Annotated in this window: 212 protein-coding genes, 2 tRNA genes and 2 riboswitches (2 of these 216 cut by a window edge); of the genes, 77 read left to right on the top strand and 137 right to left on the bottom strand. The window is 67.3% G+C overall.

The features are described from left to right. On the top strand, nt 1–858 hold the 3' portion of the coding sequence (locus tag MJ603_RS12915; protein ID WP_243064130.1) for an aminopeptidase P family protein. 681 nt of this gene lie to the left of the window's left edge; the window shows 858 of its 1539 coding nt (coding positions 682–1539); its start codon lies beyond the left edge, outside the window; the stop codon is at nt 856–858. Nucleotides 859–890: 32 nt separating this feature from the next. On the opposite strand, the gene MJ603_RS12910 is transcribed toward MJ603_RS12915, so the two are convergent. Next, entirely contained in the window at nt 891–1583 is a 693-nt protein-coding gene (locus MJ603_RS12910; RefSeq protein WP_243064129.1) for a general stress protein, read from the bottom strand. Nucleotides 1584–1914: 331 nt separating this feature from the next. Here MJ603_RS12910 and MJ603_RS12905 point away from each other — a divergent pair, with 331 nt between their 5' ends. From MJ603_RS12905 to MJ603_RS12890, 4 genes are read left to right on the top strand one after another with little or no spacing between them, the layout of a single operon-like run. After that, the gene (locus MJ603_RS12905) at nt 1915–3237 is read left to right on the top strand and encodes a magnesium transporter MgtE N-terminal domain-containing protein (protein WP_243064128.1); all 1323 of its coding nucleotides are present in this window, start codon (nt 1915–1917) and stop codon (nt 3235–3237) included. Then, a complete protein-coding gene (locus MJ603_RS12900; protein WP_243064127.1) occupies nt 3224–3760 on the top strand; it encodes a DUF1003 domain-containing protein in 537 nt (178 codons plus the stop codon). Before MJ603_RS12905 ends, MJ603_RS12900 begins: the two co-directional genes overlap by 14 nt. Then, on the top strand, nt 3753–4916 hold the full coding sequence (locus tag MJ603_RS12895) for an Mrp/NBP35 family ATP-binding protein (protein ID WP_243064126.1): 1164 nt from the start codon (nt 3753–3755) through the stop codon (nt 4914–4916). The genes MJ603_RS12900 and MJ603_RS12895 overlap by 8 nt, the downstream gene beginning before the upstream one ends. Before the next feature lie 54 nt (nt 4917–4970). Next, nucleotides 4971–5702, top strand: coding sequence for a maleylpyruvate isomerase family mycothiol-dependent enzyme (locus MJ603_RS12890; RefSeq protein ID WP_243064125.1), 732 nt, complete (start codon nt 4971–4973; stop codon nt 5700–5702). A gap of 27 nt (nt 5703–5729) precedes the next feature. On the opposite strand, the gene MJ603_RS12885 is transcribed toward MJ603_RS12890, so the two are convergent. Next, complete coding sequence (locus MJ603_RS12885) at nt 5730–6068, bottom strand: sec-independent translocase (protein WP_243064124.1); 339 nt, start codon at nt 6066–6068, stop codon at nt 5730–5732. Nucleotides 6069–6143: 75 nt separating this feature from the next. On the opposite strand from MJ603_RS12885, the gene MJ603_RS12880 reads away from it, so the two are divergent. After that, nucleotides 6144–6776 (top strand): class I SAM-dependent methyltransferase, encoded by a 633-nt coding sequence (locus tag MJ603_RS12880; RefSeq protein WP_243064123.1) that lies wholly within the window; start codon nt 6144–6146, stop codon nt 6774–6776. Nucleotides 6777–6913: 137 nt separating this feature from the next. On the opposite strand, the gene MJ603_RS12875 is transcribed toward MJ603_RS12880, so the two are convergent. The 3 genes from MJ603_RS12875 to dapE all read right to left on the bottom strand — a co-directional run bounded on the left by MJ603_RS12875 (nt 6914) and on the right by dapE (nt 9502). Continuing rightward, nucleotides 6914–7087: a DUF3117 domain-containing protein gene (locus tag MJ603_RS12875; RefSeq protein WP_243064122.1), complete on the bottom strand. Its 174-nt coding sequence runs from the start codon at nt 7085–7087 to the stop codon at nt 6914–6916. 91 nt (nt 7088–7178) lie between these two features. Further along, nucleotides 7179–8432: a hypothetical protein gene (locus tag MJ603_RS12870; RefSeq protein WP_243064121.1), complete on the bottom strand. Its 1254-nt coding sequence runs from the start codon at nt 8430–8432 to the stop codon at nt 7179–7181. Beyond that, nucleotides 8429–9502, bottom strand: a complete 1074-nt coding sequence (dapE, locus tag MJ603_RS12865; protein ID WP_243064120.1) for a succinyl-diaminopimelate desuccinylase — start codon at nt 9500–9502, stop codon at nt 8429–8431. The genes MJ603_RS12870 and dapE overlap by 4 nt, the downstream gene beginning before the upstream one ends. Before the next feature lie 17 nt (nt 9503–9519). Between dapE and dapD the strand changes: the two genes are divergently transcribed. Both dapD and MJ603_RS12855 read left to right on the top strand, forming a co-directional pair. Further along, a complete protein-coding gene (dapD, locus tag MJ603_RS12860) occupies nt 9520–10524 on the top strand; it encodes a 2,3,4,5-tetrahydropyridine-2,6-dicarboxylate N-succinyltransferase (RefSeq protein WP_243064119.1) in 1005 nt (334 codons plus the stop codon). Between the two features lie 96 nt (nt 10525–10620). Continuing rightward, on the top strand, nt 10621–13209 hold the full coding sequence (locus MJ603_RS12855; protein ID WP_243064118.1) for a penicillin acylase family protein: 2589 nt from the start codon (nt 10621–10623) through the stop codon (nt 13207–13209). 94 nt (nt 13210–13303) lie between these two features. Here the strand turns inward: MJ603_RS12855 and MJ603_RS12850 are convergent, their stop codons facing one another. From MJ603_RS12850 to MJ603_RS12835, 4 genes are all read right to left on the bottom strand, one after another. Continuing rightward, nucleotides 13304–14611, bottom strand: a complete 1308-nt coding sequence (locus MJ603_RS12850) for a citrate synthase (protein WP_243064117.1) — start codon at nt 14609–14611, stop codon at nt 13304–13306. 171 nt (nt 14612–14782) lie between these two features. Beyond that, complete coding sequence (gene dapC / locus MJ603_RS12845; RefSeq protein WP_243064116.1) at nt 14783–15889, bottom strand: succinyldiaminopimelate transaminase; 1107 nt, start codon at nt 15887–15889, stop codon at nt 14783–14785. 9 nt (nt 15890–15898) lie between these two features. Beyond that, nucleotides 15899–16219, bottom strand: coding sequence for a ferredoxin (gene fdxA, locus MJ603_RS12840; RefSeq protein WP_243064115.1), 321 nt, complete (start codon nt 16217–16219; stop codon nt 15899–15901). A 38-nt stretch (nt 16220–16257) separates the two neighbouring features. Then, on the bottom strand, nt 16258–16614 hold the full coding sequence (locus tag MJ603_RS12835) for a hypothetical protein (protein ID WP_243064114.1): 357 nt from the start codon (nt 16612–16614) through the stop codon (nt 16258–16260). A 160-nt stretch (nt 16615–16774) separates the two neighbouring features. On the opposite strand from MJ603_RS12835, the gene efeU reads away from it, so the two are divergent. Genes efeU through efeB form a run of 3 tightly spaced genes read left to right on the top strand, consistent with a single transcriptional unit; the run spans nt 16775 to nt 20875 of the window. Continuing rightward, entirely contained in the window at nt 16775–18388 is a 1614-nt protein-coding gene (efeU, locus tag MJ603_RS12830; RefSeq protein ID WP_243064113.1) for an iron uptake transporter permease EfeU, read from the top strand. Next, nucleotides 18375–19598: an iron uptake system protein EfeO gene (efeO, locus tag MJ603_RS12825; RefSeq protein WP_243064112.1), complete on the top strand. Its 1224-nt coding sequence runs from the start codon at nt 18375–18377 to the stop codon at nt 19596–19598. Before efeU ends, efeO begins: the two co-directional genes overlap by 14 nt. After that, on the top strand, nt 19595–20875 hold the full coding sequence (gene efeB / locus MJ603_RS12820) for an iron uptake transporter deferrochelatase/peroxidase subunit (protein WP_243064111.1): 1281 nt from the start codon (nt 19595–19597) through the stop codon (nt 20873–20875). The genes efeO and efeB overlap by 4 nt, the downstream gene beginning before the upstream one ends. A gap of 15 nt (nt 20876–20890) precedes the next feature. On the opposite strand, the gene MJ603_RS12815 is transcribed toward efeB, so the two are convergent. The 3 genes from MJ603_RS12815 to MJ603_RS12805 all read right to left on the bottom strand — a co-directional run bounded on the left by MJ603_RS12815 (nt 20891) and on the right by MJ603_RS12805 (nt 25568). Continuing rightward, nucleotides 20891–21334: a hypothetical protein gene (locus tag MJ603_RS12815; protein ID WP_243064110.1), complete on the bottom strand. Its 444-nt coding sequence runs from the start codon at nt 21332–21334 to the stop codon at nt 20891–20893. A gap of 167 nt (nt 21335–21501) precedes the next feature. Next, on the bottom strand, nt 21502–23424 hold the full coding sequence (gene typA, locus MJ603_RS12810; protein ID WP_243064109.1) for a translational GTPase TypA: 1923 nt from the start codon (nt 23422–23424) through the stop codon (nt 21502–21504). Nucleotides 23425–23654: 230 nt separating this feature from the next. Then, nucleotides 23655–25568, bottom strand: coding sequence for an ABC transporter ATP-binding protein (locus MJ603_RS12805; RefSeq protein ID WP_243064108.1), 1914 nt, complete (start codon nt 25566–25568; stop codon nt 23655–23657). An 83-nt stretch (nt 25569–25651) separates the two neighbouring features. Between MJ603_RS12805 and MJ603_RS12800 the strand changes: the two genes are divergently transcribed. After that, the gene (locus MJ603_RS12800; RefSeq protein WP_243064107.1) at nt 25652–26281 is read left to right on the top strand and encodes a PH domain-containing protein; all 630 of its coding nucleotides are present in this window, start codon (nt 25652–25654) and stop codon (nt 26279–26281) included. A gap of 24 nt (nt 26282–26305) precedes the next feature. Here the strand turns inward: MJ603_RS12800 and MJ603_RS12795 are convergent, their stop codons facing one another. From MJ603_RS12795 to MJ603_RS12785, 3 genes are all read right to left on the bottom strand, one after another. Next, a complete protein-coding gene (locus MJ603_RS12795) occupies nt 26306–27409 on the bottom strand; it encodes an ABC transporter permease (RefSeq protein ID WP_243064106.1) in 1104 nt (367 codons plus the stop codon). Nucleotides 27410–27452: 43 nt separating this feature from the next. Continuing rightward, on the bottom strand, nt 27453–28985 hold the full coding sequence (locus MJ603_RS12790; protein WP_243064105.1) for an ABC transporter permease: 1533 nt from the start codon (nt 28983–28985) through the stop codon (nt 27453–27455). 185 nt (nt 28986–29170) lie between these two features. After that, entirely contained in the window at nt 29171–30931 is a 1761-nt protein-coding gene (locus tag MJ603_RS12785) for an ABC transporter family substrate-binding protein (protein ID WP_243064104.1), read from the bottom strand. A gap of 294 nt (nt 30932–31225) precedes the next feature. Between MJ603_RS12785 and MJ603_RS12780 the strand changes: the two genes are divergently transcribed. Together MJ603_RS12780 and MJ603_RS12775 are read left to right on the top strand one after the other, a co-directional pair. After that, entirely contained in the window at nt 31226–32056 is an 831-nt protein-coding gene (locus MJ603_RS12780; protein ID WP_243064103.1) for a CPBP family intramembrane glutamic endopeptidase, read from the top strand. 464 nt (nt 32057–32520) lie between these two features. After that, nucleotides 32521–33279 carry a hypothetical protein gene (locus tag MJ603_RS12775; protein WP_243064102.1) on the top strand — a complete coding sequence of 253 codons (759 nt, stop codon included), beginning with the start codon at nt 32521–32523 and terminating at the stop codon, nt 33277–33279. 123 nt (nt 33280–33402) lie between these two features. On the opposite strand, the gene gcvP is transcribed toward MJ603_RS12775, so the two are convergent. From gcvP to gcvT, 3 genes are all read right to left on the bottom strand, one after another. Continuing rightward, entirely contained in the window at nt 33403–36261 is a 2859-nt protein-coding gene (gcvP, locus tag MJ603_RS12770) for an aminomethyl-transferring glycine dehydrogenase (RefSeq protein WP_243064282.1), read from the bottom strand. A 110-nt stretch (nt 36262–36371) separates the two neighbouring features. Continuing rightward, complete coding sequence (gene gcvH, locus MJ603_RS12765; RefSeq protein ID WP_243064101.1) at nt 36372–36758, bottom strand: glycine cleavage system protein GcvH; 387 nt, start codon at nt 36756–36758, stop codon at nt 36372–36374. 1 nt (nt 36759) lies between these two features. Beyond that, on the bottom strand, nt 36760–37920 hold the full coding sequence (gene gcvT / locus MJ603_RS12760) for a glycine cleavage system aminomethyltransferase GcvT (protein WP_243064100.1): 1161 nt from the start codon (nt 37918–37920) through the stop codon (nt 36760–36762). Between the two features lie 197 nt (nt 37921–38117). Then, nucleotides 38118–38216, bottom strand: a riboswitch (glycine riboswitch). Between the two features lie 212 nt (nt 38217–38428). On the opposite strand from gcvT, the gene MJ603_RS12755 reads away from it, so the two are divergent. The 7 genes from MJ603_RS12755 to MJ603_RS12725 all read left to right on the top strand — a co-directional run bounded on the left by MJ603_RS12755 (nt 38429) and on the right by MJ603_RS12725 (nt 45548). After that, the gene (locus tag MJ603_RS12755) at nt 38429–39208 is read left to right on the top strand and encodes an NUDIX domain-containing protein (RefSeq protein WP_243064099.1); all 780 of its coding nucleotides are present in this window, start codon (nt 38429–38431) and stop codon (nt 39206–39208) included. Nucleotides 39209–39306: 98 nt separating this feature from the next. Then, a complete protein-coding gene (gene nadA, locus MJ603_RS12750; protein ID WP_243064098.1) occupies nt 39307–40629 on the top strand; it encodes a quinolinate synthase NadA in 1323 nt (440 codons plus the stop codon). A gap of 2 nt (nt 40630–40631) precedes the next feature. Continuing rightward, a complete protein-coding gene (gene nadB, locus MJ603_RS12745) occupies nt 40632–42281 on the top strand; it encodes an L-aspartate oxidase (RefSeq protein ID WP_243064097.1) in 1650 nt (549 codons plus the stop codon). Continuing rightward, complete coding sequence (gene nadC, locus MJ603_RS12740) at nt 42275–43126, top strand: carboxylating nicotinate-nucleotide diphosphorylase (protein WP_243064096.1); 852 nt, start codon at nt 42275–42277, stop codon at nt 43124–43126. The genes nadB and nadC overlap by 7 nt, the downstream gene beginning before the upstream one ends. A gap of 11 nt (nt 43127–43137) precedes the next feature. Further along, entirely contained in the window at nt 43138–44277 is a 1140-nt protein-coding gene (locus MJ603_RS12735) for a cysteine desulfurase family protein (protein WP_243064281.1), read from the top strand. Between the two features lie 70 nt (nt 44278–44347). Next, on the top strand, nt 44348–45109 hold the full coding sequence (locus MJ603_RS12730) for a bifunctional 2-polyprenyl-6-hydroxyphenol methylase/3-demethylubiquinol 3-O-methyltransferase UbiG (RefSeq protein WP_243064095.1): 762 nt from the start codon (nt 44348–44350) through the stop codon (nt 45107–45109). A 40-nt stretch (nt 45110–45149) separates the two neighbouring features. Continuing rightward, complete coding sequence (locus tag MJ603_RS12725; protein WP_243064094.1) at nt 45150–45548, top strand: PPOX class F420-dependent oxidoreductase; 399 nt, start codon at nt 45150–45152, stop codon at nt 45546–45548. A 15-nt stretch (nt 45549–45563) separates the two neighbouring features. Here the strand turns inward: MJ603_RS12725 and MJ603_RS12720 are convergent, their stop codons facing one another. Genes MJ603_RS12720 through MJ603_RS12710 form a run of 3 tightly spaced genes read right to left on the bottom strand, consistent with a single transcriptional unit; the run spans nt 45564 to nt 47693 of the window. Further along, complete coding sequence (locus tag MJ603_RS12720; protein WP_243064093.1) at nt 45564–46286, bottom strand: bifunctional 2-polyprenyl-6-hydroxyphenol methylase/3-demethylubiquinol 3-O-methyltransferase UbiG; 723 nt, start codon at nt 46284–46286, stop codon at nt 45564–45566. A 49-nt stretch (nt 46287–46335) separates the two neighbouring features. Beyond that, on the bottom strand, nt 46336–46839 hold the full coding sequence (locus MJ603_RS12715; RefSeq protein ID WP_243064092.1) for a hypothetical protein: 504 nt from the start codon (nt 46837–46839) through the stop codon (nt 46336–46338). Further along, on the bottom strand, nt 46836–47693 hold the full coding sequence (locus MJ603_RS12710) for a DNA-formamidopyrimidine glycosylase family protein (protein WP_243064091.1): 858 nt from the start codon (nt 47691–47693) through the stop codon (nt 46836–46838). Before MJ603_RS12710 ends, MJ603_RS12715 begins: the two co-directional genes overlap by 4 nt. 102 nt (nt 47694–47795) lie before the next feature. On the opposite strand from MJ603_RS12710, the gene MJ603_RS12705 reads away from it, so the two are divergent. The 4 genes from MJ603_RS12705 (at nt 47796) to arfB (ending at nt 50076) form a co-directional block, all read left to right on the top strand. Beyond that, complete coding sequence (locus tag MJ603_RS12705) at nt 47796–48503, top strand: SDR family NAD(P)-dependent oxidoreductase (RefSeq protein ID WP_243064090.1); 708 nt, start codon at nt 47796–47798, stop codon at nt 48501–48503. A gap of 97 nt (nt 48504–48600) precedes the next feature. After that, complete coding sequence (locus MJ603_RS12700) at nt 48601–49242, top strand: trimeric intracellular cation channel family protein (protein ID WP_243064089.1); 642 nt, start codon at nt 48601–48603, stop codon at nt 49240–49242. Between the two features lie 49 nt (nt 49243–49291). Continuing rightward, a complete protein-coding gene (locus MJ603_RS12695; RefSeq protein ID WP_243064088.1) occupies nt 49292–49633 on the top strand; it encodes a LysR family transcriptional regulator in 342 nt (113 codons plus the stop codon). A gap of 2 nt (nt 49634–49635) precedes the next feature. Next, complete coding sequence (gene arfB, locus MJ603_RS12690) at nt 49636–50076, top strand: alternative ribosome rescue aminoacyl-tRNA hydrolase ArfB (protein WP_243064087.1); 441 nt, start codon at nt 49636–49638, stop codon at nt 50074–50076. Nucleotides 50077–50091: 15 nt separating this feature from the next. On the opposite strand, the gene ychF is transcribed toward arfB, so the two are convergent. The 4 genes from ychF to MJ603_RS12670 form a co-directional block, all read right to left on the bottom strand. Next, entirely contained in the window at nt 50092–51165 is a 1074-nt protein-coding gene (gene ychF / locus MJ603_RS12685; protein WP_243064086.1) for a redox-regulated ATPase YchF, read from the bottom strand. A gap of 87 nt (nt 51166–51252) precedes the next feature. Then, nucleotides 51253–53400: an ABC transporter ATP-binding protein gene (locus MJ603_RS12680; protein ID WP_243064085.1), complete on the bottom strand. Its 2148-nt coding sequence runs from the start codon at nt 53398–53400 to the stop codon at nt 51253–51255. Further along, the gene (locus MJ603_RS12675) at nt 53397–55130 is read right to left on the bottom strand and encodes an ABC transporter ATP-binding protein (protein WP_243064084.1); all 1734 of its coding nucleotides are present in this window, start codon (nt 55128–55130) and stop codon (nt 53397–53399) included. The genes MJ603_RS12680 and MJ603_RS12675 overlap by 4 nt, the downstream gene beginning before the upstream one ends. A gap of 239 nt (nt 55131–55369) precedes the next feature. After that, entirely contained in the window at nt 55370–56116 is a 747-nt protein-coding gene (locus tag MJ603_RS12670) for a class I SAM-dependent methyltransferase (protein ID WP_243064083.1), read from the bottom strand. 88 nt (nt 56117–56204) lie between these two features. Between MJ603_RS12670 and MJ603_RS12665 the strand changes: the two genes are divergently transcribed. Together MJ603_RS12665 and rmuC are read left to right on the top strand one after the other, a co-directional pair. Further along, nucleotides 56205–56789 carry an exonuclease domain-containing protein gene (locus tag MJ603_RS12665; RefSeq protein ID WP_243064082.1) on the top strand — a complete coding sequence of 195 codons (585 nt, stop codon included), beginning with the start codon at nt 56205–56207 and terminating at the stop codon, nt 56787–56789. A gap of 111 nt (nt 56790–56900) precedes the next feature. Further along, the gene (gene rmuC, locus MJ603_RS12660; protein WP_243064081.1) at nt 56901–58256 is read left to right on the top strand and encodes a DNA recombination protein RmuC; all 1356 of its coding nucleotides are present in this window, start codon (nt 56901–56903) and stop codon (nt 58254–58256) included. Nucleotides 58257–58289: 33 nt separating this feature from the next. On the opposite strand, the gene glpX is transcribed toward rmuC, so the two are convergent. Beyond that, nucleotides 58290–59264 carry a class II fructose-bisphosphatase gene (gene glpX / locus MJ603_RS12655; RefSeq protein WP_243064280.1) on the bottom strand — a complete coding sequence of 325 codons (975 nt, stop codon included), beginning with the start codon at nt 59262–59264 and terminating at the stop codon, nt 58290–58292. A gap of 243 nt (nt 59265–59507) precedes the next feature. On the opposite strand from glpX, the gene fbaA reads away from it, so the two are divergent. Next, the gene (fbaA, locus tag MJ603_RS12650; RefSeq protein ID WP_243064080.1) at nt 59508–60536 is read left to right on the top strand and encodes a class II fructose-bisphosphate aldolase; all 1029 of its coding nucleotides are present in this window, start codon (nt 59508–59510) and stop codon (nt 60534–60536) included. Nucleotides 60537–60668: 132 nt separating this feature from the next. Here fbaA and MJ603_RS12645 read toward each other — a convergent pair whose 3' ends face one another. Both MJ603_RS12645 and MJ603_RS12640 read right to left on the bottom strand, forming a co-directional pair. Beyond that, on the bottom strand, nt 60669–61289 hold the full coding sequence (locus MJ603_RS12645; protein ID WP_243064079.1) for a DUF6264 family protein: 621 nt from the start codon (nt 61287–61289) through the stop codon (nt 60669–60671). Next, nucleotides 61286–62317: a 4-hydroxy-3-methylbut-2-enyl diphosphate reductase gene (locus tag MJ603_RS12640; protein WP_243064279.1), complete on the bottom strand. Its 1032-nt coding sequence runs from the start codon at nt 62315–62317 to the stop codon at nt 61286–61288. Before MJ603_RS12640 ends, MJ603_RS12645 begins: the two co-directional genes overlap by 4 nt. A 56-nt stretch (nt 62318–62373) precedes the next feature. Here MJ603_RS12640 and xseA point away from each other — a divergent pair, with 56 nt between their 5' ends. The 5 genes from xseA to MJ603_RS12615 are packed head-to-tail and all read left to right on the top strand — an operon-like array spanning nt 62374 to nt 66687. Continuing rightward, entirely contained in the window at nt 62374–63612 is a 1239-nt protein-coding gene (gene xseA / locus MJ603_RS12635; RefSeq protein ID WP_243064278.1) for an exodeoxyribonuclease VII large subunit, read from the top strand. Between the two features lie 33 nt (nt 63613–63645). Further along, complete coding sequence (locus MJ603_RS12630; RefSeq protein ID WP_243064078.1) at nt 63646–63927, top strand: exodeoxyribonuclease VII small subunit; 282 nt, start codon at nt 63646–63648, stop codon at nt 63925–63927. A gap of 3 nt (nt 63928–63930) precedes the next feature. Then, on the top strand, nt 63931–64584 hold the full coding sequence (locus MJ603_RS12625) for a DUF4245 domain-containing protein (RefSeq protein WP_243064077.1): 654 nt from the start codon (nt 63931–63933) through the stop codon (nt 64582–64584). Continuing rightward, nucleotides 64581–65207: a carbonic anhydrase gene (locus MJ603_RS12620; protein WP_243064076.1), complete on the top strand. Its 627-nt coding sequence runs from the start codon at nt 64581–64583 to the stop codon at nt 65205–65207. The genes MJ603_RS12625 and MJ603_RS12620 overlap by 4 nt, the downstream gene beginning before the upstream one ends. A gap of 58 nt (nt 65208–65265) precedes the next feature. Next, nucleotides 65266–66687, top strand: a complete 1422-nt coding sequence (locus MJ603_RS12615; protein WP_243064075.1) for an aspartate ammonia-lyase — start codon at nt 65266–65268, stop codon at nt 66685–66687. A gap of 80 nt (nt 66688–66767) precedes the next feature. On the opposite strand, the gene MJ603_RS12610 is transcribed toward MJ603_RS12615, so the two are convergent. From MJ603_RS12610 to MJ603_RS12595, 4 genes are all read right to left on the bottom strand, one after another. Continuing rightward, on the bottom strand, nt 66768–67340 hold the full coding sequence (locus tag MJ603_RS12610) for a prepilin peptidase (RefSeq protein ID WP_243064074.1): 573 nt from the start codon (nt 67338–67340) through the stop codon (nt 66768–66770). Between the two features lie 159 nt (nt 67341–67499). After that, on the bottom strand, nt 67500–68885 hold the full coding sequence (locus MJ603_RS12605) for a PhoH family protein (RefSeq protein WP_243064277.1): 1386 nt from the start codon (nt 68883–68885) through the stop codon (nt 67500–67502). Nucleotides 68886–69135: 250 nt separating this feature from the next. Then, complete coding sequence (locus MJ603_RS12600; protein ID WP_243064073.1) at nt 69136–70248, bottom strand: aminotransferase class V-fold PLP-dependent enzyme; 1113 nt, start codon at nt 70246–70248, stop codon at nt 69136–69138. A gap of 58 nt (nt 70249–70306) precedes the next feature. Continuing rightward, nucleotides 70307–71095 carry an isoprenyl transferase gene (locus MJ603_RS12595; protein WP_243064072.1) on the bottom strand — a complete coding sequence of 263 codons (789 nt, stop codon included), beginning with the start codon at nt 71093–71095 and terminating at the stop codon, nt 70307–70309. 64 nt (nt 71096–71159) lie between these two features. On the opposite strand from MJ603_RS12595, the gene MJ603_RS12590 reads away from it, so the two are divergent. Beyond that, the gene (locus tag MJ603_RS12590) at nt 71160–71963 is read left to right on the top strand and encodes a hemolysin III family protein (protein ID WP_279239275.1); all 804 of its coding nucleotides are present in this window, start codon (nt 71160–71162) and stop codon (nt 71961–71963) included. A gap of 34 nt (nt 71964–71997) precedes the next feature. On the opposite strand, the gene MJ603_RS12585 is transcribed toward MJ603_RS12590, so the two are convergent. From MJ603_RS12585 to mca, 3 genes are read right to left on the bottom strand one after another with little or no spacing between them, the layout of a single operon-like run. Beyond that, nucleotides 71998–73158: an SLC13 family permease gene (locus MJ603_RS12585; RefSeq protein ID WP_243064071.1), complete on the bottom strand. Its 1161-nt coding sequence runs from the start codon at nt 73156–73158 to the stop codon at nt 71998–72000. 24 nt (nt 73159–73182) lie between these two features. After that, the gene (locus MJ603_RS12580; RefSeq protein ID WP_243064070.1) at nt 73183–73461 is read right to left on the bottom strand and encodes a hypothetical protein; all 279 of its coding nucleotides are present in this window, start codon (nt 73459–73461) and stop codon (nt 73183–73185) included. After that, nucleotides 73462–74325 (bottom strand): mycothiol conjugate amidase Mca, encoded by an 864-nt coding sequence (gene mca / locus MJ603_RS12575; RefSeq protein WP_243064069.1) that lies wholly within the window; start codon nt 74323–74325, stop codon nt 73462–73464. It lies immediately after the preceding gene. A 107-nt stretch (nt 74326–74432) separates the two neighbouring features. Between mca and MJ603_RS12570 the strand changes: the two genes are divergently transcribed. Together MJ603_RS12570 and greA are read left to right on the top strand one after the other, a co-directional pair. Then, nucleotides 74433–74891, top strand: coding sequence for a DUF4307 domain-containing protein (locus MJ603_RS12570; RefSeq protein ID WP_243064068.1), 459 nt, complete (start codon nt 74433–74435; stop codon nt 74889–74891). A gap of 86 nt (nt 74892–74977) precedes the next feature. Continuing rightward, on the top strand, nt 74978–75469 hold the full coding sequence (gene greA / locus MJ603_RS12565; RefSeq protein ID WP_243064067.1) for a transcription elongation factor GreA: 492 nt from the start codon (nt 74978–74980) through the stop codon (nt 75467–75469). 56 nt (nt 75470–75525) lie between these two features. Here the strand turns inward: greA and ilvA are convergent, their stop codons facing one another. Both ilvA and MJ603_RS12555 read right to left on the bottom strand, forming a co-directional pair. Beyond that, entirely contained in the window at nt 75526–76791 is a 1266-nt protein-coding gene (gene ilvA, locus MJ603_RS12560; RefSeq protein WP_243064066.1) for a threonine ammonia-lyase, read from the bottom strand. A 49-nt stretch (nt 76792–76840) separates the two neighbouring features. After that, nucleotides 76841–78046, bottom strand: a complete 1206-nt coding sequence (locus MJ603_RS12555) for an AI-2E family transporter (RefSeq protein WP_243064065.1) — start codon at nt 78044–78046, stop codon at nt 76841–76843. A 41-nt stretch (nt 78047–78087) separates the two neighbouring features. On the opposite strand from MJ603_RS12555, the gene MJ603_RS12550 reads away from it, so the two are divergent. Then, entirely contained in the window at nt 78088–79314 is a 1227-nt protein-coding gene (locus MJ603_RS12550; protein WP_243064064.1) for a winged helix-turn-helix domain-containing protein, read from the top strand. A gap of 112 nt (nt 79315–79426) precedes the next feature. Here the strand turns inward: MJ603_RS12550 and mctP are convergent, their stop codons facing one another. The 9 genes from mctP to MJ603_RS12505 all read right to left on the bottom strand — a co-directional run bounded on the left by mctP (nt 79427) and on the right by MJ603_RS12505 (nt 89063). Beyond that, the gene (gene mctP / locus MJ603_RS12545; protein WP_243064063.1) at nt 79427–81151 is read right to left on the bottom strand and encodes a monocarboxylate uptake permease MctP; all 1725 of its coding nucleotides are present in this window, start codon (nt 81149–81151) and stop codon (nt 79427–79429) included. Next, the gene (locus MJ603_RS12540) at nt 81148–81471 is read right to left on the bottom strand and encodes a DUF3311 domain-containing protein (RefSeq protein ID WP_243064062.1); all 324 of its coding nucleotides are present in this window, start codon (nt 81469–81471) and stop codon (nt 81148–81150) included. The genes mctP and MJ603_RS12540 overlap by 4 nt, the downstream gene beginning before the upstream one ends. A 291-nt stretch (nt 81472–81762) precedes the next feature. Continuing rightward, the gene (locus MJ603_RS12535) at nt 81763–82668 is read right to left on the bottom strand and encodes a M48 family metallopeptidase (protein WP_243064061.1); all 906 of its coding nucleotides are present in this window, start codon (nt 82666–82668) and stop codon (nt 81763–81765) included. 69 nt (nt 82669–82737) lie between these two features. Then, a complete protein-coding gene (locus MJ603_RS12530; RefSeq protein ID WP_243064060.1) occupies nt 82738–83304 on the bottom strand; it encodes a LemA family protein in 567 nt (188 codons plus the stop codon). A gap of 174 nt (nt 83305–83478) precedes the next feature. Next, a complete protein-coding gene (locus tag MJ603_RS12525) occupies nt 83479–84810 on the bottom strand; it encodes a D-arabinono-1,4-lactone oxidase (protein ID WP_243064059.1) in 1332 nt (443 codons plus the stop codon). After that, nucleotides 84807–86099, bottom strand: coding sequence for an alanine racemase (locus MJ603_RS12520; protein WP_243064058.1), 1293 nt, complete (start codon nt 86097–86099; stop codon nt 84807–84809). The genes MJ603_RS12525 and MJ603_RS12520 overlap by 4 nt, the downstream gene beginning before the upstream one ends. Beyond that, nucleotides 86099–87376, bottom strand: coding sequence for an MFS transporter (locus tag MJ603_RS12515; RefSeq protein ID WP_243064057.1), 1278 nt, complete (start codon nt 87374–87376; stop codon nt 86099–86101). The genes MJ603_RS12520 and MJ603_RS12515 overlap by 1 nt, the downstream gene beginning before the upstream one ends. Beyond that, complete coding sequence (locus MJ603_RS12510) at nt 87373–88038, bottom strand: TetR/AcrR family transcriptional regulator (RefSeq protein ID WP_243064056.1); 666 nt, start codon at nt 88036–88038, stop codon at nt 87373–87375. The genes MJ603_RS12515 and MJ603_RS12510 overlap by 4 nt, the downstream gene beginning before the upstream one ends. 167 nt (nt 88039–88205) lie before the next feature. Continuing rightward, nucleotides 88206–89063 (bottom strand): helix-turn-helix transcriptional regulator, encoded by an 858-nt coding sequence (locus MJ603_RS12505; RefSeq protein ID WP_243064055.1) that lies wholly within the window; start codon nt 89061–89063, stop codon nt 88206–88208. Between the two features lie 86 nt (nt 89064–89149). Between MJ603_RS12505 and MJ603_RS12500 the strand changes: the two genes are divergently transcribed. Both MJ603_RS12500 and MJ603_RS12495 read left to right on the top strand, forming a co-directional pair. Beyond that, nucleotides 89150–89932: an SDR family NAD(P)-dependent oxidoreductase gene (locus tag MJ603_RS12500; RefSeq protein WP_243064054.1), complete on the top strand. Its 783-nt coding sequence runs from the start codon at nt 89150–89152 to the stop codon at nt 89930–89932. 76 nt (nt 89933–90008) lie between these two features. Then, the gene (locus MJ603_RS12495; protein WP_279239267.1) at nt 90009–90497 is read left to right on the top strand and encodes a YdeI/OmpD-associated family protein; all 489 of its coding nucleotides are present in this window, start codon (nt 90009–90011) and stop codon (nt 90495–90497) included. 53 nt (nt 90498–90550) lie between these two features. Here MJ603_RS12495 and MJ603_RS12490 read toward each other — a convergent pair. The 10 genes from MJ603_RS12490 to MJ603_RS12445 all read right to left on the bottom strand — a co-directional run bounded on the left by MJ603_RS12490 (nt 90551) and on the right by MJ603_RS12445 (nt 99591). After that, nucleotides 90551–90624, bottom strand: a tRNA-Leu gene (locus MJ603_RS12490). Between the two features lie 90 nt (nt 90625–90714). Beyond that, nucleotides 90715–92115, bottom strand: coding sequence for an FAD-dependent oxidoreductase (locus MJ603_RS12485; RefSeq protein ID WP_243064052.1), 1401 nt, complete (start codon nt 92113–92115; stop codon nt 90715–90717). 39 nt (nt 92116–92154) lie between these two features. Further along, nucleotides 92155–92670 carry a DUF501 domain-containing protein gene (locus tag MJ603_RS12480; RefSeq protein ID WP_243064051.1) on the bottom strand — a complete coding sequence of 172 codons (516 nt, stop codon included), beginning with the start codon at nt 92668–92670 and terminating at the stop codon, nt 92155–92157. A gap of 4 nt (nt 92671–92674) precedes the next feature. Then, nucleotides 92675–93124, bottom strand: coding sequence for a septum formation initiator family protein (locus MJ603_RS12475; protein ID WP_243064050.1), 450 nt, complete (start codon nt 93122–93124; stop codon nt 92675–92677). Between the two features lie 39 nt (nt 93125–93163). After that, a complete protein-coding gene (eno, locus tag MJ603_RS12470; RefSeq protein ID WP_243064049.1) occupies nt 93164–94444 on the bottom strand; it encodes a phosphopyruvate hydratase in 1281 nt (426 codons plus the stop codon). Nucleotides 94445–94594: 150 nt separating this feature from the next. Continuing rightward, nucleotides 94595–95497: a carbohydrate ABC transporter permease gene (locus tag MJ603_RS12465; protein WP_243064048.1), complete on the bottom strand. Its 903-nt coding sequence runs from the start codon at nt 95495–95497 to the stop codon at nt 94595–94597. After that, on the bottom strand, nt 95494–96396 hold the full coding sequence (locus MJ603_RS12460; RefSeq protein WP_243064047.1) for a carbohydrate ABC transporter permease: 903 nt from the start codon (nt 96394–96396) through the stop codon (nt 95494–95496). Before MJ603_RS12460 ends, MJ603_RS12465 begins: the two co-directional genes overlap by 4 nt. Nucleotides 96397–96491: 95 nt before the next feature. Next, nucleotides 96492–97871: an N-acetylglucosamine/diacetylchitobiose ABC transporter substrate-binding protein gene (gene ngcE, locus MJ603_RS12455; protein ID WP_243064046.1), complete on the bottom strand. Its 1380-nt coding sequence runs from the start codon at nt 97869–97871 to the stop codon at nt 96492–96494. A 68-nt stretch (nt 97872–97939) separates the two neighbouring features. Further along, nucleotides 97940–98695, bottom strand: coding sequence for a sugar isomerase domain-containing protein (locus MJ603_RS12450; RefSeq protein ID WP_243064045.1), 756 nt, complete (start codon nt 98693–98695; stop codon nt 97940–97942). After that, nucleotides 98692–99591 carry a MurR/RpiR family transcriptional regulator gene (locus MJ603_RS12445; protein WP_279239364.1) on the bottom strand — a complete coding sequence of 300 codons (900 nt, stop codon included), beginning with the start codon at nt 99589–99591 and terminating at the stop codon, nt 98692–98694. Before MJ603_RS12445 ends, MJ603_RS12450 begins: the two co-directional genes overlap by 4 nt. A gap of 175 nt (nt 99592–99766) precedes the next feature. Here MJ603_RS12445 and MJ603_RS12440 point away from each other — a divergent pair, with 175 nt between their 5' ends. After that, nucleotides 99767–100744, top strand: coding sequence for an N-acetylglucosamine kinase (locus MJ603_RS12440; protein WP_243064043.1), 978 nt, complete (start codon nt 99767–99769; stop codon nt 100742–100744). 11 nt (nt 100745–100755) lie between these two features. On the opposite strand, the gene hisS is transcribed toward MJ603_RS12440, so the two are convergent. Then, nucleotides 100756–102042 carry a histidine--tRNA ligase gene (hisS, locus tag MJ603_RS12435; RefSeq protein WP_243064042.1) on the bottom strand — a complete coding sequence of 429 codons (1287 nt, stop codon included), beginning with the start codon at nt 102040–102042 and terminating at the stop codon, nt 100756–100758. Between the two features lie 55 nt (nt 102043–102097). Between hisS and MJ603_RS12430 the strand changes: the two genes are divergently transcribed. Then, nucleotides 102098–103576, top strand: a complete 1479-nt coding sequence (locus MJ603_RS12430; protein WP_243064275.1) for an MDR family MFS transporter — start codon at nt 102098–102100, stop codon at nt 103574–103576. Between the two features lie 7 nt (nt 103577–103583). On the opposite strand, the gene MJ603_RS12425 is transcribed toward MJ603_RS12430, so the two are convergent. Further along, entirely contained in the window at nt 103584–104309 is a 726-nt protein-coding gene (locus MJ603_RS12425) for a MazG family protein (protein ID WP_308220597.1), read from the bottom strand. Between the two features lie 82 nt (nt 104310–104391). Here MJ603_RS12425 and MJ603_RS12420 point away from each other — a divergent pair, with 82 nt between their 5' ends. Both MJ603_RS12420 and nhaA read left to right on the top strand, forming a co-directional pair. Next, nucleotides 104392–104757, top strand: coding sequence for a VOC family protein (locus MJ603_RS12420; RefSeq protein ID WP_243064041.1), 366 nt, complete (start codon nt 104392–104394; stop codon nt 104755–104757). Nucleotides 104758–104764: 7 nt separating this feature from the next. Continuing rightward, nucleotides 104765–105922, top strand: coding sequence for a Na+/H+ antiporter NhaA (gene nhaA, locus MJ603_RS12415; protein WP_243064040.1), 1158 nt, complete (start codon nt 104765–104767; stop codon nt 105920–105922). Here nhaA and MJ603_RS12410 read toward each other — a convergent pair. The 9 genes from MJ603_RS12410 to mfd all read right to left on the bottom strand — a co-directional run bounded on the left by MJ603_RS12410 (nt 105870) and on the right by mfd (nt 118886). Beyond that, nucleotides 105870–106907 carry a CPBP family intramembrane glutamic endopeptidase gene (locus MJ603_RS12410; RefSeq protein WP_243064039.1) on the bottom strand — a complete coding sequence of 346 codons (1038 nt, stop codon included), beginning with the start codon at nt 106905–106907 and terminating at the stop codon, nt 105870–105872. The genes nhaA and MJ603_RS12410 overlap by 53 nt on opposite strands. Further along, complete coding sequence (locus tag MJ603_RS12405; RefSeq protein WP_243064038.1) at nt 106904–108046, bottom strand: DUF1648 domain-containing protein; 1143 nt, start codon at nt 108044–108046, stop codon at nt 106904–106906. The genes MJ603_RS12410 and MJ603_RS12405 overlap by 4 nt, the downstream gene beginning before the upstream one ends. Beyond that, complete coding sequence (locus MJ603_RS12400) at nt 108043–108468, bottom strand: GntR family transcriptional regulator (protein WP_243064037.1); 426 nt, start codon at nt 108466–108468, stop codon at nt 108043–108045. The genes MJ603_RS12405 and MJ603_RS12400 overlap by 4 nt, the downstream gene beginning before the upstream one ends. 96 nt (nt 108469–108564) lie before the next feature. Next, the gene (locus tag MJ603_RS12395) at nt 108565–109545 is read right to left on the bottom strand and encodes an aldo/keto reductase (protein ID WP_243064036.1); all 981 of its coding nucleotides are present in this window, start codon (nt 109543–109545) and stop codon (nt 108565–108567) included. Nucleotides 109546–109603: 58 nt separating this feature from the next. Next, complete coding sequence (locus MJ603_RS12390) at nt 109604–110545, bottom strand: nucleoside hydrolase (RefSeq protein ID WP_243064035.1); 942 nt, start codon at nt 110543–110545, stop codon at nt 109604–109606. Between the two features lie 49 nt (nt 110546–110594). Beyond that, the gene (locus MJ603_RS12385; protein ID WP_243064034.1) at nt 110595–112484 is read right to left on the bottom strand and encodes a gamma-glutamyltransferase family protein; all 1890 of its coding nucleotides are present in this window, start codon (nt 112482–112484) and stop codon (nt 110595–110597) included. A 274-nt stretch (nt 112485–112758) separates the two neighbouring features. Next, complete coding sequence (locus MJ603_RS12380; protein WP_243064273.1) at nt 112759–114072, bottom strand: HNH endonuclease signature motif containing protein; 1314 nt, start codon at nt 114070–114072, stop codon at nt 112759–112761. Nucleotides 114073–114383: 311 nt separating this feature from the next. Then, the gene (locus tag MJ603_RS12375) at nt 114384–115178 is read right to left on the bottom strand and encodes a nucleotidyltransferase domain-containing protein (protein ID WP_243064033.1); all 795 of its coding nucleotides are present in this window, start codon (nt 115176–115178) and stop codon (nt 114384–114386) included. Between the two features lie 45 nt (nt 115179–115223). Further along, nucleotides 115224–118886: a transcription-repair coupling factor gene (mfd, locus tag MJ603_RS12370; protein ID WP_243064032.1), complete on the bottom strand. Its 3663-nt coding sequence runs from the start codon at nt 118884–118886 to the stop codon at nt 115224–115226. Between the two features lie 99 nt (nt 118887–118985). Between mfd and MJ603_RS12365 the strand changes: the two genes are divergently transcribed. From MJ603_RS12365 to MJ603_RS12350, 4 genes are all read left to right on the top strand, one after another. Beyond that, nucleotides 118986–119663 (top strand): TetR/AcrR family transcriptional regulator, encoded by a 678-nt coding sequence (locus MJ603_RS12365; protein WP_243064031.1) that lies wholly within the window; start codon nt 118986–118988, stop codon nt 119661–119663. Nucleotides 119664–119747: 84 nt separating this feature from the next. Beyond that, the gene (locus MJ603_RS12360) at nt 119748–121445 is read left to right on the top strand and encodes an MDR family MFS transporter (RefSeq protein WP_243064030.1); all 1698 of its coding nucleotides are present in this window, start codon (nt 119748–119750) and stop codon (nt 121443–121445) included. 168 nt (nt 121446–121613) lie between these two features. After that, nucleotides 121614–122186: a YceI family protein gene (locus MJ603_RS12355; protein WP_243064029.1), complete on the top strand. Its 573-nt coding sequence runs from the start codon at nt 121614–121616 to the stop codon at nt 122184–122186. Between the two features lie 112 nt (nt 122187–122298). After that, nucleotides 122299–122559, top strand: coding sequence for a hypothetical protein (locus MJ603_RS12350; protein ID WP_243064028.1), 261 nt, complete (start codon nt 122299–122301; stop codon nt 122557–122559). A 4-nt stretch (nt 122560–122563) separates the two neighbouring features. Here the strand turns inward: MJ603_RS12350 and MJ603_RS12345 are convergent, their stop codons facing one another. From MJ603_RS12345 to MJ603_RS12280, 14 genes are all read right to left on the bottom strand, one after another. Beyond that, a complete protein-coding gene (locus MJ603_RS12345; RefSeq protein WP_243064027.1) occupies nt 122564–122821 on the bottom strand; it encodes a hypothetical protein in 258 nt (85 codons plus the stop codon). An 11-nt stretch (nt 122822–122832) separates the two neighbouring features. After that, nucleotides 122833–122897: riboswitch (guanidine-III (ykkC-III) riboswitch) on the bottom strand. Between the two features lie 91 nt (nt 122898–122988). Further along, nucleotides 122989–123699 carry an alpha/beta fold hydrolase gene (locus tag MJ603_RS12340; protein WP_243064026.1) on the bottom strand — a complete coding sequence of 237 codons (711 nt, stop codon included), beginning with the start codon at nt 123697–123699 and terminating at the stop codon, nt 122989–122991. Between the two features lie 120 nt (nt 123700–123819). Continuing rightward, nucleotides 123820–126294 carry a CHAT domain-containing protein gene (locus MJ603_RS12335; protein ID WP_243064025.1) on the bottom strand — a complete coding sequence of 825 codons (2475 nt, stop codon included), beginning with the start codon at nt 126292–126294 and terminating at the stop codon, nt 123820–123822. A 53-nt stretch (nt 126295–126347) separates the two neighbouring features. Then, the gene (locus tag MJ603_RS12330) at nt 126348–128015 is read right to left on the bottom strand and encodes a S8/S53 family peptidase (protein ID WP_243064024.1); all 1668 of its coding nucleotides are present in this window, start codon (nt 128013–128015) and stop codon (nt 126348–126350) included. 82 nt (nt 128016–128097) lie between these two features. Next, nucleotides 128098–128556: a hypothetical protein gene (locus MJ603_RS12325; RefSeq protein WP_243064023.1), complete on the bottom strand. Its 459-nt coding sequence runs from the start codon at nt 128554–128556 to the stop codon at nt 128098–128100. Further along, nucleotides 128553–129188, bottom strand: coding sequence for an RNA polymerase sigma factor (locus MJ603_RS12320; RefSeq protein WP_243064022.1), 636 nt, complete (start codon nt 129186–129188; stop codon nt 128553–128555). The genes MJ603_RS12325 and MJ603_RS12320 overlap by 4 nt, the downstream gene beginning before the upstream one ends. Before the next feature lie 435 nt (nt 129189–129623). Next, nucleotides 129624–130211 (bottom strand): aminoacyl-tRNA hydrolase, encoded by a 588-nt coding sequence (gene pth, locus MJ603_RS12315; RefSeq protein WP_243064021.1) that lies wholly within the window; start codon nt 130209–130211, stop codon nt 129624–129626. A gap of 21 nt (nt 130212–130232) precedes the next feature. Beyond that, on the bottom strand, nt 130233–130859 hold the full coding sequence (locus tag MJ603_RS12310; RefSeq protein ID WP_243064020.1) for a 50S ribosomal protein L25/general stress protein Ctc: 627 nt from the start codon (nt 130857–130859) through the stop codon (nt 130233–130235). A gap of 340 nt (nt 130860–131199) precedes the next feature. Then, nucleotides 131200–132450, bottom strand: coding sequence for a D-mannonate dehydratase ManD (gene manD, locus MJ603_RS12305; protein ID WP_243064019.1), 1251 nt, complete (start codon nt 132448–132450; stop codon nt 131200–131202). A gap of 70 nt (nt 132451–132520) precedes the next feature. Further along, the gene (locus tag MJ603_RS12300) at nt 132521–133720 is read right to left on the bottom strand and encodes a mannitol dehydrogenase family protein (RefSeq protein ID WP_243064018.1); all 1200 of its coding nucleotides are present in this window, start codon (nt 133718–133720) and stop codon (nt 132521–132523) included. A gap of 54 nt (nt 133721–133774) precedes the next feature. After that, complete coding sequence (locus MJ603_RS12295; RefSeq protein ID WP_243064017.1) at nt 133775–134971, bottom strand: Gfo/Idh/MocA family protein; 1197 nt, start codon at nt 134969–134971, stop codon at nt 133775–133777. Beyond that, a complete protein-coding gene (locus MJ603_RS12290) occupies nt 134968–135825 on the bottom strand; it encodes a sugar phosphate isomerase/epimerase (RefSeq protein ID WP_243064016.1) in 858 nt (285 codons plus the stop codon). The genes MJ603_RS12295 and MJ603_RS12290 overlap by 4 nt, the downstream gene beginning before the upstream one ends. Before the next feature lie 202 nt (nt 135826–136027). Then, nucleotides 136028–137278 carry a DUF6114 domain-containing protein gene (locus MJ603_RS12285; RefSeq protein ID WP_243064015.1) on the bottom strand — a complete coding sequence of 417 codons (1251 nt, stop codon included), beginning with the start codon at nt 137276–137278 and terminating at the stop codon, nt 136028–136030. Between the two features lie 40 nt (nt 137279–137318). Beyond that, complete coding sequence (locus MJ603_RS12280; protein ID WP_243064014.1) at nt 137319–137912, bottom strand: DUF6230 family protein; 594 nt, start codon at nt 137910–137912, stop codon at nt 137319–137321. 253 nt (nt 137913–138165) lie between these two features. On the opposite strand from MJ603_RS12280, the gene MJ603_RS12275 reads away from it, so the two are divergent. From MJ603_RS12275 to uxaC, 3 genes are all read left to right on the top strand, one after another. Then, nucleotides 138166–138798 (top strand): TetR/AcrR family transcriptional regulator, encoded by a 633-nt coding sequence (locus MJ603_RS12275; protein WP_243064013.1) that lies wholly within the window; start codon nt 138166–138168, stop codon nt 138796–138798. Between the two features lie 89 nt (nt 138799–138887). Further along, the gene (locus MJ603_RS12270; protein WP_243064012.1) at nt 138888–139931 is read left to right on the top strand and encodes a LacI family DNA-binding transcriptional regulator; all 1044 of its coding nucleotides are present in this window, start codon (nt 138888–138890) and stop codon (nt 139929–139931) included. Between the two features lie 6 nt (nt 139932–139937). Then, on the top strand, nt 139938–141344 hold the full coding sequence (uxaC, locus tag MJ603_RS12265; RefSeq protein ID WP_243064011.1) for a glucuronate isomerase: 1407 nt from the start codon (nt 139938–139940) through the stop codon (nt 141342–141344). 31 nt (nt 141345–141375) lie between these two features. Here uxaC and lpdA read toward each other — a convergent pair whose 3' ends face one another. The 3 genes from lpdA to MJ603_RS12250 all read right to left on the bottom strand — a co-directional run bounded on the left by lpdA (nt 141376) and on the right by MJ603_RS12250 (nt 144687). Further along, complete coding sequence (gene lpdA / locus MJ603_RS12260; protein WP_243064010.1) at nt 141376–142773, bottom strand: dihydrolipoyl dehydrogenase; 1398 nt, start codon at nt 142771–142773, stop codon at nt 141376–141378. A gap of 65 nt (nt 142774–142838) precedes the next feature. Next, complete coding sequence (gene rlmN, locus MJ603_RS12255; protein WP_243064009.1) at nt 142839–144038, bottom strand: 23S rRNA (adenine(2503)-C(2))-methyltransferase RlmN; 1200 nt, start codon at nt 144036–144038, stop codon at nt 142839–142841. 139 nt (nt 144039–144177) lie between these two features. Beyond that, on the bottom strand, nt 144178–144687 hold the full coding sequence (locus tag MJ603_RS12250) for a gluconokinase (RefSeq protein WP_243064008.1): 510 nt from the start codon (nt 144685–144687) through the stop codon (nt 144178–144180). 47 nt (nt 144688–144734) lie between these two features. On the opposite strand from MJ603_RS12250, the gene MJ603_RS12245 reads away from it, so the two are divergent. The 4 genes from MJ603_RS12245 (at nt 144735) to MJ603_RS12230 (ending at nt 147933) form a co-directional block, all read left to right on the top strand. Beyond that, a complete protein-coding gene (locus MJ603_RS12245) occupies nt 144735–145652 on the top strand; it encodes an NAD(P)-dependent oxidoreductase (protein ID WP_243064007.1) in 918 nt (305 codons plus the stop codon). Between the two features lie 54 nt (nt 145653–145706). Continuing rightward, the gene (gene gndA / locus MJ603_RS12240; RefSeq protein ID WP_243064006.1) at nt 145707–147161 is read left to right on the top strand and encodes an NADP-dependent phosphogluconate dehydrogenase; all 1455 of its coding nucleotides are present in this window, start codon (nt 145707–145709) and stop codon (nt 147159–147161) included. A 77-nt stretch (nt 147162–147238) separates the two neighbouring features. Continuing rightward, on the top strand, nt 147239–147598 hold the full coding sequence (locus tag MJ603_RS12235) for a YidH family protein (protein WP_243064005.1): 360 nt from the start codon (nt 147239–147241) through the stop codon (nt 147596–147598). Further along, nucleotides 147595–147933 carry a DUF202 domain-containing protein gene (locus MJ603_RS12230; protein WP_243064004.1) on the top strand — a complete coding sequence of 113 codons (339 nt, stop codon included), beginning with the start codon at nt 147595–147597 and terminating at the stop codon, nt 147931–147933. Before MJ603_RS12235 ends, MJ603_RS12230 begins: the two co-directional genes overlap by 4 nt. A 47-nt stretch (nt 147934–147980) precedes the next feature. On the opposite strand, the gene MJ603_RS12225 is transcribed toward MJ603_RS12230, so the two are convergent. The 4 genes from MJ603_RS12225 to MJ603_RS12210 form a co-directional block, all read right to left on the bottom strand. Continuing rightward, the gene (locus tag MJ603_RS12225; RefSeq protein ID WP_279239265.1) at nt 147981–149015 is read right to left on the bottom strand and encodes a ribose-phosphate diphosphokinase; all 1035 of its coding nucleotides are present in this window, start codon (nt 149013–149015) and stop codon (nt 147981–147983) included. Beyond that, the gene (glmU, locus tag MJ603_RS12220) at nt 148990–150453 is read right to left on the bottom strand and encodes a bifunctional UDP-N-acetylglucosamine diphosphorylase/glucosamine-1-phosphate N-acetyltransferase GlmU (RefSeq protein WP_243064003.1); all 1464 of its coding nucleotides are present in this window, start codon (nt 150451–150453) and stop codon (nt 148990–148992) included. Before glmU ends, MJ603_RS12225 begins: the two co-directional genes overlap by 26 nt. Before the next feature lie 54 nt (nt 150454–150507). Beyond that, nucleotides 150508–150579: transfer RNA gene (locus MJ603_RS12215), tRNA-Gln, on the bottom strand. Between the two features lie 62 nt (nt 150580–150641). Next, on the bottom strand, nt 150642–151094 hold the full coding sequence (locus MJ603_RS12210) for an iron chaperone (protein ID WP_243064002.1): 453 nt from the start codon (nt 151092–151094) through the stop codon (nt 150642–150644). Between the two features lie 141 nt (nt 151095–151235). Here MJ603_RS12210 and MJ603_RS12205 point away from each other — a divergent pair, with 141 nt between their 5' ends. Further along, a complete protein-coding gene (locus MJ603_RS12205) occupies nt 151236–151730 on the top strand; it encodes a MarR family winged helix-turn-helix transcriptional regulator (protein ID WP_243064001.1) in 495 nt (164 codons plus the stop codon). A 144-nt stretch (nt 151731–151874) separates the two neighbouring features. Next, nucleotides 151875–152546 carry a GTP pyrophosphokinase family protein gene (locus MJ603_RS12200; protein WP_243064271.1) on the top strand — a complete coding sequence of 224 codons (672 nt, stop codon included), beginning with the start codon at nt 151875–151877 and terminating at the stop codon, nt 152544–152546. 55 nt (nt 152547–152601) lie between these two features. Here MJ603_RS12200 and MJ603_RS12195 read toward each other — a convergent pair whose 3' ends face one another. Further along, nucleotides 152602–153720, bottom strand: coding sequence for a 3-deoxy-7-phosphoheptulonate synthase (locus MJ603_RS12195; protein WP_243064000.1), 1119 nt, complete (start codon nt 153718–153720; stop codon nt 152602–152604). A 268-nt stretch (nt 153721–153988) separates the two neighbouring features. Continuing rightward, a complete protein-coding gene (locus tag MJ603_RS12190; protein WP_243063999.1) occupies nt 153989–155077 on the bottom strand; it encodes a hypothetical protein in 1089 nt (362 codons plus the stop codon). Between the two features lie 149 nt (nt 155078–155226). On the opposite strand from MJ603_RS12190, the gene MJ603_RS12185 reads away from it, so the two are divergent. Continuing rightward, nucleotides 155227–156072 (top strand): N-acetyltransferase, encoded by an 846-nt coding sequence (locus MJ603_RS12185; RefSeq protein ID WP_243063998.1) that lies wholly within the window; start codon nt 155227–155229, stop codon nt 156070–156072. 20 nt (nt 156073–156092) lie between these two features. Here MJ603_RS12185 and MJ603_RS12180 read toward each other — a convergent pair whose 3' ends face one another. Further along, nucleotides 156093–156872 carry an SDR family oxidoreductase gene (locus MJ603_RS12180; protein WP_243063997.1) on the bottom strand — a complete coding sequence of 260 codons (780 nt, stop codon included), beginning with the start codon at nt 156870–156872 and terminating at the stop codon, nt 156093–156095. Between the two features lie 101 nt (nt 156873–156973). On the opposite strand from MJ603_RS12180, the gene MJ603_RS12175 reads away from it, so the two are divergent. From MJ603_RS12175 to MJ603_RS12155, 5 genes are all read left to right on the top strand, one after another. Beyond that, the gene (locus MJ603_RS12175) at nt 156974–157822 is read left to right on the top strand and encodes a helix-turn-helix transcriptional regulator (RefSeq protein WP_243063996.1); all 849 of its coding nucleotides are present in this window, start codon (nt 156974–156976) and stop codon (nt 157820–157822) included. A gap of 54 nt (nt 157823–157876) precedes the next feature. Beyond that, on the top strand, nt 157877–159211 hold the full coding sequence (locus MJ603_RS12170) for an MFS transporter (protein ID WP_243063995.1): 1335 nt from the start codon (nt 157877–157879) through the stop codon (nt 159209–159211). 131 nt (nt 159212–159342) lie between these two features. Then, on the top strand, nt 159343–160113 hold the full coding sequence (locus MJ603_RS12165; protein ID WP_308220596.1) for an NAD(P)-binding domain-containing protein: 771 nt from the start codon (nt 159343–159345) through the stop codon (nt 160111–160113). 112 nt (nt 160114–160225) lie between these two features. Beyond that, nucleotides 160226–161566, top strand: a complete 1341-nt coding sequence (gdhA, locus tag MJ603_RS12160; RefSeq protein ID WP_243064269.1) for an NADP-specific glutamate dehydrogenase — start codon at nt 160226–160228, stop codon at nt 161564–161566. A 46-nt stretch (nt 161567–161612) separates the two neighbouring features. Beyond that, entirely contained in the window at nt 161613–163475 is a 1863-nt protein-coding gene (locus MJ603_RS12155) for an ABC-F family ATP-binding cassette domain-containing protein (protein WP_243063994.1), read from the top strand. Between the two features lie 44 nt (nt 163476–163519). Here the strand turns inward: MJ603_RS12155 and MJ603_RS12150 are convergent, their stop codons facing one another. From MJ603_RS12150 to MJ603_RS12085, 14 genes are all read right to left on the bottom strand, one after another. Then, complete coding sequence (locus MJ603_RS12150; RefSeq protein WP_243063993.1) at nt 163520–165064, bottom strand: hypothetical protein; 1545 nt, start codon at nt 165062–165064, stop codon at nt 163520–163522. Further along, nucleotides 165049–165816, bottom strand: a complete 768-nt coding sequence (locus MJ603_RS12145) for an ABC transporter ATP-binding protein (RefSeq protein ID WP_243063992.1) — start codon at nt 165814–165816, stop codon at nt 165049–165051. The genes MJ603_RS12150 and MJ603_RS12145 overlap by 16 nt, the downstream gene beginning before the upstream one ends. 13 nt (nt 165817–165829) lie before the next feature. Beyond that, on the bottom strand, nt 165830–166450 hold the full coding sequence (locus MJ603_RS12140) for a TetR/AcrR family transcriptional regulator (protein ID WP_243063991.1): 621 nt from the start codon (nt 166448–166450) through the stop codon (nt 165830–165832). Nucleotides 166451–166524: 74 nt separating this feature from the next. Continuing rightward, entirely contained in the window at nt 166525–167463 is a 939-nt protein-coding gene (locus MJ603_RS12135) for a 4-(cytidine 5'-diphospho)-2-C-methyl-D-erythritol kinase (protein ID WP_243063990.1), read from the bottom strand. A 75-nt stretch (nt 167464–167538) separates the two neighbouring features. Next, on the bottom strand, nt 167539–168657 hold the full coding sequence (locus tag MJ603_RS12130) for an acyltransferase (protein WP_243063989.1): 1119 nt from the start codon (nt 168655–168657) through the stop codon (nt 167539–167541). Next, on the bottom strand, nt 168654–169349 hold the full coding sequence (locus MJ603_RS12125) for a DedA family protein (protein WP_243063988.1): 696 nt from the start codon (nt 169347–169349) through the stop codon (nt 168654–168656). The genes MJ603_RS12130 and MJ603_RS12125 overlap by 4 nt, the downstream gene beginning before the upstream one ends. 367 nt (nt 169350–169716) lie before the next feature. Further along, nucleotides 169717–170460: an ABC transporter permease gene (locus MJ603_RS12120; protein ID WP_243063987.1), complete on the bottom strand. Its 744-nt coding sequence runs from the start codon at nt 170458–170460 to the stop codon at nt 169717–169719. A gap of 35 nt (nt 170461–170495) precedes the next feature. Then, entirely contained in the window at nt 170496–171272 is a 777-nt protein-coding gene (locus MJ603_RS12115; protein ID WP_243063986.1) for a hypothetical protein, read from the bottom strand. A 71-nt stretch (nt 171273–171343) separates the two neighbouring features. Further along, nucleotides 171344–172870, bottom strand: coding sequence for a glycosyltransferase family 39 protein (locus MJ603_RS12110; protein WP_243063985.1), 1527 nt, complete (start codon nt 172868–172870; stop codon nt 171344–171346). Between the two features lie 83 nt (nt 172871–172953). Beyond that, nucleotides 172954–173103 (bottom strand): hypothetical protein, encoded by a 150-nt coding sequence (locus tag MJ603_RS12105; RefSeq protein ID WP_243063984.1) that lies wholly within the window; start codon nt 173101–173103, stop codon nt 172954–172956. A 169-nt stretch (nt 173104–173272) separates the two neighbouring features. Continuing rightward, a complete protein-coding gene (locus tag MJ603_RS12100) occupies nt 173273–174271 on the bottom strand; it encodes a sensor histidine kinase KdpD (protein WP_243063983.1) in 999 nt (332 codons plus the stop codon). Next, a complete protein-coding gene (locus MJ603_RS12095; protein ID WP_243063982.1) occupies nt 174268–174951 on the bottom strand; it encodes a response regulator transcription factor in 684 nt (227 codons plus the stop codon). Before MJ603_RS12095 ends, MJ603_RS12100 begins: the two co-directional genes overlap by 4 nt. 173 nt (nt 174952–175124) lie before the next feature. Beyond that, entirely contained in the window at nt 175125–177629 is a 2505-nt protein-coding gene (locus MJ603_RS18785; RefSeq protein WP_243063981.1) for a glycosyltransferase, read from the bottom strand. Nucleotides 177630–177699: 70 nt separating this feature from the next. After that, nucleotides 177700–178677, bottom strand: coding sequence for a zinc-binding dehydrogenase (locus MJ603_RS12085; RefSeq protein ID WP_243063980.1), 978 nt, complete (start codon nt 178675–178677; stop codon nt 177700–177702). 135 nt (nt 178678–178812) lie between these two features. Between MJ603_RS12085 and MJ603_RS12080 the strand changes: the two genes are divergently transcribed. Genes MJ603_RS12080 through MJ603_RS12070 form a run of 3 tightly spaced genes read left to right on the top strand, consistent with a single transcriptional unit; the run spans nt 178813 to nt 181665 of the window. Beyond that, nucleotides 178813–180255, top strand: a complete 1443-nt coding sequence (locus tag MJ603_RS12080; protein WP_243063979.1) for a ferric reductase-like transmembrane domain-containing protein — start codon at nt 178813–178815, stop codon at nt 180253–180255. A 31-nt stretch (nt 180256–180286) separates the two neighbouring features. Further along, nucleotides 180287–180817: an FMN-binding protein gene (locus MJ603_RS12075; protein ID WP_243063978.1), complete on the top strand. Its 531-nt coding sequence runs from the start codon at nt 180287–180289 to the stop codon at nt 180815–180817. Continuing rightward, entirely contained in the window at nt 180814–181665 is an 852-nt protein-coding gene (locus tag MJ603_RS12070; RefSeq protein WP_243063977.1) for an FAD:protein FMN transferase, read from the top strand. Before MJ603_RS12075 ends, MJ603_RS12070 begins: the two co-directional genes overlap by 4 nt. On the opposite strand, the gene MJ603_RS12065 is transcribed toward MJ603_RS12070, so the two are convergent. The 5 genes from MJ603_RS12065 to metG are packed head-to-tail and all read right to left on the bottom strand — an operon-like array spanning nt 181598 to nt 186736. Further along, nucleotides 181598–182620, bottom strand: coding sequence for a sensor histidine kinase KdpD (locus tag MJ603_RS12065; protein WP_243063976.1), 1023 nt, complete (start codon nt 182618–182620; stop codon nt 181598–181600). The two genes, MJ603_RS12070 and MJ603_RS12065, sit on opposite strands and share 68 nt — an antisense overlap. Continuing rightward, nucleotides 182617–183321, bottom strand: a complete 705-nt coding sequence (locus MJ603_RS12060; protein WP_243063975.1) for a response regulator transcription factor — start codon at nt 183319–183321, stop codon at nt 182617–182619. The genes MJ603_RS12065 and MJ603_RS12060 overlap by 4 nt, the downstream gene beginning before the upstream one ends. Nucleotides 183322–183333: 12 nt before the next feature. Next, entirely contained in the window at nt 183334–184221 is an 888-nt protein-coding gene (gene rsmA / locus MJ603_RS12055; protein ID WP_243063974.1) for a 16S rRNA (adenine(1518)-N(6)/adenine(1519)-N(6))-dimethyltransferase RsmA, read from the bottom strand. Between the two features lie 18 nt (nt 184222–184239). Further along, nucleotides 184240–185145 (bottom strand): TatD family hydrolase, encoded by a 906-nt coding sequence (locus MJ603_RS12050; RefSeq protein WP_243063973.1) that lies wholly within the window; start codon nt 185143–185145, stop codon nt 184240–184242. Nucleotides 185146–185149: 4 nt separating this feature from the next. Continuing rightward, nucleotides 185150–186736, bottom strand: a complete 1587-nt coding sequence (metG, locus tag MJ603_RS12045; protein ID WP_243063972.1) for a methionine--tRNA ligase — start codon at nt 186734–186736, stop codon at nt 185150–185152. 67 nt (nt 186737–186803) lie between these two features. Here metG and MJ603_RS12040 point away from each other — a divergent pair, with 67 nt between their 5' ends. Then, the gene (locus MJ603_RS12040; protein WP_243063971.1) at nt 186804–187358 is read left to right on the top strand and encodes an ATP-binding protein; all 555 of its coding nucleotides are present in this window, start codon (nt 186804–186806) and stop codon (nt 187356–187358) included. A gap of 125 nt (nt 187359–187483) precedes the next feature. Here the strand turns inward: MJ603_RS12040 and MJ603_RS12035 are convergent, their stop codons facing one another. Next, nucleotides 187484–188446: a zinc-binding dehydrogenase gene (locus MJ603_RS12035; protein WP_243063970.1), complete on the bottom strand. Its 963-nt coding sequence runs from the start codon at nt 188444–188446 to the stop codon at nt 187484–187486. Nucleotides 188447–188522: 76 nt separating this feature from the next. Here MJ603_RS12035 and MJ603_RS12030 point away from each other — a divergent pair, with 76 nt between their 5' ends. Then, on the top strand, nt 188523–189158 hold the full coding sequence (locus MJ603_RS12030) for a TetR/AcrR family transcriptional regulator (protein ID WP_243063969.1): 636 nt from the start codon (nt 188523–188525) through the stop codon (nt 189156–189158). A gap of 19 nt (nt 189159–189177) precedes the next feature. On the opposite strand, the gene MJ603_RS12025 is transcribed toward MJ603_RS12030, so the two are convergent. From MJ603_RS12025 to MJ603_RS11985, 9 genes are all read right to left on the bottom strand, one after another. Continuing rightward, nucleotides 189178–189492: a hypothetical protein gene (locus MJ603_RS12025; RefSeq protein WP_243063968.1), complete on the bottom strand. Its 315-nt coding sequence runs from the start codon at nt 189490–189492 to the stop codon at nt 189178–189180. Nucleotides 189493–189587: 95 nt separating this feature from the next. Continuing rightward, nucleotides 189588–190850: a kynureninase gene (locus tag MJ603_RS12020; protein WP_243063967.1), complete on the bottom strand. Its 1263-nt coding sequence runs from the start codon at nt 190848–190850 to the stop codon at nt 189588–189590. After that, a complete protein-coding gene (locus MJ603_RS12015; RefSeq protein WP_243063966.1) occupies nt 190847–191902 on the bottom strand; it encodes a hypothetical protein in 1056 nt (351 codons plus the stop codon). The genes MJ603_RS12020 and MJ603_RS12015 overlap by 4 nt, the downstream gene beginning before the upstream one ends. Continuing rightward, nucleotides 191899–192759 (bottom strand): tryptophan 2,3-dioxygenase, encoded by an 861-nt coding sequence (gene kynA, locus MJ603_RS12010; protein ID WP_243063965.1) that lies wholly within the window; start codon nt 192757–192759, stop codon nt 191899–191901. Before kynA ends, MJ603_RS12015 begins: the two co-directional genes overlap by 4 nt. 161 nt (nt 192760–192920) lie before the next feature. Further along, nucleotides 192921–195056, bottom strand: coding sequence for an alpha-galactosidase (locus MJ603_RS12005; RefSeq protein WP_243064268.1), 2136 nt, complete (start codon nt 195054–195056; stop codon nt 192921–192923). A gap of 90 nt (nt 195057–195146) precedes the next feature. Then, a complete protein-coding gene (locus MJ603_RS12000; protein ID WP_243063964.1) occupies nt 195147–195998 on the bottom strand; it encodes a DeoR/GlpR family DNA-binding transcription regulator in 852 nt (283 codons plus the stop codon). Between the two features lie 46 nt (nt 195999–196044). Beyond that, a complete protein-coding gene (locus MJ603_RS11995) occupies nt 196045–196971 on the bottom strand; it encodes a carbohydrate ABC transporter permease (RefSeq protein WP_243063963.1) in 927 nt (308 codons plus the stop codon). Beyond that, nucleotides 196968–197933, bottom strand: a complete 966-nt coding sequence (locus MJ603_RS11990; RefSeq protein WP_243063962.1) for a carbohydrate ABC transporter permease — start codon at nt 197931–197933, stop codon at nt 196968–196970. The genes MJ603_RS11995 and MJ603_RS11990 overlap by 4 nt, the downstream gene beginning before the upstream one ends. Further along, nucleotides 197933–199195 (bottom strand): extracellular solute-binding protein, encoded by a 1263-nt coding sequence (locus MJ603_RS11985; protein WP_243063961.1) that lies wholly within the window; start codon nt 199193–199195, stop codon nt 197933–197935. The genes MJ603_RS11990 and MJ603_RS11985 overlap by 1 nt, the downstream gene beginning before the upstream one ends. 262 nt (nt 199196–199457) lie before the next feature. On the opposite strand from MJ603_RS11985, the gene MJ603_RS11980 reads away from it, so the two are divergent. Next, nucleotides 199458–202619 (top strand): glycoside hydrolase family 2 TIM barrel-domain containing protein, encoded by a 3162-nt coding sequence (locus MJ603_RS11980; protein ID WP_243063960.1) that lies wholly within the window; start codon nt 199458–199460, stop codon nt 202617–202619. A gap of 161 nt (nt 202620–202780) precedes the next feature. Continuing rightward, nucleotides 202781–203152 (top strand): VOC family protein, encoded by a 372-nt coding sequence (locus tag MJ603_RS11975; protein ID WP_243063959.1) that lies wholly within the window; start codon nt 202781–202783, stop codon nt 203150–203152. A 101-nt stretch (nt 203153–203253) separates the two neighbouring features. Here MJ603_RS11975 and MJ603_RS11970 read toward each other — a convergent pair whose 3' ends face one another. Continuing rightward, a complete protein-coding gene (locus MJ603_RS11970) occupies nt 203254–204303 on the bottom strand; it encodes a hypothetical protein (protein WP_243063958.1) in 1050 nt (349 codons plus the stop codon). Between the two features lie 44 nt (nt 204304–204347). Further along, a complete protein-coding gene (gene rsmI / locus MJ603_RS11965; protein WP_243064267.1) occupies nt 204348–205172 on the bottom strand; it encodes a 16S rRNA (cytidine(1402)-2'-O)-methyltransferase in 825 nt (274 codons plus the stop codon). A gap of 24 nt (nt 205173–205196) precedes the next feature. Between rsmI and MJ603_RS11960 the strand changes: the two genes are divergently transcribed. The 4 genes from MJ603_RS11960 (at nt 205197) to MJ603_RS11945 (ending at nt 210507) form a co-directional block, all read left to right on the top strand. Beyond that, complete coding sequence (locus MJ603_RS11960; protein WP_243063957.1) at nt 205197–206822, top strand: dolichyl-phosphate-mannose--protein mannosyltransferase; 1626 nt, start codon at nt 205197–205199, stop codon at nt 206820–206822. 46 nt (nt 206823–206868) lie between these two features. Further along, on the top strand, nt 206869–208431 hold the full coding sequence (locus MJ603_RS11955; protein WP_243063956.1) for a protease pro-enzyme activation domain-containing protein: 1563 nt from the start codon (nt 206869–206871) through the stop codon (nt 208429–208431). A gap of 187 nt (nt 208432–208618) precedes the next feature. After that, complete coding sequence (locus tag MJ603_RS11950) at nt 208619–209911, top strand: O-acetylhomoserine aminocarboxypropyltransferase/cysteine synthase family protein (RefSeq protein WP_243063955.1); 1293 nt, start codon at nt 208619–208621, stop codon at nt 209909–209911. After that, the gene (locus MJ603_RS11945) at nt 209911–210507 is read left to right on the top strand and encodes a CoA-binding protein (RefSeq protein ID WP_243063954.1); all 597 of its coding nucleotides are present in this window, start codon (nt 209911–209913) and stop codon (nt 210505–210507) included. The genes MJ603_RS11950 and MJ603_RS11945 overlap by 1 nt, the downstream gene beginning before the upstream one ends. 147 nt (nt 210508–210654) lie before the next feature. Here MJ603_RS11945 and MJ603_RS11940 read toward each other — a convergent pair whose 3' ends face one another. Together MJ603_RS11940 and MJ603_RS11935 are read right to left on the bottom strand one after the other, a co-directional pair. Further along, on the bottom strand, nt 210655–211035 hold the full coding sequence (locus MJ603_RS11940) for a hypothetical protein (RefSeq protein ID WP_243063953.1): 381 nt from the start codon (nt 211033–211035) through the stop codon (nt 210655–210657). Nucleotides 211036–211186: 151 nt separating this feature from the next. Further along, nucleotides 211187–211798, bottom strand: coding sequence for a trans-aconitate 2-methyltransferase (locus MJ603_RS11935; protein WP_243063952.1), 612 nt, complete (start codon nt 211796–211798; stop codon nt 211187–211189). 99 nt (nt 211799–211897) lie between these two features. On the opposite strand from MJ603_RS11935, the gene MJ603_RS11930 reads away from it, so the two are divergent. Beyond that, on the top strand, nt 211898–215167 hold the full coding sequence (locus MJ603_RS11930) for a BTAD domain-containing putative transcriptional regulator (protein WP_243063951.1): 3270 nt from the start codon (nt 211898–211900) through the stop codon (nt 215165–215167). Between the two features lie 14 nt (nt 215168–215181). Here the strand turns inward: MJ603_RS11930 and MJ603_RS11925 are convergent, their stop codons facing one another. The 10 genes from MJ603_RS11925 to MJ603_RS11885 form a co-directional block, all read right to left on the bottom strand. Beyond that, nucleotides 215182–216564, bottom strand: a complete 1383-nt coding sequence (locus tag MJ603_RS11925) for an NtaA/DmoA family FMN-dependent monooxygenase (protein ID WP_243063950.1) — start codon at nt 216562–216564, stop codon at nt 215182–215184. 48 nt (nt 216565–216612) lie between these two features. Continuing rightward, nucleotides 216613–218127: a PH domain-containing protein gene (locus tag MJ603_RS11920; protein WP_243063949.1), complete on the bottom strand. Its 1515-nt coding sequence runs from the start codon at nt 218125–218127 to the stop codon at nt 216613–216615. Between the two features lie 22 nt (nt 218128–218149). Next, complete coding sequence (locus MJ603_RS11915) at nt 218150–218668, bottom strand: PH domain-containing protein (protein ID WP_243063948.1); 519 nt, start codon at nt 218666–218668, stop codon at nt 218150–218152. Nucleotides 218669–218776: 108 nt separating this feature from the next. Beyond that, nucleotides 218777–219622, bottom strand: a complete 846-nt coding sequence (locus MJ603_RS11910) for an ABC transporter permease (protein WP_243063947.1) — start codon at nt 219620–219622, stop codon at nt 218777–218779. Further along, the gene (locus MJ603_RS11905; protein WP_243063946.1) at nt 219619–220650 is read right to left on the bottom strand and encodes an ATP-binding cassette domain-containing protein; all 1032 of its coding nucleotides are present in this window, start codon (nt 220648–220650) and stop codon (nt 219619–219621) included. Before MJ603_RS11905 ends, MJ603_RS11910 begins: the two co-directional genes overlap by 4 nt. A 183-nt stretch (nt 220651–220833) precedes the next feature. Next, on the bottom strand, nt 220834–221496 hold the full coding sequence (locus MJ603_RS11900; RefSeq protein WP_243063945.1) for a Clp protease N-terminal domain-containing protein: 663 nt from the start codon (nt 221494–221496) through the stop codon (nt 220834–220836). Next, nucleotides 221486–221728 carry a hypothetical protein gene (locus MJ603_RS11895; RefSeq protein WP_243063944.1) on the bottom strand — a complete coding sequence of 81 codons (243 nt, stop codon included), beginning with the start codon at nt 221726–221728 and terminating at the stop codon, nt 221486–221488. Before MJ603_RS11895 ends, MJ603_RS11900 begins: the two co-directional genes overlap by 11 nt. Before the next feature lie 96 nt (nt 221729–221824). Continuing rightward, entirely contained in the window at nt 221825–222226 is a 402-nt protein-coding gene (locus MJ603_RS18870; RefSeq protein ID WP_374230913.1) for a DUF2255 family protein, read from the bottom strand. 100 nt (nt 222227–222326) lie between these two features. Further along, entirely contained in the window at nt 222327–222770 is a 444-nt protein-coding gene (locus tag MJ603_RS11890) for a hypothetical protein (RefSeq protein WP_243063943.1), read from the bottom strand. A gap of 180 nt (nt 222771–222950) precedes the next feature. Continuing rightward, nucleotides 222951–223334 carry a VOC family protein gene (locus MJ603_RS11885; RefSeq protein ID WP_243063942.1) on the bottom strand — a complete coding sequence of 128 codons (384 nt, stop codon included), beginning with the start codon at nt 223332–223334 and terminating at the stop codon, nt 222951–222953. A 156-nt stretch (nt 223335–223490) separates the two neighbouring features. Here MJ603_RS11885 and MJ603_RS11880 point away from each other — a divergent pair, with 156 nt between their 5' ends. Next, entirely contained in the window at nt 223491–224372 is an 882-nt protein-coding gene (locus MJ603_RS11880) for an aldo/keto reductase (protein ID WP_243063941.1), read from the top strand. A 101-nt stretch (nt 224373–224473) separates the two neighbouring features. Next, complete coding sequence (locus MJ603_RS11875; RefSeq protein ID WP_243063940.1) at nt 224474–225418, top strand: rhodanese-like domain-containing protein; 945 nt, start codon at nt 224474–224476, stop codon at nt 225416–225418. Nucleotides 225419–225439: 21 nt separating this feature from the next. Here the strand turns inward: MJ603_RS11875 and MJ603_RS11870 are convergent, their stop codons facing one another. Both MJ603_RS11870 and MJ603_RS11865 read right to left on the bottom strand, forming a co-directional pair. Beyond that, nucleotides 225440–228034, bottom strand: a complete 2595-nt coding sequence (locus MJ603_RS11870) for an RNA helicase (protein ID WP_243063939.1) — start codon at nt 228032–228034, stop codon at nt 225440–225442. A 9-nt stretch (nt 228035–228043) separates the two neighbouring features. After that, entirely contained in the window at nt 228044–228574 is a 531-nt protein-coding gene (locus tag MJ603_RS11865) for a LysR family transcriptional regulator substrate-binding protein (protein WP_243063938.1), read from the bottom strand. Nucleotides 228575–228664: 90 nt separating this feature from the next. Between MJ603_RS11865 and MJ603_RS11860 the strand changes: the two genes are divergently transcribed. Further along, nucleotides 228665–229030 carry a DUF5997 family protein gene (locus MJ603_RS11860; protein ID WP_243064266.1) on the top strand — a complete coding sequence of 122 codons (366 nt, stop codon included), beginning with the start codon at nt 228665–228667 and terminating at the stop codon, nt 229028–229030. Nucleotides 229031–229052: 22 nt separating this feature from the next. Here the strand turns inward: MJ603_RS11860 and MJ603_RS18585 are convergent, their stop codons facing one another. Beyond that, nucleotides 229053–229058: the final stretch of an AAA family ATPase gene (locus tag MJ603_RS18585; RefSeq protein ID WP_308220594.1), read on the bottom strand. It continues 2955 nt past the right edge of the window; 6 of the gene's 2961 nt are visible here — the last part of the coding sequence; its start codon lies beyond the right edge, outside the window — the gene reads right to left on this strand; its stop codon occupies nt 229053–229055.

Here is a 229058-nt window from a genome sequence, read left to right as displayed (position 1 = left end):
GTGCTCGCCCGCGACCTCTCCGAGCTGCGTCTGACGAAGAACGGCTGGGAGCTCGACGAGCTCCGCACAGCGATCGCTGCGACCGCCGAGGGCTTCGACGACATCGTCCGCGAGCTGCCAGGCATCAGTACTCACGAACGCGGCGAACGCGTGATCGAGGGCGTCTTCAACGCCCGCGCTCGACTGGACGGCAACGCTGTCGGCTACGACACGATCGCCGCCTCCGGACCGCACGCGTGCATCCTGCACTGGACCCGCAACAACGGCCCCGTCGTCCCCGGCGATCTCGTACTCATCGACGCGGGCGTCGAGGTCGACAGCCTGTACACCGCTGACATCACACGCACGCTGCCGGTGAGCGGAACCTTCACCGAGACGCAGCGCCTGGTCTATGAGACCGTGCGCGAGGCCGCGGATGCCGCCTTCGCGATTGTGCGACCCGGCATCCGCTTCCGCGAGGTGCACGCGACGGCGATGGAGGTCATCGCGCGGCGCACCGCGGAGTGGGGGATGCTGCCGGTGACGGCCGAAGAGGCGCTGCAGGCCGACCAGCAGCAGCACCGCCGGTACATGGTGCACGGCACCAGCCATCACCTCGGCCTCGACGTTCACGACTGCGCCCAGGCACGCCGGGAGTTCTATATCGATGGCGTGATCGAGGCGGGCATGACGTTCACGATCGAGCCCGGCCTGTACTTCCAGCCGGACGACCTCACGGTGCCGAAGGAATTCCGCGGTATCGGGGTGCGCATCGAGGACGACATCGTGGTGACCGCGACCGGTGCGGAGAACCTGTCGATCGCCATCCCGCGCACCGCGGACGACGTCGAGGCCTGGATCGCTCGCCTGCGCGCCTGACCCGTGCGCCTCGGAGCAGCCTTCGGGCCCGCCTACTCCTTGCGGTCGTCGCCACCCGATGGCGGCGGGTTCTCCCCGTAGCGGGGCGCGTTCTCGCCGTACCGGGGAGGATTCTCGCCGTACTGCGGCCGCTTTGCCGAGGTGCCGTCTGTCGACGCAGGCGGTGCAGCCGGCGCAGCAGGCGGATCCGACGGATGCCCTGCCCGCTGCCCGGTGTCGGGCGCGACATCCTGAACCCCGCCGATGCCGGTGAGCAGGTTGCGTGCGCGGTTGGCCAACTCGGGGTCGACGATGATGGAGTAGCTCGTCGCGAGCACCTGGGTCAGGGATGTGTAATCGCGTCTGCGCCTCGTGATCGCGAAAGAGACGAGTCCGAACAGCATGCCGAAGCCTGCGCCCAGCAGTACGGCGGCGATCACGATGCCCAGACCGGTCGCCGGCGAGAAGATCTCGATCAGCAGACCGAAGAAGATCCCGAGCCAGACACCGGATGCCGCGCCCGCCGCAGCGACCCTCCCCCACGTCAGCTTGCCCGTCACGCGTTCGACGGTTTTCAGGTCGCTGCCGACGATCGAGATCTGGGCGGCAGGGAAGTCGGCCTTGACGAGCACGTCGACGGCGCCCTGAGCTTCTGGATAGGTCTCGAAGGCAGCCACCACCTCGCCTCGGGGAATGCTGGGAAAAACCTGCCGCTGTCGCCCGCCGAGCGGACCTTGGCTGCTCATTCGGCCATTGTCCCATGCGCGGTGGAGCTTGGGTCGATCGCCCGGTGGGCCGTCGACGCGACCCCAGCGGGAACGGAGCAGACCCTGGGCGCTCAATCGCCCGTATCGCGGCTCCGCCGCCCGCGGACTCAATCGCCCGTCGCTCACGGACTCAATCGCCCGTATCGCGGCTTCGCCGCTCAGAGGCTCAATCGGGTCGGCGGCGGGAGCAAGCTCCCACCGCTCTCCCCTCAATCGCCTCTATCGCGGCTCGGCCGCTCACGGACTCAATCGAATCGGCGATACGAGCAAGCTCCCATCGCCGATCCTCAATCGCCCGTAAGGTTTAGGTGTGAGTGCAGTGCGCGTGTTCGTGGCCCGGCTGGCCGGGTGCACCGTCTTCGACCCCGCGGGCGATCGCCTGGGCAAGGTGCGCGACGTGCTCGTGGTCTACCGCAAAAGCGACCCGCCTCGTGTTGTCGGTCTGGTGGTGGAGATTCCCGGCAAGCGCCGCGTGTTCGTCTCGATCGGCCGCGTGACCAGCATCGGTGCCGGCCAGATCATCACGACAGGGCTCATCAACGTTCGGCGTTTCGAGCAGCGCGGCGGTGAGGTGCGAGTGATCGCGGAAATCCTCGGCCGCACCGTCGACTTCCGCGACGGCTCGGGCCCCGCGACGATCGAGGATGTCGCGATCGAGCAGTACGGTCCAGGCGACTGGTCCATCTCGCAGTTGTTCGTACGGCGGCCGAAGACCAGTCCGTCGCCGTTCGCCAAGGGTGCCACCGTCTTCGCCACCTGGAATCAGGTGCGCGAGCGCACAGCGAAGGGCGAGGCGCAGTCCGCCGAGCAGCTGATCGCGACGTATTCGGACCTGAAGCCGGCCGATTTGGCGAACACCCTGCTCGATCTGCCCGAGCAGCGCAGGCTCGAGGTCGCCGGCGAACTGCCCGACGAGCGTCTCGCCGACGTGCTCGAAGAGATGCCGGAGAGCGACCAGGTGGACATCCTCGCCGTCCTCGACGATGACCGCGCCGCCGACGTGCTCGATCAGATGCAGCCGGATGACGCGGCTGACCTGATCGCCCAGCTTCCCGAAGACAGGGGCGAGCATCTGCTCGAGCTCATGCAGCCCGAAGAAGCGGAAGACGTGCGCATGCTGCTCAGCTACGCGCCGGACACCGCGGGCGGCCTCATGACGACCGAGCCGATCATCCTCTCAGCCGACGCGACGGTGGCCGAGGGACTCGCGCTGATCCGCAGGCAGGAGCTCGCACCGGCACTCGGCGCCGCGGTCTGCATCACGCTGCCGCCCTACGAACCGCCCACCGGCAGGTTCCTCGGGATGGTCCACTTTCAGCGGATGCTCCGCTACCCGCCGCACGAGCGGCTCGGCACCATCATCGACCAGGGACTCGAACCGGTCACGGCGAACACGTCGGCGGCCGAGGTCTCGCGCATCCTGGCCAGCTACAACCTGGTGTCGCTGCCCGTCGTGGATGAAAACCATCGGCTCGTCGGGGTGGTGACCATTGACGACATCCTCGACTTCTTGTTGCCCGACGACTGGCGAAGTCACGACGAAGACGACGACGTGTTCGACGACACGCAGGAGCAGGGCACGAACGCCCAGCAGACCGGAACGGGAAAGAGGGTGAGAAATGGCACGAGCTGACAAGGCCGTCACACGGCTGGATGCCCCGAAGGGCCTGAGGACCCCCGTGCTGCGCCTCGGCGGAAGCGGACGTGACAGGTTCGGCCGGTTCTCCGAGGCGTTCGCGCGGGCGATGGGCACCTCCGGATTCCTGATCGGCATGACCGGCTTCGTGGTGGTCTGGCTGATCTGGAACGTCAGCGCGCCCAGGGCGTGGCAATTCGACCCCTCGATCACCAATTTCACGCTGCTGACTCTGATTCTGTCGTTGCAGGCCTCCTACGCCGCGCCCCTCATCCTGCTTGCGCAGAACCGTCAGGATGACCGTGACCGGGTGCAGATCGAACAGGACAGGCAGCGCGCGGAGCGCAACCTGGCCGACACGGAGTACCTGGCCCGCGAGGTGGTGGCCCTTCGACTCGCAGTGAAGGACATGGCCTCGAAGGACTTCATCAGGGCCGAATTGCGCGCCCTGCTGGACGAGCTGGAACGCGACAGAGATCAGCCGAGGCGCTCGGAAAGCGACGAGCCCGCTCGTGGCTGACGCGACCAGCGCGGCCACCGATGCGGTGCGCGCGGCCCTGGCTCGGGTGACCGATCCGGAGATCAGGCGCCCGATCACCGAGCTCGACATGGTGGGCGATGTGTCGGTCGACGGCGAGGGGCGGGCATCCGTCTCGATCAAGCTGACGATCGTGGGATGCCCGGCGGCGGACACCATCGAACGCGATGTGCGCGAGGCGGTCGCCTCCGCCTCGGGCGTGACGTCTCTCGACCTCGACATCACCGTGATGACGCCCCAGGAGCGCGCGGCGCTCACGGAGCGCCTGCGCGGCAGCCGCGGGCGCGTGAACCCGTTCACTCCGGACTCCCTCACCCGGGTCTACGCCGTGACGAGCGGCAAGGGCGGTGTCGGCAAGTCGACGATCACCGCCAACCTCGCCGTGGCGCTCGCACAGAGCGGACTGCGAGTGGGGCTCATCGACGCCGACGTGTACGGGTTCTCGATCCCGGGCATCCTGGGGCTCGTGCACGACGGTGTGACGCAGCAGCCGACCAGGGTCGACGAGATGATCCTGCCTCCTGTCGCGTACGGCGTGAAGACGATCTCGATCGGCATGTTTCTCGATCCGGCTCGCGGCCAGGGCGCGTCGACCGCAGTGGCGTGGCGCGGTCCGATGCTGCATCGCACGATCTCGCAGTTCCTCACCGATGTGTACTTCGGCGACCTCGACGTGCTTCTGCTCGACCTCCCGCCGGGCACGGGCGACGTCGCCATCTCGGTGGGACAACTGCTGCCCGGCGCCGACGTGATCGTCGTGACCACCCCGCAGCCCGCCGCTGCGGACGTCGCGGTGCGCAGCGGAGTCGTCGCACGTCAGACCGGCCAGCGGGTGTTCGGCGTCATCGAGAACATGGCGGGGCTGCCAGGGCCGGACGGCACGGTGCTCGACCTGTTCGGATCAGGTGGCGGTGCCGACGCGGCCGAGCGGCTGTCCGTGGGCCAGGATGCCGCGGTGCCGCTGCTGGCATCCGTGCCTCTCAGTGTCGATCTTCGCGCGGGGGGCGACGACGGCGTGCCGATCGTGGTCTCACGCCCGGACGACCCCGCGGCGGCGGTCATCCGCACCGTTGCAGAGCGCTTGTCTACCCGGCCGCGAGGGCTCGCCGGTCGCTCGCTCAACCCGTCCCCCGTCTGACTGCCGCTCTGCGTGCAGGCGCGTTCCGCGACGCGGTCCCAAGGAATGAACCACATGGACTACACCGACCACATCGACCAGATCGATGCCGCTTCGAGATCATTCGCCACGGTGCTCGAACAAGCGGACACCCGCACGGCCGTGCCGTCGTGCCCGGGGTGGACCCTACGCGATCTGGGCGAGCACGTGATCGACATCCACCGCTGGGCACGCAGCAAAGTGGTCGCCGGACCCGAGAAGACCAGCGCCGTGAGGGACGAATCTGACGACCTCGTGGACGCCGACGCCGACGATCTTCCCGCGCGGCTCCTGGCAGGGGCCGCCGCCCTCGTCACGACGCTGCGTTCCACACCGCCCGCTGCACCGTGCTGGACCCTCTACCGGCCCCACGTCGCCGCCACCTGGGCTCGTCGGCAGGCGCTGGAGACCACGATCCACGTGTGGGATGCCGCACGCGCGGTCGGACGCAACGCGACGATTCCCGTCGATGTGGCCGTCGACGGTGTGCGCGAGGTCGCCGAAGATCTGGCTCCCCGGCAAGTCGCCCTTGGGCGGCTGGAGCCGCTCGCCGTCACGATCGAGTTCCGTCTGCGGCGCGCGGATGCCGAAGAGACGACGGTGCTGATCGGCGGCTCACCCGACCGCATCGATGCGACACTCGAGATCTCACCGGAGGACGCGCTGCTCCTGCTCTGGAAACGACGCGGCCTCGATGAGACGGATGCACGTTGCTCGGGTTCCGCATCCGCGGTACGTGACGTGTTGGCAGCAGCGCTCGTCCCCTGATCGGCAACCCCGTCGGGACGCCGGCTTCTACGTGGCTTCGCTGTCGTACGGAGGCAAGGCCCCCGCTTCGAGCCTGGTGGCCTTGGCGGGCCGACTCAACGTCGGCGCAGGCTCGTCGTCGAGCAGCGCGTCGCGGATGATGCGGCGCGGGTCGTACTGTCGCGGATCGAGTTTGCGCCAATCGACGTCTTCGAACTCGGGCCCCAGCTCCTCGCGCATCTTGTCCGTCGCGTTGTTCGCGAGGTTCCTCAGATTGCGCGCCCACTGCCCCAGCTGGGCCGCGTATTTCGGTAGTCGGTTGGGACCGACGAGAAAGACGGCGATCACACCGATGATCACCAGTTTCTCAATGGTCAAACCGAACACGGATACAGAGTAACGCGTGCGCCTGCGCGTCCGCGCCGCGGGCGGCCGTATTGTTATCGGCAAGGAAGGAAACGAGTGTCACATCACGATCAGAGCTGGAGATTCGCGACCGACATCGTCTCGGAGCCTGAGGTCATCCAGGCAGCACGAGCCCAGTCGCTCGAATTGGGCATCGACGCGATTTCGCCCGCCATCGGTGCGCAGTCTGCCGTCGTCACCGCGGCGACCGCAGCGCGCAGCGTGCTCGAGGTGGGAACGGGGGCAGGCGTCTCCGGGCTCTGGCTGTTGCGCGGCGCAACCGCGGCGACGCTCACCTCGATCGATGTCGAAGCCGACCATCAGCAGGGCGCGCGATCGAACTTCACCGACGCCGGCATCCAGCCGTCACGGGTGCGGCTCATCACCGGGCGAGCACGCGACGTGCTCCCGCGCATGAACGAGAACGCCTACGACGTGGTACTGGTCGACGCCGATCCCGCTGGAGTCATCGAGTACGTCGAGCACGCACTGCGGCTTGCTCGCCCAGGCGGCACCGTTCTCGTGCCGCACGCGCTCTGGAAGGGCCGCGTCGCCGACCCGGCGCAGCGCGACGAGATCACCACGGGTTTCCGCACGCTCGTCACCGAGATCGCCGCCTCCCCCGCCGTGGTGAGCGCACTGAGCACCGTCGGAGACGGTCTTCTGCAGATCACCAAGCTCGGCGAATAGGGACTTCAGCTTCCGCCTCGACTGCCCCGGCACCAGAGTAAACGATCGTCGAGATATGCTCAACAAAAGAGACAGAGCGAACGAGAGCGGATGCCTCAGGCATCCGCTCTCGTTCGATGTTTCTCAGTGCTGGCGTGTCAGCTGCTCGGGATCACTGCAGCGAGCACGTCGTGGAGCTCCTTGGCTTCGGCGTCATTGACCGAAACGACGAGCCGGCCTCCACCTTCGAGGGGAACGCGCACGATGATGAGGCGCCCCTCCTTCACAGCCTCCATGGGTCCGTCTCCGGTTCTCGGCTTCATGGCCGCCATGTAGCTCCCCTTTCGTGGATGTCTCTCCATTATCCGCCATCCTGTGAACGGCGGCGAAATCGCCGGTGAGATCACGTAGCCGTGTGACACTTCACGGCGGCGACCAATCCGCGCCGTCGACGCCCCAGCAGAGCAGAAGCCAGCCCCATTGCAACACGAGGAAGAGCGCGACCATGCCGATCCGATACGTCTTGCTGCGCGGCTGTGCGATCGCGCCGAGCAGCGGTGCCATCGGCGCGAGAAGGCGGAACGTGCTGGACTGCGGAAAGAACACGGCCAGCAGGTAGAGGGCGTATGCGACCAGCCAGAATCGCAGGTCGACGCCGAGGCGGCGCACCGCCGGGCTGAACAACGAGAGCGCGAACAGCGCGAGGATCAGCACGAGAGTGAGGTAGCCCAGCCAGGCCGGAACCCGCAGCCACACCGAGAACCACCAGTCGACAGCCTGGAACCACGGTGCGAACGGCAAAAGATGGTTGGCTCCGATGTAGTCGGAGCGCCAGGTGAGCTCCGTTGCGGTGTAGGCGTTCGGCACGCCGGTGACCAGGCCGGCGATCGCGGGCCAGGCGATGCCGCTGATCCCTGCCACGGCCGTGACGATGACGGATGCCACCCGCTCGCGCATCGGGAACGCATCCTTCTTGCGCACCACCCAGCGGTAGACGACGTGGAACCCCAGCGCCAGCGCGAACGCGAGGCCGCTGGGACGTGTGAACGCCATCACCACGATGGGCAGGAGCATCCACCAGTACTGTCGCCGCAGCAGCAAATAGAGCGCGAGGATCAGGAAGAACAGGTACATCGACTCGGCGTACGCCACCTGGAACAGCGGCGAAATCGGGCTGACACAGAACAGCACGACTGCGAAGAGGCTGACGGAACCCGGCAGGCGCAACGCCATCAGCCGATAGAACAGCAGCGCCGCCCCGAGGCCGAGCCCGAACGACACTGCGACGGCGACGGGTGACCAGGGCAGCGCGGTGGCGATCATCAGCCCTCGCACGACGAAGGGGTACCCGGGAAGGAAAGCCCACGCGTTCTGCTGAAGCGTTCCGTCCTGCCCGGTCGGCAGGGTCTTCGGGTAACCGGCCTCTGCGACGATGTCGTACCAGCGGCCGTCCCAGATCGATGCGAAGTCGAGGTAATCCGGGTGCGGCCCTGTCCACGGATTCTGGCCCTGCACGCCGGCCAGCACCAGCATCATGACCGTGGTGAGCACTCGGGCGAGCAGGTAGACGACGATCACCTTCACCCACCACGGCGTGAGGCGGTACCGGATGCGCAGGCCGGCCGGGAGCATCCGCCGCCTGGCCGTGACCGTGAGGTCGACGCCGGTCCCGGTCACCGCGCCGTGAGCCAACGCCGCAGCCCGGTCTCGCAGGCCACGATCTCGTCGAGCGCGACGCGCTCGTCGTCCGCGTGCGCCTTGAGGGCGTCACCGGGACCGTAGTTGACAGCCGGAATGCCGAGGGCGGCGAACCGCGCGACATCAGTCCAGCCGTACTTGGGCTTGGCCGTTGCTCCGACCGCGCTCAGAAACTCCTGCGCGAACTCGGTGTCGAGGCCGGGACGCGCACCCTCTGCCAGGTCTGCCACGGTCACCTCGTGCTCGCCGAACAGCTCCTCGAGGTGCTCGATCGCCTCCTCGCCCGAGCGAGAGGGAGCGAATCGGTAGTTGACGTGCACCACGCACTCGTCGGGAATGACATTGGTCGCCACCCCTCCCCTGATCAGCACGGCGTTCAGTGCCTCGCGGTAAGTGAGTCCCTCGACGTCGACCTCGCGAGGCTCGTACGTCGCCAGCGTCTGCAGGATCGGCGCAGCCTTGTGGATGGCGTTGTCCCCCACCCACGGCCTCGCCGCGTGGGCCCGCAGCCCCGTCGTTCGCACGTCGACCCGCAGCGTGCCGTTGCAGCCGCCCTCGACCTCGGCGCCCGTGGGCTCGCCGAGCACTGCGAAGTCGGCTTCCAGCAGGTCCGGGCGCTCGTCGGCGAGCCTGCGCAGACCGTTCAGGTCGGAGGAGACCTCCTCGTTGTCGTACCAGAGCCAGGTCACGTCGTAGCGCGGGTCGTCGAGTTCTGCGGCGAGCGCGAGCTGCACGGCGACCCCTGACTTCATGTCGACGGTCCCGCGCCCCCACAGATAGTCGACGCCGCCGAGCGTCTCGAACCTGGTCGGCAGGTTGTCGTTGACCGGCACCGTGTCGATGTGGCCCGCGATCGCCACCCGCTTCGCTCGACCGAAGTTCGTGCTGGCGATGACGCAGTTGCCGAGCCTGGTCACCTCGAGGTGGGCGACGGCGCGTACGGCGTGCTCGATGGCATCCGCAAGCGGCTGTTCGCCGCCCGAGACGGACTCGATGTCGCAGATGACGCGGGTGAGTTCGACCGGGCCGGCCGTCAGGTCCAGAGGCACGCTACTAATCTAGATGCATGCCCGCCGCCGAACCCGACGCCGTCCTGTCAGACTCCGGTAGAGGGGCTGAGCTGCCGACGCACGCCTGGGGCTATGGACTCGTCACCGTTGCCGGAGACGGCACCGTACTCGACACCTGGTATGGCGAACCACGGCTCGGTCGCGCGCTGCACGGCCGTGACCCCTGGCTCGTGCCGGCGGAACTCGAGGCGCAGACGGGCGAGGACGCGACGCGGAACGTGCGCATCGACGCACGTTCTGTCGAGATCGAGATCGCGGCACCCGTTCGAAGCACTCCGGATGCCTACCTGCGGCTCCATCTGCTCTCCCATCTTCTCGTTGCGCCGAACACGATCAATCTCGACGGCATCTTCGGCCATCTGCCGATCGTTGCGTGGACGAATGCGGGCCCGATGCATCCTGCCGACTATGCGCGGCTGCGGCCGGCGCTGCAGCGTGCGGGCATCCAGGCCTCCGGAATCGACAAGTTCCCCCGCCTGCTCGACTACGTCGTGCCCGATCGGGTGCGCATCGCCGATGCCTCGCGCGTGCGCCTCGGCGCCCACCTCGCCCCCGGCACCACGGTGATGCACGAAGGCTTCGTCAACTACAACGCCGGCACGCTGGGCTCCTCCATGGTCGAGGGTCGCATCTCACAGGGCGTCGTGGTCGGCGACGGGTCCGACATCGGCGGCGGGGCGTCCATCATGGGCACGCTCTCAGGAGGCGGAACCCAGCGCATCGCCATCGGCGAGCGCTCGCTGCTCGGTGCCAACAGCGGCATCGGCATCTCGATCGGCGACGACTGCGTCGTCGAGGCCGGGCTGTACGTCACGGCCGGCACCAAGGTCGTGCTGATGGGCTCTGCGCCGGATGCAGACGGCAGACCGCAGACCGTCAAGGCCGTCGAGCTCTCCGGCGTGGCCGGCCTGCTGTTCCGCCGCAACTCGCTCACCGGTGCCGTCGAGGTGCTGCAGCGCAACGGCAAGGGCATCACGCTCAACGCCGTGCTGCACGCCTGACCGCCGACCCGCCTCCGCTGATCGAGTAGCGGAACGACCTGCCGCGCACACGGCGCCCGATAGCATGGCGAGCGGGGGCCGACACGAGGGAGTGAAGTGGGCAGCGATTCGCCGCGCCTGGCCAGGAGGCATCCGTTCTGGCGGTTTCTGGGCATCCTGATCGCCATCGTCGCGACGCTCGCAGTAGTTGCCGCGGTGCTCGGCTTCTGGACTGTGACCCGCTCGTTCCCGCAGACCAGCGGCACCATCTCCATTCCGGGGTTGAAGGCGAAGGCTCAGGTGCAGCGCGACGATGCCGGCATCCCGCAGATCACGGCATCCAGCGCCCACGACCTCTTCCTGGCCGAAGGCTACGTGCACGCGCAGGACCGGTTCTGGGAGATGGACTTTCGCCGTCACGTCACCGCCGGTCGTCTGAGCGAGCTGTTCGGCGCGAGTCAGGTGGGCACCGACGAGTTCATCCGCACCCTCGGCTGGCGGCGCGTCGCCGAGCAGGAGGTGAAGCAGATGGACGCCACCACGCTGTCCTATTACCAGGCCTACGCCGACGGCGTGAACGACTACCTCGCCGGTCACAAGGGCGCCGACATCTCGCTGGAGTACGCCGTGCTGGGCCTGCAGACCCCGGGATACACGCCGGAGAAGTGGACGCCGGTCGACTCCGTCTCGTGGCTCAAGGCGATGGCGTGGGACCTTCGCTCCAACCTCGACGAAGAGACCGACAGGGCGCTGCTCGCCACGAAACTGACGCCCGACCAGATCGCGCAGCTGCACCCGGCGTATCCGTACTCCACGCATCCCACCATCACGGATGCCGGCGGTGGGGACACCGAGACCGGCGCGGCTTCGACGAGCACCGACGCCGGATCAACGGCAGACATCGCGCAGGCCGGCCAGGATGCCGTCGTCACCGCCTCCGCGCTGGTCACGCAGCTGCAGACATCCGTCGATTCCGTGCCGCAGCTCCTCGGCATCGACAGTGACGACATCGGCTCGAACTCGTGGGTGGTCGCCGGCTCGCACACCGCGACCGGCAAGCCGTTGCTCTCCAACGACCCCCACCTCGGGCCCGCTGCCCCGAGCATCTGGTACCAGGTCGGCCTGCACTGTGCGAGCGTGAACGCATCCTGCCCGTTCGACGTCGCCGGCTACAGCTTCTCCGGTCTGCCCGGCGTGATCATCGGGCACAACCAGAGCATCGCGTGGGGCTTCACCAACTTGGGGCCGGACGTGACGGATCTCTACCTCGAGAAGGTGTCGGACAAGGGCTACTCGTACGACGGCAAGGTCGTTCCCTTCACCACCCGCAAAGAGACCATCGATGTCGCGGGCGGAAAGCCTGTGACGATCACCGTGCGCTCCACGAATCACGGGCCGATCGTCTCCGGCGGCGCCTACGACACGATCGCGAAGAGCCACCGCACAGCATCGGGCGGCATCCCCGGCGGAAAGTACGCGCTTTCCCTCGAGTGGACCGCGCTGACCCCAGGGCACACGGCGGAAGCCATCTTCGCGCTGGACCGTGCCACCGATTGGCAGGGATTCCGCGGCGCGGCCGAGCTCTTCGACGTTCCGGCGCAGAATCTGGTCTACGCGGACACGAAGGGGAACATCGGCTACCAGGCGCCGGGCAGCATCCCGATCCGCAAGCAGGGCGACGGCACGACGATCACGCCTGGATGGTCGAGTGCCTACGGATGGAGCGGATACATCCCGTTCGATCAGCTGCCGAGCGTGTACAACCCGCCCGGCGGATACATCGTCACAGCCAACAATGCGGCCGTCGGCCCGAACTCCCCGCTGAATCTGACCAAGGACTGGGACGCCGGCTACCGGGCCGACCGCATCACGGCCGACATCTCGAAGCTGATCGGTTCGGGTCGCAAGATCACGTCGGCCGACATGTCGAAGATCGACGCGGACACGTACGACGCCAACGCCGCGGCCCTCGTGCCCATTCTGCTCGACACGCCCCTCGACACCGGCACCCAGACGGCTGTCGACCTGCTGAAGAACTGGAACTATCACGACGATGCCGACAGTGCCGCGGCCGCCTTCTTCAACATCTTCTGGCGCAACCTGCTGCACGACGCCTTCGCACGCAAGCTGCCGGCCGGAACCGCGCCGGTCGGTGGCGACCGCTGGTTCCAGGTCGTCGACTCACTGGCCACGCAGAAGACCTCGCCGTGGTGGGTCGACGACAAGCTCGGCCTCGAGAACCGCGACGACATGTTCGCCCACGCGGCGGATCAGGCGTATCACGAGGCCGTGAGGCTCATGGGGCCGGAGACGTCGGACTGGAAGTGGGGCGACATCCACACCCTCGAGGTCACGAACGAGAGCTTCGGCGAGTCCGGCATCGCGCCGATCGAGTGGCTGTTCAATCGCGGCCCGTACAAGCTCGGTGGCAGCTCATCCGTCGTGGATGCCGTCGGCTGGGATGCCTCGGCCGGCTACCAGGTGAACTGGGTGCCTTCGATGAGGCAGGTGGTCGATCTGTCGGACTTCGATCACTCGACCTGGATCAATCTCACCGGGGAATCCGGCCACGCGTTCAATCCGCACTACGTCGACCAGACACCCCTGTGGCAGACCAACAGGACGAGGTCGTGGCCGTTCAGTACGGCTGCCGTCACGAAGGCGACGCAGGACACGCTGACGCTGACGCCACCCTCAGCGTCCTGAGCGAGCGAAGCGAGTCGACTCCCCGCTGATCGAGCAGCGCCGCCGAAGGCGACCCTTATCGAGATCCGCAACCGGGTCTCGATACACCGGTGGGTCAGCGACCGGCGGGATAGTCCCGCTCGGCGCGACCAACGTACAGCTGCTGCGGTCGGCCGATCTTGGTGGCGGGGTCGGCGTTGAGCTCGCGCCAATGCGCGATCCAGCCGGGCAGCCGGCCGATCGCGAACAGCACGGTGAACATGCGTGTCGGGAAGCCCATCGCCTTGTAGATGACGCCGGTGTAGAAGTCGACGTTCGGGTAGAGCTTGCGCTGCACGAAGTACTCGTCGTCGAGTGCGATCTGCTCGAGCTCCTTGGCGATGTCGAGCAGGGGATCATGCACGCCGAGCGCCTCGAGCACGGCATCCGCGCTCTCCTTGACGAGCTTCGCGCGCGGGTCGTAGTTCTTGTACACCCGGTGGCCGAAGCCCATCAGGCGCACCCCGTCTTCCTTGTTCTTCACGCGCTCGACGAAGCGGTGCACGCTCTCGCCCGAATCGCGGATGTCGGCCAGCATGTCGAGCACGGCCTCGTTGGCGCCGCCGTGCAGCGGTCCGTAGAGGGCGTTGATGCCGGCGGAGACCGAGGCGAACAGGTTGGCCTGCGTCGACCCGACCAGACGCACTGTCGATGTCGACGCGTTCTGCTCGTGATCCTCGTGCAGCATGAGAAGGCGCTCCAGCGCCTTCGAGACGACGGGGTTCACCTCGTAAGGCTCGGCGAGATTGCCGAAGTTGAGCCTCAAGAAATTGTCGACGAAGCTCAGCGAATTGTCCGGATAGAGGAACGCCTGGCCGAGGCTCTTCTTGTGCGCGTAGGCGGCGATGACAGGCAGTTTGGCGAGAAGGCGGATCGTGGAGAGCTCCACCTGCTCGGGGTCCTGGATGCTCAACGAGTCCTGGTAGAACGTGCTCAGCGCCGATACGGCGCTGGAGAGCACCGACATCGGGTGGGCGTCGTGCGGCAGCGCGCTGAAGAATCGGCGCAGGTCTTCGTGCAGCAGCGTGTGACGGCGGATGCGGTCGTCGAACTCGGCCAGCTCGGACGGCGTCGGCAACTCCCCGTGGATCAGCAGCCACGCCACCTCGAGGAACGTCGAGTTCGCGGCGATCTGCTCGATCGGGTAGCCGCGATAGCGCAGGATGCCCGCATCGCCGTCGATGTACGTGATCTCCGAACGGGTGGCGGCCGTGTTCACGAAGCCGTAGTCCAGCGACGTCAGCCCGGTCTGCTTGGTCAGCGTGGAGAAGTCGATGCTCGACGCGCCCGCCGTACTGGGAAGGATCGGGAACTCCGCCGAACCGCCCGGATACGTCAGAGTGGCTCGCGCGTCGCTGTCTCCTCCGTCGTGACCTGCGTTCACTGCGCCTCCTTCGAGCCTGCGCCCATTCCTGACCGTTACTGCGGATCGTGCCCGTACAGCCTACGGGCAAAGCCGGTCCACTGTGATTCCCGCCAACGGACTCCGACGTCGACGCAGCGATGCGCACAAGGCACCCCACGTTCGGGGGTGATTTCGGAGACGCCGCTCGCGTCAGAGGGCGGCGAGGCGGTCGGCTCCGGCGGCGATGCGCTCATCCGTCGCCGTCAGCGACAGCCGAACGTGATTCGGGTGGAACTCCCCGTAGAACACGCCTGGACCGGCCAGGATGCCGATGTCGGCCAGTCTCCCGAGCGTCGTCCAGGCATCCTGCCCCTCACTCGCCCAGAGATAGAGCCCCGCGTCACTCTGATCGATGCGGAACCCGGCGGCCTCCAGCGCAGGCTTGAGCACCTGCCGTCGCGCGCGGTATCTGGCCACCTGTTCGGCGACGGGTTCGTCGTCGCGGAGGGCCACCACCATGGCCGCCTGCAGGGGGCCCGGCAGCATGAGACCGGCGTGTTTGCGCACGGTCAGCAGTTTGGCGATCAGCGCGCGGTCGCCGGCGAGGAATGCCGCCCGATAGCCCGCCATATTCGACTGCTTGCTCAGCGAGTACACCGACAGCACTCCTGTGCGGTCATCGCCGACAACCCTCGGGTCGAGGATGCTCGGCACGGGCTCGCTCGCCCACCTGCCTTCCCAACCCAGCTCGGCGTAGCACTCGTCGTTCGCGATCACCGCGCCGAGGTCCCTCGCACGGCCGACCGCTCGGCGCAGGAACTCCTCGTCGAGCACGCGACCGTCGGGGTTGCCGGGCGAGTTGAGCCAGATCAGGCGGGTGTCATCGGGCCATTCGTCCGGGTCGTCGCACGCCACGGCGCGCGCCTGCACGATGGCGGCGCCGATCCCGTAGGTCGGGTACGCGGCACGCGGATGCACCACCGTGTCGCCTGGTCCGAGGCCCAGCAGAACGGGCAGCAGTGCGACCAGTTCTTTGGAGCCGATCGTCGGGAGCACGGACGACGTGTCGAGCCCCGGCACGCCCCGGCGACGCTCGTACCACTCGACGATGGCCTCGCGCAGCGCCGGCGTTCCCGCCGTCTGCGGGTAGGCATGGGAATCAGTCGCGTCGGCGAGGGCACGGCGAACAGGCTCGGGGGTGGCGTCGACGGGCGAGCCGATCGACAGGTCGACGATGCCGTTCGGATGCCTGCTGGCACGCTCCGCGTACGGCGCGACGAGATCCCACGGGTAGTCGGGGAGGTCGGGGCGGGTCACCTGATGCCCCTAGTGGTTCTGCGGGGGCAGCGCCGCGATCAGCGGGTGATCCTTCGCGATGACGCCCACCTTGGCCGCACCGCCAGGCGAGCCGAGGTCGTCGAAGAACTCGACGTTCGCCCGGTAGTAGTCGCTCCACACCTCGGGCAGATCGTCTTCGTAGTAGATCGCCTCGACCGGGCACACCGGCTCGCAGGCTCCGCAATCCACGCATTCGTCGGGGTGGATGTACAACGACCGTTCACCCTCGTAGATGCAGTCGACGGGGCATTCATCGACACAGGCCCTGTCCTTGACATCCACACACGGCAAAGCGATGACGTACGTCACGGTCGGCTGGCTCCCTTCGAGCTCGCGAAAGCGCCTAGTCAGTCTATGACGCGGCGCCCGGGCCAACCGACGACGAGCAACGAGACGACGACTGCGCCGCCGATCCAGACCCAGCCGAGCGTGCTGTTCGTGATGAGCACCGATCCTCCGAAGCTCCTCTGGGAGAGCACACCGATCGCCACGAGTGCGCCCAATCCGGCGCAGGCCGCGTTCAGCCGCCCCCCGGAGAGCAGACGGATGCCCGCGAGCAGGCAACCGAGCGCCGCCAGCGCGACGACGACGCCCCACGGGAGCGCGAGGGTTCCGATGGTCGCGCTGTGCACCATCGTGCCCAACGTGCCGAAGATGATGCCGGCAACCAGCAGCAACACGGCGACGAGCACTCTGACCAGCATGCGCTCATCCTAAGTGCGCGGGCGCCGCGGTCGCGGCCCGCTGAGCGGACCCTTGGAGCTCCGGTGCGCAGGTGGACAGTCGAGCGGATGGCGGCTAATCTCGATCTAGGTAAGGTAAGCCTTACCGAAATCCACCCGACATCCTCACGAAGGCTCCGCTGTGCTCGCAACCCTCGTCATCGGCCTTCGCGAAGGGCTCGAGGCGGCGCTGATCGTCGGCATCATCGCCGCGTTCCTGAAGCGCAACGGCGCATCCCTGAAGCCGATGTGGCTCGGCGTCGGCGTCGCACTCGCCCTCAGCGTCGCGATCGGGTTCACCCTCCAGGCGATCGAAGCCGGCCTCCCCCAGGCAGCCCAGGAGGGCATGGAGTCCATCATCGGCGTCGTCGCCGTCGTCTTCGTCACCACCATGATCCTCTGGATGAAGAAGAACTCGCGTGGTTTGAAGAAGGAACTGGAGCGCGAGGCGGCAGCCGCCCTCGGGAGCGGAACCACCTGGGCACTGGCCGGCATGGCATTCCTCGCCGTGCTGAAAGAGGGGTTCGAGACCTCCGTCTTTTTGCTGGCCACATTCCAGGCGTCGACCAGCGCGGGTGCTGCGGCGCTCGGCGCGGTGATCGGAATCGGCCTCGCGATCGGGATCGGGATCGGCCTCTACACGGGCGGGGTCAAGCTCAACCTCTCCAGGTTCTTCACAATCACCGGGTACTTCCTGATTTTCGTGGCCGGCGGCCTCGTGGTGACCACGCTGCGCACGGCGCACGAAGCCGGGTGGATCTCGATCGGCCAGCAGCCGACCATCGACCTCTCGTGGTTGGCACCGATCGGCTCCGTGCAAGCGGCGTTGATCACCGGTGTCCTCGGCATCCCCGCCGACCCGCGCGTGATCGAGGTTCTCGGCTGGCTGCTCTACGTCGTGCCACTGCTCGCGATCACCGTCTGGCCGAAGCGACTCCGTCCGACCGGCGCCGCCGTTCCGAAGGCGATGCTGGGAGCAGCTGGCGCCCTCGCTGTCGCCGCCATCGTGCTCGCACTCGCCGTCCCCGCAGGCTCCGGTTACACGGCGCCTGCATCGGCTCCGCTGAGCAACGGTGGCACTGCGACCTTCGCCTCTACCGGTACGGCAGCGAAGCTCTCTGTCACCGGCGGTGCCGCCGCCGATTACCGGTTCGGCGGTTCGTCGAGCACGACGAATTCCGGCGCCGACCGCGTCTGGAGCACCACGGTGACTGCGCATCCGGCGGACCGCCCCTCGTCGCTCACCCTCGATGAGCTGGTCGAACTCACGGGCGGCCGCATCCCCGTCGGCATCGACCCGACGCACGCACCCGGTCCGTACACGACGACGTGGACCAGCACCTCGCGCGTCACCGCCTACAGTCACGGCGACGGACTCGTGGATGCCTCAAGCCGCGTTCGCACGGTCGTCACCGTCTCCGCCGGCGGCCTCAACGGGCCCCGTGCGTTCGCCGTGCCCGACGCACAGGCCGCGTGGTCCGTGAAAGCCGCACACGTCGCCGACGTGAGCGACGCGATCGCGGCGGCACAGACATCCGCCGGCGAAGCGATGCTGTGGAAGCTGTGGCTCCCGCTGGTCTTCGCGATCGCCGCCATCGCGCTCGCGGTGCGCGCACTGCGCGCCCGCCGCGCACTGAACTCCTCGATTTCGACCGCACAGCCGGTCGCCACTCCGCCCGCCCCGGCAACCGCCGACGTCGCCGATTCCACGACGTCTTCGACCCCCACCAGGAGCACAACCTATGCAGCCAAGTAGCCGCAGGCGCCTTTCGGGCGCAGCGACCGCAGCGACAATCCTGAGCGTCGCACTCCTTCTCGCCGGATGCGCGAGTGACGCCGGAGCAGCGAAGCAATCCACCTCGGGCGCCGCGCAGGTGAAGATCACCATGACGAACGACGGATCGAAGGATGTCTGCGCCATCGATCACCCGTCGGCCGCCGCCGGCCCGATCACCTTCACCGTCGAGAACAAGAGCGCGACCGGGATCACCGAGGTGGAGCTGCAGAGCGACCAGCGCATCATCGGCGAGAAAGAGAATCTCGCGCCCGGCCTCAAGCCGGTGAGCTTCACGCTCACCCTCGGCGGCGGAAAGTACACCGTGTACTGCCCCGGCGCTGGCGAAGAGAACCAGACCTTCACCGTCACAGGAAAGGCCGCCGCTCCCAAGACCGGCAGCGTGCAGACCCTGCTGAACGACGGCTCGAAGCAATACGCCGGCTACGTCGACGACCAGATCGTCGGCCTGGTGCAGGGCGTCGGCACGTTGAAAGCTGCCATCGACTCCGGTGACGTCGCGGCGGCGAAGAAGGCGTACGGCCAGGCGCGTCCGTTCTACGAGCGCATCGAGTCCGACGTCGACGGTTTCGTGCTGCCCGGCACGAAACCGAACGACAACGCCGGCAACCTCGACTACCTGATCGACATGCGCGCGTCGAACCTCGACGATTCAGTGGGCTGGCACGGCTTCCACGCCATCGAACGCGATCTGTTCCAGGCGAACGCCATCACTGACGGCACGAAACAGCTGGCCACCGAGCTGCAGACCAACGTCACGACTCTCGCCGGGCTCGCCAAGAAGCTGAACTACAAGCCGGAGGACCTCGCCAACGGCGCAGCAGGCCTCCTCGAAGAGGTGCAGTCGGAGAAGATCAAGGGCGAGGAAGAGGCGTTCAGCCACATCGACCTCGTCGACTTCGCGGCCAACGTCGAGGGCTCGCAGCAGGCCTTCGAATACCTCAAGCCCGGTCTGACCAAGATCGACGCGACGCTGACCAAGCAGATCAGCACGCAGTACGACAAGGTGAACGCACTGCTCGACACCTACCGCGACCCCTCGGCGATCGGCGGTTACGTCACCTACACGCCGGCGCTCAAGGCGAGCGATGCGAACAAGCTGAGCCAGGCGGTGCAGGCGCTGCAGGATCCCCTGTCGCGCCTCGCCGAGAAGGTCGCAACCGCTCAATGACAGACGAGTCTCGGCCGGACGACGCGAAGGATGCCCGTCAGCGGGAGCACCTGAGCCGTCGCGGCCTCTTCGCGATGGGTGCCGGCGGCTTGGCCGTCGGCGCCCTCGCCGGCGTGGGCGGCACGTTCGCCGCACAGGCGCTGACACACGACGACCAGGGCGACTCCGTCGACGCATCCCTCAGCTATCCGTTCTACGGAGGCGGGAACCAGGCCGGCATCCGCACGGAACCGCAGCGCCACTGCGTGTACATGACGTTCGACATCGACCCCGGCAGCACGCTGACCGACCTCGAGTCGCTGTTCGCACGCTGGTCGGCGGGAATCGCGCAGGTCATGCAGGGCAAGCCGGTCGGCCAGGTGCAGCCGAGCCGTCCCGGCGCCGTCGGGCAGGACACCGGCGAGGCCGTCGATCTCGGACCGAATGCGCTCACGGTCACCCTCGGCATCGGCCCGGACGTGTTCGACGAGCGGTTCGGTCTCGCCTCGAAGAAGCCGTCCCTGCTGAAGCATCTGCCCGCTCTGCCGAGCGACACGCTGCAGAAGAGCCTCACGGGCGGCGATCTCAGCCTGCAGGCCTGCGCGGAGGATCCGCAGGTGGCGTACCACGCCATTCGCGACCTCGCGCGCATGGGGCGCGGCACGGTGAGCACCAGGTGGACGGTGATGGGCTTCGGCAGGGCCTCGGCAGGGCAGAACCAGACGACGCCCCGAAACCTGATGGGGTTCAAGGACGGCACCCGCAACATCCGCTCCGACGATGAGTTCCGGGATTTCGTCTGGCTGAACGACGATGCCGGATGGATGTCGGGCGGCACATACCAGGTAGCGCGCAAGATTCAGATGAACATCGAGATCTGGGATGCCGACGCTGTCGGCGACCAACAGACGGTGTTCGGGCGCCACAAGGACGACGGAGCACCGCTGAGTGGCACGAAGGAGTTCGATGCCCCGAACTTCCACAAGATGGCACACGGCGAACCCGCCATAGCACCGAATGCCCACATCGCTCTCGCCGCCCATGAGAACAACAAGGGTGTCAAGATTCTGCGCCGCTCCTACAACTACACCGACGGCATCAACCAATACGGTCAGCTGGATGCCGGGCTGATGTTCATCGCCTACATGAACGATCCGGCGCACTTCGTCACGCTGCAGACACGACTCGGCTCCTACGACCGGCTGAACGAGTACATCGCGCACATCGGATCGGCGGTCTTCGCGGTGCCGCCCGCTCCCGAGAGCGGGCACTTCATCGCGGAGAAGCTCTTCGCGTGACCGCGTGCGGTGTGGCTACTTCTTCTGCGTGACCGTGTAATTCGCGACCCAGCCCTTGTGGTTGTCCTTGGCGACGACGACGAGCACCGAATACGGCTCCTTCGTGAACGACGCCGTCGCCCCGGTATCGGTCTTGCTGTTCATCCCACGCGTGAAGCCCGCCCCGGCGAGCTGATCGCCGATCGCGTCACCTGCATCGGCTCCCATCACCTTCACCGTGACGTTCCAGACCTTCTCGTTCGACGAGCCGACGGATGCCCCGTAGATCACTTCGCCCTTCGCGAGGGGCACCTCCTTGGGGAAGTCGGACGGCACGGACTTGCCGCCCAGATCGACGTGTCCGTGCGTCACGTTCTTGACGATCCCCTGCACGCTGCAACCGGTCAGAGCCGCGGCCGAACCGAACGCGAGGGCGAGTACCAGCGGAACGGCGACCGCGGCGCGTCGGACTCTGGTCATGATGGACTCCCGATGATCGAAGAGCCGGGCCCGGACGTCGTCGACGGGACCGACATCCGTAAGGTAACGCCTTCCGGCGCTCCTGTCATCAGAGATTCTAAGGAAATCTCAACCTTTTCTCAGGCAAGAGAACGTCTCGGAGAACCCCGCAGGGACCGCCAGGGCGCTCAGGCCAGAGTCTCGCGCTTCAGACGGGCGGTCTGACGTCCACGGGTCTGCTGGTCGAGGATCACCTTGCGAATGCGCACGATCTCGGGCGTCACTTCGACGCACTCGTCTTCACGGGCGAACTCGAGGCACTCCTCCAAGGTCAGCTGCCGCGACGGCGTCATCGACTCGAAGTTGTCGGCGGTCGACTGCCGCATGTTGGTGAGCTTCTTCTCCTTGGTGATGTTGACGTCCATGTCGTCGGCACGCGAGTTCTCGCCGATGACCATGCCCTCGTAGACCTCTTCGGTCGGGTTCACGAAGAACGTCATGCGCTCCTGCAGAGCGATGATCGCGAAGGGGGTGACCACGCCGGCGCGGTCGGCGACGATGGAACCGTTGCTACGCGTGACGATCTGGCCCGCCCATTCGCCGTAACCGTGGGAGATGCCGTTCGAGATGCCGGTGCCGCGCGTGATGGTGAGGAACTCGGTGCGGAATCCGATGAGCCCGCGAGACGGCACGATGAACTCCATGCGCACCCAGCCCGTTCCGTGGTTCGACATGTTGTCCATGCGTCCCTTGCGAGCGGCGAGCAGCTGGGTGATCGCACCGAGGTACTCCTCCGGCGCGTCGATCGTGAGGTGTTCGTACGGCTCGTGCACCTTGCCGTCGACGCGCTTGGTGACCACCTGAGGCTTTCCGACGGTCAGCTCGAAGCCCTCACGGCGCATCTGCTCCACCAGGATGGCGAGGGCGAGTTCTCCGCGTCCCTGCACCTCCCAGGCATCCGGGCGCCCGATGTCGAGCACGCGCAACGAGACGTTGCCGACGAGTTCGCGGTCGAGCCGGTCCTTGACCATGCGCGCCGTGAGCCTGTGACCCTTCACCTTGCCGACGAGCGGCGAGGTGTTCGTTCCGATCGTCATGGAGATCGCGGGCTCGTCGACGTGGATCGCGGGAAGGGGTCGGATGTCCTCGGGATCGGCCAGCGTGTCGCCGATCATGATGTCGGCGAAGCCGGCGACGGCGACGATGTCGCCGGGGCCCGCGCTCTCGGCCGGGTAGCGGTCGAGAGCCTTGGTGATCATGAGCTCGGTGACCCGCACGTTGTGCACGTCGCCGTCGTGGCGCACCCAGGCCACGGTCTCGCCCTTCTTGATCGTGCCGTTGAAGACGCGGAGCAGCGCGAGGCGGCCGAGGAACGGCGATGCATCGAGGTTGGTCACGTGCGCTTGGAGCGGCGCTTCGTCGTCATACGTCGGAGCGGGGATGTGCGTGAGGATCGCGTCGAACAGCGGCTCCAGGTCGGTGCTGTCCGGCAGTTCGCCGTTCGCCGGCTCGTTCGCGGATGCCCGCCCGGCCTTGCCGGAGGCATAGACGACGGGAACGTCGAGAATCGCATCGAGGTCGAGATCCGGCACATCGTCGGAGAGGTCGGAGGCCAGGCCGAGCAGCAGGTCCTGGCTCTCGTGCACGACCTCCTGGATGCGGGCATCCGGGCGGTCCGTCTTGTTCACGGCGAGGATCACGGGCAGCTTCGCCTCGAGCGCCTTGCGCAGCACGAACCGGGTCTGGGGCAGCGGACCCTCGCTGGCATCCACCAGCAGCACGACACCGTCGACCATCGACAGACCGCGCTCCACCTCGCCGCCGAAGTCGGCGTGGCCTGGCGTGTCGATGACGTTGATCGTCACCGGGTTGCCCTTGCCGTGCTCTGCCGCGTGCTTGCCGTTGTACGAGATCGCCGTGTTCTTGGCGAGGATCGTGATGCCCTTCTCACGCTCGAGCTCGTTCGAGTCCATGGCACGCTCTTCGACGTGCGCATGCTCGGAGAACGAGTGGGTCTGGTTCAGCATGGCGTCGACGAGCGTCGTCTTGCCGTGGTCGACGTGGGCGACGATCGCGACATTGCGCAGATCATTGCGGGAGCGGATGGCCATGGCGGAGTCCTCGAAATGGAAGAAAGTGAGTCCACCCGCTACGACGCGGGCGATGGAAGCCGGGCGCTCGCTTCAGTGGATTGCGGGCACGGCGAAAGGCGGGAAGAACCCGCCCGCACTAGCTTACCGGAGGATGCCTGAACGTCGCGCCAGCCGGCACGCGCAGCGGCGGCCGCACACCGTGAGGGTGTGCAGCCGCCGAGCGAATCGGACCGCTTGTACGGCGCCGATCAGTCGGTGGGTCGTCCGTCGTTTCCGCGCGACGGATCCTCGCGGCCTTCGTCGAAGTCTTCCGCTGCCGCGTAGTGCTCGGGTTCCGCGTACTCGCCAGACGCCCGGTGCAGCGAAGGGTCGTTGTACTCGTCGCTGCCGGCGGCCAGGATGCGCGCCCGAATCTCGCGACGCTCGCGCTGGATCTCCGGATCCGGCAGCGGCACGGCGGCGATGAGCCGCTGCGTGTACGGGTCCTGCGGGTTGCGCAGGATCTCGTCGCGCGTGCCGACCTCGGCGAGCCGCCCGAGGTGCATCACGGCGATGCGGTCGGCGAGCACGTCGATGACCGCGAGGTCGTGCGTGATGAAGAGGCAGGCGAACTGGAATTCGCGCTGCAGGTTCTTGATCAGCTCGAGCACTGTCGCCTGCACCGACACGTCGAGGGCGGAGGTCGGCTCGTCTGCGATGAGCAGGTCGGGGTGGAGCGAGAGTGCGCGGGCAATGCCGACGCGCTGCTTCTGACCACCGGAGAGCTCATGCGGGTAACGGGTCATGTACGACTTCGGCAGCTCGACGCTGTCGAGCAGATCGGAGACCTCCTTGTCCAGCGCCCTTCCCTTGATTCCGTTCGCCAAGAGCAGGGGCTCGCCGATCGACTGCGCGATGGTCATGCGCGGGTTCAGCGACGACGCGGGGTCCTGGAACACGATGCCGGCGTTCTTGTGCACCTGGCGCACGCGCTTGCGGTTCCACTCCGAGAGGTCGACACCCGTCACGTTGAGCACACCGGAGGTCACCGGCAGAAGTCCGATCGCGGCACGGCCGAGGGTCGTCTTGCCTGAGCCCGACTCCCCCACCAGCCCCATGACTTCGCCCTTGTGCACCGTCAGGTCGACGCCGTCGATGGCGCGGAACGCCTTCACGCGACCGTGGCCCGGGTATTCGATGACGACGTTCTCGAATTGGAGCACCGCCTCGCCCTGCTCGCTCTGCTCTGCGACCTGCTGGGCCTCCACGAGCGCCCGCTCGTTCACCTCGATCTGCTCGAGCAGGCCGGTCGGAGTGTCCGCCTCGTCGAGTGCCGCCGCGGCGAGCGCGACGGTGACGTCGATCTCCTCGCCGTCTGCTCCCTGCCCGAGGTGGGGGACGGCATCCAGAAGCGCCTTGGTGTACGGATGCTGCGGCTCACGGAAGATCTGCAGCGTCGGCCCCGCCTCGACGACCTCGCCCTTGCGCATGACCGCCACGTGGTCGGCGAGATCCGCGACCACGCCCATGTCGTGGGTGATCAGCAGCACCGCGGAGTCGAGCTTGTCGCTCAGGTTGCGGATCAGGTCGAGAATCTCGGCCTGCACCGTGACATCCAGAGCCGTCGTCGGCTCATCGGCGATCAGGAGGCCGGGATCGCACGAGATCGACTGCGCGATCATGGCGCGCTGCCGCTGTCCGCCTGAGAGCTGGTGCGGGTAGGAGTTGAAGGCCTTCGCAGGGTCTGGCAGCTCCACCAGGCGCAGCAGTTCGATCGCGCGGTCCTTCGCCTCGTGCGGCGAGATTCCGTAGTGGATGCGCAGGGTCTCCACGATCTGGAAGCCGACGGTGAGCACCGGGTTCAGCGCCGTCATCGGTTCCTGGAAGATGACCGCGATGTCCTTGCCGCGGATGCCGCGCATCTGCGCGGAGTTGAGTCCGCGCAGCTCTCGGCCGTTCAGCTTGATCGAGCCGCTGACCCGACTGTTGCGCGGCAGCAGGTCGAGCACCGACATCGAACTCACGGACTTGCCGGAGCCGGACTCGCCGACGAGCGCCATGACCTCGCCGCGCTTGATCGCGTAGTTGAGCTTCTTGACCGCTGGAACCCAGAAGTTGTCGACGGCGAAGTCGACGCTCAGATCGGTCACCTGCAGTACTGGGGTGTTGTTCTCCGGTGCCATCAGACGGCGGCCCCTTCTCGGCGCGATTCGGCCGCGAGTCGTGCGTGCACGGAACTGGGAGCGGATGCTGACACGATGGAGTCATGCAGGGTTCCGCGGCCGACGACCGTGATGTGTTCGTTTCGAGGTTCAACCGCGGACTCGCGGTTCTGGCTTGGGTACTGGATGCCGGCGTGCTTGTCGCCTACATCTGGGCGCATGCCGGGCTGCGTGATCCGTTCATGATCGTGCCGGTCGCCTTCGTCGCGCTGGCCGCGTGGGTCGCATTGTGGCGACCGCGCGTCAGCATCGACGACGAGGCGATCGAAGTGCGCAACGTGTTCCGCACGCTGACCGTGCCGTGGGCTGCGCTCATTCACGTCGATACCAAGTACGCGGTGACGCTTTACACGCCGGGTCACCATTACAGCGCGTGGGCCGCGCCCGCCCCCGGCCGCACCGGCGCCGCGATGGCGGCGCGCAAGCAGGACCGTGGTCGCGTCGCGATGGCGCCGGTCAGCCAGGACGGCACCATCCGCCCCGGCGATCTGATCGCCAGCGAGTCCGGTCAGGTGGCGTACCTGATCAGAGAGCGCTGGGCGCGACTGCGCGAATCGGGCCGCATCGAGGCAGGACTTGCCGACGAGACGTCCGTCGGCATCCGTGTGCACTGGTGGCTGAACGGCGCGCTGCTCGTGCTGCTCGCCGGCAGCGTGCTGGCCTTCGCGCTGTAGCGGCATATATCGAGAGGCGGCCACTTAGCGTTCCGCCTTGCCGCCGGAGTCGCCGTCCGCCGGCGTCACCTTGTGCGCCGCGATCGACACGTCGAGGCGGGTCGGTGCGTCGGTGCCCGGCTCGTCCGGCTCAGGCTCCTTGGTACGACGCAGACTGAAGCGCTGCTGCCTGGGGTCGAATGCCTCGCGCAGACCGTCACCGACGAAGTTCACGCAGAGCGCGAGCAGCACGATGAAGACGGCCGGCCACCAGAACAGCCACGGGCGCGTGGTGAACGCGCTCTGGTTCTGGCTGATCAGCAGACCGAGTGACGAGTCCGGCGGCTTGATGCCGAATCCGAGGTAGCTGATCGCGGTCTCGAGCAGGATCGCCGAGGCGATCAGCAGTGTCGCGGAGACGATGATCACGCCGACCGCGTTCGGAAGGATGTGCCGGAAGATGATGCGGGCATCCGAGGCACCTGCGACCCGTGCGGCTTCCACGAACTCCCGTTCGCGCAGTGCGAGGAACTCCGAGCGCACCAGCCTCGCGATGACCATCCACGAGACGAGCGCGAGCAGCGCCGCCAGGCCGAACGCTCCGAGGCCGTTGGCCGTGCGGCCGACGATAGCGCCGACGACGAGGGCTGGGATGACGATGAAGATGTCGGTGACGCGCATCAGCACCGCGTCGACCCACCCTCGGTAGTAGCCGGCGATCGCGCCGACGACCACTCCGAGCACGGTGGCGAAGATGCCGATCACCAACATGACCAGCACGGAGTTCTGGATTCCCCGCATCGTCAGGGCGAAGTAGTCCTTGCCGATCCGGTCCTGCCCGAACGGGTGGTCGCCGAAACTGAACGGCCAGAGCGTGAGTGACGGCGCCCCTTGGTTCACCTGCGGGTTCAGCTGCTGGTACGTGTAGTGCCACCAGCCTGGGATCGGTCCGAGTCCGATCGCGGAAATGGAGAACACCAGGATCAGCACGTAGAGGATCAGGGCTATGACGGCCACCCTGTTCTTCATGAAGCGGCGGAAGATGATCCGCCCCTGGCTCTCGCCCTTCTTGCCGCCGTCGGGATCGACGATGTCGACGGCGCCGCCGCTCAGGCCCGGTTCGGGAAGATTTCCTTGCAGTGTGCTCATGCGGCCACCTCCGTAGCCGTTTGTTCGTCTCGCGTCAGGTCGCTCATCGCACACGCACCCGTGGGTCGAGGACCGAGTAGCTCAGATCGGCCAGGAAGTTGAAGGCGATCGCCGTGATCGCGACCACGAGGAAGTAGCCCATGACCGGGTTCACGTCTGTTCGCGAGAGGCCGGCGATGAAGAGCTGGCCCATGCCGCTGATGCCGAACACGTTCTCCGTGATCACCGCACCACCGAGCAGAGCGCCGATGTCGGTCGCCACGAGGGTGGTGATCGGGATCAGCATGTTGCGGAACGCGTGCCGAACGATCACGGTGCGCTCGGGCAGGCCCTTCGCTCGCGCGGTTCGCACGTAGTCCTGTCCGAGTACCTCGAGCATGCCGGAACGGGAATACCGGGTGTAGCTCGCGAAGCTGATCGCAAGAAGGCTCAAGGTCGGCAGCAGCAGGTGCGAGAACGAATCGAGGCTGGTGACCCAGACGTCGCTTTGCAGGCCCGGAGTCGATGACCCGATCGTCGCAAGCGGGCGATCGTTCGTGATGTCCATGTAGGCCGACCACGAGCGCATCAAACGGTCGAGCACGATCACACCGGCGCTGAAGAAGGCCGTGAACGCGCCGATGCGCATCATCAGCCCGCGGTCGTAGCCGCCGACGAAGAATCCGACGAGGAGTCCGACACCGATGGACACGACGGCCAGGATGATCAGCGTCCCGAACGACGAGGCGTTCAGCAGCCACTGCAGCCCGAAGTAACAGGCGATCGCGATCACGACGTTGATGCCGGCTGTGAGCAACGCCTTGCGGTTGTGCAGACCCGCGAGCAACGCGACGACGCCGAAACCGATCGCCGCACAGAACACGATGACGACGACCGGGCCGAGCGACGGGTTGGTGAACCAGTCGGTCAGAGACATGTATCCGAGGATGAGCGCGGTGACGACGCCAGAGATCAGGAACGTCAATCCGCGCTTGCGCCACGATCCGCCGACGATCAGCTGAACTATCAGGCCGACCACGACGCCCCAGATCACGAGCGCGAGGGGCGATAGCTTCGCGTCGGCCAAGAAGTTGTTGTAGCCGAGCGCGATGAAGCTCTTCAGCAGCACTGCCACGAGGAACGACGGCAGCGAGAACAGGAAGAAGCTGACGAGCGTGATCGAGTAGTCGAACCCGGTGTAGGCCCGCAGAGCCGTGATCATGCCCAGCGCGACGCCGAGAACGATGGCCAGCACGAAGGCCACGGTGACCAGCTGCAACGTCGAGGCCATCGCCTGCGGAAGCAGCTGAGCGACCTCCTGGTTCTGGAAGGTCGAGCCGAGGTCGCATCCGCCGCCGATCGGCACGATGCATCGGGCGACGCCGCCCAGCCACAGCAGCCATCGGACCGGCGACGGAAGGTCGAGGTGCTGCGTCGAAACGCGCGCGTCGATCAGTGCCTGACGGTTCGGGGAGATGCTGCCTTCGAGATCTTGAAGGGGGTCTCCCGAGTTTGCCGCAAGCACGTACATGATGAACGACGCGGCGATCAGGATCAGAACGGAGACGCCGATGCGTCTCGCAATATAACTCACCATAGAGATTGGAACCTCTGCTAACGGGGGGCGACCGCATCGAACGGCGACATTGCCGAAGAGTGCGTATCAGATGGTACGCCGGAGCGAGCCTGCCCAGCGACGGGGCGCCGAACCTTAGAGGTTCGACGCCCCGTGGGACCGACTGATCTTAGCTGATCAATCGATGGACATTCCTATCTTCGCTTTTACTTCGTCCACTCCCAGAAGTTCCAGAAGATTCCGTTCTGGCCTCCGAAGTATTCGATGTTCTTCACCTTGCCGTTGCTGGCGAAGAGACCGGGCAGCTGGAACAGGGGCAGGCCGTAGCCCTCCTTGAACGTGATCGCATCGATCTGCTTCTTGATGTCCAACAGCTTCGACGGGTCCAGAGTGATCTGGGACTTCACAGCGAGGTCACTGGCCTGCTGGTCGTTGAAGTTGTTGTAGTTACCCGGGTTGCCGATCTGGAACAGCTGCGGGATCTGCGCGTTTCCGGCACCGGGGTTGATCCAACCGAACAACGAGGCGTCGTAGTCGCCACCGGCGAGGAGCGAGCTCCACTGCGGCGAACCACCGTCGACGACCTTGAAGCCTGCCTTGGCAGCCGAGGCCTGGATCGCCTGGAACGAGTCCACGCGGTTCGGGTTCTCGGTGTTGTACAGGATCTTCACCGTCGGGGTCTTACCAGCGAGAAGCTGCTTCGCCTTATCGATGTCGACCTTGTCGAACGCGGAGGAACCGTTGGCCTTGACCGAGTCGGTGTAGCCCTCCTGTCCTGGCAGGAAGATCTGCGAGTCGAGAACCTTCGCCTTGGGGTTGATCGGCGTGATGATCGCCTTGAGGATGTCCTCGCGCGGGATGGTGAGCAGGAACGCCTGACGCACCGTCGGGTCGCTGAACACGCTTGACTTGAAGTTCAAGTCGAGGTGGTCATACGCTGCCTGGTCTCCCTGGAGCACCTTGGCCCCGGTGACCGCCTTCAGCGCCTTCACCGTGTCTGCAGATGCCTGCGGCTGGATCGCGTCGACCTCACCGTTCTGAAGTGCGGTGACCTGAGCGTTGGCGTCGCCGATGAAGCGCATGATGAGCTTGCCGAACTTCACCTTGTGCGAGCCGGTGTAGTACTTGTTCGGCACGAAGGTCATCGACTGCTTCGGGGTCCACGCGGACACCTGCAGCGGGCCGCCCGAGATCAGAAGGTTCTTGTCCTTCGGAAGAGCGGTGGCGTCGTAACCCGTGTTGATCAGCTTCGCAGCCTTCTCAATGGTCGCGTTAGGTGCTGCCGGGTTGCTGGGGTCGCCCTTCGGAGTCGTCAAGAAGGCGTTGGTGAGAGCCTTCGTCGAGACGCCGATCTCCTTCGCGACCGCGTGAGCCGGGAACTGGATCGGGTTGACCAGGTTCCAGTCCACGTACGGCTGGTCGTAGGTGAAGGTGATGGTGCGGTTGCCGTTGCTGACCTTCGGCAGATCAGTGGCGTACGGGCAGCCGGCTGCGGTCACGAAGTACTGCGTACCGCTGGTGACATCGCCCTTCGCATCGAACTTCGCAGAGTCGTAGTAGCAGACGCCCTGTGCCCAGCCGAGGACGAGGTCATCCGCCGTCATCGACACACCGTCGGACCACTTCGCGTTCTTGTTGAGCGTGTACTCGACCTTGAGCGGGTCGCTGCTGAGCTTCTTGTACGTGCCGAGATCCGTGTTCGGGACGACTTCATACTTCTGGTTCAGCGTGAAGAACTGCGGCTGCGTCATCTGCCAGATGTAGCCGTTCGTGTCCAGGTTGCCCTGAGGGGTGTTGTAGTTGAACGACGTCGCTTCGTTGACCTGAGCCACCGTGATGGTCTTGCCGCTGGACGACGCCTCGCTCGATGGCGTGCTCGTCGTGCAGCCTGCGAGCACGAGGCCCGCGGCAACGGCGACCGCGACGGCACCCACAATGGGGCGCAGACGCTTTCGCGTGATCTTCAATTTTCCTCCTGAATGGATTTTTGGCACACGACGATCCAATGGGGACCGCGATGTACACGAGATAGCACTGAAGATAGACACCTGATCGGGGGCGAGCAAAATGGTGATGCAAACCGTTACGTGCTAGTAACCATCGCGACGGATTCGTGCGCGGCTATTTACTCCCGTGCGTGATTCCAGCGCCCATTGCAACATTTGAGCAATGTTGATGATTCCTCACTTAACCTCTTCCGCGTCACACATGATGCGTCTCGGCGGCCCCGCCGTATGGGCGATCGGTGAAAGGATGTCTGCATGACGGGAGAGCCGGGGCCGACGCCAGCTCGGGCATCCGCATCTCGGGAACGGCCCGTCCCGAAACGAGAACGCACCCGCCTGTGGTGGGAGATCGGTATCGTCCTCGGGCTCTCGCTCGGGCAGTCGGCGATCTATTCGATCCTGACGATCATCCAGAGGCTCGCCGCACCGACGCCGCTCAAGGACCAGAGCGCGCAACTCAATGCGTCGCAGTCCTCGACGCCGTGGCTGGATCTGACGTACCAGCTTCTCGACGTCGTGTTCTCTCTCATGGCCGTCGCGCTGGTGATCTACCTGCTCTGGCAGCCGGCGCGCAGCGGATTCCGCCGCATAGGGCTCGACTGGAGCAGGCCGTGGCGCGATCTCGGCAACGGTACGCTGCTGTTCCTCGTGATCGGCGTTCCCGGGCTCGCGCTGTACGCGATCGGGCGGGCCGTCGGTATCACGGTTGATGTGCAGGCATCCCCTCTCGACACGTACTGGTGGACCGTGCCGGTGCTGGTGCTCTCTGCCGTGCGAGCCGCTCTGCAAGAAGAAGTGATCATGATCGGTTACCTCTTCACGCGGCTCAAGCAGCTCGGCTGGAACTCGTGGTGGATCATCATCGCGTCGGCGCTCGTGCGCGGCAGCTACCACCTCTACCAGGGCATCGGGCCGTTTTTCGGGAACGCCATCATGGGCGTCGTCTTCGGCTGGTGCTATCGGCGTTGGGGTCGAACGGCGCCACTCGTCGTGGCGCACAGCCTGCTCGACATCGTGTCGTTCGTGGGCTATCCGCTCGCCGCCGCCCTCTGGCCGGGCATCTTCGGCCCCGCCCCGAAGGGGTGATGCGCCGCCGAGCCTGCCGGTTCGGGCGAGACTGCACGCCCGCGCCACGGCAGCGGGTAATACCCGCCTGCTCGCCGCGGGCGTGCAGGCTCGCCTGAGTGATCGCGTGGGGCACGCTGTCCACAGCTCGACCCGTGTCCACAGAAGGGCGCTACGTACCGTGGATGCCTGGCCACGGCGTGCAGGCTGTCTCGCACACGTACCAGATCCGAACCGAAGGGCGCGCCGTGCTCACTCATGATGTGGCCGCGGACACGCGACCGAAGCTCGCATCGTTGATCTCCTCGCCGATCGCACTGCTCCGGGTCGGCGAACTGAATCATGTCGAGCGGCGACTGCGAGAGGGAGTCCTGGTCCGCGTCTCTTGAGGCGTCTACGCGGATGCTACGAGTTGGGCTGAACAGAAGCCGTGGGATCGGTACACGGCCAGAGTGCATGCGGTTGCGCTCACGCATCCACATGCCGTGTTCTGCTACGAATCAGCCGTCGCGCTGTGGGGTCTGCCGGTGTTCGGCGACCCGATCGTGGTGCACCTGCTGGGCGACGCCGAAGCGACGTCACGACTCCACGACGGGATCCGCACACACTCAGCGCGCCGCAGGCAGGACATCGTCGAGCTCGGTGGCGTCCGCGTGACAGGAAAGGCCGCGACCGTGGTCGATATGGCACGGTCGCGGCACCATGTCGTCGGACTCACCGTGGCCGATGCCGCTCTGCGGCGATTCGTCGAGGTCGGCATCGAAGACCTTGCGATTGAGAATGCGCAGCGCGCCAGCACACGCGGCCGGCGCCATGCGCGGTGGCCGCTGGAACAGGCATCCGCCGCCGCCGAGACGCCGCTGGAGTCTGTCAGCCGTGCGGGCATCATGTGGCTCGGCTTTAGGCCGCCGCGGCTGCAGGTCGCGTTCCCGACGGAGTTCGGGTCCGTCGACCGCGTCGACATGTGGTGGGGGAAAGAAAGCGTTGTCGGCGAAGCGGACGGCGACCTGAAGTACGACGGGACTCTCGGCGTGAAGCCGGCGACCGCGTTCCGGAAGGAGAAGGAACGGGATCGGCGTCTGCAGCGTCATGCTTCGGGGATCGTCCACTGGGGTTGGCGCGACGCCGTCGAATGCTGGCCGCTTCGGGACGCTCTGCTGAACGTCGGTCTGAGCCAGGTCTCGCCGCCCGACAGCGCACGCATCACCGGCATGCGCGCTCTGCTGTTGGGACGCACCGAGTGACCGCCCAGCCCGCGAGACTGCACACCCACGACAAGAGTGCGGGTAATGCCCACTGTCTCGGGGCGGGCGTGCAGTCTCGCGAGCGCGGTGGTGCCACGGTGGGACGCTGTGCGGCGAGCGGCGCTAGGCGAACGCCTCGGGCGGTGGGCAGGCGCAGAAGAGGTTGCGGTCGCCCCAGGCCTGATCGATGCGACGCACGGGGGGCCAGTACTTCGTGCGGACCAACCCTGGCACCGGGTACACGGCCTGCTCGCGCGAGTAGGGATGGGACCACTCACCCACGATCGACTCCGCCGTGTGGGGCGCGCCGCGCAACGGGTTGTCGTCGACGGGGAAGGTGCCGGCGCCGACGGCATCCGCTTCTGCCCTGATCGAGATCATCGCCTCGACGAAGCGGTCGAGTTCAGCGAGATCCTCGCTCTCGGTGGGCTCCACCATGAGAGTCCCCGCAACGGGAAAGCTCATCGTCGGGGCGTGGAAGCCGTAGTCGATGAGGCGCTTGGCGACATCGTCGACCGTGACGCCCGTGGCATCCGTGAGCGGTCGGATGTCGAGGATGCACTCGTGCGCCACCAGCCCTCGTTCGCCCGCGTAGAGCACCGGGTAGTGGTCCCTGAGGCGCGATGCCACGTAGTTGGCCGAGAGCACGGCGACACCCGTCGCACGTGCGAGACCATCGGCTCCCATCATGCGCACGTACGCCCACGAGATCGGCAGGATGCTCGGGCTCCCGTACGGCGCGGCGGAGACGGGCGCGCCCTCGTGCGCATAGCCGACGTGATCGTTGACCTGCATGAGCGGATGCCCCGGCAGATACGGCGCGAGGTGCGCCTTCGCCGCGACGGGACCGACGCCCGGTCCACCGCCGCCATGTGGGATGCAGAACGTCTTGTGCAGGTTGAGGTGCGACACATCGCCGCCGAAGTCGCCGAACCGGGCGAAGCCGAGCAGCGCGTTGAGGTTCGCGCCGTCGATGTAGACCTGTCCGCCTGCCTCGTGCACGGCGTCGATCACCGCGACGACCTCGTGCTCGTAGACGCCGTGCGTCGACGGATACGTGATCATCAGTGCTGCCAGCTCTGAAGCGTGCTCGGCCACCTTGGCGCGCAGATCGTCGAGGTCGACGTTGCCTGAGGCATCCGTCGCGACCACGACGACACGCATTCCGGCGAGGACCGCCGATGCGGCGTTCGTGCCGTGTGCGGACTGCGGGATGAGGCAGACGGTGCGATGCGTGTCCCCGTTGGCATCGTGGTAGCCGCGGATGGCGAGCAGCCCCGCGAGCTCGCCCTGGCTGCCGGCGTTGGGTTGCAGAGACACGGTGTCGTAACCGGTGAGCTCCGCGAGCCAGGTCTCGAGCTGGGCGATCAGGTCGAGGTAACCGGCGACATCCTCGGCCGGGGCGAACGGATGCAGCTGCGCGAACTCGGGCCACGTGACCGCTGCCATCTCGGTGGCGGCGTTGAGCTTCATGGTGCACGACCCGAGCGGGATCATGCCCCGGTCGAGCGCGTAGTCGCGATCGGCCAGCTGCTTGAGGTAGCGCATCATGGCCGTCTCGGAGTGGTACGACGAGAAGACGGGATGCGTGAGGAACTCGGTCGTACGGGTGAGCTGTTCCGGGAAGCGCCTGACCGCCATGGGATGGACGGCGACCCAGCCGCCCGACTCCGGCTCGAAGAAGTCGTCGCCGAGCTCTCCGATCGGGCCGGCGACGGCGGTGACGATTTCTGCGATGCGGGTGAGAAGGCCGAGTCCGCCGTTGGCTTCGTCGACGCTGAACGAGAGCGTCGTGTCGTCGATCACGAGCGCCAGGACTCCCGCCTCGTGCAGTCGATCGGCTATGTCACGGGCGTCGTCCACCCGCACCCGGAGCGTGTCGAAATAGGCGTCTGGGAGCACGTGGCCGCCGCGCTGTGCGATGAGATCCGCGAGAAGAACGGCATCCGCGTGCACGCTCTGTGCGATCGCACGGATGCCGCGTGGCCCGTGGTACACGGCGTACATCGACGCCATGACAGCGAGCAGCACCTGGGCGGTGCAGATGTTCGAAGTGGCCTTCTCGCGGCGGATGTGCTGTTCGCGCGTCTGCAGCGTGAGGCGATAGGCGGGCTTGCCTGCGGCATCCTGGCTGACGCCGACCAGACGTCCAGGGAGCTGGCGCTCCAGGCCGCTGCGCACTGCCATGTAGCCGGCGTGCGGACCGCCGAAGCCCATCGGAACGCCGAAGCGCTGCGTGGTGCCCACCGCGATGTCGGCGCCGAGTGCGCCGGGTTCTTTGAGGAGTGCGAGCGCGAGCAGGTCTGCCGCGGTCACAGCGAGGCCGCCCCCGGAGTGCACGGCGGCGATGATCTCAGTCGGATCCCACACGCGACCGGAGGCCGACGGGTACTGCAGGAAGGCGCCGAACGCCTCGGGCAGCGTCGCCGGATCGGCCGCGGCGAGATCGAGCTCGATCAGCTCGATGCCGACAGCGGCAGCGCGGCCGCGCAGGATCGCGAGGGTTTGCAGAAAGGCATCCGTGTCGACGAGGAACACATTCGACTTCGCGCGGGACGCCCGGCGCGCCAGGAGCATCCCCTCGGCGACGGCGGTGCCCTCGTCGAGCATCGACGCGTTGGCGATGTCGAGCCCCGTGAAGTCGCACACCATCTGCTGGAAGTTGATGAGCGCTTCAAGGCGCCCTTGCGAGATCTCGGGCTGGTACGGCGTGTAGGCCGTGTACCAGCTGGGGTTCTCGAGCACATTGCGCTGGATGACCGCCGGCGTGAGCGTGCCGTAGTAGCCCTGCCCGATGAACGACGTGCCGACGCTGTTACGGGATGCCAGCTGCCGCAGCTCGCGCAGTGCCTCGCGCTCGCTCACACCCTCGCGCGGCAGGGTGCGACCCGGCAACTCCACGTCGGCCGGCAACTGGATACCCTCCGGCACCGCCGTGCGCACGAGCTCGTCGACGGAATCGAAACCGAGCGTGGCCAGCATGTGCGCTGTCGCGTCGGCATCCGGCCCGATGTGCCGGTCGGCGAACCCTGCGCGCAGGCTCCCCGCGCTCGTGATGCCGGTCACGCCACCGTGCTCATGCGGGGCGGCGGTCACGCGCCGACGCCCGTGAGTGCCGCGTAGGCCGTGGCATCCAGCAGATCTTCGAGGAGCGCGACGTCGGAGACGCGCACCTTCACCAGCCAGCCGGCGCCGAACGGATCGGTGTTGACCAGCTCGGGCGAGTCGACCACGGCGTCGTTGATCTCGACGACCTCGCCGCTGACGGGCGCGAACAGCTCGCCGACCGACTTCGTCGACTCGATCTCGCCGACCACTGCGCCCTCTGCTGCGTCGCTGCCGACGGCCGGAAGGTCGACGAACACGACGTCGCCGAGCTTCTCCGCTGCGTAGTCGGTGATGCCGACAGTTGCGATGTCGCCGTCGAGAAGCACCCACTCGTGCTCTGCGGTGTAACGGCGGTCCGAAGGCAGTGCCATGTCAGTTCTTCTTTCTGCGGTAGAAGGGCAGGTTGGTGACGGTGAACGCGACGCGTGTTCCGCGCACGTCCACATCGAGTTCGGTACCCGGTGTGCTGAGATCGGCATCGACGAAGGCCATGGCGATCGGATGCCCCAGCGTGGGCGACAGCGCACCCGACGTCACGCGGCCGACCGGCTCGCCGTCGCTGCCGCGGGCGAAGATGAGGTAGTCGGCGCGCGCAGCTCGCTTGCCGTCACCGGCGAGACCGACGAGCACGCGGGCATCCGCCGGCGGACCTGCCTCGATCGCGGCGCGGCCTACGAAGTCGGCCGGCTTCTCGAGCGCGACGACGCGCCCGAGCCCAGCCTGCGAGGGAAAGGTGTGATCGGAGAGCTCGTGACCGTAAAGCGGCATGCCCGCCTCGAGCCGTAGCGTGTCGCGGCTGGCGAGCCCGGCCGGCGCGAGGCCCGCGCCCGCGCCCGTTTCGAGCAGAGCATCCCAGAGCGCCGGCGCATCGTCGGGGGCGACATAGAGTTCGAAGCCGTCTTCCCCGGTGTACCCGGTGCGGGCGATCAGCACGGGGTGGTCCTGGAACGTGCCGGACAGCGACCGGTAGTACTTGAGCCCGGCGAGCGCGTTCTCGATGTCGGGCTCCTCGCGATCCTCCGGCCGCTCATCGCCGGCCTCGATGCCGAGCTCCTCGACGTTCTGCAGGATCTCGAGAGCGCGAGGGCCCTGGATCGCGATCAGCGCGATGTCGTCCGACTCGTCGTAGACATCCGCGTCGAAGGATGCCGTCCGCTGCGTGATCGCGTCAGCCACCGTCAGCCGGTTGGCCGCGTTCGCAACCACGAAATACCTGTCTGCGCCTGTGCGGTACACCACGAGGTCGTCGAGGATGCCGCCGGTCTCGTTCAGCAGAAGCGTGTACTTCGCCTGACCCTGTTCGAGTGCCGAGAGCCGTCCGGCGAGCGCATGGTCGAGGGCATCGGCTGCCTGTGGCCCGAGTACGACGATCTCGCCCATGTGCGAGAGGTCGAAGAGCCCGGCCGCGGTGCGCACCGCATGGTGCTCGGCGAGATCGCTCGAGTACCGAACGGGCATCTGCCAGCCCGCGAAGTCGGTGAAGCTTGCGCCTGCCGCCACGTGAGCGTCGTTCAGCGGCGAGAGCTGAGCCATGGGAGTTCTCCGATCTGCTTCGCGACCCGCAAAACTTCCTGGAGGTATCTACGGGCCGGTCGAGAGGCCGCACACGTGACGTGGCCGCAAGAACTCCCCCTCTGTCATGAAGGCCTGAGAGATTCGCTCCGGCACTGCCGGCGCTTTCACCTTGGGCGAGACCACGACCTGCGCCGCGGGCTGCTCTCCAGAGTGGCCAGTTCGATGCGGTAGGGATACCTGAGAGATTGTCGGGGAGGATTGCTCCTTCGGTGTCCGTGTGCGGGTTCCCGCGCGGACTCTCCCGCATCGACCGTGTGGCCCAGTCTTCAGTTGTGCGTTCAGCCTACCGTGCACCGAGGTTGCTGAGCGCTGATGGGTCGGGCCTGCGTCGGTCGCGAAAAACGGTTCTCGGTCGCCTTGCCGCCGGGCATGCGCCCGGAAATGCCTCTACGTGGAGTCAGATGGATTCTGGTCACTCGCACCTTAAGGTGTACTATGAGTTCAGGTCAGAACAACCTTTACTCTTATGACAGACGATACGACACCCGAGGGCACGACCGCGGCAGCCGAAAGCGATCCGGCGGCCGCCGACACGGATGCCCGCACATCGCCCGACGCCGAAGCGATCGGCCTTGCCGTGTCGACTGTCATCTTCGCTCTCCGCGCAGACGACCGGTTCGGCGCGCAAGGAGTCGCACCCACTCTGTGGTTGCCGTTGGTGCGACGCATCCGGGATCCGTTCGACGGCAGATGGGCTCTTCCCGGCGGGCCGCTGGGCATGACGGAGGGACTCGCCGACGCCGCCCGTCGCACCCTCGGCGAGACGACCGGGCTGGCGCCGCGCTACCTGGAGCAGCTCTACGCCTTCGGCGACGTCGACCGCTCCCCCGCCGGCCGCATGGTCTCCGTCGTCTACTGGGCGCTCGTTCGGTCCGACGAGGCCGCCCGCGCGACGGTCGGGCAGAACGTGCGCTGGTTCCCCGCCGACGAGTTGCCCGAGCTGGCCTTCGACCACAACCTGATCGTCGACTACGCGCTGTGGCGGCTGCGCACGAAGATGGAGTACTCCCGCATCGCACACGCCCTTCTCGGCGAGACCTTCACACTCGCGCAGCTACGCGAGGTGCACGAGGCCGTGCTCGGCAAGCGACTCGATCCTGCCAACTTCCGTCGTGCGGTCGAGGGCTCTGACTCCATCGTCGACACCGGCGAATTCGTCACCGGTGCCAGGAACCGGCCGCCGAAGCTCTACCGCTACGACGCATCCGTCGATCTCGCGGACAACGGGCCGCTGCCGCATCCGTGACCGCGGTTGGGCCTGACCCTTCGACTCGCGCCGCTCGCTCAGGGAGCTGGAGGCGTCGCACTGGAAATCGAATCACGAAAGAAGAGAAGGCATCGAACATGACACTCGTCGCCTCGGTCGACCGCACCATCCGCCTCATCGAGACGGGTGAGGAATCCGGTGAGATCTGCACGCCCGACCTCGTCGAAGCGCCGTGGACCTTCGATCTCGGGATGCCCGGCTCAGCGCCGGGTTACGGTCCCGGCGCATCGATGGCCGACCCGATTCCGGCGGACGCCCCGCGCCAGGGCGAGTTGCCGCAGCGCTATCGCGACGCGTCCGCAGACGAGCTGGCCGAGCGCATCCGTGTCGCCAAGGAGACGCTGGGGTCGCGGGTCATGGTGCTCGGACACTTCTACCAGCGCGACGAGGTGGTGCAGTACGCCGACTTCGTCGGCGACTCGTTCCAGCTGGCCAATGCCGCCAAGGCGCATGCCGAAGCCGAGGCGATCGTGTTCTGCGGCGTGCACTTCATGGCGGAGACGGCCGACATCCTGACCTCCGCCGAGCAGAGTGTGATTCTCCCGAACCTGGCCGCAGGCTGCTCGATGGCCGACATGGCAGACATCGACTCCGTCGAAGAGGCGTGGGAGCAGCTCATGGAGGTCTACGCCGATGAGCAGCGTGGCGAGGCGGATGCCGACGGCACGGCATCCGTGATCCCCGTCACCTATATGAACTCCTCGGCGGCGCTGAAGGCGTTCTGCGGTCGCCACGGCGGCATCGTCTGCACGTCGTCGAACGCGGCGACCGTGCTGCGCTGGGCGTTCGAGCGCGGCAAGCGGGTGCTGTTCTTCCCCGACCAGCACCTCGGACGCAACACAGCGAAGGCGATGGGCATCCCCGTCGAGCTGATGCCGATGTGGAATCCGCGCAAGAGTCTCGGCGGCAATGACGCCGAGTCGCTGACCGCGGCGAAGGTGATCCTCTGGCAGGGATTCTGCTCCGTGCACAAGCGGTTCTCGGTGTCGCAGATCAGTACGGCGCGGACGGAGCACCCCGGCGTGCGCGTGATCGTGCACCCCGAGTGCTCGATGGAGGTCGTCGACGCCGCAGACGAATACGGGTCGACCGATTACATCGTCAAGGCCATCGAGGCGGCTCCCGCCGGATCGACGTTCGCGATCGGCACCGAGATCAATCTGGTGCAGCGGCTGGCAGCCGAGTACCCGCAGCACACGATCTTCTGCCTCGACTCGGTGGTGTGCCCATGCTCGACGATGTATCGCATCCACCCTGGATACCTCGCGTGGGTGCTCGAATCGTTCGTGGCAGGCGACGTCGTCAACCAGGTGAGCGTCTCGGCAGAGGTCGCCGCCGACGCCAAGATCGCCCTCGAGCGGATGCTCGCCGCCCGCCCCGACACGACGATGGCCGCCTGAGCATGGCCGGGCTCACGGGCGTCGAGCGACCACGTGTGATCGTGGTGGGCAGCGGCATCGCAGGGCTCACGGCCGCGCTGCGGGCGAGCAGGTTCGCCGACGTCACCGTCGTGACGAAGGCCGCGCTGCCCGAGAGCAACACGTTGTATGCCCAAGGCGGCATCGCCGCGGCCGTGTTCGACGACGACAGCGCCGAGCTGCACGTCGCCGACACGGTCCGCGCCGGTGCGGGTCTGAGCGACGAGGATGCCGTGCGCATCCTCTGCACCGAAGGTCCGGGGCTCGTGCGCGAGCTGATCGGGTTCGGGGTGCCGTTCGACCGCGAGGGGCGACAACTCGCGCGCGGGCTCGAGGCCGCCCACTCGCGCGCCCGCGTGCTGCATGCCGGCGGGGATGCCACAGGCCGCGCGATCGAGCTCGCGCTGGCGGCGCGGCTGAAGGCATCCGGAGTTCGGGTGATCGAGCACGCGATGCTCACCGATCTGGTGACGGACGGCGACCGGGTGACCGGGGTGCGCGCCTTCGACGGTCGCGTGTTCACGACCCTGGCAGCCGAGGCCGTGATCCTTGCCACCGGCGGTGCCGGCAGGCTCTATGCGCACACGACGAACCCCGCGGTCGCGACCGGCGACGGTGTCGCGGCGGCATGGCGGGCAGGCGCCGAGCTGGCCGATCTGGAGTTCTACCAGTTCCACCCGACGGCGCTCGCGATCCCGGGAGGCACGCTCGTCTCCGAGGCTGTGCGCGGCGAGGGCGCGGTGCTTCTGGATGCCACAGGTGAACGCTTCATGACCCGCGTGCACCCCGATGCCGAGCTGGCGCCACGCGACGTCGTGGCGAGTGCGATCGCCGCGACCATGGCCGGGCAGGGCGGGTCCCCCGCGCTGCTGGACGCCACGCACCTCGGCCGCGGGTTCCTCGCCAAGCGGTTCCCGACCATCCAGGCCGCGACACGCGCTGCAGGGTTCGACTGGGCGCGCGAAGCGATCCCCGTCACGCCGGCTGCGCACTATTGGATGGGCGGCGTGAAGACGGATGCGTGGGCCCGCACCAGCCTGCCCGGCCTGTACGCCGTCGGGGAGGTGGCGTGCACAGGAGCCCAGGGTGCCAATCGCCTGGCGTCCAACTCGCTTCTCGAGGGCCTCGTCTTCGCCGCACGCGCTGTCGACGCCCTGCGGGTCGCGGATCTCGTGCGCTCCGGCGCTGACGACGGTGCTGTGGGGGCCGGACCGGCCTCGCCGGGTGACGGCCGCGGCGTCCTGCCCGAGGTTCGATCGGCCGGCCGCGATCTCGGGGATCTCGTGCGCGAAACGATGTGGCGGCACGTCGGCGTTCAACGCGACGGCGACGGACTGCGGTCGGCCCTCGAACGTCTGGAGGCTCTTGGGCTTTCGGCTCCCGCGCCGACCACGCTCCAGGAGCACGAGGATCGCAACCTGCTCACGCTGGGCATCCTCGTCACGCGCAGCGCGCTCGCCCGTCGGGAGTCGCGTGGTGCGCACTACCGCAGCGACTATCCCGACACGGCCGAGACGGCCGTTCACAGTGTCGTCGCGCTGAACCTCCTCGTGCCGACCCTCGTCGCACCGAGCGACGACGACCAGATCTTCGCCCGGGAGGGCTTTGCCGGAAAGGCGGTCGCCGCGTGCTGACCACACAGATCATCGACCGCGTCGTGCAGATGGCCCTCGACGAAGACGCCCCGTGGGGCGACGTGACGAGCGAGCTGTTCATTCCTGCGGAGGCGACGGCATCCGCTCGGCTGGTCGCTCGTGAGCCGGGCGTGTTCGCGGGCGGCGAGGTGGTGCGCCGCACGATGCACGCTGTCGATGACCGCATCGCGGTCGAGCTGACGATCGCCGACGGAGATCACTTCGACGCGGGGAGCACGCTGGGGACGGTGACGGGGCCGGCGCGGGGCATCCTGCGCGGCGAGCGAGTCGCACTCAACCTCGTGCAGCGCATGAGCGGCATCGCAACGCTCACGGCGAAGTACGTGGCGCTGACTGCCGGAACGGAGGCCCGCATCGTCGACACCCGCAAGACAACGCCCGGCCTGCGGGCGCTGGAACGCCATGCCGTGGTCTGCGGCGGCGGGCGCAACCACCGCAACTCGCTCTCGGACGCCGTGATGGCCAAGGACAACCACCTCGCCGTGCTCACCGCGGGGGGTCTGTCCCTGACGGATGCGATCCGTTCGGTGCACGATCGACTCGGTCACACCACGCACCTCGAGGTCGAGGTGGACCGCGTCGACCAGATCGAGCCCGTGCTGGCCGGCGGAGTGGACACGATCATGCTCGACAACTTCACGATCGACCAGCTGCGTGAGGGCGTCGCCCTGGTGGCGGGCAGAGCGATCATCGAGGCGAGCGGCAACGTCAACCTCGATACGGTCGCGGCGATCGCCGCCACCGGCGTCGACGTCATCTCGGTGGGCGCCCTCACGCACAGCGTGAGTTCGCTCGACATCGGACTCGACGTGACGATCGAATGACCCCGGATCCGGTGCTCTATCTCGACGCCGCAGCGACCACGCCGGTACGCCGCGAGGCGCTCGAGGCCGCGTGGCCGTACCTGACGGGCGATTTCGGCAACCCGTCGAGCACGCACGAATACGGGCGACGTGCCGCCGACGCGCTGACGGATGCCCGTGCCCGCGTCGCAGCGCACCTCGGCTGCCGTGCGTCCGAGGTGGTCTTCACCTCCGGTGGAACGGAGGGCGACAACCTCGCGATCAAGAGCATCGCGCTCGGCGCACCGCGCGGACGTCATATCGTCACGATCGCGACCGAGCACGATGCAGTGCTCGAATCGGTGGACTTTCTGCGTCGGGTGCACGGCTTCGAGGTGGACTTCGTGCCGCTGGACGAGTATGGCCGCGTCACGGCGGATGCTCTGCGCTCCGTGTTGCGATCGGACACCACGATCGTCTCCATCGCCTACGTCAACAATGAGATCGGCACCGTGCAGCCCATCGCCGCGCTCGCCGAAGCGGCGCACGAGGTCGGCGCCCGGTTCCACACGGATGCCGTGCAGGCGGCCGGACGACTCCCCTTGACGGTGCGGGGCCTCGGTGTCGATGCGCTCTCGTTCTCCGGGCACAAGGTCGGCGCTCCCAAGGGGTCGGGTGCCGCGTATCTCCGCGGCAGCCTGGCCCTCGAGCCCGTGCTGCACGGCGGAGGACAGGAGCGCGGCAGGCGCTCGGGCACCGAGAACGTCGCGTTCGCGGTGGCGCTCGCGACCGCGCTGGACGTCACAGAGCGGGCGAGAGCCGCGCACGCTGCCGACCGCGACGACGTGGCTGCGCGCGACGAGTTCGTCTCGCACGTGCTTGCTCGTGTGAATGGGGCACGGCTCACGGGACATCCGCTCGAGCGCATCGCCGGGCACGCGTCGTTCGTGGTCGATGGCGTGAATGGCGAGACGGTCCTGCTCGAGTTGGAACGTCGCGGCGTGATCGCCTCCAGCGGCTCGGCGTGCGCAGCTGGGCGCACGGATCCCTCGCACGTGCTCACGGCGATCGGTCTGCCCGACGAGCTCGCCACGACCGCGATCCGTTTCAGCTGGACGGATGCCTCTTCGGCAGAACTCGAGCGGGCAGTCGCTGCGCTGACCGAATCGGTCGCCGCGGTGCGCTCGCTTTGATCGCCTGACGACCGCAGAGATCCACCCGAAGGGGTGACCGCGTCATCGCGCCGTCACTAGGCTCTGCCGCATGGTAGATGCCCCCCGCGAGCCGGCACCGTTTCCCCCGCTCGCCATCCGTGCCCAACTGCGTTGGGGCATCGTGGGTCCGATCGTCGAAGAGCTCGCACCGACATCCGTCATCGAGGTCGGTGTCGGCCAGGGCGCGGTCGGTGCGCGCATCGCGTCCATGACGCACACCTACGTGGGCGTCGAGATCGATCGCCAGTCCTACGAACAAGCGCTGGTCAACATCGCCCCGTTCGGCGGCTCGGTCTACAACGGGATGCTCAGCGAGGTCTGGTCGGACTCCGCCGACCTCGTCTGCGCCTTCGAGGTGCTGGAGCACATCGAGGATGACGCGGGCGCTCTTGTCGACTGGGTCTCGCACATCAACCCAGGGGGCCATCTTCTGTTGTCGGTGCCGGCGAATCCCGATCGCTACGGGCCGATGGACGAGTACGCCGGACACTTCCGGCGGTACTCGCCCGAGTCGATCACGGCCGCCGTGCTGGCAGCGGGACTCGTCGACGTGCGGGCGACGCTTTACGGATCGCCGCTCGGATACGCGCTGGAGGCGGTGCGGAATCCTATCGACGCCCGCAAGCTGAAGCGTGCAGAGGGTCTGTCGGTCGAAGACATGACCAAGGCGAGCGGGCGAACGTTCCAGTTCGGTCGGCGGTCATGGAAGTCCGCCGTCGCGACCACCGCGACAGCGCCGTTCGTGTGGATGCAGCGGCACGTTCCCGGCGGCATCGGCCTGGTCGTCGTTGCACGGAGACCGGCGCCCTGAACCGCGGGCGACGTCGGCGCATCCCCGCCATGATGGATGCATGACGGCATCCGACATCATCCCCACCCAGCTGCTGCCCCTGCTCGTCGAGCCGAACTTCGGCTTTCTCGGCACCATTCGCCCGGACGACACGGTGCAGGTGAACCCGATGTGGTTCGAGTTCGACGGCGAGAACATCCTGTTCACGCACACCACGAAGCGGCAGAAGTACCGCAACCTGCAGCACAATCCGTCGATGAGCCTCGCCGTGGTGCGTGACGGCAGCTTCTACCGCTACCTCGAGGTGCGCGGCCGTCTGATCGAGACGCGTCCCGACCCTGATGGCGAGTTCTACGTGCGGCTGGGGCGCCGCTACGGCGACACGGACGTGGAGCCCCCTGCAGACCGCGCCGACCGGGTCATCCTCGTGATGAGCGTGGAGCACGCCGGAACGAACTGAGGCGCCCGCCGGGCGTCAGACTCGGCGAGCGACGAACACGAACTCCCTGCCGGGACGGTCCGGCGCATCCCGCACCTCGTCCACCACGAATCCGGTGAGAGCGAGCGACGCCTCCACCTCGTGCCTTGTGTGGAACCTCAGTGTCGACGTCGAGTGGAGCGTGTCGCCGTCCGGCAGGATCAGCGTGTCCTCGAACGTGACGAACGGAAGCTCGTCTGCCACCAGGTCGGTCCACGTGCGCACCCTTCCGACTCCATCGATCTCGGTGTCGATGTATGTCGCATCCTTGACCCAGCTTCGCCAGGACTCCTTCGAGGGATCACGGGTCTCGAACACGAAACGACCGCCGTCGCGAAGGGCCTCGCGGATACCGCGCAGCGTCGCATGCCAGTCCTCGTCCGTCAGGAACACCTGCGCGACGTTCCCCGTCATGAACGCGATGTCGACGGAGAGCTCCGGCAGCTCGGTGGCATCGCCGTGGATCCAACGCACGTCGTCGGCGTGCGCCTTCGTCTTGGCGACGTCGATGGATGCGCCGGCAGGGTCGACCCCGACCACCTGGTAGCCATGCTCGGCGAGAAGGCAGGCGAACGTGCCGGTGCCGGAGCCCACATCGAGCACGGTGTGCGCGTCGAACTCCGCGGCCATCGCGAGGTAGGCATCCAGATCACTGCGGTCGGGATCGAGGGGATCGTAGAGCCTGGCGAAGCGGGGGTCGTCGAACAAGGCGTCGGGCATCCGTCCAGTGTGGCAGCGCCCGCCGGGGCGCCACCAGGGCAGCACGGACTCAGTGGTGTACGAGCGCCTTGAGCAACGCGATGATGCCGCCGAACGCTGCCGTGATCAGGGCGCTCGTGATGCGCACCCAGAAGTGCGGAGACCACCTGGCGACGGCGAACCACCCGAGCACACCCAGCAGCACCGTGTCCACGATGAGCGCTGCCCAGATCGCGATCTCATCGTCGACGACGTGGCTGACGCCGAGCAGCAGGATCACGATCGGAATGACCGATGCGGCCAGCATGCCGATCGAGTGCTGAATCGCCGCCGTCAAGCTGAGCCTCAGATCGCCGTGACCACGATTCGTGCTCAGGTGCGAGATGGTCCCGGCGTAGACGTGCGCAGCGAAGAACACCACGACCGTGACGACAACGGTGATCAGCGCGTTCAGGGAGGCGCCGGTGAGGGTGTTGCTCACGACGATCATGCCGGTGACCAGGATCAGCCCGTAGATGGCCTCTTCGGACAAGACCAGCCGGCGCATCGTGTCGGCTCGGCCCGTCGCGGTCACAGGATCACGCCGCCGGTCTGACACTCCGGACAGTACTGAGCGGATGCCCCGGCGAACGTGAAGTCGTGCACGGTGCCGTCGCCGTTCGGGCAGGGTTCGCCGGCGCGGCCGTGCACCAGCATGGCGTCGATCTTCGCCTGCTTCAGCCGGTCCAGAGGAATGCCCCGTCGCGCGTCGATCGCGCTCCGCGGCACGGTGCGCAGCGCGTCGAACAGACGATCACGATCCTCCTCCGACAGCTCGGATGCGTGAATCACCGGCGAGAGCCGTGCGACGAACAGGATCTCGTCGGAGTACGCGTTCCCGATGCCGGCGAACGACGTCTGCTCCTGGAGCACCGCCTTCAACTGTTTGCGCCGGCCGACGATCGGTCGATCGAACGACTCGCGGGAGAACGCCGGATCGACGGGGTCCGGCCCGAGTTTGGCGACGCCGGGAACCTCGGTGGGGCGATCCACGATCCACAGACCGACGCTGCGGTAGCCGCCGGTATCGATGACATCGAACCCCGATCCGCCGGAGAGTGCCACGCTGGCGACGGCGGGAGCGTCCACGATTGCTCCCGCGGCCTCTTCGGCGTCGCCACCATGGGCATCCGTCTCGCCGTCGTCGTGCCAGACCAGCCAGCCACCCCTGCCGAAACTGATCACGAGGTGGTGTTCACCTGCATCGATGTCGACGTACTTGCCGTGCCTGCTCACCGCGACGATGCGGCATCCGGCGAGCACCGAGGGCATGACCGCCCGCGTCTTGTACTCCGGATAATCGAGCACCTCGAAACCGGCGATGTCGCGACCCACCGCGCGTTCTGCGACGAACTCGACAAGCGCCTGCACCTCGGGAGACTCGGGCATGAGGCGATCATGCCACGGGCCGGCGACGGTGGGCGCAGATCGGGCACCGCGCCCTATCGTCGGATCGACACGATCTCGGCCACGAAGGGACAACCACATCTCATGACCTCAGCCACTTCGGACGGGTCCATCCTGCTGATCGGAGCCTCACGCGGACTCGGCCTCGCGCTCGCCGAGGAATATCTCAGGGCAGGAGCCACCGTCGTCGCCACCGTGAGAGGGCCGCGGCGCACAGCGCTGCACGACCTCGTCGACCACTATGCGGACACGCTCGAGATCGAGACGATCGACATCACTGAGCAAGAGGAGATCGCAGCGCTTCACGGCCGGCTGAACACTCGCAGCTTCGACCTGCTCTTCGTCAACGCGGGCGTCGCCAACGGAGCAGAGGAGACGGTTGCGGATGTCGGCACCGACGAGTTCTCCAGACTCATGGTGACGAACGCGCTCAGCCCGATGCGCGTCGTCGAGGTCTTTCACGATCTCGTCCCCGACACCGGCACCATCGCGATCATGTCGTCCGGGCAGGGAAGCATCGCGAACAATGAACGCGGTGGGTTCGAGATCTATCGCGCCAGCAAGTCGGCACTCAATCAATTGATGCGCAGCTACGCCGCTCGCCACGTCGACGATCCGCGCACGCTCCTGCTCCTTGCACCGGGCTGGATTCGGGGCACCGGTGTCGGCGGCGATGCTGCGCCGCTCGCGATCGAGGACAGCATTCCGAAGCTTGTGAAGGTCATCGACGCCCAACGCGGTCGCGGCGGGCTGCAGTTCCTCGACTTTCGAGGTCAAATCGTCGCGTGGTGAATCGGGTGACGCCCCCACTGCATGCCGGTCCCGAACGATGACGGCTCCAGCGGGCGTTAGTCTGTAGGGCGCTGGCGGAGGGCGGAGGCGGAGGGCTGTGGATGTCACCTGGTCGCTCATCCTCGATCTGCTCGGCACCTTCTTCTTCGCCGTCTCAGGGAGTCTGCTGGCCGCCCGTCGAGGATTCGACATCGTGGGCTCGCTTCTGCTGGGATCGCTGACGGGTCTCGGCGGCGGCGTGATGCGCGATCTGGTGCTCGGCGTGACGCCGACGGCGTTCGCACAACCCATCTATTTGATCCCCCCGCTTGCCGCGGCTGTTCTGGTGTTCTTCTTCGTGCGTCCCGTTGAGCGGTTCCCACGGCTGCTGCTCGTCTTCGACGCCGCAGGCTTGGCACTGTTCTGCACCACAGGAGCAGTCAAGGCACTGGAACTCGGCATGAATCCCGTCGCCGCTGCGCTGTTGGGAGTCATGACCGGAGTCGGCGGAGGGCTGCTGCGTGACGTGGTGGCGAACAGGGATCCCCAACTGTTCAACCCGAGGGATCTTTACGCGGTACCCGCCATGCTGGGGGCGGCATCGATCACTGCGCTGTGGGTTGCCGGTTGGTACGGCCCCCTCGCCGAGGTGCTCATCGCCGCTCTGGTCTTCGCATTCCGGGTGCTCTCGCTGCGTTTCAAGTGGCACATCCCGAGCGCTGCGCTGGATCGGAGCTTCGGCGACCGCGCCGACGGGTAGCGTGGCTGGCTACGGACCGCGATCCCCGCGGACAGACGAAGGGCAGCCCGTGAACGTCACACTGCTTCAACGTTTCGTCGCTGTCGCCGAGGAGTTGCACTTCCCTCGTGCGGCGGATTCCCTCGGCATCCCACTCGCGTCGCTGTACTCCTCGATCGAGAAGCTCGAAACCGAAGTCGGGGCTCCGCTCTTCTCGCGCGGCGGCGAGACTCGGCTGACCGCAGTAGGAGAGATGCTGCTGCCTGAAGCGAAGAAGGAGCTCGCGGCTTCACCCGCACCGGCGAAGAAGCCGGTGAATGCGGGCGGCAAGGCGAAGGCATCCAAGGGCAAGGGGCGCGCGCCCGTCGTAAAAGGGCAGCCGAAGCCATACAAGAAGCGCCAGGGCCGCTGACGGTGGACGATCTGCATGTGCGACCTGGCCCCGGTTCCCCTCGCGGGATGCGTGTACCGGCGAACGAGCTCGTCGAGCAGTTCTCGCACGCATCAGGACCAGGAGGTCAGGGCGTCAACACTGCCGATTCACGCGTGCAGCTGAGCCTCGATCTGAGGACGACGACGGCGCTCGACGATGTGCAACGCGAGCGAGCGCTGAAGCGGCTCGCCGGGCGGCTCTCCGGCACGGTGCTCACCATCAGCGCTGCCGAACATCGGTCGCAGAGGATGAACCGCACGGCAGCGAGGCTACGGCTCGCGGGCATCCTGCGCGACGCTGTCGTGCCGCCCACCACGCGGCGAGCGACTCGTGTGACGAATGGCGCACGGAGGCGGCGACTCGAAGCGAAACACCGCCGCGCAGAGATCAAGAACGCTCGCAGGCGACCAGGGTCCGACTGACGACGTGAGGGTCGACTAAACGTTGAACCTGAATTCCACCACGTCGCCGTCTCGCATGACGTAGTCCTTGCCCTCGAGCCGCGCCTTGCCCTTCGCGCGCGCCTCGTGCACGGAGCCGAGCTCGACGAGATCCTCGAACGAGATGACCTCGGCCTTGATGAAGCCCTTCTCGAAGTCGGTGTGGATCACACCGGCCGCCTGCGGCGCCTTCCACCCCTTGTGGATCGTCCAGGCACGGGACTCCTTCGGACCTGCGGTGAGGAAGGTCTGCAGACCGAGCGTGTCGAAGCCGATGCGGGCGAGCTGGTCGAGTCCGCTCTCGTCTTGGCCGGTTGATGCGAGCAGCTCCGCGGCATCCTCCGGGTCGAGGTCGATCAACTCCGACTCGATCTTCGCGTCGAGGAACACGGCCTGGGCGGGCGCGACGAGAGCGGCGAGTTCGGCCTTGCGCGAGGCATCCGTCAACACGGCCTCGTCAACGTTGAACACGAAGATGAACGGCTTCGAGGTGAGCAGTCCGAGCTCATCGATGGACTCCAGTTCGAGGCCGGATGCCGACAGCAGCACGCCCCGCTCCAGCGAGTCCTTCGCGGCGACGGCGGCCTCGAGCACGGCGCCGTCGAGCTTGCGACCGCGCACCTCCTTCTCGTAGCGCGTGATCGCCTTCTCGAGCGTCTGAAGGTCGGCGAGCATGAGCTCCGCGCCGATCGTCTCCAGGTCGTTCGCCGGGTTGACCTCGCCTTCGACGTGCACGACGTCGGAGTCGGCGAATCCGCGCACGACCTGCGCGATGGCATCCGCTTCACGGATGTTCGCGAGGAACTGGTTGCCGAGCCCCTCGCCGGTCGAGGCGCCACGGACGATGCCGGCGATGTCGACGAAGCTCACCGTGGCCGGCACGATGCGCTCCGAATGGAAGAGGTCGGAGAGCGTCGTCAGCCTCGGATCGGGCAGGTTCACCACGCCGACGTTGGGCTCGATGGTGGCGAACGGATAGTTCGCCGCGAGCACCTGATTCTTGGTCAGAGCGTTGAAGAGGGTGGACTTGCCGACGTTGGGCAGGCCGACGATGCCGATAGTGAGAGCCACGGGCACCCATCGTATCCGGCGGCGACGGGAGGTCCCGGCGCCGCCGGATACGGAAGGGGTCGGACCAGACTCCGCGCCCCGTCGACGTCAGTCGATGACAGCGGGATCGGGCTCGTCGCGCTCGGCGATCTCTTCGGCCTCTTTGGCGAGTTCGTCGCCCTGCACCGCGGCGAACTCCTCGTCGAGGTCCGTCGCAGCCTGCTCGAACTGCGCGTTGTACAGCCGGTAGTACGCGCCCTTCGCCGCGATGAGCTCGGGGTGCGTGCCCTTCTCGACGATGTCGCCGTGCTCCATCACGAGGATCAGGTGCGCGTCGCGAATGGTCGAGAGCCGGTGAGCGATGACGAACGACGTGCGTCCCTCACGCAGCGCGGCCATGGCGTGCTGGAGGAGCAGCTCGGTGCGTGTGTCGACGGAGCTGGTCGCCTCATCGAGAATGAGCACCGACGGCCGGGCGACGAACGCTCGCGCGATCGTGATCAGCTGTTTCTCGCCCGCCGAGATGTTCGAGGCGTCCTCGTCGAGCACGGTGTCGTAGCCGTCGGGCAGCGAGTGCACGAACCGGTCGACGTACGTGGCCTTCGCCGCCTCGAGGAGCTGTTCGTCGGAGGCGTCCGCGTTGCCGTATCGGATGTTGTCACGAATGGTTCCGGCGAAGAGCCACGGGTCCTGCAGGACCATGCCCGTCTTGGCCCGAACGTCGCGCCTGGTGAGATCGGCGATGTTCTGCCCGTTCAGCAGGATGCGCCCGCCGTCGAGCTCGTAGAACCGCATGATCAGGTTGACGAGGGTCGTTTTGCCTGCGCCCGTCGGTCCGACGATCGCGACGGTCTGCCCGGGCTCGACACTGAAGGAGAGGTCGGTGATGAGCGGCCGCTCCTTGGAGTACGAGAACGACACGTGGTCGAACTCGATGGTCCCGTCGCCCTGCACCGGGGCCGGTGCATCGACCGCATCCGGCTCCTGCTCGGACTGATCCAGCAGCTCGAACACCCGCTCGGCTGACGCCGTGCCCGACTGCACAACGGCGGCCATGCCACCGAGCTCGGAGAGCGGCTGGGTGAACTGCTGCGAGTACTGGATGAACGCCTGCACGTCACCGAGTCGCAGTTGTCCACTCGCCACCATCAGCCCGCCGAGCACCGCGATCCCGACGTAGCTGAGATTTCCGACGAACATCATGGCCGGCATCATCGTGTTCGACAGGAACTGCGCCTTGAAGGATGCCCGGTAGAGCTCCTGATTCTCCTCGCGGAACGCGTCGCGCGAGCTCTTCTCCCGACCGAACACCTTCACGAGTGCGTGCCCAGAGAACGACTCCTCGACGCGCGCGTTCAGGCGGCCGACCTTGCGCCACTGGATGCCGAACGCCTTCTGCGAGCGCGGCCCGATCACGCCGAAGATGATGCCCATCAGCGGCAGCGTAACGAGCGCGACCAGCGAGAGCTGCCACGAGATCGAGAACATCATGATGAGAACGCCGACCACCGTGAGCACGCTCACGAGTGCCTGCGACAGCGACTGCTGCATCATCTGCGTGATGTTGTCGATGTCGTTGGTCACGCGGGAGATGAGCTCTCCGCGCTGCACCCGGTCGAAGTAGCTGAGCGGAAGCCGGTTGATCTTGGCCTCGACCTGCTCTCGCAGGCGCCACATGGTGCGCACCATGATGATGTTGATGACGTAGCCCTGCAGCCATGTCAGCACCGACGACGCCACGTACAGCGCCAGCACGATCATGAGAATCTGGCTGAGCGCCACGAAGTCGACGCCCGCGCCCGGCACAAGGTTCTGGAACGCCCCGATGATGTTCGCCAGATCGTGCTGACCGGACTGGTTCAGCTGGTCGATCACCTGCTGCTTCGTGGTGCCGGCCGGCAGCTGCTTCGACACGACGCCCTCGAACAGGACGTTCGTGGCCTGGCCGAGCACTTTGGGCGCGAGCACCGTGAGCACGACGCCGATGGCGCCGAGGATCGACACGAACACGAACGCCAGCGCGTTCGGCTTCAGCAGTCCGATCAGCCGGCGGAACGACGGCCCGAAGTTCGCGGCTTTGCCGGGAGCGACGCCTCCGCTCCAGTCGTCGGCGGAAAGCCTGGCCTGCTCGGCGAGCTCGAGTTCGAGCTTCTCCTCGGCGCTCAGCTCGGCCGTCGTGCCGTTCGCTGCGCCGTTCCTCTTCCTGCGCGTCTTCGCGGCGCCGGTCTTTTCTGCGTTCGTTTTCTCGGCGCTCATCGGCCCGCCTCCACTCCGAGCTGGGATTCCACGATCTCGCGGTAGGTGTCGTTCGTCTCCAGCAGCTGATCGTGCGTGCCGAGCCCCACCACCTTGCCGTCGTCGAGCACGACGATGCGGTCGGCGTCGGTGATGGTCGAGACGCGCTGGGCGACGACGATCTTGGTCACCTCGGGGAGCTCGCGCCAGAGCGCTTGCCGCAGCCGGGCATCCGTCGACAGGTCGAGAGCCGAGAACGAGTCGTCGAAGACGAGGATCTGCGGGTTGTGCACGATCGCCCTGGCGATCGCAAGACGCTGGCGCTGTCCACCGGAGACGTTCGTGCCGCCCTGCGAGATGCGGGCATCGAGGCCGCCCTCCATCTGGGCGACGAAGTCGCTGCCCTGCGCGATCTCGAGTGCATGCCACAGCTCGGCGTCTGTGGACTCTTCGCGTCCGAACCGCAGGTTGGATGCCACGGTGCCCGTGAACAGGAACGGCCGCTGCGGCACCAGTCCGATCGTGCGCCAGAGCGCGTCGAGGTCGGCGTCGCGCACGTCGACGCCGCCGACCATCACCGAACCGCCTGTGACGTCGAACAAGCGAGGAATGAGCGAGACTAGGGTCGTCTTGCCCGCGCCTGTCGAGCCGACGATCGCGACGGTCTCGCCCTTGGCCGCCGAGAAGCTGATGCCGGAGAGCACAGGATGCTCTGCTCCTGGATAGCTGAAGGTCGCTTCCACGAACTCGACGGCGCCCTCCGACGGGAACTGTGTCACCGGCCGGTCGGCGCGCTTCAACGACGCGTCGGCGGCGAGCACCTCGCCGATGCGGTCGGCCGACACGGCGGCCCTCGGGATCATCATCGTCATGAAGCTGGCCATCAACACGCCGGAAAGGATGATCATCACGTACTGCATGAAGGCGAACAGCGTGCCGATCTGCACGTCTCCTGAATCGACCTTCATGCCGCCGAACCAGATGACTCCGATCACCGTCACGTTGAGGATGAGCATGACGATCGGGAAGAGCAGAACGAAGAGCGAGCCCACTCGCCTTCCCACCACCATGATGCCGGTGTTCGCGTCGCGGAACCGCTCCTCCTCGATCGGCTCGCGCACGAATGCGCGGATGACGCGGATGCCTGTGAGCTGCTCGCGCATCACCCGGTTCACCCCGTCGAGGCGCTCCTGGTAGCTGCGGAAGAGCGGCACCATGCGACCGATGATGAGGGCGGCCACGATGAGCAGGGCGGGGACGGCGACGGCGATCAGCCAGGACAGGCTGACGCTCTGGCGCACGGCGAGGATGATGCCCCCGATGGCCAGGAGCGGAGCCGAGACGAGGAACGTCGCAGCCATCATGGTGAGCATCTGCACCTGCTGCACGTCGTTCGTGTTGCGGGTGATCAAGGAGCCGGCGCCGAACGAGGTCACTTCGCGTTCCGAGAAGCCGGAGACGCGCTCGAACACGTCATCTCGGATGTCGCGGCCCAGTTGCATCGCGGCCCTGGCCGCGAAGAAGGTGGCGATGATAGAGGCGACGATCTGGCCGAACGAGATGATCAGCATGATCGTGCCGGTGTGCCAGATGTAGTCGGTGTCACCCTTGGAGACGCCGTTGTCGATGATGTCGGCGTTGAGGCTGGGCAGGAACAGACTTGCCAGCGCCGACGCGAATTGGAAGACGAGGACTCCGGCAAGTAACCAGCCGTAGGGCTTGAGATAGCGGACGAGCAGTTTGAACAGCACGGGAATACTCCGTTTGAGTGTGGGGTGCCTTGAATGTGGGTGCCTTGAGCCTGAAGCACAGAGCGACGACGGTCATCCTTGCGTCCACCACCGACATCGTCGTTGGCACGGATGAGCGCCTCGGCCGTTTCACGATATATCGCGTTTTACGATTGAGCAAGACCACATTTCGCGACCCGCTCGACTGAGCATCCCGCACAGGGTCGACGCCGTCCGCACCGAGGGTGTCGAGACTGCGGTCAGGGCCTGGTGTAGCGGAACGCCATCGTCACATAGGGCAGTGCGATGGTCTCCGAGCCGGCCGTCTTCTCATGCGTGTCGAGCAGTCTGCGCACGCGGTCGAGCGTCTCTCGCTGCTGTTCGGGCGTCATCACCGCGTAGTAGCTGCGTGACCTGACGAGGTCGAGCATCCCTTCGCGCGTATACGGCTGAGACCATTCGAACTGGGTGCGTTCGGGCTCGCCGAAGGGCGCGTGAACGTGTGGGTCGTCCATGCCATCGGTGTATTGATCGCCGTCTGCGTGCATCGCGACGCTGAGCTCGCTCACCCAATCGACCCGGTCGTCCCTGGAGTTCCAGATCAGTCCGAGGTGGCCACCCGGCTTGAGCACGCGACCGACCTCCTCCGACGCCTTCGACGCCTCGACCCAGTGCCAGGCCTGTGCGAAGGTGACGGCGTCGGCCGACTCGTCGGGCAACGGCATCCGCTCCCCCGTGCCGACCAGCGTCTCGACCCCCTGCACCGTCTTACGGAGCACCTCGAGCATGTCCGGCGAGGGGTCGACGGCGACCACCTCATGGCCCGCGGATGCCAGTGCTCGCGTCAGCTTGCCCGTTCCAGCGCCGACGTCGACGACGTGAGCTTCGTCCTCGCGCACCAGCCAGGCGACGGCCTCCGCCGGGTACCCGGGTCGGGATGCCTCGTACACGTCGGCGACACCGCCGAACGAGAGTGCGTGCTCGAGTTTCTGGTTGCGCGACTGCATGCCTCAACGTTAGGCCGCCGACCGCCGAACTCGTGCCACGCCGAGTCGCCTCGACGTGGCGTCGGGAGCGCGTGCCAGCATGAATTCCGTGCCACTGGACTTCACTGCCATCGACTTCGAAACCGCGAACTCCAGTAGCGCGTCCGCGTGCTCCGTGGGACTGGTGAAGGTGCGAGCCGGTCGCGTGATCGACACGGCGGGCTGGCTGATCAGGCCGCCGTACGGGCACGACGCATTCCTGGAATGGAATATCCGAATCCATGGCATCCACGCGAGTGACGTGACTCATGCCGCCGGCTGGGTCGAGCAGCTCGATGACCTGATGGCGTTCGCCGGCGAAGACGCACTGGTGGCTCACAACGCCGGCTTCGACATGGGCGTGATCCGCGGGGCGTGCGCGGCCACCGGCATCCGCTGCCCGTCGTACGACTACCTGTGCAGCCTTCAGGTGGCGCGCAAGACGTACACGCTCGACTCGTACCGACTGCCCGTCGCCGCGATGGCCGCAGGCTTCGAGGGATTCAACCATCACGAGGCGCTGGCGGATGCCGAGGCCTGCGCCGCCATCATCGTGCACGCCGCGAAGCGGCACGGCGCCGGCTCCATCGCCGAGCTCGCCGCGGCCGTGCCGGTGCGCGTCGGGCACATCGGCGACGTGGCCCAGGCTGCCTGAGTTCACGCCCGACGTCACCGGCTCTCGGTCTGGCGAATCCGACGCCGACGGTGTCGCGCTGCGCTGGCGGGGCATGCACCGGATGTCGGCGGCCACTGCGACCATGAAGCCATGGACGTTCTGCTGCTCATCATCGGTCTCGTCGTCGGCGCCATCGCCGGCGTGCTCGGCGGTCTCACCCTGGCGCGCCGCCGCACCACCGAGACCGTGGAGCCCGGCGTCGATCCGGCCGTGATAGCGGCAGAGCACGCGATCGAACTGGCCGAGGTCAGGGCGCAGGAGCAGTCGGCGCAGGCATCCCTTCGCGAGCAGCTCGCCGCGGTGTCGGCCACCTCGCAGGGTCTTCGCGAACGCATCGAGCGACAGCAGCAGCAATTCGAGGAACTCGCCGACCGACAGCGCGCCGAGATCGCGGCGCAGCGCGAGCGCGAGCAGGCGGAGAGCAAGGTGCTGCAGGCTCTCGCACCCGTGAGGGAGTCGCTCACCGGCATGCAGCAGAAGGTCGCGCAGCTCGAGGAGCAGCGCAGCAGGCAGCACGGCGAGCTCACGCAGCAGCTCAAGTCGGCCACCGAGTCGGAGGAGCGACTGCGCGGAACGGCGGAATCGCTGGCATCCGCGTTGCGTTCCAACAGCACGCGCGGCGTCTGGGGCGAGACACAGCTGCGTAGTGTCGTCGAGGCTGCGGGACTCATCGAGCGCGTCGACTTCGACGTGCAGTCGAGCATCACCACCGACGCAGGCGCCGGACGACCCGATATGGTCGTGCACCTCCCCGGCGGCAAGAACATCGCTGTCGACGCGAAGGCGCCGTTCAATGCGTTCCTCGAGGCCAGTCGTATTCCCGCCACCGCCTCCGGCGAGGAGGCCATCAAGCGCGAATCACTGCTCAAGCAGCACGTGAAGGCCGTGCGCGACCACATCACCACGCTGGGCAGCAAGACGTATTGGGAGGGCCTGGATGCCTCACCCGAGATGGTGATCGCGTTCATTCCGAGCGAGTCCCTGGTGTCCGCCGCGATGGAGGCCGACCCCACGATCATGGAGTTCGCGTTCGGCAAGCGCGTGGCGCTCGCCTCCCCCGTGACGCTCTGGTCGGTGCTGAAGACCGTCGCGTTCAGCTGGCAGCAAGACGTGCTGACGCAGGATGCGAAGCTGCTGTTCGACCTCAGCCGTGAGCTCTACTCCCGCCTGGCGACCACCGCCTCGCACATCGACAAGCTCGGACGCGCGATCAAGGGCACGGTGAACGACTACAACAAGTTCGTCGGGTCGCTCGAGCGTCAGGTGCTGCCGTCGGCGCGCAAGCTGAACGCGCTCGACGAGTCCAAGGTCATCCCGCCGCTCGGGGGCATCGAGGAGTCGCCGCGCGAGCTCACCGCGTTCGAGCTCGTCGGGGCGCTCGACGCCGACTCGGAAGCCGACGAGGCGCCGATGGAGCCGATCGCGATCGGCGATCACCGGCGCTGAGTCGGCGCAGCGCCGCCGGCCCGGCGAGGCCGCTCACCACCACTTCGACACGAGGTGCTCGGCCGAGACGCGGCGCACGGTGCCCGACTTCGACCGCAGCACGATGCTGCTGGTGTGGATGATCGGGCCGTCGCGCCGCACCCCATCCACGAGGCCGCCGTCGGTCACACCGGTCGCGACGAACAGTGTGTTGTCGCCCGCGACGAGGTCGTCGAGCTCGTACACCCGCCCCAACTCGAGTCCCGAATCCGCTGCGCGTGCGGCCTCCTCGTCGTCGCGCGGTGCGATGACCGCCTGCATGAATCCGCCGAGCGCCTTGATCGCGCACGCTGTCGTGATGCCCTCCGGGCTGCCACCGACGCCGACGCACACGTCGATGCGGGTGCCGTGCCGCGCGGCGTTGATGCCGCCGGCGACATCCCCGTCCAGCAGCAGCCTGGTGCCCGCACCCGCCGCGCGAATCTGGTCGATCAGCTCGGTGTGCCTCGGGCGATCCAGCACAGCGACGCGCAGGTCGCCGACATCCTTGCCCGTCGCCGCAGCGAGCGCTCTGAGGTTCTCGCCGATCGGACGTCGGATGTCCACAACGCCATGCCCCTCTGGCCCCGTCACGATCTTGTCCATGTAGAACACGCCCGAGGCATCCAGCATGCTTCCGCGGTCGCTCACCGCGATCACAGACAGCGCGTTCTGCCGACCGGCAGCCGTGAGCGAGGTGCCGTCGATCGGATCGACCGCGATATCGCAGGCCGGCCCTCTGCCCGTGCCGACGTGCTCCCCGTTGAAGAGCATCGGCGCCTTGTCCTTCTCCCCCTCGCCGATGACGACCACGCCGTCGAAGTCCACTGTCGCGAGGAACGCGCGCATGGCATCCACGGCCGCGCCGTCGGCGTCGTTCTTGCGGCCCTTTCCGATCCACGGAGTCGCCCTGATAGCGGCGGCCTCGGTCGCCCGCACCAATTCAAGAGCGAGGTTGCGGTCGGGATTCAGGACGCCGGCATCCCGAATCGGAACCTCCTGGCGCTCGAAGCGCGACGGTTGTGCAGCGGACGGGGCGGTGCTGATGATGGTCACACTCCAACCCTCCGCCGATCGGGCCGATTCTTCTCGCCGAGCGCCGTCAGAAGTTCTGGGATTCTTCACAGCGCGTGAAGTCAGCGCAACCGCGGTGGCCGGTTCAGGATGCCTGACCACCGGCATCCGCTGGCTAGACTCGTGCTGATTCCCGCCTACGTCTTTCTTGGAGAAGTCATGCCCATCGCGACCCCCGAACAGTACGCAGACATGCTCGACCGCGCGAAGAAGGGCGGCTTCGCCTACCCCGCGATCAACGCCGCATCATCGCAGTCGATCAACGCGATCCTGCAGGGCCTGACCGAAGCCGGCTCGGACGGCATCATCCAGGTGACCACCGGCGGAGCCGACTACTTCGCCGGCCAGAGCGTGAAGGCTCGCGCGACCGGCGCCCTCGCCTTCGCCCGGTTCGCCACCGAGGTTGCAAAGAGCTACCCGATCACCGTCGCACTGCACACCGACCACTGCCCGAAGCCGGCGCTCGACGATTTTCTCCTGCCGCTCCTCGCAGCATCCGAGGAAGAGGTCAAGGCCGGACGCAACCCGATCTTCCAGTCCCACATGTGGGACGGGTCGGCCGTGCCGCTCGACGAGAATCTCGAGATCGCCCAGGACATCCTGAAGCGCATGAAGGCCATCCACGCGATCCTCGAGGTGGAGATCGGCGTCGTCGGCGGCGAAGAAGACGGCGTGAAGCACGAGGGCACGAACGAGGCGCTCTACACGACCGTCGGCGACGTCACGAAGGCCGTCGAGGCGCTCGGTCTCGGCGAGAACGGCCGCTACATCGCCGCTCTCACATTCGGCAACGTGCACGGCGTCTACAAGCCGGGCGGTGTGAAGCTGCGCCCCGAACTCCTCGGAGAGATCCAGGCGGGCATCGCCGAGAAATTCGGCACCGCCGCGAAGCCGCTCGACCTCGTGTTCCACGGCGGATCGGGTTCCTCTGCTGCCGAGATCGCCGAGGCGGTCTCCAACGGTGTCGTCAAGATGAACATCGACACCGACACGCAATACGCGTTCACCCGATCAGTGGCCGGGTACATGTTCGAGAACTACGACGGTGTGCTCAAGATCGACGGCGAGGTCGGAAACAAGAAGGCGTACGACCCGCGCGCGTGGGGCAAGGTCGCGGAGACGGCGATGGCGCAGCGCGTGATCGAGGCGACGCAGCAGCTCGGCTCGGCCGGCCAGTCCGGCAAGTAGTCGCCTTCCGCCACCCGGCGACGCACAATTCAGCACGATTCAGGCAGAACGGCCCGAAGCTCGGGGTTCCCGGTCTTCGAGCGCTCGCTGTGCCTGAATCGTGCTGCGGACGGCTATGACGACGTCGCCCGGTCAGCCGAGATGATTCATGTACTGCACGAACGTCGGGTCGTGGAGGAACAGGATCAGGTAGCCCACGCCGCTCAGAACGCTTGCGAGTATTCCTGCGACCAGGGGAATCCAGAAGGCGATGTGCCCGCGAATGATCATCCAGGTCGCCAGCGCTGCTGCGACGACCCACAGCACCAGGAATGTGAAGGCGATCACATCGGCGACGGTCGACGTCAGCGAGGTCGCGGTGTAGTCGCCCGTCAGGCCGAGACTGCGGTATGCCTCATCGATCTGGCCGGCGATCTGGCTGCGGCCGGCGAAGCCGGTGATCACGTTGTAGAGCCCGAGCACCAGCAGGGCGATCGTGACCACCCGGTCGAACGGATGCCGAAGGAACGGCGACGCCCCTGGCACCCCCTGCGCCGGTCCACCCTGCGCCGGGTGCGACGGGAACTGTGTGCGACCCGGGTAGGGCGGGTGCTGCTGTCCGACATCCGTCTGCTGCTCCGAAGCGGCCTGAGGATGCTCTGCAGGCGGCGCATAATGCGGGTTCGCCTCTGGCGTCTTGATCGCTGCACGCTGCTCGTCGGGAGTGGCGTATTCGCCGTACTGCGGACGGGGCCGCGAATGCTGGTCGCTCATCGCGCCCTCCCGCCGAGGGCGCGGGCATCCTGAGCGCCGGACTCGTCGTGACGCAGCTCTTTCGGCAGCGAGAACACCAGGTCCTCCTCGGCCGTCTCGACGATCTCGACGTCGCCGTAGCCGGCATCCGCGAGGTCTCCGAGGAGTTCCTGCACGAGAACCTCGGGCACGGATGCCCCACTCGTCACGCCGATCGTGCTCACGTCGTCGAGCCACTCCTGTTTCACTTCACTCGCGTAGTCCACGCGGTGGGCGGCCTTCGCCCCGTTCTCCAGCGCGACCTCCACGAGGCGCACCGAATTGGACGAGTTGGACGAGCCGACGACGATCACGAGGTCGGCGTCCTGCGCTACCTTCTTGATCGCCACTTGGCGGTTCTGCGTCGCGTAGCAGATGTCGTCGCTGGGCGGATCGGCAAGCTTCGGGAAGCGCTCCCGCAGCAGGCGCACGGTCTCCATGGTCTCGTCGACCGACAGCGTGGTCTGCGAGAGCCATACGACGCGCTCCGGGTCGCGCACCTCGATGCGGTCGACGTCGTCCGGGCCGTTCACCAACGTGACGTGCCCCGGCGCCTCGCCGGCAGTGCCTTCGACTTCTTCGTGCCCGGCGTGACCGATCAGCAGAATCTCGTAGTCGTCCCTGGCGAACCGCACCGCCTCGCGGTGCACCTTGGTCACCAACGGGCAGGTGGCGTCGATCGCCAGCAGTCCACGGTCGGACGCGGCCTGCACGACCGAGGGGGCCACGCCGTGCGCGCTGAAGACGACATGGGAGCCCTCCGGCACCTCGTCGACCTCGTCGACGAAGATCGCGCCGCGCTTCTCGAGCGTCGACACCACGTGGATGTTGTGCACGATCTGCTTGCGCACGTACACCGGCGCGCCGTAGCGCTCCAGGGCTTTCTCGACGGCGACGACAGCTCTATCCACACCCGCGCAGTATCCACGGGGTGCGGCGAGCAGCACCCGTTTGGGTCCGACCCCCGGGATATCCTTGAGCCTGCCTCTTACGCTGGGCACGCGCGGCATCGCCAGATCGATCGTGTCGCTCACATGCCGATACTAGTTTGAGCGCCTGAAGGGAACTGAGCGTGACGGATGCCCTGCCCACCGTGGAGACGCCGTGGCCGGTAGCGATCCTCGCCGGCAAGCTGCGCGACTACATCGACCGGCTCGGAACGGTGTGGGTCGAGGGTGAGATCACGCAGTGGGGCGCCAGCGCCGGCAACGTCTACGGCAAGCTGAAGGACCTCTCGGCCGACGCGACCATTTCGTTCACGATCTGGTCGTCGACCAGGGCGAAGATCCCCGCCGATCTGAAGCAGGGCGACCGCGTCGTCGCCCTGATCAAGCCGAACTACTGGTTCAAGGGCGGCACGCTGTCGATGCAGGTCTACGACATGCGCCACGTCGGCATCGGCGACCTGCTCGAACGCCTCGAACGCCTCCGCGCACAGCTCCGTCAGGAGGGCCTGTTCGACGCATCGCGCAAGAAGGCGCTCCCATTCCTTCCGCACTGCATCGGGCTCGTGACCGGCAAGGACTCCGACGCCGAGAAAGACGTGCTGCGCAATGCCCAGTTGCGCTGGCCCGCTGTGCGATTCAAGGTGCGGCACGCCGCAGTGCAGGGCGATCGGTCGGCGGGCGACGTGGCGTCCGGCGTCCGCGAACTCGATGCAGACCCCGAGGTCGATGTCATCATCGTCGCCAGGGGCGGCGGTGACTTCCAGAACCTCCTGCCGTTCAGCGACGAGAACCTCGTACGCACGGCCGCGGCGTGCTCGACCCCGCTGGTCAGCGCGATCGGCCATGAGAACGACCGGCCGATCCTCGACGACGTCGCCGATCTGCGCGCCTCCACTCCGACGGATGCCGCCAAACGCGTCGTTCCCGACGTCGCGGAGGAGCTGCTGCGCGTGCAGCAGGCATCCATCCGCATGAGCGCTCGCGTCACGAACCTGCTCGGCCACGAGATCGACCGCATCGCCCAACTGCGCTCGCGGCCCGCGCTCGCCTCGCACGGTTGGATCGTCGACTCCCGCGCAGAGGAGCTGACCCGGTTCGTCGCACGCGGCGCCGAACTCGTAGAACGCGGCCTGGAACGGGCGGACACCGCGACCCGTGAGCTGGCCGTTCGTCTTCGCAGTCTCTCCCCGCAGAGCACGCTCGACCGCGGCTACTCCATCGTGCAGGGACCGAACGGCATCGTGCGTGCGGCGGCGGATGCTCCGGCCGACACCCGCCTGCTCGTCACGGTCGCCGACGGCGCCATCGATGCCCTCTCCACAGGCCCCCACGTTGGCGGGTCCTCCCCAGGGGCGTGAACGCCCAGCCGACCATCGAGCCTCGACCATAGAATGGATGGCATGCCCCCCGACCTCGTCAGTTCCGCTGAGCCGAGCCTCGCCGACCTCAGTTATGAGCAGGCGCGCGACGAGCTGATCAGCGTCGTCTCGCGGCTCGAGCAGGGCACACCGACGCTCGAGGAGTCGCTCGCACTGTGGGAACGGGGCGAGGCGCTCGCCCGTCGCTGCGAGGAATGGCTGATCGGCGCGAAGGCGCGACTCGATGCCGCGCGCGCGGGTGTCGACCGAGCCTCCGGCGCAGGCGACGACGACCCGCAAGGGAGCGCGGCCTGACCGATGGCGAGGATTGAGCACCCGGTCGTCGCCGAGCTAGGGCGGCCGGAGACCGCGCGGGAGACGGCCAGCCGCAAGGCACAGGCATCCGCAGACCACAGGCGGCACCAGACCGTCAACAACCTGGTGTATTCGCTGCTGGCCACCGTCGCGCTGGTCGTCGTGATCGTGCTCATGGTGCCGAGAGCCTCCCCCGCTCCGACGAAGAGCGTCGACTACGCCCAGATCGCGAAGCAGGGCTCGGGGGTCGAACCAGACCCGTTGCTCGTGCCGAGCGTTCCGAAGACCTGGACCTCGAACTCCGCTCAGTTGCGGCAGGAGACCGACGATCATGTCGACGCGTGGTACATCGGCCTGATCACACCCTCGCAGCAGTACATCGGTGTGTTGCAGGGGTTCGATGCGAACGCGACCTGGCTCGCCACCCAGGTCGCGAACACGCATTCGGTCGGAACCGCGACGCTCGACGGCATCACGTGGAACATCTACGACAACCGCGACACCAGCCGCGACGTCGGCGACGCGAAGTACGCCCTGGTCACGAAGCAGGGTGCCAGCACGGTCGTGCTCTACGGCACGGCGTCGAACGACGACTTCAAGGAACTGGCGGACTCTGTGAGCAAACAACTCGTCTCGGATTCGAAGGCAGGTCGATGATCGACAAATCACCGGCGGATGCGTGGAGCCAGCTCCAGGCAGGCAACAGGCGGTTCATCGAGGGCACTCCGCAGCATCCGAGACAGGATGCCGAACGTCGCGCAGAGACGGAAACCACGCAGGCACCGGTCGCCGCCATCTTCGGATGCAGCGACTCGCGCCTGGCCGCCGAGATCATCTTCGATCTCGGCCTCGGCGACGCGTTCGTGATCCGCAACGCCGGTCAGGTGATCTCCGAGTCGGTGCTCGGCTCGATCGAGTACGCCGTCGCCGTGCTGCACGTTCCGCTGCTCCTCGTGCTGGGACACGACCGCTGCGGTGCGGTGCGCGCCGCCATCGACGCGACGGCTCCCGACTCCGACCGCCTGCCGCCGCACATCGCCGACCTGATCGCACCGATCCTGCCTGCCGTGCGCCGCGTCGCAGGCGAGTCTGCCGACCCGGCTCAGGTCGACGCCGGCGAGGTCGGCCGTGAGCACCTTCACGACACCGTGGGCGAACTCCTCCGACGCAGCGAGCTCACGGCACAGGCCGTCGCCGACGGCGAGCTTGCCATCGTCGGCGCCAACTACCGGCTGAGCGACGGCACGGTCGTTCCCGACCTCGTGGTCGGGAACGCTTAGGCGACCCGAGACCACATCAGACGCCATCCCGATCAGATCAGAACGAGGAACTGAAACCATGGACAGCCACCATCCCGACGCTGCGACCGACTACCGCATCGAGCACGACACGATGGGTGAGGTGAGGGTTCCCCGTGACGCGCTGTACGGCGCGCAGACGCAGCGCGCGGTGGAGAACTTCCCGATCTCCGGATCGACGCTGGAGTCGGCCCAGATCGCAGCGCTCGCCCGCATCAAGAAGTCCGCAGCCCTGGCGAACAAGCAGCTCGGCGTTCTCGACGGCGACATCGCCGACGCGATCGCGGCGAGCGCCGACGACGTGACCTCCGGCGCCTACGACGCCGAGTTCCCGATCGACGTGTACCAGACCGGCAGCGGCACGTCGTCGAACATGAACATGAACGAGGTGCTCGCCACGCTGGCGACGCGCCGTCTCGGCCGCCCGGTGCATCCGAACGACCACGTGAACGCGTCGCAGTCGTCGAACGACGTCTTCCCCACCTCCGTGCACATCGCCGTCACCGGGGCGCTCATCGACGAGCTCATCCCTGCGCTCGACCACTTGGCCGTGGCGTTCGAAGAGAAGGCGGAGCTCTGGAAGGATGCCGTCAAGTCCGGCCGTACCCACTTGATGGATGCCACACCGGTCACGCTCGGGCAGGAATTCGGCGGCTACGCGGCGCAGATGCGCATCGGCATCGAGCGGGTGCAGTCGGCTCTTCCCCGCGTTGCGGAGGTTCCGCTCGGCGGAACGGCCGTCGGCACCGGCATCAACACACCTGCCGGATTCCCTCAGCTGGTCATCGAACTGCTCACCGCCGAGACCGAGCTGCCCATCACCGAAGCGCGCAACCACTTCGAGGCGCAGGCCAACCGCGACGGCCTGGTCGAGGCATCCGGCGCCCTGCGAACCATCGCGGTGAGCCTGACCAAGATCAGCAACGACCTGCGCTGGATGGGTTCGGGCCCGAACACCGGCCTTGGAGAGCTGCACATCCCCGATCTGCAGCCGGGTTCGTCGATCATGCCGGGCAAGGTCAACCCTGTCATCCCCGAGGCGACGCTCATGGTCGCCGCTCGCGTGATCGGCAACGACGCGACGATCGCCTGGAGCGGTGCGTCCGGCGCGTTCGAACTGAACGTGGCGATCCCCGTGATGGGCACCGCGCTGTTGGAGTCGATCCGGCTGCTTTCCAACGTGACGCGCGTGCTCGCAGACAAGACGGTTCGCGGACTCGAGGCGAACATCGAGCGCGCCAGGGCCCTGGCCGAGTCGTCGCCGTCGATCGTGACCCCGTTGAACAAGATCATCGGCTACGAGGCCGCCGCGAAGATCGCGAAGCACTCCGTCGCCGACGGCATCACGGTACGCGACGCCGTCATCGACCTCGGCTTCGTGGAGCGCGGCGAGATCACCATCGAGCAGCTCGACGCGGCTCTCGACGTTCTCAGCATGACCACGCCGCCGAGCGCGAAGTAGACACCTCACACGACGCCCGCCCGCCCGCCATCATCGAGTTGTGCAGGCGGGCGTCGTCGTCTCCGCACGCGATTCCGAGCTCAGACGAAGAACGGCACTGCGGCGACGGATGCCCAGAATCCGCCGAGCAGGTACGGCCCGAACGCAATGCTCCCGCCCGTCCCGCGCGCGACGAGCGCGGTGATGGCCGCGACTCCTGCGGCCAGAAATCCCAGGACGACCGTGCCGACCACGATCACGGCGGAGACTCCCCCGCCTGCCGTGGCGAGCACGACGGACAGCTTGACGTCGCCCATACCGACCCCTCCGGCCAGGGCGAGCAACGCGAAGAATACGCCGACGGCTACCGCGGCGAGCGCGGCTCCTGCCGGCACGTGTCCGTCGGCGAGGCCGCCGAACGCCACACCGAGCACTGCCACGGCGAGTCCGGGGACGACGAGCCGGTTGGGCAGGCGATGCTCGGCGATGTCGACGCGGCACAGTTCGGGTGTGGCGAGCGCGAGGTACAGGCATCCTGCCAGCTCGAAACGCACCCCGACCGCGGCGATGCTCAGTGCACCGAGCGCAACGGCGAGCGGCAGCTGCCACGCAATCCGACGTCCGACAGTCGTGGAGCCGGCCAGGCGAGGTGGACGACCGAGGGAGAGCGACACGACCCAGACCCTAGCGACCGAGCGGGCATCCGTGCTGCGACTGTCCACAGGAACGTTGGCCGCCACACGACGTGGGTCCCGCACGACGAAGAGCCGCGCACCGGAACGGATCCCGGTGCGCGGCTGCCTGCGGTCGGATGCAGGGCCTGCTGGCGAGTCTTACCCGATCTCGCCGAACTCGAGCAACTCGGTCACGAGCGCCGCGATCGCCGAGCGCTCGGAACGGGTCAGGGTCACGTGCCCGAACAACGGATGCCCCTTGAGCGTCTCGATCACGGATGCCACGCCGTCGTGTCGTCCAACACGCAGGTTGTCGCGCTGCGCGACGTCGTGTGTGAGTACGACCTTCGAGTTCTGCCCGATGCGGCTGAGCACCGTGAGCAGCACGTTGCGCTCCAGCGACTGCGCCTCGTCGACGATCACGAACGCGTCATGCAGGGAGCGGCCGCGGATGTGCGTGAGCGGCAGCACTTCGAGGATGCCGCGCTCCAGCACCTCCTCGATCACGTTCGGTGAGACCACAGCGCCGAGCGTGTCGAACACCGCTTGCCCCCACGGCGTCATCTTCTCGCCCTGGTCGCCCGGCAGGTAGCCGAGCTCCTGACCGCCCACCGCGTAGAGGGGGCGGAACACCATGATCTTCTTGTGCTGCTGCCGCTCGAGCACCGATTCGAGTCCTGCGCAGAGCGCGAGCGCCGACTTGCCGGTTCCTGCCCTGCCGCCCAGCGACAGGATGCCGATCTCCGGGTCGAGGAGCATCTCGATCGCGAGCCGCTGCTCGGCCGAGCGACCGTGCAGGCCGAACACGTCGCGGTCTCCACGCACCAGCTTGAACCTGTTGTCACCGACGACACGGCCGAGGGCGGAACCTCGGTCGGAGTGCACGATCAGCCCCGTGTTCACGGGCAGGTCGGCGACGACGTCGGTGGTGAGCTCCTCGTGCTCGTAGAGCTTCGCCATGTCGTTCGACCCGAGGTCGACATCCGCAACGCCCGTCCATCCGGACTCCGGCGCGAGCTCCGCCCGATACTCCTCGGCGGTCAGCCCGATGGAGGCTGCCTTCACGCGAAGCGGCAGGTCCTTGGACACCACCGTGACAGCGAGCCCGTCGTTCGAGAGGTTCTGGGCTACCGCGAGGATGCGCGAGTCGTTGTCACCGAGCTGCAGCCCGCTCGGAAGAACAGACATGTTGGAGTGGTTGAGTTCGACTCGGAGGGAGCCGCCATCGCCGACCGGGACAGGGAAGTCGAGTCGCCCGTGGCGCACTCTCATCTCGTCGAGGAACCGCAGCGATTGACGAGCGAAATACCCGAGTTCAGGATCGTTGCGCTTGCCCTCGAGCTCGCTGATCACGACGACCGGGATCACCACGGAGTGCTCGGCGAACCGGAACACCGCCCTGGGGTCCGACAGAAGCACCGACGTGTCGAGTACATAGGTGCGCTCCGCCTGGTTCGTCGACTCCTTCCCGTCCGATTGGCGATCGAGTGCGGGCTCGTCCGAAACCAGGGCCGAAGCCGCCGACATCGGTTCACGGGTTTGCATCGCGGTCACAACCACTCCCACCCCACGCGGCCCATCAAGGCACTGCGCGGATCTTGTCGACGAGGCGGCCGCACGTTGCAAGACGATCATCTCGGCCGTCTCGGTCGGGCGATGTGCCCGACAAGGCTGACGCTAGGCCTGGCGGCAGACATCCGCTCGGAGGACACGCGCCGCGCAGTGTTACCGGCCGGTGAACTCTGCGACCCACAACGTCGGGCGTGTCCGGCTCGACGGCCCGCTCGACGGTCGGTTACGCCGTCGCGTACGACGTGAATGCCGCGCGGACCATCTCCAGCGTCTCGTCGCCGCAGGAGACGTGCGCGCTGACTCGCACGTTCCCGGCACGTGAGGTCGCTGTGATGCCGTGGTTGAAGAGCGCCGCACTGAGCACGGTGAGTTGTTCCTGCGGCGGCTCGAGTACGACGATGCCCGCGCGCTCCGGGGTCTCACGCGCCGACGCCACGGGTACGGCGAACTCGTCCGCCAGATCGATGATGCGGTCGACACGGTCGGCGACGGCAGCCTCGATCACATCGACGCCCACGGATGCGACCTCTTCGAGTGCGGCGGACAATCGCGCTTCGGCGACGCTGTCCGGCCTCGCGACCGAGAACGCACCCGCACCCGGCATCGGCGGCAGCACCTCGTCGAACGGATCGATCACACCCGAGCCGGTATGACCGCTCCACACCGGCGTGAGGTTGTCGATCGCTCGCTCCGACAGCGCCATGAACCCGGCACCCCATCCGGCGCGCAACCACTTCTCGCCTCCGACGACCACCACGTCGGCCACCTCGTAGGGAGCGTCGACGACGCCGAACCCCTGCACGGCGTCGACGACCAGCAGGCGGTCGTCGATGACCTGGCGGATGCCGTCGATGTCGGCCACCCATCCGGTGCGCGAGTCCACCAGGCTGACGGCGACCGCCGACACGGATGCCGACAGCTGGTCGCGCATGGATCCGGGCGTCACGCGACCGTGGTCGGTGTCGAGCCAGGTCGGTTCCGCGACGTGGAGCGCCTCGGCGGCACGCGCGGCGGCGAAGGTGATCGAGGGGAACTCGGCACGGGAGAGCAGCACGCCCCCGGTGAGGCCGAACATGGCGTGCATCAGGCCGCTGCCCACGTTCGGCTGAAACACGATCTGGTCTGGCGGGAATCCGGTGAGTTCGGAGGCGGCGACGCGCATCCGCTCGTCCTCGGCGCGCAGCGCGTCCAGCGATCCGAAACGCGCCTTCGAGAGCACCTCGTCGACGCCGTGCACCTCTGCGATGACGGACGCCGAGAGCGGGCCGACGCGCGCGAAATCAAGATAACCGGGTTCTTCCAGGAAACCCTCGGCGAATTCGTCGACTGTTGTCACTCGACCTCCCAGATCCATTCTGCTGCTGTCGCGGGGGCGTACAGCAGGGGGAACGTGCTCATCCACCGTAGCGGCGGTGCCTGCGCGAGTAATCGCGTACCGCACGAAGGAAGTCGACCTCACGCAGGTCGGGCCCGAGGGCCTCGACGAAGTAGAACTCGCTGTGCGCGCTCTGCCACAGCATGAAGTCACTCAGCCGTTGCTCGCCCGACGTACGGATGACGAGGTCCGGGTCGGGCTGTCCACCGGTGTAGAGGTGTGCACCGATCAGGTCGGGCGTCAGCCGCTCGGCGAGATCTTCCAGGCTTCGCCCGTCAGCGTGATGTTCGGCGACGATGCTGCGCATGGCATCCGTGATCTCCTTGCGGCCTCCGTAGCCGACCGCGAGGTTGACGTGCATGCCCTTGTGGCCAGCGGTGCTCGACTCTGCATCGGCGAGCGCCTTGACCAGACGCTTGGGCAGACCGACCGTCGTTCCGACGTGCTGCACGCGCCACTCCCCCTGCACCGAGACTTCGTGCGCCAGGTCGGCGATGATCTCGATCAGGTCGGCCAGTTCGCCGCTGTCGCGGTTCGTCAGGTTGTCCGACGAGAGCAGGTAGAGCGTCACGACCCTGACCCCGAGCTCGTCGCACCAGCGCAGGAACTCCCGCATCTTGTCTGCGCCCGCTCGATGCCCGTGCGCGACCGTCTCCAGGCCGAGCTGCCTCGCCCATCGCCTGTTGCCGTCGATGATCATGGCGACGTGCTGCGGCACGGCGTCGACGTCGATGCTGCGCCTCAGGCGGTTCTGGTACAGCCCGTAGAGGAAGCCCGGGCCTGGGCGCGGGATCCTGCGAGACGTCACGTGGATACGTTAGCGCGCACGGACTCCCAGCCAGACTCTCACGGCGCTCGCTTAGGCTTGCCGCATGTCTCGCACTCCTCGCGACTATGTCGACGTCGGCGCACAGCTCGATCAGCCGGCCGAGTCGCTGTCGGCCGCCGACGCAGCCGTGAAGGCCGACGACGAGCGTGAGGGGAACATCCCCAATCTGCCCCTGGTGGATGCCTCGGCGGCGAACCCCGCGGACATCAAGCCCACCTGGCGCGGATGGATCCATGCCGGGACGTTCCCGGTCGCGATCGCCGCCGGCATCGTGCTGATCTGCCTGGCGCAGGGAGCTCCGGCGAAGTGGGCCTGTGCCGTCTTCATGCTCACCTCGATGCTGCTGTTCGGCAACTCGGCGCTGTACCACCGCTTCAACTGGAAGCCGCGCACCAAGGTCGTGCTGAAGCGCATCGACCACGCCAACATCTTCTTGCTGATCGCGGGAACCTACACTCCGCTCGGCGTGCTCGCGCTGCCGACGCAGGAGGGCGTCATCCTGCTCTCCATCGTGTGGGGCGGAGCGCTGCTGGGCATTGCGTTCCGGGTGTTCTGGATCATGGCGCCGCGCTGGCTCTACGTTCCGCTCTACCTGCTGCTCGGCTGGGCAGCGCTGATGTACGTCGTCCCCCTGGTGAGCGCGAATGCCGCGATGATGGTGCTCGTGTTCATCGGCGGCGGCCTCTACACGCTCGGTGCTCTGGCGTACGGGTTCAAGCGGCCCAATCCGTTCCCCGGCAGATTCGGCTTCCACGAGATCTTCCACACGCTGACCGTGCTGGCCTTCCTGTGCCACTGGGCGGCCGTCTTGCTGATCGCACTTCACCCCGCGTACCACGCAGGCTGATCGCGGGTCGGCCTACCGGCATCCGTCTGGCGTCTCAGCCCAGCAGCACGAGCACACCGGTCGCCGCGGCCACCGTCACCGGTGCCACGACGAGCCCGATCAGCATGTATCTGCCCCACGGAACCTCGACGCCCAGGCGCGCGAGCCTGCCGTGCCAGAGCAGAGTCGCCAGTGATGCCCACGGCGTGACCAGCGATCCGGCATTGACGCCGATCAACAACGCCATCAAGTGCAACGGATGCTGCGCCACAGGCTCCAGCGCCAGATACGCGGGCAGGTTGTTCGCCGCGTTCGCACCGAGGAGTCCCAACGCCGAGGTGCGGAAGAGCTCCGCGGCTCCCGAGCCGGTCCCCGTTCCGGCGAGGCCGCGGAGCACTTCGGTCAGGCCGAGAGCGTTGACCGCCCCCATCGCGACGAAGAGGCCGACAGCCAGCACAAGGGTCTGCCAAGGCACGAGCGCAGGTCGCACGGCGTCGCGCCGAATCACGAGGAACACCGCCAACAGCACGGCCGCGGCAGTGCAGGCCGGAATCCACACCGGGACGCCCGACACCAGCGCTGGGAGCAACGCGATCACCACGACGGTCGTCCAGATCACGAGCCGGCGATCGAGGACCTCGACACACTCGGTGGTCTCGTAACGAAGGGCGAGCGTGTGTCGCCCGATGAACGCGATCACGCCGATCGGAACGAGCACCGCCACGATAGCGGGCGCCCAGCTCAGTGCAAGGAACCCCGCCGTGCCGACGTCTCCGAGCCGTTGCTCGGCGAGCAGGTTCGTGAGATTCGACACCGGCAGCAGCAACGACGCGCAGTTCGCGAGCATCACGGTGGTCAGGGCGAACGGCATGGGGTTCACCCGCACCTGCCGGGCCATCGTGATCACGATCGGCGTGAGCAGCACCGCTGTCGTGTCCAGCGACAAGAAGACGGTACTGACGACCGCCACCGCGACCGTGAGCAGCCACAGCAGCCAGGAGCTGCCTCGTGCGACCCGCGTGGTCCACGCAGCGATGATGTCGAACAGGCCGGCAGCGGCAGCGAGTTCCGCCACGATCGTGATGGCCACCACGAACAGCAGAACCGGCCAGACGCGGTCGAGGAGCGTCAAGCCATCCTGCGCCGGAAACTCGCCGACCAGGATCGCGACACCTCCCGCCGCGAGCAGCGCGAGGCCGAAGATCAGGCTCCGCATGCTCGTGCCGGAAAGGACTCGGCGTCAGGAATCGGACGGTCGGTCGCCGCGATGATCGACCTCGATGTCCGTGCGGCCTGCAGCATCGGCGGCGGCCTGCTCGGCGTCGAGCTTTGCGTTCACCTCTGCCCGGTACCGCACACGCCGCACCCGCCGCATCATGTCGATGATGAGGAGGATCACCGCCACCGCGATGAGGAACGTGATGACGAATCCCCACACCCCGGGCGTGACCGTATCGGCGTTCGGTACCTTCGGCGACGGGGACGGCGTTGCTGCCGCAAGCACGAGCTGGGAGAGCACTTACGCGTCCTCGATTCCGGTGAAGAGGTCGCTTTCGGGCACCGTGGACGGAACCTTCGAGTCGATGAGCTGGAAGTCTTCGTACGGCCACGCCTTGCGCTGCACGTCGTTCGGCCAGAAGAAGAACGAGCTCTCCGGCGACACCTGGCTCGCGTGCGCGCGCAGAGCGGCATCCCGTGCGTCGAAGAAGTCGGCTGCCGGCACGCTCGTCAGGGTCAGTTCGGGAGCGTCGGCGAAGCGCTCGAGCATGCCCTCGAAGTGCTCGAGAAGCGGTGATTCCGGGTCATCGGCTCGCACCTGCTCGAAGACGCTCGTGAAACGCTTCGCGTTGAACGTGCGCTCGTAGTAGAGCTTGCCGATCTGCCACGGCTCCCCCGCTGCCGGGTACCTGTCGGCATCCGCCGCCCACTCGTAGGCGGCGACCGAGACGTCGTGGCACCTGATGTGGTCGGGATGCGGGTACCCGCCGTTCTCGTCGTAGGTGATCAGCACCTGCGGTTTGAAGTCCCTGATCACGGTGACAAGAGGCTCGGCCGAGATCTCCAGCGGAATCGCTGCGAAGGAGTTCGGTGGCACGCTGCCGTCGTCGCTCGGCATACCGGAGTCGACGTAGCCCAGCCAGCGGTGACGGATGCCGAGAACCCGCGCCGCCGCATCCATCTCGATACGACGCAGCCCCGGCAGGTCGCGCTCGGCCATCGACCTCGCTTCGAGCCCCTCGTTCAGGATGTCTCCACGCTCGCCGCCCGTGCAGCTCACCACCATCACTTCGACGCCGCGGCTCACGTAGTAGGCGTACGTCGCTGCACCCTTGCTCGACTCGTCGTCGGGATGCGCGTGCACAGCGAGCAGACGAAGTGTCACGAAGGGTCACCGTCAATCTTTGGGCGAGTTGTGCGTGAAGGGGCGTTCAGTTCAAGCACGTAGGCTTGCAGTGAAAGCCTAATCGTTCGATCTGCGGAGGTCGTCTCGTGCCCGAACCCACGGCATCCGCGCCCGTGACTGCTCAGGATGCTTCGGCCGCCTCGGCGGGCATCGGTGCGCGTTACGGGCGCACCGCCGCCCGCAAGCGACGGGATCGCTGGCTGCTGATCGGTCTCGGCGCGTTCATCGTCGTCGTGATGGCGTGCTGGACGGTGTGGGCGGGCCTCGACCAGGTGAACGGCACGGGCGTCAACGCGGATTCGGGCGCCGACCAGGTCGTGGATGCGCAGCACGTCAAGGTTTCGTTCACCGTCTCGTCGGATGCCGGTGCCTCCGTGGCCTGTGCCATCGAGGCGCAGAACGTGGAATTCGCCGTCACGGGCTGGAAGATCGTGCAGCTTCCGAAGTCGTCGAAGACCACACGATCCTTCACGACGACGGTGCGCACGACGGAGCCCAGCGTCTCCGGATCCCTGGACTCCTGCTGGCCATCAGCCACTCGCTGACCTAGAATGCTCTGATACGCCCTGACGGACACGTCGGGGCGTCGATGTACGTAAGCCCGTTTTTCGTCAGCCCCCGAGGAGTTCACATGTCGCAGGACACGCAGGTCACTTTCCTGACCCAGGAGGCGTACGACCGTCTTGCCGGTGAACTCGAGCAACTCAGCACGGTCGGTCGCTCCGAGATCGCCAAGCGCATCGAAGCGGCTCGCGAAGAGGGCGACCTCAAGGAGAACGGCGGGTACCACGCTGCCAAGGACGCCCAGGGTGTTCAGGAAGCGCGCATCGTGCAGCTCACCGATCTGCTGCGTCACGCCAAGGTCGGCACCGTGCCGGAGAGCACGGGCGTCGTCGAGCCCGGCACGGTGGTCACCGCCGTCATCGGTGGCGACGAAGACTCGTTCATCATCGGCAATCGCGAGATCGGCGACGGCAGCGAGCTGTCCGTCTACAGCGAGGCAAGCCCTCTCGGCTCGGCCATCCTCGGCCTGAAGGTCGGCGAGTCCACCTCGTACACCGCACCGAACGGGCGCGAGATCGCCGTCAAGGTCACGAATGTGGAGACGTGGACCGGTCAGTGACCCCTCCAGCTCCCTGAGCGAGCGCAGCGAGTCGAAGGGCGCCCAGCCCGCAGCCGTCAGTCGACGATCGGGTCGTAGCCCGCTTCGCGCAGGATGCGCACGACCTCGGCCTTGTGGTCGGGTCCACGCGTCTCGACGCTGACCTGCAACTCCACCTGGTTGATCTCGAGACCATGCCCGCTCCTGGTGTGCAGCACCTCGACGACATTGGCGTTCGCCGCAGCGATCAGCTCCGACGTGCGCGCGAGCTGACCGGGTCGGTCCGGAAGCATGAGCCTGAGATTCAGGTAGCGGTCCGAGATCTCCAGCCCGGCGGCGACCACCCGCTGCATGAGCAGCGGGTCGATGTTGCCACCCGACAGGATCACGACGGTTCGTCCGAGGTCGGCGCCCAGCGCCTGCACCGCGCCGGAAAGGATGGCGGCCACGCCAACGGCTCCGGCCGGTTCGACGACGAGCTTCGAGCGCTCGAGCAGCACCAGAATCGCCCGCGCGGTGTCGTCGTCGCTGACCGTGATGACGTCGTCGACGAGATCCTTCACGATCTCGAAGTTAAGGACGCCCGGCTTGCTCACCGCGATACCGTCGGCGATGGTCGAGCCGATCGCGATCTCTGTCGGGATCCCGGCGCTCAGCGACACCGGATACGATGCGGCATTCTCGGCTTGCACGCCGATCACCCGGATGTCCCGGCCCTCGCCGCGCGCGCGCTGCTTCACGGCAGCCGCGACGCCGGCGATCAGGCCGCCGCCGCCGATCGGCACGATGACCGTCTCGACGTCTGGCACGTCATCGAGGATGTCGAGGCCGAGGGCGGCCTGTCCCGTGACGACGTCCGGATGATCGAACGGCGGAACGAAGACCGCGCCGGTGTCGCGGGCGAACGCAGCGGCCGCCCGCAACGGCTCGTCGACGGTGGCGCCGCCGAGCACGACGTGGGCTCCGTAGTCGCGGGTTGCCTGAAGCTTGGGAAGGGCGACGCCGAGCGGCATGAAGATGGTGGACTTCACACCGAGCTCCCGAGCCGCGAAGGCGACGCCTTGCGCATGATTGCCCGCTGAGGCCGCGACGACGCCGCGAGCGCGCTCGTCAGCGCTGAGCTTGGACATCATGTAGTACGCGCCGCGGATCTTGTAGGAGCCGGTGCGCTGCAGGTTCTCGCACTTGAGGAGCACCTGCGAGCCGAGAAGCTCGGTCAGATAGGTCGACGTCTCGACGGGCGTGTGTTTCGCCACTCGACCGACCACGGCGTGGGCATCCTCGATCTCGTCCAGGCTCGGTCCGACAGCGGAAGGACGGGGAGTTGCACTCACAGCGGTCACCCGCACAGTTTACGTTCGGGCGTATACCCGACCCGGAATGACGCGGGCGTCAGCTCTCGTCGCCATCGGTGGTCTTGGCGGTACGCAGCCTGCGGGGCCTCGGCACCGTCTGCCACAAGGCGTCGGGCGGACCCGTGTACGCGGCATCCGCGCCCGATCTCCATGAGCCGCCCGAAACATAGCGCACCATCACGTTGAGCACCGCGGCGAACGGCACCGCGAACAAGGCTCCAGGGATGCCGGCCAGCAGCGATCCCGTCGCCACGACGAGCACGACCGCGAGCGGGTGCACCTTGACCGCCGACCCCATGATGAGCGGCTGCAGAACGTGTCCCTCCAGCTGCTGCACGGCCAGAACGCCGATGAGCATGATGATCGCAGCAACCCACCCGTTGTAGACGAGGGCCACGACGACGGCCAGGGCACCGGTGATGACGGCGCCGACGATGGGGATGAACGAGCCGAGGAACACGAGCACGGCGATCGGAATCACCAACGGCAACCCGAGGAAGAACGCGACGAGGCCGATGCCCACCGCGTCGATCGAGGCGACGAGCACCTGCACCCTGGCGAAGTTGGTGAGCGTGACCCATCCTGCGCGACCCGCGCCGTCGACGGCCGCCCTGGCACGGCGCGGGAAGATGCGCACGATCCAGCCCCAGATGCCCTTGCCGTCGATCAGGATGAACAGGGTACTGAAGGCGGTGAGCAGTACACCGGTGAGCACGTGGCCGAGGGTCGAGCCGATCGAGAGCGCCCCGGAGATCAGCACCTGACTGTCCTGCTGCAGCGCGGCCAGACCCTGGGTCAGCCAGCCGTTGATCTGTTTGTCGGTCAGCTCGAGCGGCGGGCCGCGCAGCCAGTCCCGGAACGCGTCGTAGGCGTCGACGCTCCTGGTCTGCAGCGCGTGCGATTCTCCCTTGATCTGCAGGACGACGAGCAGCACGAGCCCTGCGATGATCACGGCGACGACGACGAACGCGAGCACGATCGCCAGCCAGCGCGGCCACCGGTGCTTCACCATGAGCTGCACAAGGGGAACGAGCAATGCCGACAGCAGCACGGCGACGAGGACCGGAATCACGATCAATCGCAGTTCGATGATCAGAAAGACGACGACCGCGATCACCGCGCCGATCAGCAGAAGCCGCCACGACCACGCGCCCGCGATACGGATGCCCCGAGGCAGCGATTCATCGACGCTTTCGCGTTCGCTCGGATTTGGTGTCCTGCCGGGTTCCGGTGGTTGCGCCATCGGCTCAGTCTATGTCGGAGGCGAGCGCTAACCTCGAGCGGATGGCACCGTCGACGCACACTCCCACGATCTCCGCAGCCCAGGCCAGGCGCACCGCTCTCGCCGCGCAGGGATTCGGTCGCACCGGCACCGCGAGCGCGGTGGGAACCAGGCAGCTGAACGGTCTGATCGACCGTCTGCGGCTGCTGCAGATCGACTCGGTCAACGTGTTCGAACGCAGCCACTACCTGCCGGTGTTCGCACGGCTCGGGTCGTATGACAAGTCGTTGCTCGATGCGCTCACGCTGCGCACCCGCTCTCCCTACACCGAGTACGTCGCACACGAGGCTGCATTCCTGCGGCGCGACGACCTGCCGCTTTTCGACTGGCGCAAGCGCGCGATGCGCGAGCGGTATGCCGGTGACGACTGGGAACAGCGGAACGGAGCCACTGCACGCTGGCTGCTCGACGAACTCGCGGACCGCGGACCTCTCGCGGCAAGCGAGATCGAGCACGAGGAGAACGTGCGCAAGGGTCCGTGGTGGGGTTGGTCGGAAGTGAAACACACGCTGGAGCTGTTATTTCGCTTCGGAGACGTCGTGATCGCCGGACGCAACCGGTTCGAGCGCCGTTACGCGCTCCCCCATCAAGTGTTCCCCTCCGCGGTGCTCGATCGGGTCGTCCCTGTTCAGGATGCCGTGCGCGAGCTCGTTCTCAGATCCGTTCGCGCCCTCGGAATCGGGACGCTCGGCGACGTCGCCGACTACTACCGGCTGAAGAACGCGCCGACAGCCATCGCCCTGCGCGAACTCGAAGACGCCGGCGAGGTGCAACAGGTCAGCGTGGCGGGCTGGGAACGGTCGGGACGGCCCGCCCCGACCTGGCTGGCGACGGGTGCGAAGATGCCGCGGGCGGTGCGGGCATCCGCTCTGCTGTCTCCCTTCGACCCGGTGGTCTGGGAGCGTGCGCGGGCATTGCGGATGTTCGACCTCGACTACCGCATCGAGATCTACACGCCGGCGGACCGGCGCGTGTACGGCTACTACGTGCTCCCCGTGCTGCAAGACGACCGGATCGTCGGCAGGGTGGATCTGAAAAGCGACCGCAAGGCCGGAGTGCTCATCGTGCAGTCGGCGTGGGAGCAGCCGACGGCGGATGCCGACACCCCCGACCGACTCGCAGCTCTCCTCCGCGAGGCCGCACAATGGCAGGGGCTGTCGGCCATCGAGGTGCGAGACCGCGGCACGCTCGCCGGTCGGCTCGCGGACGCGGTCTCCTCAGCCCCCTGAGCGAGCGAATCAGTTCCCTGAGCGAGCGCAGCGAGTCGAAGGGCGTCGCCGACCCTTCGACTCGGCTGACGGCTCGCGCAGGGAGCTGAAGTCGTCCGATCTCTCGTCTCGCTCAGGGAGCCGAGCCGTCGAACTCCGGGTGCAGCGGAGGCTGCACCTGCTCCTCCGCGACGACCTTGGGGTCGTTCTCGTCGGCGCCGTAGTCCGACGGCCTCGTCGTATCCGTCGTGTCCTTCACCTTGAACAGCCGCAGCACGAGTGTGACGACGACCGCGACCACCGCGTTGAGCACGAACGCCGAGATGCCGATGTACACGGTGATCGACGTGAACGGGAACGCGGCGATCGATCCACCGAAGTGCGCGTGCGTCGCCGGATTGACGACGTTGTACGCCGCGATCGTGCCGTACAGGATGCCGACGGCCCACCCCGCGAACAGGGCCCACTTGTTGAACCACCTGGTGTACAGACCGGCGACGATCGACGGAAAGGTCTGCAGAATCCAGATGCCGCCGAGCAGCTGCAGGTTGATCGCAGAGGACTGATCCATGCCGAGCACGAACACCAGCGCGCCCACCTTGACGATGAGCGAGACCAGCTTCGACACATTCGCCTGGTGCTTCGGCGTGGCGTTCTTCTTGAAGAGATCCTTGTAGATGTTGCGGGTGAACAGGTTCGACGCGGCGATCGACATGATGGCTGCCGGCACCAAGGCGCCGATCGCGATGGCGGCGAGCGCGATGCCGCTGAACCAGGACGGGAACGAGTCGAGGAACAGCTGGGGCACGACGAGCTGGGCGTTGATGGCGCCGTTCGTGTCGATCGGCTGGGTGCCGGCCTTGATCGCCACGTAGCCGAGCAGCGCGAGAAAGCCCAGCATCAGCGAGTACAGCGGGAGCACCATCGCGTTGCGGCGAATGGTGTTGCGGCTCTTCGTCGCCAGCACCCCGGTGACCGAGTGGGGGTACATGAAGAGCGCCATCGCACTGCCGAGCGCGAGCGTCCAGTAGGCATTGAAGCTGGCCGCGCCGGGGATGACCGCACCGAAAGGAGCACCCGTCGCGGGGTTCGTAGCGCTGAGCTTCTTGTCCGCCGCCCCGAAGATGCCCTCCCAGCCGCCGAAGTGCGCCGGCAGGTAGGCGATCGCGACGATGATCGCGATGTAGATGAGGATGTCTTTCACGATCGCGATCAGCGCGGGAGCCCGCAGGCCGCCCATGTAGGTGTAGGCCGCGAGCACGATGAACGCGATGATGAGCGGCAGATCCGCCATGAACGGGTTGGTGTTCGACCCGAGGCCCAGCACCGTGAGCACCGACTTGATGCCCACCAGCTGCAGCGCGATGTACGGCATGGTTGCGACGATGCCCGTCACGGCAACCGCGACCGACAGCCACCTCGACCCGTAGCGTCCACCGACGAAGTCCGCGGGTGTCACATAGCCGTGTCTGTGCGAGACGGACCACAGTCTGCTCATCAGCAGGAACACGATCGGGTACAGCACGATCGTGTACGGAACGGCGAAGAAACCGCTGACGGCACCGGATGCCCACATCGCAGCCGGCACGGCCACGAACGTGTACGCCGTGTACAGATCACCGCCGAGCAGGAACCACGTGATCCAGGTGCCGAATCCTCTGCCGCCGAGACCCCACTCGTCGAGCGTGTTGAGGCCTCGTGCAGACCGGTCGGTTCGCCATCGGGATGCGAGGAAGCCGATCACCGCCACGACGACGAAGAGCACGATCACGACGATCAGCGCCACCCAGTTGACGGGGCGGTTGCCGTGGGCATCCGGTCCGGTCGCGGCGACGAGGGGAAGAAGATGCACGATCATCGAACATCCTCCTCGTCGTCGGTGGACGAGTCGCGCACGTCGTTCGACGCAGGCGTGCTCGCCCGGCCGCGCACCACTGCGCGACGACGACGGTCTTCCTTGCGCATGATCAGGTAGGCGATGCCCAGCAGGCCGGCCGCGATGAAGACCCACAGCAGCTGGTACCAGTAGAAGAACGGCATACCCCAGAATGTCGGTTCGGTGAACGCGTAGAGGGGCACGATCAACGGCATGACGATCGCGATAGCGATCAGGATGCCCGAAATCACGTACGGTCCGGGCCTCGCCGGTCCGCGCGTGGGGATATCAGGGTCAGACACCTTTGTCTCCTTGGCCTGTTTCGAAACGGAGTACCGCACCAGGGGTGCGAGCATCACCACCCCTGTTCAGGGGCCGAACGCAGACCTAACCTTTCACCCGGCGATCAGCCCGGGTCAAGCCCCCACCCCTGAAAACGCCCGCCGGACCAACAAGCACGACGTCCGGCAGGGACGGGCGCCACCCACCCAACGCAACCCGCCCTACAAGGCGGCGGCGTGTACGCCGCCGATCCCAGCCACCTCACAAAGCCGACAGCGGCGCGCCCGGCAGGGACGGGCTCGCAAGACAACTCAGAACTGCGACCCCATCTTCTGCAGTCGCGCGATGCGCTGCTCGATGGGCGGGTGGGTGGAGAAGAGGCGGCTCATGAACGTCGGCTTGAGCGGGCTGGAGATCCAGAGATGCGCCATGGACGTGTTCTGCTTGCGCATCGGGCGGCCGTACTGCTCGAGTTTCTGCAGGGCGCTGATGAGTTCCTCAGGGTCGCGCGTTGTGATGGCGCTGGTGGCATCGGCCAGGTATTCGCGCTGGCGCGACACCGCCAACTGCACGAGCGACGCCATGATCGGCGCGAGCACGAGTGCGACGATGCCGATGATCAGCAGGACCGGGTTTCCGCCGCCGCCACCACCGTTGTTGTTGTTGCGGTTGCCACCCGCGAAGCCACCGAAGATGCTGATGCGAAGCAGGATGTCCGCGATGAGGCCGATGGCGACGGTCAGCCCGAACACGATCATCGACACCCGGATGTCGTAGTTGCGAACGTGTCCCATCTCGTGTGCCATGACGCCCTGCAGTTCACGGTCGTCCATGATGTCCAGCAGACCGGTGGTCGCGGCGACCACGGCGTGCTGCGGGTCGCGGCCTGTGGCGAAGGCGTTCGGGGCCGGGTCGTTGATGATGTACACCTTCGGCATCGGCGTGCCCGTGGTGATGGAGAGGTTCTCGACCGCGTTCCACAGCCGAGGGTTGTCGGATTTCTGGATCTCCACCGCGCCGGATGCCGCGACGGCTTGACCGGACGCCGAGAAGTACTGGATCAGCGCGTACAGCACGGCGACGACCATCACGATGATCAGGATCGCCCAGCTGTTGAAGAGCCAGCTTGCGAGCCATCCGATCAGCCCGATGATGATCAGGAAGATGATGATGATGAAGACGGTGTTCCGCTTGTTCGCGGCGATGGCCCTATACATAGACGGGTCCCCTGTGCTCCACGGATGCCCTGCGTTCGGCTGTCGTGCTGTCGATCGATTCGGTGCCGACTAGAACTGCACGCGCGGCGGCTCGGCGATCGCGTTCGCATCCGCGACCTCGAAGAAATCGCGCGCAGAGAACCCGAGACGCTTGGCGAAGATGTTGTTCGGGAAGACCTTGATCTTCGTGTTGAACTCGCGCACTCCGCCGTTGTAGAAGCGACGCGCAGCCTGGATCTTGTCTTCTGTGTCGACCAGGTCGGACTGCAGGCGCAGGAAGTTCTGACTCGCCTGCAATTGCGGGTACGCCTCGGCAACGGCGAAGATGCTCTTCAGCGCCGACTGGATGTGATTCTCTGCAGCGGATGCCTCGGCCGGGCCCTGCGCCGACAGCGTCTCCGCACGAGCCTTCGTGACGTCTTCGAACACGTTCTTCTCGTGGGCGGCGTAGCCCTTGACCGTCTCGATGAGGTTTGGGATGAGGTCGGCACGGCGCTTGAGCTGCACCGTGATGTCGCTCCACGCCTCGTCGACCCGCACATTGAGCGTGACCAGCGAGTTGTAGGTCGCCCAGAAGTAGATGCCGATGATCACCAGAATCACGACGATGATGATGACGGGGATCAGCCATTCCATGGCAGGCAACTCCTTGGGGACCGGCGGGCGTGTCGGGGGACGATACCGGGCCATCCTACCGGCCGTCGCTCAGCGGTCGGGCCGTTCCCACGACACTCGAAGCTAGGGGTCAGCCGAGCCCTGTCGTGGTGAACGCTGGATGCCCTCCGTGCGGCCGAAAGATGCTCGCTCGGCTCACGTCGCAGTAACGCGCACCGGACCGAGAACGCTTCGGAGGTAGCCGTTCTCGAAGACGCCGGCCGGGTCGAGCCGATCGCGCACCGCGACGAAGTCGTCGAACCGCGGATAGACGGGCCGCAGGTCTTCGATCGTGCGGGTGTGCATCTTCCCCCAGTGCGGGCGTCCTTCGTTGGCGCGCATGATCGCCTCGACGGCGGCGAAGTATTCGGTCGGGTCCTCGCGAAAGTACCTGTGGACGGCGATGTAACCGGTGTCACGACCGTGAGCAGTCGACATCCAGTTCCCGTCTGCCGCGGCGGATCGCACCTCGACGGGGAACGAGATGCGCCAGCCGCGATCACGGATGAGGGCGTCGACTTCGCGAAGCGCTGCCGGCACGGCCTCGCGAGGCAACGCGTACTCCATCTCACGGAACCGTACGCCGCGATCGGTCACGAACACCCGAGGCGAGAGGTCGGTGAACTCGCCGTTGCCCATCAGCCTGCCGGCCAGGCGGTTGACGGGCGGAACGATCGCGGGCACGACGGAGCCGATCGCACAGATTCCGCGGTAGGCGCCGTTCGCAAGCAGCTCGTCTTCGACCCAGGCGCTGAACCTGCCACGCGGGTGCCGCGCCTCGTCGATGGGCAGCCTGGTGTTGGTCTTCGTGACGGCGACATCCGTGTGCGGGAACCAGTAGAACTCGAAATGGTCCTCGTTCGCGGAGCGGTCGAGGTAGGCATCCAGAACCGCCTCGCGAGGCTCGGATGCCTCCACCGCGTGCAGAAGGAACGCCGGAACGCACTGCACGGTGATGTCGACGAGCACGCCCAACGCACCGAGGCCGAGACGCACAGCAGGCAGCAGCTCTGCGTTCTCGGTCTCGCTGACGTGCAGCACGGATCCGTCACCGATGACCAGGGTCGCTGCGACGATCTGGGTGGCGAGTCCGCCGAAGCGACCGCCGGTGCCGTGGGTCCCCGTCGACGTGGCGCCGGCGATCGTCTGCCGGTCGATGTCGCCCATGTTCTCCAGCGCGAGCCCGTACGGGGCAAGCAGCTCTGGCAGCCTGAAGAGGTTCGTTCCCGCACCGAGGGTGACGCGACCGGATGCCTCGTCCACCGCGACGACGCCGCTCAGCTCGTAGAGGTCGAGCAGCACACCGGGAGCGACGGCGATGCCCGAGAAGCTGTGTCCAGCGCCGACCGGCTTGACGTGCAGGCCGCGGTCGGCCGCCGAGGAGACGGCGCGCTGCACGGCGGCGGTGTCCTTCGGCCGCTCGACGTGCGCCGGCCTGATCTTCTGACTGCGGCCCCAGTTACGCCACTTGGCGCCGGTCGCGGTCACAGGAACGCCTTGCCGTCGCCGCGGTAGGTCGGTGTCGAACCGACCACCGCTGCGCCCTCGACGAGCACGAACTCGTTCACGTGCTCGCTGAGCTCGCCCGACTTGGTGTGCCGGAACCACACCCGATCGCTGAGCCGCAGCCCGGCGGCATTCGGTCCGGTGACCGGCGTCTGCACCTCGCCCGCCATCTCTCTCGGCGCCATGCGCAACCCGGTCGGCCAGGTGATGCGGGGCAGTCTGTCGACGGCGGGCGGGCCGGATGCCACCCACCCCGCACCGAGGATCGTCGCGTTTCCGGGCTCGGCCTTGCGTACCACGTCGAGCGCGAACGCCGCTGCGGGCGCGGGAGCGAACGAACGGTAGTTGTCGAAGAGGTGGCCACCGAGCAGACCGCTGCCTGCGGCGATCTCCGTGACCGAAGAGTCGGACGAGGTGTACTCGAGCGAGCCGGTGCCGCCGCCGTTCACGAACTGGAGGTCGGCGATTCCACGTACCGCCTCGACCGCGGCCGCCCTGCGCTCCTTCAGCTCCGCCTTCGAGTTGCGCTGCATCCAACGCACTGTCGCGGCGTACCCGGGCCGGCCGGCCGGGGCATCCCCTTGGCCGGCGATCTGAGCCTCGTAGGCCATCATGCCGACGAGCGAGAAGCCCGCGCGCGAGGCGATGCGTGCGGCCAACGTGGCGGCCTGCTCCGCGGAGTGCACGGGCGAGCGGAACACGCCGATGCGTCCGACCGGGCCGTACCAGGAGGCATCCAGCTCGAGGGCGACGCGGATCGTCTCGCGCTTGTCGGGGGCGACGACGCGGTCGATGAAGTCGAGGTGGTCGACCGAGTCGACCATCAGCGTGACGCGGGAGGCGAGTTCGGGCGAGGATGCCAGACGCCGAAGCGCGGACTTGTCGGCCGTCGGATAGCCGATGACGACATCCTCGATCGGGGCGTGCTCTTTGTCGCCCTCTGCCAGCCAGAGGCCCTCGGCGAGCGTATAAGCGAGCACCCCGTGATAGCCGGGCAGCGCCAGCACGGCGTCGACCACGGATCGCACGCGCACGGACTTGGACGCGACCCTGATCGGCGTGCCCGCCGCACGGCGCAGCATGTCGTGTGCATTGGCACGCAACGCGTCGAGCTCGAGAACGGCGACCGGCGCGTCGAGGTGCGCGGTCGCGGCAGTCAGCGACGGCCAGTACAGCGCCGCGTTGCCCCAGCGCCTGCGGGATGCCTCGGGCGGCAGGGAGAGGTCGATCGTGGATGCCTTCGCCGCGCTTGCGGCCATTCCGGTGGACATCAGCGCACCGCTTTCACTCGAGAGACGGCGACCGCGCCCGCGAACGCGAACACGGCAGCCATGATGAACAGGCCCATGAATCCGGTGGCGAACACCATGAATGCGCCGATCAGCGGTGCAGCGGCCTGCGGAACCGCCGTGGCGATGTTCATGATGCCGAGGTCTTTGCCCCTGGTCTCGGGGTCGGGAAGCACCTGAGTCGCGAGAGCCTGGTCGACGGCGAGGAAGCATCCGTAGCCGAGGCCGAGCAGACCGGCGGCGACCATGGTGACGCCGAATGTGGGGACGAAGGCGAGGATGATCGCGGCGACCGCCTGGAGTGCCGACGACAGGAAGACGAACGCCTTGCGTCTGCCGAGCACGTCGGAGAGCTTGCCGAGCACGAGTGCCGCGATGATCACGAAGACCATGTAGATCAGGACGAGCACGATGAGATCGTCCTGGGCGTGTTTGTCGTGCAGGCCGAACTCGAGGAAGTAGAGCAGAAGGCTCGTGCCGAACGCGTTGCCGAAGTTGACGAGCACCCGGCTGAGCAGCGTCCAGCCGAAGTCCGGATAGCGCTTCGGACTGATCCAGAGCGAGTCGATCATGGCGCGCATGGACCACGGGGCGCGCTGGGAGGGCAGCAGCACGGCATCCGGAATGAAGAGGAACGGCACGACGAAGACGACGAGCAGCACCGCCATCGCCGTGTAGCCGGCGAAGGTTCCCAGGGCGAGAATCGTGACGAGCAGGATGCCCGCGATGGTTCCGACCGCTTGCGGGGCGGACAGCCATCCGGAGACGTACCCGCGTTGATCGACCGGCACCTGGTCGCTGATCGTGGCCGTGAGAGCAGCTGTGAGCACGCAGAATCCGGTCAGGGCGAGGCACCAGAAGACGCCGATGCCGACCATGGTCGTCTGTGCTCCGAGGAGGAGGAGGGCGACGGCGAACAGAACAGCGCCGGCGAGAATCCACGGTCGACGCCGTCCGAACCTGCTCGTCGTTCGGTCTGAGAGAGCGCCGGTCACGGGGAACGCGACGATCGCGAACAGTGCGGAGATGCCCGAGATGATGCCGAACGCGACCACGTTCTGCACCCAGTCATCCGTCCTCAGCTGCTCCTGGATCTGTGTCGGAAGCAGCAGCTGCACGGGGGTGAGCTGCGCCATCCAGACCCCGAACCAGGCGAGGGCGAAGGCAGCTATCCAGCGACCGCCGACGCGCCGGACCGGCTCGGCGAAGACGGCGACGGTGAGCGGCGCACCCGGCAGCGCCGCGTTCCCGGCGGTCATGCGCGTGCCCCGCTCGCAAGCGAAGCCGAGGGCTCATCGTGCGTCGTCTCGGAGGGCGAGACGGGCTCGCTCAGTCGTGCGACGGCATCCGCTGCGACGTCGATGAAACGATGCGCTGCTTCGTCGTCGTGAGTGGCGAGCCAGGTGGTGGTGAGCCCGTCGGTGAATCCGACGAGCACCTTCGCCACCTCGTCGATCGGCACAGTCCAGCGCGCGCCGACCAGCTGCTCCGCGGACCTCAACGATGCCTCCGCGAGCTCGAAATAGCTCGCATACTGCCGCGCGGCCAGTCGCTCCGGCCCCGACGTGCGCTGCGAATACAGTGCGAGCTCGAACATCGCGCGCTCGTGATCCGGATCGGACGTGACGCCGGCGAAGTAGTGTCGAAGTCCGCTGCGCAGGGCATCCCGCATGTTCTCGGGGGCGGATTGGGGAGCGATCGCCGGGAGTATCGAGCTCTCCTCGCGCTCCACGACGTGGCGCACGACCTCGCGCATCAGTTCGTCGCGGGATTCGAACGCGTAGTGGAACGACGCCTGTGGCATGTCGGCCTCAGCCGAGATGGCCCGCGTCGTGGCTGCGTGGACGCCCTGCTCCGCGATGACGCGAAGGGCTGCTGCGACGAGCGCGCTGCGACGCTCGGCGATCGACATGCGCGTCATCGGCGCGTACCTGGTGGTGCGAACTCGGTCGTGGTCATCTGTCGCTCTGCTCTCCATCGGGCGGAACTGGGTCAATTGACCAAGTATGCACGAAATGGGAGCCAGCCGCACGCCAACGATGAACCCTCCGCCAGCCGACCACGAGGCCACGGAGGCCGCTCAGGCGGTCAGAAGTGCCTGCCGGCCTCGATGCTCTGCGTGCCGAGCACGCTCAGGAGTGCCAGGGCATCCGCGTCACGAGAACCGACCGGCGCCGTGTACAGCACGAGATGCTGATCGCGGTCGGCGAGTGCGAGCACGTCGCAGTCGACGGTCACGTCTCCGACCGCGGTGTTCGTGAACGTCTTGCGGAGCGTCGGGCCCGATTGCACGTCATGTCGCTCCCAGAGCCGGGCGAACTCCTCGCTCCCCTCCCGGAGTTCCTCGATCAGTCCGACCACGGCCGGGTCGGCCGGGTATCTGGCGAGGACGCCCTCGAGCTCCATCACAACGTGCTGCCGGAACTCGGTCGCGTCGGAGACCCCGAACAGCGGGCTGCCTGAGCTCGGCGGTGCGAGGAACGCGAGGCGGGCGAGGTTGCGCTCCTCGGGAGCGAGAGCCGAGAAGTCCGTCATCAGGGCGGCCGCGAGATCGTTCCACGCCAGCACCTCGAAGATAGCGGACATCACGATCGCGGCCGTCTGCGGCATTCGCTCGAGAACCGCGAGGATGCTCGGGCGCACGTCGCGCGGATGCAGCCCGGTGCGGCTCGGCGCCGTGCCTGCGAGGCGGTGAAGGTTATCGGACTCCGCGTCGGTGAGGCGCAGCGCCGCCGCTATCCCGGCGAGGACCTCGCCGGACGGACGGGGTGCTCTCCCCTGCTCGAGGCGCACGTAGTACTCGGTCGAGATGTGCGCGAGCACCGCGGTCTCCTCACGACGAAGACCCGGTGTCCTGCGCCGCGGACCCGAAGAGAGACCGACATCCTCCGGCCGGAGCCGTTCGCGCCGCGTGCGGAGGAACACTCCGAGCTCCTGCTTGTCCATACTCCAAGTGTGCGCGCGGCGCGGCCGTTCATCCTGGTACCGTCTGTGCCTGCATGCGGCGCCCCGGTCGGGTTCACGCTGTCTGCATGACACACGACATCGACTCAATCGCTCTCGGCCTTCTCACCGACAAGGTGATTCTCATCACCGGCGCCAGCCGGGGCATCGGCGCCGCCGCCGCTCGTCTCTTCGCGAGAGAGGGCGCCACCGTCGTGCTCGCCGCCCGCAGCACGGATGCTCTCGACGCGATCGCCACGCAGATTCGTGACAACGGCGGCAGCGCCGCATCCCTCGCACTCGACCTCGCCGACCGGGCGAGCATCCGTGGTGCAGTGGACCGCGTCGCTGAGTTGCACGGACGGCTCGACGGAGCATTCAACAACGGAGCATCCGGCCAGCAGCCGGGACCGCTCGACGCGACGAGCGATGACGACATCGATCTGCAGTTCGCCGTGAACTTCCGCGCGCACTGGACGGCCATGACCGCAGAGGCCGCGCTCATGCGCCGCACGGGAGGAGGAGCCATCGTCAACACCTCCAGCATCGGCAGCCGACGCGCCAACCCCGCACTGCCGGCGTACGGCGCCATGAAGCGCGCACTCAACAGCCTCACGGAGACCGCAGCGGTGAGCTGGGCGAAAGACGGCATTCGCGTCAACGGCATCACGCCCGGCGGCACCGCGACGGAGATGATGGACGCGTGGGAGGTCGCGACTCCCGGCATCCTCGATCAGGTGAAGTCGGCCATTCCACTCGGTCGGATGGCTCAGCCCCGCGAGGTCGCCGAGGCTGCTGCGTGGCTGCTCAGCGACCGCGCATCGATGGTGACGGGCGCGATTCTGCCGGTCGACGGCGGCGCAGGGGCGTGAGGCGTGAGCCGCGGGCGGCGGACATCCGCTGCCCGGCCCGGCTCGAGGCACCACGCTCTGTCGCATCCCTGTCATCATGGAGAACACCGGGAGCGTGCCCGCAACGTGGAGGTGCGACGTGGAATTTCAGGCGACGGTGGAGCCCCAGGAGCCCATGAGGGGGCTGGAGATCGCGCCGGGGGCCGTCGAAGCCCTTGGGGCCGGCAAGCGGCCGAGGGTGATCGTCACGATCAACGGGCACTCGTGGCGCACCAGGGTGGCGTTGATGAGCGGCCGCGAGCTCATCGGGCTGAGCAATGCGAACCGGCAGGCATCCGGTGTCGTGATCGGTGAAGTGGTCGTCGTCGAGCTCGAACTCGACACAGAGCCGCAGACGGTGACCGAGCCGCAGGAACTCCATGACGCGCTGGATGCCGATGGCACGGCGCGCGAGGCCTTCGACCGGTTGACGGTCGGTCAGCGACGCCAGCAGGTGCGGGTGATCGAGGAGGCCAAGGGCGCGGACACTCGCGCGAGGCGAATCCAGAAACTGGTCACGGAGCTGCAGGAGCGCGGCGGCTCCTGACATTCGTTTCTCTCGGCTCAATCGCTGTGCTCGCGGCCACGCCGCTCAACTCGTGCCCCCGCTGGGACTCGAACCCAGACTGAAGCGATTTTAAGTCGCCTGCCTCTGCCGATTGGGCTACGGGGGCTCCCGTTCGATTACTCAGGCTAGCCGAGCACAGAAACGAAACGACCGCGCGGGACGGTGCCCGCGCGGTCGTTTCGTACGATCTCGATGCTCAGCCCGCGACGGATGCCTTCGCGGCCTTCTCATCAGCCTTCGGCTTCTCGTCGGCCTTCGGCGCGGCGGCTTCGACCTGCGGCTTCGGACGCGAGGCGAACTCCTCGAACACCGCGCGCGGAGTCTGCACCGCGGCGAGCGACACGTTGTCACGACCGAGCCAGAAGTCCAGCCACCAGTCGCCGATCACGCGCCACTTGCGCTCCCAGCTCGGCATGGCCAGACCGTGGTATCCGCGGTGCATGAACCAGGCGATCAAGCCCTTCACCGCGATCTTGCGGTACTGGTACACGCCGATACCGAGGCCGAGGCCCGCCACAGCGCCGAGGCTCTTGTGGAAGTACTCCTTGATGCCCTCGCCGCGCATCGTCGCGACGATGTTCTTCGCGAGCAGCTTCGCCTGACGAACGGCGTGCTGGGCGTTCGGAACGCAGTAGCCGCCGACGCCCATGCCCGTGAGGTCGGGAACGGCCGCGACGTCACCACAGCCCCAGGCATCCGCGATGACGTCGTCATCGGTGCCGACGCGCAGATCGGCACGAACCCGCAGCCGCCCGCGCTCCTCGATCGGCAAGTCGGTGTGACGCACGATCTCGGGGTTCGCCATCACGCCGGCGGTCCACACGATCAGGTCGGCGTCGAAGCTCTCGCCGGTGGACAGCTCGATGTGTCCGTCGACCGCGCTGGAGAGCTGCGTCTCGAGATGGATCTCCGCGCCACGCTCTGCGAGGTTCTTGATCACCCAGTGGCTGGTGGGCAGCGAAACCTCGGGCATGATGCGCCCCATGGCCTCGATGAGGTGGAAGTGCGTCTCTTCGAACGTGATCTGCGGGTACTGCTCGAGCAGTGCGCTCGCAAATGCACGAAGCTCAGCGAAGATCTCGATGCCAGCGAAACCGCCGCCGATGACGACGAACGTGAGCAAGCGCTCGCGCTCAGGACCTGCGGGAAGAGCCGCAGCCTTGTCGAAGTTGCCGAGCACACGGTCGCGGATGGCGACCGCCTCTTCGATGTTCTTCAGGCCGATGGCTTCGTCGGCGACGCCCGGAATCGGGAACGTGCGGCTGACGGCACCGGCGGTGATGACGACCTGGTCGTACTCGAATTCCCACGGCTCGCCGATGGCCGGCGTGATGGTCGCCTTCTTCTCTGCGTGGTTCACGTAGGTGACCTTCGCCGAGATGATGTTCGTCTTCTTCAGGTGACGACGGTGGCCGACGACCGCGTGACGCGGCTCGATCTCACCGGCGGCGACCTCGGGAAGGAACGGCTGGTACGTCATGTAGGGCAGCGGGTCGACGAGCGTGACCTCTGCCTCGCCTTTGCGCAGCCACTTCTCGAGTTTCCAAGCGGTGTAGAAACCGGCGTAGCCGCCGCCGACGATCAGGATTTTGGGCACAGTACAGCGTCTCCTTGAAACGAAAAGTATGGTTCTAATCTACCGCACGAGGTAGTCAGCACATTCACAGGCATCCGGCGACCAATCGGCGCGCGCCAGGGCCAGGTCGCCGATCGGGTTCACGCCCGGTCCTGCGGCCAGCGAATGCGCCGCGAGCGCGTGCAGGCATTTCACCCTGGTGGGCATGCCGCCTGCGGAGAATCCGACGATCTCTTCCACATGATCGATGCGGTCGCGATCGGCGAGGTATGCGTGATGGGCGACGTCGTATGCCGCCCTCACATCTTCGTCGTCGTCGAGCAGCTGCGTGAACTCGGCCATGACACCGGATGCCTCCAGGCGCGACATCGCCGCCGTCGCAGCCGGGTGGCTCAGGTAGTACAGCGTGGGGAACGGCGTGCCTTGCGGGAGCCGGGGCGCCGTCGCGACGACGGTCGGGGCTCCGCAGACGCAGCGCGCCGCGATTCCGACCACGCCGCGCGCCGGGCGCCCCAGCTGCGCAGAGACGATCTCGATGTCGCGTTCCGACACCGGATCGAACGGTGGTGTTGTCATGGAGTCACTTCGTGAGCTGATCGGCGGTCTGATCGGTCAGTCCCGCCGTCAAGAACGACCCGGCCAGCGACTCCAACCAGTCGCTCTTGGTCGACTGGATGTTCGTGCTCACTTCGGTGGCATCCTTCTTCGGTGCCGGCGGGCGATCGTCGATGACAAGATAGCTGGTCTCCCCCGGCATCACGAAAAGCAGTCGGTCTCTGGCCTGCGCCCTGATGTAGTCGGGGTCCTTCCAATCGGACTCCTGTTTCTTCAGATCCGAGACCTTCGCTGCCGTATCGGCGTTGCTCTTCTCGAGGCCCGCGATCTCGTGTTGCTGATCGATGTACAGGTGAAGTGTCGGCGCGATCACGAGAACGCCCATCACGACAAGGCCCAGCATCACGAAGCTGAACCAGGAGAATCGGATGCCGCGCAGCCATTTCGCAGACACGCGGCGGTTCGGGGCGGCCATTGCTCAAGCTTCTCGCACGACCGCCCCGACGCGACCGAACTACGCCGTGAAGCGCGGGAACGCGCCGCGTCCGGCGTAGACCGCTGCCGTGTCGAGTTCTTCCTCGATGCGCAGGAGCTGGTTGTACTTCGCGACTCGCTCGCTGCGTGCAGGGGCACCGCTCTTGATCTGGCCGGAGTTCACCGCGACCACGAGGTCGGCGATCGTGGTGTCTTCGGTCTCCCCCGATCGGTGGGAGAACATCGTCGTGTACCCGGAGCGGTGAGCCAGCTCGACGGCGTCGAGAGTCTCCGACAGGGTGCCGATCTGATTGACCTTGACGAGCAGGGAGTTCGCAACGCCCAACTCGATGCCCTTGGCGAGGCGCTTCGGGTTCGTGACGAACAGGTCGTCTCCGACGAGCTGGATCTTCGAACCGAGCTTGTCGGTGAGCAGCTTCCAGTTCTCCCAGTCGTCCTCAGCAAGAGCGTCCTCGATGGTGAGGATCGGGTAGGAGTCCACGAGATCCGAGTAGTAGTCGATGAGTTCGGGCGCCGACCACTGCTTCTTGTCGAGCGTGTAGACGCCGTCGTCGAAGAACTCCGTGGCTGCGGCATCCAGTCCCAGCGCAATGTCGGAGCCCGGCGTGAAGCCGGCCTTCTCGATCGCCTTCACGAGGAAATCGAGGCCCTCGCGGTTGCTCGGCAGGTCGGGGGCGAAGCCGCCCTCGTCGCCCAGCCCCGTGCTGAAACCGGCTGCCTTGAGCTCGGACTTGAGCACGTGGTAGGTCTCGGCACCCCAGCGGAGCGCCTCGCGGAAGCTGGACGCGCCGATCGGTGCGAGGAAGAACTCCTGCATGTCGATGCCATTGTCGGCGTGCTCCCCGCCGTTGATGACGTTGAACAGCGGAACGGGAAGCACGTGCGCGTTCGGGCCGCCGACATAACGGAACAACGGCAGATCCGCGGCATCCGCAGCGGCACGCGCGACGGCGAGGCTCACACCGAGAATCGCGTTCGCGCCGACCCGACTCTTGTTCTCGGTGCCGTCCACCTCGATGAGTGCGACGTCGACGCCACGCTGATCGGATGCGTCGAAGCCCTCGATCGCCGGCCCGAGATCGTCGAGCACCGCGTCGACAGCCTTCTCGACGCCCTTGCCGCCATAGCGGGACTTGTCGCCGTCACGCAGCTCGTAGGCTTCGAAGGCACCGGTAGACGCACCGGAGGGAACGGCAGCCCGCGACACCGTGCCGTCGTCGAGCAATACCTCGACCTCGACGGTCGGGTTGCCGCGCGAATCCAGAATCTCGCGAGCGCCTACAGCCTCGATCAAAGACACAGGGATCTCCTTTTTCAGTTCTTCTCAGGGCGTGGCCGGCAGCACCGCCGACCTGGGAATGCGGACCCGAGGTCCGCGCGCTCAGTCTAGCCGCGCACCGAAAGGGCGATCGCCCCGAGGCGACCGCCCTTTCCGCACCGTCGATGCGCCTTACTTGTTGGTTCCCTGACTCACCGAACCCTGGAGCTGACGCTGGAAGAACACGTAGACGATCAGCACGGGGATGACGGTGATGACCACGGCGGCGTAGAGCGCGCCGAAGTCGACCGAGTAGCCCGCCTGAGAGGCGAACTGCGCCATGCCCTGAGTGAGCACATAGTTGGACTGGTTCGAGTTCAACGCCACCGGCAGGAGGAACTGGTTCCACAAGCCGAGGAAGTTGAAGATCGCAACCGCGGCCATGCCGGGAGTCGCCATCGGAAGCATCACCTGGAAGAAGGTGCGCCATTCGCTCGCGCCGTCGACCTGCGCTGCCTCGTAGATCTCATCCGGCAACCCCTGAAAGAAGGAGTACAGGAAGAACACGGTGAACGGCAGCGCGAACGCGACGTACGTGAGGATCAGCCCCGGCAAAGTGTTCAGCAGTCCGATGCCCTGCAGGATCTTGAACAACGGCACGATCGCCAAGAACGGCGGGAACGTCAATCCGGCCAGCATCAGCCAGTAGATCGCTCGCGCCCCGAAGAACTTGAAGCGGGCGAGCACGTACGCGCACATCGCGCCGAGGATCATCACGATCACCAGCGCGCAGCCGACCACGATCAACGTGTTGACGAAGTACGAGCCGATGCCCGACCCGTTCCAGGCGTTCACGTAGTTGGAGAAGTCCAGCTTCTTCGGCAGGCCGAAGGGGGAATCCAGGATCTCCTTCGTCGTCTTGAACGACGACAGGAACACCCACAACAACGGGATCGCCACGATCAACGACCACGCGATCAGCAGGACGTGCGACGTGGTACCGGCGGCGATGTCGCCACCGGTGAGCTTCTGCTTGTTGCCGCCGAGCTTGACCCTGCGCGTGCCGGCCTTCGCTGTTTCGACCGTCGCGGTCATGACCGGCCCTCCTCTCGACCCTTGCTCAACCTGTTCACTCCGAACACGATCCCGGCGAAGATCAGCGTGATCGCGGCGAGCACGACGCCCATTGCCGTCGCGTACCCGAACTGTCCCTTACGGAACGCCGTGTTGAACAGATCCTGGCTGATGACCAGTGTCGTATTCGCCGGGCCGCCCGCGTTCGGGAACAGCGCCGACATGTACACGAACGAATCCAGTGCCGCGATGCCGAGATAGATGTATGCCGTCTGGATGTTGTCGCGAATCGAGGGGATCGTGATCGACACAGCTGTGCGGAAGCGTCCAGCACCATCCAGCCGTGCCGCTTCGTAGGTCTCGGCCGGGATACTCTTGATCGCCGCCACGAACAGCACCGTGTAGAAGCCGATGAAGCCCCAGATGATGACGAACATCGACGCCGGCATGGCCGTTGCCACCTCGCCCAACCAGGCGAAGTTCGTGAACTGATGCAATCCGATCGCGGTCAAAAACCCGTTCAGCAGACCGGCGCTGGGATCGTAGACCTCTGCCCAGATCAGACCGACCACGATGGCCGGGATGCAGTAGGGGAAGAACGAGACGGTGCGGTAGAACCCGGAGCCTTTGACGCCGCGGATCTGCCCCTTGCTCGGACCCGCCACGGTCACGACGCTCGAGATGATCAGTGCGACCACGATCGTCACCAACGGCACGATGATGCCCAAGAGGATGCAGTTGAACACGGCCTGCATGAACGTCGAGTCTTGGAAGAGGTTCACGAAATTCGTGAAGCCGATGAAATTCATCGTGGGCGAGAACCCGCCCCAATCCGTCAGCGAGTAGTACAACGCCTGTACGAACGGCCAGATCACGAAGATCAGGAAGATCGCCAGCGGAAGAATCAAGAACACCGCCATGAAGCTGACGCGATCGAACGTCAGCTTCTTGACGCGGCGACGCCGGGAAGGCGGGGAAACCCGCCCTCCCGGCGCCGTGGTGCTGGTTGCCTGGGTCACTTCGATGCCGCGGCCTTGTCGGAGATCGCCTGCATCTGGGTGGTCAGCTGTGCGGCCGTTGCCTGCCCGGAGAGGAACGAGTTCCAGATCACGAGCTGGTCGGTGTTGAGGCCGTACAGGCTCGCGAACTCCCAGTCGAAGATGTTGGTGCCTGCGGCATCGAGCATCTTCGTCTGAGAGACAAGAGCCGTCGATCCGAACCCGTCGGCGGGCACGAGACCCTTGACGATCGTCGGCGCGAGCTTCTCCTTCGAGAAGTTCGTGGCGGCATCCTTGGAGAGCATGGCCCGCATGATCTCCTTGCCACCGGCCACATTCTTGCCCTGCGACGGCACGATGTACGGCTCGCCGGCCGCTGCTCGCAACGCCTCGAACGGCAACGCGGGGCTGTCGGTCACCGTCGGCTCGGGCGAACCGGTCATCTTGAAGTTGGCGGCCGTCGCCTTCTTCATCTCGTTCTCGATCCAACCGCCCGACGGGTACAGCAGCGCCTGCTGGTCGTTGCTCCACTTCGCCTGGGCGGCGGTGAACTGGGTTCCCGCGCCACCCGGAATGAAGTAGCCGTTCTTGACGATCTGCTCAAGCTTGCCGAAGACATCCTGGATCGGCTTCTGCGACCAGGCGTTCTTCTCGAGGTTGTTGACCGCGTTCATGACGTCGAGGCCGCCCTCCTTGATGGCCGAGTCGAGCGCCATCGTGAGGTAGTACGTTGCGGCTTCCTTGCCCCAGACGAACAGGTACTTGCCCTTGGCCTTGGCCTTGGCACCCAGTTCGAGCGCCTCGTCCCAGGTCTTCGGCGGCTTCCAGCCGTTCTCGTCGAAGAGGGTCGCCGAGTACCAGATCGCGTACACCGTCATGACGTAGTTCATCGCGACGAACTTCTTGTCGAAGGTGCCTGGAGTCTTCACGCCCGGGTAGAGCGTGTCGGCGATCTTCTTGCCTTCGTAGTTGTTCGCCTCGAACACGTCATCGAGGGTCTCGAGGCTCTTCAGGATCGTGTTGAAGCCGATCTGGTTCGCACCCGAGTTGTCGATGAGGTCCGGCGGGTTGCCGCCGACGAATCGCGGCTGAAGGGACTGCGCGATGTTCGTCTGCGGAGTGACCTTCGACGTGGTCTTCCACTTCTTGTCGACGATCTTCGCCGCGAACGTCACGTAGTCGTAGCCGTAGCCGCCGTTGAAGATCACGGCCTCGATGCTGGAGCTCTCCTTGATGCCGAACGGGTTCGTCGCCGATTTGGTGCCGCCTCCGCTGGTTCCGCCGCCGCTGCCGCTGGAGCAGGACGCGAGCGAAACGGTGATCGGAATGGCGACCGCCGCTGCGAACGCGCCGCGCAAGAAGTTGCGCCGATCGAGTCCTCTACTCTCTGTGCTCATTCGAATGCTGCCTTTCGTTTTTCTCGTGGTGTTGGGTGGTGCTTCTCGGATGATCGCCCGGCGCGCCGTCAAGCGGTGCGGCTGATGCGGTCTTTGTACAGGTCTTCAAGGGCTTTGTTGTGTTCATCGCCGCCGGGGATGTTGGCGGAGATGTAGACGGGGGGCGTCGTGCCCGATGCGGCGATACGCTCCGACACGGCGATCGTGAGCAGTTGCGCGATGAATGCCGCTGTGATCGACGAGATGGCGCCCACGCGCAGTCCGTCGCCCAGATCGAGGGTCGCGTCACCATACGGAGCCTTGTTGTCGATGACGATGTCGGCGATGTCGCGCAGCTTCAGCCCGCTGGGATGCTTCGGCTCGACCGCATCGGTGTGCTGGATGCTCGTGACGGCGATGACCTTGTGCCCCGTCTCCTTCGCCTTCAACGCCATGCCGACGATGGAGCCGTTCACGCCAGAATTCGACGCGATGAGGAACACATCGGCCGCGCCGACCGGAGAGAGCTCGAACAGCTCGTCGACAACGGCCGGGTCGCGCTCGAGTGCGCTCCCGCCGAGGATGTCGACCCCGCGGTCGCCGTGCAGCACCACGTCTCGGAGCGCGATCCTGTTCGTCGGGATGAGCCCGCCGGCGCGGCCTGCGATCTCCATGGCGAACGCCTCGGAGTGCCCGGTTCCGAACGCCTGCAAGACACCACCTGCGGCGATCGCGTCGACGAGGAGGTCGATCGCGGGATCGAGCGCACCGGCATCCGCCTCGGCCGCTAGTGCATTCAGCCGGGTGGTGGCTTCGGTGAGGAAGTCGTCATAGAGGCGAGTCATGCATTCTCCTTGTGGTGCTGGATGGGGTCATGCGCACGTCGCGGCCTCGCCGATCTGCGGTGCGGGGCGACCGCGAGAGCGGATGCCGCGAGCGTGGTGGTCGTGCGGCCGAAGTTCTTCTGGGCGACCAGCAGGTAGAGCAGGTCGAGCACGAAGAGCTGCGAGTGTTTGGCCGAGAGGTCGTCCGGCTGGAGGAACTGCTCGAGCGCCAGGGTGACGATGTGCTCGTCGGCGATGCGAGCCAAGGGCGAATCCGGCGAGTTCGTGACGGCCACCGTGAGTGCGCCGGTCGACCTGGCGCACTCGAGCATCTGGATGGTCTCTTCTGTGCGGCCCGTGTTCGAGATTCCGATCGCGACGCAGTGCTCGTCCTGTAACGCGGCACTGGTCAACCCGGTGTGCACCTCTGGCCAGTAGTGCGAGTTGATGCCGATGCGATAGAGCCGCGACTGCATCTCCTCCGCCATCGTCGCGCTGCCGCCGATGCCGTACAGGTCGACGTGCTCGCTGGTGGCGACGCGCGCGGCGATGCGCTCGAGCCTGGCCAGGTCGACCAGGTCGGCCGTCTCGTGCAGCGATCGAGTGTGCGCAGCCAGGAGCGTGCTCATCACCTCGGTGGGCGAATCGTCCGGACCGAATGCACGGCCGATGTCTTCGCTCCAGGTCTCGCGCGCTCGCTCGCGGCCGACATCCGACGCGACGGCGACGCGCAGCGGCACGTAGCCGGAGAAGCCGATCGTGCGGCAGAAACGGGTGACCGTCGCGGGCGAGGTGCCGGCGGATTCGGCGAGCTCGGTGATCGAGAGCCGGAGCGGGGCATCCGGCGAGTCGAGCAGGACCGCGGCGATTTTGGCCATTGCCTGCGACATCTGCGGAAGTCGAGACTGGATGCGCATACCAACCCCCGGGCCGTTGACAGCGGCAGGAGCCTGCGCCGGGTCGTTCGACGCGCTGGCCAGGTCTGACGCAACGTTCACGTGAAAATCCGTCTCACTTCAGTGGGGGATGGTTGAAAAGTATTATCAGGACTGTACGAGCCGGAATTCAAGTCCTGAAACAGAAAAGTGATCTATGGGAAATCTGCTCGCCGTCGACGCCGGCGGAACTTCGACGCGCGCCGTCGTGCTCACCCGCGAAGGCGAATGCCTCGGATTTGGAGTCGGTGGGGCGGGAAATCCCATCTCATCAGGCACGGAACATGCCTCGCGTGAAGTCGTGACCGCCGTGTCGGCCGCACTCGACCGCGCAGGAACGCACCAGGGCATCGATGCAGCGGTGCTCGCGATGGCCGGGTCCCGCACGTACGTCTCGACCGAGTGGATCACGTCTGCGCTCATCCGAGTCGGTGTCGAGGGACCCGTCGAACTCGAGTCGGACCTGCTCGCAACGTTCTGCTCCGGCGCCTGGGAGCCCGACGGCTACGCGATCGTTGCGGGGACCGGTGCCGCAGCGATCCGCGTGCACGACGGGCGTCTGGAGGTCGCATCCGATGGCCTCGGATGGCTGCTCGGCGACGCCGGTTCCGGCTTCTGGCTCGGCCGGAGGGTGGTGCGGGCCGTAGCGGCCGAGCTCGACGCCCGCGGGCAGCACACGGCACTCACTCCGCTGCTTCTCGGCACGCTCGGCATCGCCTCGGAAGCCGAGATCACCGAGGACGGGCGTCCGGAGTCGCTGCGTCAGCTGCTCGATGCGGTGTACTCGTTGCGCCCGATCGAGCTGGCGACGTTCGCGCCGCTCGTCTTCGCGGTCGGCGATGACGTCGTTGCGCGGTCGATCACGCTGGATGCCCGCTCCGCGCTGAAGACGACGCTGGGCGCAGTGGCGTCCGCGGATGTTCACGGTCCCGTCGTGTGCGGAGGCGGCGTTCTCAGCGCGCTCGGACTCGACAGCGAAGGAGTTCCGGGCGTCACCGACGTGCGCTCCGTCGCCGACGGAACAGCCGGCGCCGCCGTGCTCGCGCTGCGCTACGGCGGCGTCACCGTCGACGAAGACGTGTTCGCACGGGTGGACGCGACGCTGCGGGCGCTGCGCGCGGAGGGGGTGCGGTAGCGCGAGACAGCTCAGCCGAGCGGGCGGTACTGAAGGTCGGCGACTTCGTGCACCTGGGGGGTCACGGCGGCGAACCGGGTGTAGCCGGCATCCGTCAGCCGTTCCAGCAGTGGCTTCAGGTTCTTCACGCGTTTCTCGATGCGCACCCTGGCACCGCTGGACACCAGGTCCCGCTTGAGACGGAACAGCGTGGTCGCCTCGACGTCGCGGTCGTACACCAGCACCACGGAGTCGGCGTCGGTCCGCTCGGGAATGTCGACCAGGTCGACGATGCGTTCGAAGCCGAGCGAGAAGCCGACGGCGGGAACGTCGGTGCCGAGGAATCGGCCGATCATGCCGTCGTAGCGTCCGCCACCGCCGAGCGAATAGCCGAATTTCGGGTGCTGGATCTCGAAGATCGCGCCCGTGTAGTAGCCCATGCCGCGCACCAGATTGTGCGAGAACACGAGAGGAGCTGCCGGGGTGATCGCGGCCACGGCGTCGCGGATGGCGTGCAGCTCGCGGTAGGCATCCGCGTCGAGCCACGGAAGCGCGGTGCCGTTCTCGTCGTCGAGAAGGCCCCAGCCGTCGTCGGGCAGTCCCGACAGGTTCTCAGCGGCGATCGCAGCAGTCGACTCGTCGATGAGACCGAGATCGACGAGCTCCGCGACGACACCCTCGACGCCGACCTTGTCCTCCTTGTCGATCGTGATCATGGCGCGCTCGTAGTTCGACTCGGCGACGCCCCATGAGCCGATCAACCCGCGCAGGATCGCTCTGTGATTGATGCGGATCGTGCAACCGTTCAGACCCAGCGCCTCGAGCGTCGCGATCGTGGCAGCGATGAGCTCGATCTCGGCGACGGTACCGGCATCCCCGATGATGTCGATGTCGCATTGCACGAACTGCCGGTACCGGCCCTTCTGAGGGCGTTCCGCGCGCCAGACCGGGGCGATCTGGATGGACTTGAACACGCTCGACAGAGCCGCCCGGTGACTGGCGTAGAACCGCGCGAGCGGTACCGTCAGGTCGAACCGCAGCCCGAGGTCGGTGAGCGACTCGAGATCGCCGACAGCAGCGTATTCCGCGACCGTCTCAGGGCTCAGACCCCTGCGCAGGATGCCGAACGCGAGCTTCTCGTTGTCGCCGCCGAGTCCCGAGTGCAGGCGCGAGGAATCCTCCATCACGGGCGTCTCGATCTCGTCGAAGCCCTGTGCCCGGTAGCTGTCGCGGATGACGCCGAGCGCGTGCTCGCGGCGCGCCTTGTCGGCTGGGAGGAAGTCGCGCATGCCACGGGGCGGGTTCACGGGTTGTGCCATGGCATCCATTCTTTCAGTGGGAATAGCGGAGGCGGCATCCGGATTGCAGATAGCGATGTCTGACAACTCGGCGAATTCGACTGTGACCCGCCGCAGCGTCGGCCTGCGCTCCGAGCGCGGGCCGATTCTGCTTTCTCTCATGCTCGCGACTGCTCTCGTCGCACTCGACTCCACGATCATCGCGACGGCATCCACATCGATCGCGCGGGATCTCGGGCACTTCGCCCAGATCCCCTGGCTTTTCTCGATCTACGTGCTCGCGCAGGCGGTCTCCGTTCCGATCTACGGACGCCTCGCCGACTTCTTCGGCCGCAAGCGCCTGATGCTGATCGGCATCGGGCTCTTCCTTCTCGGGTCGATCCTGTGCGGGTTCGCGTGGTCGATGCCGGTGCTCATCGCATCCCGTGTCGTGCAGGGTCTCGGTGCCGGCGCCGTTCTGCCGATGAGCATGACCATCGCGAGCGACATCTACACGCTGAAGGAACGTGCGAAGACGCAGGGCTACCTCGCCAGCGTGTGGGGGATCTCGGCCGTCGTCGGTCCGACGCTGGGCGGCTTGTTCAGCGAATACGTGAGCTGGCGCTGGATCTTCTTCATCAACATCCCGCTGTCGCTCATCGCCGCATGGATGCTCTGGCGCAAGTTCACCGAGAAGCGGCACGGCGAGCGCACCAGGCCACGTATCGACTATGCAGGCGCCGCGCTGCTGACCGTCGGCACGGCCCTCGTGATTCTGGGGCTGCTCGAGGGCGGTACGGCATGGGCGTGGAACTCCGCTGCGTCGATCGTGATCTTCGCGGTGGGTGCCGCGGCTCTCGTCGCGTTCGTGTTCGTGGAACGCAAGGCGCAGCATCCGATCATTCCGCTGGGGGTGCTGAAACGCCGCGTCATCTGGGCATCCACGATCGCATCGCTGATCATCGGCGCGATCGTGCTCGGTCTGACGACCTACGTTCCGATCTACGCGCAGGACGTGCTCGGCATGAGTGCGCTGATCGCCGGTTTCGCGGTGGCCGCCCTGACCGTGGGATGGCCGCTGACGGCATCGATCGCCGGCCGGTTCTACCTGCGCATCGGCTTTCGCTGGACGGCGGTGATCGGATCGTCGATCGTCGTCATCGGCACTCTGCTGATGCTCACCCTCGAGGCGCATACCACCATCTGGCTGGTGGCCGTGTTCTGCTTCGTGATCGGCGCAGGCATGGGCCTGACGGCCGTGCCGACCCTGATCGCCGCCCAGAGCTCGGTCGACTGGCAAGAGCGCGGGCTCGTGACGGGCACCAACATGTTCGCCCGTTCGATCGGATCGGCTGTCGGCGTCGCCGTGTTCGGCGCGATCATCAATGCGAACGCGACGATCGGGGCCGACGGGGCTCCGCACGGGCCCCAGCTGGCGGTCGCGACACACCTGGTGTTCCTCGCGATCGCGGTGGTCGCGGTCGTGTTGCTGGTCGCTGTGCTGCTGATGCCGGCCAGACGTGCGCAGCAGATGGCACCCGTGGCGACGTCGACGGGAGCCGTCGCTGCCCAGTGACGCGCGGTCAGTGAGCAGTCGTCGCGCTGCCTTCGACCTCTCGGATCTCGGCTTGAAGTGTGCGCACCGCCAGTCGAAGTGAGCGTTCGGCATCGATGTCGCTGGCGCGCGCGGCGGCCACGATGGCGAGGAGCCTCGCGCCGAGCTCGGACTCGTCGGCGAAGGTGACGGCATCCGTCGTTTCGACGTCGATGCCGACACGGGCGGCACGACCGATCACCTTGTCGGCGAGTGCGAGAGCCGGCATCCCCTGCGGTATGCCGTCGAGCACGCTGCGACGCTGCGTCTTCTCGGCGGCTTTCGCGGCGGTCCACAGCCGCAGCACGTCCTCAGGGGTTTCGGCCACCTCGTCGCCGAAGACGTGCGGATGCCTGCGCACCATCTTCGCCGTGACGCGCTCTGCGACATCCTCGATGTCGAACCGCTCCCCCGCCGTGCGCGATGCGATCTCGGAGTGGAAGGCGACCTGCCAGAGCACGTCGCCCAATTCCTCGATGATCTCGTCGGTCGTTCCGGCCTCGATGGCGTCGACGAGCTCGTACGTCTCCTCGATGAGGTAGGGCACCAGCGTCTCGTGCGTCATGGTCTGCGACCAGACGCACTTCTCGAGCACGGATGCCATCGCATCGGCGAAGGCGTCGAGTCGCGACGGCCCTGACGCGACCGGCGGCGCGGCGATCGCATCCGCGGTCGGATCAGTAGTCGGATCAGCGGTCGGGTCCGGGTCGGTCATCGCCACTCCCCACGTCTGCCCTTGTCGCGTTCGCTCGTCCTGTCCCGTTCATCGTGTCACGGCAGCGCCATAGGGTGGGACCGTGACCAGCGTGCGACGGATCATCGTGTCGGTATCGGACCTCGAGCGTTCGCTGGCGGTGTACTCCGATGCGCTGGGGCTTCCCGTGACATGGTCGAACGACGAGGTTGCACGCCTCGACGCGAGCGGCGTCGAGGTGATGCTGCACCGGCGACCGCCGACCCCCGGCGAGTTCGGCGTCTCCGCGTCATTCGGCGTCTCCGCGTCATTCGGCGTCGACGATGTCGACGAAGCCGCGGCGAAGGCTGCCGTAGCAGGGTGCACGACCGTGCGCGGGCCGGGCGACGAGCCGTGGGGCGAACGCCAGGCCGTGCTTCACGACCCGGATGGGCACGTGATGTGCATCGTCGGTCCGACGGCGGGCTGAGGCCCCCGTGAGTCTGATCCGATCGGAGCGGGCCGCTGCCGGCATCCTGCTGGGTGCCGCCGTGCTCGGTCTTGTTCTGGCGAACACCCCTGTAGGACCGGCGCTGCTCGGCCTGAAGGAGACCCACGTCGGTCCAGCAGCGCTGCACCTCGATCTGCCGATCGGCGGATGGATCAGCGACGGTCTGCTCGCGATCTTCTTCTTCATCGTGGCGGTCGAACTACGACACGAGCTGACGGTCGGCGAGCTCGACTCGGTGAGCAAGGCTCTGCATCCGGCGATCGCAGCGGTGTTCGGTGTGATCGTGCCCGCCTTGGTCTACCTCGCCTTCACGGCAGGGACCGGATTCGCCGACGGATGGCCGGTGCCCACCGCGACGGACATCGCCTTCGCGCTCGGCGTTCTCGCCATCTTCGGACGCGGATTGCCGAACCGCCTGCGCGTGTTCCTCCTCGCCCTCGCGGTGCTCGACGACCTCGTGGCGATCATCATCATCGCCGTCTTCTTCACCACCGATCCGAATCTCGTCGACCTCGCGCTCGCCGTCGTCACCGTCGCCCTTTTCGGGCTCCTGAGCAGGCTGCTGCACGGCAGGATGCGGGCACCGATCGGCGTGCTCATGGTGCTGTTGGCCGTTCTGACCTGGGCACTCGTGCACGACTCCGGCGTGCACGCCACAATCGCCGGCGTTGCGCTCGGCCTCGTGATGTCACGTGCCCCGGCTCGCCGGGTGACGCACGCACTCGAGCCGTGGTCGAACGGGTTGATACTGCCGTTGTTCGCGTTCTCGGCAGCGCTCGTCGCTATTCCGTCCGTGGGACTCGGAGCTCTGTCGCCGGCGTTCTGGGGCATCCTCGTGGCGCTCCCCGTCGGAAAATTCATCGGTATCACGTTCGGCGGCTGGCTCGGCACGAAAGTCGGCCCGAAGAAGTCGCGCCCCAAGGCTCAGCTCGGCAGCTTTCTCGTGGTCGCTGCGCTGGGCGGGATCGGATTCACCGTGTCACTGCTGATGAACGAGCTCGCCTTCGAGAGCAACGCCGAGGTGCGCAACGAGGGCACTCTCGCTGTACTGCTGGGCTCGTCCGTCGCGATCGTCGCGGGCGGCATCGCGGTCACCGTGCTCGCGCGGCGGTACCGGCGGATGCATCCGTACGCGAACGCCTGAGCAACCGCGGCTGCTTGCTGAACTGTCCCGTCACCGCCAGCACCGCGATGATCACCGCCATCACGAGCCACGGTACGAGGCCGAGGGCGCCGACGATCACCGGATCGGGTTTGGCGCCCGCCGCGATCACCAGGCCTAGGAAACCCGCTGCACCGTTGAAGCCGGCGTGCGCGAAGACGCTCGGCCAGATCGAGCCGGAGCGCAGGCGCAACCAGCCGATCAGAATGCCGAGGAACAGGCATCCGCCGACCATCATCACCACCCCGAAGGCATTCGGCTGGTCGAAGTCGTAGCCGAGAAGGATGATCGGCGCGTGCCACAGACCCCACACGATGCCGGTGATGATGAGCGCGGGCCAGGTGCCGAGCGGGCGAAGGCTGGGCAGCAGCCATCCACGCCAACCGAGCTCTTCGCCGATGGTGGCGAAGGCGTTGAAGAGCGAAGCGAACGGCAGTGACACGAGCTGGATGACGACCAGGAGGCCGACCGGAATCGGGATGATCACACCGCCGGCCGCCGCGTTCAGCGTCTGCTCGAATCCGGAGAAGTGCACGAGGTCGAGCGACACGAGGCCGAATGCGGCGCTCACGAACACACTGACGACGATGAGCAGGATGCTTCCGAGCAGACCGGCGGTCGTCAGCCAGATCACGCGTTTCGCCGGTCGCAGCGGCCAGAGTCCCAGATACTCCGGCAGCGGGCGCGGTCGCGGGCGTTGCACGGAGAACGCCACGATCAGGGCTGCAGCACCCGGCGTGTACATCATGAGCACGATGAGGAAGATCGCACCCGGCGTGGAAAGCCCTTCGCCACTCAGCCACAGCGGTAGCGCGACGAGCCAGGCGAGCCCGTAGGCGATGACGATGAACGCGGCGACGGAGATCCACGGGACCTTCGTCGGGAACGGGTGGTTCGGCGCGGGCGCGGTCGGCTCTGGCGCGGCAGTCTGGGGCGGGGTCGTCTCCGCCCCTTCGCCGGCGCTCATCGCAGCCCCGGAACGACGACGACGGTGACGAGGGCACCGAGGATGATCAGCACGATCACCACGGCGAAGACGATGCCGCCCGGGCTGCCGAGGTTGACCGTCCAGCCCACACCGAATCGTTTGGGCACGAACGTCGCCGGATCGTCTCGGTTGATGTACACCGCGCCGAACTTCCAGTAGCGGTCGTCATCCGGGGCGTCCGGCCGTTCACGTTCGAGTCCGCCTTGCACTGACCGGGATGCCGTCTGCGTCGCAGCCGCCCTGGAAGCCGACATCGACCGGTAATAACGCACGAGGATGACGGCCACCGCGGCGACAACGAGCACCAGCGTCGTGAGAAGCGCGGCGGTCATCACGGCGTCGGAATCGGGCGCCAGCCAGCCGGCGATCGTCGTGAGCCCGAGCCCGATCGAGAGCACGAGCGACATGATGCCCAGTCCGGCCGAGGCGAGGTGTCGCTGAGCCCCCGCGCGGCGAGCCGCCTGCTCCGGGGTGTCCGAGGCGACAGAGCGCGGTGGAGTCACCAGTGTCAGCCACGACATCCCGTAGAAGAGCGCGATGACGCCGAGCGTGATGAGCGGGACTCCGAATACCGACCACACCGATTTCGGTGCCGTGCCGTTGACCTGCCCGGCCCCACCCCAGTGGATCGGGATGACAGCGGGCAGCGACGGGTAGACGGCGACTCCGATCGCGATGGTCACCCACACCACGAGCACCGAGGCGACCAGCCACGCGACCGACGGATGTCCGACGCGGCGCGGCGAAGCATCCGCGACCAGCCTCGTGGTCGCCCCCTCGTACCACGCGCCCTCGCGCTTGGCGGCCGTGATGCTGCGCCGTGTCACCACGTAGACGACACCGCTCAACGCGATGAACAGCAACGGCATGACGGCGAGCACGAGCTGCGAAGAAACAGGCGAGGCCAGCGCAGAGACGAGAACGCTGACCACCCACGCGGCGACGATCCCCGAGCGATACCTGCGGATGGACGATCGCACGACGGGATCATTCACGTGGCTCTGCGGCACGCTGACGCCGAGCGGGAGCGTGCGTCGCACCATGGCGGGCATCACGAGGAACATCGCGGCGACGAACGCGGTGATCACGATGACGAAACCGAAGGCGAACACGGTCATCGGGAATCCTCCTTCGTCGTGGAGTCGCTCGTCGGCCGCGCTGCGCTGAACGTCTGCAGCGCGCTGCGAGCGTGCTGAAGAATGCCGTCATCGGGCATGCCCTGTGCCACGGCCTCGGCGAGCAGTGTTCGCAAGCGCGCCGACCAGTCGGCCTCAGCGTCCGCGTGCCACGGGGCGTTCCGGGGGTCACGGGCAACGACGGACCCGGCCGTGCGGTGCGTGAGCAGCAGGCCCTCCGCGCGCAGGAGGTCGTACCCCTTTGCCACGGTTGCCGGGTTGATGCCGAACTGCGCGGCAAGCTGTCGCACCGGTGCGAGCGGCTCGCCAGCCGAGAGCTCGCCCGAGGCGATCCCCTCGACGACCCGGTCCCTCAGCTGCTGGTACAGCGGCACGTTCGAAACGGGATCGATGGCGATCTGCATGCGGCACCTCCTGTACTACTTGTACCATAACTAGTAGCACAGATAATACAGAAACGACACCGAGCGCCGTCTGGTCGCGGCGTCGTGCAGCCGATGTCAGGCGGGGAAGAGCTCCGAGATCGCGGCGACATCCTCGGCCGACGGATGCCACGCCGAGCCCGCCGCCGCGTTCGCCGCAACCTGCTCCGGCTTCGTGGCACCGGCGATGACGCTCGTCAGATTCGGCTGGGCGAGCAGCCAGCCGAACGTGGCCTCGAGCATCGAGATGCCGCGGTCGTCGCAGAAGCGCTGGTAGGCATCCATCGCCTCCCACGGGGCGTCGTCGAGAACATTGCGCCGCTCGCGCAGGATGCGGCTGCCCTCAGGGCCGCCGTCGCGCGTGAAGTTTCCGGTGAAGAGGCCGTTGTTGAGCGGGAAGAAGGGCAGGAAACCGAGTCCGTAGGCATCGACGGCAGGCAGCACCTCGTCTTCCGCCTCGCGGCTGACCAGGTTGTACCGGTTCTGGGCCGAGATGAACTTCGGATGCCCGCCCAGCACCGCGGTGTACTCGGCGTCGGCGATCTGCCATCCCGCGAGGTTCGAGTGGCCGATGTAGCGCACCTTGCCCTCGGTGATCAGGTCGTCGAGCACGTCGAGGGTCTCCTCGATGGGCGTCAGCGGGTCGGGCACGTGCAGCTGGTACAGGTCGATCCAGTCGGTCTGCAGACGACGCAGGGATGCCTCCACCGCGAGCCGCACGTAGCGCCGCGAGCCGCGAGCACCCCAGTCGGGGCCGTTCGAACCCTGCATGTCCCCGCCGAACTTGGTGGCGAGAACGACGCGCTCGCGCTTGCCACGCAGTGCAACGCCCATCAGGGTCTCGCTGAGCCCACGCTCTCTGCCGTAGACATCCGCCGTGTCAAAGAAGGTGATGCCGGCGTCGACGGCGGCATCGACCACTGCTGTCGTGCCCTCCTGCGACTCCGTGCGCGTGCCAGCGCGACCGAAGTTGTTGCAGCCCAGGCCTACCGTCGAGACGACGAGGCCGGAGGGTCCGAGGACGCGGTATTCGGGAGCGCGGTGATCGATTTCTGCCATGCCTCGACGCTACCGGGGGTGCCGCACGTGCGCCGGCCACCGACCATGCGATGCGCCGTCAGCTTCGAACGGCGTCGAGCAGGAATGTCACGAATCGATCGTGATCGGCCGCGAGTGCGATGTGTGTGGTGGGCGATTCCGCCGTCCACGGACGCATGTCGACGACCAACTCCCCCACCGTCAACTCGCCGGCAGCCTCGACTGTGGCCGGCCTGTTCACAACTCGCGTGAGCACCCCCGGATCGACCAGGGCGGCTACGCAGAGCGGATCGTGCACGGGCGCGCCGTCGTCAGCCGCCTCGCCGTCGGTCTCGATGCGGTGCAGCACGAGGTCGCTGATGGCTCGACCTGCCGTGGTGCCGAGCGCGGCGAGCGCGGCGCAATCGGCTCTGGTGAGCGGCACGGAGTGCGTCGCGTCGAGCGGCACGATCATGACGTCGCGGATGCCGGCAGCCAGCACGGCCTGCGCGGCATCGGCGTCGACCCAGAAGTTGAACTCGGCCGACGCTGTCACATTGCCGCCAATGACCGAGCCGCCCATCACCACGAGCCGTGGAATGCGCGATGCGAGGCGCGGCTCCACGGCAAGGGCTGCAGCGATGTTGGTGAGCGGTCCGGTCGCGACGAGAACGATGTCGTCCGCATCTGCTGCGAGGTAGGTCTCGATGAGGAATTCGATCGCGCTCCCGATGGCCGGCACTGAAACGGGCTCGGGGAACGGCAGGCTCGCCACTTGGAATTCCGGGTTGTCGGCGTTGAGCACGTCGCGCGGAATAGGCATGTCGTCGCGCACGAACGGCCGGTCTGCACCCGGGTACACCGGCACGGATGCTCCCAGCAGGTCGAGCACGCGCAGCGAGTTGTCGGTGGTGTGCTCGAGCGAGACGTTGCCGTTCACGGTGGTGACCGCGACGAGCTCGAGCTGCGGATGCCCGACCGCCGCGATCATCGCGATGGCGTCGTCGGTGCCTGTGTCGCAATCCAGGATGAGTCGGGTCACTCGCGTGAGCCTAGCGAACCGCTCGGCCGAGTCACCGCGCCCCAGACGCTCATCGCCCAGTCGCGTATCCCTGCACGCCGCGTGGGTTGGCCGCTGACCACAGGAGCCGCGGTGCACCACTCCCCTGCACGAGCTCGATGCCGACTCCGCTGAGGCGACCCAGCGTCCACGGTCCAGAGACCATGACGCGGTGTCCTCGGCGCTCCAGTTCCGCGATCACGTCGTCGCCGACGCGATCCTCCACGACCAGCCCAGCGGGTTCCCAGACGCGTGGCCAGAAGCTCGAGACGTGGCTGGTGGTGTGGAACGTCGGCGCGTCGATCGCGGCCTGCGGGTCCCAGCCGCCCACGAGCATCCGTAGCAGGGCCGGCAGCTGCCACTGGTCCTGCTGGTCACCGCCCGGCGTGCCGAGCGACATCACGCGATCGCCATCGGATGCCGTCACGAGCGTCGCGGACAGCGTCGTGCGCGGGCGCGCACCCGGCCGCAGCACCGAGGGAGACGCCTCGTCGAGCCAGGCCATCTGCAGCCTCGTGCCGAGGCAGAACCCGAGCTCCGGCACGGTCGGGGACGACTGCAGCCATCCGCCGGACGGCGTCACCGTCACCACGTTCCCCCACCGGTCCGCAACGTCGAGGTGGCAGGTGTCGCCGCGGGTCTGGCCGTTGCGGTCGACGGTCGGCTCGCCGATGCCGGCGGGCAAGGTCGCGGCATCCGCCACCTCGTCGCCGTCGGGGTCGTCCGTGTCGGCGAGGCCGTCCTTCGCGGCGCCGACGCCCACCGCGGGAAGGTAGGGCGCGCGACCGTCCGGCGACCCTGGACGCAGCTCTGCGCTGGCGGTCTCACCGATCAACGCTGCCCGCTCTGCTGCGTATTCGGACGAGAGCAGCGTCGCCAGCGGCACGTCCGCGAATGTCGGGTCGGCGTACCAGGCATCCCGGTCCGCGAGCGCGAGCTTCTCGGCTTCGGCGATCACGTGGATGCCGAACGCGGTCGACGGGTCGAGGTGCTGGTCGGCAAGTCCGTGCCGGCGACCGTAGGCGTCGAGGATGGCGAGCATCTGCAGCAGCACCGGCCCCTGGCCCCACGGGCCGGTCTTGGCGACGGTGAATCCGTGGAAGTCGTAGGTGACGGCATCCTCGGTGCACGCGTCGAAGGCCGCGAGGTCGGATGCCCGCAGCACGCCGGCGTGGTCGCATCCGTCGCTGTGCCGGTGCGGCGTGCGCACGAACGCGTCGATCGACTGCGCGACGAAGCCGGTCTTCCACTCGCGCCTGGCTGCCTCGATGCGCTCCTCGCGTGTGCTCCGACCCTCGCCCGCCGCGACGAGTCGCTTCAGCACCGACGCGTACGCCGGGTTGACGATCAGGTCGCCGGGCCGCGGGACGTTGCCGTCGGCATCCAGCCACAGGGCGGCGGAGGTCGGCCAGTGCTCCAGGAAATGCTCACGGATGCGCTCGAGCGTGACCACGACGGCCTGGTGCACAGGATGCCCGTGCTCGGCGTATCCGAGCGCGTACTCCAGCACGTCCCCCAGCTCCCACGTTCCGTGCTCGGCGAGCAGCCGGAACCACGCGTCGACCGACCCTGGAACCGCGGCGGCGAGCGCGCCCGCACCCGGCACATCCGCAAGCCCCTCGACATCGCGGTAGTGCTCGAGCGTCGCGCCCGCCGGCGCGGGACCCTGTCCCATCAGCACGCGCAGCTCGCCGTCTGTGGTGCGGAACAACCCCGTGAGGTCGCCGCCGGGACCGTTCAGGTGCGGCTCGACGATGTGCAGCACGAAACCCGCAGCGACCGCTGCGTCGAACGCATTGCCGCCGCGCTCAAGAACGGACTGCGCCGCGGCACTCGCGAGCCAGTGCGTGGAGGCAGCGACGCCGAACGTGCCGCGGATTGTCGGACGGGTGGTGAAGGCGGGGGCGGGAGCGAAGGTCACGACTCCACGGTAGCGAGAGAGCCCGCGTCCATTGCGTCAGCGTCGTCGTCGTTCAGCCGCGCCATCGTCCAGACAATCCACCGTGGCACGGCGGGATGGACGGACATCTCCGCTACGACCGCGGATGCCCTGGGCGGGCTCAGATCGACGCTCACCTTGCCAGTCGAGGCCGATCGTCCCCAGATATCGGTAAGCGGAGGCTCGCTTGTCACCAAGATCAGAGGTCGTTCAGAAAGTTCACCGCTCGGTCGGAGAGCGCGCGGGGTGATCGGTGTCACGTTCGGCTGGGCATTCGGTCTGGTCGCGGTGGTCGGGTGTGTGTGAGGGTGTGTGGAGTGCTGGCGCGTCGCCATTGTCGGTCGGGGTCGATCCAGCGGGGTGGTCGTATGTAGGGAACACCGTCGACCATGTGGACCTGCCAGCCGCTGGTGTCGATGGTGTGGTGGTGGAACCAGCACAGGAGGACGCCGTTGTCGGTGTGGGTTGGTCCGCTTCTGGAGTGTTCGATGACGTGGTGGATTTCGCACCAGCCGGCGGGGATCTGGCAGCCGGGGATCACGCATCCGCCGTCCCGGACGGTGATCGCACGTCGTTGTTGTGGGGTGAAGATGCGGTCGGGGGAACTCAACGCGATGATCTTGCCGTTGCAGTCGAAGAGGACCTTCTGGATGCCGCCGGTGCAGATGAACCGTTTCACGGTGTCGATCGAGACCGGGTTCTGAACCCCGTCGATCCACCCGGCACCGGTGCCTGCTTCCAACTCCTCGGCCGCGACGCTGATCAGCACGGTGGGTGAAGCGCCACCGATCGTGGGCAGTTCACCGCTACGAGCTGCCGCGTCCAGCATGGCGGCGACGATGTCGTGACGTTGCTGCGCCGGAGTGCGGGTATCACCACCCACGAGGGCTTCGGCTTCGTCCTCAACGGTCAGGAAGCGGCCGGCGGTTTTCGGTGACAGGCACGAAGCGAAGATCCTCTCCAGCTTCCCCTCGAGTTCCGGCAGCGCATCCAACCGGTACCGAGTCAGACCGCCGCGGGTACCGAGCTTCACCATCCCGCGCCCCAGCGTCGCCTGCTCTTCGCAGACCTTGACACCATCCGGGTCGAGGGCGACCTGCCACTGGATCGCTTGAATGCGAGTCTGATCCGCGGTGAACGGCGTGATCGGCTCCCCGCTGGAGACCTCGACCCCGAGGGCGCACCCGACCAGGGCGTGCTCGGCTTCGGCCAGCATTTCCGGCTCAGCACGGCTCGCCACGGCACTCAACGCAGTGATGATCGCCGACGCGGAATCGACGCCGAGCTCACCGGCATCCATCGCTTCCGCCACCTTCGGGAACGCCGCAGGCAACACCTCCCCGGTGAGCGTGTCACGGGCACGGATGCCTGCACCCACCCGGCAGCGACGGTTCGCGGTCGCCTCGCTGACCTGCGTCACCCGCGCGATCAACTCGATGCCGGCGCGGCACCCCTGACGGGCCGACAACCGGTCAGAGCCCAACGTGGGACGGGACCGCTCCTGCACCTCGACGGCGACCGCAACACGCAACGCATCGACCGTGCGACCCAAGATCTCGACTGCGCTCATCGCCGACATCAGATCACCATCCGACAGCGTCGGAACCTGCCCGACCGCCACCGCAGCACGCGCGGCAACGGTGGCCGTCGCCAACTGTGCCGTGATCTCCTCCATGCCTCAAGCCAACACCACACCACCGACATTCCAGACAACAAAGCCCAGGTCAGAGCACATTTCTGTGGATAAGTCCGAAACTTCTGCACTATGGAGGAAGAGAACAGTACAGTCGACATCGCGAGCGGCGGTTCCTTGCACCAGACGGGACAGCCGCATCAGATTCGGCAGCGCATCAGATAAGGCAGCCGCACCGGACGGAAGGACTACCCCGAATTCTGCGACGTCTCGGCCCGGGCCACCCGCAACGCCTCCACGCACAAGGCACGCACCCGGCCGACGACGTCGACCAGCACGGCGGGCTCCGGCGTGGCGGTCGCGAGAATCCTGTCGACCTCGCCGAGGTCCGCGCGCACGAACAGCTGCTTCTCGTTCGTTATCCAGACTCCCCTTGCGGCAAGGACGGCGTGCGCCGTGCACGTCGCAGCCCTGGCGAGCAGCCCGACGCACTGCGTCAAACGGCCGGCAGCCGCGTGATACTTCTGCGCATAGTCCAACTCCGCCGCAGCCTGCTCCCACCACAGGTCGGGAGCGTGCTCCCGCAGCGCGATCGGATAGGTCACATCCGGAAGCTCGCCCACGAGTACTCGCTTCGCGGCGAGTTCCGCCATCGCAAGGTAGGACGGAAGACCGGCGAGATGGAACCACAACGGCTCCGTCTGGAATCGCCCGTCCTGCGCTTCGGCGATCACCCGATCGACGACATTCAGGTCACGGTAATGCACGTCACTGGCGCGACCGTCGATGTCCAGCCACGCTCCACCGTTGAACACTGTGTCGGACGCGGAGCTCCAACTCCCGAGCTCGCCGACAGTTCCCGGCCAGCCGAGGTCGCGCAGGGACTGCGGATCGAACCGGCCGCGATAGTAGAGCGAGAAGTCCCAATCGCTGTCCGGCCGGTTGGTACCCTCGGCCCGCGAACCGCCGAGCGTCACAGCCTTCACACCCGGCAGTGATCCCAGACCGTCGGCGACGTATGCGATGAAGGCTTCGTCATCCATGGGTTCACGCTAGTGGCCGAGTGCGACACTCGACCGGCGAGTGCGTCACTCGACCAGCGGGGCGGCCGTCTCCGCCGCGGGTTCGGGCAGCGGGAAGATCGCGTCGAGCAGGGTGCGCACCCACGCGATCAGCTCGGCATCCTGAAGCGACTCGCCATCGATGACCGGCAACGGCACGAGCGCCACCTTCTGAGCGGTGACGAGCCGCGACTTCGGATACATGCGTTGCAGCCGCACTTGGAGCGAATCGGGCAGGTCGACCGGCGCGATGCGCAGGTTCGAACCCATCGCGACGACATCCGAGAGCCCGGCCTGCTGGGCGCGCCTGCGCAGCCGGGAGACCGCGATGAGGTTCGTGACGGCTTCCGGTGGTTCACCGTAACGATCGGTGAGTTCCTCGAGCACGAGATCGATCGACTCGGGCTTCGCATTCGGTGCGGATGCCGCCGACAGCTTCTGGTAAGCCTCCAGCCTCAATCGCTCGGAGTCCACGTACTCCTCGGGGATGTGCGCATCGACCGGGAGCTCCAGTCGCAGCTCCGTCTGCCCCTCGGCGACCTCGCCGCGGAACGTGTTCACGGCCTCGCCGATCATCCGCAGGTAGAGGTCGAAACCGACTCCCGCGATGTGCCCGGACTGCTCGCCTCCGAGCAGGTTGCCCGCACCGCGGATCTCGAGGTCCTTCAGCGCTACCTGCATTCCGCTGCCGAGCTCGTTGTTGGCGGCGATCGTGGAGAGCCTGTCGTGAGCGGTCTCGGAGAGCGGCTTGTCGGGATCCCAGAGGAAATACGCGTAGGCACGCTCACGACCACGGCCGACGCGACCGCGTAGCTGGTGCAGTTGCGACAGCCCGTACTTATCGGCTCGGTCGATGATGATCGTGTTCGAGTTCGCGATGTCGAGACCGGTCTCGATGATGGTCGTGGAGACGAGCACGTCGAACCTGCGCTCCCAGAAGTCCACCACGATCTGCTCCAGCGCGTGCTCGTTCAGCTGGCCGTGTGCGACCGCGATGCGCGCCTCAGGCACGAGCTCCGCAAGCTGCGATGCCACGCGCTGGATGCTCGACACCCGGTTGTGCACGAAGAACACCTGGCCCTCGCGCAGCAGCTCGCGACGGATGGCAGCAGCCACCTGCTTCTCCGAATACGGCCCGACGAAGGTGAGGATCGGATGCCTGTCCTCCGGCGGCGTCGCCAAGGTCGACATCTCGCGGATGCCCGTGACCGCCATCTCGAGAGTGCGCGGGATGGGCGTCGCGCTCATCGCGAGCACGTCGACGTTCGTCTTCAGCCGCTTGAGGGCATCCTTGTGCTCGACGCCGAAACGCTGCTCCTCGTCGATGACGACGAGGCCCAGGTTCTTGATGGAGACGTTCTTCGACAGCAGCCGGTGGGTACCGATCACGACGTCGACGGTGCCGTCGGCGAGTCCGTCGAGAACCTCCTTCGCCTCGCGGTCGGTCTGGAACCTGCTGAGCTGACGCAGATGCACAGGGAAGCCGGCGAAGCGCTCCTGGAAGGTCTCGAAGTGCTGTCGCACGAGCAGTGTGGTCGGCACGAGCATGAGCACCTGCTTGCCGTCTTGCACGGCCTTGAACGCGGCGCGCACCGCGATCTCGGTCTTGCCGAAGCCGACATCGCCCGAGATGAGCCGGTCCATCGGGATCGGTCGTTCCATGTCGGCCTTGACCTCATCGATGGTCTGCACCTGGTCGGGCGTCTCCACGAACGGGAACGCCTCTTCGAGTTCGTGCTGCCACGGGGTGTCGGGCCCGAAGGCGTGCCCCTTCGAGGCCATGCGCGCCGAATACAGCTTGACCAGCTCGACCGCGATGTCGCGCACCGCCTTGCGAGCACGTCCCTTCGCCTGCGACCAGTCGCTGCCGCCCATCTTCGACAGCTGAGGCGCTTCGCCGCCGACGTAGCGGCTGAGCAGGTCGAGCTGATCGGTCGGCACGTAGAGCTTGTCGCCAGGATATCCGCGCTTCGACGGCGCGTACTCCAGCACGAGATACTCGCGCTTCGACGTCACAGCGTTGCGGCCACGCGCCGAGCCCGTTCCGCGCGTGACCTCCCGCTGCACCAGCTCGACGAACTTGCCGATGCCGTGCGTCTCGTGCACGACGAAGTCGCCCGGCTTGAGCTGCAGCGGGTCGACCACGTTCTTGCGGCGCACGCCGAGCTTCTTCACCTGCCGCGAGTCGTAACCGACGGTGCGCCCGTAGAACTCGGTCTCGCCGATCACCGCGAGCTTCGCCTCTGGCAGCTCGAAGCCCTGCTCCACGGATGCCGGCAGTACGTACGCGACGCCGGCCTCGGCATCCGCCGGGTAGTCCTCGACCTGCCTGGCCGCCACGCCGCGCTCGGAAAGCACGTCGACGGCTCGCTCCACGAGTCCGTGGCCGGCCGCGACGATGGCGACCCGCCACCCGTCGGAAAGACGCTGCGCCACGTGCCCGATCGCTCCGTCGACGTTGCCGGCGAAGCTCGGGACGGCATCCGCCGCGACGCGTACGTAGTCGCCGGCCGACTCCGCAAGGTCCTCGACGGACTGCTCGGCGATCGGCACAAGTAGCTCGGCGCCGCCCGAGTCGAAGCTCGAGAACGTCCACCACGGGTGCTCGGGGAGCTTCCCTCCCGGCCTGCTGAGCTGTGCTGCGTCGCGCAGCTGACGCAGCGAGATGAAGTCTCCCGAGGCGAGGTCGATCGGGGCGGCGGCGCCGACGGTGGCCGCGCTCCAGGCCGCCTCGAGGAACTCGCGGTTGGTCTCCGAGAGGCTCAGCGCTCGGGCGGCGACACGTTCCGGCGACATCACGGCGACAGCTGCACCGTCTGGCAGGTAGTCGGTGAGCGGCACCAGCTTGTCGACCAGCGCAGGGGCGAGCGACTCCATGCCCTCGACCGGGATGCCCTCCGCCACCTTCGTCAGCAGTTGTTCCAGGCCAGGGAACTCGTGCGCCATCTCGGCGGCACGCTGCCTGACGGCGTCCGTGAGCAAGAGCTCGCGCGCCGGGGAGAGCTCGACAAGCGGCGCCTCGTGCGGCAACGAGCGCTGATCGGCGACCGAGAACGCTCGGATCTGCTCCACCTCGTCGCCGAAGAAGTCCACGCGCACAGGATGGTCGGCGGTCGGCGCGAACACGTCGAGGATGCCGCCGCGCACCGCGAACTCGCCCCGCCTGGTCACCATGTCGACGCGCGAATACGCAAGTGCGACCAGCCGCGACGCGATGGAGGTCAGATCGTTGCCTCGACTGCCCTGTTCGAGCACGATCGGCTCCAGCCGATCCAGGCCCGCGGCGATCGGCTGCAGGGCGGCGCGCACGGAGGCCACGACGATCAGCGGATGCCCGGCATCCGGCTTCCACGTGCCCAATCGGCGCAGAGCGGCGAGTCGTTTGCCCACGATCTCCGGTCCTGGGCTCAGCCGTTCGTGCGGCAGCGTCTCCCACGCGGGGAACTCCACGACTTCGGCGCGCGGAGCCACCGAACCGAGCGCGGATCGCAAGGCTTCCGACTCACGTCCCGTCGCGGTGACGATGAGCAGCACCTGCTTGTCTGCTGCGCGCCTGCCGAGCAGCCCCGCTGCGAGCGGGACACGGAGGCCGGTGGTCACCGAGAAGTCCGCGTCGCGATTCGCAGAGGTCAGGGCATCGGCAAATGTCTGGGCGCGCGAAAGCGCCTCGGTCAAGCCCTCGAGGATCACTGGACCAAGTGTACGGACCTGGCCCTCTCGGAATACTTGCAGGTTCTGCAATCTTGCAGTTGCTATAATTTTGCAGTACCTGCACCAAAGGAGTCCGACATGACCGAGTTCCGAACGACCGCCCCGACGTCCGGCGCGCCGACTCTCTCGGCGCAGGAGGGCGACGACGCGGCGAGCGGCGGGCTGCGTGCACGCAAGATCGCACAGGCGAAGCTCGCGGTCGAGCACGCCGCATTCACCATCGCACTCGAGCGCGGCTACGAACACGCGACAGTCGATGCGATCTGCGAAGCCGCCGACATCTCGCAGCGCACGTTCTTCAACTATTTCGGCAGCAAGGACGGCGTCTTCCTCGGCCGCGGTCCTGCGCAGATCACGGACACCGATGCCCGGGAGTTCGTTGAGAGCCCCGGCCCGTTGCTCGGGGACCTGATGGCGGTCATCTCCAGGACGATCGTCGATCACGAACACGATGCCGACCTGTTCGCCATGCGTCAGAAGCTGGCGAAGCGCTCCCCCGAGTTCGCGAAGGCCCTCGTGTCGACGATGAACTCCGTCGAGGAATCCCATGTCGCCCTCATCCGAGAACGGTTCGCGGCTCAACATCGGCAGGGCGACGAGAAGGACCTCGACGACGAGGCGCGCATGGCCGTCTCGCTCGCGATCGGCGCGATGCGTTTCGTGTTCCGCCGCGCATTCGACAGCAAGACGGAGCGGATACGACGCGAGACGCTCGACCGCGCGATCGATCTCGTCAACCGCGTCACGACGAGTTGACCTCCGCAGACGATTCGCGACGATCACGCCGCGCACCGACCCTCCAACGACCAGAACCACTGACAAAGAAAAGACATTCACGACATGACTGACACGATTTCGGCGACGCGCTCCCGCGTCTCCGCGTCTGGGTCGAAGCGCAGCATTCTGCTCGTCTTCGCCGGACTGATGGTGACGATGCTGCTCGCATCGCTCGACCAGACGATCTTCTCCACCGCCCTGCCGACCATCGTCGGGGAATTGCACGGCGTCGATCAGATGTTGTGGGTGACGACCGCCTACATTCTCGCCTCGACGATCATGCTGCCGGTGTACGGCAAGCTCGGCGACCTGATCGGCCGCAAGGGGCTGTTCATCGCAGCAATCTCGATCTTCATTCTCGGATCGATCGTCGGCGGATTCGCGGACGACATGACCTGGCTGATCATCGGCCGTGCGGTGCAGGGACTCGGCGGTGGCGGCCTGATGATCCTGTCGCAGGCGATCATCGCCGATGTCGTGCCCGCCCGCGAGCGCGGACGCTACATGGGCATCATGGGCGGGGTCTTCGCGCTGTCGTCCGTCGCCGGACCCCTGCTCGGCGGCTGGTTCACGGACGTGATCGGCTGGCGCTGGGGCCTGTGGATGAACATTCCCCTGGGCATCCTGGCCATCGCCTCCGCGATGTTCTTCCTGCACCTGCCGAAGAACACCGCAGGCCGTCCGCGCCTCGACGTGGCAGGCATGGGACTGCTCGCCGCCGCCACCACCTTCGTGGTGCTGATCACCACGTGGGGCGGCAACACCTACGACTGGGACTCTCCGGTCATCCTGGCCCTGATCGCCGGAGCGATCGCCGCGGCCGTGGCGTTCGTGTTCGTCGAGCGCAGGGCCGTTGAGCCGGTCATGCCGCTGAAGCTGTTCAAGGACCGCAACTTCACGCTGACCACCATCGCCGGTTTGTTCATCGGCGTCGCCATGTTCGGTGCGATCGCCTACCTTCCGACCTATCTGCAGATGGTGACCGGCGTCGACGCGACGCAGGCCGGCCTGCTCATGATCCCGATGATGGCAGCCCTGCTGGTCGTCTCGATCGTCACCGGTCAGCTCGTCAGCAAGACCGGCCGCTACAAGTGGCTGCCGATCGCCGGCACGGCGATCGTCGCCGTTGCGCTCCTGTTGCTGTCCACCATGACACCGACCATGCCGATCTGGCTGCTGTGCACGTTCCTCGCCGTCATGGGCGTCGGGCTGGGCGCTTCGATGCAGATCCTCGTGCTCATCGTGCAGAACTCGTTCTCCGTGAAGGAGGTCGGCACTGCGACGGCGTCGAACAACTACTTCCGCCAGGTCGGCGCCTCCATCGGCACCGCCATCGTCGGCAGCCTGTTCGTGGCGCGACTCACCGATCTGCTCGCGCAGCGGATGCCCGCCGGCGCGACCACCGCGGGCGCCGACACCAACTCGCTGACACCAGAGGCCGTGAAGCAACTGCCGTCGGCCATCCGCGACATCATCGTGGGCGCGTACAACGACGCCCTCACTCCGGTGTTCCTGTACATGCTGCCGCTGATGATCGTGGCGGCTGTCCTGCTCTGCTTCATCAAGGAGAAGCCGCTGGCGACGACCATCGAGCGCGATGTCCTTCCGGAGTCGCTCGAGATCGACGGATCCGATGCTTTGGCCCTCGAGCTCGAGCGGCTCGCCGCGGCGGGCGCCGCAGCGAGCGCAGGCGATGGCGATGAGCCGGGGCACGATTCCGGCGACGACCACGAAAGGCGGCTCGTTCCCTCGAACGAGTGACGCGATGCGCGGAGTCCCAAGATCGGGGCTCCGCGCACGGCTCGGCGGCGCTTCCGATGTTCGATTCATTCGCGACCTCGGGAATAGTCGCCGGGCCGATACGTTTGCATACACGTACCGCGGGGCATCCGCACTCTTTTCCCTTTCTCCACGTCAATGAGGAGCACCATGACCGACACGACAACGACCACTCTCGAGATCCCGGGCTACCGCGAGGGCACCTGGATCATCGACCCCGTTCACAGCGAGGTCGGCTTCACGATCCGTCACCTGATGATCAGCAAGGTCAAGGGCAAGTTCGAGAAGTTCGACGCGACGTTCGTGACGCCCGCCAACCCGCTCGAGGCAAGCGTCACGGCAACCGCCGACGTGGCATCCGTGAGCACCGGCGAGCCGAACCGCGACGGCCACCTGCGCACCGGCGACTTCTTCGAGGCGGAGACCTACCCGACCATCGACTTCGTCTCGACCGGCGCTCGCGTCGAGAAGGGCGAGTTCCTGATCGACGGCGACCTCACCATCAAGGGCGTCACCAAGCCGGTCACGTTCGAGTTCGACTTCGGCGGCTTCGGCGGCGACCCTTACGGCAACTACAAGGCCGGCGCGAGCGCCAAGACCGTCATCAACCGCGACGACTTCGGCCTCAGCTACAACGCGGCGCTCGAGACCGGCGGCGTGCTGCTCGGCGACACCGTGACCATCACGCTGGAGCTGCAGGCGGCCCTGCAGGCCGACGCCTGAGTTCCTGCCCAACCAGCACCTTCTTGCCGAGCCACCCTCGTGTTCACGCGAATTCGACGGTGGCTCGGCCACATTGTGGTGGCTCGCGGGTCGTGATGATTAGGCTCGGCACATGGCGACCGAGATCACGACCATCGACTACACCGTTCCCGCTGACGTCTACGCGCGTTACGGCGCCGACTTCGACACCGAGGCCGTGAACGACGCCGTGCTGGCCGAGCTCAACGCGATCATCCCCGAGGGTGTCGTCGTCGAGCGCAACGGCAAGGTGTTCGCCGAGAAGAGCGTCGAGGATGTCGCGCGCGGCCTCGATTGGAAGCAGCTGATCGGGCACATCGACCTCGACCAGATCCTGGCTGCGCACGGCCGCTGAGGCCTTACGCCGACGCGTCCCGCCTCGTGCGCCTCGTCCGCAGCACGCCGATCAGGCTCACGAGCGAGACGATCGCCCAGACTCCCTCGAGCAACAGGAACCCCCACTGTGCTTCGACGACAGCATCGACGGCGAGGATGCCCGACCCGATCACGTTGAGCGTCAAGTACCAGCTCGACTTCGGATCGAGGATGCCCCACTGCGCCAGTGCGAAACCGGCCAGCACGAGAAGCGAGCCCGCTATTTGAATGACGATGTCCACGTTGCCCTCCGGCAGCGTCGTCGTCGGATCCGGGTACGGCGCTTCTCGTCCGGGGAGCGACCTGGCGGTCGAACCACGACGAATCTAGGCGAAAGCCCTGATCAGACCCTGGGCAGCGCGTCAGACCCTGGGCAGCGCGATCGACGTCGGCTGCTCGTTCACTCGGCTCACACCCAGCCGGAGAGCCCCGTCACGAAGCCGTCGAAGTCGTCGCGATGCACCATGTGGCCGGCGCCGGGCACGACGCGCACCTCGAAGCCGAGGGCGCGCATCCGCTCAGCGACGACCGGGCTGACCAGCCGGGACTTGTCGGCCAGCATGAGCAGCGACGGCACGGCCATGCGCTCGGGCGGCGACAGCGGCATGCTCTTGCCGTCGCCGAAACGGCTGAGGAAGCGACGGTCGAAGGCCGCGTAGTCGCCGGCCTCGATGGCCACATCGGCGTCGTTCCATCGCGGGTTGCTTGCCGCGATCGCCGCCGGCTTTCTGCTCAGCAGGCTGCGGAACAGCAACGGCGCACCGAGCCGTTGCCACCAGGGAAGGCGCGTGCCGAGAAAGGCAGGATCGATGTAGACCGCACGCCGCGGCAGCATCAGATCGACGAGACGCGAGAGGGCGATGCCGCCGAGCGAATGGCCGATCGCCAGTTCCGGACGACGAGGCACGGCTCCCGCGATGCTCCGCACGATCTGTTCGAGGCTGTACGACCTGGCACGCGGGCTGCGACCGTGACCGGGGAGGTCGACCGCGACCACACGGTACCCGCGGTCGGCCAGCGCTGGGCCGAGGGATCGCCAACTGCGCGAGCTGGAGAACAGACCATGCACGAGAACCGCGACCCGGTCGCCCGTGCCCCACTCGCGCGTGAACAACTCCATGTCTGCAGAATACGGGCCGTCGATATACGAATACTTCGCGCCTGCGTGGGGCTGCCCGGGAGCAGGCCGTGAGGATGCCGCATGGCGTTCAGGTGCATCGCTCCGACGGCAGCGCGGGTGCTACCAGCCTGCGCCGTAGCTCAGGAACGGCGCTGTGATGCCGGTGGCGCTCGTCGCTTCGGCGAGCGCCACTGCAGGGGCAGTCCCGGTCGCGAGCCTCGCGTGCATGGCGCTCAGCACTTCGCACGCGTCGTCGTCGTTCACGCTGACCGGCGAGGCGATCACGCTGCGTGCTCCGGCGTGCAGCCACGTTCGCGCCATGCCGAGGGCCTCGTGCCCCCAGCCGATGGATGACCTGCCCAGCTCGCACGCGGAGATGATGGCGGTCGACGGCATCCGTTCGATCCGCTCGATGTCGTAGCCGAACCACGGGCCATCCGCCAGCTCGATACCGGAGAAGTGCGGGTTGTCGGCGGCGTGCCTGCCGTGCCCGGTCACGTGGAAGACCTCGACGGCCGCCGCCAGCTCGGATGCCGCACCCGTCGTTGCCGCTTCACCTCGCAGCACCGTGGCACCCGTCCACACGGATGCCGCCCGAGCCACCTCCTCGTCGGCGCGGGGAACACGCGGCCCCGCCACGAATCCCGCCGGCCCATGCGATCGGGCCTCGTCGTGCGCCCCCCGCTCGGCGAGCCACCTGGTGGCGGAAAGGGGCACGGTCAGCGGTCGTCCGGCCACCCCGTCGAGCATCGACCACGGCACGCCCGCCAGAATCCCGGGGGCGACCACGACGACCCGGGTGCCGCCGTCCCGCAGACGTTCGGACGCTGACATCGCCGGAGCGATGAGCAGCTCGTCGAGCGCAGACAGTCGGTTCGACACCGACCTGGCGACGGCCTCCCCCAGCGCACCATCGATCCGCGCCGCGTGCACATCGAGGTCGGCGAAGAGTGCGGCGCGCTCCGCCGTGCCGAACTGATCCGGGCGCAACTCAACGGTGCGAGAGGCATCCTGCTCCAAGACGAGCGCGACAAGGCGCTGGCCTGACCAGAGATACGCGAGCAGCACCGTGCGATCGCCGAGGGATGACTGCACCTCGTCCATCGAGGCGAACTGCGCCACCACGCCCTCACCCGTCGTCGCCCACTGGCGGCTGCGGATGCGTTCGCGCAGTTCGGCCTCACGTCGCTGCTCGCTCGTTCCGAACGTGCCGGAGAGCCGCAGCCCACGCAGTTCGGCCAGATCGGCAGCCGTTCTCGGGTCTGACGGTGGCCGGGGCACCACCGAATGGCTCGCGACGCTGCGGGCTCGTTCTGACCACTCGAACATGTTCCGGACGTCACGTGACCTGAACGCGGCGGCGATGCCCACCTTCGTCAGTGCCTGGCCGTGCATGGCCGTACTTGTTTGCAGGTCCACCGAGCGGAAGACCGCCTGCCATTGCGCGAGTTCCTCCAGGCCGCGGGCCGCCTCCCGAACCACCCGGCGGTCATCGCCGAGCACCGAGGCGGCCTCTGCGCGCACTTCGCGAGACATGACTCGTCGCGCGATGGGAGCGTCGGATGAGACACGGATGCCTCGAAGCGCCTCACGCGCTGCAGACTCCCCACCCCGCCGCACTCGCACCCGCTGAGCGACGAGCCGCAGGTCGCCGGCATCCTCCCTCAGGCGATGCCGTGTCAGCTGAGCAGTCACGCTCTCGAGGTCTTCAAGAAGACGCTGCGAATGGCCGCCGGCCGCGACATCAGCGCGAAGTGCGACGGCCAGCGCCCGCAGGGCGCCCACCTCGTTTCCGTGCGATTCGTAGAGCCGACCGGCAGACCGTGCGAGTTTCGCGGCAGCGACCGGGTCGAAGTACAGCATCGAACGAGCTCGCCGCCAAACCGCATCGGCCTGGCGGAGCCGAAGTCGTCGAGCGCGGTAAACCGCTGCAGCAGCGGCAAGCGCAGCGGAGGCCTCGAACGGCATCCCAGCAGCGAACAACGCCTCCGCGCGGTCGACGTCGCCGATCGCAGCGTCCACCGGCGATGCAGCCGCCGCCCGCGACCGCGCTGCGTCCATGTACCGCAGTGCGGAGACCAGATCACCGGAGAGCAACGCCGCATACCCCTGGTTATGCGTGGCTTTCGCCGCGTCGTCACGCAGGCCTGCCGAATGCAGCAGACGAGCCGCATCGCCGAAATCGGTGAGCGCCTCATCGGATCGTCCGAGCTCGAGTAGCGTGTTGCCGCGATTCATGGCAACGGTCCCTGCCAAGACGGGATCGTCCAGTCGTTTCGACGCTTGGGTCAGCAAACGTAGGGCTTCATTCAGGTCGCCTCGCCCCATTGCGACCACTCCGTGCTGGCCCCACAGAACGGCGCGAGTGTCCTCACGCAGACCTCGAATGCCAAGCGCTTCACGACACAGCCGGTCCGCCTCATCGATGGCTCCCAGATCGAGAAGGACCCATGCCAAGGTGCCGAGGATGCGCGCACGCAGGTTCACCTCAGTCGTGCGCTCCGCTGCTTCGTTGAGGATTCGCTTCGCCGCCGCGTGCTTTCCCGCGTTGGAGAGCACGACCCCTCGGTCGTACAACTCGAGCGCGCTGAGCATCCTTAGATTATGACGTGCCCCAGGATCGGCCGCGCTACGAGCCGAGGTATCACTTAGTGACGAGTCGGCACGTCGGCGAGCACTCGATCGACGGCCTGTGCGGCCCTTGCCCGTCGTTCCGCCGGCGTGTTCGCGTCGCCGAGTTCGTCCAACGCCGCTGCCATGCGTCCTGCCACGACAGGGGCAGAAAATGACGTGCCACTCCACACCGCGAATCCGCCGCGGAAGTCGTCAGGGTCTATGGACGATCTGAGCGATCCCTCGAATCGACGCGAGCCCGCCGCGTTGTACCCGCCGTTGAGCGGCGGCATCGTGCTGACGACGGCGGCCCCTGGCGCCCACGTACGCACCCAGGGTCCGTCGTTGCTGAAGAGTGCGATGCTGCCATTGGGGTTGAGCGCGCCAACGGAGATGATGGGCGTCGACTCGGCTGCCGGGTGGACGATGGTCTGTCCGTCTGAACCCGACCAATCCCACAAGGCGGCCGGAAACTGCGGCCGATCCGTTGCGTCGTTGCCCGCAGAGCAGACGATGACCGTGCCTGTGTGCCCGATGGCAGACAGCAGCTGGTACAACGTGATGTCGTAGAGACCGTCTTCCGGAGTCTCGTGGTAATAGCCAAGGGAGAGCACGAGCACATCGAGCCGCTTGCCCCCCTTGCCCTCCGCATCGTCGGTCACGAGTTTTGCCACGCCGGACAATGCATCGAGCAGTTCGTCCTCCCCGACGGTCCCGTCTGGCTCGACGATGCGCCAGGCGATGATATTCGAATCTGGACTCGCTTGGTGAACCAGTCCGGAGATGAAGGTTCCATGTCCTGCGACCGGGTCGAGCGCGCCATCCAGCGGGCCTGTGACGTCGCCATGCACCTCACTGTCATGTTTCGCATCCGTGTACCCGATCGGCCTGATGGTTCCATCGGTCAACCTCACCCCGACGTTGCGTTCCACGACGCTGTCGCCATCGCGTCCGTCGAACCACGGATGGCGGCCGCATCCACTATCAAGCACGCCGACAACGCTCCGCGAATCCCTCACGGTTCGGGCCGGTGCGGGAAGAGTCACCGCGATGGGCTGCAATCCGCCCGTGCCAGGCAAGGCATAGCCGTCCACGGCGCCGTAGTCGCCCGTCGCCGGATTCGTGCGGCCGTACGGATTGGTGCGGCCGTACGGGTTGGTCCTTCCGTACGGGTTCGTGCGACCGTAGGGATCTGCGCTCTCGAACGGGTTCGTACGACCGTACGGCGTCCCCACCGTCAGCACGTGGTTCAGCCCGACGCCAGGCAGCGCGTTGCCGGGCGCGAGCATCCGTGCCTTCTGAAGCACGAGCCACGCGTTCGGCGCCTGCGTGCTGCTCGCACCGGGAACGATGGCGACACGCTTCGCACCGAGAGGTCCGGTCGCCCAGGAGTGGGTCTTCACCCGTCGCGAGCGGGCATCGTCGTCCTCGTCGAGATGGGCGACCGAGACCACATCGTCTCGCGGCACCTCCCACCCGAATGTCGCAGCCGCCTGCGACAGCAGATCCAGCGTTCCGTCCACGTCACCGAGCGTCGAGACGAGGAGCTGATCCGGCGCGTACACGGTCGGATGCGCGACGACACCCGGCACCGGAATCGCCTTGGCCGTCTCCGCGGTCAGCGTGCTCGCCTCGGCGGGTGGCGTCTGCGGTTTCCAATGCCGCACATGGCGAACCGGCCGTGCGTGCGAGTTCTCGGTCATGGTGGATCCTCTCGATCTGACGCGGCAGCCGGTTTTCGGGTACGGCGGCCGTGCGGGTACAGCTGTTGAAGAGCAGTGAAGATCAGAGCGCGAACGACGAGGTCGCCCAGACCGGCGCCGAATCGGATGCCACGGCCAGCGAGACCGTGGCACGTCCGGGGCCGACACCGGTGAAGGCGAACCGGCCGACGTCATCCGCTGCCGTGGTGCGTTCGCGTCCGTCGACGTCGATACGTGCGACGCCCGAGGTCGCCGGCGTGCTCCAACCGTCGACGCGGAAGCCGTCCGGCTCCCGCACGATGCGCAGCAGCACCTCGTAGCCGTGCGACACGAAGCGCAGGGTGCGCTCCCCACCTCGCACGTTCTCGAACTCGAGCGTCTCGGAGAGCAGCTCGAGCACGATGAGCTCGTCATCGAGCGCGGCGCGCTCGGCCGCTTCGAGTGCAAGCGCATCGAGGTCGGCCGGAGCTGGATCGCGTCGCTCCCACATCTGCCGCAAGGCGGTCAACACGTGGCGGTCATCGAGGTTCACGGAGTTCATCGGGTCTCTCCTGCAGTGAGGGCGGCACGGAGTCGGTCGAGGCAGCGGGATCGGGTCGGGCCGATGCTGCCGATGCGCATGCCGGTCTCTTCGGCGATGCGGCGATAGTCGGGCTTGTCATCGAAGGCGATGATGCGCAGCAGTCGTTGACAGCGTTCGGGGAGGGTGAGAACGCTACGCCACAACTCGGCGCTCGAAATCGCTGTGACGGCAGCGTCTTCGGCTGACGGGCTGGCACCGAGGCGGGGTTCCAGGGTGTCGAGGTCGGAAGGCGACACGCGATCCGACCGTTTGACCGTGCGCCACGCCTCTCTGCGCGCGGTCACGGTCAGCCACGCGGCGACCGCTGTCGGGTCATCGATCGCCGCGTAACCGTGAACGAAGCGCACCCAGGTCTCCTGTAGGACGTCTTTCGCCGTCGTCTCGTCGATGCGGTAGGCGCGCACCACGTGCCAGAGAATCGGGTTCATGGCGTGCACGAGCGTCGTCATCGCGTCGCGGTCACCGTCCAACCAGGAACGGAAGGCATCCGCTGCCACGGCGTACGCCGGACGAACGGATGCCTCCGCGGACTCACCAGCCCCCATAGACACCACTGTGGCCCGTGGGCTGAGCTGCTGCAAGACGGTCACGCCGGCTGAATGATAGTGATGGGTTGCGTCTCTTCGAGAATGATGCGGGCGAGGATGCTCGCTCGCACGTCCTCGTCGATCGACGCGTCCGCGCGCTCGGTGTCTGTCATGGTGTGTCCTTCCCACGAATAAGGAGCACGCGGACCTCCTTCTGATACGTGTATCAGGACGGGAATTCCGAACTCCTCATAAACATGAGCCGTGATCAGAAAACCCGACGATGACCGGTCAGCATCCTCCGCTGCCGAACGAGGTCCCCGGCGGGTTGCCGGAGTTGATCGTGGCGCCCGACGGGCGCATCTATCCCGCGGCCTCGGTTCCGTCCGGGTCGAAACCCCAGGCATCCGCACGGTCGAGGCACGTGCGGTGGTTCAGGCCAGCCCGCCGAGCCACGGTCTGAAGCGGCTGCCAGGCGTCGCTCGAAGAGCAGACCGGTCAGACGCTCGGGCTGTGGTACCGCAGCTGCGCGGCGACGAGACCTTGCGTCGTGACCAGCTCGACGGCATCCGCCCCGTCTGAGACGAGGTTCGGCAGCAGCTCGCGCTCCGCGGCGTTGAACGGGCTGAGCACGTGGTCGGCGGCATCCGTTCGGCCGGGTGGACGGCCGACGCCGACGCGCACCCTGATGAAGTCCGGAGTGCCGATCGCGCTGGCGATGTCGCGCACCCCGTTGTGGCCGCCGTGGCCGCCACCGGATTTGAGCTTGATGGTGTCGAACGGAATGTCCAGCTCATCGTGCACCACGATCAGCCGCGACGGCTCGACCGAATAGAACCGCACGAGCTGGGCGACGGGCCCGCCCGACACGTTCATGTACGTGTTCGGCTTGGCGAGGACGAGGCGAGGGCCGCCGGGGACGATACGTCCCTCGGCGACCCTCGCGTTCGTCTTGTGCGTCTTGAAGGTGGCGGATGCCCGCGACGCGAGCTCGTCGACGACCATCTGTCCGATGTTGTGACGGGTGCGCGCGTACTGCGTGCCGGGGTTGCCGAGGCCGACGATGAGCCAAGGCTGTTCCGCCATGCGCGCGCCTTACCCGCTCGACTATTCGGCGGACTCGGCTGCGGCGTCGGCTGCGACCTCGGCCTCTGCGGCCTCTTCCGCTTCCTCGGTCTCCTCGGCGGCCGGCGCAGAGGGCACCGTGATCGCGACGACGAGAGCGTCCGCGTCGCTGAGCAGCGATGCGCCGCTCGGCAGCGTGACGTCGCCCGCCGTGATGTGCGCACCCTCCTCGAGGCCGTCGACGTTCACGACGAGGCGCTCCGGGATGTGGGTCGCCTCGGCCTCGATGTGGATCGTCGAGAGGTCCTGCACCACGATGGTGCCGGAGAACGACTCGCCCTCGATGTGCACGGGAACCTCGACCTGAACCTTCTCGCCACGACGAACGATGATGAGGTCGATGTGCTCGATGATCTGGCGGACCGGGTCCTTCTGCACGTCCTTGACCAGGGCGAGCTGGGAGGAGCCGGCGATGTCGAGGTCGAGCACCGCGTTCGCCTTGCGCAGGATCAGGCCGAGCTGATGCGCGGGCAGCGTGAGGTGCTGCGGGTCGGTGCCGTGGCCGTAGAGAACGGCCGGAATCTTGCCCGCGGCGCGGATCTTGCGGGCAGCGCCCTTGCCGAACTGGTCGCGTGCCTCCGCGACCACTTTGTTGCTGTCGTCAGCCATGGTGATGTGTCTCGCTTTCGGTGGGCGTGGCCCACGTCGTATTGGGATTCGTTGTCAACTCGTGCTGCATGTCAGCGTGAGGACAGACGTGAGCCTGGTCCACCGCGTCGATCACGGATGCTCGCAGCGCACGCTCCAAGCGGCCCTGCGCATCCCTCGCCGAAGTTCGGTTTACCAGCCTACCAGCACCGTCATCCGCATTCGCCGTGTCGACGGCGCACCGTCAGCGGTGCAGGCAGATCACACGAGAACAGGCAGGTCCTGCCTGTTCACGTGATGAGAGCGCGACCGTGCCTGTATCCCCCCGAGGGCGGGACGGCCCAGTGCGGCGCGGGGCGCCTCACCAGTCGTGCATCGACCCGTCGAGCAGGCGGTTCACCGGGAGGTAGGCGGCAGCGTACGGGTGCGCCGCCGCGACCTCGTCGTCGTAGTCGACGCCGAGGCCGGGAGCATCCGAGGGGTTCAGCATGCCGTTTTCGAACGAGTACGTCGTGCGGAACACCTCGTGTGTGATCGGCGCGTGCTGCATGTACTCCTGGATGCCGAAGTTCGGAATCGCGAGTCCGAGGTGGATGGCCGCTGCGAGACCGACGGGCGAGACATCCGTCGGTCCATGGGCACCGGACTTGATCTGGTAGACGGCTGCGAAGTCGAAGATGCGCCGCAGTCCCGTGATGCCGCCCGCGTGCGTGACAGGGCTGCGCACGTAGTCGATGAGTTGCTCCTCGAAGAGCTCGCGGTAGTCCCAGATGGTGTTGAAGACCTCGCCGATCGCGAGCGGAGTCGTGGTGTGCTCTCGCACCCTGCGCAGTACTGTCGGATTTTCGGCCGGCGTGACGTCCTCGAGCCAGAACAGGTCGTACGGTTCGAGCGACTTGCCGAGCTTCGCCGCCTGGATCGGCGTGAGCCTGTGGTGCGCATCGTGCAGAAGCGGCAGTTCGGGGCCGAACTCGTTCCGCACCGCCTCGAACACTGTCGGGGTGTGACGCAGATACGCACGCGTGTCCCACGTCTCCTCGACGGGCAGTGCGCTGCGGCGGGCGGGCTCGTAGTCGTAGCGCGCGTCGGACCCGGCGTCCGTGCCGGCTGTGGCGTTGCTCGAGTGCGCGACGCCGTACACCGAGGGCAACCCGGGGATGCCGGTCTGGATGCGGATGGCGCGGTAACCCTCGTCGAGGTGCTCGCGGATCGAGTCGAACAGTTCGGGCAGATCGACACCGGACGCGTGCCCGTAGACCAGCAGGCCATCGCGCGACCGCCCGCCGAGCAGCTGGTAGAGGGGCATGCCCGCTGCCTTCGCCTTGATGTCCCAGAGCGCCGTGTCGACGGCGGCGATCGCGGCCATCGTGACGGGTCCGCGTCGCCAGTACGCCCCGCGGTAGAGGTACTGCCAGGCGTCTTCGATACGGCTCGCGTCGCGACCGATCAGCAGTGGGACCACGTGCTCCGACAGGTAGGCGGCGACCGCGAGCTCTCGGCCGTTCAGCGTGGCGTCGCCGAGTCCCGTGAACCCGTCGTCGGTCGTGATGCGCAACGTGACGAAGTTGCGCCCTGGGCTCGAGACGAGCACCTCGGCGGACGTGATCAGCATGGTCTCTCCTTCATCAAAAGAGGGGTTCGGTAAGTGGGGATAGGGTGACCGCCCGTGCGGGCGGAGACGTTCAGTGTTCGTAGACGCGCCGCGCGAGTCCTGGCTTCAATGCATCCAGCGCCTCTGGCAGGTCGAATCCGCGTGAGGAGCCCCACGCCTCGATCGCGGCGAGGGATGCCAGACCGGGCTCGTCGCCGGCATCCATGCGCTCCGCGATGATCTCGGCCTGCCGCTGGCGGAGCTTCTGCAGGCTTCCGTCGTCGATCTGAGCGAGCCGGTGGGCGATGCGCGGGTTGGCGAAGCGAGCGCGCAGGGCGGACAAGAAGGCATCCGTCGTCTCGGCGTCGAACGGCAGCAGCTCGCGGGCCTCCGCCCACTGCTGTTCGAGCAGTGCACGGCACTGCGGGTCAGCGAAGGCCTGGTCGACGGTCTCGTGCCCCTGCGGAAGCCCCACCGCGGCGAGCAGCGTGTGGCCGGCATTGAGCAACCAGAGCTTGCGACGCTCGTACGGCTCGATGTCGTCGACGAAGCGTACGCCGACGGCGTCCCACGCCGGCCGCCCGGCCGGAAAGCGCCCGCTGATCACCCACTCGCTGAACGGCTCGGTGACCACGGGTGCCGCGTCGTCGTAGCCGGTCAGCTCGTGAGCTGTCGCCCTGTCGGCATCCGTCGTCGCGGGCGTGATGCGGTCGACCATGGTCGACACGAATGACGCGTTCGATTCGATCCATCCCGCGAGGTCGTCGTCCGCCTCAGGCAGCACAGCGCGGCGCAGCACCTCGCCGTTCCCGTTCAGGTTGTCGCAGCTGACCAGCGCAATCGGCCCGGCGGATGCCCGCGCCCGCGCCGCAAGCCCGCGCGCGATCCGCGCCCCCGCACTCTCGCCCGAGGTCGCCCCGTGCGCCGCCTCCGGTTCGTACCCCCGCTCGGTCACCGTCACTGTGAGCACCGCGACCGCAGGGTCTGCGAGCGTGTGCTCCCATCTGTCCCCGGATCCGTCGTGCGCCTGAACGATCGACTGGACAGCCTCGGCCGAATCGCCCTCGGCCGAGCGCGTGATCAGGGTGTAGACGCAATCCTGTGCGGCGAGCACGTCTGCTGCACGGGCGGAGCGACCGGTGAATGCGGCGATCCCCCAGCCGTGCGCCGCGTCGAGCGCGTTGGCACGTTGCGTGTACCAGGCCTGGTGCGCGCGATGGAAGTTGCCGAGCCCGAGGTGCGCGATGCGCACGGGCTCGCGCGAGGTGCGCGCGTCAGCGATCGACGGCATCCAACGCCTTCCGGTGGAGGGAATGCACGTGGGCAAGATACTCCATGAGACGTGCTAGCCGGTGATCTCGGTGCGCACGGTCTGGTCGTCGTACTCGCCGGCCAACACGTCATCGATGAGCACCTCGCGACCGAGCGTCGCGGAGAGATACACGGCGCGCACGACGGCGAGCGACAGCAGAGCATCCGCGACGGTGACGCCAGGGGCACGATGTTCCCGGATAGCGCCGACGATGTCGTCGTATTGCCGCCGATGGCCGATCACGAACGCGTCGGCGCCTCTGGCAGCGCCGAAGAGCTCGGACGGGTCCACCAGTTCCGCGGCACGGTTCTCGGTCGCCGACCTGGTGGGATCGACGTTCGCTCCGGACGCGGCGACGCCTCCGGAGGCGAAGAACGCGAGCTGGTCGTTCTCGATCACGCCTGAACCACGTGAGCCGTGCACCTGCACACGCACCGAGAGGCCGGGGAATCCGGCGGTCGTTGCGTGCAGTACGCCGAGCGCGCCGCTCGTGAACCGTACGGTCGCCACAGCCGTGTCTTCGACGACGATGCGCTCGTGGGCGAGCCGCGCGGTGTGGGCGAAGACGGCGACCGGATGCCCGAGGAACCACACCAGCAGGTCGACGGTGTGCACGCCCTGGTTCATCACGGCGCCGCCGCCGTCGAGCTCCCAGGTGCCACGCCACTGACCCGAGTCGTAGTACTCCTGGGTGCGCCACCAGGGCACGGATGCCACTGCGCTCGTCACGACGCCGAACTCGCCGGAGTGCGCAGCACCCGCGACGACGGCGGACGCCGGGTCGAACCGATGCTGGCTGATCACGGAGGTCACGAGGCCGCGCTGCGCCGCGGCATCCGCGAGTTCGAGGATGCGGCGCGCCCTGCCGACGGAGACGTCGAGCGGCTTCTCGATCACCACGTTGCAGCCGGCGTTCAGCGCGGTCTCCGCAAGGCCGACGTGCAAGCCGCTCGGCGTGCAGATCACGACGAGGTCGACCGGATGCTCGGCCAGCGCGTCCCCGAGATCGGCGAACAGGGCAGGCCGTGCCATGCCCGTACTTTCGACGAGCGCTGCGACGCGTTCTGCAGCCGGAGCGACGGGGTCGATCAGGGCGACGACGTCGACGTCGCCCTGGGCGGCGAGCGCGATCACGTGGTTGTCGGCGATCACGCCACAGCCGACGATGGCCGCGGTGAGGTGAGCTGCGCCGCTCCCGGCAGTGGTGGATGCGCTGGGGGCGCTGTTCATGCTGAGGTGACTCCGATCGTGTCGAGAAGGCGGGCGAAGGCCCGGCCCGCCGTTCCGAACGCGCGAGGTCCGGAGAAGCCGCCGAGCGAGAACCCGGCGGCGAGGTGCGGCTCGAGGGAGGCGAAGCCGCGGTAGCCGGTATCCCGCAGCGCAGTGACCGTGTCGAGGAGCTGACCGTCGCCCTCGCCGGCCGGCACGACGGTGCCGTCGGCGGCGAGCGCGTCCTTCACCTGCAAGTACTCGACGTGCTCGTGCAGCAGGGGCCAGGCATCCGTGAAGGGGCGAACGCCCACCTGCACGAAGTTGGCGTTGTCCCAGGCGAGGCGCAGTGCGTCGGAGCCCACGGACTCGACGACGTCGAGCACGCGCTCCGGCACGTCGCCGTAGATCTCCTTCTCGTTCTCGTGAAGCAGCACGACGTCTTCGTGCTCTGCGAGGTCTGCAAGGGCGCGCATGCGCACCAGAACGTCGTCACGCACCGCCTCGGCGGGGATGCCTTCACCCCGATAGAAGGAGAAGATGCGCACATAGCGCGAATCGAGGGCGTGTGCCGCGATGATCACCCTGCGCAGTCGTTCCACCTCGTGCTCGATCGGAAGGGAGACATCCACCTTGCCGATCGGCGAGGCGATGGCGGAGACGCCGAAGCCCGCTGCGTCGACGAGAGCCTTCAGCTCGCCCAGACGCTCATCGTCGAGCTCGACGATGTTCACACCCCAGGCGCTGCGCACCTCGATGTTGCGGGCGCCCAGCGCTTCGAGGACCGCCAGCTGAACGCGAGGGTCGTCGTCGATCTCGTCGCCGAATCCGGAAAGTTGCCACGTGAGGCCGTCAGCGGCCGGGTCGGAGCTCATGGGTTCGACCCTAGGCAGCGCCAGGAGTCGACTGCAAACGTTTGCCATTCTTTGCCAAGCGGCAGCCGTCCGGCGTGCTTCCGTCACCGGTGACCCGCCTTTTCGTTCGGGTCGCACGAAGTGGGCTCTCGACGCGCCCGATCCAACAGTTTTCGCGACCAGAGCAGGAGGCGGCGTGTGCGAGGGGCGACCTTGGGAGAGGTCAGCTGATGATCTCGTGGAATCCGGTGAGCGCCGAGCTTCCGCCGGTGATGCCGAACACCTCGAGAGAGAGGATGCGCACGACCGGCATCGACCCATCGGTCGACGGCGGATGCTTGATGTCGTAGGTCACCGACGACCCGTTCGCGAGCACACCCTTCAGCGAGGCCAGGTAGGTGTCGACACCGCCGCTGAACGCCATCTGAGTCGCGACCGTGTCGACGCCGGAGCCTTGGGCATCGCGGGTGTCGAGGCGGAATCCGGGGATCGTGACGCTGTCCATCGAGAGTTTGAGCACCGTCGCCGTACTGCCGTCCGACAGATGCACGGTGGTGAGCCCGAGGTAGCGCAGGCCGGAGAACGAGAGCGACGATCCCTGCAGCAGCGCAGGCTTGCCGGTGAAGACCGGTGAGCCGTCTGCCGGTGCGACCAGCGCAGGGCCTGTGGGAGTCGACGGCTGGGTCGTGCCCGTGCTTGTACCCGTGCCGGGAGCGGTCGCAGGGTCGGAGGACGATGGTGAGCTCGAGGGAGCGGAGCTCGATCCACCCGACGACGTCGGTGTGGGCGTCGGCGTCGAGCAGTCGCCGATGAAGCCGAGAATGCACACACCGGTGGGGTCGGCGGCGGATGCGCGCTGAGGCTGCAGCGCGACCATGCCGGTGGCCGTCGCGATCGTCAGCGCAACAGCGAGGGCACCGCCGGCGGCCCTGCGTCGACCGGCGGGACGACGGGTACGTCCCCGAGATGCGCCCTGCTCGGACGACGCGCGGACATCCGCCTGCTCGTCCCCGGAGGCATCGCCGTTCGCATGCTCGTCGTCCGCGCGGTCGATGCCGACCACGCCGGCGACGTGAGGTGCCTGCCCGTCGGGCTCTGCGTCATCCGCTGCCGGCTTTCGCGGCGCCCACGACACGATCATCACGCCGCCGACGCTGGCGAGGATCATGCCGATGAAGAAGCCGCCGAGGTTCACGCCGATCAGCGAATAGACGGCGACGACGAGCGCGATCACACCGTAGAAGATGCGGTGCTGCGGCATGAGCATCGCCAGGACGCCGAGCACCACGAGCACGATCGGGATGACGGTGGCCTGGAAGCCCTCGATCCCGACCTGCACGTGGAGGTGGCCGATGTCGAGTTGGCCGGAGAAGAACATCTCGATGCCGCCGAGCGCGGTGAGCACTCCACCGATGAACGGCCTGCGGCGATACCAGGCGACGAACGCGCGCCAGCCGCGCTTCACGAATTCCATACTCTTCTCCGACCTCCTTCGACCGACCTGCGGGTGCTGACTAGAAGCAGGTCGTGCCGTCGGTGATCTGCAGGTGCAGTCCGTTCAAGGTGAAGACGGATGCCTGCGTGCTCCACGCGGTCTGCTGCAGCTTCTTGATCACGACGGAGTCGGCATCCTGTGCGAAGTCGCCGACGCTTCCCTTGGCCTTCGTGTTCACGGTCGAGGCGTCGACGCCGATGCGGATGTTGTTGAACGTCGCGTCGCCCTTGAGGTCGGTCATGCTGATCTGCAGATCGGTGGCCGTCGCAGGCTTCTTGCCTGCGCCGGCTGTGATGAGCAACCCGATCTTGCCGAGCGGGGTGTCACTGACCACGGACTGGCACAGATTGTGCAGGTCGGCGCTGCCGATGTTCGCGATGGAGACCGGGTGCTGAGCACCGCCCTTCTCCTGTGCGACCCCCGCGTACTGCGAGAATCCGGTGCCGTCGAGTTCGGATGCCCCGACCTGGAACGTGCTGCCGGAGACCGCGAACGACACCGGAACGGCGCCATTGGCGACGCCGCCCATCAGAAGGCTTGCCGCGATGCCGACGGGAACAGCGGCGAGTGCGACGCGCCCGGCCCGTTTGGTCGTGAGGGAACGGAACTTCATAGATCCTCCTTGATCTGAAGACACGGTGTTGATCTGAAGACACGGTGCGCGGGACCCGTGCTGAAGACACTCATCGGGAAGGGTGTCGCCTGCGTTACTGACTGAGCGTCAGTACGTATTTACCATGAGTCAGTAGCATCCGCCAATACCTTGCCACAGTCCCCCGGTTTGGGGTAGTCGCAATTGTCGGCGTGCGGATGCGTGCCGACGCGTTCGTCGAACACGCCGACCACCGTGCCATAGGCTCTGCGTCATGCCTGCCGACCGCCGCATCCGCATGTCGCCGGAGGATCGACGCGCTCAGCTGGTGGCGCTCGGGGTCGCCGCGCTGGCCGACCGACCGCTCGACGCACTCAACGTTGAAGACCTTTCAGCGCAAGCCGGAGTCTCGCGCGGGCTGCTCTTCTATTACTTCGATTCGAAGCAGGGCTTCCACCGCGAAGTGGTGCGGGCCGCGCGCGACGGCATGTTGAACGCGACGGAGCCGCAACTGGACCTTCCGCCACTGGAGCGCCTGCACACCACGTTGGCGAAGATCGTCGACTTCGTGCGCGAGCACCGCAGCACGTTCGTCTCGCTCGTGCAGGGCGTCGCGAGCGGCGATCGCGAGGTGCGTGCAGTGGTCGAGGAGGCCGAGCAGATTCAGACGGAGCGCGTGATCGCCGCGTTCGATGAGCTGGGCGTGCCGTCGTCGCGGATGCTCAGGGTCGCGCTACGCGCCTGGGTCGCGTTCGCCGAGCAAGCGCTCGTCGACGGCGATCTGGTCGCCGGTCCGGAAGGCGATGCCGATGCCGCCGAGCTCCTCGCCTTCCTCGAGCGCAGCGTGCTCGCGGTCGTGGAAGCGGCGACGGGGCCGCTCCCCTCTGCTCCCCCGCTGGTCGAGTAGCGCGCCCGTAGGGCTCGCTACTCGACCAGCAGAGTGGCAAACGTTTGCCATCTGTTTGCCGAACAGGATGTCTGTGGTTTGCTGTGGCCATGGGGTCGCGGAGTGAGGTCGCGCAGCAGAGCGAGAAGCCACAGCGGGCTCCGACGCTGGCGAATGTCGCCGAGCGCGCCGGCGTCGCCATCTCGACCGCATCGCGGGCTCTCTCCAATCCTGGACGCGTCAATGCCGTGACGCGAGGGCGCATCGAGAAGGTCGCCGCCGAGCTCGGGTACTCGCCGAACTGGCAAGCTCGGGCGCTGACATCCGGAAAAGTGGGCGCCATCGCGGTACTCGTCTCCGACGTGACGAACCCGTTCTACTTCGGGATCATCAGGGGCACGCAGCGGCAGTTGAAAGCATCCGGATATTCGCAGCTGCTCATCGACACCGAGGAGTCGGACCAGAACGAGGACGACCTGCTGCATCGGTTGCGCTCGTCGTTCGACGGGGTGATCCTCGCGGCGTCCCGCCTCAGTGACCGCGCCCTGGCGAAGCTTGCTGACGAGCTGCCGCTGGTGGCGGTGAATCGGCAGACTCGCGGCGTACCGAGCGTGTTCATCGACACCCCGAGCGGGGTCGTGCAGGCCCTCGAACACCTCGTCTCGCTCGGGCACCGCGACATCGCCTACGTCTCGGGACCGGCGACATCCTGGTCGAACGAGAGCCGCTGGCGCGCACTCGTGAAGGCTGCTTCGGCCCGCGGCGCGACCATGCACCGGCTCGGACCGTTCTCCCCGCGTCTGCACGCCGGCGCAGCGGCGGCCGACGCCGTGCTCAACACCGGGGCGACGGCGGCCATCGCCTTCAACGACCTGCTCGCCATCGGCATGCTCCAGCACCTCGCCGCCCGGGGCGTGCGCGTGCCCGAGCAGCTCAGCATCGTGGGATGCGACGACATCTTCGGCGCCGACTTCTGCAACCCGCCGCTGACCACGCTCACCGCTCCCGTCGAGCAGGCGGGACGGCTTGCGGTGACCATGCTGGTCGCGCAACTCGACGGGGGCTCCGCTCCCGGCCAGCGGCAGGCATCCGTGCTGCCGACGTACCTGACCGTTCGATCCTCCACGGGCCCAGCCGCCGAGAAAGAGATTTGAGGAGCCATGACCGCCTTGACCCCGCACGCCGATCGCCTGCTGCCGGCCGACCCAGCCACCCGCGACGTCGCGCGTCGCCTCTATGGTGAGGTCGCGGATTCTCCGATCTACTCGCCGCACGGCCATGTCGACGCCCGGATGCTTCTGGACGACGACCCGTTCGGCAACCCGGCATCGCTGCTCATCACGCCTGATCACTACGTGACACGGTTGCTGCACGCCGTCGGGGTTCCGCTCGGCGAACTGGGACTCGGACCGGCAGCCGGACAGGCATCAGGCCGGGAGATCTGGCGACGGCTCTGCGCACACTGGGACGTCTTTCTCGGCACACCGGTGCGCTACTGGTTCGAGAGCGAGTTCTCCGAGGTCTTCGGGCTCACGGATGCCCCGTCGCAGCAGACCGCCGACGCCCTCTACGACCAGCTGCTCGAGGCGCTCGGGAGGCCGGAGTTCCGGCCCCGCGCCCTCTTCGACCGGTTCCGTATCTCGGTGCTCGCCACAACGGATGATCCGGCGGACGACCTTTCGGCTCATCTCGCGCTGCGCGACGATCCGACCTTCACCGGCCGCGTCGTTCCCACGTTCCGCGCCGACAGGTACATGCATCCGCTCGAGTCGACCTGGCGGGCAAAGCTCGACGCGCTCTCACAGGCGTCGAACATCGACACCGGTAGTTACGCGGGGCTGCTCGACGCCCTGCGCTCACGTCGCGCGTACTTCAAAGCCGCGGGTGGAACCGCCACCGACACCGGCGTGATCGACGCGGGAAGTGAGCCGCTGGAGGCTGCCGTCGCCGAGCGCATCCACCGCGAGGCCTTGCTGGGGCCGATCACGCAGGGCGAGGCGGATGCCTATCGGCGCAACATGCTCTATCGCCTGGCGGAGATGAGTGCAGACGACGGCCTCGTGATGCAGCTGCACGCCGGGGTCATCCGCAACCACCACAAGCCGACGTTCGAGGCGTTCGGGCCGGATACCGGTCACGACCTGCCGGCGGTGGGCGGGTACACCGTGCCGCTCACGCCGATCCTGCGCGACTTCGGAGTGAACTCCACCTTCCGCCTGGTGCTGTTCACGGTGGACGAGACGCTGTTCTCCCGCGAGATCGCGCCGCTCGCAGGGTTCTACCCGAGCGTGTACGCGGGAGCGCCCTGGTGGTACCTCGACTCCCCCGCCGGAATCGCGCGGTACCGTTCGGCGGTGACCGACTCCGTCGGCTTCACGAAGACGAGCGGGTTCATCGACGACACCCGCGCCTACTGCTCGATCCCGGCCAGGCACGACATGTCGCGGCGAGTGGATGCCGGCTACCTGGCATCCCTCGTCGTCACCCACCAGCTCAGCGAGGACGACGCCCTGGGCGTCGCACGACGACTGGTGAAGGATATCCCGGTCGGCACCTTCCGACTGTGAGACCTTCGCCGGTCGAGTAGCGAGGGGTGGTCTACAGGTTGATCATGTGGCCGGTGAGGCCGTGGAAGGCATCCTGCATCGACTCGGACAGGCTCGGGTGCGGATGCACGTTGCGAGCGAGCTCGAGAGCGCCGAGATCCCACTTCTGAGCCAGCGTGAGCTCTGGCAGCAGCTCCGACACGTCGAGGCCCACCATGTGGCCGCCGAGCAGCTCGTGGTGCGTCGCGTCGGCGACGAGCTTGACGAAGCCACGGGCATCCCCGAGGGCGTGCGCCTTGGCGTTCGCCAGCATCGGGAAGGTCGACACCTCCACGTCGTAGCCGGCGTCGCGCGCCTGCTGCTCCGTGAGGCCGAAACTGGCGACCTGCGGCTGCATGTAGGTGGCGCGCGGCATCATGCGGTAGTCGCCGAGCGCCATGGTCTCTGCTCCGCCGATCGTCTCTGCTGCGACGATGCCCTGCGCCTCCGCCACGTGGGCGAGCTGAAGCTTTGCCGTCACGTCGCCGATCGCGTAGATGCCGTCGATGTTCGTGTGCATGAAGTCGTCGATCGCGATCGCACCGCGCTCGGTGAGCTCGACGCCGGTGTTCTCCAGGCCGTATCCCGTGACGTTCGCCGCGAACCCGACCGAGATCAGCGCCTTGTCTGCCACGACGCTGTCCTGCGCGCCGTCCGTGCCCGTGTAGGTGACGGTGACCTGACTGCCGTCGTCAACCACGGTCTCGACCTTCGTGGAGGTCAGGATCGGCACGCCGAGAGCCTTGAAATGCTTCGTGATCTCTTTGGAGACATCCACGTCTTCGTTCGGCAGCGCACGATCGAGGAACTCGATCACGCTGACCTGCACGCCGTAGTTCGCCAGCACGTAGGCGAACTCGAGGCCGATCGCTCCTGCGCCGACGATGACCATCGACTTCGGCAGTTCGCGGTCGAGGATGAGCTCCTTGTAGGTCACCACGTTGTCGCTGAGCTCCACACCCGGCAGCAGTCGAACGGTCGAGCCGGTCGCGATGATCGCATTGTCGAACGTGAGCTGCTCCGTGCCGCTCGCGGCGAGCGCCACGTCCATCGACTTCGGGCCGGTGAAGAACCCGTGGCCGTCGAACTCGGTGATCTTGTTCTTGCGCATGAGGTAGTGCACGCCCTTGGCACGGGCATCCGCGACCTGCCGGCTGCGGTCCCAGCCGACGCCGTAGTCGGCGTGGATGTCACCCGAAATACCGAACTGCGCCCCCTCGCGCGTGACGAGGCTGAGCACCTCGGCGTTGCGGATCAGCGTCTTGGCCGGCACGCAGCCGATATTGAGGCACACACCGCCCCAGTACTGCTGCTCGACGACGGCGACCTGCAGACCGAGCTGTGCCGCACGCACGGCGGCGACGTAACCGCCGGGGCCGGCACCGAGGACGACGAGATCGAAGTGGGGCATGGGGGTCCTCCTTGGCAGTGGACGGGTTGGCTGCGCGCGGGCGTTCCGCTACGGGATGCTACCGGTTACTCCGCGGCGGCGAGCTGGCCGCAGGCGCCGTCGATCTCCTTGCCGCGAGTGTCGCGCAGCGTGGTCGGGATACCCGCCTGCTCGATGCGATGCACGAACTCGGCCGTGACATCCTTCTCGCTCGCGGTCCAGATGGATCCGGGCGTCGGATTGAGCGGAATCGGGTTGACATGCACCCACCCGTGACCGCGCTCGTTGAGCTTCTGAGCGAGCAGGTCGGCACGCCAACCGTGGTCGTTCATGTCCTTGATCAGTGCGTACTCGATGGAGACGCGGCGGCCGGTCTTCTCGAAGTAGTAGCGGGCGGCATCCAGCGCCTCGTCCACCTTCCAGCGGGAGTTCACCGGGATGAGCTCGTCACGCAGCCCGTCGTCTGGCGCGTGAAGCGAGAGTGCGAACGTGAGCGGGATGTCTTCGTCGGCGAGCTTGCGGATGGCAGGCACCAGCCCGACCGACGACACCGTGATGCCGCGTGCCGACATGCCGAGGCCGTCGGGCTGCGGCGCCACCATGATGCGCACCGCCTTCATCAACCGGTTGTAGTTGGCCAGGGGCTCGCCCATGCCCATGAACACGATGTTGTGCACGCGCTCTGCCGTACCGGACGGCCGGTGGCCGAGCTCGCCGTCGGCGATCGCCTTGTTGGCCGCGACGATCTGGTCGACGATCTCTGCGGATGACAGGTTGCGGGTCAGTCCCGCCTGTCCCGTCGCACAGAACGGGCAGTTCATGCCGCAGCCTGCCTGCGACGAGATGCAGAGCGTGATGCGGCCCGGATAGCGCATCAGGACCGACTCGACGAGGGCTCCGTCGAACAGCTTCCAGAGGAACTTGATCGTCTTGCCGTCGTCGGTTCGCAGGCGCCGCACCTCGGTGAGGAGGTTCGGGAGCAGGGCGGAGACGAGCTCTTCGCGGCCGTCGGCCGGAAGGTCCGTCATGGCCGAGGCATCCGTCGTGTAGTGCGTGAAGTAGTGGGTCGACAGCTGGTTGGCGCGGAAGCCCGGCAGGCCGAGCTCTTCGACCTTCGCCTTGCGTTCGGCGGGCGTCAGGTCGGCGAGGTGGGTCTCCGGCTGCTTGCGACGAGGCGACGCGAACTGCAGAACAGGCCGGCCCTCTGCCGTCGTCTGTTGGGTCCAGCCCTCGGCCGCGGGGCGCACCTGCGGGCGGGAGCCGGAGGGGATCGTCGTGTCAGTCACCGACCCATTCTCTCAGCCGCACGCTGAACGACTGATGGGCCCCTCCCCTCCCCTTCGTTCCGGTCGCGAAATCTGTTGTCTTTTTCGTCGCCGAGGCAACAGATTTCGCGACCGGAAGGCGGGGGGTGGGTGGGGGAGACTAGTCGGCGAGGGCTGCGCGGATGTCTGCGACCGTCGCATCCACCGTTTCGTCGACACGGAACACCGCGCCGAACTCGTCGGGCTGCAGCGGCTCGAGTGAGCCGAGTTGCGAGTCCAGCAGCCCGGCCGGCATGTACTCGTGCACACGCGCCGCGAGCCGCGCCCGAAGCACCTCGCGACTCGGATCGAGGTGCGCGAAGTACGTGCCGGGTGCGTACTCGCGCAGCAGATCCCGATAACGCCGCTTGAGTGCGCTGCACGCCACGATCACCCCGTCGCCGACGGCCAGTCGCTCGCCGATGATGCGCAGCCAGGGCGCCCTGTCGGCATCCGTCAACGGGACGCCGGCGCGCATCTTCTCCTTGTTGGCCGCGGGATGCAGGTCGTCCCCATCGATGAAGACGCGGCCGGATGCATCGGCGAGGGCGTTGCCCACCACGGATTTGCCGGCGCCGCTCACTCCCATCAGCACGATGGGCGGCAGTTGGGCGGGAGGAACGACGGTCATGGTTCACCATTCTGTCCCGAGACATCCTCCGCGAGATACTTGTGCGCATGTCGAGCCAGTCGTCGCCTCGTGCCGCACGCCCGTCAGTCGGTGTCTTCGGAGTGGGCAACATGGGCAGACCGATGACGATGAACCTGCTGCAAGCGGATGCCGTCGGCAACGTCTTCGTGTACGGGCGCGACCGTGAGCGGCTGGCCGGTGTCGAAGGCGCGGGTGCGCGCGTCGCGGCGAGTCCACGCGGGCTCGCCGAGCGCAGCGACGTCGTCCTCTCCGTGCTGCCCGATCTGCAGCAGCTGGAGCCGCTCCTCGGCGGGGAGGACGGCATGCTCGCCGGCATCCGACGCGAGGCTACTTTGGTGATCGTCTCCACGTCGTCGCCCGATGAAGTCCGCGGCCTCGCATCGAGACTCGACGCCACCACCGGTGGCCTTCTGCACACGCTCGACGCACCCGTCAGCGGTGGCACGGACGGCGCGGAGGCGGCGACTCTCTCGATCATGGTCGGCGGGGCATCCAGCGACTTCGAACGCGTGCGCCCGGTGCTCGAAGTGCTGGGCCGTCCCGCGCTGCTCGGACCGATCGGATCGGGCGAGGTCGCCAAGGCGTGCAACCAGATGGTCGTCGCTGCGACGATCGTCGCGCTGAGTGAAGCGACAGTGCTCGCGGAGCGAAGCGGGCTCGACGTCGCCGCGCTGCTGGAGATGTTCGCTGGCGGCTACGCTGGTAGTCGTCTGCTCGAAAGCCGAAAACAGCGGCTCATCGAGAAGGATTACAGCGTCTCGGGGCCCGCCGCCTTCATGGTGAAAGACCTCGGGTTCGCCCGCGACGAAGCGGATGCGACGAACACCGCTACGCCCCAGCTCACCGTGCTGAGCCAGGTGTTCGAAGCGCTGGTGAACGCCGGATACGGCGAGAACGACATGAGCGTCGTTCAGGAGTACCTCTCCTCACTCTCGCGCTCTTGACCAGGGCGGCAACAGACCCAACGCAAACCAGAACAGACCCCGTGAAGGAGTCCCATGTCCAACGAAGCAGAAGCGAACATCGGTGTTGTCGGACTGGCGGTGATGGGGTCGAATCTGGCCCGCAACCTCGCCAGCCGCGAGGGCAACTCGGTGGCGATCTTCAACCGTCACTACGACAAGACGCAGACCCTGCTCGACGAGCACCCCGAGGCGGAGTTCCTGGCGGCGTCCACGTACGAGGAGTTCGCGTCGACCCTGTCGAAGCCGCGCACCGCGATCATCATGGTGCAGGCCGGTCGTGGCACGGATGCCGTGATCGACGAGCTCACGAAGGTGTTCGAGCCCGGCGACATCATCGTCGACGGCGGCAACGCCCTGTTCACCGACACGATCCGTCGCGAGAAGGCAGTACGCGAGACCGGCATCAACTTCGTCGGCGCGGGCATCTCCGGCGGCGAGGAGGGCGCGCTGAACGGCCCCTCGATCATGCCGGGCGGGTCGGACGAGTCGTGGGTGACGCTCGGTCCGATCCTGCGTTCGATCGCGGCCATCGCCGAGGGCGAGCCGTGCGTGACGCACGTGGGTCACGACGGCGCAGGCCACTTCGTGAAGATGGTGCACAACGGTATCGAATACGCCGACATGCAGCTGATCGCCGAGGCCTACGACCTGATCCGCCGCGGCACCGGCAAGAGCCCGGCCGAGATCGCGGACATCTTCGCCGAGTGGAACAAGAGCGAGCTCGAGAGCTACCTGATCGAGATCACCGCCGAGGTGCTCCGCCAGACGGATGCCGAAACGGGCAAACCGCTCGTCGACGTGATCCTCGATCAGGCGGGAGCGAAGGGCACCGGTGCCTGGACCGTTCAGACGGCGCTCGACCTGGGCATCCCGGTCTCCGGCATCGCCGAGGCCGTGTTCGCCAGGTCGCTGTCGAGCAAGCCTGCTCAGCGCGCGGCGGCATCCGACCTGCCGGGTCCGTCGGAGTCGTGGACGGTCGCCGACCCGGATGCCTTCGTCGAGGACGTGCGTCAGGCCCTGTATGCGTCGAAGATCGTGGCGTATTCGCAAGGCTTCGACGAGATCGTCGCGGGTGCCGAGCAGTACGGCTGGGACATCAAGAAGGGCGACATCGCTGCGATCTGGCGCGGTGGTTGCATCATCCGCGCGCAGTTCCTCAACCGCATCACCGAGGCGTACGCCGAGGATGCCGGCCTGGTCGCGCTGCTGACCGCGCCATACTTCCGCGAGGCGCTCGCTCGCACGCAGGAGGCGTGGCGTCGCGTGGTGGTGGCCGCAGCACAGGGCGGCATCCCCTCCCCCGCGTTCAGCTCGAGCCTGGCCTATTACGACGGCCTGCGCGCCGATCGCCTGCCGGCCGCCCTGGTGCAGGGTCAGCGTGACTTCTTCGGCGCCCACACCTACAAGCGGGTCGACAAGGACGGCGTCTTCCACACGCTGTGGTCGGGCGACCGATCGGAGATCGAGACCGCGGGGTCCGGCCACTAGGCGTGCCGTCACCGGTCGAGTAGCCGGGGGAGGTGTGCCTCGACCAGCGGGGCGGCAACACGCCCTAGCCTTGACGCATGCGTGAACCGAAGTGGCGTGAAAGCGGCGAAGACCCCGACTACCGGTTCTCGCTGGCGAACGAGCGCACGTTTCTGGCGTGGATCCGGACGGCGCTCGCCATCCTCGCGGGTGCCGTGCTGCTGGAGGAGTTCTCGACGAAGATCGGCCCGCATTGGGTCACCGTGGTGCTCGCCGTCGTGCTCGGAGCGCTGTCGGCCGTGCTCGCGGTGGTCGCCTACGTGCGCTGGCGGGCGAACGAGATCGCGATGCGCGAGCGGCGACGGCTGCCGCTCACGGTGGCGGTCCCCCTCATCGCGGCCGTCGTGCTCGCGGTCGCAGCGGTGCTCACCGTTCTGATCGCGATCTACGGGCGATGAGCGAGTCGTCCTCGCGCGATCCCGGTCTGCAAGGCGAGCGCACGGCGCTGTCCTGGTCGCGGACGTGCCTGGCGCTGGCGGTGAACGGCCTGCTGGCGTTGCGCAACGGCTGGGTCACCGGCGCCGTGCCGCTCACGGTGACGGGCGTGCTGCTGCTGCTCGTGGCATCCGCATTCGTCGTCTACGGCAACCTGCGCGGCCGGGCGCTCGCGGGGAGTGGCAGGCATCACGACAGCGTGCCGCTGGCCGCGCCGGCCGTCCCGCTCGGACTGCTGGCTCTGTCGACGCTTGTCGCCTGCGGCGTGGGAATCGCCTCGGTGCTGATCGACCGGTAGCGCGGCTCGGGCCTGAACGCTCGAGAACGACGAGACGCCCGTCTCCGCTACGCGGCGCCGTCGAACATCGACGTGACCGATCCGTCCTCGAAGACCTCGTGGATCGCGCGCGCCAGCAGCGGAGCGATCGGCAGCACGGTGAGACCCGGGAAGCGCTTCTCCGCCGGGACCGGAATCGTGTCGGTGACGACGACCTCGTCGATCGAGTCGTCCTGAAGCCGCGACGTCGCCGGATCGCTGAAGACCGCGTGGGTCGCTGCGACGATGACGCGCTCCGCGCCATTCTCCTTCAGCGCCTCTGCAGCCTTCACGATGGTGCCGCCGGTGTCGATCATGTCGTCGACGAGGAGGCACACCCTGCCACGCACGCGGCCGACGATCTCGTTCACAGTGACCTTGTTGGCCACGTTCGGGTCGCGGCGCTTGTGGATGATCGCGAGCGGCGCGCCGAGGCTGTCCGACCACTGGTCGGCGACGCGCACGCGGCCGGTGTCCGGCGACACGACGGTGAGATTCTCGCGGTCCTCGGGCGAAAGGGTCTGCTTGAAGTACTCGAGCAGAACCGGCTTCGCGAAGAGGTGGTCGACGGGGCCGTCGAAGAACCCCTGGATCTGCGCAGCGTGCAGGTCGAGCGTCATGACGCGGTCGGCACCGGCGGTCTTGAGCAGATCGGACACGAGCCGCGCGCTGATCGGTTCGCGGCCGCGACCCTTCTTGTCCTGCCTGGAGTACGGGTAATAGGGAGCGACAACGGTGATCCGCTTCGCGGACGCACGCTTGGCGGCATCCAGCATGATGAGCAGTTCCATGAGCCACTCGTTGACCGGCGGGCCGAACGACTGGATGAGGAAGACATCGCACCCACGGATCGACACCTCGAACCTGGTGAGGATCTCACCCGATGCGAACGTGCGGTACTCGGTCGGCACGAGCTCGGTCCCGAGCGAACTGGCCACCTCGATGGCCAGTGCCATGTGCGACCTGCCGGAGGCGACGACCAACCGCTTCTTCGTCTTGGCGACGATGCCTGGAGCTATTCCGCGTTCCCGGTCGAGATCAACCGTCTTGTCCTTGCGTCCCATCGTCCGCTTTCTGTGCGGACCGGGCCTGAGCAGCGACACCCGCCGCCCCCGTCCCCGGTCGGTTCTTCTCGACCCATCCCTCGATGTTGCGCTGAGGGGCGACGCTGAGTGCCAGGGCGCCGGCGGGGACATCCTTGCGGACGACGGCTCCGGCTCCGGTTTTCGCGCCGTCTCCGATCCTAACGGGCGCAACGAAGACGTTGTGCGAGCCCGTGTGCACCTCGTCGCCGATTTCGGTGCGGTGCTTGGCGAGGTCGTCGTAGTTCGCCGTGATCGCTCCGGCGCCGAGGTTGACACGACGGCCGATCGTCGTGTCGCCGATGTAGCTGAGGTGTGGCACCTTGCTGCCGGCGCCGATGTGCGAGTTCTTCACCTCGACGAACGTGCCGATCTTGCCGTTCTCGTCGAGAACCGCCCCTGGCCGCAGATACGAGAACGGTCCGACGGATGCCCGAGCACCGATCACCGCGAGCGTCGCGTCCGTGCGCTTCACGGTCGCACCTTCGCCGACCTCGCAGTCGACGAGGGTGGTGTCGGGGCCGACCACGGCATCCCTCGCCACGGTCGTCGCGCCCTTGAGCTGCGTGCCAGGCAGAATCGTCACGTCGTTCTGCAGCGTGACGGTGAGGTCGATCCACGTGGTGGCTGGGTCTTGCACCGTGACGCCGTTCAGCTGCCAGCCGCGGACGATGAGCGCATTGAGCCTCGCGGCCGCCTCACTGAGCTGGGCGCGATCGTTGATGCCCTCGGCCTTCCACGAGTCGGTGACCGGCACGGCGCTCACGTCGCTGCCCGCGCGACGCAGGAGCTCGATCACGTCGGTGAGGTACTTCTCGCCCTGCGCGTTGTCGGTGCTGAGGTTCGCCAACTGGTCGCGCAGCGCGCCGACGCCGAAGACGTAGATGCCCGCGTTGATCTCGTCGATGGCGAGCTCCGCGGCCGTCGCGTCGTTGTGCTCGACGATGCGGTCGAACGCGCCGTCGGAGACGCGCACGATGCGGCCGTAACCGGAAGCATCCTGCACGACGCTGCTCAGCACGGTGGCCGCCGCTCCGCTGCTGCGGTGGCGCTCGACGAGGTCGCGCAGGGTGTCGGCATCCAGCAACGGAACGTCGCCGTTGAGCACGAGCACCTCGCCGGTGAAGCCGTCCGGCAGATCGTGGATCGCCTGCTCCACCGCTCTGCCCGTGCCGGGAACGTGATCCTGGTCGATGATCACGGCGTGCGGAACCGCGGCGGTGATCACGTCGCTGACACGATCGCGTTCGTGCCGCACCACGGCGAGCACGACGGACGGATCGAGCGCCTCGGCCGTCGCGAGCACATGGCTGACGATCGGCGCACCCGCCAGCTCGTGCAACAGCTTGGGGGTCGACGACTTCATGCGGGTGCCCTGGCCGGCGGCGAGCACGATGATGGCGAGGTTCGGATCGGTCACCGTAACAGTATTCCCGACCGAGCCCGATCCGCCGACCGATGCGACCCACGAAAGCTCCGCCGCCAGGACTCGAACCTGGACTTAACAGCTCCAAAGGCTGTCGTGCTGCCATTACACTACGGCGGATCGCGCCCTCCAGTCTGCCAGAGAGCAGCGGATGCCCGCGCATTCCGGCACCGCCCGCCACGTCAATCGACGGCGCGCCGCACCAGTTCAGCGATGCGCTTCTCGACCTCCGGTGTCAACTCCGTGACGGCGAACGAGGTCGGCCAGAGCTCCCCGTCGTCGAGCTTCGCCTTGTCGTTGAAGCCGAGCGTCGAATACCGCGCCTTGAATTTGCCCGCCGGTTGGAAGAAGCAGATGGTATCTTTCCCGATCGCATACGCCGGCATGCCGTACCAGGTCTTCGGGACGAGCTCGGGCGCCGCCTGGCTGATGATCTCGTGAACCCGCTGAGCCATCGAGCGATCCGGTTCCGGCATCCCGGCGACCTTCTCCAACAGGTCGCGCTCGCCGTCCTCCCTGGTCGTCTTGCCACCACGCTTGGCGGTGCGCTTCAGCTCATCTGTGTACTCCCTCATCGCCGCACGTTCCTCGGTCGAGAACTGCGGTTTCGTCGAGGTCTTCTTCGTCTCGGCCATGGTCTCAGCTCCTGTCTGTAATGGGATTTCCTCATGCTAGGCAGCTACCGTCGCCGGCGACTTCTCCGAAACTGCGCGATCCGGCGGCGGTGTCGCACGGCACCTGTGCCGCCCAGACCCGCGCCAACGGATAATGGGGGGATGGCCGAGCACGCTGACGAAGTCGACAGGATCGTCGACGCGTGGGTGCGCGAGCGACCCGACCTGGACTTCGATCCGCTGCAGGTGCTGTCGCGGGTCGACAGGCTCTCCCGGCACCTCGACCGCGCCCGTCGGGGCGCGTTCGGCCGCTCCGAGCTGCAATCGTGGGAGTTCGACGTGCTCTCGGCACTGCGCAGGGCCGGCACGCCGTATCGACTCAGTCCCAAAGCTCTGCTCACGCAGACCCTGGTCTCCAGCGGCACGATGACCAACCGCATCGATCGGCTCGTCGAGCGCGGCCTCGTCGAGCGGCAGACCGACCCGAACGACGGGCGCGGCATCCTGGTGCGCATGACCTCCCAGGGATTGACGAGGGTGGATGCCGCGATCACCCGCCTCGTCGACGCCGAGGCGGAGTTGCTGCGAACACTGGCGCCCGGGGATCAGACGAGACTCGCCGGGCTCCTGCGCAAGCTCAGCCTTGACTTCGACTGAGTTGTCCTGCGCGCCAGACACCAGAGAGCCCTCAATCGTGCACACCGTTTGCCAAGACACGGCCGATAGCTTCGAAGGGTGAGTGAAGACGACCCGCTTCCGACCAGACCCGGCACTCCCCTGCTGAGCGACCGTGCCGTCGAACTGCTCGACCACGCGGACAGCAACACGGTGGCAGAACTGACAGCGCTACGGGATCAGATCAACCGATTCCTGATGCGATACAAGTTCGGGGTCTCCGAGGTCGAGACGAAGCTGACGATCCTGCGCGAGGAATTCAACTTCACCGCCGGATACAACCCGATCGAGAACATCGCGTGCCGCGTCAAGCCGCTCGACGGCGTGCTCGAGAAGGCGGCGAGGAAGGGCATCCCGCTCGACCTCGACGCCATCAAAGACGGACTCTCCGACATCGCAGGCGTTCGGGTGATCTGCAGCTTCGTCAGCGATGTGTACCGCATCTTCGAGATGCTCACCTCGCAGGACGACATCACGGTGCTCGAAGTGAAGGACTACATCGCGCACCCGAAGCCCAACGGATATCGCAGCCTGCACGTCATTCTCGAGGTACCCGTCTTCCTTTCGAGCGGGCCGCAGCAGGTGCGGGTCGAAGTGCAGTTCCGCACCATCGCCATGGACTTCTGGGCGAGCCTCGAGCACAAGACGTATTACAAGTACGACCGGCAGGTTCCGAAGCACCTCATCGAAGGGCTGACCGAGGCCGCCGAGACGGCCGCCCACCTCGACGCGACCATGGAGCGGCTGCACCACGAGGTTCGCGGGTACCCGGAACCGCCGCGGTCACTGTCCATTTGAGCCGGCGGGGCGCGACCAGCTGCGGCTGCCTGCCGCTGATCGCGCCGCGGCGGCACTATTGCGCAACCTTGTCCGGCGCACGAGTGCCGACCTGGCGCAGCCGGGGTGCAGGGACGCGGGAGCCGGCGCGAGCATTCGCGGCTGCGGCGAGGTCGCGCAGCACGGTCGCCGTGTCGTCCCAGCCGATGCAGGCATCCGTGATGCTCTGCCCGTAGACGAGTGCGTCGCGTCCGGCCTCCGTGAGCGACTGGTTGCCTGGCACGAGGAAGCTCTCCGCCATCACTCCGGCGATCGGCTCACCCGCGCGCACCTGCTCGGAGAGCTCGCGCAACACGGATGCCTGACGTACGTGGCTCTTGCCGCTGTTGCCGTGGCTCGCGTCGACGACCACGCGAGGGGTGAGTCCGGCGCGCGCGAGCAGGCCCGCGGCATCCGCCACGCTCGCCGAGTCGTAGTTCGGGGCGCTCCTCCCGCCACGAAGGATGATGTGTGCCGCGTCGTTGCCGCTCGTTGACACGAGTGCGGCTTTGCCGTCGTCGGTCACGCCGAAGAACACGTGCCTCTGCCCGGCGACAGTGCAGCCGTCGACGGCTACCTGAACGTCGCCGTCGGTGGCGTTCTTGAAGCCGATCGGCATCGAGAGCCCGCTGGCCAGCTGGCGGTGGATCTGGCTCTCGGTGGTGCGGGCGCCGATCGCGCCCCAGCTGACGGCATCCGCGATGTACTGCGGGCTGGTCGGCTCGAGGAACTCGCAACCGACGGGCAGGCCGAGGTCGAGGATGTCGATCAGCAGCCTGCGCGCCATGCGCAGGCCGTCGGTGACGCGGTGGGTGCCGTCGAGGTGCGGGTCGTTGATGAGCCCCTTCCAGCCGCCCGTGGAGCGCGGCTTCTCGAAGTACACGCGCATCACGATCAGCAGGTCGTCGCGGTGCTCGTGCGCGAGCGTGGCGAGTCGGCGGGCGTAGTCGAGTGCGGCATCCGGATCGTGTACCGAGCAGGGACCGACGACGACGAGAAGTCGCGGGTCATCCCCGCGCAGTACGGCCTCGATCTCGTGGCGGCTGCGTTCGACGAGCGCCGCGGCGTCAGCGCCGAGCGGCGCCTCGGCTCTCACGTGCGCAGGCGTCGGCAGCGCTTCGATCGCCGTCACCCTGGTGTTGGCCGTGGTGTTCATGGTGTCCTCTCGTGGGGTTCGTGTCTCCCGGCGAGAGGCTCAGCGCCTGTGTGCCCAGTGCCAGCCGCCGGTTAAAGGCGAAAGGCAGGATCGTGATGATCCTGCCCGTTGGCTCTGGAGAAGGTGCTGGTCAGCGCTTCGTGACCGTCGGCTCCTCCAGAGCCAACGCGAAATACGCATACCAGCGGTTTGTCATGCGGGTGAGGCTAGCACCTTGTGCGCAGCGTCGCCAAAGGGTCCAACAGACAGCGACCGCGAGCGAAGCCGTTCACACACCGAGCTGCTGCGTCGGTGCATCGAACGAGGATGCGTTGCCGTAGAGCACTGCCGTGTCGTACTGGTCCGTGCCGTCCCCGTCCACGTCGTACTGTTCGGAGTCGTCGTACGACGCGCGGCGTGCTCGCCGTGCCCTGCCGATGAGCGCACGCAGCACTGAGCCGACGATGGCGATCACGATCGCGACACCGAGGGGAAGCAGAGCGGGGTGCACCTCGAACAGAGCCGAGCGGATCACGTCGACGAGGTGCTGGACCGTGCCCGCGAACGAGCTGACCAGCATCCGGGAGCCCAACGCCCCGCCCAGGGCTGTCGTGAGCGGCGACCCGACCCACAGGAGCGCGAGGGCGACGATCGCCGCCAGAACCCGACCGAAGGTGTTCACTCCACACCACACGATGGCCACGCCGACGACGGCAGCCGGCACCCACAGCAGCGCCTCGGTCACGATCGGGTCAAGGTCCCCCGGCACGTAGAGCGAGGTGAATCGCGCGATCCACAGCGCGAACGGAGACGCGACGAGCGCGATGCCGAGAAGGGCTCCTGCGCGAGGAGCGCGAGCGATCAACGTGAGCACGGCAACGCCCGCGAGTACCGCCAGCAGCACCACAAGGATCGTGACGGCGAGGTATGCGACGGATGCCGTCCCGTCGCCGAGTTGCGGAACCACGAGGACGACGGACTGCGCCGCCGCGCCGAGCTGCACCAGCACGACGGCGCCGACGAGAGCCCAGAATCCACCTGCAGACCAGTGCCGGTGCAGGGCACGGGCCAGGATGCCAGCGGCCGCGGACCCGACGACGATGAGCGCCACGGACCGTACGGCTGCGGTCTGGCTGAGGGGAAGAAGCACCGGCGATACCTCCGATGCGCCGGCATCCTGCACCCAGACGTTCTTCACCGAAAGCGACATGCCCGTCAGGAGCCACGGCAACAGGCCGATGCCGCCGCACGCGATGCCGAACAGAAGCCAGAGTCCCCAGCCCCATGCACGGCTGTCCCCTGTCGCCTTCCGCGTCAGGGAGCGCGGGTAGCGGCCGGTTCCATTCAGCCCGGATCCCACGATGTAGCCCTCAGACATGCCGCTCCTCGGTGTTCAGCCCCAACAGGCCGTGGGGAACGGCCGCCCCCATGGTTTCCGACCCCTGTTAGGGGGTGGCGACCGTGACCACCTTTGCACGGTCCGCCGGCAGTTGACAAGGGCACGCGACGGTCGGTTAGCGTTGGTGGATGCCCGTTCCCACCGCCCTGCCGTGGCCGGCCGACACGGACTTCGCAGCCCTCGCCGACGCCGGCTGGCCCTCGATCGAGCGCACGGATGTCGATGGCACAGATTTCGATGGCACCGATGTCGGTGGCACGAGTGCCCGTCGCACGGATGCCGCGAGCTGGGTCGCCCGGTTCGCGAGCGGCGTGACGCAGCGCGCCAACTCCGTGTACCCGGCCGGCCGCGTGGACGATGTCGAAGCAGCGATCGACGCTGCCGAGAGGCTCTACCGCGCGCAGAGCCTGCCGCCGCTGTTCCAACTGTCCGACGACGATGTTGTGCTCGGCGAGGCGCTCGTGGCCCGCGGATACACACCGCGCAACGAGACGCTCGTGCTCGCCGTGGACCTCGCGACCCTCGTGCGGGCTCTGGGCTCGCGCGCATCCGCCGGCGGCCGCGTAGTCGTCACGGACACGCTCGACGACGAGTGGCTCGACGTGTGGTGGTCGGTGGACGGGCGCGGCGGCGCTGCGCAGCGCGGCGTCGCCCGCGGCATCCTCACCGGCGGCCCGGCTCTTTACGCGACGGTTCGCGACGAGGAGGGTGCGGCATCCGTCGGCAGGCTGGCTCTCGTCGAGCAGCGAGGCGTTCCGTGGGGAGGCCTGTTCGCCCTCGCCACCCGACCGGATGCCCGCAGGAACGGACACGCCCTCGCCGTCATCGACGCCCTTGCGCGTGCCGCTGCCGAGCGCGGCGTCACAGGGCTGTGGTTGCAGGTGCTGGCCTCGAACGCCGCCGCGCGCAGACTCTACGACCGGCTCGGGTTCGCACCGGTCGCCGCTTACCGCTACTTCGCCGAGCCCGCCTGAGGGCGCGGTGCGGCGACGGATCAGGCTACCTGCTCGGCGTCACCGTGCGGATCGAGCCGGTTGAGCGTCGCAACCACCTGGTCGTAGTCGCCGCGGGCCTCGCCGTGGCGCAGGAACTTGACGTTCTGCACCAGCAGCTCGCGGGCATCCGGCTGGGTCTCGATCAACTGCACGACCTCGGCGACGAAGTCGTCCAGCGGCATCGCGAATTCGCTCTCGTGCTGGCCGGGCATCAGCTCGGTGCGCACCGCAGGCGGAACCAGTTCGGTGACGCGCACCGTTGTGTCTGCCAGTTGCAGGCGCAGCGACTCGCTGAGCATATGGATGGCGGCCTTCGTGGCGTTGTAGCTCGGCGTGACCGTCAGCGGGATGAAGGCGAGTCCGGACGAGACCGTCATGATCGTGGCATCCGGCCGGGTCTGCAGGTGTTCGACGAACGCGCCGATGAGGCGGATGGGCCCGAGCAGGTTGGTCGTGACTATCGCCTCAGCGCTGGCAAGGAATCCAGTAGGCGTGTGCCAGTCCTCGGCGCGCATGATGCCGGCCATCGCGATCAGCACGTTGAGGTCGGGGTGGGTGGCGAGAACGTGGGCTGCCGCAGTGTCGATGCTCGCGGCATCCGTGGTATCGATCCCGACGGTGTCGATGCCAGGGTGCTCGGAGCGGATGCTCGCAAGCAGCTCGGTTCGGCGCCCGCCGATGACGACGGTGTTGCCTTTCTCCTCGAGGGCGAGCGCCAGTGCCAGGCCGATACCGCTGGTGGCGCCGGGGATGAAGATGGTGTTTCCGGTGATCTGCATGTTTTCAGCGTCGTCGCCCGACGGCGAGCGTGGCAGAGAGCACTCATCGGGGGATCCGCGATCCCTGGTTGCTGTGAGGCCGGGCAGCGATGATGGAAGACATGGATGCCGCCGCCCTCGCCGAGTTCTTGCGTCGCCGTCGCGCCGAGCTGAAGCCGGCCGACGTCGGGCTGCCGCAGGGTGCCCGCAGGCGCGCACCAGGGCTGCGACGCGAGGAGGTCGCACAGCTCGCCGCCATGTCGGTGGACTACTACACCAGGCTGGAGCAGCAGCGCGGTCCGCAGCCGAGCGAGCAGATGTTGGCCTCGCTCGCCAGGGCGCTGAGACTCAGCCGCGACGAGCGGGACTACCTGTATCGCATGGCGGGGCACGGGATCCCGGATCAGGGTTCGACGGCATCGCACGTCGCCCCGGCGCTGCTGCGGGTGCTCGACCGGCTTGACGACTCCCCGGCGCTGATCATCTCGACCCTCGGCGAATCGCTCGCCCAGAACCGCATGGCGGATGCCCTGTTCGGCGACGCCTCGGCGCGCACCGGCTGGGAGCGCAGCGATGTGTACCGGTGGTTCGCGCATCCCGAGACGCAGCGGGAGTTGTACCCGGAGCACGACCGGCCGCGGCAGTCCCGGGCGATGGTGGCGAGCCTGCGCGTGGCATACGGCGCGGCGGGTGCCTCGTCACGGGCCGGTGAGCTGGTCGACTTGTTGCAGGAAGTCAGTGACGAGTTCGCACGACTGTGGGAACGGCACGAGGTCGCGAAGCGATTCGAGGATCACAAGGTGCTCGTGCATCCCGAGGTCGGCGCCATCGAGCTGGACTGCCAGGTGCTCTTCACCGAGGATCAGGGCCAGGCGCTCCTCATTCTCACGGCGCCGCCCGGGTCGGAGGCCTCCGAGAAGCTGCGCTTGCTGTCCGTGTTGGGCACTCAGGAGTTCACCTCGCAGCCCTGAACGTCGCGCTCCGACGGGTGGGATGAGCGCGCCGGCCGCAACTAGGGTGGACGGGTGCCTGAGCCAGCCGACGCCTCTTCGCGGGAGCCGGCGCGCGCCTCGACTCCGATGGAATCCGCTCAGGTGGATGCCGCAACGCCGCCGCGGCGCACCCCGTCGGTGTGGCGCAATCGGTCCTACGTTCGCCTCTGGATCGGCGAGACCTTCAGCCAGGCCGGCGAGCAGGTCGGCACCCTTGCGATCCCCGTGCTCGCCGTGCTCGTGCTGAACGCGACCGCTCAGCAGGTCGGCCTCCTCAGCGCGGCGGAGACGCTGGCGTTCCTGGTGATCGGGCTGCCGGTCGGGGCGTGGGTGGACCGGATGCGCAAACGTCGCGTCATGATGACCGCTGATGCGGTTCGCGCGCTGGCACTGGCATCCATTCCGGTGCTGTGGTGGTCGGGGCTGCTGCAGGTGTGGCAGCTGTTCGTGATCGGCGCCGTCGTCGGCGGCGCCACCGTGTTCTTCGACGTCACATATCAGAGCTACGTTCCGCGGCTGGTCGAGCCGAGGCAGGTGACGGCCGCGAACTCCGGACTGGAGACCAGCGCGCAGGTGGCGCGAGTCGGCGGCCCGGCGGCATCCGGCGGCCTTCTGGCGATCATGCCTGCGCCGCTCGTCGTGCTGGCGACCTCGATCGGCTACGTCTTCTCGTTCGGGTTCGTTGCGTCGATCAGGGATGCCGAGCCCAGGCACCAGAAGACACCTCAGGCCTCGCTGGTTCGCGAGATCGGCGAGGGACTTCGGTTCGTGTTCGGCAATCGGCTCTTGCGGCGGATCGTCATGATGACCGCGGCGTCGAACCTCTTCGAGGGCCTCGTGACCGTGCTGATGTCCCTGTTCGTGCTGCGCGAGCTCGGTCTCTCCCCCGCGGTGTTCGGACTGATCGGAGCGATCGGCGCGATCGGCGGCATCCTCGGAGCCGTCTCGTCCTCGACGTTGTCGCGTCGCATCGGCGAGGGCCGCATCATCGTGGTCGCCGCCCTCGTGAGCGCGGTGTCGCCGTTCCTCATTCCGGTCGCCGCCGCGGTGCCGTCCGCTGCGATCGTGCTGCTCATCGTCGGCGAGTTCTTCTTCATGTTCGCGGTGGTCGTCTACAACGTGGCCCAGCTGTCGTTTCGGCAGCGCATCTGTCCGCCGCCCTTGCTCGGGCGCATGAACGCGTCGATCAGATTCGTGGTGTGGGGCGTCATCCCGATAGCGGGAGTCGGCGGCGGAGCGCTCGGCGGGTGGATCGGCATCGTGCCGACGATGTGGATCGGGTGCGTGCTGGGGCTGCTGTCGTGCAGTGTCGTGGTGTTCTCGCCCCTCGTCCGACTACGACAGCTGCCGGACGCTCCGGACGTGTGAGCCCGGTCCACTGAGCCCGGTCCACTGTGAGCGATGATCATCCCGATCACGTCTGGCGACACGAACGCCGCCATTCTGCCCACTCGGCACTCGGCGGGCGCCCCGCGTAGGATTTTCACCCAGGAGGCGACGTGGACGCAGAGCATGAGGCCACAGAGCACGTAGACGCAGGCCACGACATGGCGGGTGCAGGTACGCAGGCGCAGGCGCAGGCGGGCATCCGTACCATCGGCATCGTCGGCGCCGGCAAGCTCGGCACCGTGCTCGGACGGCTCGCGGTCGCTGCCGGCTACCAGGTGCTGATCGCCGGTTCGGGAGACCCGGCCAAGATCGCGTTGATCGTCGAGGTGCTCGTGCCGGGTGCGAAGGCTGCGAGCGCCGAGGACGCGGCGCGCGATGCCGACGCCGTCGTGTTGGCCCTGCCGCTCGGCAAGCACGAGTCGCTGCCCGTTGACGCGCTCAAGGGCAAGCTCGTCATCGACGCGATGAACTATTGGTGGGAGATCGACGGCATCCGGGACGATCTCAACGATCCGCTGACATCGACGAGCGAGATCGTGCAGCGGTTCCTGCCGGAGTCGCGCGTGATCAAGGCGTTCAATCACATGGGCTACCACGACCTGGAAGACGAGACCCGCCCGGCAGGCGAGGAAGGGCGCAAGGCGATCGCCATCGCGGGCGACGACCCCGATGCTCTGGATGCCGTCTCTCGCATCGTCGATGCGTTCGGCTTCGATCCGGTGGTGGCAGGATCGCTCGCCGAAGGCATCCGCATGGAGCCGAACACCGAGCTGTTCGGAGCGGATGTCGACGCCGAGCAGGTGCGCTACCTGCTGACGACGTTCCCGGAGTCGGCACGCGGGCGCGTCGTCGAGCGGGCGCGCAAGGTGCGCGTGGCGTAACCCCGGTCCGGCTGAACCTGAGCGCTCTCACAGGCGCGGATAGGGTGGACTGGCCGCTGGTATCCCACGGCAGTGCCCTCGACCCACCGATTGGAACTCTCGCGTGCCCGAACTGGACCCGAATCTTCTCGCCGCCTTCGACGAGGTCGTGCGTCGCAATCCCGGGGAGCGTGAGTTCCACCAAGCCGTACGCGAGGTGCTCGAAAGCCTCGGGCCGGTGGTCGCCAAGCACTCCGAGTACACCGATGCCGAGGTGATCCGCAGGCTGTGCGAACCGGAGCGACAGATCATCTTCCGGGTGCCATGGACCGACGACACGGGCAGGGTGCAGCTGAATCGCGGCTTCCGCGTCGAGTTCAACTCGGCGCTCGGCCCGTACAAGGGCGGTCTGCGCTTCCACCCGAGCGTCTACCTGGGCATCGTGAAGTTCCTCGGCTTCGAGCAGATCTTCAAGAACTCGCTCACCGGTCTGCCGATCGGCGGCGGCAAGGGCGGTTCGGACTTCGACCCGAAGGGCCGATCCGACGCCGAGGTCATGCGGTTCTGCCAGTCGTTCATGACCGAGCTCTACCGGCACATCGGTGAGAACACGGATGTGCCGGCGGGCGACATCGGCGTCGGCGGCCGCGAGATCGGCTACCTCTTCGGCCAGTACAAGCGCATCACGAACAGGTACGAGTCGGGCACCCTCACCGGCAAGGGTCTCACGTGGGGCGGATCGCAGGTGCGTACGGAGGCCACCGGCTACGGAGCCGTGTTCTTCGTCGACGAGATGCTGAAGACATCCGGCGACTCGTTCGAGGGCAAGCGGGTCGTCGTCTCCGGCTCCGGAAACGTGGCGATCTACGCCATCGAGAAGGTGCACCAGCTGGGCGGCCGCGTGGTGGCGTGCTCCGACTCGGACGGCTACATCGTCGACGAGGCCGGCATCGACCTCGACCTGCTCAAGGAGATCAAGAACGGGCATCGCGGGCGCGTGAGCGAATATGCGGACCGGCGCGGGGCATCCGCTCACCATGTCGCAGGCGGCTCGGTGTGGGATGTGCCGTGCGATATCGCTCTGCCATGCGCTACGCAGAACGAGCTCGATGCCGCAGCCGCGACCGCGCTGATCGGGAACGGATGCCGCATCGTCGCCGAGGGAGCGAACATGCCGACCACGCCGGATGCCATCCGGCTGCTGCGCGACGCATCTGTCGCCTTCGCACCCGGCAAGGCCGCGAACGCCGGAGGCGTGGCGACGAGCGCGCTCGAGATGCAGCAGAACGCGTCGCGCGACTCGTGGTCGTTCGAGCACACCGAGCAGCGGCTGAGCGAGATCATGAGCTCGATCCACGACCGGTGCCTGTCGACGGCGGACGAGTACGGCGCGCCCGGCAACTACGTCGTCGGCGCCAACATCGCCGGCTTCACGCAGGTGGCCGACGCGATGCTGTCGCTGGGGCTGATCTAGGGGCCGCAGCGGAGGCACGGGCGCACCGCCTACCCTTGTCTCTGACATGGCGCATCTTCTCGGGGCCGAAGGCCTGCATCTCGAATACCCGACCCGCGTGGTCTTCGACTCCGTCTCACTCGGCGTGAACGAAGGTGACCGTATCGGGATCGTCGGCCGCAATGGCGACGGCAAGTCCAGCCTGCTGGCGATGTTGTCGGGGCGTCTGCCGCCGGATTCCGGACGCGTGACCGTGCGCGGCGGCATCCGCATCGGCGTGCTCGACCAGCAGGATGTTCTCGACGACGACGCCACAGTTTCTCAGGTGGTCGTCGGCGATGCGCCCGAGCACGAGTGGGCCGGCGATGCGCGGGTGCGCGATGTGATCGCGGGGCTGCTGGCCGACATCCCGTGGGATGCCGTCATCGGCACACTCAGCGGCGGTCAGAGGCGAAGGACGGCTCTCGCCGCACTGCTCTCGGGCGACTGGGATGTGCTCGCGCTCGACGAGCCGACCAACCACCTCGACGTCGAAGCGATCACCTGGCTCGCCCAGCACCTGAAGCGGCGCTGGTCCGCCAGCGCTGGCGGGCTGCTTGTCGTGACCCACGACCGGTGGTTCCTGGACGAGATCGACACGGCGACGTGGGAGGTGCACGATCGCACCGTCGAGCCGTTCGAGGGCGGATACGCCGCGTACATTCTGCAGCGCGTCGAGCGCGATCGGATGGCGGCGTCCTCCGAAGCGAAACGCCAGAACCTGGCGCGCAAGGAACTCGCGTGGCTGCGCCGCGGAGCTCCGGCGCGCAGCACGAAGCCGAAGTTCCGCATCGACGCCGCCAACGAGCTCATCTCCGACGTGCCGCCGATCCGCGACTCTGTGTCGCTGAGGGCGCTCGCCGTCTCGCGCCTCGGCAAAGAAGTGGTCGACCTCGTCGACGTCGGTGTCTCCTTCCCGGCACGAGAGGGTGCCAGCGCCACGAACGACGGCACTGGGAATGACGGTGGCGAGCTCGCAGTGCTGCGCGACGTTCAGTGGCGCATCGCGCCCGGCGAGCGTACCGGCATCCTTGGCGTGAACGGCGCCGGCAAGTCGACATTGCTCGGGCTGATCTCGGGGTCGGTGCAACCGACATCCGGACGCGTCAAGCGCGGCAAGACCGTGAAAGTCGCCTCGCTCAGTCAGCGCATGGACGAGCTCGACGAGCATCTGGACGATCCGGTGCGCATCGTGCTCTCACGCCTGCGAACGACGTACACGCTCGGCACCGGTTCGAAGGCCCAGGAACTCACGCCTGGCCAGATGCTGGAGCGGCTCGGATTCCTCTCGGCACAGCTGTCGACGCCCGTGAAGGATCTCTCCGGCGGACAGAAACGCCGGCTCCAGTTGCTGCTCATCCTGCTCGAGCAGCCGAACGTGCTGATCCTGGACGAGCCGACCAACGACCTCGACACCGACATGCTCGCCGCCATCGAGGATCTGCTGGACTCCTGGCCGGGCACGCTCATCGTGGTCTCACACGACAGGTACTTCATCGAGCGGGTCACCGACCAGCAGTACGCCATTCTCGACAGGCACCTGCGTCACCTGCCCGGCGGTGTCGACGAGTACCTGCGGCTGCGAGCACTCGAAGAGCGACGGGATGCGTCATCTGGTGGTGCGGAGATGGTCGTTTCTACGGGCGCGGCCGGCGGGAGTTCGAGCCTCGGCGGTGCCGCTCTGCGGGACGCGCAGAAGGAGATCGCCTCGCTGGAGCGCCGGCTCGGCAAGCTCGCGCAGCGCATCGACACGGCACGCACCGCGATGGCGGAGCACGACCAGTCCGACTACGTGGGCCTCGGCGTGAAGACGGATGCCATCGCGTCACTCGAACGCGAAGCCGAGGAGCTCGAGGAACGGTGGTTCGAGCTCACGGAAGCGATCGGCTGAAGCTGAAGCTGAGGCCGACGGCGGGGCGTTGCTCGATGGGATCGCTACGCCGGGCTCGTCGTCGCGGCGAGCTGTGCCAGGATCTCGAACTGCCGAGACTCCAGACGCTTCTGCGCCGCACGGCCGAGGCCCACTGCAAGGGCGATGCCTGTGAGGATGCCGACTGGAACGGCGAGCCACTGCAGCACGAGAGACTGCTCGAGCGCGCCGACGACGAGCAGCGCGATCGCGGGGGCTGCGCTCAGCGCCGTGAGGATCAGCGTCGCCCAGACCTTGGCGGGCCATGCGGGAGCGGGGCCGCCGTTCTCGTCGAGCGGGAGCACGGCGATCAGCGAGACCAGCGGGACCAGCCCGGCTGCGCCGCCGATCACTGCGGCCAACGGTCCGAGCGCCCACGGCCACGCCCAGGTCTGGCCGCTGATGAGAGTGAGAACGACGGTGAGGCAGAGTGCGTACGGGCCGACGATCAGTAGCCACGCCAGCTGTCGGCCGCGCACGTCGGCGCGCTCGGCGCCGGGAGTCATGACCGTCAGGCGCAGCGACAGCCCGTCGGAGCCGTAGAGGTTGCAGCCGCCCGCGCCTGCGATGACGACCGTGAGTATGCCTGCGAACGGCAGGAGGAGGCTGGTGCCGTGGGTCAGCTCGGCGATCACGCAGACGCCCAGTCCGACGATGGCAGCGATGATCAGGAACGTGAGCCGGAGCGGATCACGCACCCACATGCGCAGCTCCTTGGCGACGACGGCACCGGTCGGAGTCTGGGGAAGGATCGGCGTGCGCGCCCCGTGTGCGCGGCGGCGCTGCGCGGAATTGAGCGTGCCATCCAATCGACGCGACAGCAGAGCGGGCCAGACGCGCAAGAGCACCGCAAGCAGCACTGCCTGTCCGGCGAGCGGGCACACGGTCAACAGCACATCGCCGCTCCTCGCGCCGTCGACGGCGACTGCGGCCCATCCTGTCGGCAGGATGCGCACGATGTCGCTCAGCACCGGAATCGACCCCGTGCGCAACGCCGTGGTCAGGGTCGGCAGCAGTGTTCCGGCGATGGCGATGAGGCTGATCACGATCGCCACCAGCATGGTGCCGGCATCCTGGCGACGACGAGACCCGGCGGGCATCGCGGCCTCGACCATCGAGACGAGGATGCTCGTGAGCGCGAGCGTGAGGAGCACGCCGATGGCGCCGACGAGCGCCGGGCCGATTCCGCTCTGCGCACCGAGTGCGACGAGGCAGGCGAACGCGAGAGCCATGAAGAGGAGCGCGGGATCGAACAGCCCGACGACCAGCAGCGCCCGGCCGAGCGCCCGGCGCGGAATGGGCAACAGCCGGAACATCTCCACCCTCAGCGTCCCCCCGCCTCCGGTGAAAGCCGCGTAGGCGACGCGACCGATGACCCAGACGGCCATGACGACGGCCAGCACATCGGTGCCCGCCGACGCTGTCGGGTAGTGCGTGAAACCGAGCAGCAGAGTGCTGAGCGCAGACAGCAGACCGATGATCGCGAAGAAGATGAGCGAAGCCGTGCCGAAAGCGGAGGAACGCCGATGAGCGAGCATCGCCGCCCGCATCTGAATCAGGATACGAACCATGACAGTTCTGCTCCTTCTCTGCCCACGCCGACCAGATCGGCGAATGCGTTCTCGAGGGTCTCGGTACCGCGAACCTCATCGAGGCTCCCTGCCGCGACGATCCTGCCTTCTGCGAGGACTGCGACATGGTCGCAGAGCTGCTCGACGAGTGCCATGACATGACTGGAGAAGACGACGGTGCCACCCGTGTGGATGAATCCGTGCAAAATGGAGCGAATCGTGGATGCCGAGACGGGATCGACCGCTTCGAAGGGTTCGTCGAGCACCAGGACCTCTGGGCCGTGCAGTAGTGCAACGGCCAGAGCGATCTTCTTGCGCATCCCCGTCGAATAGTCGGCCACGAGCCGGGACCCGGCATCCTGCATGTCGAGCACCGTCAGCAACTCGTCGATGCGGGAACGAACGATCTGCGCGTCGAGGCCGCGCAACAGCCCCATGTACGTGAGCAACTCCGTGCCGGTCAGTCGCTGAGGGAGGGACTCGCCATCGGGGAGCACCCCTAGTCGCGTCTTGGCTTCCACGGGCTGCGACCAGACGTCGTATCCGAGTACGCTCGCCGTTCCGCTGTCGGGGCGCAATTGGCCGACGGCCATCGACAGTGCCGTCGTCTTGCCTGCGCCGTTGGGCCCGACGAGACCGAAGAACGAGCCTCGGGCAATTGTCAGATCGATGCCGTCGACCGCGGTGGTGTCACCGAATTCCTTGCGCAATCCTTGTAGATCGAGCGCGGGCAGATCGGTCGTGGTGTTCATCCGTTCCTCCAGTTCAACGGGCGCTTGCGCGCTCGTACAGCGTCGCGAGATCCGTTCCGAATCCCGTCAGGTCGAACGCCGGATCTTCACGGATCAGGCCAGACACCGCGTCGATCGCGGCACGCAACGAGATCGCGCTCGCGCGGGGCGCGACGTCTCCGAACTCTCCCGCTTTCCTGCCCCCCGTGAACAGCGCTTCGAGGGCTGCGATCGCAGCCTGATGCGATTCGCTGAACGTCTCAGCGACCCCCGGAGTGGCGCGCGCGTTCGAGAGCACCTCGGTCAACGCGAAGATCTCGGTTCGGTGTGTGTCGAGAAAGGCGAGGTTCGATGCGATGTACAGGCGGAGCGCCTCCGTGAAGGATGCCGCGCCGGCGACCCGTGGAGACATCCACGCCTCCGCCTCGCTCAGAACGCTGCGGACCACCTCGTTCAAAACCTCGGCCTTGCCTGCGAAGTGATAGGAGATGACGCCCTTGCTCACTCCGAGACGGTCGGCGATCGCGGCCAACGATGTCGCGCTGTATCCGTTCTCTGCGAGCACGGCGATCGCTCCCCCGACGATCTGCTCACGCCGAGCCGTCTCGGTGAACGAGCCCGATCGCTGACCAACCGACTTGGATTCTGACCGCATGGCCAAAGAGTAGCACGACCGGACAACTGGTGCGCGGTTCTGTCGCAGTAGGTTCGGTTGGCGCGCTAGCGCGACTACGCCGGGGGCATCACGCGCGCGCCGTGCACCGGCGCTGAAACGCGCGCTGCCCGCAACTGGGCGGCGCTCAGGGCGATCTGCAGGTCGATCGCCGACTCGCGATCCTCGGCGAGGAACGCCACGGTGGGTCCCGACCCGGAAACGAGGCCGGCCAGAGCCCCGCTGCGCTCCCCCAGTTCGAGAACGTCGGCGAGTTCGTCGGAGAGGTGGATCGCAGGCGCCTGCAGATCGTTCGCCAGATTCTCGGCGAGCATCGTCGGATCGCCGGCGCGAAGCGCCTGAAGCAGCTCGTTGCTCACCGAAGGATGCTCCACCGCCGGCGCCAACTCCCCCGCGTGCCGTTCACGATGCACGTCGAGCTCGCGGTAGACGGCGGGCGTGGAGAGCTCCCCTCGTGGCAGCACGAGCACCCACTCGAAACGTCCCCGCGAGAGCACAGGACTCAGCTCGTCACCGCGCCCGAGCCCGATCGCGGTTCCGCCGGAGAGCGCGAACGGCACATCGGCGCCCAGCTCGGCTGCCAGCTCGTGCAGTCGCTCCCGGCTGAGGCCGGCGTTCCACAGCGCGTCGCAGGCGACGAGCGTGGCCGCGGCATCCGCAGACCCGCCGCCCATGCCGCCCGCGATGGGTACGTTCTTCTCGATCTCGATACGCACGCCGCCCTGCACCCCTGCCGCGTCAGCGACCAACTGCGCGGCGCGCACGGCGATGTTGCGATCGTCCGTCGGAAGACCTGAGCAGTCGATCGGCCCCGTGAAGGTCAGCGAGATCTCGTCGGCACGCCAGACGCGCACGTCTTCGTACAGCGAAACGGCCTGGTAGACGGTGGCCACGTCGTGGTACCCGTCGTCGCCGACCGCACCGACGCCCAGATAGAGGTTGACCTTGCCCGGAGCTCTGGTGTGGATGGGCAAGCCCAGGCTCACGGCGGTCATGGATACCAACCTACGGGGTTGCGACGCGGGACTCGACCTGCGCCGCGGCATCCCGAGAACGACGGCATGAGCCGGTCACGGAATGTTCTTCAGCCGGGCGGTGTGCGGCCGGCCGGCGAGCGGAAGGCTCAGGATGCTGCGGCGCGCGCCGTCGGCGATGGCGAGCGCGCCCAGTGCGACGATCGGGTACGCAGCGAGGGCCACCAGTACGGGCGGCCATCCTGAGACGAACCCTCCGAAGATGCCGAGCAGCGCCCAGAGCACCAGCGGATGTGCCAGGAAGACGCCGAACGAGCGGTCGGAGAGGTAGTCGAGCGTGCGATGGTGCGCGCCGGGTCGTCGGTCGACCCACCACGCTCCGAGCGCCATCAGCGCGACGCCGGCGACGACCGACCACAGGATGACGACGGGCTGGTACGCGGTCGCAGCACGGTAGGCGGAGAATCCGGCCGCGAGCTGCACGTAGTACACCCCGACCGTGACGGCCGCTGAGGCCACCGTCGCGATCGCGATGCCGCGCCGGTGGGTGCGCACGAACGCCATCACCGCCATGACGTGGTCGGCGGCGATCGCCCCGCCGATGATGAACGCCTGGTAATCGATCACGTTGGTCACGATGTTGAGCCAGTGCAGGGAACCGGGAGCGTAGGCATCCATGCCGCTCGTGGTCAGCTGAACGGCGAATGCGATGAGGAGCACCAGCCAGTGCCACCGCCTGCTGACGATGACCAGCCTGATCAGCAACGGGAACAGCAGGTAGATCTGCATCGTCACCAGCAGGAAGTACAGGTGGTAATACGCGGTTCCGGTGAGCGCCGACAGACCGAGGTGCACGAGGAACGCGCCGAGGTCGAACGGATGCCCGATCTGGCTGATCACGCAGTAGATGAACGTCCACACCAGGTACGGAACGCCGACGAGCAGGAACCGCCGCGGCCAGAACGTGCGCATCGGCCTCGGATGCCGCAGGTAGCCGAACGTGAGCACGAACCCGGTCAGGGCGAAGAACACCTCACGCGTGAAGTGCAGCAGGATCAGCGAAGCGATCAGGGGCACGCTCCCTGCAGCCGTGTGGCTGACGACGTGCACGGCGATCACGCACGCGAACGTGAGCACGCGCACGACCTCGAGTTCGTAGAGCTTGCGCCGGCCCGTCGTCACGGCAGGTGCGGCACGCGGATGGGAATCCGTCACGGAAGCGGGGCCGGCTCGCGCTCGGTCGCCGTATCGGCTTCGGTCTCGGTCTCCGGCTGCGCGCGACGCGAACGGCGCCTGCCACGCAGGTACGAGACGCCGAACGGCGCAAGCGAGAGAAGCAGGATGGCCACCGAGATCACGTCGAGGTTCGACCCAACGAACGGGATCTTGCCCAGTAGCAGACCCGCCAGGCAGATGACGGTCGACCATGCGATCCCTCCGACGACATTCCACACCAGGAACACCCGGTAGCGCATGGTCGATGCCCCCGCGAGCGGCGGAACGAAGGTGCGCACGATGGGCGCGAACCTCGCCAGCACGATCGCGAACGGCCCGTACTTCGAGAAGAACGCGTCGGTGCGCAGCAGGTACTTCGTCTTCAGGATGCGCGCATCGTCTTTGAACAAGCCCCTGCCGAACCGTCTGCCGATCGCATAGCCGATCTGGTCGCCCGCGATGCCGGCGACCGCGGCGACCGCGATCAGAACCGGAATCGGGATGCCGGCGCTGCCCGCCATGATCGCGGCGGCGAAGAGCAGGGTGTCGCCCGGCAGGAACGGGAAAAGCAGCCCTGTTTCGATCAGCACGAAAGCGGCGACGATGACCAGCAGCCACGGGCCGACGGATTCGAGCCAGCCTGCATAGGCGACGGACACGGCTGAGGCGTGCAGTGCCGAGAGAGTGAGCACGGGCGTTCTCCTCGAGAGATCGGGGTGGACATCCAGCTTCCGATGGCCGCTCCAAGAAACCGCCAACCAAGCACGGCAGGCAGGGCAGCGAGGTCGCGCACCGGTCTCTCGGCTGAGGGTCCTCGCAGGGTGACGGGTCTGTGCGGATTCTGTGAACGACCCGGTCAGGCTGAAATCGACGTGGGGAGGACCAGATGATCTGGGCATGGATGACCGTGGCGTGCGTGACCGCAGCCGCAGGCCTAGGCGCGCTCTTCGTGATGGCCGCACTGGGTTCGGCCGGTGAGGTGTCGCTCGACAGCGAATTCGCCCGCGACGAGCTCGACGACTGACCGGGCGGCCACGCCTCTGATGCGGGCGGCCGGCGTCAGACGAGCGCCTTGGGTTTGACCCGCACCGGGGCCATCCACGTGGCGATGATGACTGCGGTGATCGCGCCGGCCGCCATGATCGCCGCGAGCACGACGATCTGGAACCGTCCGGCTTCCAGAGGCGAGACCCCGCCGAAGATCGCGCCGACGAAGGCGCCGGGCAGGGTGACGAGCCCGGTCGTCTTGGTCTGGTCCGTCGAGGGGATCAGCGCGGCGTAGACGGCGTCGCGAGCGAGGTCTCTGGTCGACTGGCGCGGGGTGGCGCCCAGTGACATCCACGCCTCGACCTGATCCCATCTGTCGCGCACCAGTTCGGTGAAGCGACGTCCTGCGAGGGTGGCGATCGTCATCGAGTTGCCGATCACGATGCCGCCGATCGCGAGCACGTACCGCGGTGAGAACTCGATCGTCCCCGTGACGAACACGATCGTCAGCGTGACGACGATCCCTGCGCCCATCGCCGTGAAGATCATCAGGGCGTGATCCCGCGTCCAGTGGATGCGCCTGACGGCGGTGACGGATGCCACGGTGAACATCACGAGCAACGCGAGCGCCACCCAGAAGCCGTTGGTGATCACTCCGGTGAGGATCACGCTCAAGATGGCGAGTTGAACGACGCCGCGCAGCACAGCCAGAGCCGGCGCCCAGTGCTTGGGCGCCCCGTAGACCCAGAGCACCCCCGTGGCCAGCGCCATCAGGAGCACGACCCCGATGATGCTGTTCAGAAGCACTGACGTCATGCCCAGAGCCTACGGAACCGTCGGCACCACGAGCATCACGGCTCGACCACAGGCATCCGCCGCCCAGGAGCACGCACGTACATCGCAACGACCAGGCTCGCCATCAGCACGACGAGGGCGAGCGATGTCCACCCCTCGCCGGCGCCGAGCCCGCCTTCGGCCGGCGTCTTGCCGAACCAGTCGGCGATCGACGCGCCGAGCGGGCGTGTCACCACGTACGCGAACCAGAACGAGAACACCGCGTTCCAGTGCGCGAAACGGTAGCCCATGGCCGGCACCAGGATGACGACGGCGAAGACGACGATCGACGTGAGGTACCCGAGGCCGAGCCCGACAGCGGCGAGGTCGCCGAGCGCAGTCCCCATGGCGAACGTCGCGACGACGGCTGCCCAGTAGAACGCCTCCCTGCCGAACGTGTCCACCTTGTGCACCGACAGCGTGCCTTCCAGACGCCACCAGAGCAGGAACACGCAGGCGAGCACCACCGCGTAGAACAGCGTCGACACCGCGTATGGAACGCCCAGCGCGACGTGCATCACGTCGGCGGCCATCGTGCCGAAGACGCCCACCATGCCGACTGCCGTCCAGTACGCCCACGGCGTGTAACGGCGCCGGGTGAGCTGAACGATCAGAGCGACGACGAACAGCACGAACCCGCAGAGCACCGCGACGACGGGTGGGAGCACGTGGATCGAGAAGTCGGAGACGGCCTCGCCCATCGCCGTCGAGACGCCCTTCGTGATCCAGAACAGTGCCGTCGGGTTCGGTACGCGCTGCGGGCCGGTCCGGCGGTGCGTGGATGTGCGGAGCATGGTGCGGGTCATTCAATGCCTCTGCGGTGCTGGGGACAGGGGTGGACGGGGCGATCACACAGCGAAAAGGATCACCGGGTGAAAAGGTAGATGACGCTTCGGTGCTCCGTGTATGCGACCGTGCGGTGGTACCCGAGCGCCTCCAGCGAGGAGATGCCCCAGGTGTCAGTGTGGCCTCCCGTCGAGTACTCAACGACCCAGACCCGGTCGATGCCGGAGAAGCGGCCGAGGCCCGCGGCCTGCGTGACGGTGTACGTGTCGTCGTGCCAGGTCGGGTTGTCGGCGTAGGGCGAGCTCAGAGTGACGTCCTTCACAGCGTCGAAGGCAGCGGGATCGGTGTCCATCGCCAGGCGCGTTCGACGTGATGGACGAACGGCCTCGTCGAAGACGATGCCGTCGCCCTGCTGCGCCTTGGCGTGCACGGTGGAGGCGATCTCGTTCCAGTCGGACTCGTTCATCGCGTACGCCTCGCGCTGACCGACCCAGATCGGAAGGGCTGTGGCGACCACGACGGCCACGGCCGCCACGCGCATCCAGACCCGTTTGCCGATGGCCTCGATGCCGCACGCCATCAGCACGGCGGCGGCCGGTGCCGCGAACGTGCCGTATCTGGCTGTGTACCCGGCGATCAACGGGCTCGACACGATCAGCAGCCCGACAGGAATGGACAACCAGCAGGCGGCGAGTGCGACGACGCTCGGATGCCCTTGCGCGACCATCGCGGTTCGCGCCCGTCTGGCCCGCACCGCTTTCACGACGGGCACGATGATCGCGACGGCGATGAGCACCCACGCGACGATCGCGAACGGCACGGCGCCGAACCACATCTGCACGAGCACCGACGACGGAGTGACCTCGACGCGATGGTGCAGGTAGGAGACCTGGTCGCGTTCGAGGAACGCGAAGATCAGCAGGGGCGTGGATGCCACGACGGCGGCGCCGGCGGCGATCGCCCAGGCACGCAGGTGGTGTCGTGCCGACGGGGTGACCAGCACGAAGACACCTGCGGCGAGCGCCATCAGCCCGACGTACACGAAGCTGTAGATGCCGAGCGTGAGAACCGCCCCGTACGCGACCCACAGCCCGATCGAGCGGCCGCGCCGCAGCACGACCTCCGCCACGATCACGCACAGCACGGCGGCGATGCCCGCGTCGAACGCGTAGGCGCGCGCCTCCTCGCCCGAGTAGGTGAGTCGCGGGAGCACCACGGCGATCGCTCCCGCGAGTATGGCGAGCCGCGTCGAGCCGAGGCGCCCGCACAGCCAGCTGACGGCGGCGGCCGCGACGCCGACCGCGATCGCGCTCGGCAGCCGTACCGCGAAAGGGCTGGAGCCGGCGATACCGACCCAGAAGTGCAAGCCGACGTAGTAGAAGCCGTGCACGGCATCCACGTGCCCGAGCATCATGAAGAGGCTCCCGAGCGGTCGCTGGGCCGAGAGCACGCTCGCGGCCTCGTCGCCCCAGAGCGACGGGATCCACGATCCGATCAGGCTGACGACGCTCGCCGTCACTCCGACGACGAGGGAGACGACCCAAAGCCGGCGGCGCGCGACGTGGTGAACGGCGACGGGCGCCGATTCCGGTGCGAGCTGAAGCATGGGCCAAGCTCAGCCAGAACTCTCCAAGAAGCGGCTAAGCGTTCCCAGGAGTCGCCAAGACGACACACCGAGAACGGGAGCCTTCACTCGTCCGCCCACTCGACCTCGTCCGGCGCCCATTCCTCCTCGCGCAGCCTCGACTCGTTGCCCAGTACCGCGAGCCCGAAGAACACGACCACCGACAAGGCGGCAGCGCAGCCGGTCGACACCCCGATGATCCACTTGACGTCCACGACACCTCCGCGCTTCGAACCTCGGACACCACGGTGCGACGACGGCTCCCAGATTCGACTCAGAGGGCGGTTTTCATGACGTCACGGCCTCCGAGAGCGGCTGAGAGGGTTCGAAGTCGCGGATGCCGGCCGCGAGGCCTTCGCGCCTTTCCCGTGCCTGTCGCGATCGTCAGGAGCGCGGCAACGAGAGCGTGAACGTGGTGCCGGCCGATGACGTGTCGGAGACCTCGATGCGCCCGCCGTAACGATCGGCGAGATCGCGCACCAGCGCCAACCCGATCCCGAAGCCGGTTCGCGCCGGCCCGACCGTCGCGCCGTCGCCGTGGGCGAACCGTTCGAACAAGCGGCCGGGATCGATGCCGGTGATTCCCGATCCGTGGTCCTTCACCGAGAGCACGAACTGCGACCTGTCGCGCTCAGGGCCGACGATCACCTCGACGAGCCCGCCGTCCGGCGAGTGACCGATCGCATTGTCGACGAGCGCGACCACGCAGCGACGCAACGAGGTGGCCGGAACAGCGGTCGTCGGGCGCCCGTGCGAGGTGAACTCGAGGGCGATGTCGCGGCGGGCTGCGAGCATCCGCAGGTCGGCGAGTGTGTGCTCGACGACCTCGACGACCTCGATCACCTGCCTCGGCTCCTGTTCGGCCGGTGGGGCGGCGGCGAGCAGCAGATCGGTGATCACGTCGCCGAGCAGACTCACATCCTGCTGCAGTCCCCGCAGGTTCTCGGTGGGATCAGCGCCGGCGCCGATCTCCTGTCTGAGCACTTCGACACGGGCCGCGACCACCGCGACGGGCGTGCGCAGCTCGTGGCTGGCGTCCGCGACGAAGGTGCGCTGGATGCGCAACGCCTCGCCCAGCGGCCGTACCGCGCGCCGGGCGACCACCCAGCTGAGCAGCCCGGCGAGCACGATGGCGACCGCGCCGACCACGACCAGGGCGATCAGCATGTCGTCGGCGTCGACGTAGATCTTGTTCTCTCCCGGCGCAGGCTTCTCCAGCAGTTCGCTCGGCTGAGACTGATCGATGATGAACACCACGGACGCCACGACCACGAGGACCACGATGGCGGCGGCCGCAACGGTGATCTGCGCTGTGACGATGCGGGATGCGTGGGCGATAGCGTCGGCATCCGTGCCGCGCGAGCGGTCTCGCCGGCCTGTCACAGTTGTCCCAGGCGGTAACCCCTGCGGCGCACGGTGAGCACGATGTCTTTGTCGGTCTTGCGTCGCAGATAGTGCACATAGGTGTCGACGGTGCCCGGCTGGTCGTCGGCGCTGAAGACGGTGCGCAGAATCTGCTCCCTGCTGAAGGTGCGGTCCGGGCTTTCGGCGAACAGCCGCAACAGGGCGTTCTCGCGGGGGGTCAGAAGGATGCGCCCGATGTGCGGCGAGTAGATGCATCCGTCGTCGGGGTAGAACGTCCACTCTCCGACGGGGATGCCGATGCCCTGCGGGTCGAACCGCCTGGTCAGGGCGCGCAGCCTCGCCGTGAGCTCGTCGTACTCAAACGGCTTGACGAGGTAGTCGTTCGCGCCGGCGTCGAGGCCGTCGACCTTGTCGGCGGTCGTGCCGAGCGCCGTCAGCAGCAGGATGGGCGTGACCACCCTGGCGCCCCGCAGCTTCTGCACGATGCTCAGCCCGTCGAGGTGCGGCAGCCTTCGGTCGATCACCATGACGTCGTGGTCGCCGGTGATGGCCCGCTCGAGCCCCTCCTGCCCGTCGGCGACGAGTTCCACCTCGAACGAGGGCTGCAGCGCCTTGGCCATCAAAGGCCCCAGCCGCGGATCGTCTTCGACGAGCAGCAGGTAGGGGCGCAGGTCTGCGTCGTGGTCGGCCGCCGGCATGGTGTGCACCCTTCTGACCGTGTCGTGCGCGTGCCGTGGCTCCTCGGCGACGCGTGGTTCAGGATCAGAGGTATCACGATGGGGATGGAGGATGCCGACAGCGACGCCGATGCGGCGCAATCCGGCGGTTCCCTGATGCCTTGCAGGCTGCATGAGGATCTCGGTTCAGCTGATCACGTGCTGACGCAGCGCGGCGCCGTGACGAGGTCGGTGAACTCGGACGTGACCTCGTTGCGATACGCCGCGACGTCGAGCGTGCTCGGCTCCACGCGTCCGTCGAGGTAGGCGAGCATGCCGTCTCGCAGCGCGAGATCGCTCTGTTCGACGGCATGGATCGTGTCGTTCGGCAGCGCATCGTGCACGGACACGAACGCCGTCGACACGATGGGCAGCCCGCACACCGCGGCCTCCAGAAGCACCATCGGCTGCCCCTCGTAGACGCTGGAGAGCACGAAGCAGTCGGCGGCCGCCATGATCGCGAACGGATTCTGGTACGCACCGGTGAGGGTGATGTCGTCTCCGAGCCTCAACTCGTCGATCTGCGTCTGCAGCTGCGCCCGGAGCGGTCCGGTTCCCACGATGAGCAGGTGCACGTCAGGATGCCTGGCGTGCACCGCCGCGAACGCCCTGATGAGCCTCGCGTGGTTCTTCTCGGGAGACAGCCGCCCGACCGTGACGAACCATCGTCCGTCGTGCTCCTCGAGGCGCGGCACCCACCCTGGAACGACGACCTTCTCGGTGTCCTGGTCGATCGGATGCCCGTGCAGCTCTGCCAGCGGCTGACGCACTCCGTCGAGAACGCGTTGCACATTGGGCAGGTTGCGCACCGTCACGAACCGGTCGGCCGGCGCGAACTCCGCGAGCTCTCTGCTGTTGAGCTCGGTCAGGCGAGGCGAGACGGAGACGAGATGGTCGTACGAGCGGTACAGCGCGAAGACCCTGCCGAGGCTGCGCAGCATGCGCTTCTTGCCGTGCACCTCGCGATGCCGGTCTGCGGCCATCTCGTTGTGCAGCCAGATCGCGCGGGGCACTTGCGGCGAGTGCAGCAGCAGCGTCGCCCAGAACGGGCTGTAGCCGCTGAAGTCGGCGACCCAGTCGAAGGCGGCTCCGCCGAACACCCTCACCCATTCGTCGTCCCAGAGCGCCTTGTGCCGTGCCGGGTCCGCGTGCGAGAGCACGTCTCCTCGCCGCTCGGTGAGTTTGCGTTCGAGATGCACCAGTTTGCTGCCGTTCATGCCGCCGAGGCGGAACAGCTGACGCACCCCGGCGGGGATCAGCGCCTGGTTCGCCCTGTGCCACGCCCTGCGCGAGTACGACATCAGCACGGTGACGTCGTATCGGTCCTGATCGACGCTGCCCAGCAGGTTCATGGCGGCCGTCGTGATGCCGTTCGATCGCATGCCGCCGAGGAACAGCAGCAGACGTTCGCGTCCGTCGCTCTGCGCGCCGCGCACGTCGTAGCCTCCCGTCGCGCCTCTGAAGACGATGTCGATGACGCGCTTGGTCGCTCCGCCGTCCTCGTGCGAGGCGAACCGTTCGCGCCAGCCCTCGTACGTCGGCCACGACGAGGCGGCGCGCAGCAGGTCGAGCATCGCGCGACCGGCGACGTGGGCGTCGTCGACGACCGGGCCGGGAAGGTCCTCGGGCGCGAAGTACGTTCCGCGGGACTCGGCGTAGTCGGCGGCATCCGGCGTGTAGAACACGATCGGCTTGCCGGTCGCGAGGTAGTCGAAGAAGATCGACGAGTAGTCGGTGATCAGACCGTCGCACAGCCCGAGTGTCACGTTCGTCGGCACGGAATTCGGTACCAGGATGCGCCGCAGCTCCGGTCGCGACGCCGCCAGCGCGTGCACGATCTGGTGCGTCTTCAGCAGAACGACGCGATCCGGCCCGAGCTCGCGCTGCAGCCTCGACACCGCGTCGACCAACTCGTCGATGTCGTCCTCGGGGCGGCCGAAGCTCTCGCCGTGCCAGGTGGGTGCGTAGAGCACGATGCCGCGGCCCGCGACATCCGTTCCCGCGTCTTCGAGGGCCTCGAGGGCCTTCGCCCTCTCGATCGGGCTCAGCCGCTGCCGGTCGACGCGGGGGTACCCCTCGGTGACGATGCGTCCCTGGTAGATGTTCGTCAGCCGGTACGCCTGCTCGTACATCTGCTCGGCCATGAAGTCGTTGGCCGCCAGAAGGTAGTCGGCCGAGAGAAAGTTGCGCAGTGTGTTGGCCGAGTCGAGCGCGCCGCCCGGCATGTCGAATCCCATCATCTTCAACGGCGTGCCGTGCCAGGTGTTGAGATAGATCTGTCCATCGCGCTTGCTGAATTCTGCGGGGAACGTCGCGTTGTTGATCAGGTACTGGCTGGTCGCGAGCGCGCGGTAATAGGCGGTGGTGCGGTACCGCACGAAAGTGACCCTGTCGTCGTCGGCGAACTCCTTCAGAAGCGCCGGCTCCGATGCGGGATCCGTGAGAACCCAGGTGTGCTCCAGCGTCGCGAAGTCCGGGTCGGCGAGCAGTCCACGAAAGATCGCCTCGGGGTTGCACAACGCACCGTTGCCGGAGAACGATTCGTACAGCACCGTGCCCTCGCGGATCGGACGGCCGCGCCAGAAGGCGTGACGATCGAACTGCGCGGCTCGGCGCACCCGCTTGAGCTGGCGGCGGATGCGGACGACGGGTGACTTCACGGAGACTCCTGGTGGGCGGGGCACTGGCCCCGAGAGTCTTCGCGCGACGTTCCCAGATTCCTCTAACCCTTCAGGGTCGCAGGAGCACCTTTCCGACCCTGCCCTGCCTGGTGCTCGCGATCACGGCATCCCGCACATCGTCGAACGCGTAGATGCCGTCGACGGGAAGTGTGAGCCGACCGCTGCCGATCAGCCCGAACAGTTCGCCGAACAGAGCGCGGCGGGTCTCAGGGGTCATCGCCGCAGAGACCTTGTTGCCCCAGAACCCTTTCACCACCGCTTGCTTGAAGATCAGGTCGCCCGACGACAGCTCCATGCGGTCGGATGCCATCGCACCGAACGACACGAGCGTTCCGCCCTCCGCCAGAAGGTGCAGCAGGTCACCGGATGCCGTACCGCCGACGGAATCGACAGCCGCACGGATCGGACGGTCGCCGGCCAGCTCGAGCACTCGGTCGCGCCAACCGTCATCGCTGGTCGCGACGACGTCGAGGATGCCTGCGCTCGCCAGCTCGACGACATCCGCCTCGCGTCGCACGATGCCGATGACACGGATGCCGCGGCTCGGCGCGATCTGCGCGACGAGCCTGCCGACCGTGCCGTTCGCGGTGTTCTGCACGATCACGTCGCCTTTGCCGACCTGCAGGAAGTCGACGAGGGTGATGGCGCTGAACGGCATCGAGATCAGCTGTGCGGCGACCTCGTCGGGGATGCCGTCCGGCACAGGGACGACGGCCCCGGGTTTCACGATCAGGTAGGCGCTCCACGCGCCGAACGTGCCGCCTGTGGCGACGCGCTGCCCGACCTCGATCCCTTCGATCTCCGCCCCGATCGCATCGACGACCCCGACGGCCTCCGTGCCCGCTCGTGCCGGCAGCTCGGGTTTGAAGCCGTAGGTGCCCCGGACGGTCCACAGATCGTGGTTGTGGATCGTCGCGAGGAGCACTCGGATGCGCACCTCGCGCGCTCCAGGCTCGGGCAGGGGCAAGTCCTCGACACCGAGCACCTCCGCCGGATCCCCGAATTCGTGATGGATGATCGCGCGCATGGTTCCTCCTTGTTCAAGTATCGGGTCACATGGGGGCGGATGACCGATCGAGACGGTCCTATGGGTATCCCCGGAGTTGCCTGAGAGCGCCGAATTCTTGCATTCGTCTCAAACCCGGGTCGGGACGATCGCACCATGACCACGTACCAGCGGGACGCCGCGCGGCCGTCGCCGCCGCTCCGGGAGCCGATCTCCAGCGGCACCGATCTGACTCGTCGTGCCGCGTCCGCGACGGACTGGTGGCGGATAGGGTCGGTGAGCGTCATCTGGCTGACCAGCCTGTTCGTCGTCGCGCTGTGGGTGAGCGGTGGAGCCGTGCAGGATCTGGCGAGGTTCGACGCGGACACCCTCGACACGCTCGGCAGGGTCACCGGGCTGGTCGCCGCGAACCTTCTGCTGTACCAGGTGCTGCTGATGGCCCGGGTGCCGCTGTTCGAGCGCGGCTTCGGCCGCGACGGCATCACGCGGATGCACCGGCTCGTGGGGTTCTGGTCGTTCTGGCTGATGCTCGCCCACATCGTGCTGATCACGTTCGGCTACGCGGCAGAGAGCAACGTCAACGTGTTCGTGCAGGCTTGGCAGTTCGTGTGGGACTACCCGGGCATGCTGCTCGCCGCGGTGGGAACCGGCCTGCTCGTCATGGTGGTCGTCACCTCGATGCGGCGAGCGCGGCGCAAGCTGCGCTACGAGTCGTGGCATCTGCTGCACCTCTACGCCTACCTCGGCGTGGGCTTCTCGCTCCCGCACATGCTCTGGACCGGCGCAGACTTTCTCTCCTCACCTCTCGCGACGGTGTATTGGTGGACGCTCTGGGCGCTCGCGGCGCTCTCGCTGATCGTGTTCCGGATACTCGTGCCGATCATCCGTTCGCTCCGGCACCGGGTGCGGGTCATCGCGGTCGAGCCCGACGGCGGCCACGGCGTGCTGGTGCGCATGGAGGGGCGCACACTGCATCGGCTCGGCGCAGAGTCCGGCCAATTCTTCGTGTGGCGATTTCTGGACGGGGCGGGGTGGATGCGCGGGCATCCGTTCTCGCTCGCCTCCGCGCCGGCAGGCAATCACTTCAGCATCTCGGCGCGCATCATCGGCGACGGCACCTCCCGGCTCACGACGCTGCGACCGGGAACCCGCGTCGTGTTCGAGGGACCGTACGGTCGCATGACCGGACGCGAGCGCACGGGCCGCAAACTGCTCATGATCGGCGCGGGCGCAGGCGTGACTCCGCTGGTCTCGCTGCTCGAGTCCGAGGGCTACGCCCCGGGCGACGCCACCCTGATCGCCAGGGACAGCGATCCCAGCGAAGGGCTGCGCTCCGCAGCGATCGAACGACTCGTGAAGGACCGCGGGCTGCGCTTCGCTCGGCTGGACGGTCATCGCTCGCACGGCCACTCGTCCTGGCTTCCCCAGTCTCACGCCGAGTGGACGGGTGACGACCTGATCAGGTATCTGGCACCCGATCTGGAACTCTACGACGCCTACGTCTGCGGACCCGTGCAGTGGATGGACAACCTGACGCACGACCTGCGCGCCGCCGGGCTGCCGGCATCCCGCATCCACACCGAACGCTTCACCGTGTGAGCGGCATGCGAAGGAACGAGAAGAGAGATCGATGAAGAAGATCATCTACGGCCTGCTGGCCACGGTCGCGGGGGTCGTGCTGCTGTTCAGCTACCGCACGTCGCTGGATGCCGTCGCACCGGCCGCATCGACGGGCGGCACAACACGAAATGGGACTTCGACCGGGTCGTCCGGCTCGACGTCGACCGGAAGCACGACGTCGGCGGGATCGACCGCGAGCGGGTCGACCTCGACCTCTTCGCCCTCGTCTTCCGCTTCAGCCTCCGCATCGTCGAGCTCGCTGAAGGACGGCAGCTTCACGGGCCAGGCCGTCGACACGCGCTACGGGCCGGTCCAGGTTCGGATCACGGTTTCCGGTGGAAAGATCACCAAAGTCTCGGTTCCGCAGTACCCGACGCAGAGCTTCCGCGACCAGCAGATCAATCAGCAGGCCGTGCCGACGCTCGTCTCCGAGACGTTGAGTGCGCAGAGCGCCAAGATCGACATGGTCTCCGGAGCCACGTACACGAGCGACGGCTACCTGCAGTCGCTGCAGAGCGCACTGGACGGGGCACGTGCGTGATCCCCGCCGGACAAGGCCGCACGGTCCGCACCGCCGGGGTGATGGGCACGGTGGCGAGCATCCACGTCATCGCCGCCGACGGGAGCCGCGAGCACCGTGCCGTGCTGGCGGCCATCGACGCCTGCTTCGACGAGCTGCGCGACGTGGAGCGCGTCTTCTCGACGTTCCGAGACGACTCCGATATCTGCCGCCTGCGCGACGGACTGATCGAGGCCGACGAGGCGGATGCCCGGGTGGCCGTCGTGCGCGCAGCGTGCGTCGACGCGAAAGACTCCACCGGCGGCCGCTTCGACGCCTGGCGGCGCGGATGGTTCGACCCGACCGGCTACGTCAAAGGCTGGGCGACCGAGCATGCTGCCCGGAGCATGCTGGCTCCTCTCCTGGGCCGCGCGGGGATCGATGCCGTCGGGATCAACGTCGGAGGAGACATGCAGCTTTTCACGGCGGCCGAATCGGCCTGGCTCTGGCACGTGGGCGTCGCCGATCCGACCCGCTGCGGCGAGGTGTCGGCCACGATGGAAGTGCGGAACGGAGCCGTCGCCACCTCGGGAACGGCCGAGCGTGGTGCGCACATCATCGATCCACACACGAACGCTCCCGTCCTCGGCGTCGCGAGCGCCACCGTGGTCGCCGACGGACTCGAACTGGCCGACCTGTGGGCGACGACAGCGGTCATCGCCGGTTTCGACGACCTGTCGTGGATCGCCTCGCCCGGCGTGCGCTCAGGACTCGTCGTCTCCTCCGACGGCAGGGTGCGCAGGTGGGCGAACGGCCTCGAGCTCACCGCGTCGGATCGGTCGACCGCTGCGCCCGACGCGCTCCCGTTCGCGGTGCGACGGGGAGCGTGAGCCGGAACACGGTTCCCTCGGCCGACGTGCTCTCGACCGCCACGTCGCCGCCGTAGCGGCCGGCGATCTCCCTGACCAGTGCAAGGCCGATGCCGAAACCCCTCCTTCGCCCCGTCTCGGCTGACCGGGCGAACCGGTCGAACACCCGCTGAGGGTCGATTCCGACGATGCCGTCACCGCTGTCTGCGACGCGCAGCACACCCATCCGGCCGTCGACGCCGATGCTCAACGTCACCTCGCTGTCCTTCGGAGCGTGCTGGATCGCATTGTCGACCAGGGCGATCGCGACACGGGTGACGGTCACCGCCGGCACGTCGACCGCCACGTCGATGTCGGCGTGCAGCTCGAGCTGCACACCGGCATCCGCTGCGACGGGCGCGAGCGCCTCGAGCGCATCTCGGGCGGCGTCCGTGAGAACCGTGGGAGTGTCGGGCACGACCCTCGAGCCCTCCGCCGTGAGCAGCAGGTCGTTGAGCAGCTCCGACATCGAATCGGCGTCGCGCCGCAGATTTCGGAGCGTGTCATCGATCGGCTGGCCACGCCGATGCCTGCGCTGCAGGATCTGGATGCGACTGCTCAGCGCCGTCAGCGGCGTGCGAAGCTCGTGGCTCGCGTCGGCGACGAAGTTTCGCTGGAGCTGCAGCGCCTGCGCCATCGGCCTCGCCGACCTGCGCGCCGCGAACCAGCCAACAAGCGCCAACAGCGCGACTCCGACGACCCCCAGTCCGATGACCCATGGCAGCACGTGGTCCACGTCGACGACGAAGCTGTCGCCGACGAACCTCTTTCCGCTCGGCGGCCCGCCACGGGGCTGTTCATGCCGACCCGTCGTCAGAATGACGATGAGCAGAATACCCACCCCTGCCGCGATGATCACGGCGGAGGCGATACCGACGAAGAGGCCGACGGAGACAGCCGCCCTGCGCGACCGGCGCTCGTCATCCGCCAAGCTCACGCTGTACCTGCCCGGTATCCTCTGGCGCGCACCGTCTCGATGACCTCTTTCGCGGTCTTGCGGCGGATGAAGTGCACATAGGTGTCGACCGACCCTGCAGTCTCGCCTCCGCGGAACACGGCGGCGAGAATCTCCTCGCGTGTGAACACGTGCTCCGGGCTGTCGGTCAGCAGTTCCATCAGGGCGTTCTCCGTCGCGGTGAGAGTGGCCCGCGACCCGGTAGGCGAGTACAGCGCCTGCGACTCCGGCACGTACAGCCACTCCCCGACGTACCTCCTCGTGCCCTCAGCACGGAACCCGCGGCGCAGGGCTCGCAATCTGGCGAGCAGCTCATCGAAGTCGAACGGCTTGACCAGGTAGTCGTTGGCACCGGCATCCAGTCCTCCCACGCGATCGCGCGGCGCATCGAGAGCGGTCAGCAGCAGAATCGGCGTCGTGATGCGCGCCCTCCGCGCCGCGCGCACGAGATCGATGCCGTCGAAACCGGGCAGCCTGCGGTCGACGACCATCACGTCGTAGCGCTGCCCGAGCGCGCGTCGCACCGCCGCGTCGCCTTCCGTGACATGGTCTACCTCGTACGACTCGGACAGCACCTCGACGACCATCGCGGCGATCTCGCGGTCGTCCTCCACGTACAGAAGCCGCGGCCGGTTGCCGGATGCCTGCGCTGCAGCCCGCTTCACCCCCGGTTCATCCGACATGGCAGAAGCACATCACACGCGTGAGCTCTGCTCCGGCGACTCACCGGTCGACGGCAGCAGCAGCCCGAGCGCCGTGAACTGCTCCACCGTCAGCTCTTCGCCGCGGGCCGTGGTCGGCAAACCGGCCTGTTCCAGCGCAGCGGATGCCCGCGCCGAGTCCCCGAAGATCCCTGCCAGCGCCTGCCGCAGCATCTTGCGTCGCTGCCCGAATGCACCGTCGACGACGGCGAACACGCGGCGGCGCAACTCATCGTCGTTGCGGGGATCGTCGTCGGCAAGCTCGTGGCGCTCGAACGCCACCAGGATCGAGTCCACGTTGGGCACTGGCCAGAAGACCTGCCGCGACACCTGGCCGGCGGTGCGCCACGATCCGTACCAGGCCGCCTTCACGCTGGGGCCCCCGTACACCTTCGAGCCGGGCTCGGCGGCGAGGCGCTGGCCCACCTCCGCCTGCACCATCACGACTCCGGAAGCCAACGTCGGCACGGTCTGCAGCAGGTGCAGGAGCACGGGCACAGAGACGTTGTACGGCAGGTTCGCCACGAGGCGGTTCGGCGCGGCGGGCAGCTCCGTCACTTTCAGGGCATCCTGATGCAGCACGGTCAGCTTCGACGACGCCTCGGGCGCGAGTTCCGCCACCGTGATCGGCAACTGTGCAGCCATCCTCCGGTCGATCTCGACGGCGACGACCGAGGCGCCCGTCTCCAAGAGCCCGAGCGTGAGCGACCCGAGACCCGGCCCGACCTCGATAACGACGTCGCCGGCCTCGACACCGCCGACGCGCACGATGCGTCGCACCGTGTTGGCGTCGATCACGAAGTTCTGCCCGAGCTTCTTCGTCGGTGTGACGTCGAGGAGGTCGGCGAGATCTCTGATCTGCGCAGGGCCCAGTAGCTGCATCGGATGCCCCTGCCCGCGCTAGGCGATCGCGCCGGTGGGCGTCGTCGGAGGCGTGGCCACCGGCTCGGAGTCCCACTTGCCGTAGACGAGTTCGGTGTTCGAGACGAGCTGGGCGCCGAGCACGGAGACATCCGTGCCGATCGCCTCGGCCATGCCCCGCACCGTGTGAGGAATGAGATAGGGAGCGTTGGGCCGGCCGCGATACGGCGTCGGCGTGAGGTACGGGGCGTCCGTCTCGACGAGCAGCAGCGACCGCGGGGCGATCTGGAGAGCATCCCGCAGCCTCTGCGCGTTCTTGAACGTGACCGTTCCGGCGAACGACATGAACCAGCCGTTGTCGGCACACGTCTGCGCCAGCTCGGTTCCGCCGGAGAAGCAGTGGAACACCACGGTCTCTGGGGCGCCGACGCGCTGCAACGTGGCGATGACGTCGTCGTGCGCGTCGCGGTCGTGGATCTGCAGGGCCAGGCCGTGTCGTTTGGCCATCTCGATGTGCGCCTCGAACGACGCGAACTGGGCGGCACGCCCGCTCGCGTCGGTGCGGAAGAAGTCGAGACCCGTCTCGCCGATCGCCCGAACGCGCGGCCGAGCGGCGAGCGAGTCGATCACGGCCAGCGCGTCGTCGAGCGCGCCGGCGGCATCCAGGTCGGGAGCGTCGTTCGGGTGGATGGCCACCGCCGCCAGCATGCGCGGCTCGATCGCGGCCGTCTCCGCCGCCCAGATCGACGACTCGACGTCGGTGCCGACCTGCACGACCCCCCGCACGCCCACTGCCGAAGCGCGGTCGAGCTGCTCGCGGTAACCGAGCGCGTGGCCGTCTTCGATGCGACCGGGCCGCGCCGACGGATCGATGTGCGTGTGGTTGTCGTACACCGGCACCACAAGGGGCGTCGGCAGCGGCGGGTACGTCGGATCGCTGGGCATCGGGTCAGCTTGCGACGGCCGCTTCGATCCGTGGGAACAGTGCATCGAGCTGCGACACACGGATGCCGGCAGGCAGCTGCCCCCATCGTCCCGCGTCGCGGAGCGGCTGGGCGGTGATGTCGCCGAGGGCATCCTGCGCACCGAGCGCCGCCCACAGCGTGCCCGCCGCCTTCGGGATCACCGGGGACAGCAGGACGGCGAGCGCACGCAGCCCTTCGGCAGTGGTGGCGAGCACGGTCTTCAGTCGCTCACGGGTCGCCTCGTCCTTGGCGAGCACCCACGGTTCCTGCTCCGTGATGTAGCCGTTCAGCTCGTCGACGATGGTCCAGACCGCAGCGACACCCTCGTGGATGGCGAAACGTTCGATGGCGGCATCCGCGTTCGTCGCGGCATCCGCCACGACCGTCCGCACCTCGAGGTCCGCCTCGTTCGGCTCGCCGGACACGGGGATCTCACCGTCGAAATAGCGCTGCAGCATCGCGATCACGCGCGAGGCGAGGTTGCCGAAGCCGTTCGCGAGCTCCGCCTGGTAGCGGGCGGACAGGTCTTCCCAGCTGAACGAGCCGTCCTGGCCGAAGCTGATGGCGCGCATGAAGTAGTACCGGAAGGCGTCGGACCCGAACGTGTCGGTGATCTGCGACGGCGCGATGCCGGTGAGCTTGGACTTGCTCATCTTCTCGCCGCCGACGAGCAGCCATCCGTGGCCGAAGACCTTGTGCGGCACATCGAGCCCTGCCGCCATCAGCATGGCGGGCCAGATGACGGCGTGGAATCGGGCGATGTCCTTGCCCACCAGGTGGTAGGCCGGCCAGCGCCGGGCGAACAGCTCGGGGTCGTCACCGTAGCCGACGGCCGTCGCGTAGTTGAGCAGTGCGTCGAACCACACGTAGACGACGTGCGACGGATCCCACGGCACCTTGATGCCCCAGTCGAAGCTGGACCGCGAGATCGAAAGGTCGGAGAGGCCCTGCCGCACGAACTGGATGATCTCGTTGCGCACGCTCTCCGGCTGCACGAAGTCCGGCTGCGACTCGTAGAGGTCGAGCAGCCGCTGGCCGAAGTCGCTCATGCGGAAGAAGTAGTTCTTCTCCTTGAGGATCTCGATCGGCCGGGAGTGGATCTTGCACACCAGCTGGCCTTGGTACTCGCCGCTGAGGGGTTCGTCGAGCTCATCGCGCTGCTTGTACTCCTCGCAGCCCACGCAGTAGTAGCCCTCGTATTCGCCCGCGTAGATGTGCCCGTCGTCGTGCAGCTTCTGCAGGAACTTGCCGACGGCTTCTTCATGACGCACGTCGGTCGTGCGGATGAAGTCGTCGTTGGCGATGTCGACGGTCTCCAGCAGCGGCTTCCACGCGGATGCCACCAGCCGGTCCGCCCACTCCTGCGGCTCGAGCCCGTTGGCGGTGGCCGTGCGCAGAATCTTCTGTCCGTGCTCGTCGGTCCCGGTGAGCAGCCAGGTGTCGTCGCCGGCCTGACGGTGCCAGCGGGAGAGCACGTCGGCGGCTACCTCCGTGTAGGCATGCCCGATGTGGGGAACATCATTCACGTAGAAAATGGGCGTGGTGATGTAGAACGAGGAGCCGTCGGACATGCGTTCCATCCTAATTGGCGGCGCACACCCGCCTTGTCGTGTTACGGACGCTCGCTAGGGTGGCGGAATGCCCCGGCTCATTCACCTGAACGGCCCGTCGTTGGTCGGCAAGTCGACGCTGGCGCGGCGGTATGCGGCGGAGCATCCCGGCACGCTGAATCTGGATGTGGACCTGCTCGTCGGCCTGGTCGGCGGATGGCAGCATGACTTCCCCTCGGCACTGACCGTCGCGCGCGGTCACGGGACGGCGATCGCCGTTCGGCATCTCGAAGGCGGACATGACGTGGTGCTGCCGCAGCTGATCACGAGCTTCGACGGGCATCCGTGGGCGGACGACATCGCCGCGCAGGCACACGCCGAGTACGTCGAGATCGCGCTGCTGGCCGATTCGGCCGAGCACGAACGACGCCTTCTGGCGAAACGGCCGGGGCACGCCGTCGAGGCGTACACGCAGCACGCACTCTCCGACCCCGACAGCGAGCTGCTCCAGAAGATTCGGCTGGATCTGGAGTCCTACCTCGCCGACCGCCCTGACACGATCTGTCTGGACACGACAGGTCTCAATGCGGATGAGACATATGCGCGTCTGCTCGCCGTGCTCGCAGGGAGCGGGCCTGACTGATCAGTCGAGCTTCACTGGCGCGGGTGTCGGCGGCACGGGCGGCAGGTCGTCCAAGGTCGCATCTTCTTCCGAATCTTCCGCAATCCACTTCGCGAAACAGGAACTCACGGGCCAAATCAGATGCGTCACGGCACGAGCACGATGCGCCCGAAGACGGTGCCGGCATCCATCTCCCGATGCGCATCCGCCGCACGCTCCAGCGGCAGCACCTCATGCACGACAGGGTGGAGCTCGCCTGCGACCGCCGCCTCGAAGAAGCGAGCGCGGGCGGCATCCCGATCGGCGGTCGGAACGGTGTCGAGGCTGAACGTGGCGACGGATCGCGACTGCTGGAACGCCCGCACGAGGCGCATGCCGAAGTCGGCAGGCGGCATCCCCGCCACCGCGCCGACGAGCACGAGGCGTCCGTTCGGGGCGAGGCGGTCGATGAAGTCGGGCACGTCGGCGCCGCCGACGATGTCGATGATCACGTCGAAGGATGCCGGCGCATCCGCCTCGCCGGCCCCCGAACGGTCGAGCACGTGTGTCGCCCCGAGCTCGACGAGCCTGCGCCCGCGCTCGTGCGACGACGTCGTCACCGCGACGGGGCCCGCGCCCCCGTGAGCCGCGAGCTCCACGGCGGCGATGCCGATACTGCCGGCCGCACCGCGCACCAGAACGGACTCGCCAGGTGCGACGTGCGCGTGCCTGAGCGCGAAGTGCGCGACAGGCGCCGCGCTCCCGATCGCCACCGAGTCGACCGATGTGAGGCCGTCCGGCAACAGCATCACGTCGCCGATACTCGCGATCGCCTGCTCCACGTATCCGCCGCCGGTGCCGGTGAACGCCCAGACCCTGCGCCCGATCCAGGAGCGATCGATCTCGTCGCCGACCGCCGCCACGACGCCGGCGACCTCACTGCCCGGGATGTGGCCCTCGGTGAACCCGTCGCCGCCGAGAGTGCCGCGGCGGATCACGGCGTCGACCCCGCCGACTCCGATCGCCTCGGTCCGGATCACCACCTGATCTGGTGCCGGGACCGGTGCCGCAACATCCGACACCGTCATGCCGCCCGGGTCGCCGAATCGCTGGATCGTCACCGCTCGCATCATGTTCTCCTTCGTGTCGGCGGGGTACCGTTGCGACCGTAATGGACGCCCCCGTCCGGTTACAGAAGTGAGAGAGATGGCCGACGCAATGCCTCGGATGCTTCGCACCGATGCCCAAGACAACCGCGATCGCGTGCTCGACGCGGCTCGGCAACTGTTCTCCGAGCGCGGTATCGATGTGACGATGCGTGATGTGGCGCGTCACGCCGGCGTCGGTCCCGCGACCCTCTACCGTCGGTTTCCGACGAAGCAGGTCCTCATCGACGCGGCGTTCGCCGACGAGCTGCGCACCTGCAGCGGAATCGTGGCGGAGGGCTGCGCCGACCCCGACCCGTGGCGCGGCTTCCGCTCGGTGATCGAGCGCATCACCGTGCTCAACGTTCAGAACCAGGGCTTCGTCGACGCGTTCATGTCTGCGAACCCGCAGGTCGACAGTGTCGCCGCACACAGGGCATCCCTGCTCCGGATGCTCACACAACTGGCCGCGAGGGCTCAGCGGGCAGGAGGCCTGCGCGCCGACTTCGTCATGGACGACCTGCTGCTCGTGCTGATGGCGGGCCGGGGACTGGCGTCCGCTCCGACCGAGCACCGTGCGGCGGCGGCCAGGCGCTTCACCGCGCTCGCCATCGATGCGCTCAGCGCCTCAGGCACCCGCGCAGATCTGCCGCGAGCGCCTCGGCTGGCATCCGCGATGGTGCACAACAGCCGGTAGGTGCCGCGTTCAGTTCAGCTCAGGATGCCCCGCCGGGAAGAGGACCGTGCGCGTACGTGTGTGCCTCGGCGGCGAGTTCGCCCCAGTCCGCGACGTCGTTGATCGCGACCCAGTGGGATGCCTCGCCCGGCTCCTTCTCGAGGAATGTCGCGATCTCCCTTGCGACCAGGTCGTCGGCGCGATTCGACGGCAGCTTCACGGCGAGGGAGTCCCCCACCAGGTAGGCGAATCGGCGCCCCTTGACGTAGAGGGAGCCGTCGCGCACGTCGACGTCCCTGTCGGGGTCGGATTTCAGGTCGAAGACGAGGGAGTCGAAGTCGTCAGTGCGAGACATGGTGGTCATCCGTTCCGATCGGCCGCCGATGGGCGCCAGGACGTGAAGCTTACCGCGGGGGTCACCCGTGAATGCGTCATCGGGGGCGCGAAGGACTACCCCAGCCCGGACGCCGCGAGGAGGTGCTCGCGCAGGGCATCCCGCACGGCCGCCATGCCGTTGTACGTCTCCTCGAAGCTCGTCGACAGGGGCGACAACCCGATGCGAAGACCACCGGGGTCGCGGTAGTCGGGGATCACACCCCGCTCCCAGAGGGTCGCCGTGACCTCGCGCATCGCGGGGTGCGACACCGTGACGTGACCGCCGCGTCGGGCGGCATCCCGCGGCGATGCGAGCATGGCGCCGAGCGGGGCCAGCCATTCGTCCGCGAGCGTGATCGCGAACTCGGTGAGCGCCACCGACTTCGCTCGCACCGCGTCGATGCCCTTGTCCTCGATCATGTCGAGGGTGTCCTGCATGGCGAGCATGCCGATCACGGGCGGCGTGCCGCTGATGAAGCGGCGCATCCCGTCGGCCGGGCGGTACTCGGGACCCATCGCGAAGACGTCCGCCGCACCCATCCAGCCCCGGATCGGCTGTTCCAGCACCTCCTGCAGATCGCGCCGCACGTAGGCGAACGCCGGCGATCCCGGTCCACCGTTCAGGTACTTGTACGTGCAACCCACCGCGAGGTCGGCGCCCCACGCGTCGAGCTCCACTGGAACGGAGCCTGCCGAGTGGCAAAGATCCCACAGCACCAGCGCGCCATTGTCGTGGGCGATGGCGGTGATCGCTTGAGCTTCGGCGAGGTATCCCGAGCGATAGGCGACATGGCTGAGCACCACGAGCGAGGTCTGCGGTCCGACGGCGGCGGCCACCTGCCGGGGTGTGACTCCGGATGCCGGGTCCGCCTCGATCCAGCGCAGGCTCAGCCCTCGCTCGGCCGCGATGCCGTCGAGCACGTAGCGATCGGTCGGAAAGTTGTCGGTGTCGAGCACGATCTCGGTGCGCGCGCCCGAGCCGCGCGGGGCATCCACCGCCGCCCTCGCCAGCTTGTACAACAGCACGGTCGTGGAGTCTCCGATCACGGTCTGACCGGATGCCGCCCCCAGCACCGCCCGACCGATGCGGTCCCCGATCGTGAACGGCAGCTCCATCCACTCCTCGTCCCAGCCGCGGATCAGCTTGGATGCCCACGCCTGAATCATGAAGCGCTGCACGCGCTCGATGCTCGCCAGGGGAGGCCGGCCGAGCGAGTTGCCGTCGAAGTAGGCGACGACCTCGTCGTCCGGCTCGACGAACCGGGCGCGGAAATGCGCCAACCCGTCGCTGCGGTCGGCCCGTCGGGCGAAGGCGAGATGGGCATCCGGTGAGGTCATGACGGGGATCCTTCCACGGTCTCCTCCAGGTAGTCGACGGTCGTTCCGCGGGCCGTGGCGATCCAGCTCGCTGTCTCGGCGGCACCCTCGGAGGAGTCCAGCGGCAGGCCGGGGACCCACGCCAGTCGAGGGCCGATCGCCTCGGGATGCTCGTGACCGGCGATGCTCGCGATGAGCGCGTCACGATCGAGTCCGACGGCCGCGAGCGCGAGGAGCTCGCGCTCGTTGACGCCGACAGGGAGCGGGCCGTTGCCGAGGTCGGTGCCGTAGAGCACGCGTCCGCCCGCAGCAGCGATGTGCCGCAGGTTCTCGCTCGCGATCTCGAACGCCTCGCTCGGAGTGCCCCAGCCGTGGATGTCGAGAGTGGAGACGACCGCGGTGCGCGCCCGCGAGATGCGCGCGATCAGGTCGGAGTCGAGCCGCTCGCTGAACGGCGTGTGCGCGAGCACGTTGACGCCGGCGTCCAAGGCGCGCGCGGTCATCCCCTCGCCTTGCACGTGAGCCGCAACGGGCACGCCGCTCGCACGTGCACTCGATACGATCGCCTCGAGCAGCTCGGGGCTCGGCACCGGCCCGTCGTCGCTGCTCAACGTCACCTTGATGACGGATGCCCCCAGTGCGACCTGCGCGAGCACCGCCGCCTCCGCCTGCCTCGGCCCCGACAACTCGACGACGGCATCGTCAGGCGCCCAGTCGCGCCCCTTCGGGTATCCGCCGACGCAGGTGAGGAACGCGCCCGCGATGTGCACCTCGGGCAGCGTGGATCCCGGGAACGCGGCATCCCTGCGCAGTCGGGACGACTCCGCGGGGATCCAGCCGAGGTCGACGACGCTGGTGACGCCGGCGGCGAGCAGGCCGCTCGGATCGACCAGCCCGAGGTGCACGTGGTGGTCTGTCAGCCGAGGGAACAGGGTGCCGGGAATCACCAGGTCGGGGCTGGCGTACTGCTCGGCCCGCTGCAGCAGGCCGTCGCGTACGACGAACGCGGTCGGTCCGCGGAACGAGCCGATCCAGTAGTCCTCGAAGACGATGACCTGGCCCTCGTCGATCACGCAGGCGCACCGATCTGCGTGCGCACCTCGAACAACTCGGGGAAGAACGTGATCGACAGCGCCTTCTGCAGGAACGGCACACCGCTGGATCCCCCTGTGCCCGTCTTCATGCCGATCGTGCGCTGCACGGTACGCAGGTGGCGGAACCGCCAGAGCTGGAAGTTCTCCTCCAGGTCGACGAGCTCCTCGCACGCCTCGTACTGCGACCAGTTGTCCTCGGCGTGCCGATAGATCTCGCGGATGACCGGCATGAGGCTCTCGTCGAACCGGTACGGCTTCGTGACGTCGCGCTCGAGCACGGACGCGGGAACCACGAAGCCGGAGCGATGGAGGTTACGCAGGAACTCGTCGTAGAGGCTGGGGCGCTCCAGCAGGTCGGCGAGCAGGGCACGGGCATCCGGATCGTCGGCGAACACCGTCAACAGCCGCTCGTCCTTGTTGCCGAGCGCGAACTCCACCGCGCGGTACTGCCACGACTGGAATCCGGAGGAGTTGCCGAGGGATCCGCGGAACTGCGAGTACTCGGTCGGCGTGAGCGTCGCCAGCACCGACCACTGCTCGGTGAGCGTTCGCTGGATGTGCTTCACGCGTGCGATGCGCTTGAGCGCCGGCTGCAGCTGGTCGTCGCGCAGCAGGCGGCAGGCATCCGTCAGCTCGTGCAGCACGAGTTTGAACCACAGTTCCGTCGTCTGATGCTGGATGATGAACAGCAGTTCGTCGTGATGCTCCGGATCGCTGACCGGATGCTGCGCGTCGAGCAGGCGATCCAGGCTCAGATACGACGAATAGCTCATGCGTTTCGAGAAGTCGGTGACGATCCCCGCTTCGTACCTGTCGTGCTCGTCGCGATCGGTCATGGAGCCTCCCTGCTTCGCTCCCATTCTTGCGCCCCCGCTGATCGAGGAGCCCCCTTGGCTGATCGAGTAGCGCCCGCGAAGCGGACGCGTATCGAGATCCGCGTTCACAGGTCTCGATACGCGTCGCCTGCGGCGGCGCTACTCGACCAGCGACGACGGCGCTACTCGACCTGCGAGAGGGCCAGGACCAGGGCGTGCTCGGGGTAGAGGCCGGGCAGCGGCACGCCGATCTCGGCCAGCACGCGACCCGTGACGACGACCTCCCCTTCGTCCGACGTGAGCCAGTGCGGCAGCGAGCGATGTGCGATCGCGTGCTCGTCCAGCGGCAGGCCGAGGGTGACCCGATACCGCGCATCGGGGTCGAGCCCCGCGATGCGAAGCCGCGACGACAGCTCGTTCGGCGACGTGGCGAGCGTTGCGTAGACGAACAGCGCGCGGGAACGATCGTGGGAGACGACGCCGTACGCGGCATCCGACTCGTCCGGGCGGTCGATGCGCACGGAGCGACCGGTGTGGATGAGCGAACGGTTCGCCTTGTAGAAGTCGATCACAGCACGCAACTCGGTGCGTTCGGCATCCGTGAGTCCTCGCACGTCCCACTCGATGCCGAAGTGTCCGAACAGAGCGGTGATCGCACGGAACGACAGGGCGTGCGTGCGACCCGTCGTGTGCGCGGTGCTCGGCCCGACATGCGCGCCGACCAGCTCGGGCGGCAGAACGAGTTGCGTCCAGCGCTGGATGGTCTGGCGCTCGAGGGCGTCGTTGGTGTCGGATGCCCACACCCGGTCCGTGCGCTGCAGAATGCCCAGGTCGACCCTGGCGCCTCCCGACGAGCAACTCTCGATCTCCACGTTCGGATGCGCGGCGCGCAACGCGTCGAACAGCCGGTACGCGGCGAGCGTCTGTGCGTGGGTGGACGCCACACCATCGTGGCCGAGCTCCACCTGATCTCGGTTCTGGTCCCACTTCAGGTAGTCGATCGCATTCTCGGTGAGCAACGCGTCGAGCCGCTCGAAGATGTGGTCCCAGGCATCCGGATTCACAAGGTCGAGCACCTGCTGCCTTCGCCAGGTCGGCGACGTGCGACCGTGCGCGCCCGCGGGCCGCGCAATCCAGTCGGGATGCTCGCGTGCGAGTTCCGAGTCCTGGTTGATCATCTCCGGCTCGACCCAGAGCCCGAACTGCATCCCCTTGTCCCTCACGTGGTCGATCAGCGGCGTGAGGCCCAGCGGCCACATGTCGGGGTCGACGAACCAGTCGCCGAGGCCCCTCGTGTCGTCGCGACGACCGAGGAACCAGCCGTCGTCGAGCACGAAGCGTTCGACACCGAGGTCGGATGCGGCATCCGCAAGGCTCTTCAGCACGTGCAGGTCGTGGTTGAAGTACACGGCCTCCCACGTGTTGAGCACCACGGGACGCGGCGTCGACGGATGCCCCTCGCGGCCCCTCACCCAGTCGTGGAAGCCCGCGCTCACACCGTCGAGCCCGTGCGAGGAGTACGCAGCGAACGCCGTGGGTGCCGTGTAGCTCTCCCCTGCACCCAGCACGAGCTCGCCGGACTTGAGCAGCTCGCCGACGGCGAGCAGCGTCTGCCCGTCGCCCGCGCGCTCGATGCGGGACGTGTGGTCGCCGCTCCAGCCCAGGTGCAGCGCCCAGACCTCGCCGGAGCGCCACCCGAACCCCGGCGTGCCCGCCGCGATCACCAGGGTCGAGTCGTGACCCGTGCGGCCATGACGTGCGCTGCGGGTCCACGTTCCCTGGTCGATGCGATGACGCTGCGGATGCTTCTCCCGCGCCCACCGCCCCGTCAGGTCGAGCGACTCCGTCGCCTGCGCCGGAACGGGCAGCGACACGTCGAGCGCAGCGACGGCGTAGTCGTCGGCACCGAGGTTCGTGAGCGTCTGATCCACCAGCAGCAGGCCGCCGGGCGCGAGTGTCAGCGCGACGTCCACCTGCAGAGCGGATGCCTCGTCCCTCAGCACCAGCGCCGCACGCTGGCCACCGGTGCCGTCCGCCGGCTCGAGGGAGGCATCCTGCACAACGAGCCGCGGTGAGAACGCCCTCCCGGCACGGTCACCGGCAAGGCCGGGGGTACCGCGCCATGCCCGTGCGGGCTGTGGGATCAGCGAGACCGGAGCCGGGTCGTCGAACGCCGAGTGCGGCGCGGAACCGCTGACCAGGGCAGGATCGGGAGCCTGGTCACCGAGGTCTGCACCCCAGTGCGCGACGCGCACGTCGCCGTCGCGCAGGTCGAGCAGGAGGCTCGTGCCTGCCGCGCGAAGGTACAGCCGATCGATCACGATGCCGAGCCCAGCAGTGCTCGATCTTCGATGACTGGTGAGATTCCCATTGCTCCCTTTCGTGTGCCCGGCATCGCCTGTCCGGCATCATGTGCCGCCACGGGCGGCATCGATCAACTCGATATCGACGGTCCCTTTCGCCCGAAGGCGCTGCACGGCATCCGCGTCGGCGGACGCACCGAGATAGACGGTATCGAATTCCTGCAGAGCGCCGACGCGACCGAGATGCACCTGCCCCGCCTTCGAGCCGTCCGCGACCACCACTGTGCGATCGGATGCCTGCAACATCGCCCGCTTCAACTCCGCCTCCGGAAGATTGATGTTGGTGACTCCCGTGACGGCGTCGACACCGTTGCAGCCCAAGATGGCGAGGTCGGCGTGCACGCGCTGAAGCACCTCCGTCGCGAACGGAGCGACGAGGGAGTGTTGCAGCGGACGCAGAGTACCGCCGGTCACGATGACCTGCAGGCGGGGGATCGCGTGTTCCAGTTCGAGCGCGATGGTGAGACCGTTCGTCATCACGGTCACGTCGTACAGATCGTCGCGGGCGACGAGTTCCAGCGCCACCGCAAGGCACGTGCTCCCCACGTCGAGGAGCACGCTCATGCCCGGCCCCACTGTGGCGGCCGCGGCCCGCGCGATCTCGCGCTTCTCCTCCGCCGAGTTGCGCAGCGACTCTTCCATCGGATGCTCGCGGAATCCGACCGACCCACGCGGAACAGCCCCGCCTCGTACCCGACGGATGTTCTGCGCCGCTTCGAGTTGAGCGAGATCACCGCGCACGGTCACCTCGGACACCCCGAACGCCTCACTCAGTTCATTGACGCGCACGAAGCCGCGGTCGGCGAGCAGAACGAGCATGCGCTGCCTGCGAATCTCGCCGGGCAGATCGCCCGCCCCGATGCGCTGATCGAGGGAGCCCGGGATGCGCTTGGGCATGTCGGCGGTCCTTCTTCTGCGATGAACTAGGTCGATCGGCTTCGCGTCACCCCTTGGTCGCTCCGAGTGCAAGGCCGGCGACGAACTGCCGTTGCAGTACCAGGTAGACGATCAGCGTCGGAACCGCGGCGATCAGAGCCGCGGCCGCAATCACGTTCTGGTTGCTGACGAACTGCCCCTGCAGGTTGTTCAACGCCGAGGTGATCGGTCGCTTCGACCCGGTCGACATGAGGACCGTCGCCCAGAAGAAGTCGTTGTAGATCCAGATCGTCAGCAGCGTCCCCAATGCGGCAAGGGCCGGCCTGCAGATCGGCAGCGTGATGCTCCAGAACCGGGTCCACAGGCCGGCTCCGTCGACCAGCGCAGCCTCGTAGATGTCCCCTGGGATGGTGGTCATGTAGTTGCTGAGCACGAACACGCAGAACCCGAGCTGAAACGTCACGTTGATGACGATCAGCCCGAACAGCGAGTCGTACATCAGCCCGCTCGACGAGAGCCAGCTCGGTAGTGGAATGCTCAGAAAGATGCGGTAGAGGGGCGTGATGAGCGCCTGCTGCGGCAACAGATTGCCGGCGGTGAAGATGATCAGCAGCACGAGCCGGCCGCGCAGCTTCACTTGAGCGACGACGAATCCGACCGCTGAGGCGAACAGCAACGTGATGATCACGGCGGGGATCGTGATGATCGCCGAGTTGATGAGGTAGTGCCCGATCTCGCCCTGGCTCCAGGCGGCCACGTAGTTCGCGAAAGTCAGGCCGCCGATGGGCAGGGAGACGTAGCCGTACTTCGCAGTGCTGCTGATCGGACGCAGAGAGATGTACAGCGCGAACAAGAGCGGCAGGATCCACGCGACGGCCATGATGATCATGAACGTGTGCGCAGCGATGCGCCCGGGGCGCACGCCACCCGCTCGCCGCTTACCGCTACTCGATCTTGCCGCGGCCGACGCCTGTGTGCTCGAGAGGGTCGTCATGCTTTGTCCTCTTTCCGGAACGACTGAACGAGGAAGATGATGATCGGAACGAGCGAGATGACCAGCAACACCGTGGCCAACGCAGACCCGTACCCGATCCGGGTGGTCTGCCCGATGATGTACTGCGTCACCAGCATGGACAGCAGCTCGAGGCCAGGCAGCACTGTGCCGTGGCTCATGATGTAGATGATGTCGTAGGCCCGCAGCGACTCGATCACCGTGATCACGATGATCACGACGTTGATCGGTTTGAGCACCGGGAAGATGACGCGCCAGAAGGTCTGCCACGGGTTGGCGCCGTCGATCTGCGCTGCCTCACGCAGCGACGTGTCCACACCCTTCAGACCTGCTAAGTACAGGATCATCACGTACCCGACCTGACGCCAGGACGCCGCAACGAGCACCGCGCCCAGGTTCAAGTTCGGGTTGCCGATCCAGTTGATGGCGTCGCCGCCGGTACGACCCAGCAGTGTGTTGATGAGCCCGAAGTTCTGCGAGTACATCAGCTCCCAGATGATGCCGATCAGGGCGAGAGAGAGCATGACCGGCATGAAGAACACGCTCTGGTAGATGCGGCTGCCCTTCAAGTTGCGGTCGAGGATCACCGCGATCAGCATGCCCAGCGGAGTCGCGATCAGACCGAAAACCAGGATCCAGATCACGTTGTGCAGCACGGCGGGCCAGAACTGCGGGTCGACCGTGAAGGCGAACTTGTACTCCTGCGTGCCGACCCAGGGTTGGATGGCGCCGACGCCGTTCCAACTCGTGAAGGAGAGCACGACGCTCGTCACGGCAGGGAACCAGACGAACGCCAGATCTGCGAGCAGCGGAATGCCGAGCAGCACGATCAACAGCACGCGATCCCGCTTGGTCAGCCGCCGCAGCCGGCGGCGCCGACGCGGAGTCGGCGCCGCCGATCCGGCGTCGGGCCCGATGGCCGTCCGCCTTTGGGTATCGGTCATCAGTGCGCAGCGGTGAAGACGGTCTTCGCCTGCGCCTCGAGGCTGGACTGGATGGACTGAATGGTGGCGGGGGTTGGACTGTTGATGAACTTGTCGACGGCCGCCGCGACCGTGTTGTCCGCGAATCCGGGGTCACTGTCGCGGTCGAGGAACTGCGCGACGTTCTTGCACGCCTTGATGACCTCGACCGATTTTTTCTGGATGGCGTTGTACGTCGGGACGTCTGCGTCGGTGGCGAGAGCGACATCCCACTTGTCGTTCTTCAGGTATGCGACTTCCGCCTGGCCGGTGCCGATGTACTCGAGCACCTTCTTCGCCGGGTCGACGTTCTTTGCCTTCTTCGCGAGGCAGAAGCCGTCGGCGGGGGCATCCATGTAGTCTTGCGCCCACGTCGGGTCGATCTCCGGGTACACGAAGAAGTCGAGGTCGTCGAGATCGGCGTTATCGGTGACGTACTGTGCAGCGACCTGGTTGGTGCCCTGGAACATCATGCCGGCCTTCTTCGACTCCAGCGTCTTGACGGCGTCCTGCCAGATGCGGCCCGTCGAGCCCGTCTGCACATAGGGCAGCAGTTCGGCCCACTTGTTGAACACGTCGGTGACCTTGGAGTCCGTCCACGGCACCTTGTGCTGCATGAGCTTCATGTGGAAGTCGAAGCCGTTCATCCGCAGGTCGAGGATGTCGAAGGTGCCCAGTGCCGGCCAGCCGTCCTGCTGCCCGAAGGCGAACGGGATGAGCCCGTCCTTCTGCATCTGCTTGCAGAGGGTGATCATCTCGTCCCAGGTCGTCGGGATCTGATAGCCCTTCTCCTGGAAGGTGCTCTTGTTGTAGAACACGACCCACGGATAGTTGTAGATCGGCACGATGTAGTAGTGGCCGTCGGTTCCCTTCGACAGCGCTTTCGCCGAGTCGGGGAAGTTCTTGCCGATCTTGTCCCAGACGTCGTCGATCGGGGCGATCAACCCTTGGTCGGCGAACACCTGCATGCGGTAGCCGGCGAACCAGGTGAACAGGTCGTTCGGGGTGCCCTGCAGGTACGAGGTGATGTTGTTCTGGAAGGTGTTGTGATCGACGGTGTTCACGTCGATCTTCACTTTGGTCGACTTCGTCGCGGCTTTGGTGAGGGCCCCGAAAGCCGACTTGGGCGCCGGATCCGAATAGTTCGACCCGAAGGTGATGCTGCTGGCTCCCGAGCCGGACGTGCCGCCGCCCGATGAACAGGCCGCCAGAAGGGGCACTGCCGCGATTCCCAGAGCGGCCACGCCGCCCAGTTTGAGGATGTCTCGTCGGCTGATCCCGGAAATCGGAGCGCCGAATTGGGGCTGACCTTGCATAGCTGACTCCCTTGTCAGGTTGCGCCCCACGACTCACGCCGAGGGCCTGATGACATGCGCTCGCAGCCTACGATTGCTTACGCGAAGTTGTCAATCCATAAGCCAGACCGTGTCATCCGCGTTCTTTCCGAAAGAGAACGCAGGGTGGGAAGTGCGAAGCTTGCATCGCACTCGAGTGAAGGAGTTCCGTATGCCCGCGTCACATCCAGGCTCGCTCGCAGCCGTCTGGCGGCATCCGGAGATCACCTCGATCGGTCGGGAACCCACGCACGCCGTTCCGCGAACGCGTCGCGTACCGCGAGCGAGCGCCGTCGGCCACACCGATGGCTCCCGTGACGACGTGCTCGACCTCGACGGCACGTGGCTGTTCCAGTTGCTGCCGAGTCCGGAGGCCGATCTCGGGGATCTGTGGCGCGACATCCGTGTTCCAGGAGCCTGGACGATGCAGGATACCGGCGACCTGCCGCAATACCTGAACATACGGATGCCGTTCCCGTTCTCGCCGCCCAGGGTGCCGCACGAGAATCCGACGGGTGTGTACCGCCGCACGGTGCACGTTCCGTCGTCGTGGGCGGGCCGTCGCATCGTGCTCAGCGTCGGCGCCGCAGAGAGCGTGCTGCTCGCGGCCGTGAACGGCGTGCGGGCCGGCGTGAGCAAGGGCAGCCGCCTCGCCGCCGAATTCGACGTGACCTCGTTGGTGCACGAAGGTGCGAACGAGGTGGAGCTGACCGTCGTCAAGTGGTCGGACGCGAGCTATCTCGAAGACCAGGACCAGTGGTGGCACGGCGGCATCACACGGAGCGTGCGACTGTACGCGACCGGGCCGGTGTTCCTGCGCGACGTGCGCGTCGTAGCCGACTATGACGCGGCATCCGGTGAGGCGCGGCTCGACGTTGACGCCGTTGTGGGCTCGCCCGAGGACGTGACCCCTGCCGGGCTGCGCGTTCGCGTGCGGTTGCACGGCGGGACCGAGGGGCGCAACGGGGCCGAGGAAACGGCATCCGTCTCCACGCGCGCCTCGGTGAACCCCGAGGACGAGGAGGTGCAAGCTCTGCTGGCGCAGGTGCCGCTCGACGAGAACGTGTTCTCGCTGCACAGCAAGAACGCGGCGCGGATGCCTCTGCCCGAGCCGCTCGGAACCCTCGCACGCGCAGCGACCTCGGCCAACCTGCCGGAGCCGCATGGCCGGGCGCACGTGTCGTTCCCCGTTCACGGCGTCACGCCGTGGAGCGCCGAGACACCCGCGCTGCACGACCTCACGGTCGAGCTGGTGGATGCCGACGGCACCGTGCTCGACACCGCAGAGCTGCGCGTCGGGTTCCGCCGAGTGGAGATCGTGGGGCGGGACCTGCTCGTCAATGGACGACGCATTCTGTTGCAGGGTGTGAATCGGCACGAGTTCGACCCTCGAACCGGCCGCACCCTCACCCGCGAGCAGATCGCCGACGAGCTGGCGAACCTCAAGCGGTGGGGATTCAACGCGATCCGCACGTCGCATTACCCGAACGATCCGGCGTTCTACGACCTCGCGGACGAGTACGGCTTCTATGTGATCGATGAGGCCGACCTCGAGACGCACGATTGGGCGTGGTCGCTCTGCGACGACCCCCGCTATCTGAACCAGTTCGTCGACCGCGTATCGCGCCTTGTGTTGCGCGACAAGAACCATCCGAGCGTCATCATCTGGTCGCTGGGCAACGAGAGCGGATCCGGCGTGAATCAGGATGCCGCCGCCGGCTGGGTGCGCGGCTACGATTCCACCCGCCCCGTGCACTACGAGGGTGCGATCGCCCGCGACTGGTTCGGTGGTCACGCGCAGACCGACATCGTTTGCCCGATGTATCCGGGCATCGACGCGATCGTCTCCTACGCCCGCGACGAACGCGCCGATCGCCCGCTCATCATGTGCGAGTACAACCACGCGATGGGCAATTCGAGCGGCTCGTTCGACGACTACTGGGCCGCGATCCGTTCCACTCCCGGTCTTCAAGGCGGCTTCATCTGGGAGCTGAAGGACCATGGGCTCGATCCGGACGGCGACGGCCACTACCGCTACGGCGGCGACTTCGGCGACGATCCCAATGACGGCAACTTCTGCATCGACGGACTGCTGTTCCCCGACGGCTCACCGCACCCGGCGATCTGGGAGGTGCGACGGGTGTTCTCTCCCGTCGAGATCGTCTCGGATGCCGACGCCGCGCTTGCAGGAACCGTGCGCCTGCTCAACCGCCAGACGTTCACGTCGCTGAGAGGCCTTGCGCTCGAGGCGAGGGTCGCCCGCATCGAGGGTGATGGCGAGTCCTACCCGTTGGATGCCTCGGCCGACGCGGGCGAGGCCGCCGACGTCGCGCTCCACGCGGAGCTCGTGCGCGAACTCGCGGAGCCCGGTGCGCTCGCCCTGCGGATCACGGTGCGTACGGCGACGGATGCCGCCTGGGCGCCCGCCGGCGAGGAGCTCGCGGTGCTGGAGGTGCGCGTCGCCCCCGCCCCCACTCCCCTCAGTCCCCTGAGCGAGCGCAGCGAGTCGAAGGGCAGCAGCGACGCGCTCTTCCACTCGGCTTCGCCTCGCTCAGGGAGCTGGAGATCCGCGAGCTGGGCCGTCACCGACGACGGCCTCGTTCAGCATCCGCTGCTGGCATCAGCTCCGCGGCTGCAGTTCTGGCGCGCGCTGACCGACAACGACAAGGCGATCCCGCTGCACCAACGGCTGCAAGCGACCGGGCTGCGCGACGTGACGCGCCTGGTGCGCTCCGTCGAGCGCGACGGCGACACGGTGAAGGTCAACGCTGCCTACACGAGCTCGACCGGCCACGTGATCCAGCACGAGCAGACCATCACGCGCACGGACAGCGCTCTGCGCTTCGCCGAACGCGTCACCGTGCCGGAGTCGCTGCCCGACATCCCGCGCGTCGGCATCGAGTTCGCCCTCTCCCCGGAGTTCGAACATGTGACCTGGCTCGGTGACGGACCCCACGAGACCTACCCCGATCGCCGATCGTCAGCGCTGCTCGGGCGCTGGGAGTCGAGCGTCGACGACCTGCAGACACCGTATGTGCGTCCGCAGGAGAACGGCGGACGCACCGGGGTGAGCGAGGCTACCCTCAACGACGGGACGAACACCGTCGTGCTGCGATTCGGGGAGCCAGTGCTGTTCACGGCATCCCACCACTCGGTTGCCGAGCTCGAAGACACCGCCCACTCGTGGGAGCTTCCTCGAAGGGCCGAGACGATCGTGCGCTCCGACATCGCCCACCGCGGCCTCGGCAGCGCCTCCGTCGGACCGGATGCCCTCCCGCCGTTCATCGTTCGCCCCGGCGTCTACAAGTGGAGCTGGTCGCTGGCTGTGGACTGAGCTCTGCTCAGCCCCAGAGCACGTTCACGTCGCACTTCTCGTCCGTTCCTACCGAGGATGCCCACGGACAGTGCTACCCGAAAGCGACGGGTCTCGGTTCCGAGTTTCAGAAGAGGATCGCGTTGCGTTCGTGAATGTGTGGCCGAAGGTATGGTCTGAGCGTGGAAGAACGTCACGGGTCGTTAGCCGTCGTCGCGGTGTCGCTGGACTGCGCGGATCACGATGAGCTTGCTGGCTTCTATGCCGCGCTTCTCGATGGCTCGATCGTCTGGCGCACGGGCGCGGCCGCGGCCGTGCGTGTTGGAGGGTATGTCTTGATCGCCCAACGAGTCGATCCGTACGTGAAGCCCGTGTGGCCCGGCGCGTCGATCGTTCACCTGGACTTGAGCGGTCCCGATCTCGATCTCGAAGACCAGGCCGCTTTTGCCATTGCCCACGGTGCGACCGTCGCCGATGTTCAACCAGATCCGCGATGGGTTGTCATGCTGGACCCAGCCGGGCATCCGTTCTGCCTCACGCCTTTCACGCCCTGATTCGTGCTCGATGCAGGATCCATGATCGCTGACGTGTCAGACGATCTGTCTGTGGTGGTGCAACGAGCGACTCGAAAGAAGGTGGTGGCGGGGCAGCCCCGTCACCAGGGGGCGGCGACCTCGGCGTGGGTGCTCAGGATGCCGTCGGTGGTGCCCGACGGCGCTCGACCGATGCCGCACTCCGTCGCCACGCCGAACACAGGTGTATGCGGCAGCGCGGCGGCGATGCGCCGCTGGGCGCCCTCGACGCCGTCTTCACGGTGCACGAGACCGAGATACAGTTCGGTCTCGTCTGACAGCTCGAGACCGTCCAACGGTGCGAAGTACGCGTCGTCGTCGCGCTCGATCGGCACGGGCAGGTGGATCCAACTGATCGGACGGCTCGCTGCCTTCGTCACCATGTTCGCGAAGCGCACCAGGTTGCCGGCGTCGGTCGGCTCGATGAAGTGCTTCTCGGCGACGTCGCCGTAGCAGAGGTGGAATCCGACCTCGACGTCGTCTGGAACACGAGATGCCTGCTCCGCAGACCGCTTCGTGAGACCCGTCCACACGTCGTCACCCCACCACGACGCCGCACCGCCACCGCGAGGTGCGGTGTTTTCGATGATGCCGAACTCCACGGCGTTGTCCCACTGGATGGCGAGATCGTCGTGCGGAACGGTGTCGAGAATCGCATCGAGCTCGCGATACATGGCGTCGCGATACACAGGTTCGATCGCAGCACGCTGTTCGAACGGGAAGTACGCGCCGACGACGGCGAGCGGCGTGGGAAGCGACACCTGGAACTTGGTGCCGGGCGCGATCACCCCTTCGTCGCGGAGTCTGTTGAAGATCGCATACGACTCCTCTGCAGCGTGCGCGTAACCCAGCGGCGGGAACTCGATGCTCGCCGGGTCGACGCCATCGGAGACGCGAAGCGGGCGGGCATCCAGCATGCGCAGCGGAATCGGATGCTCGCCGACCCGCTCGATGCCCTCTGCCTGACCGAGGATGTCAGGCTGCCACATGATCCAGTGGAACCGTCTGCCCGGCTCGCCGTCGGGGATGCGCTTAAGCCGGTCTCCGAGAAGCGTCGCGGCCCTGCGCATCGTCGTCTCGGCGTCGTCGTAGTTGACGCTGCCCACGAGGTGGGCGCCCTGGGGTTGAGGCATCGGTACTTCCGTAAGGTGGGGGCGGCGGTGAAGCTCCTGCCACGTTACCTGTTGCTGCGCTCCTTCAGCGCCGCCTCGTAGAGCGCACGGCGGGACAGTCCGGTAGCCGCAGACACGGATGCCGAAGCATCCTTCAGGCTCTCCCCCGTGGCCGTGAGCAACAGCACCTCCTGCACGGCGGTGGCCAGGTCGACGGTGCGAGCCACGGCACCAGCGACCACCACCACGATCTCGCCTCGCACGCCCCCCGCAGCCCACTCGGCGAGCTCCGCAGCCGTGCCACGTTTGACCTCTTCGTGCAGCTTGGTGAGTTCCCGGCACACCACGACGCGACGGGATGCCCCGAGCACGTGCGCGATCGCGGCCAGCGAGTCCGCGAGCCGGTTCGGCGACTCGAAGAACACCATCGTGCGGCGCTCGTCGCCGAGCGATCCGAGAACGGATGCCCGCTCCCCCGCCTTGCGCGGCAGGAACCCCTCGAACGTGAAGCGGTCCGTCGGCAGCCCGGAGACGGCGAGCGCAGCGAGCACGGCACTCGGACCGGGAATCACAGTGACCTCGACACCGGCCTCGATGGCCGCCAGCACAAGGTGGTAGCCGGGGTCAGAGACCGTGGGCATGCCGGCATCCGACAGCACGAGCAGGTCGGCGTCGCGCGCAAGCTCGACGAGCTCGCCCGCCCGCTCTCGCTCGTTGTGATCGTGCATCGCCACCAGCCGCGGCCGGTTCGTGACACCGAGACCCTGCAGCAGGCGGTTGGCGACTCGGGTGTCTTCCGCGGCGACGACGGATGCCGTCTCGAGCGCTTCGACGAGCCGGCGGGAGGCGTCGCCCAGATTTCCGATAGGCGTCGCCGCGAGGATGATCACGTGTCCAGTCATAGCATTGCCGTCGTGACTCACGAGCGCGCGAGCTGGCAGGAACCCACCGGTACACGCCTCGACAGATGGTTCGCGCGCGTGGTCAACACCCCGGCGAAGCTGCGCTGGTACAACTGGGGGCTGCCCGTCGTGGTCACGCTGATCGCCGCGGTGGCGCGGTTGTGGGCGCTCGGCGATCCGCACGCCCTCGTGTTCGACGAGACCTTCTACGTGAAGGACGCCTGGACCATCATGCACAAGGGCTGGGAGGCGGCTTGGCCCGCGAACGTCGACGCCCAATTCGCCGACGGCGATGTGGACTCGTACTCGAACGATCCGGAGTTCGTGGCGCATCCGCCGTTCGGCAAATGGATGATCGCTGTCGGCCTCGCCGTCTTCGGCGCGCAGAACACCGTGGGCTGGCGTATCAGCACTGCCGTGGTGGGCATCCTCGCCGTCGTCGTGCTGATGGTGATAGCGAAGATGCTGTTCCGTTCGACGTTGATCGCCACGCTCGCCGGCTTCATCATGGCGGTCGACGGCAACGCGATCGTGATGAGCCGCGTCGCCATCCTCGACAACTCCGTGATGTTCCTCGCACTGCTCGCCTTTCTGTGCGTGCTGCTCGATCGATCGTGGCGGGAGAGACGGCTGGCCGCGTGGATCGCCGCCAGGGAGGCCGCCGGCCTCAGGATCGGCTGGGGGCCGTGGCTGTGGTGGCGTCCGTGGCTGATCGTGGCCGGCATCCTGCTCGGTCTCGATGCGGGCGTGAAGTGGACCGGCTTCTACTTTCTCGCGTTCTTCGCTGTGTACGTCGTGCTTGTGGACGTTCTGGGGAGACGTCGCTCGGGCATCCGCCTGTGGCCGGAAGGCGGCGTCGTCAAGGGCGGCATCGTCACGTTCGTGCTGATGGTCCCACTCGCGTTCGCCACCTACATCGCCACGTGGAGTGGCTGGCTGCTGAACCGCGGCGGCTACTACCGCGATTGGGTGCAGACCACACCGGGCGTGAAGTGGACGGGCGGCCTCTCCTGGGTGCCGAACTGGGCCCAGAACCTCTGGCACTACCAGGCGGAGATGTACGGGTACTCGATCAACCTGCATACGCCGCACCCGTACCAGTCGAACCCGCTGACCTGGCTGCTTCAGTTGCGCCCGACGAGCATGTACTACGTCGGCACGAAGTACGGCGTCGACGGATGCACCGCACCCGGCGGCTGCTCCTCCGCCATCACCGATCTCGGCAATCCGATCATCTGGTGGGCGGGAACCGCTGCCGTGATCTACCTCATCTACCGACTGATCCGCTATCGCGACTGGCGATACGGGCTCATCCTCGCCGGTCTCGCCGCCGGCTACCTGCCGTGGCTCCTCTATACCGGTCGCACGATCTTCACCTTCTACTCGATAGCGTTCGCCCCCTACCTTTACCTGGCACTCGCCGCGGTGTTCGCGCTGATAGTCGGCAAGGCCACGGACGACACCTATCGAAGAACCAGGGGCCTCAGCCTGCTCGCGGTCTTCGTCGTGGTGATCGCCGCGGTCTCGGTGTTCTTCTACCCGATCTGGACGGGCATGCAGATCCCGTTCTGGTACTGGCAGATCCACATGTGGCTGCCGAACGTGACGACGGGGATCGGCACGCTGGGCTGGATTTGACCTCTGCCCCTGTCGCGATGTCCGCCCCCGGTGGTAGCCCTGAGTCATGACCGACGAAAACACACCGCGACCTGAACTCCCCGGCAGCGATCGCATCCCCGTCCCGGCCGTCACGCCGGCCGCACCCCTCGGTGACGACGAACCGATCGAGGCGACGCTCGTCCTCCGCAGACGGCAACCAGTGCCCGACGAGGTGCTGCAGAATCCGATCTCGCGAGAGGAGTTCGTGCGCCTCTACGGAGCAGACCAGGCGGATGTCGACGCCGTCGTCGCCGAGGCACGTGCGGCCGGCGCCGAGGTGTTGAGCGTCGACCCGGGCGAACGGCGCATCCGCATCAGGGCCACGGCGAGCGTGGTGCGCACGCTCTTCGGCACCGAGCTGCAGAACGTCAGCCACGATCCAGCTGGCGGCAGCGCCTCGACGTTCCGGCAGCGCAGCGGATCCCTGAGCGTGCCGGAGGGCATGCACGAGCGCGTCGTCGCCGTGCTCGGGCTCGATGATCGTCCCCAGGCGACGGCTCACTTCGTGGCCGTGCCTGCGGCATCCGCTTCGGTCAGCTACACGCCGGTGCAGGTCGGCGCGGTCTATGACTTCCCGACCGGTACTGACGGATCGGGCCGCACGATCGCGATCATCGAGCTCGGGGGCGGCTTCGACCAGGCCGACCTCGACGCGTACTTCGGCGAACTCGGGCTCGCCGTTCCGAAGGTGACGGCCGTGGGGGTCGACGGTGCGGCGAACGCGCCGGGAGGCGACCCGAACGGCGCCGACGGGGAGGTTCTGCTCGACATCGAGGTGATCGGCGCGCTGGCGCCGGCGGCGAACATCCTGGTGTATTTCGCGCCCAACACCGATGCCGGCTTCGTCGATGCCGTGTCTCAGGCCGCCCATGCCGATCCCACGCCCGACGCGATCAGCATCAGCTGGGGCGAGAGTGAGGATGCCTGGACCGCACAGGCCCGCGCAGCGTTCGACGACGCCCTCGTCGACGCCGCGGCCCTCGGCGTGACCGTCACGGCGGCGGCGGGCGACGACGGCAGCTCCGACCGCGTCACGGACGGCAAGCCGCACGTCGACTTCCCCGCGTCGAGCCCGCACATCCTGGCGTGCGGGGGAACGAGCCTGAAAGCCGACACCGCGACCGGGAAGGTGACGTCCGAGACGGTGTGGAACGACGGGGCGGGCCGTGGCGCGACCGGCGGCGGGGTGAGCGACGCGTTCGCCGTTCCGTCCTGGCAGGCCGGTGTCGGGGTGCCGGTGACGGCATCCGGCTTCGGCGGCCGCGGCGTTCCGGATGTCGCGGGCGACGCCGATCCGCAGACCGGCTATCGGGTGCGCGTGGACGGCACGGACACCGTGATCGGCGGCACCAGCGCCGTTGCTCCGCTCTGGGCTGCGCTCGCGGCGCGCCTCGTCGAAGCGACGGGAAAGCGCGTCGGGCTGCTGCAGCTCACCCTGTATCCCCGCGCTACAGCGACGGCGACGGCTCCGGGATTCCGCGACATCGTCGTCGGCGGCAACGGCGCCTACCAGGCGAGAGCCGGCTGGGATGCCTGCACCGGCCTCGGTGTACCGAACGGCGCCGCGCTGCTGACGGCACTCGAGTAGCCACCCGGTGGTCGAGTAGCGCCGCCAACGGCGACGCGTATCGAGACCCCCGTCACCGCATTCAAACGCAGACGGGTCTCGATACGCGGCGCTGCTCGGCGCTACTCGACCGACGAAGGACGCGACGGGCGACGCCGTGTTACGCGCCCGTCGTCGACGCCCTGTGACACTCGGTTACGGTAGCGGGGTGGCAGACCGCGAATTCGGCTTTCGCACGCGTGCGATCCATGCCGGCAACATCCCCGATCAGGTGACAGGAGCCCGCGCGCTCCCGATCTATCAGACGAGCGCCTTCGTGTTCGACGACACGGCGGATGCCGCGGCCCGCTTCGCCCTGCAGAAGTACGGCAACATCTACTCGCGTCTCGCCAACCCCACCGTCGCCAGCTTCGAGGAGCGCGTCGCGAGCCTCGAGGGCGGACTCGGAGCCGTGGCGACGGCATCCGGACTCTCGGCGCAGTACATCACGTTCGCGTCGCTCGCCGGAGCGGGCGACCACATCGTGGCATCCGCGAACCTGTACGGCGGGTCGATCACCCAACTCGACGTGACGCTGCGGCGCTTCGGGGTGGAGACCACGTTCATCCAGAGCTCCGATCCCGCCGACTACGCCGCGGCGATCACCGACACGACGAAGCTGATCTTCGCCGAGACGATCGCCAACCCGTCGGGCGAGATCGCCGACATCGCAGGTCTCGCCGACGTGGCGCACGCCGCCGGCATCCCGCTCATCATCGACTCCACCATCGCCACCCCGTACCTGAACCGACCGATCGAGTGGGGAGCCGACGTCGTCATCCACTCGGCGACCAAGTTCCTCGGCGGTCACGGCACCACGCTCGGCGGTGTCGTCGTCGAGAGCGGACGTTTCGACTGGCACAGCGACCGCTTCCCGCTTTTCGGCCAGCCCGTGCCGACCTACGGGAACCTGCAATGGTCTGGCAACTTCGGCGAATACGCCTTCCTCACGCGGCTGCGCGCCGAGCAGCTGCGCGACATCGGACCGGTGCTCGCACCGCACTCTGCATTCCTGCTCGCTCAGGGAGTCGAGACGCTGCCGTTCCGCATGCAGGCGCACGTCGACAATGCCCGCGCTGTCGCGCAGTGGCTCGAGGCCGACCCGCGCATCGACGCCGTGCACTGGGCCGGACTGGAATCGCATCCGCACTTCGAACGCGCGAAGAAATACCTGCCCAAAGGTCCGAGCTCGGTGTACACGTTCGAGGTCGCCGGCGGACGCTCGGTCGGCCAGAAGCTTATCGAGTCGGTGAACCTGGCCAGCCACCTCGCCAACATCGGCGATGCGAAGACGCTGATCATCCATCCGGCGTCCACCACGCACGCGCAACTCAGCGAACAGCAGCTCATCGACGCGGGCGTGCTGCCCGGCTCGGTGCGGCTCTCGGTCGGCATCGAAGACCCGGAAGACATCATCTACGACCTCGACCAGGCGCTGGCCGCGGCCACCAAGGAGGACTGATGAGCACCGTCACGGATGTCGTGGCCCCCGCTGTCGACGAGACGCTCGTGCAACTCGCCAACGGCCTCAGCTGCGAGGTGCCCGCCGACTCCCCGCTCGCGAAGCTGCTCAGGTCGCAGCGCACGTGGACGGGGCCGGATGCGAAGCAGCGACTGGGACTGCTGCGCGCGGCGAAGTCGGTCGCGATCGTCGGGGCATCCTCGAATCCGGCACGCTCGAGCTATTTCGTCGGCACCTACCTGCAGCAGTCCAGCGACTATCGCGTCTACTTCGTGAACCCGAACGCGGAGACGATCCTCGGCCAACCCGCGTACAAGTCGCTCGCCGACCTGCCGGAGGTGCCCGACATCGTCGACGTGTTCCGGCGCGGCAGCGACATCCCGCAGGTCATCGACGAGGTCGTCGCCGTCGGCGCGCCAACCATCTGGGTGCAGCTGGGCATCTGGAATCAGGATGCCGCCTACTACGGCGAGCAGAAGGGCCTCACCGTGGTGATGGACCGCTGCATCAAGATCGAGCACGCCCGTTTCCACGGCGGCCTGCACCTGCTCGGCTTCGACACCGGAGTCATCTCGGCGCGCAAGGCCGCGCGCTGACACCCTCCTGCCCGCCCCAACTCACCCCTACGGCGTCGACCCGGCACTGTATCGCCGCGCCGGCATCGTATTCACGTGAATTGGAGGGCCGCTCGACAATTCAGTGCCGGGCCGACGAAGGCGGATGTCGGATGGGCGGATACCGCGTCAGAGCCAGTCGGGCTCGACGGGGGCGGCCGGGTCCACCGTGCGCAGCGTGTCTGGCATCGGGAACGCGACCGTGTACTCCAGCAGCGGGATGTCGATCGCACCCCAGTCATCCCGCTTGACACGGATCTCGTCGGTCGACACCTCGGTGATGCGAACGCGCAGCCAGCGGCCGTCGTCGAGCAGCAGCTGATACGGGTCGGCGAGATAACCGATGCCGAGACTCTCGAGCGTCTCCTCGGCTTCGAGCCAGTCGACGGCATCCGTGCGCTCCCTGCCCAGCAGGTCGATCACGACGAAACCGTCGCCGGCCGCACGCATCCAGCCGAGAAGCTCGCGGTCGCCGCGGCGGTGTTCGATCCAGTCGGTGGGCACAGGCATCCCTCGACCCTATCGGCGCGCGGCGCACCTCCCCGGAGCCGGAGGCGTCGACCCGGCACTGACTTGTCGAGCGGCCCTCCAATTCACGTGAATACGATGCCGGCGCGGCGATCCAGTGCCGGGTCGACGCCGCCGGGCGGGGACGCGCGCGTCAGGGCGAGCTGCGCGCGATCAGGTGGAAGACGTGCCAGTGCTTCGGGCCGGCGAACGACGTGCCGTCCTTGTCTTCTTCGTCAAGCCGCAGCACCTCGAGCCCGGACAGCAAGCGGTCGACGTCGGCACGGTCGTGGGTGTTCGTGTCCGGCCAGGCCGCGAAGTCGTCCTTCGGTCCGAACAACTGGCCGGCGAAGACTCCACCCGGCCGCAACGACGCACGGATGCCCGCCCACAGCCGCTCGAACACCTCCGATGTGCAGAACGGCAGCGCGAATCCCGCGTAGACGAGGTCGGCGGCGGGGAGCTCCACCGGTCCCCCGTCGGGAACCAGTTCCGCGTAGGTCGCTTGTCGTACGGTGAGTCGCTCCCGCTCGGCCTCGCTCGTACCGGCGGTGACACGTTCGACGACGTGCTGATCCGCGTCCACCGCCAGCACCCGCCATCCGTCTGCGAGCAGCATCCTTGTCTCGAGGCCGTCGCCGCAGCCCAGGTCGACGGCCTCGCCCACCTGCTCGCCTCGGGCATCACGCCACGCCTTCAGCGCAGCGGTGAATGTCGGCCGCACCTCGCGACCGGCCTGATGTACGTAGAAGTCGGACCAATCCATGCGTCCATCATCGTCCTCGTGCGAAGGGCCATCGCCCGCGCACGACACCCGCGGTTCCCGACTCGGGCTCGGCCACCCGCCCCTACTAAACTCGGCACAATGACCGAGCCCAGCGTGCGCAGCGGCACGACCAGGGTCGCGGTGCTCGGCCCCGTACTGGTGACGACTCCCTCGGGGGAGCCGATCGAACCGGGCGGGGCGACGGCGAAGAGCCTGGTCGCCGCTCTCGTGCTCGCGCACGGACCGCTCTCGGTGCGTGGCATCGTCGACGATCTCTGGCAAGATGCCCCGCCGCGCAACGAGAAGGCGGCACTGCAGACTCTGGTCTCGCGCGTGCGCGCGGTCGCCGCCGACGGGCTGATCGTCTCGACGCCGGGCGGGTACTCGCTCGGAATCGAAGCGCACCAGTGCGACCTCGGCGCGGCCGTCGCGCATCGGGAGGCCGCACGGGCGGCGCTGGAACGTGGGGATGCCCAGGGCGCCGACGCCGAGGCATCCGCCGGTCTCGCGCTCTGGCGCGGCGAGCCGGGAGTGGACCTCGGCGACACCGAGCTCGCCGAGCGCCTTGCCTCCGCCGCATTCGAGTTGCACCGGGACCTGGCTCTGCAACGCGCCAAAGCCCGCGTCGAGACAGGGGACACGTTCGGCGCGCTATCCGACCTCGCCCCGCTGGCCGAAGCCGCTCCCCTTGACGAGGAGATCGAATTGCTGCGTCTGCGGGCGATCGCCGGGGGCGGACGGCGCAACGACGCCATCCGCGAATTCGGCGAGTTCCGGCAGCGCATGCGCGACCGGCTCGGCACCGATCCGTCCGCCGAGCTCGTCGCCTTCAACGCCCAGCTACTGCGCGCGCCGGAGCCGGATGCCGCGCCGCCGCGCACGCTGCTGGTGGGCATCCGCACCGCTCCGAATGAGCTCGTCGGCCGTTCGGCCGACATCGAGTCGGTCGAGCAGCTCACGCGCGCCTCGCGCCTCACGACCATCCTCGGCGCTGGCGGACTCGGCAAGACCAGGCTCGCACAGGAGATCGCCGCTCGGGCGGCCGAGCGCATGCCAGGCGTCGTCGTCGTCGAACTCGCCAGTGTGCGCACAGGCGACGACGTTCCGCTGGCGCTCGCGTCGACTCTCGGCATCCGCGAGTACTCGGGCACTCGCCTCTCGCTGAGCGATCCAGCGGTGCGGGTCGATGTGCGAGGACGCATCCTCGGCGCGCTCGCCGAACGGCCGACGTTGCTCGTGATGGACAACTGCGAACACCTGATCGACGCGGCGGCGGAGTGGATCGCAGACATCCTCGGCTCCACGAGAGACGTGCGCGTGCTCGCCACGAGCCGCGCACCGTTGATGATCTCGGCCGAGCAGGTGTATCAGCTGGAACCACTCGCATCCCTCGCCGGCGACGATTCCGGCCCGGGTCCTGCAGTCACCCTGTTCATGGAGCGCGCGCGGGCCGCGCGGCCGTCGGTGGTTCTGCCGGTCGACACCATCGAGCGGCTGTGCGAGAGCCTCGACGGGCTGCCGCTCGCCATCGAACTGGCGGCGGCACGGGTGCGATCGATGTCGGTCGAGGAGATCGAACGACGCATCGTCAACCGGTTCGCCCTGCTGCGCGGCGGAGATCGGGCTGCACCCGAGCGGCACCGGACCCTTTTGGCCGTGATCGACTGGAGCTGGAACCTGCTCACCGATTCCGAGCAGCGCGCGCTGAGCAGGCTCTCGGTGTTCGTGGACGGGTTCAGTGCTGAGGCCGCTGTTGCCGTCACCGATCCGGGTGCCGACGGGGAGGCCGACCTGGAGGGCCTGGTCAATCAGTCTCTGCTGAGCGCGACGGAAAGCAAGGTCACCGGGCAGGTGCGCTACCGCATGCTCGAGACCGTGCGCGAGTTCGGGGACAAGCGGCTGCAGGATGCCGGCGAACGCGACGAGGTCGAGGCGCGCATCCGCTCATGGGCCGACGTCTTCTGCCTGGATGCCCTCGACTCGACGTACGGGCCCGCACAGCTCGAGACGTTCCACCGGGTGCAAGAGGAGCAGGACAATCTCGTCTCCGCCCTGCGCAATGCGATCGAGACGGATGACTCTGCCACGGCGGCGAGCGTCTATGCCGCTCTCGGCATGCATTGGACCGTGCGCGGCGCGCACTCCGAAGTGCTCTCGCTCGCCCCGCAGGTGCTGGGCACCCTGGTCGGCTACGACCCTGACGACCGGCACGTCGATGTGGCCATGATCGCCCTCGGGCTGATCGGCGGCACGTCCCTGATCACCGACATGCGTCAGGGATTACGTGCGCTGGTGCGCGTGCGCAAGCTGCACGAGCGTGGCGGGCCGCGCAATCCCCAGCTGGATGCGATGGTGTCGGTGCTGCTGAGCATGCCCGATCTGAAGGCCGCGTTCGCGACGGTCGAGCGCCTGCGGGCATCCGACGACCCTGCCGTCGCGTCGTTCGCCTACCTCATCTCGTCGCAGATGGCGGAGAACTCGGGTGAGATCGACACCGGCTTGAAGTATGCGAAGCTCGCCTACGCGAAGGCGCAGGCCGCAGAGGATGCCTGGACCGTCGGCACCTCAGCCCACACGATCGCGCAGTTCAACAGCGAGCGCGGGGATGCAGAGCAGGTGCTCGAGTGGGCGGCACGTGCCCGGCCCAACCTCGCCGCGCTGAGCGCCGGCGAGGACCTTCGACAGCTGGACTGGCTCATCGCGATCAGCGAGGTCTCGCTCGGCCGCCTCGACGCAGCGCAGCCGACGTTCGAGCGGATGACCCGGCTGCAGGGCGACACCGACAGCTACGACTGGAACGACCTGCGCGCGATCGGCTTCGCGGGGCTCGCCGAGATCGCCGGGAGACGTGGTGACCTGTTCGAGACCGAACGCCAGTACGCCCTCGCAGAACAGGTGTGGGGCGATCCTCCTGCCGGGTTCGCGCCCTGGTACTACGGTGCGGCCGCTGGGCTGCTCGTGGCCTCGGTGCGAGCCGGTCACGTGGCCGATCCGCGCAATCTGCGCGTTGTTCGGCGCGTCCGCAGCAGGCTGATGCGCGACCACCGCGTGCGCACGGGCATGGTCGACATGCCGATCACCGGGGTGGCTGCCATCGGGCTGGGAGTGTGGCTCCTTGCACCGGGACGCGAGGCAGCGGATGCCGCGCAACTCGAATCAGGGCTCGAACTGCTTGTGCTGGGCAAGGCGATCGCTGCGAGGCAGGACTTCCGGTCCCTGGGCTGGCAGCGGGCGCTCGACGAAGCCGAACACGATCATCCTCAGCTCGACATCCCGGCCACCATGTCCCGCGTGGATGCGCTCCCCCGGCCGCAGCGCGTCGAACGCCTGAACGAGGTCGTGCGTTCGCTGCGGAGCCTGGTGCTCTAGCGACAACCCCGCTCTCACGCGTCGTGCAGGTGCGCCCCGCCGCGATACCGTGCGCCGAAATGCGTCTCGGGGAGACGTGCGTTGCCCGCGCCGAACAGCCGCTCGCGCAACGTGGCGCTCCGCTCGCCCTCTGCCGGCATCCGGCCGCGCCTGCGCAGCTCGGGGATCACGAGCTCCGCGAAGTCGCGAGCCGTGTCGAACGAGTGGTACTGCCGCAGGTTGATGCCGTCGAGGCCGTCCTCGTCGAGCCAGCGTTCGATCTCGTCCGCGACGGTCTTCACGTCGCCGACGACGAGGAACCGGTCGTTGCGATTGCCCGCGATGAAGTCCAGCGCCTCGCCGACCGTCATCTCCAGTGGCAAGAACGGCACCTTCTCTGCCGGGAACTGGGCACGTTCCAGCGCCTCGCGCACCGTGATGTCACGCGGGAACGCCGTGAGGTCGACGGGCAGGCTGCTGTGGGCCAGGATGCCGTCCAGGCTCGCGTTCTCGCGGTACAGCCGCCACTTGTCCTCGGCCTCCTCCTGCGTGCGCCCGACGATGACGCCGGCCATCGCGATGAACTTGACCGCCTCGGCAGGCCGTCCGCTGCGCACGGCGGCGTCGCGCATCCCGTCGGCGTTGCGCCGGAAGTCGGCGCTCGTGCGTCCGCCGGTGAAGACCACCTCGGCGTGCTTGCCCGCGAACTCGATGCCGGCCGGTGAACCGGTCGCCTGGAACAGCACAGGCGTTCGCTGCAGCGACGGATGCACCAGGTGCGGCCCCGCCACCCTGTGGCGCTCCCCCACGTGGTCGATGTAGCGCACCTTCGACGGATCGGTGAAGACGCGTCGCTCGCGGTCGGCGACCACGGCGTCGTCATCCCACGATCCCTCCCACAGCTTGTAGAGCACATCGAGGTACTCGTCGGCGAAGCGGTACCGGTCGTCGTGCGGAATCTCGCCGTCGAGCCCGAAGTTGCGTGCGGCGTTCGGCAGGTACGACGTGACCACGTTCCAGCCGACGCGACCCTTCGTCAGGTGGTCGAGGGTGGACATCCGTCTCGCGAACGCGAAGGGCGGCTCGTAGCTGGTGGAGAATGTGACGCCGAAGCCCAGGCGCTCCGTCACGGCGGCCATCGCGGGGATGAGCAGCAACGGGTCGAGGTTCGGAATCTGCAGGCCCTCGCGCAGAGCCGTCTCGGGACCGTCGCGGAAGACGTCGTACGCCCCGACGACGTCGGCGAGGAAGATGCCGTCGAACCCGCCGTGCTCCAGCAGCCGAGCCAGCTCGAGCCAGTAGTCCAGGTCGGCGAAGCGCTCCCGATTGTTGCCGGGCAGCGGCCACAGCCCGTGCGTGATGTGGCTCACGCAGGCCATCTCGAAGAGGTTGACGAACAATTGCTTCGGCTCGGGCATGGGGCTCCTGCGATCGATGGGGTACTCCACCATCCTGCCCGCAGCGCGTCAGTGCTGTGCGACCGCGGCCTGCACCGGCTCGTGCACCATCACATCGTCGACGATGCGCCACGCCTCCTCGATCGGCACGTCGGGGATCGAATACCTGTGTCGTCCGGCCGCGGTCGTGGCGATGAGGGTCGCGAGTCCGGCACGGCGCTGGAAGATCGATCGCCGCACGGTGAACCCGATGATTCCGGATGTCTCGAGCACGACGCGCTTGCGGCTCAGCGACCCGGAGCGCGCGATCAGCAGCCCGGGCATCCGTGCGTGGCCGAGTCCGCGCCACCGGTCCTCGGCGAGCAACGCGGCGACGGGCACGATCGCCGCGAACGTCACCCAGACCAGCGGGCTCACGTAGCCGAGCAACTGCAACACGAGCGCGATCGCCGCGATCAGGCCGACGCCCGTCGCGGCGCGCGTGTATCGCCTGCGGTGGGCGCGAACACCGTGCTGCTCGAGTGTGCACGTCAGCGGCGTCTCATCGCCGAGCACGGCAGTCGCCACGCGCAGCGCATCGCCCTGCGGCCCGGCGGGCTCGATCACCATGAGGCCGCCGCGCTCACGTCCCAATCCGGTCATGATCGCGTGAGCGGATGCCCCGTGCACCGCCCGCAGAGACAGCGGCTCGTTGAGGCTGACGCCGCGAAGGCGTCTCTCGTCGAGCGTCACCTGCCGCGTGCGCAAGAGACCGTGTCGCACGTGCAGGGTCGTGGCATCCGATCGCCAGATGGCGAAGCCGCTGTACGCGAGCACGTAGCGTACGAGCGCGATGACCGATGCGGCCACGACGAGGATGACCGCTCCGCCGACGATGCCCTCGAGCAGCGGGATGTGCGACACCGTGTCGATCGAATCCCGCACGAACTGCAGTCTCAGCAGCAGTCCGCCGTCGAAGAACTGCAGCTCGAGCGCGAAGAACGCGGCGAAGAACAACGAAGCCACGCCGGTCAGCGTGAAGGGTGCGTACCTGGCCCACGACCAGCGCCAACCGCTGAAGTCGCGGCCGGATGCCTGCGCCCCTGCCATCCCGCCCGCCGCTTCCTGCTCGCCTCCCGCTTCACCCGGGCCGTCCTCCTCCGTGAGCTCGGCCTTGCGCAGCAGCTCCGCCCGAAGCGCCGGGATGTCACCGGCGGCGATCCCGTCGAAGTCGAGCCCGTCCTGACCGTGCGACGCGCTCGTTCCCACCTTCACCACGGCGAGGCCGACCAGGCGATGCAGCAGGGTCGCGTCGACGTCGACCGAGCGCACACGCTCGCGCGGAACCGACAGCATCCGTCGGTTGATGAATCCGCGGCGCACCTGCACGTGAGTCGGCGTGATGCGGTAGCTCGTCGTGAACCAGCGCAGCAGGCCGATCACGACGCCGAGCCCAGACAGCACGTACGTCCACCACGGCTCACCGCCGACAGAACCGGCGACGACGGCGAGCAGCAGGATCGGCAGATACTTGATGAGCTCGCGCACCGGGTGCACGAGGAGCATGCGCGGGTTCAGGCGGCGCCACGGGGTGGTGTCGGTCACTTTGGGTCCCTAGCGTCTGCGCTCACGTCGCGTCGCCCTTGCTCTGCTGCGCGACCGCGGAGAGCGTCGCGACCACGTCGCGTGCCACCGCGTCGTCGAGCGCGTGGATGCTGAGCGCACCGGCGGATGACGCCGTGGTGATGGTGACGGTGGTGAGGCCGTAGATGCGGTGCAGGAACCCGCGACGGGAGTCGACGGTCTGCAGCCGGGCGATCGGGGCGACGCGCGTCTCCTGGGTCAGCCATCCGCTTCGTACGAAGACCGCGTCTTCGGTGATCTCCCAGCGATGCACGCGGTAGCGCCACCTCGGCATGATCGAGACGTGCACGATCGCCACGACGACGGTGAGCGCGAGGCCGGCGAGGTGCAGGGGGGCTGTCCAGGCGTTCGCGATCAGCATCCAGACGAGCTGAAGGCAGAGGAATACGAACCAGCCGACGATGGCGTTCCAGGTCCAGAACGCGACCGCACGAGTGCTCGGTCGCCCGACCGGATCATGGATGATCCGCGAGATGCGACCTGCCGGTTCGGCGGTGGTCATGATGTCGCTCCCTTGTTCAGTTCAGCCATCGTGTTCCGGTCGCAGAAACTGGGGATTCGACGGCGTCTGAACCCCAGTTTCCGCGACCGGAACGCGGATGTCGACGAATTACGCCTTGCGCATGTAGGCGCGCACGGTGAGCGGCGCGAAGACCGCCACGATGATGGCCGCGCCGAGAAGCGAGATCCACAGGTCGGGGCCGACGGTGCCGTTGTTGGCGAGGTCGCGCACCGCGGTGACGAGGTGCGAGATCGGGTTGACGTTCACGAACCACTGCAGCACCTGGGGAAGGCTCTTCACCGGCACGTAGGCGTTCGAGAGGAACGTCAGCGGGAACAGCACGAGCATCGAGATGCCCTGCACGCTGGATGCCGTGCGCGCGATCACACCGAAGAACGCGAAGATCCAGCTGATCGCCCAGGAGCAGGCGATGACCAACAGTGCGGCGAGCACGACCGGACCGATGCCACCGGCCGGGTGGTAGCCGATGATGTAGCCGACGACGAAGGTGATCGTCGTGGCGATCGCATAGCGCACGGTGTCGGCAAGGAGTGCTCCGGACAGCGGCGCGATGCGCGCGATCGGCAGGGACCGGAATCGGTCGAACACTCCCTTGTCCATGTCCTCGCGGAGCTGAACGCCGGTGACCACCGAGGTGGTGATGACGGTCTGCACGAGGATGCCCGGAATCAGCAGCGGCAGATAGTTCTGCACATTTCCGGCGATGGCCCCGCCGAACAGGTAGGCGAACATCAGGGTGAAGATGATCGGCTGAACGGTGACGTCGACCAGTTGCTCCGGCGTGCGGCGGATCTTGACGAGCCCGCGGTAGGCCATGGTGAACGTGTTGCGCACCGTCTGGCCGAAGCCCGTGTAGTTCTTGAGCTTGCGCTCGGAGGGCGGCGTGATCTGCCGCGGCGGCCTTGTTCCGGCCGGCTGAGTGATGGTGCTCATGCGTTCACCTTCTCCTTCTCGTCGGCCCCGTTGTCATCGGATCCGGGCGTCGACTCGTTCTGATCGGTTGCATCGTGGCCTGTGATGGCGAGGAAGACCTCGTCGAGGCTCGGCTTCTGCACGCTCATCTCGGTGAGGTGGATGCCCGCCTCACGGAATGTCACGAGCAGGTCCGTCACCCGGTCGGGATCGGCCATCGGTGCCGTGATGCGTGCGGCCTCCGGCGACAACGTCGCACGAACGCCGAGCACCTGCTCGATCGCTCGCACCGCGTCCTCGGTGTCGGCCGGATCTTCGATGCGCAGCTGCAGTGCCGACGTGCCGACGGATGCCTTCAGCTCGTCAGCGGTCCCCTCGGCCACCACACGCCCACGGTCGATCACCGCGATGCGGTCGGCCAGCTGGTCGGCCTCATCGAGGTACTGCGTCGTCAGCAGGATCGTGGATCCGCTGGAGACGAGGTCACGAATGGTGTCCCACATCTGCCCGCGCGTGCGCGGGTCGAGACCCGTCGTCGGCTCGTCGAGGAAGATGAGCGGAGGCTGTGCGATGAGTGACGCCGCGAGGTCGAGGCGGCGGCGCATGCCACCGGAGAACTTCTTGAGGGGCCGCTTGGCGGCATCCGTCAGTCCGAATCGCTCGAGCAGCTCCTCCGCCTTCGCCTTCGACTGCGCGCGGCCGAGGCCGAGCAGGCGGGAGAAGATGATGAGGTTCTCGGTGGCCGAGAGCGTCTCGTCGACGGAGGCGAACTGACCGGTGACGCCGATGAGCTGGCGCACGATCTGCGCCTCCTTCATGACGTCGTGGCCGAAGACCGCCGCGCTGCCTGCGTCGGGCTTGAGCAGCGTGGCGAGCATGTTGATGGTCGTGGTCTTGCCTGCGCCGTTCGGGCCGAGCACGCCGTAGACGCTGCCAGGACGAACGAGAAGGTCGACGCCGTCGACCGCCTTGTTGTCGCCGAAGGTCTTGACGAGCCCGTGGGCCTCGATGGCCCAGTCCGCCTCGGCGCTGTGCCGTAGTGCGTTCATGGGTTCTTCCTTTCGTGTGATGGATGTTCGTGAAGTCGTTGATCAGGATGCGCCGGGCCGCTTTCGCGGCACTTACGCGCCGCTTACAGGCGCCGTCAGCGCGGAGGTGCGCTGAAAGCAGGCGCGACGAATACCGCCGGCGGGGACCGTCGGCAAACGGAGTGTGGAGTTGGAGGTCGGTGGTCAGTCGGAACGGCGGGACTCGCCACGAGCCTGCTGCGCCTCACGGCGTGCGACCTGCGCCGCGCGTTGGGCCGCCCTGCGATCGTCTTGCATGGCCCGGGCCGCGTCCCGTCGCATCGCCTGTCGTTCCTGCGCCGAGCCGCCCTGGTGGGCGGTACGCGGCAAATCGCCTTCGGCGGCCAGCCGCTCGCGTTCGACGCGTCCGATCAGCGCGTCACGATCGATGGCGGCGTATTCCAGCGCCCGGGGAACCGTACCGACATTGGCCGTGACGATGCCATAGAGCACGTCGAGATCAAATGTGCGTCGCCGCCGCCCTCGCGCCCCGGCCGCCTGAGAGCGCCTCAGCGCTTCCCTGGTCGACGACGCCCACGATGGTCGGGCCGTGCCGATGGTCGCAGCAACGAGCTCGGGATCGAGGTCATGGATGCCCACCACGGCGAGCGCCCGGGTGCGCTCCTCGTCGAGTGCGGCATCCAATGCGGCATGGGAGAGACCCACGTCACTCAGGATGTCCGCGGCGAGTGTGCCCTCCAGCGCGGCGAGCGCGAGCAGCAAGTGCTCGGGTCCCACCTCGGATGAACTGCGACGCGCGGCCTCCTCCACCGCGCTTACGACGACGGGGCGGAGAGACTGCGGTATGCGATCGACGTCAACGTCCACGACGCCTCCTCAGGTCGATGTCGGCGTCATCGAGACGCTTCAGGTGCTTCTTGTGCACGGCCTGCCGGGTGACGCCGAGTGCTTCGGCGACCTGCCCCCAGCTCCAGCCGTCGCGCAACGCGTTCTCCACGGCGGCGTCTTCGAGCCGGTCCGCAAGGTCGCGCAGTGCGACGACCGCGGCGAGCCGGTCCGCGGCTCCGCCAATGGGCGACGGGATGCGTACGGGGTTCATAGTTAAGCAACTTAGGTTGCTCGCGATGTGTAGTCAACTCAAGTTGCCTAATTTCAGCGAACGATCAGGTAAGCAACCTTGGTTGCTTACGCGTGATCATCGCCCGGCAGAGGGCACGAGACGGAGGGTCGACGCTGCGGCTTCAGCCGTAACCATCGACCGTGCGCCGGCCTCCCCATACTTCGTTCGGTACGCCTCGTCGATCACGGCGGCATTCGAGTCCCCCGTTGCCCTGACGTTCACGTCCACACAATCGACCGACACACGGATCCGAGCGCGCCCCGATCGCACCGCACGTCCGTACCAACCCGTGTCACGGCGCTGCCACGTGCGGATGAATATCTCGTCATCGACGACAACGACCCAGATCGGTGTCCAATCACCCGGACGGCCGGCCAGACGCGGTGCGGCGATCTCCAGCTCGCGAACGCCATCAAGATGCCTCAAGTTCTCGGATGTCCACTTTCCGTCCGGTGCCTCGTTGGTCACCTGGGCCATTCTCGACGGGATTCCCCTTGCTCGCCATCGGCGCCGCCGGGTAATCCCCTGGCGGGCCCACCTTGTGGGCGCGGCGCTGCCGCGGATCATGCGGTGGTCTCTAATTGAACGTGAGCTCGCCTGATGGGTCGATCGTGACCGTTCGCCCCCAGGTGTCGGGATAGCCACAGGCCCGGCCGGGGCCCGGGGAGAACCCGGGGATCTTCTTATACCGGAACGCTCTGGTCAACATCTGCGACGGAGAGCCAGGAAGGGATTCGATAACCACGAGCCTGTGCAAGGTAGTGGTGTCATTGCGCGCTTTCGCCTCAATCCACATCTGATCCGCGGGAGCATCTGTCGCCGTCTTCGGGTCAGCGCTGCAAGTGCTGTCGACGCACGCCTTGATCGTCCCGGCGGGGTGGGAATTCAGCCAGGCAGCATCCGTCAAAGTCAGTACCGGATACGTCGGAATGGCAGCACCGGCGCACGCAGCGATCGGGTGCGCGCCGAGGATGGCGATGATCCAGCCGATCCCTCCCACGGCGACAACTGCTCCGATCACCCCCCAAATACGAGCCCTACGCATGAAACCCATAGTGCACGGCGACGATAGCTGGTCGGATAACGGTTCGGACTCACAACGCCCGAGGCACGCCTTCCAGAGGGCACGTCATCGGCATGAACGACCGCATGATTCGACAACCCCACACGCGCAAGGGGGACGCTCAGTGCTACACAGCCGCTATCTGATGACCGACCCCGCGATGCCGATGATGTTGCCCGCCGGGTCGGCGAACTGCGCAACCCGCGCCTGATTATCCGGCCGGTTCGTCGCCTCGATCACGACGGTCCCCCCGAGCTCGACAGCGTGCCTCAGAGCGGCGTCCACGTCGTTCACTCCCACATAGAACAGGACTCGGGAAGTGAAGCCTGCACCGCCGCCGATCCCGACCGGAACACCGGCTTCGTTCGTCGACGGATTGAACGAGTAAAGATCGACGCCGGACACCGCGGGCGCAACCGAATCGCCGGCCACAGCGTCCCAACCGAACAGTGCTGAATAGAAAGCACGAAGCGCATCCGGGTCCTCCCCAATGATCTCCGCATGGACGACTGTGTTGGCCATGATGAACCCCCTCCCCTATGACGTCGATCATGCTGGCACGAATCAGACACTGATCCACAGCCGATGTTCGGAGAAGGGTCGAGCGATTTGTGGGTATCGTGACACCGCGCCAAGCGGGCGCAGAGCGCACAACGACGCAAGGAGACCCATTTGGCGATGCCAGAACCCGGCGGCGTGTGGCAGCTCGGACCCCGACGCGTGAATCGCGTGGGCTTCGGAGCGATGCGGTTGGCGTCGGCATCCGCGTTCGGACTCGGACCGAGTCGCGACAGGGCCGCGTCGATCGCCGTGCTGAGGCGAGCCCGCGATCTGGGTGTGAACCACTTCGACACTGCGGCGTTCTACTTCTCACCGCTCCGATCGGCGAACGAGCTGATCGACGCCGCGTTCCCGGATCACGACGACGATCTCGTCGTCGCCACGAAGGTCGGTCCTGCGCGCACCCCGTCTGGCGAGTGGGCTGACCAGGCACGACCTGACCAGCTGCGCGGCCAGGTCGAGGAGAACCTCCGCCAACTGGGCAGGGATCGACTCGATCTGGTCTATCTGCGAGCGTTCGGGCCGGGGTCGATCGCGGAGCGGTTCGGTGCGCTTGCCGAGTTGCAGTCCGAGGGGCTGATCGCGAGCCTCGGCATCTCCAATGTGTCGTCCGAGCAGCTCGCCGAAGCCAGGGGCGTCGCATCCGTCGTGAGTGTTCAGAACCGCTTCGGACTCGACCACCGCACTCCGCAGACCCTCGACCTGCTCGCCGAGACGACTCGACTCGGCATCGCCTTCGTGCCGTATTTCGCCATGGCGGGAGCAAGCGGCGAGCGCGGCCGATCTGGCGAGGCGAACGACGCCAACGACGCCGTGGCCGCGGTCGCCGTCGCACACGGGGCCTCCGTAGCGCAGATCAGGCTCGCGTGGACGCTTCACCAGGCACCCAACGTGCTGGCGATTCCCGGCACGGGCGACATGAGTCATCTCGAGCAGAACGTCGAGGCGGCAGAGATCTCTTTCACACACGACGAGCTGAGCCTGCTCGGCAACTCCTGACGCGCCCGTTGTGCGCCCGGAATGTGGTTGCGATTTTTCAGCGTTACGCCGTGTTGAGCGACGATCGACCGCACAGGCATCCGTCGACCTAGCCTGGCCGGGTGAGCCCGCACGAATCAGCACCCGATCGCCCTGCCACCGCCCGGCCCCATCTCGTCTCAACGGATGAGCTTGCCGCGTTGCTGACGGAGCATACCTCCGACGTGCAGACGGATGCTCAGCGCGGCGCCATCGTCGTGCTCGACGCGACGGTGGTGCCGGTGGCCGGGTTCGACGGGCATCCGTCGTATGTGACGGGCGACGAGCAGTACCTCGTCTCCGGGCACATCCCGGGCGCTGTGTTCGCCGATCTGCTCAGTGCGTTCAGCGATCCGGAAGCCCCGCGGCCGTTCACCCGTCCGGATGCCGTGCGCTTCGCCTCCGCGGCCGCAGCGCTCGGCATCGACTCCGAAACGCGCGTTGTCGTCTACGACTCGGCGATCGGTCAATGGGCCGCGCGGCTCTGGTGGCTGTTCCGCTCCTTCGGACATGACGACGTCGCGATTCTCGACGGGGGCCTCCGCAAGTGGGAGGCGGAGGAGCGCCCGATCCAGGTCGGCCACGTCGCACCGATCGAAGCGGCCGGGTTCGGCGCCGTCGAACGCGAGGACTTCTGGGCCGACAAGCAGCGTGTGTTGCAGGCAGTGTCAGGCGAGGCGCCTGCCACCCTGGTGTGCGGAATCCCGCCGCGCGAGTTCACCGGCGAGGCAGGGCATCGCCCGCGTCTCGGTCACATTCCCGGCAGTTTCAGCGCTCCGGCGGCGCGACTCGTCGACCGCGACACCAACGCCTTCCTCAGCGACGAGGCGCTGCGCGAGGTGCTGGCGGATGTCGTCACCTCCCCCGACCCGATCGTCGCCTACTGCGCGGCCGGCATCGCCGCCACCTCGGATGCCTTTGCCCTCGCTCTTCTGGGCCGCCACGACGTGGCGGTCTACGACGGCTCGCTCAACGAGTGGGCCGCGGACGAGGACGCGCCGTTGGTCCTCTCTGCGCCGGTCGAGTAGCGCCCTCGACCAGCGAGGGCCCTACAGTCGGTCCACCGCGATGACCCGCAGCACGGCTGCACCGGCGTCGTCGGATGCCGCGAGATCGACGTCGGCCGCGATGCCCCAGTCGTGGTCGCCGGCGGGATCGGCGAGGATCTGGCGCACGTGCCAGACCCGCGCGGCTCCGTTATCGGCGGGCGCGGCGTCCGTCTCGTCGATGATGAGCATCGCTGCGCTGCGGGCATCGGTGTCGGTGCCGATCGCGTCGTGCTCCGCGTAGTAGTCGTCGAGGGCGCCGGCCCAGGCATCCTCGCCGAAGTCGGGATCGAGCTTGCCCAACTCGTCGGCACGATCGAGAGCAGCCAGCTGAACCCGACGGAACAACTCGTTGCGCACCAGCACGAGGAACGCCCGGCGGTTGGCTGTGACGGTGCGCGGCGCGGGCGGCACGATGGCGGTCTCGTCCGCGTGACGTGAGGCATCCGGATGTACCAGCTCCTCCCACTCGTCGAGCAGGCTGGAGTCCACCTGGCGCACGAGCTCGCCGAGCCACTCGATCAGATCGCGCAGCTCGTCGTTCTTCGCCTCGTCCGGCACTGTCTGACGCAGCGCGCGGAATGCATCAGACAGATACCGAAGCACCACGCCCTCGCTGCGCGCAAGTGAATAGAACGAGACGAACTCGGCGAACGTCATCGCCCGCTCGAACAGGTCGCGCACGACCGATTTGGGCCGCAGCTCGAAGTCGCGAATCCACGGCTGACTCGCGCTGTAGGTCTCGAACGACTGACGCAGGATGCCCTCCAGCGGCTTCGGCCACGTCACCTCTTCGAGCAGCTCCATGCGTTCCTCGTACTCGATGCCCTCCGCCTTCATGGCGGCGACGGCCTCACCCCGAGCAAGATGCTGTTGCGCGAGCAGCACCGGTCGCGGATCGTCCAGGGTCGCCTCAACCACGGAGATCACGTCGAGCGCGTAGTCGCCGGTGCCGACCCCCGTAGTGCCCGAGGTCTCTGAGCGAGCGGTGGCTGACCGTTGAGCGTCCTCCTCTGGAGAGAACAGCTCGAACGCGGCGAGCGCGAACGGCGACAGCGGCTGGTTGAGGGCGAAGTTCGGCTGCAGGTCGACGGTGAGGCGCGGGATGCCGTGCGGCCCTTTCTCGACGACATCCGCCGTCACGAGCGTGCGGTAGATGCCGAGCGCACGGCGCGCGAGCTCGAGTTGCCGCTTCCACGGCTCGTGGTTGTCGAAGACCAGAGCCCGCACGTTGCCGAACACGTCGCCGCCGCGGGCGATCACGTTGATGATCATCGCGCTCGTGACCTGCATGTGCGGCGTGAGTGTCTCCGGCTCTGCAGCGATCAGCCGCTGGAACGACGGCTCGCCCCACGAGACGAAACCTTCGGGTGCCCGCTTGCGCACGATCTTGCGCTTCTTCTTCGGATCGTCCCCCGCCTTGGCGACCGACCGTGCGTTCTCGATGTCGTGCTCCGGCGCCTGCACCACGACGGTTCCCGCCGTGTCGTAGCCCGCGCGACCGGCGCGACCCGCGATCTGGTGGAATTCGCGCGCCGTGAGCTGGCGCATCCTGATTCCGTCGTACTTGGTGAGCGCGGTGAGCAGCACGCTGCGGATCGGCACGTTGATGCCGACGCCGAGCGTGTCGGTTCCGCACACCACGCGCAGCAGACCTCGTTGCGCCAGCTGCTCGACGAGCCTGCGGTACTTCGGCAGCATGCCCGCGTGATGCACGCCGATGCCCAGCCTCAGCAGACGCGAGAGGGTATGACCGAAGCCGGTGGCGAAGCGGAATCCGCCGATCGCGTCCGCGATGGCATCCCTCTGCTCGCGGCTGGCGACGGATGCACCTGCCAGCGCCTGCGCTCTCTCGAGCGCCTCCTTCTGCGAGAAGTGCACGACGTAGACGGGCGCCTTGCCGGCATCCAGCAGCAGCTGAATGGTCTCGTGCACGGGCGTGAGCGCGTACTCGTAGTCCAGGGGAACAGGGCGCTCGACACCCGTGACCGCAACCGTCTCGCGGTGCGTCCTGCTCGACAGGTCGTCCGCCAGGCCGCTCACGTCACCGAGGGTCGCGCTCATCAGCACGAACTGGGCTCGCTCCAGCACGAGCAGCGGAACCTGCCACGCCCAGCCCCGATCGGGGTCGGCGTAGAAGTGGAACTCGTCCATCACGACCTGGTCGACGGCGGCATCCGGTCCGAGTCGCAACGCGAGGTTGGCCAGGATCTCGGCCGTGCAGCAGATGATCGGCGCGTCGGCGTTCACCTGCGAGTCGCCGGTCATCATGCCCACGTTCTCGGCGCCGAACGTGTCGACGAGCGCGAAAAACTTCTCCGAGACGAGCGCCTTGATCGGTGCCGTGTAGAACGTGCGCCTGCCCTCTGCGAGCGCTGCCGCGTGTGCTCCGACGGCGATGAGCGACTTGCCGGTTCCCGTCGGGGTCGAGACGATCACGTTCGCACCGGAGACGATGCCGATCAGGGCTTCTTCCTGCGCCGGGTACAGCGTGATGCCGCCCTCTTCGGCCCACTCGCCGAAGACGTCGAAGACCTCGTCGGCCGACGCGAGGCCCCGCACCCGCTCGTCGAGGCGGATGCTGTCGGCCGCGTTCACTCCCTCAGGCTAGCGGCGGGAGCTGTTCGTCGTGCGGCCCCGCACGATGCCGATGAAGGTGTCGACGCGGTATTGCTCCGAGTCGGTTCGCGCTGGCGCCGGATCGCTCAGCCAGGCCAGCGCGATGCTCGTCGGATCGGCATCGGTCACCTCCCGCGCAACGAGGTCGCGCCTGGCGTGCAGCCGCGCGACCGAGTGCGGCAGCACGATGCTGCCGACGCCGGCAGCGACGAGCTCGAGGGTGTCTTCCACCTGCTGATCGAACGGATGCACCGGCGCACCCAGCTCCCGCACCTCCGCGAGCGACACCGCGTCCGCCGCAGTGATCGCGTGGCCCTTCGCAACGACGACCACCTGTTGCTCGTCGTAGAGCGGTATGGCGTGCACGCCCTCGCGGTCGATCGGAAGCCGCACCAGCGCCATGTCGGCCAGACCGTCGTGGAGCACCGAGACCTGGCCGGGAGCATCGGTACGCACGAGTTCGAGGGGCACTCTGCGCATCCGTTCCTCCCAGATGCGCACCCATTTCGCGGGCGTCACTCCTCGCACATAGGCCAAACGGAAGGGCGTCACATCAACCCACGTTAGCCTTGAACGATGAGCGATCAACTGCAGCCCGGACCCGGCGCGATGAAGCCGGCGACCGCCGCGAAGAAGCTCGGTGTGTACCTTCCGGCGACGCCCGAGGAATTCCAGGCGTCTGCCGTCACGCGGGAACAGTTCGCCGCGCTGCAGTCCGACCCGCCGGAGTGGCTGGTCGAACTCCGCCTGAACGGGCCGCATCCCCGCGATGTCGTCGCCCGCAAGCTCGGTGTCTCCACAAGCGGACTCACCCGTGGCGACGTGACGGATGCCCTCACCACCGACGAGATCCGCTCGCTTCTGGCCGCGCCGCCCCAGTGGCTCGTGCGCGAGCGTTCCACGCAGGCTGCAGTGCGCGCCGAGAACGCCCGCGTGAACAAGCAGAAGGCTGCGGACGCCCGCAAGAAGTCGTAAGCGGGTAGGTCAGACACGCCCCCTAGGC

The organism is Humibacter sp. RRB41 (assembly GCF_022761015.1).
Lineage (GTDB): Bacteria > Actinomycetota > Actinomycetes > Actinomycetales > Microbacteriaceae > Humibacter.
The sequence above is the reverse complement of the archived record's forward strand: the minus strand, read 5'-3'. Positions and strand labels throughout refer to the sequence as shown.

What these genes read in the sequence shown, in the direction of transcription:
- MJ603_RS12910 (WP_243064129.1), bottom strand. Translation starts at nt 1,583, where the DNA reads ATGAGCAGCCAAGGTCCGCTCGGCGGGCGACAGCGGCAGGTTTTTCCC.
- MJ603_RS12900 (WP_243064127.1), top strand. Translation starts at nt 3,224, where the DNA reads ATGGCACGAGCTGACAAGGCCGTCACACGGCTGGATGCCCCGAAGGGC.
- MJ603_RS12890 (WP_243064125.1), top strand. Translation starts at nt 4,971, where the DNA reads ATGGACTACACCGACCACATCGACCAGATCGATGCCGCTTCGAGATCA.
- MJ603_RS12875 (WP_243064122.1), bottom strand. Translation starts at nt 7,087, where the DNA reads ATGGCGGCCATGAAGCCGAGAACCGGAGACGGACCCATGGAGGCTGTG.
- dapD (WP_243064119.1), top strand. Translation starts at nt 9,520, where the DNA reads ATGCCCGCCGCCGAACCCGACGCCGTCCTGTCAGACTCCGGTAGAGGG.
- MJ603_RS12835 (WP_243064114.1), bottom strand. Translation starts at nt 16,614, where the DNA reads ATGCTGGTCAGAGTGCTCGTCGCCGTGTTGCTGCTGGTTGCCGGCATC.
- efeO (WP_243064112.1), top strand. Translation starts at nt 18,375, where the DNA reads ATGCAGCCAAGTAGCCGCAGGCGCCTTTCGGGCGCAGCGACCGCAGCG.
- efeB (WP_243064111.1), top strand. Translation starts at nt 19,595, where the DNA reads ATGACAGACGAGTCTCGGCCGGACGACGCGAAGGATGCCCGTCAGCGG.
- MJ603_RS12815 (WP_243064110.1), bottom strand. Translation starts at nt 21,334, where the DNA reads ATGACCAGAGTCCGACGCGCCGCGGTCGCCGTTCCGCTGGTACTCGCC.
- typA (WP_243064109.1), bottom strand. Translation starts at nt 23,424, where the DNA reads ATGGCCATCCGCTCCCGCAATGATCTGCGCAATGTCGCGATCGTCGCC.
- MJ603_RS12805 (WP_243064108.1), bottom strand. Translation starts at nt 25,568, where the DNA reads ATGGCACCGGAGAACAACACCCCAGTACTGCAGGTGACCGATCTGAGC.
- MJ603_RS12800 (WP_243064107.1), top strand. Translation starts at nt 25,652, where the DNA reads ATGCAGGGTTCCGCGGCCGACGACCGTGATGTGTTCGTTTCGAGGTTC.
- MJ603_RS12795 (WP_243064106.1), bottom strand. Translation starts at nt 27,409, where the DNA reads ATGAGCACACTGCAAGGAAATCTTCCCGAACCGGGCCTGAGCGGCGGC.
- MJ603_RS12790 (WP_243064105.1), bottom strand. Translation starts at nt 28,985, where the DNA reads ATGGTGAGTTATATTGCGAGACGCATCGGCGTCTCCGTTCTGATCCTG.
- MJ603_RS12780 (WP_243064103.1), top strand. Translation starts at nt 31,226, where the DNA reads ATGACGGGAGAGCCGGGGCCGACGCCAGCTCGGGCATCCGCATCTCGG.
- gcvP (WP_243064282.1), bottom strand. Translation starts at nt 36,261, where the DNA reads ATGCTGGCCACGCTCGGTTTCGATTCCGTCGACGAGCTCGTGCGCACG.
- gcvH (WP_243064101.1), bottom strand. Translation starts at nt 36,758, where the DNA reads ATGGCACTGCCTTCGGACCGCCGTTACACCGCAGAGCACGAGTGGGTG.
- gcvT (WP_243064100.1), bottom strand. Translation starts at nt 37,920, where the DNA reads ATGGCTCAGCTCTCGCCGCTGAACGACGCTCACGTGGCGGCAGGCGCA.
- MJ603_RS12755 (WP_243064099.1), top strand. Translation starts at nt 38,429, where the DNA reads ATGACAGACGATACGACACCCGAGGGCACGACCGCGGCAGCCGAAAGC.
- nadA (WP_243064098.1), top strand. Translation starts at nt 39,307, where the DNA reads ATGACACTCGTCGCCTCGGTCGACCGCACCATCCGCCTCATCGAGACG.
- nadB (WP_243064097.1), top strand. Translation starts at nt 40,632, where the DNA reads ATGGCCGGGCTCACGGGCGTCGAGCGACCACGTGTGATCGTGGTGGGC.
- MJ603_RS12730 (WP_243064095.1), top strand. Translation starts at nt 44,348, where the DNA reads ATGGTAGATGCCCCCCGCGAGCCGGCACCGTTTCCCCCGCTCGCCATC.
- MJ603_RS12725 (WP_243064094.1), top strand. Translation starts at nt 45,150, where the DNA reads ATGACGGCATCCGACATCATCCCCACCCAGCTGCTGCCCCTGCTCGTC.
- MJ603_RS12720 (WP_243064093.1), bottom strand. Translation starts at nt 46,286, where the DNA reads ATGCCCGACGCCTTGTTCGACGACCCCCGCTTCGCCAGGCTCTACGAT.
- MJ603_RS12710 (WP_243064091.1), bottom strand. Translation starts at nt 47,693, where the DNA reads ATGCCCGAGTCTCCCGAGGTGCAGGCGCTTGTCGAGTTCGTCGCAGAA.
- MJ603_RS12705 (WP_243064090.1), top strand. Translation starts at nt 47,796, where the DNA reads ATGACCTCAGCCACTTCGGACGGGTCCATCCTGCTGATCGGAGCCTCA.
- MJ603_RS12680 (WP_243064085.1), bottom strand. Translation starts at nt 53,400, where the DNA reads ATGAGCGCCGAGAAAACGAACGCAGAAAAGACCGGCGCCGCGAAGACG.
- MJ603_RS12670 (WP_243064083.1), bottom strand. Translation starts at nt 56,116, where the DNA reads ATGCAGTCGCGCAACCAGAAACTCGAGCACGCACTCTCGTTCGGCGGT.
- rmuC (WP_243064081.1), top strand. Translation starts at nt 56,901, where the DNA reads ATGGACGTTCTGCTGCTCATCATCGGTCTCGTCGTCGGCGCCATCGCC.
- fbaA (WP_243064080.1), top strand. Translation starts at nt 59,508, where the DNA reads ATGCCCATCGCGACCCCCGAACAGTACGCAGACATGCTCGACCGCGCG.
- MJ603_RS12645 (WP_243064079.1), bottom strand. Translation starts at nt 61,289, where the DNA reads ATGAGCGACCAGCATTCGCGGCCCCGTCCGCAGTACGGCGAATACGCC.
- MJ603_RS12640 (WP_243064279.1), bottom strand. Translation starts at nt 62,317, where the DNA reads ATGCCGCGCGTGCCCAGCGTAAGAGGCAGGCTCAAGGATATCCCGGGG.
- MJ603_RS12630 (WP_243064078.1), top strand. Translation starts at nt 63,646, where the DNA reads ATGGATGGCATGCCCCCCGACCTCGTCAGTTCCGCTGAGCCGAGCCTC.
- MJ603_RS12625 (WP_243064077.1), top strand. Translation starts at nt 63,931, where the DNA reads ATGGCGAGGATTGAGCACCCGGTCGTCGCCGAGCTAGGGCGGCCGGAG.
- MJ603_RS12620 (WP_243064076.1), top strand. Translation starts at nt 64,581, where the DNA reads ATGATCGACAAATCACCGGCGGATGCGTGGAGCCAGCTCCAGGCAGGC.
- MJ603_RS12615 (WP_243064075.1), top strand. Translation starts at nt 65,266, where the DNA reads ATGGACAGCCACCATCCCGACGCTGCGACCGACTACCGCATCGAGCAC.
- MJ603_RS12605 (WP_243064277.1), bottom strand. Translation starts at nt 68,885, where the DNA reads ATGCAAACCCGTGAACCGATGTCGGCGGCTTCGGCCCTGGTTTCGGAC.
- MJ603_RS12590 (WP_279239275.1), top strand. Translation starts at nt 71,160, where the DNA reads ATGTCTCGCACTCCTCGCGACTATGTCGACGTCGGCGCACAGCTCGAT.
- MJ603_RS12585 (WP_243064071.1), bottom strand. Translation starts at nt 73,158, where the DNA reads ATGCGGAGCCTGATCTTCGGCCTCGCGCTGCTCGCGGCGGGAGGTGTC.
- greA (WP_243064067.1), top strand. Translation starts at nt 74,978, where the DNA reads ATGTCGCAGGACACGCAGGTCACTTTCCTGACCCAGGAGGCGTACGAC.
- MJ603_RS12555 (WP_243064065.1), bottom strand. Translation starts at nt 78,046, where the DNA reads ATGGCGCAACCACCGGAACCCGGCAGGACACCAAATCCGAGCGAACGC.
- MJ603_RS12550 (WP_243064064.1), top strand. Translation starts at nt 78,088, where the DNA reads ATGGCACCGTCGACGCACACTCCCACGATCTCCGCAGCCCAGGCCAGG.
- mctP (WP_243064063.1), bottom strand. Translation starts at nt 81,151, where the DNA reads ATGATCGTGCATCTTCTTCCCCTCGTCGCCGCGACCGGACCGGATGCC.
- MJ603_RS12535 (WP_243064061.1), bottom strand. Translation starts at nt 82,668, where the DNA reads ATGTATAGGGCCATCGCCGCGAACAAGCGGAACACCGTCTTCATCATC.
- MJ603_RS12530 (WP_243064060.1), bottom strand. Translation starts at nt 83,304, where the DNA reads ATGGAATGGCTGATCCCCGTCATCATCATCGTCGTGATTCTGGTGATC.
- MJ603_RS12520 (WP_243064058.1), bottom strand. Translation starts at nt 86,099, where the DNA reads ATGTCCACCGGAATGGCCGCAAGCGCGGCGAAGGCATCCACGATCGAC.
- MJ603_RS12515 (WP_243064057.1), bottom strand. Translation starts at nt 87,376, where the DNA reads ATGACCGCCGGGAACGCGGCGCTGCCGGGTGCGCCGCTCACCGTCGCC.
- MJ603_RS12510 (WP_243064056.1), bottom strand. Translation starts at nt 88,038, where the DNA reads ATGACGCGCATGTCGATCGCCGAGCGTCGCAGCGCGCTCGTCGCAGCA.
- MJ603_RS12505 (WP_243064055.1), bottom strand. Translation starts at nt 89,063, where the DNA reads ATGGACAAGCAGGAGCTCGGAGTGTTCCTCCGCACGCGGCGCGAACGG.
- MJ603_RS12500 (WP_243064054.1), top strand. Translation starts at nt 89,150, where the DNA reads ATGACACACGACATCGACTCAATCGCTCTCGGCCTTCTCACCGACAAG.
- MJ603_RS12495 (WP_279239267.1), top strand. Translation starts at nt 90,009, where the DNA reads ATGGAGAACACCGGGAGCGTGCCCGCAACGTGGAGGTGCGACGTGGAA.
- MJ603_RS12480 (WP_243064051.1), bottom strand. Translation starts at nt 92,670, where the DNA reads ATGACAACACCACCGTTCGATCCGGTGTCGGAACGCGACATCGAGATC.
- MJ603_RS12475 (WP_243064050.1), bottom strand. Translation starts at nt 93,124, where the DNA reads ATGGCCGCCCCGAACCGCCGCGTGTCTGCGAAATGGCTGCGCGGCATC.
- MJ603_RS12465 (WP_243064048.1), bottom strand. Translation starts at nt 95,497, where the DNA reads ATGACCGCGACGGTCGAAACAGCGAAGGCCGGCACGCGCAGGGTCAAG.
- MJ603_RS12460 (WP_243064047.1), bottom strand. Translation starts at nt 96,396, where the DNA reads ATGGCGGTGTTCTTGATTCTTCCGCTGGCGATCTTCCTGATCTTCGTG.
- ngcE (WP_243064046.1), bottom strand. Translation starts at nt 97,871, where the DNA reads ATGAGCACAGAGAGTAGAGGACTCGATCGGCGCAACTTCTTGCGCGGC.
- MJ603_RS12450 (WP_243064045.1), bottom strand. Translation starts at nt 98,695, where the DNA reads ATGACTCGCCTCTATGACGACTTCCTCACCGAAGCCACCACCCGGCTG.
- MJ603_RS12445 (WP_279239364.1), bottom strand. Translation starts at nt 99,591, where the DNA reads ATGCGCATCCAGTCTCGACTTCCGCAGATGTCGCAGGCAATGGCCAAA.
- MJ603_RS12440 (WP_243064043.1), top strand. Translation starts at nt 99,767, where the DNA reads ATGGGAAATCTGCTCGCCGTCGACGCCGGCGGAACTTCGACGCGCGCC.
- hisS (WP_243064042.1), bottom strand. Translation starts at nt 102,042, where the DNA reads ATGGCACAACCCGTGAACCCGCCCCGTGGCATGCGCGACTTCCTCCCA.
- MJ603_RS12430 (WP_243064275.1), top strand. Translation starts at nt 102,098, where the DNA reads ATGTCTGACAACTCGGCGAATTCGACTGTGACCCGCCGCAGCGTCGGC.
- MJ603_RS12425 (WP_308220597.1), bottom strand. Translation starts at nt 104,309, where the DNA reads ATGACCGACCCGGACCCGACCGCTGATCCGACTACTGATCCGACCGCG.
- MJ603_RS12410 (WP_243064039.1), bottom strand. Translation starts at nt 106,907, where the DNA reads ATGAGCGCCGGCGAAGGGGCGGAGACGACCCCGCCCCAGACTGCCGCG.
- MJ603_RS12405 (WP_243064038.1), bottom strand. Translation starts at nt 108,046, where the DNA reads ATGACCGTGTTCGCCTTCGGTTTCGTCATCGTGATCACCGCGTTCGTC.
- MJ603_RS12400 (WP_243064037.1), bottom strand. Translation starts at nt 108,468, where the DNA reads ATGCAGATCGCCATCGATCCCGTTTCGAACGTGCCGCTGTACCAGCAG.
- MJ603_RS12395 (WP_243064036.1), bottom strand. Translation starts at nt 109,545, where the DNA reads ATGGCAGAAATCGATCACCGCGCTCCCGAATACCGCGTCCTCGGACCC.
- MJ603_RS12380 (WP_243064273.1), bottom strand. Translation starts at nt 114,072, where the DNA reads ATGAGCGCAGTCGAGATCTTGGGTCGCACGGTCGATGCGTTGCGTGTT.
- MJ603_RS12375 (WP_243064033.1), bottom strand. Translation starts at nt 115,178, where the DNA reads ATGGATGACGAAGCCTTCATCGCATACGTCGCCGACGGTCTGGGATCA.
- MJ603_RS12365 (WP_243064031.1), top strand. Translation starts at nt 118,986, where the DNA reads ATGACCGAGTTCCGAACGACCGCCCCGACGTCCGGCGCGCCGACTCTC.
- MJ603_RS12360 (WP_243064030.1), top strand. Translation starts at nt 119,748, where the DNA reads ATGACTGACACGATTTCGGCGACGCGCTCCCGCGTCTCCGCGTCTGGG.
- MJ603_RS12355 (WP_243064029.1), top strand. Translation starts at nt 121,614, where the DNA reads ATGACCGACACGACAACGACCACTCTCGAGATCCCGGGCTACCGCGAG.
- MJ603_RS12350 (WP_243064028.1), top strand. Translation starts at nt 122,299, where the DNA reads ATGGCGACCGAGATCACGACCATCGACTACACCGTTCCCGCTGACGTC.
- MJ603_RS12340 (WP_243064026.1), bottom strand. Translation starts at nt 123,699, where the DNA reads ATGGAGTTGTTCACGCGCGAGTGGGGCACGGGCGACCGGGTCGCGGTT.
- MJ603_RS12335 (WP_243064025.1), bottom strand. Translation starts at nt 126,294, where the DNA reads ATGCTCAGCGCGCTCGAGTTGTACGACCGAGGGGTCGTGCTCTCCAAC.
- MJ603_RS12330 (WP_243064024.1), bottom strand. Translation starts at nt 128,015, where the DNA reads ATGACCGAGAACTCGCACGCACGGCCGGTTCGCCATGTGCGGCATTGG.
- MJ603_RS12325 (WP_243064023.1), bottom strand. Translation starts at nt 128,556, where the DNA reads ATGAACTCCGTGAACCTCGATGACCGCCACGTGTTGACCGCCTTGCGG.
- pth (WP_243064021.1), bottom strand. Translation starts at nt 130,211, where the DNA reads ATGGCGGAACAGCCTTGGCTCATCGTCGGCCTCGGCAACCCCGGCACG.
- MJ603_RS12310 (WP_243064020.1), bottom strand. Translation starts at nt 130,859, where the DNA reads ATGGCTGACGACAGCAACAAAGTGGTCGCGGAGGCACGCGACCAGTTC.
- manD (WP_243064019.1), bottom strand. Translation starts at nt 132,450, where the DNA reads ATGCTGATCACGTCCGCCGAGGTGCTCGTCTCGAGCCCAGGGCGCAAC.
- MJ603_RS12300 (WP_243064018.1), bottom strand. Translation starts at nt 133,720, where the DNA reads ATGCCGTCGATCGCTGACGCGCGCACCTCGCGCGAGCCCGTGCGCATC.
- MJ603_RS12295 (WP_243064017.1), bottom strand. Translation starts at nt 134,971, where the DNA reads ATGAACAGCGCCCCCAGCGCATCCACCACTGCCGGGAGCGGCGCAGCT.
- MJ603_RS12290 (WP_243064016.1), bottom strand. Translation starts at nt 135,825, where the DNA reads ATGAGCTCCGACCCGGCCGCTGACGGCCTCACGTGGCAACTTTCCGGA.
- MJ603_RS12285 (WP_243064015.1), bottom strand. Translation starts at nt 137,278, where the DNA reads ATGGAATTCGTGAAGCGCGGCTGGCGCGCGTTCGTCGCCTGGTATCGC.
- MJ603_RS12280 (WP_243064014.1), bottom strand. Translation starts at nt 137,912, where the DNA reads ATGAAGTTCCGTTCCCTCACGACCAAACGGGCCGGGCGCGTCGCACTC.
- MJ603_RS12275 (WP_243064013.1), top strand. Translation starts at nt 138,166, where the DNA reads ATGCCTGCCGACCGCCGCATCCGCATGTCGCCGGAGGATCGACGCGCT.
- MJ603_RS12270 (WP_243064012.1), top strand. Translation starts at nt 138,888, where the DNA reads ATGGGGTCGCGGAGTGAGGTCGCGCAGCAGAGCGAGAAGCCACAGCGG.
- uxaC (WP_243064011.1), top strand. Translation starts at nt 139,938, where the DNA reads ATGACCGCCTTGACCCCGCACGCCGATCGCCTGCTGCCGGCCGACCCA.
- lpdA (WP_243064010.1), bottom strand. Translation starts at nt 142,773, where the DNA reads ATGCCCCACTTCGATCTCGTCGTCCTCGGTGCCGGCCCCGGCGGTTAC.
- MJ603_RS12250 (WP_243064008.1), bottom strand. Translation starts at nt 144,687, where the DNA reads ATGACCGTCGTTCCTCCCGCCCAACTGCCGCCCATCGTGCTGATGGGA.
- MJ603_RS12245 (WP_243064007.1), top strand. Translation starts at nt 144,735, where the DNA reads ATGTCGAGCCAGTCGTCGCCTCGTGCCGCACGCCCGTCAGTCGGTGTC.
- gndA (WP_243064006.1), top strand. Translation starts at nt 145,707, where the DNA reads ATGTCCAACGAAGCAGAAGCGAACATCGGTGTTGTCGGACTGGCGGTG.
- MJ603_RS12235 (WP_243064005.1), top strand. Translation starts at nt 147,239, where the DNA reads ATGCGTGAACCGAAGTGGCGTGAAAGCGGCGAAGACCCCGACTACCGG.
- MJ603_RS12230 (WP_243064004.1), top strand. Translation starts at nt 147,595, where the DNA reads ATGAGCGAGTCGTCCTCGCGCGATCCCGGTCTGCAAGGCGAGCGCACG.
- MJ603_RS12225 (WP_279239265.1), bottom strand. Translation starts at nt 149,015, where the DNA reads ATGGGACGCAAGGACAAGACGGTTGATCTCGACCGGGAACGCGGAATA.
- MJ603_RS12210 (WP_243064002.1), bottom strand. Translation starts at nt 151,094, where the DNA reads ATGGCCGAGACGAAGAAGACCTCGACGAAACCGCAGTTCTCGACCGAG.
- MJ603_RS12205 (WP_243064001.1), top strand. Translation starts at nt 151,236, where the DNA reads ATGGCCGAGCACGCTGACGAAGTCGACAGGATCGTCGACGCGTGGGTG.
- MJ603_RS12195 (WP_243064000.1), bottom strand. Translation starts at nt 153,720, where the DNA reads ATGAACACCACGGCCAACACCAGGGTGACGGCGATCGAAGCGCTGCCG.
- MJ603_RS12190 (WP_243063999.1), bottom strand. Translation starts at nt 155,077, where the DNA reads ATGTCTGAGGGCTACATCGTGGGATCCGGGCTGAATGGAACCGGCCGC.
- MJ603_RS12185 (WP_243063998.1), top strand. Translation starts at nt 155,227, where the DNA reads ATGCCCGTTCCCACCGCCCTGCCGTGGCCGGCCGACACGGACTTCGCA.
- MJ603_RS12180 (WP_243063997.1), bottom strand. Translation starts at nt 156,872, where the DNA reads ATGCAGATCACCGGAAACACCATCTTCATCCCCGGCGCCACCAGCGGT.
- MJ603_RS12175 (WP_243063996.1), top strand. Translation starts at nt 156,974, where the DNA reads ATGGATGCCGCCGCCCTCGCCGAGTTCTTGCGTCGCCGTCGCGCCGAG.
- MJ603_RS12155 (WP_243063994.1), top strand. Translation starts at nt 161,613, where the DNA reads ATGGCGCATCTTCTCGGGGCCGAAGGCCTGCATCTCGAATACCCGACC.
- MJ603_RS12150 (WP_243063993.1), bottom strand. Translation starts at nt 165,064, where the DNA reads ATGGTTCGTATCCTGATTCAGATGCGGGCGGCGATGCTCGCTCATCGG.
- MJ603_RS12145 (WP_243063992.1), bottom strand. Translation starts at nt 165,816, where the DNA reads ATGAACACCACGACCGATCTGCCCGCGCTCGATCTACAAGGATTGCGC.
- MJ603_RS12140 (WP_243063991.1), bottom strand. Translation starts at nt 166,450, where the DNA reads ATGCGGTCAGAATCCAAGTCGGTTGGTCAGCGATCGGGCTCGTTCACC.
- MJ603_RS12135 (WP_243063990.1), bottom strand. Translation starts at nt 167,463, where the DNA reads ATGACCGCCGTGAGCCTGGGCTTGCCCATCCACACCAGAGCTCCGGGC.
- MJ603_RS12120 (WP_243063987.1), bottom strand. Translation starts at nt 170,460, where the DNA reads ATGACGTCAGTGCTTCTGAACAGCATCATCGGGGTCGTGCTCCTGATG.
- MJ603_RS12115 (WP_243063986.1), bottom strand. Translation starts at nt 171,272, where the DNA reads ATGCTCCGCACATCCACGCACCGCCGGACCGGCCCGCAGCGCGTACCG.
- MJ603_RS12110 (WP_243063985.1), bottom strand. Translation starts at nt 172,870, where the DNA reads ATGCTTCAGCTCGCACCGGAATCGGCGCCCGTCGCCGTTCACCACGTC.
- MJ603_RS12095 (WP_243063982.1), bottom strand. Translation starts at nt 174,951, where the DNA reads ATGCCGGCGGCCGACCACGACGCAGACCTGCGCCCCTACCTGCTGCTC.
- MJ603_RS12085 (WP_243063980.1), bottom strand. Translation starts at nt 178,677, where the DNA reads ATGCGCGCGATCATCCATCACGAATTCGGGGATCCGGCGGAGGTGCTC.
- MJ603_RS12080 (WP_243063979.1), top strand. Translation starts at nt 178,813, where the DNA reads ATGACCACGTACCAGCGGGACGCCGCGCGGCCGTCGCCGCCGCTCCGG.
- MJ603_RS12075 (WP_243063978.1), top strand. Translation starts at nt 180,287, where the DNA reads ATGAAGAAGATCATCTACGGCCTGCTGGCCACGGTCGCGGGGGTCGTG.
- MJ603_RS12060 (WP_243063975.1), bottom strand. Translation starts at nt 183,321, where the DNA reads ATGTCGGATGAACCGGGGGTGAAGCGGGCTGCAGCGCAGGCATCCGGC.
- rsmA (WP_243063974.1), bottom strand. Translation starts at nt 184,221, where the DNA reads ATGCAGCTACTGGGCCCTGCGCAGATCAGAGATCTCGCCGACCTCCTC.
- MJ603_RS12050 (WP_243063973.1), bottom strand. Translation starts at nt 185,145, where the DNA reads ATGCCCAGCGATCCGACGTACCCGCCGCTGCCGACGCCCCTTGTGGTG.
- metG (WP_243063972.1), bottom strand. Translation starts at nt 186,736, where the DNA reads ATGTCCGACGGCTCCTCGTTCTACATCACCACGCCCATTTTCTACGTG.
- MJ603_RS12040 (WP_243063971.1), top strand. Translation starts at nt 186,804, where the DNA reads ATGCCCCGGCTCATTCACCTGAACGGCCCGTCGTTGGTCGGCAAGTCG.
- MJ603_RS12035 (WP_243063970.1), bottom strand. Translation starts at nt 188,446, where the DNA reads ATGCGAGCGGTGACGATCCAGCGATTCGGCGACCCGGGCGGCATGACG.
- MJ603_RS12030 (WP_243063969.1), top strand. Translation starts at nt 188,523, where the DNA reads ATGGCCGACGCAATGCCTCGGATGCTTCGCACCGATGCCCAAGACAAC.
- MJ603_RS12025 (WP_243063968.1), bottom strand. Translation starts at nt 189,492, where the DNA reads ATGTCTCGCACTGACGACTTCGACTCCCTCGTCTTCGACCTGAAATCC.
- MJ603_RS12020 (WP_243063967.1), bottom strand. Translation starts at nt 190,850, where the DNA reads ATGACCTCACCGGATGCCCATCTCGCCTTCGCCCGACGGGCCGACCGC.
- kynA (WP_243063965.1), bottom strand. Translation starts at nt 192,759, where the DNA reads ATGACCGATCGCGACGAGCACGACAGGTACGAAGCGGGGATCGTCACC.
- MJ603_RS12000 (WP_243063964.1), bottom strand. Translation starts at nt 195,998, where the DNA reads ATGCCCAAGCGCATCCCGGGCTCCCTCGATCAGCGCATCGGGGCGGGC.
- MJ603_RS11995 (WP_243063963.1), bottom strand. Translation starts at nt 196,971, where the DNA reads ATGACGACCCTCTCGAGCACACAGGCGTCGGCCGCGGCAAGATCGAGT.
- MJ603_RS11990 (WP_243063962.1), bottom strand. Translation starts at nt 197,933, where the DNA reads ATGACCGATACCCAAAGGCGGACGGCCATCGGGCCCGACGCCGGATCG.
- MJ603_RS11980 (WP_243063960.1), top strand. Translation starts at nt 199,458, where the DNA reads ATGCCCGCGTCACATCCAGGCTCGCTCGCAGCCGTCTGGCGGCATCCG.
- MJ603_RS11970 (WP_243063958.1), bottom strand. Translation starts at nt 204,303, where the DNA reads ATGCCTCAACCCCAGGGCGCCCACCTCGTGGGCAGCGTCAACTACGAC.
- MJ603_RS11955 (WP_243063956.1), top strand. Translation starts at nt 206,869, where the DNA reads ATGACCGACGAAAACACACCGCGACCTGAACTCCCCGGCAGCGATCGC.
- MJ603_RS11945 (WP_243063954.1), top strand. Translation starts at nt 209,911, where the DNA reads ATGAGCACCGTCACGGATGTCGTGGCCCCCGCTGTCGACGAGACGCTC.
- MJ603_RS11940 (WP_243063953.1), bottom strand. Translation starts at nt 211,035, where the DNA reads ATGCCTGTGCCCACCGACTGGATCGAACACCGCCGCGGCGACCGCGAG.
- MJ603_RS11935 (WP_243063952.1), bottom strand. Translation starts at nt 211,798, where the DNA reads ATGGATTGGTCCGACTTCTACGTACATCAGGCCGGTCGCGAGGTGCGG.
- MJ603_RS11930 (WP_243063951.1), top strand. Translation starts at nt 211,898, where the DNA reads ATGACCGAGCCCAGCGTGCGCAGCGGCACGACCAGGGTCGCGGTGCTC.
- MJ603_RS11925 (WP_243063950.1), bottom strand. Translation starts at nt 216,564, where the DNA reads ATGCCCGAGCCGAAGCAATTGTTCGTCAACCTCTTCGAGATGGCCTGC.
- MJ603_RS11915 (WP_243063948.1), bottom strand. Translation starts at nt 218,668, where the DNA reads ATGACCACCGCCGAACCGGCAGGTCGCATCTCGCGGATCATCCATGAT.
- MJ603_RS11910 (WP_243063947.1), bottom strand. Translation starts at nt 219,622, where the DNA reads ATGAGCACCATCACTCAGCCGGCCGGAACAAGGCCGCCGCGGCAGATC.
- MJ603_RS11905 (WP_243063946.1), bottom strand. Translation starts at nt 220,650, where the DNA reads ATGAACGCACTACGGCACAGCGCCGAGGCGGACTGGGCCATCGAGGCC.
- MJ603_RS11895 (WP_243063944.1), bottom strand. Translation starts at nt 221,728, where the DNA reads ATGAACCCCGTACGCATCCCGTCGCCCATTGGCGGAGCCGCGGACCGG.
- MJ603_RS18870 (WP_374230913.1), bottom strand. Translation starts at nt 222,226, where the DNA reads ATGGCCCAGGTGACCAACGAGGCACCGGACGGAAAGTGGACATCCGAG.
- MJ603_RS11885 (WP_243063942.1), bottom strand. Translation starts at nt 223,334, where the DNA reads ATGGCCAACACAGTCGTCCATGCGGAGATCATTGGGGAGGACCCGGAT.
- MJ603_RS11880 (WP_243063941.1), top strand. Translation starts at nt 223,491, where the DNA reads ATGCCAGAACCCGGCGGCGTGTGGCAGCTCGGACCCCGACGCGTGAAT.
- MJ603_RS11860 (WP_243064266.1), top strand. Translation starts at nt 228,665, where the DNA reads ATGAAGCCGGCGACCGCCGCGAAGAAGCTCGGTGTGTACCTTCCGGCG.